The organism is Paraburkholderia ultramafica, assembly GCF_902859915.1.
Taxonomy (GTDB): Bacteria; Pseudomonadota; Gammaproteobacteria; order Burkholderiales; family Burkholderiaceae; genus Paraburkholderia; species Paraburkholderia ultramafica.
On the sequence record NZ_CADIKK010000015.1, the window covers coordinates 1 to 193,061 of the forward strand.

The 193,061-nt window shown below is 62.9% G+C and carries 165 protein-coding genes and 13 pseudogenes; 93 read left to right on the forward strand and 85 right to left on the reverse strand.

Annotation, left to right across the window (positions count from 1 at the left end):
• Positions 1–37: 37 nt before the first annotated feature.
• From HV744_RS16970 to HV744_RS17000, 7 genes are all read right to left on the reverse strand, one after another.
• Positions 38–523 (reverse strand): RidA family protein, encoded by a 486-nt coding sequence (locus HV744_RS16970; protein ID WP_175150642.1) that lies wholly within the window; start codon positions 521–523, stop codon positions 38–40.
• A 390-nt stretch (positions 524–913) separates the two neighbouring features.
• On the reverse strand, positions 914–2,143 hold the full coding sequence (locus HV744_RS16975; protein ID WP_175150643.1) for an aromatic ring-hydroxylating oxygenase subunit alpha: 1,230 nt from the start codon (positions 2,141–2,143) through the stop codon (positions 914–916).
• 46 nt (positions 2,144–2,189) lie between these two features.
• Positions 2,190–2,996: a siderophore ferric iron reductase gene (locus HV744_RS16980; protein WP_175150644.1), complete on the reverse strand. Its 807-nt coding sequence runs from the start codon at positions 2,994–2,996 to the stop codon at positions 2,190–2,192.
• Between the two features lie 2 nt (positions 2,997–2,998).
• Positions 2,999–4,885 (reverse strand): IucA/IucC family protein, encoded by a 1,887-nt coding sequence (locus HV744_RS16985; protein WP_425497746.1) that lies wholly within the window; start codon positions 4,883–4,885, stop codon positions 2,999–3,001.
• Positions 4,882–5,547: a GNAT family N-acetyltransferase gene (locus HV744_RS16990; protein ID WP_175150645.1), complete on the reverse strand. Its 666-nt coding sequence runs from the start codon at positions 5,545–5,547 to the stop codon at positions 4,882–4,884. The genes HV744_RS16985 and HV744_RS16990 overlap by 4 nt, the downstream gene beginning before the upstream one ends.
• The gene (locus tag HV744_RS16995) at positions 5,537–6,808 is read right to left on the reverse strand and encodes an MFS transporter (RefSeq protein ID WP_175150646.1); all 1,272 of its coding nucleotides are present in this window, start codon (positions 6,806–6,808) and stop codon (positions 5,537–5,539) included. Before HV744_RS16995 ends, HV744_RS16990 begins: the two co-directional genes overlap by 11 nt.
• Positions 6,805–8,199: a lysine N(6)-hydroxylase/L-ornithine N(5)-oxygenase family protein gene (locus HV744_RS17000; RefSeq protein ID WP_217469133.1), complete on the reverse strand. Its 1,395-nt coding sequence runs from the start codon at positions 8,197–8,199 to the stop codon at positions 6,805–6,807. The genes HV744_RS16995 and HV744_RS17000 overlap by 4 nt, the downstream gene beginning before the upstream one ends.
• Positions 8,200–8,784: 585 nt before the next feature.
• Here HV744_RS17000 and HV744_RS17005 point away from each other — a divergent pair.
• Positions 8,785–10,998 (forward strand): TonB-dependent siderophore receptor, encoded by a 2,214-nt coding sequence (locus tag HV744_RS17005; protein WP_246279071.1) that lies wholly within the window; start codon positions 8,785–8,787, stop codon positions 10,996–10,998.
• 219 nt (positions 10,999–11,217) lie between these two features.
• Here HV744_RS17005 and HV744_RS17010 read toward each other — a convergent pair whose 3' ends face one another.
• Entirely contained in the window at positions 11,218–12,123 is a 906-nt protein-coding gene (locus HV744_RS17010; protein WP_175150647.1) for a dihydrodipicolinate synthase family protein, read from the reverse strand.
• A gap of 359 nt (positions 12,124–12,482) precedes the next feature.
• On the opposite strand from HV744_RS17010, the gene HV744_RS17015 reads away from it, so the two are divergent.
• The 6 genes from HV744_RS17015 (at position 12,483) to HV744_RS17040 (ending at position 17,373) form a co-directional block, all read left to right on the forward strand.
• Positions 12,483–13,439, forward strand: coding sequence for a 4-hydroxyproline epimerase (locus HV744_RS17015; protein ID WP_175150781.1), 957 nt, complete (start codon positions 12,483–12,485; stop codon positions 13,437–13,439).
• A complete protein-coding gene (locus tag HV744_RS17020) occupies positions 13,436–14,569 on the forward strand; it encodes an NAD(P)/FAD-dependent oxidoreductase (protein WP_175150782.1) in 1,134 nt (377 codons plus the stop codon). The genes HV744_RS17015 and HV744_RS17020 overlap by 4 nt, the downstream gene beginning before the upstream one ends.
• Positions 14,556–14,828: a (2Fe-2S)-binding protein gene (locus HV744_RS17025; protein WP_175150648.1), complete on the forward strand. Its 273-nt coding sequence runs from the start codon at positions 14,556–14,558 to the stop codon at positions 14,826–14,828. Before HV744_RS17020 ends, HV744_RS17025 begins: the two co-directional genes overlap by 14 nt.
• A complete protein-coding gene (locus tag HV744_RS17030) occupies positions 14,828–16,114 on the forward strand; it encodes an FAD-dependent oxidoreductase (RefSeq protein ID WP_175150649.1) in 1,287 nt (428 codons plus the stop codon). The genes HV744_RS17025 and HV744_RS17030 overlap by 1 nt, the downstream gene beginning before the upstream one ends.
• A 151-nt stretch (positions 16,115–16,265) precedes the next feature.
• On the forward strand, positions 16,266–17,033 hold the full coding sequence (locus HV744_RS17035; protein ID WP_175150650.1) for an AraC family transcriptional regulator: 768 nt from the start codon (positions 16,266–16,268) through the stop codon (positions 17,031–17,033).
• Positions 17,034–17,043: 10 nt separating this feature from the next.
• Positions 17,044–17,373, forward strand: a complete 330-nt coding sequence (locus tag HV744_RS17040) for a hypothetical protein (RefSeq protein WP_121323284.1) — start codon at positions 17,044–17,046, stop codon at positions 17,371–17,373.
• A 105-nt stretch (positions 17,374–17,478) separates the two neighbouring features.
• On the opposite strand, the gene HV744_RS17045 is transcribed toward HV744_RS17040, so the two are convergent.
• The 3 genes from HV744_RS17045 to HV744_RS17055 all read right to left on the reverse strand — a co-directional run bounded on the left by HV744_RS17045 (position 17,479) and on the right by HV744_RS17055 (position 20,422).
• Positions 17,479–17,739, reverse strand: a complete 261-nt coding sequence (locus tag HV744_RS17045; protein ID WP_175150651.1) for a hypothetical protein — start codon at positions 17,737–17,739, stop codon at positions 17,479–17,481.
• Between the two features lie 154 nt (positions 17,740–17,893).
• Positions 17,894–18,226, reverse strand: a complete 333-nt coding sequence (locus HV744_RS17050) for a YdgH/BhsA/McbA family protein (RefSeq protein ID WP_175150652.1) — start codon at positions 18,224–18,226, stop codon at positions 17,894–17,896.
• A 312-nt stretch (positions 18,227–18,538) separates the two neighbouring features.
• Entirely contained in the window at positions 18,539–20,422 is a 1,884-nt protein-coding gene (locus HV744_RS17055) for a bifunctional sugar phosphate isomerase/epimerase/4-hydroxyphenylpyruvate dioxygenase family protein (RefSeq protein ID WP_175150653.1), read from the reverse strand.
• Between the two features lie 319 nt (positions 20,423–20,741).
• Here HV744_RS17055 and aroQ point away from each other — a divergent pair, with 319 nt between their 5' ends.
• The 3 genes from aroQ to HV744_RS17070 all read left to right on the forward strand — a co-directional run bounded on the left by aroQ (position 20,742) and on the right by HV744_RS17070 (position 23,590).
• Entirely contained in the window at positions 20,742–21,197 is a 456-nt protein-coding gene (aroQ, locus tag HV744_RS17060; RefSeq protein WP_175150654.1) for a type II 3-dehydroquinate dehydratase, read from the forward strand.
• Entirely contained in the window at positions 21,194–22,150 is a 957-nt protein-coding gene (locus tag HV744_RS17065) for a shikimate dehydrogenase (RefSeq protein ID WP_246279072.1), read from the forward strand. Before aroQ ends, HV744_RS17065 begins: the two co-directional genes overlap by 4 nt.
• Before the next feature lie 69 nt (positions 22,151–22,219).
• On the forward strand, positions 22,220–23,590 hold the full coding sequence (locus HV744_RS17070) for an MFS transporter (RefSeq protein WP_175150655.1): 1,371 nt from the start codon (positions 22,220–22,222) through the stop codon (positions 23,588–23,590).
• An 85-nt stretch (positions 23,591–23,675) separates the two neighbouring features.
• Here the strand turns inward: HV744_RS17070 and HV744_RS17075 are convergent, their stop codons facing one another.
• From HV744_RS17075 to HV744_RS17095, 5 genes are all read right to left on the reverse strand, one after another.
• A complete protein-coding gene (locus HV744_RS17075; RefSeq protein WP_175150656.1) occupies positions 23,676–24,386 on the reverse strand; it encodes a TetR/AcrR family transcriptional regulator in 711 nt (236 codons plus the stop codon).
• 94 nt (positions 24,387–24,480) lie between these two features.
• Complete coding sequence (locus HV744_RS17080) at positions 24,481–25,770, reverse strand: NAD(P)/FAD-dependent oxidoreductase (protein WP_175150657.1); 1,290 nt, start codon at positions 25,768–25,770, stop codon at positions 24,481–24,483.
• A 171-nt stretch (positions 25,771–25,941) separates the two neighbouring features.
• A complete protein-coding gene (locus HV744_RS17085; RefSeq protein WP_175150658.1) occupies positions 25,942–26,748 on the reverse strand; it encodes an anti-sigma factor in 807 nt (268 codons plus the stop codon).
• Positions 26,748–27,317, reverse strand: a complete 570-nt coding sequence (locus tag HV744_RS17090) for an RNA polymerase sigma factor (protein ID WP_175150659.1) — start codon at positions 27,315–27,317, stop codon at positions 26,748–26,750. The genes HV744_RS17085 and HV744_RS17090 overlap by 1 nt, the downstream gene beginning before the upstream one ends.
• Before the next feature lie 165 nt (positions 27,318–27,482).
• Positions 27,483–28,415, reverse strand: a complete 933-nt coding sequence (locus tag HV744_RS17095) for a dihydrodipicolinate synthase family protein (protein ID WP_175150660.1) — start codon at positions 28,413–28,415, stop codon at positions 27,483–27,485.
• A gap of 170 nt (positions 28,416–28,585) precedes the next feature.
• Here HV744_RS17095 and HV744_RS17100 point away from each other — a divergent pair, with 170 nt between their 5' ends.
• Together HV744_RS17100 and HV744_RS17105 are read left to right on the forward strand one after the other, a co-directional pair.
• Positions 28,586–29,569 carry a LysR family transcriptional regulator gene (locus tag HV744_RS17100; RefSeq protein WP_175150661.1) on the forward strand — a complete coding sequence of 328 codons (984 nt, stop codon included), beginning with the start codon at positions 28,586–28,588 and terminating at the stop codon, positions 29,567–29,569.
• Positions 29,570–29,772: 203 nt separating this feature from the next.
• Positions 29,773–32,853, forward strand: coding sequence for a transglycosylase domain-containing protein (locus HV744_RS17105; protein WP_175150662.1), 3,081 nt, complete (start codon positions 29,773–29,775; stop codon positions 32,851–32,853).
• Positions 32,854–32,949: 96 nt separating this feature from the next.
• Here HV744_RS17105 and HV744_RS17110 read toward each other — a convergent pair whose 3' ends face one another.
• The 5 genes from HV744_RS17110 to HV744_RS17130 form a co-directional block, all read right to left on the reverse strand.
• Positions 32,950–34,179 (reverse strand): ROK family transcriptional regulator, encoded by a 1,230-nt coding sequence (locus tag HV744_RS17110; RefSeq protein WP_175150663.1) that lies wholly within the window; start codon positions 34,177–34,179, stop codon positions 32,950–32,952.
• Between the two features lie 31 nt (positions 34,180–34,210).
• Positions 34,211–35,008, reverse strand: a complete 798-nt coding sequence (locus HV744_RS17115) for an ATP-binding cassette domain-containing protein (RefSeq protein WP_175150664.1) — start codon at positions 35,006–35,008, stop codon at positions 34,211–34,213.
• 75 nt (positions 35,009–35,083) lie between these two features.
• Positions 35,084–36,070, reverse strand: a complete 987-nt coding sequence (locus HV744_RS17120; RefSeq protein ID WP_175150665.1) for an ABC transporter permease — start codon at positions 36,068–36,070, stop codon at positions 35,084–35,086.
• An 88-nt stretch (positions 36,071–36,158) separates the two neighbouring features.
• Positions 36,159–37,163 (reverse strand): sugar ABC transporter substrate-binding protein, encoded by a 1,005-nt coding sequence (locus HV744_RS17125; RefSeq protein ID WP_175150666.1) that lies wholly within the window; start codon positions 37,161–37,163, stop codon positions 36,159–36,161.
• Positions 37,164–37,591: 428 nt separating this feature from the next.
• The gene (locus HV744_RS17130) at positions 37,592–38,623 is read right to left on the reverse strand and encodes a LacI family DNA-binding transcriptional regulator (RefSeq protein ID WP_175150667.1); all 1,032 of its coding nucleotides are present in this window, start codon (positions 38,621–38,623) and stop codon (positions 37,592–37,594) included.
• 192 nt (positions 38,624–38,815) lie between these two features.
• Here HV744_RS17130 and HV744_RS17135 point away from each other — a divergent pair, with 192 nt between their 5' ends.
• From HV744_RS17135 to HV744_RS17160, 6 genes are all read left to right on the forward strand, one after another.
• On the forward strand, positions 38,816–39,970 hold the full coding sequence (locus tag HV744_RS17135) for an ABC transporter ATP-binding protein (protein ID WP_175150668.1): 1,155 nt from the start codon (positions 38,816–38,818) through the stop codon (positions 39,968–39,970).
• A 21-nt stretch (positions 39,971–39,991) separates the two neighbouring features.
• Complete coding sequence (locus HV744_RS17140) at positions 39,992–41,977, forward strand: beta-galactosidase (RefSeq protein WP_175150669.1); 1,986 nt, start codon at positions 39,992–39,994, stop codon at positions 41,975–41,977.
• 73 nt (positions 41,978–42,050) lie between these two features.
• Positions 42,051–43,304, forward strand: coding sequence for an ABC transporter substrate-binding protein (locus HV744_RS17145; RefSeq protein ID WP_175150670.1), 1,254 nt, complete (start codon positions 42,051–42,053; stop codon positions 43,302–43,304).
• A gap of 242 nt (positions 43,305–43,546) precedes the next feature.
• Positions 43,547–44,530, forward strand: a complete 984-nt coding sequence (locus HV744_RS17150; RefSeq protein WP_175150671.1) for a carbohydrate ABC transporter permease — start codon at positions 43,547–43,549, stop codon at positions 44,528–44,530.
• Positions 44,531–44,541: 11 nt separating this feature from the next.
• Entirely contained in the window at positions 44,542–45,393 is an 852-nt protein-coding gene (locus HV744_RS17155) for a carbohydrate ABC transporter permease (RefSeq protein ID WP_175150672.1), read from the forward strand.
• A gap of 220 nt (positions 45,394–45,613) precedes the next feature.
• Positions 45,614–46,528 carry a PhzF family phenazine biosynthesis protein gene (locus tag HV744_RS17160; RefSeq protein WP_175150673.1) on the forward strand — a complete coding sequence of 305 codons (915 nt, stop codon included), beginning with the start codon at positions 45,614–45,616 and terminating at the stop codon, positions 46,526–46,528.
• Between the two features lie 114 nt (positions 46,529–46,642).
• Here HV744_RS17160 and HV744_RS17165 read toward each other — a convergent pair.
• Positions 46,643–47,071: pseudogene (locus HV744_RS17165) on the reverse strand (hypothetical protein); the annotation flags it as partial.
• A gap of 300 nt (positions 47,072–47,371) precedes the next feature.
• Between HV744_RS17165 and HV744_RS17170 the strand changes: the two are divergent.
• On the forward strand, positions 47,372–47,704 hold the full coding sequence (locus tag HV744_RS17170) for a DUF2322 family protein (RefSeq protein ID WP_175150674.1): 333 nt from the start codon (positions 47,372–47,374) through the stop codon (positions 47,702–47,704).
• Positions 47,705–47,744: 40 nt separating this feature from the next.
• Here HV744_RS17170 and HV744_RS17175 read toward each other — a convergent pair whose 3' ends face one another.
• Complete coding sequence (locus HV744_RS17175) at positions 47,745–48,674, reverse strand: LysR family transcriptional regulator (RefSeq protein WP_175150675.1); 930 nt, start codon at positions 48,672–48,674, stop codon at positions 47,745–47,747.
• Between HV744_RS17175 and HV744_RS17180 the strand changes: the two are divergent.
• The 5 genes and pseudogenes from HV744_RS17180 to HV744_RS17200 all read left to right on the forward strand — a co-directional run.
• Positions 48,594–49,123 (forward strand): annotated as a pseudogene (locus HV744_RS17180) (SDR family NAD(P)-dependent oxidoreductase); the annotation flags it as partial. The gene HV744_RS17175 and the pseudogene HV744_RS17180 sit on opposite strands and share 81 nt — an antisense overlap.
• Before the next feature lie 244 nt (positions 49,124–49,367).
• Complete coding sequence (locus HV744_RS17185) at positions 49,368–49,655, forward strand: hypothetical protein (protein ID WP_175150676.1); 288 nt, start codon at positions 49,368–49,370, stop codon at positions 49,653–49,655.
• Between the two features lie 340 nt (positions 49,656–49,995).
• Positions 49,996–50,223 (forward strand): hypothetical protein, encoded by a 228-nt coding sequence (locus HV744_RS17190; protein WP_175150677.1) that lies wholly within the window; start codon positions 49,996–49,998, stop codon positions 50,221–50,223.
• Between the two features lie 398 nt (positions 50,224–50,621).
• Entirely contained in the window at positions 50,622–51,059 is a 438-nt protein-coding gene (locus HV744_RS37330; RefSeq protein WP_246279074.1) for a M23 family metallopeptidase, read from the forward strand.
• A gap of 1,000 nt (positions 51,060–52,059) precedes the next feature.
• The gene (locus HV744_RS17200; protein WP_175150678.1) at positions 52,060–52,926 is read left to right on the forward strand and encodes a sterol desaturase family protein; all 867 of its coding nucleotides are present in this window, start codon (positions 52,060–52,062) and stop codon (positions 52,924–52,926) included.
• Between the two features lie 49 nt (positions 52,927–52,975).
• Here the strand turns inward: HV744_RS17200 and HV744_RS17205 are convergent, their stop codons facing one another.
• From HV744_RS17205 to HV744_RS17215, 3 genes and pseudogenes are all read right to left on the reverse strand, one after another.
• Positions 52,976–54,142 (reverse strand): MFS transporter, encoded by a 1,167-nt coding sequence (locus tag HV744_RS17205; RefSeq protein WP_175150679.1) that lies wholly within the window; start codon positions 54,140–54,142, stop codon positions 52,976–52,978.
• The gene (locus HV744_RS17210) at positions 54,139–54,933 is read right to left on the reverse strand and encodes a DeoR/GlpR family DNA-binding transcription regulator (protein WP_175150680.1); all 795 of its coding nucleotides are present in this window, start codon (positions 54,931–54,933) and stop codon (positions 54,139–54,141) included. The genes HV744_RS17205 and HV744_RS17210 overlap by 4 nt, the downstream gene beginning before the upstream one ends.
• Before the next feature lie 88 nt (positions 54,934–55,021).
• A pseudogene (locus HV744_RS17215) lies at positions 55,022–55,525 on the reverse strand (TonB-dependent receptor domain-containing protein); the annotation flags it as partial.
• A 195-nt stretch (positions 55,526–55,720) separates the two neighbouring features.
• Here HV744_RS17215 and HV744_RS17220 point away from each other — a divergent pair.
• Positions 55,721–57,910 (forward strand): tetratricopeptide repeat protein, encoded by a 2,190-nt coding sequence (locus HV744_RS17220; protein ID WP_175150681.1) that lies wholly within the window; start codon positions 55,721–55,723, stop codon positions 57,908–57,910.
• Here HV744_RS17220 and HV744_RS17225 read toward each other — a convergent pair.
• A complete protein-coding gene (locus HV744_RS17225; RefSeq protein WP_175150682.1) occupies positions 57,849–58,445 on the reverse strand; it encodes a putative pterin-binding protein in 597 nt (198 codons plus the stop codon). The two genes, HV744_RS17220 and HV744_RS17225, sit on opposite strands and share 62 nt — an antisense overlap.
• A 215-nt stretch (positions 58,446–58,660) precedes the next feature.
• A complete protein-coding gene (locus tag HV744_RS17230; RefSeq protein ID WP_175150683.1) occupies positions 58,661–59,329 on the reverse strand; it encodes an O-methyltransferase in 669 nt (222 codons plus the stop codon).
• 342 nt (positions 59,330–59,671) lie between these two features.
• Between HV744_RS17230 and HV744_RS17235 the strand changes: the two genes are divergently transcribed.
• Complete coding sequence (locus HV744_RS17235) at positions 59,672–60,556, forward strand: NAD(P)-dependent oxidoreductase (RefSeq protein WP_175150684.1); 885 nt, start codon at positions 59,672–59,674, stop codon at positions 60,554–60,556.
• 39 nt (positions 60,557–60,595) lie between these two features.
• Here HV744_RS17235 and HV744_RS17240 read toward each other — a convergent pair whose 3' ends face one another.
• Genes HV744_RS17240 through HV744_RS37340 form a run of 3 tightly spaced genes read right to left on the reverse strand, consistent with a single transcriptional unit; the run spans position 60,596 to position 62,219 of the window.
• Positions 60,596–61,903 (reverse strand): LysR family transcriptional regulator, encoded by a 1,308-nt coding sequence (locus tag HV744_RS17240; RefSeq protein WP_175150685.1) that lies wholly within the window; start codon positions 61,901–61,903, stop codon positions 60,596–60,598.
• The gene (locus tag HV744_RS37335) at positions 61,900–62,064 is read right to left on the reverse strand and encodes a hypothetical protein (protein WP_246279075.1); all 165 of its coding nucleotides are present in this window, start codon (positions 62,062–62,064) and stop codon (positions 61,900–61,902) included. Before HV744_RS37335 ends, HV744_RS17240 begins: the two co-directional genes overlap by 4 nt.
• Positions 62,061–62,219 (reverse strand): GntR family transcriptional regulator, encoded by a 159-nt coding sequence (locus HV744_RS37340; protein WP_246279076.1) that lies wholly within the window; start codon positions 62,217–62,219, stop codon positions 62,061–62,063. Before HV744_RS37340 ends, HV744_RS37335 begins: the two co-directional genes overlap by 4 nt.
• 390 nt (positions 62,220–62,609) lie before the next feature.
• Between HV744_RS37340 and HV744_RS17250 the strand changes: the two genes are divergently transcribed.
• The 8 genes from HV744_RS17250 to HV744_RS17285 all read left to right on the forward strand — a co-directional run bounded on the left by HV744_RS17250 (position 62,610) and on the right by HV744_RS17285 (position 68,573).
• The gene (locus tag HV744_RS17250; protein WP_175150686.1) at positions 62,610–63,458 is read left to right on the forward strand and encodes a gallate dioxygenase; all 849 of its coding nucleotides are present in this window, start codon (positions 62,610–62,612) and stop codon (positions 63,456–63,458) included.
• On the forward strand, positions 63,455–63,814 hold the full coding sequence (locus tag HV744_RS17255) for a protocatechuate 3,4-dioxygenase (protein WP_175150687.1): 360 nt from the start codon (positions 63,455–63,457) through the stop codon (positions 63,812–63,814). The genes HV744_RS17250 and HV744_RS17255 overlap by 4 nt, the downstream gene beginning before the upstream one ends.
• A gap of 356 nt (positions 63,815–64,170) precedes the next feature.
• Entirely contained in the window at positions 64,171–64,713 is a 543-nt protein-coding gene (locus HV744_RS17260) for a hypothetical protein (RefSeq protein WP_175150688.1), read from the forward strand.
• A gap of 81 nt (positions 64,714–64,794) precedes the next feature.
• Positions 64,795–66,015, forward strand: a complete 1,221-nt coding sequence (locus tag HV744_RS17265; protein ID WP_175150689.1) for a porin — start codon at positions 64,795–64,797, stop codon at positions 66,013–66,015.
• A 464-nt stretch (positions 66,016–66,479) separates the two neighbouring features.
• Positions 66,480–66,713 (forward strand): hypothetical protein, encoded by a 234-nt coding sequence (locus tag HV744_RS17270; RefSeq protein ID WP_175150690.1) that lies wholly within the window; start codon positions 66,480–66,482, stop codon positions 66,711–66,713.
• Positions 66,714–66,834: 121 nt separating this feature from the next.
• Positions 66,835–67,068, forward strand: a complete 234-nt coding sequence (locus tag HV744_RS17275) for a hypothetical protein (RefSeq protein WP_175150691.1) — start codon at positions 66,835–66,837, stop codon at positions 67,066–67,068.
• A 121-nt stretch (positions 67,069–67,189) separates the two neighbouring features.
• On the forward strand, positions 67,190–67,423 hold the full coding sequence (locus HV744_RS17280; RefSeq protein WP_175150692.1) for a hypothetical protein: 234 nt from the start codon (positions 67,190–67,192) through the stop codon (positions 67,421–67,423).
• 916 nt (positions 67,424–68,339) lie between these two features.
• Positions 68,340–68,573: a hypothetical protein gene (locus HV744_RS17285; protein WP_175150690.1), complete on the forward strand. Its 234-nt coding sequence runs from the start codon at positions 68,340–68,342 to the stop codon at positions 68,571–68,573.
• A 147-nt stretch (positions 68,574–68,720) separates the two neighbouring features.
• Here the strand turns inward: HV744_RS17285 and HV744_RS17290 are convergent, their stop codons facing one another.
• Positions 68,721–69,170: an ester cyclase gene (locus tag HV744_RS17290; protein WP_175150693.1), complete on the reverse strand. Its 450-nt coding sequence runs from the start codon at positions 69,168–69,170 to the stop codon at positions 68,721–68,723.
• 457 nt (positions 69,171–69,627) lie between these two features.
• On the opposite strand from HV744_RS17290, the gene HV744_RS17295 reads away from it, so the two are divergent.
• On the forward strand, positions 69,628–70,845 hold the full coding sequence (locus tag HV744_RS17295) for a polysaccharide pyruvyl transferase family protein (protein WP_175150694.1): 1,218 nt from the start codon (positions 69,628–69,630) through the stop codon (positions 70,843–70,845).
• Positions 70,846–70,913: 68 nt separating this feature from the next.
• On the opposite strand, the gene HV744_RS17300 is transcribed toward HV744_RS17295, so the two are convergent.
• The 3 genes and pseudogenes from HV744_RS17300 to HV744_RS17310 form a co-directional block, all read right to left on the reverse strand.
• On the reverse strand, positions 70,914–71,330 hold the full coding sequence (locus HV744_RS17300; protein WP_175150695.1) for a glycine zipper family protein: 417 nt from the start codon (positions 71,328–71,330) through the stop codon (positions 70,914–70,916).
• Positions 71,331–71,343: 13 nt separating this feature from the next.
• Positions 71,344–71,826, reverse strand: a complete 483-nt coding sequence (locus HV744_RS17305) for a hypothetical protein (protein ID WP_175150696.1) — start codon at positions 71,824–71,826, stop codon at positions 71,344–71,346.
• Between the two features lie 419 nt (positions 71,827–72,245).
• Positions 72,246–73,174 (reverse strand): annotated as a pseudogene (locus tag HV744_RS17310) (LysR substrate-binding domain-containing protein).
• A 109-nt stretch (positions 73,175–73,283) separates the two neighbouring features.
• Here HV744_RS17310 and HV744_RS17315 point away from each other — a divergent pair.
• The 3 genes and pseudogenes from HV744_RS17315 (at position 73,284) to HV744_RS17325 (ending at position 76,136) form a co-directional block, all read left to right on the forward strand.
• Positions 73,284–74,378, forward strand: coding sequence for a tartrate dehydrogenase (locus HV744_RS17315; protein WP_175150697.1), 1,095 nt, complete (start codon positions 73,284–73,286; stop codon positions 74,376–74,378).
• 172 nt (positions 74,379–74,550) lie between these two features.
• A pseudogene (locus HV744_RS17320) lies at positions 74,551–74,976 on the forward strand (MFS transporter); the annotation flags it as partial.
• Between the two features lie 263 nt (positions 74,977–75,239).
• Positions 75,240–76,136 carry a fructose bisphosphate aldolase gene (locus HV744_RS17325; RefSeq protein ID WP_175150698.1) on the forward strand — a complete coding sequence of 299 codons (897 nt, stop codon included), beginning with the start codon at positions 75,240–75,242 and terminating at the stop codon, positions 76,134–76,136.
• Positions 76,137–76,383: 247 nt separating this feature from the next.
• Here the strand turns inward: HV744_RS17325 and HV744_RS17330 are convergent, their stop codons facing one another.
• Together HV744_RS17330 and HV744_RS17335 are read right to left on the reverse strand one after the other, a co-directional pair.
• On the reverse strand, positions 76,384–77,079 hold the full coding sequence (locus tag HV744_RS17330; RefSeq protein ID WP_175150784.1) for a phosphatase PAP2 family protein: 696 nt from the start codon (positions 77,077–77,079) through the stop codon (positions 76,384–76,386).
• Between the two features lie 184 nt (positions 77,080–77,263).
• On the reverse strand, positions 77,264–78,097 hold the full coding sequence (locus tag HV744_RS17335; protein ID WP_175150699.1) for a hypothetical protein: 834 nt from the start codon (positions 78,095–78,097) through the stop codon (positions 77,264–77,266).
• Between the two features lie 353 nt (positions 78,098–78,450).
• On the opposite strand from HV744_RS17335, the gene HV744_RS17340 reads away from it, so the two are divergent.
• From HV744_RS17340 to HV744_RS17365, 6 genes are all read left to right on the forward strand, one after another.
• Entirely contained in the window at positions 78,451–79,830 is a 1,380-nt protein-coding gene (locus HV744_RS17340; RefSeq protein ID WP_246279077.1) for a M14 family metallopeptidase, read from the forward strand.
• Between the two features lie 480 nt (positions 79,831–80,310).
• Positions 80,311–82,641: a DUF3141 domain-containing protein gene (locus HV744_RS17345; RefSeq protein WP_175150701.1), complete on the forward strand. Its 2,331-nt coding sequence runs from the start codon at positions 80,311–80,313 to the stop codon at positions 82,639–82,641.
• Positions 82,642–82,684: 43 nt separating this feature from the next.
• Complete coding sequence (locus HV744_RS17350; RefSeq protein WP_175150702.1) at positions 82,685–83,623, forward strand: phosphate acetyltransferase; 939 nt, start codon at positions 82,685–82,687, stop codon at positions 83,621–83,623.
• 4 nt (positions 83,624–83,627) lie between these two features.
• Positions 83,628–84,815, forward strand: coding sequence for an acetate/propionate family kinase (locus HV744_RS17355; protein WP_175150703.1), 1,188 nt, complete (start codon positions 83,628–83,630; stop codon positions 84,813–84,815).
• Between the two features lie 40 nt (positions 84,816–84,855).
• Complete coding sequence (gene fabI, locus HV744_RS17360; protein ID WP_175150704.1) at positions 84,856–85,638, forward strand: enoyl-ACP reductase FabI; 783 nt, start codon at positions 84,856–84,858, stop codon at positions 85,636–85,638.
• Between the two features lie 33 nt (positions 85,639–85,671).
• Positions 85,672–85,929, forward strand: a complete 258-nt coding sequence (locus HV744_RS17365) for an RNA recognition motif domain-containing protein (protein WP_175150705.1) — start codon at positions 85,672–85,674, stop codon at positions 85,927–85,929.
• 196 nt (positions 85,930–86,125) lie between these two features.
• On the opposite strand, the pseudogene HV744_RS17370 reads toward HV744_RS17365, so the two are convergent.
• Positions 86,126–86,414: pseudogene (locus HV744_RS17370) on the reverse strand (GntR family transcriptional regulator); the annotation flags it as partial.
• Positions 86,415–86,546: 132 nt separating this feature from the next.
• On the opposite strand from HV744_RS17370, the gene HV744_RS17375 reads away from it, so the two are divergent.
• Together HV744_RS17375 and HV744_RS17380 are read left to right on the forward strand one after the other, a co-directional pair.
• Positions 86,547–87,212 (forward strand): FMN-binding negative transcriptional regulator, encoded by a 666-nt coding sequence (locus tag HV744_RS17375; RefSeq protein ID WP_175150706.1) that lies wholly within the window; start codon positions 86,547–86,549, stop codon positions 87,210–87,212.
• Between the two features lie 16 nt (positions 87,213–87,228).
• Positions 87,229–87,606, forward strand: coding sequence for a cupin domain-containing protein (locus tag HV744_RS17380; protein WP_175150707.1), 378 nt, complete (start codon positions 87,229–87,231; stop codon positions 87,604–87,606).
• A gap of 96 nt (positions 87,607–87,702) precedes the next feature.
• Here the strand turns inward: HV744_RS17380 and HV744_RS17385 are convergent, their stop codons facing one another.
• The gene (locus HV744_RS17385; RefSeq protein ID WP_175150708.1) at positions 87,703–87,963 is read right to left on the reverse strand and encodes a hypothetical protein; all 261 of its coding nucleotides are present in this window, start codon (positions 87,961–87,963) and stop codon (positions 87,703–87,705) included.
• 214 nt (positions 87,964–88,177) lie between these two features.
• Here HV744_RS17385 and HV744_RS17390 point away from each other — a divergent pair, with 214 nt between their 5' ends.
• Positions 88,178–88,384: a zinc-binding dehydrogenase gene (locus HV744_RS17390; RefSeq protein ID WP_175150709.1), complete on the forward strand. Its 207-nt coding sequence runs from the start codon at positions 88,178–88,180 to the stop codon at positions 88,382–88,384.
• A gap of 650 nt (positions 88,385–89,034) precedes the next feature.
• Positions 89,035–89,796, forward strand: a complete 762-nt coding sequence (locus HV744_RS17395) for a hypothetical protein (protein ID WP_246279078.1) — start codon at positions 89,035–89,037, stop codon at positions 89,794–89,796.
• Between the two features lie 349 nt (positions 89,797–90,145).
• Here the strand turns inward: HV744_RS17395 and HV744_RS17400 are convergent, their stop codons facing one another.
• The gene (locus HV744_RS17400; protein ID WP_246279083.1) at positions 90,146–90,484 is read right to left on the reverse strand and encodes a BON domain-containing protein; all 339 of its coding nucleotides are present in this window, start codon (positions 90,482–90,484) and stop codon (positions 90,146–90,148) included.
• Between HV744_RS17400 and HV744_RS37345 the strand changes: the two genes are divergently transcribed.
• The 7 genes and pseudogenes from HV744_RS37345 (at position 90,396) to HV744_RS17430 (ending at position 99,770) form a co-directional block, all read left to right on the forward strand.
• Positions 90,396–90,644, forward strand: a complete 249-nt coding sequence (locus HV744_RS37345; RefSeq protein ID WP_246279087.1) for a hypothetical protein — start codon at positions 90,396–90,398, stop codon at positions 90,642–90,644. The two genes, HV744_RS17400 and HV744_RS37345, sit on opposite strands and share 89 nt — an antisense overlap.
• A 370-nt stretch (positions 90,645–91,014) precedes the next feature.
• The gene (locus HV744_RS17405) at positions 91,015–92,856 is read left to right on the forward strand and encodes a serine aminopeptidase domain-containing protein (RefSeq protein WP_175150712.1); all 1,842 of its coding nucleotides are present in this window, start codon (positions 91,015–91,017) and stop codon (positions 92,854–92,856) included.
• Between the two features lie 30 nt (positions 92,857–92,886).
• Positions 92,887–93,036: pseudogene (locus HV744_RS37350) on the forward strand (transposase); the annotation flags it as partial.
• Between the two features lie 541 nt (positions 93,037–93,577).
• Positions 93,578–96,237, forward strand: a pseudogene (locus HV744_RS38480) (cation-translocating P-type ATPase).
• A gap of 216 nt (positions 96,238–96,453) precedes the next feature.
• Positions 96,454–98,040, forward strand: coding sequence for a Na/Pi cotransporter family protein (locus HV744_RS17420; RefSeq protein ID WP_343056431.1), 1,587 nt, complete (start codon positions 96,454–96,456; stop codon positions 98,038–98,040).
• Between the two features lie 23 nt (positions 98,041–98,063).
• The gene (gene ppk2, locus HV744_RS17425) at positions 98,064–98,897 is read left to right on the forward strand and encodes a polyphosphate kinase 2 (protein ID WP_175150714.1); all 834 of its coding nucleotides are present in this window, start codon (positions 98,064–98,066) and stop codon (positions 98,895–98,897) included.
• A gap of 108 nt (positions 98,898–99,005) precedes the next feature.
• Positions 99,006–99,770, forward strand: a complete 765-nt coding sequence (locus tag HV744_RS17430; RefSeq protein WP_175150715.1) for a ParA family protein — start codon at positions 99,006–99,008, stop codon at positions 99,768–99,770.
• Positions 99,771–99,829: 59 nt separating this feature from the next.
• Here the strand turns inward: HV744_RS17430 and HV744_RS17435 are convergent, their stop codons facing one another.
• The 3 genes from HV744_RS17435 to HV744_RS17445 all read right to left on the reverse strand — a co-directional run bounded on the left by HV744_RS17435 (position 99,830) and on the right by HV744_RS17445 (position 103,031).
• On the reverse strand, positions 99,830–101,398 hold the full coding sequence (locus tag HV744_RS17435) for a tetratricopeptide repeat protein (protein WP_175150716.1): 1,569 nt from the start codon (positions 101,396–101,398) through the stop codon (positions 99,830–99,832).
• 101 nt (positions 101,399–101,499) lie between these two features.
• Positions 101,500–102,219: a hypothetical protein gene (locus HV744_RS17440; protein ID WP_175150717.1), complete on the reverse strand. Its 720-nt coding sequence runs from the start codon at positions 102,217–102,219 to the stop codon at positions 101,500–101,502.
• Positions 102,220–102,389: 170 nt separating this feature from the next.
• Positions 102,390–103,031: a DsbA family oxidoreductase gene (locus HV744_RS17445; protein ID WP_175150785.1), complete on the reverse strand. Its 642-nt coding sequence runs from the start codon at positions 103,029–103,031 to the stop codon at positions 102,390–102,392.
• 236 nt (positions 103,032–103,267) lie between these two features.
• On the opposite strand from HV744_RS17445, the gene HV744_RS17450 reads away from it, so the two are divergent.
• Positions 103,268–104,017, forward strand: a complete 750-nt coding sequence (locus tag HV744_RS17450) for a 2OG-Fe(II) oxygenase (protein WP_175150718.1) — start codon at positions 103,268–103,270, stop codon at positions 104,015–104,017.
• A 96-nt stretch (positions 104,018–104,113) separates the two neighbouring features.
• On the opposite strand, the pseudogene HV744_RS17455 reads toward HV744_RS17450, so the two are convergent.
• Positions 104,114–104,224: pseudogene (locus HV744_RS17455) on the reverse strand (LLM class flavin-dependent oxidoreductase); the annotation flags it as partial.
• 96 nt (positions 104,225–104,320) lie between these two features.
• Positions 104,321–106,687: a DNA polymerase II gene (locus HV744_RS17460; protein WP_175150719.1), complete on the reverse strand. Its 2,367-nt coding sequence runs from the start codon at positions 106,685–106,687 to the stop codon at positions 104,321–104,323.
• Between the two features lie 222 nt (positions 106,688–106,909).
• Here HV744_RS17460 and HV744_RS17465 point away from each other — a divergent pair, with 222 nt between their 5' ends.
• On the forward strand, positions 106,910–107,335 hold the full coding sequence (locus HV744_RS17465) for a PRC-barrel domain-containing protein (protein ID WP_175150720.1): 426 nt from the start codon (positions 106,910–106,912) through the stop codon (positions 107,333–107,335).
• A 243-nt stretch (positions 107,336–107,578) separates the two neighbouring features.
• Here the strand turns inward: HV744_RS17465 and HV744_RS17470 are convergent, their stop codons facing one another.
• The 7 genes and pseudogenes from HV744_RS17470 to HV744_RS37365 all read right to left on the reverse strand — a co-directional run bounded on the left by HV744_RS17470 (position 107,579) and on the right by HV744_RS37365 (position 114,209).
• Entirely contained in the window at positions 107,579–108,589 is a 1,011-nt protein-coding gene (locus tag HV744_RS17470) for a DUF2891 domain-containing protein (protein WP_175150721.1), read from the reverse strand.
• A 10-nt stretch (positions 108,590–108,599) separates the two neighbouring features.
• The gene (locus HV744_RS17475; RefSeq protein WP_343056430.1) at positions 108,600–109,490 is read right to left on the reverse strand and encodes a DUF979 domain-containing protein; all 891 of its coding nucleotides are present in this window, start codon (positions 109,488–109,490) and stop codon (positions 108,600–108,602) included.
• A gap of 174 nt (positions 109,491–109,664) precedes the next feature.
• Positions 109,665–109,973 (reverse strand): annotated as a pseudogene (locus tag HV744_RS17480) (NAD(P)/FAD-dependent oxidoreductase); the annotation flags it as partial.
• A gap of 33 nt (positions 109,974–110,006) precedes the next feature.
• Entirely contained in the window at positions 110,007–111,461 is a 1,455-nt protein-coding gene (locus tag HV744_RS17485; protein WP_175150722.1) for an aspartate aminotransferase family protein, read from the reverse strand.
• A 65-nt stretch (positions 111,462–111,526) separates the two neighbouring features.
• Positions 111,527–112,861 carry a glutamine synthetase family protein gene (locus HV744_RS17490; RefSeq protein WP_175150723.1) on the reverse strand — a complete coding sequence of 445 codons (1,335 nt, stop codon included), beginning with the start codon at positions 112,859–112,861 and terminating at the stop codon, positions 111,527–111,529.
• 32 nt (positions 112,862–112,893) lie between these two features.
• Entirely contained in the window at positions 112,894–113,688 is a 795-nt protein-coding gene (locus HV744_RS17495) for a gamma-glutamyl-gamma-aminobutyrate hydrolase family protein (RefSeq protein ID WP_175150724.1), read from the reverse strand.
• 299 nt (positions 113,689–113,987) lie between these two features.
• Positions 113,988–114,209, reverse strand: coding sequence for a hypothetical protein (locus tag HV744_RS37365; protein ID WP_425497749.1), 222 nt, complete (start codon positions 114,207–114,209; stop codon positions 113,988–113,990).
• A gap of 340 nt (positions 114,210–114,549) precedes the next feature.
• Here HV744_RS37365 and HV744_RS17500 point away from each other — a divergent pair, with 340 nt between their 5' ends.
• Positions 114,550–115,101: a cupin domain-containing protein gene (locus HV744_RS17500; protein ID WP_175150725.1), complete on the forward strand. Its 552-nt coding sequence runs from the start codon at positions 114,550–114,552 to the stop codon at positions 115,099–115,101.
• Positions 115,102–115,190: 89 nt separating this feature from the next.
• Positions 115,191–116,684 (forward strand): aldehyde dehydrogenase, encoded by a 1,494-nt coding sequence (locus HV744_RS17505; RefSeq protein WP_175150726.1) that lies wholly within the window; start codon positions 115,191–115,193, stop codon positions 116,682–116,684.
• 36 nt (positions 116,685–116,720) lie between these two features.
• On the opposite strand, the gene HV744_RS17510 is transcribed toward HV744_RS17505, so the two are convergent.
• Positions 116,721–117,773: a VTT domain-containing protein gene (locus tag HV744_RS17510; RefSeq protein WP_425497756.1), complete on the reverse strand. Its 1,053-nt coding sequence runs from the start codon at positions 117,771–117,773 to the stop codon at positions 116,721–116,723.
• A 297-nt stretch (positions 117,774–118,070) separates the two neighbouring features.
• Positions 118,071–118,490, reverse strand: coding sequence for a cupin domain-containing protein (locus HV744_RS17515; RefSeq protein ID WP_175150727.1), 420 nt, complete (start codon positions 118,488–118,490; stop codon positions 118,071–118,073).
• Between the two features lie 223 nt (positions 118,491–118,713).
• Between HV744_RS17515 and HV744_RS17520 the strand changes: the two genes are divergently transcribed.
• The gene (locus tag HV744_RS17520) at positions 118,714–119,319 is read left to right on the forward strand and encodes a peroxidase-related enzyme (protein ID WP_175150728.1); all 606 of its coding nucleotides are present in this window, start codon (positions 118,714–118,716) and stop codon (positions 119,317–119,319) included.
• An 87-nt stretch (positions 119,320–119,406) separates the two neighbouring features.
• Here HV744_RS17520 and HV744_RS17525 read toward each other — a convergent pair whose 3' ends face one another.
• Together HV744_RS17525 and HV744_RS17530 are read right to left on the reverse strand one after the other, a co-directional pair.
• A complete protein-coding gene (locus tag HV744_RS17525) occupies positions 119,407–120,657 on the reverse strand; it encodes an MFS transporter (protein ID WP_175150729.1) in 1,251 nt (416 codons plus the stop codon).
• A 106-nt stretch (positions 120,658–120,763) separates the two neighbouring features.
• Positions 120,764–121,702, reverse strand: coding sequence for a LysR substrate-binding domain-containing protein (locus HV744_RS17530; RefSeq protein WP_175150730.1), 939 nt, complete (start codon positions 121,700–121,702; stop codon positions 120,764–120,766).
• Here HV744_RS17530 and HV744_RS17535 point away from each other — a divergent pair.
• Entirely contained in the window at positions 121,701–121,901 is a 201-nt protein-coding gene (locus tag HV744_RS17535) for a hypothetical protein (protein ID WP_175150731.1), read from the forward strand. The two genes, HV744_RS17530 and HV744_RS17535, sit on opposite strands and share 2 nt — an antisense overlap.
• 107 nt (positions 121,902–122,008) lie before the next feature.
• Here HV744_RS17535 and HV744_RS17540 read toward each other — a convergent pair.
• Positions 122,009–123,980, reverse strand: a pseudogene (locus HV744_RS17540) (putative bifunctional diguanylate cyclase/phosphodiesterase).
• Between the two features lie 186 nt (positions 123,981–124,166).
• The gene (locus tag HV744_RS17545; RefSeq protein ID WP_175150787.1) at positions 124,167–124,550 is read right to left on the reverse strand and encodes a hypothetical protein; all 384 of its coding nucleotides are present in this window, start codon (positions 124,548–124,550) and stop codon (positions 124,167–124,169) included.
• A 351-nt stretch (positions 124,551–124,901) separates the two neighbouring features.
• Between HV744_RS17545 and HV744_RS17550 the strand changes: the two genes are divergently transcribed.
• Entirely contained in the window at positions 124,902–125,180 is a 279-nt protein-coding gene (locus HV744_RS17550) for an HU family DNA-binding protein (protein WP_042324988.1), read from the forward strand.
• A 192-nt stretch (positions 125,181–125,372) separates the two neighbouring features.
• On the opposite strand, the gene HV744_RS17555 is transcribed toward HV744_RS17550, so the two are convergent.
• The 3 genes from HV744_RS17555 to HV744_RS17565 all read right to left on the reverse strand — a co-directional run bounded on the left by HV744_RS17555 (position 125,373) and on the right by HV744_RS17565 (position 128,374).
• Positions 125,373–126,491 (reverse strand): 3-deoxy-7-phosphoheptulonate synthase, encoded by a 1,119-nt coding sequence (locus tag HV744_RS17555; RefSeq protein WP_281363652.1) that lies wholly within the window; start codon positions 126,489–126,491, stop codon positions 125,373–125,375.
• Positions 126,492–126,674: 183 nt separating this feature from the next.
• Positions 126,675–127,523: a DUF72 domain-containing protein gene (locus HV744_RS17560; RefSeq protein WP_425497750.1), complete on the reverse strand. Its 849-nt coding sequence runs from the start codon at positions 127,521–127,523 to the stop codon at positions 126,675–126,677.
• A 107-nt stretch (positions 127,524–127,630) separates the two neighbouring features.
• Positions 127,631–128,374 carry a TetR/AcrR family transcriptional regulator gene (locus HV744_RS17565; protein WP_175150790.1) on the reverse strand — a complete coding sequence of 248 codons (744 nt, stop codon included), beginning with the start codon at positions 128,372–128,374 and terminating at the stop codon, positions 127,631–127,633.
• A gap of 342 nt (positions 128,375–128,716) precedes the next feature.
• Between HV744_RS17565 and HV744_RS17570 the strand changes: the two genes are divergently transcribed.
• The 4 genes from HV744_RS17570 to HV744_RS17585 all read left to right on the forward strand — a co-directional run bounded on the left by HV744_RS17570 (position 128,717) and on the right by HV744_RS17585 (position 134,632).
• Positions 128,717–129,898, forward strand: a complete 1,182-nt coding sequence (locus HV744_RS17570; protein ID WP_175150732.1) for an isovaleryl-CoA dehydrogenase — start codon at positions 128,717–128,719, stop codon at positions 129,896–129,898.
• Positions 129,899–130,082: 184 nt separating this feature from the next.
• Positions 130,083–131,690, forward strand: a complete 1,608-nt coding sequence (locus HV744_RS17575; protein ID WP_175150733.1) for a carboxyl transferase domain-containing protein — start codon at positions 130,083–130,085, stop codon at positions 131,688–131,690.
• Positions 131,691–131,719: 29 nt separating this feature from the next.
• Positions 131,720–132,505 (forward strand): enoyl-CoA hydratase/isomerase family protein, encoded by a 786-nt coding sequence (locus tag HV744_RS17580; RefSeq protein ID WP_175150734.1) that lies wholly within the window; start codon positions 131,720–131,722, stop codon positions 132,503–132,505.
• 90 nt (positions 132,506–132,595) lie between these two features.
• The gene (locus HV744_RS17585; protein ID WP_175150735.1) at positions 132,596–134,632 is read left to right on the forward strand and encodes an acetyl/propionyl/methylcrotonyl-CoA carboxylase subunit alpha; all 2,037 of its coding nucleotides are present in this window, start codon (positions 132,596–132,598) and stop codon (positions 134,630–134,632) included.
• A gap of 9 nt (positions 134,633–134,641) precedes the next feature.
• Here HV744_RS17585 and HV744_RS17590 read toward each other — a convergent pair whose 3' ends face one another.
• The 3 genes and pseudogenes from HV744_RS17590 to HV744_RS17600 form a co-directional block, all read right to left on the reverse strand.
• Positions 134,642–135,433: a phosphate/phosphite/phosphonate ABC transporter substrate-binding protein gene (locus HV744_RS17590; protein WP_175150736.1), complete on the reverse strand. Its 792-nt coding sequence runs from the start codon at positions 135,431–135,433 to the stop codon at positions 134,642–134,644.
• A gap of 19 nt (positions 135,434–135,452) precedes the next feature.
• Positions 135,453–135,731, reverse strand: coding sequence for a DUF1488 family protein (locus HV744_RS17595; RefSeq protein ID WP_175150737.1), 279 nt, complete (start codon positions 135,729–135,731; stop codon positions 135,453–135,455).
• Positions 135,732–135,939: 208 nt separating this feature from the next.
• A pseudogene (locus tag HV744_RS17600) lies at positions 135,940–136,530 on the reverse strand (right-handed parallel beta-helix repeat-containing protein); the annotation flags it as partial.
• Between the two features lie 791 nt (positions 136,531–137,321).
• Between HV744_RS17600 and HV744_RS17605 the strand changes: the two are divergent.
• Both HV744_RS17605 and HV744_RS17610 read left to right on the forward strand, forming a co-directional pair.
• Positions 137,322–138,728 carry a selenium-binding protein SBP56-related protein gene (locus tag HV744_RS17605; RefSeq protein WP_175150738.1) on the forward strand — a complete coding sequence of 469 codons (1,407 nt, stop codon included), beginning with the start codon at positions 137,322–137,324 and terminating at the stop codon, positions 138,726–138,728.
• Entirely contained in the window at positions 138,725–139,399 is a 675-nt protein-coding gene (locus tag HV744_RS17610; protein WP_175150739.1) for a hypothetical protein, read from the forward strand. The genes HV744_RS17605 and HV744_RS17610 overlap by 4 nt, the downstream gene beginning before the upstream one ends.
• Here the strand turns inward: HV744_RS17610 and HV744_RS17615 are convergent.
• The 3 genes from HV744_RS17615 to HV744_RS17625 form a co-directional block, all read right to left on the reverse strand.
• On the reverse strand, positions 139,282–140,163 hold the full coding sequence (locus HV744_RS17615) for a CDP-diacylglycerol diphosphatase (protein ID WP_175150740.1): 882 nt from the start codon (positions 140,161–140,163) through the stop codon (positions 139,282–139,284). The genes HV744_RS17610 and HV744_RS17615 overlap by 118 nt on opposite strands.
• Positions 140,164–140,255: 92 nt before the next feature.
• Positions 140,256–141,710 (reverse strand): indoleacetamide hydrolase, encoded by a 1,455-nt coding sequence (iaaH, locus tag HV744_RS17620; protein ID WP_175150741.1) that lies wholly within the window; start codon positions 141,708–141,710, stop codon positions 140,256–140,258.
• A gap of 468 nt (positions 141,711–142,178) precedes the next feature.
• A complete protein-coding gene (locus HV744_RS17625) occupies positions 142,179–142,394 on the reverse strand; it encodes a transcriptional regulator (RefSeq protein ID WP_175150742.1) in 216 nt (71 codons plus the stop codon).
• 653 nt (positions 142,395–143,047) lie between these two features.
• Between HV744_RS17625 and HV744_RS17630 the strand changes: the two genes are divergently transcribed.
• Positions 143,048–143,758: a J domain-containing protein gene (locus HV744_RS17630; protein ID WP_175150743.1), complete on the forward strand. Its 711-nt coding sequence runs from the start codon at positions 143,048–143,050 to the stop codon at positions 143,756–143,758.
• A 4-nt stretch (positions 143,759–143,762) separates the two neighbouring features.
• Here the strand turns inward: HV744_RS17630 and HV744_RS17635 are convergent, their stop codons facing one another.
• A complete protein-coding gene (locus tag HV744_RS17635) occupies positions 143,763–144,437 on the reverse strand; it encodes a gamma-glutamylcyclotransferase (RefSeq protein WP_175150744.1) in 675 nt (224 codons plus the stop codon).
• 385 nt (positions 144,438–144,822) lie between these two features.
• Here HV744_RS17635 and HV744_RS17640 point away from each other — a divergent pair, with 385 nt between their 5' ends.
• Positions 144,823–145,470 (forward strand): arsenate-mycothiol transferase ArsC, encoded by a 648-nt coding sequence (locus HV744_RS17640; RefSeq protein ID WP_175150745.1) that lies wholly within the window; start codon positions 144,823–144,825, stop codon positions 145,468–145,470.
• Between the two features lie 61 nt (positions 145,471–145,531).
• Here the strand turns inward: HV744_RS17640 and HV744_RS17645 are convergent, their stop codons facing one another.
• Positions 145,532–145,819 carry a hypothetical protein gene (locus HV744_RS17645; protein WP_175150641.1) on the reverse strand — a complete coding sequence of 96 codons (288 nt, stop codon included), beginning with the start codon at positions 145,817–145,819 and terminating at the stop codon, positions 145,532–145,534.
• A gap of 284 nt (positions 145,820–146,103) precedes the next feature.
• On the reverse strand, positions 146,104–146,430 hold the full coding sequence (locus HV744_RS17650; protein WP_175150746.1) for an H-NS histone family protein: 327 nt from the start codon (positions 146,428–146,430) through the stop codon (positions 146,104–146,106).
• Positions 146,431–147,190: 760 nt separating this feature from the next.
• Between HV744_RS17650 and HV744_RS17655 the strand changes: the two genes are divergently transcribed.
• Positions 147,191–147,508, forward strand: a complete 318-nt coding sequence (locus HV744_RS17655; protein ID WP_175150747.1) for a hypothetical protein — start codon at positions 147,191–147,193, stop codon at positions 147,506–147,508.
• Positions 147,509–147,698: 190 nt separating this feature from the next.
• On the opposite strand, the pseudogene HV744_RS17660 reads toward HV744_RS17655, so the two are convergent.
• The 3 genes and pseudogenes from HV744_RS17660 to HV744_RS17670 form a co-directional block, all read right to left on the reverse strand.
• A pseudogene (locus tag HV744_RS17660) lies at positions 147,699–149,167 on the reverse strand (MFS transporter).
• A gap of 400 nt (positions 149,168–149,567) precedes the next feature.
• Positions 149,568–151,241 carry an MFS transporter gene (locus HV744_RS17665; RefSeq protein WP_246279080.1) on the reverse strand — a complete coding sequence of 558 codons (1,674 nt, stop codon included), beginning with the start codon at positions 151,239–151,241 and terminating at the stop codon, positions 149,568–149,570.
• A 25-nt stretch (positions 151,242–151,266) separates the two neighbouring features.
• Positions 151,267–152,679, reverse strand: a complete 1,413-nt coding sequence (locus tag HV744_RS17670; protein WP_175150748.1) for an MFS transporter — start codon at positions 152,677–152,679, stop codon at positions 151,267–151,269.
• Between the two features lie 354 nt (positions 152,680–153,033).
• Here HV744_RS17670 and HV744_RS17675 point away from each other — a divergent pair, with 354 nt between their 5' ends.
• From HV744_RS17675 to HV744_RS17710, 8 genes are all read left to right on the forward strand, one after another.
• Positions 153,034–153,609 (forward strand): TetR/AcrR family transcriptional regulator, encoded by a 576-nt coding sequence (locus HV744_RS17675; protein WP_246279081.1) that lies wholly within the window; start codon positions 153,034–153,036, stop codon positions 153,607–153,609.
• A 509-nt stretch (positions 153,610–154,118) separates the two neighbouring features.
• Positions 154,119–155,252: an alpha-D-ribose 1-methylphosphonate 5-triphosphate diphosphatase gene (locus HV744_RS17680; RefSeq protein WP_175150750.1), complete on the forward strand. Its 1,134-nt coding sequence runs from the start codon at positions 154,119–154,121 to the stop codon at positions 155,250–155,252.
• Positions 155,253–155,318: 66 nt separating this feature from the next.
• Complete coding sequence (locus tag HV744_RS17685) at positions 155,319–156,218, forward strand: phosphate/phosphite/phosphonate ABC transporter substrate-binding protein (RefSeq protein WP_175150751.1); 900 nt, start codon at positions 155,319–155,321, stop codon at positions 156,216–156,218.
• Positions 156,215–157,075 carry a phosphonate ABC transporter ATP-binding protein gene (gene phnC / locus HV744_RS17690; RefSeq protein ID WP_175150752.1) on the forward strand — a complete coding sequence of 287 codons (861 nt, stop codon included), beginning with the start codon at positions 156,215–156,217 and terminating at the stop codon, positions 157,073–157,075. Before HV744_RS17685 ends, phnC begins: the two co-directional genes overlap by 4 nt.
• The gene (gene phnE / locus HV744_RS17695; protein ID WP_175150753.1) at positions 157,072–157,872 is read left to right on the forward strand and encodes a phosphonate ABC transporter, permease protein PhnE; all 801 of its coding nucleotides are present in this window, start codon (positions 157,072–157,074) and stop codon (positions 157,870–157,872) included. Before phnC ends, phnE begins: the two co-directional genes overlap by 4 nt.
• Before the next feature lie 117 nt (positions 157,873–157,989).
• Positions 157,990–158,646 carry a DapH/DapD/GlmU-related protein gene (locus HV744_RS17700; protein WP_175150754.1) on the forward strand — a complete coding sequence of 219 codons (657 nt, stop codon included), beginning with the start codon at positions 157,990–157,992 and terminating at the stop codon, positions 158,644–158,646.
• A 180-nt stretch (positions 158,647–158,826) separates the two neighbouring features.
• Complete coding sequence (locus HV744_RS17705; protein ID WP_175150755.1) at positions 158,827–159,843, forward strand: aldo/keto reductase; 1,017 nt, start codon at positions 158,827–158,829, stop codon at positions 159,841–159,843.
• A gap of 176 nt (positions 159,844–160,019) precedes the next feature.
• Positions 160,020–160,328, forward strand: coding sequence for a putative quinol monooxygenase (locus HV744_RS17710; RefSeq protein ID WP_175150756.1), 309 nt, complete (start codon positions 160,020–160,022; stop codon positions 160,326–160,328).
• A gap of 267 nt (positions 160,329–160,595) precedes the next feature.
• On the opposite strand, the gene HV744_RS17715 is transcribed toward HV744_RS17710, so the two are convergent.
• The 6 genes from HV744_RS17715 to HV744_RS17740 form a co-directional block, all read right to left on the reverse strand.
• The gene (locus HV744_RS17715; protein WP_175150757.1) at positions 160,596–162,065 is read right to left on the reverse strand and encodes an efflux transporter outer membrane subunit; all 1,470 of its coding nucleotides are present in this window, start codon (positions 162,063–162,065) and stop codon (positions 160,596–160,598) included.
• Positions 162,058–163,245 carry an efflux RND transporter periplasmic adaptor subunit gene (locus HV744_RS17720; RefSeq protein ID WP_175150758.1) on the reverse strand — a complete coding sequence of 396 codons (1,188 nt, stop codon included), beginning with the start codon at positions 163,243–163,245 and terminating at the stop codon, positions 162,058–162,060. The genes HV744_RS17715 and HV744_RS17720 overlap by 8 nt, the downstream gene beginning before the upstream one ends.
• On the reverse strand, positions 163,235–166,426 hold the full coding sequence (locus HV744_RS17725; RefSeq protein WP_175150759.1) for an efflux RND transporter permease subunit: 3,192 nt from the start codon (positions 166,424–166,426) through the stop codon (positions 163,235–163,237). The genes HV744_RS17720 and HV744_RS17725 overlap by 11 nt, the downstream gene beginning before the upstream one ends.
• Positions 166,427–167,050: 624 nt before the next feature.
• Positions 167,051–169,219 carry a malate synthase G gene (locus tag HV744_RS17730; RefSeq protein WP_175150793.1) on the reverse strand — a complete coding sequence of 723 codons (2,169 nt, stop codon included), beginning with the start codon at positions 169,217–169,219 and terminating at the stop codon, positions 167,051–167,053.
• 32 nt (positions 169,220–169,251) lie between these two features.
• On the reverse strand, positions 169,252–169,656 hold the full coding sequence (locus tag HV744_RS17735; protein WP_175150760.1) for a heme-binding protein: 405 nt from the start codon (positions 169,654–169,656) through the stop codon (positions 169,252–169,254).
• An 86-nt stretch (positions 169,657–169,742) separates the two neighbouring features.
• Entirely contained in the window at positions 169,743–170,681 is a 939-nt protein-coding gene (locus HV744_RS17740) for an SMP-30/gluconolactonase/LRE family protein (protein WP_175150761.1), read from the reverse strand.
• A gap of 233 nt (positions 170,682–170,914) precedes the next feature.
• Here HV744_RS17740 and HV744_RS17745 point away from each other — a divergent pair, with 233 nt between their 5' ends.
• From HV744_RS17745 to HV744_RS17760, 4 genes are all read left to right on the forward strand, one after another.
• On the forward strand, positions 170,915–172,462 hold the full coding sequence (locus HV744_RS17745; protein WP_175150762.1) for a UxaA family hydrolase: 1,548 nt from the start codon (positions 170,915–170,917) through the stop codon (positions 172,460–172,462).
• A 101-nt stretch (positions 172,463–172,563) separates the two neighbouring features.
• A complete protein-coding gene (locus tag HV744_RS17750; RefSeq protein ID WP_246279082.1) occupies positions 172,564–173,871 on the forward strand; it encodes an MFS transporter in 1,308 nt (435 codons plus the stop codon).
• A gap of 73 nt (positions 173,872–173,944) precedes the next feature.
• A complete protein-coding gene (locus HV744_RS17755; protein ID WP_175150763.1) occupies positions 173,945–175,237 on the forward strand; it encodes an MFS transporter in 1,293 nt (430 codons plus the stop codon).
• 137 nt (positions 175,238–175,374) lie between these two features.
• Entirely contained in the window at positions 175,375–176,541 is a 1,167-nt protein-coding gene (locus tag HV744_RS17760; protein WP_175150764.1) for a mandelate racemase/muconate lactonizing enzyme family protein, read from the forward strand.
• 193 nt (positions 176,542–176,734) lie between these two features.
• On the opposite strand, the gene HV744_RS17765 is transcribed toward HV744_RS17760, so the two are convergent.
• The 3 genes from HV744_RS17765 to HV744_RS17775 all read right to left on the reverse strand — a co-directional run bounded on the left by HV744_RS17765 (position 176,735) and on the right by HV744_RS17775 (position 180,743).
• Positions 176,735–178,480, reverse strand: a complete 1,746-nt coding sequence (locus HV744_RS17765; RefSeq protein WP_217469135.1) for an alkaline phosphatase family protein — start codon at positions 178,478–178,480, stop codon at positions 176,735–176,737.
• A gap of 293 nt (positions 178,481–178,773) precedes the next feature.
• Positions 178,774–179,703, reverse strand: a complete 930-nt coding sequence (locus tag HV744_RS17770; protein ID WP_175150765.1) for a dihydrodipicolinate synthase family protein — start codon at positions 179,701–179,703, stop codon at positions 178,774–178,776.
• A gap of 41 nt (positions 179,704–179,744) precedes the next feature.
• Entirely contained in the window at positions 179,745–180,743 is a 999-nt protein-coding gene (locus tag HV744_RS17775) for a 2-hydroxyacid dehydrogenase (protein ID WP_175150796.1), read from the reverse strand.
• A 144-nt stretch (positions 180,744–180,887) separates the two neighbouring features.
• Between HV744_RS17775 and HV744_RS17780 the strand changes: the two genes are divergently transcribed.
• The 6 genes from HV744_RS17780 to HV744_RS17805 all read left to right on the forward strand — a co-directional run bounded on the left by HV744_RS17780 (position 180,888) and on the right by HV744_RS17805 (position 187,076).
• Positions 180,888–182,627 carry an IlvD/Edd family dehydratase gene (locus HV744_RS17780; protein ID WP_175150766.1) on the forward strand — a complete coding sequence of 580 codons (1,740 nt, stop codon included), beginning with the start codon at positions 180,888–180,890 and terminating at the stop codon, positions 182,625–182,627.
• Positions 182,628–182,681: 54 nt separating this feature from the next.
• A complete protein-coding gene (locus HV744_RS17785; RefSeq protein WP_175150767.1) occupies positions 182,682–183,425 on the forward strand; it encodes a GntR family transcriptional regulator in 744 nt (247 codons plus the stop codon).
• A 32-nt stretch (positions 183,426–183,457) separates the two neighbouring features.
• Entirely contained in the window at positions 183,458–184,264 is an 807-nt protein-coding gene (locus HV744_RS17790; RefSeq protein ID WP_175150768.1) for an NAD-dependent epimerase/dehydratase family protein, read from the forward strand.
• A 97-nt stretch (positions 184,265–184,361) separates the two neighbouring features.
• Complete coding sequence (locus tag HV744_RS17795; protein WP_175150769.1) at positions 184,362–185,411, forward strand: LacI family DNA-binding transcriptional regulator; 1,050 nt, start codon at positions 184,362–184,364, stop codon at positions 185,409–185,411.
• 625 nt (positions 185,412–186,036) lie between these two features.
• Entirely contained in the window at positions 186,037–186,780 is a 744-nt protein-coding gene (locus HV744_RS17800; protein ID WP_175150770.1) for a c-type cytochrome, read from the forward strand.
• Positions 186,781–186,896: 116 nt separating this feature from the next.
• Positions 186,897–187,076 (forward strand): hypothetical protein, encoded by a 180-nt coding sequence (locus HV744_RS17805; RefSeq protein WP_175150771.1) that lies wholly within the window; start codon positions 186,897–186,899, stop codon positions 187,074–187,076.
• A 94-nt stretch (positions 187,077–187,170) separates the two neighbouring features.
• Here HV744_RS17805 and HV744_RS17810 read toward each other — a convergent pair whose 3' ends face one another.
• Together HV744_RS17810 and HV744_RS17815 are read right to left on the reverse strand one after the other, a co-directional pair.
• Positions 187,171–187,455 carry a DUF4148 domain-containing protein gene (locus HV744_RS17810; protein ID WP_175150772.1) on the reverse strand — a complete coding sequence of 95 codons (285 nt, stop codon included), beginning with the start codon at positions 187,453–187,455 and terminating at the stop codon, positions 187,171–187,173.
• Positions 187,456–187,615: 160 nt separating this feature from the next.
• Positions 187,616–188,050, reverse strand: a complete 435-nt coding sequence (locus HV744_RS17815; protein ID WP_175150773.1) for a winged helix-turn-helix transcriptional regulator — start codon at positions 188,048–188,050, stop codon at positions 187,616–187,618.
• Positions 188,051–188,195: 145 nt separating this feature from the next.
• Between HV744_RS17815 and HV744_RS17820 the strand changes: the two genes are divergently transcribed.
• From HV744_RS17820 to HV744_RS17835, 4 genes are all read left to right on the forward strand, one after another.
• A complete protein-coding gene (locus HV744_RS17820; RefSeq protein ID WP_175150774.1) occupies positions 188,196–189,194 on the forward strand; it encodes an aldo/keto reductase in 999 nt (332 codons plus the stop codon).
• A 74-nt stretch (positions 189,195–189,268) separates the two neighbouring features.
• Positions 189,269–189,523, forward strand: coding sequence for a high-potential iron-sulfur protein (locus HV744_RS17825; RefSeq protein ID WP_425497755.1), 255 nt, complete (start codon positions 189,269–189,271; stop codon positions 189,521–189,523).
• 71 nt (positions 189,524–189,594) lie between these two features.
• Positions 189,595–190,047 carry a (2Fe-2S)-binding protein gene (locus tag HV744_RS17830; protein WP_175150797.1) on the forward strand — a complete coding sequence of 151 codons (453 nt, stop codon included), beginning with the start codon at positions 189,595–189,597 and terminating at the stop codon, positions 190,045–190,047.
• Entirely contained in the window at positions 190,047–192,311 is a 2,265-nt protein-coding gene (locus HV744_RS17835; protein ID WP_175150776.1) for a xanthine dehydrogenase family protein molybdopterin-binding subunit, read from the forward strand. Before HV744_RS17830 ends, HV744_RS17835 begins: the two co-directional genes overlap by 1 nt.
• A 4-nt stretch (positions 192,312–192,315) precedes the next feature.
• On the opposite strand, the gene HV744_RS17840 is transcribed toward HV744_RS17835, so the two are convergent.
• The gene (locus HV744_RS17840) at positions 192,316–192,720 is read right to left on the reverse strand and encodes a helix-turn-helix domain-containing protein (RefSeq protein WP_175150777.1); all 405 of its coding nucleotides are present in this window, start codon (positions 192,718–192,720) and stop codon (positions 192,316–192,318) included.
• Positions 192,721–193,061: the final 341 nt, after the last annotated feature.

Consider the following 193,061-nt stretch of genomic DNA (forward strand, 5'->3'; position numbering starts at 1 on the left):
TAAAGTACATCACGGCCGCGCGGTCCTGCCAGCACCCTCATTCAATCTCGACCTCTGCCTCGCATTCGACCGGCGCGTTAAGAGGAAGCGCCATACCGACCGCTGAGCGAGCATGTGTTCCAATGTCCGCACCGAACAGCTCAAGAATAAGATCCGAGAAGCCATTCGCGATACGAGGCGTCTGGTCGAACCCGGGAGCGACGTTCACCATCGCGAAGACGCGCAGCCATGCCGTAATGCGATCCAGGTTCCCAAGCGCTCTCTGGAGACTCGCCAACTGTGCAAGGGCCACGAGCCGTGCTGCTGCGTAGCCTTCGTCCGGCGAAACCTCCGCGCCAACTTTGCCCAGCGGTTGCGCGATGGTCCCGTCCGGGTTCAGCGCCACATGCCCCGAGACAAACGCTCGCTTGCCTCTCACACGCACCCATGCAAATGGCAACGACATACGCACACCGGGCGGCAATTGCAGTGGCTCCGGCAACGTCAACCCCATTTCAGCCAACTTCGCTTCGATTCTGGCCATGGCTGTCTCCTCAGGATCCTTGAAGGACGTTAGATGCTGCCGGTCCACTTTTCAAGCTCCGACAAGTCGACCGCGAAACAGCGCGGAGATCGCCGCACTCTTGAATCAAGCCCGCGGACCATCGGATAGGCGCAAAATGATCAACCCACGGGTGCCTGCACCGCAGGTGTGAAGGTGCGCATCACTCGCCAGCGTATGGTCGGATAAATCGCCCGACACAGTGGTGCGGACATAGCAGCCGGAGTAACGCCCGGCCGCCCGTGGCATTCCACTCCCGGTGATCCTGATTGATGGAGTGGATGACCGACACAAGGCGACCGACGTTCTGGCGGCATGAAGTGAAAGCGATCGTCTCCGTCTCGATGCGCGCATGCAGCGGGCTACCGGTTCTCAGCACACGGAATCCTCTACGGCGCACAGTTCACGCGGCTGATGCTCCACACCGAGCGCGCTCGCGGCAGGCGCGGCAAGCGCGCGCCGATACCACGCGTGAAAGTGCCGCATGCCATCTTCGAGCGGTGACTGATACGGTCCGGCGTCGCTCACGCCGCGCCGATGCAGGCGCAGGCGGCCCGCATCCACGCGCTCGGCGATTTCGTCGTCTTCGATCATGGTTTCCAGATACGCTGCGCGCTGCGCCTCGATAAAGTCGCGCTCAAACGCCGCGATTTCCTCGGGATAGAAGAACTCGACCACGTTCAGCGTCTCCTGCGGCCCTTTCGGATAGAGCGTCGACACCACGAGCACATGCGGATAAAGCTCGATCATCTGGGTCGGAAAATAGGCAAGCCAGATCGCGCCGAACGAGGGCGCATCGCCGCCGCGATAGTCGAGCAACCGGTCGTGCCACGTCCGATAGATGTCCGACCCCGGCTGCGCGAGCGCGTTATGCACGCCGACCCGCTGCATGCTGTACGTGTCGGCAAACTCCCAATCGAGGTCCTCGCACGCCACGAATTTGCCTAGCCCCGGATGGAACGGTGCTACGTGATAGTCCTCCAGATAGACCTCGATAAACGTCTTCCAGTTATAACGACACATGTGCGTTTCGGTGTGGTCGAGAACATAGCCCGAAAAATCGAACTCAGGACGCGTGAACACCGTGGCCATGTCACGGGCGGGTTCGCGCGGTCCTTCGTAAAGGAGCCCGTGGCAATGCTTCAGCGCGAAGCGTTCGAGATTGCGGCACGGCTTGCGTTCGAACTCGGGAGCACCGATCAGCCCGCCTTTACCGTCGTAGGTCCAGCGATGCAGCGGACACACGATGTTGCCGCCGGTCGCGGCGAGATTGCCGTTCGATTGCGCAGGGCCGCCGACGTCACCGGTTTCGCCGCCCAGCATCAGCGCCTGGCGGTGCCGGCAGACGTTGGAGAGCAACTGCACGCCGCCCGCGGTGCGCACCAGTACGCGGCCGCCTTCGTCTTGCGGCAGGCGGCGCCAATCGCCAGGCTCGGGCACCGACTGCTCGTGGCCCACGTAAAGCGCAGAGTTCGCGAAGATGCGCGCGATTTCGCGCTCGAACAGCGGTTCGTCGAAATAGGCGCTCGGCGGCAGTTGCAGTTGGCCGTTTTCCGCATCGGGCGGCGGGGCGAGATGCGTCAAATTGCTGATGTCGTTCATCGGTCATTTCCTTTTTGATTGGGACATCGCGCGCCTGCGTTCGCGTTCACGCGGTCAGCGTGGCGTCCCGTTCCGCATTCAGGCGTGCGATGCGCTCGCGTTTTTCCAGTCGCGGGCACGTGCTGCAAAATTCGCCATCGCGCCGGCGATAGTGGTAGCAGCAGGTCTGCCGATCGAGGGCGAGTGCGCTCGAGCCGTCGCTGCTCGCGTAAGCGAAAAAGCCACTGCGGCCCGCGAGTGTGAGCGCCGTGAGCCAGCGCGTGCCGAGCGCCTCGACATGCGCGTGATTCCAGTCGGGGCGCTCGGCGCGCAGGGCGAGCAGCGCCGCCAGCACGCAATCGGCCTGCATACTGCTGGCGGCGTGAGCATTGAGACGGATGACGCGCGACAGTTCGTCGAAGATCTGCGCGCAGCAGGCGGTGATCTCGCGCGCGGCGAGGTCGATCAGCGCGTCGGGATCGCCCTGCGCCGGAGCGTGATCGGGTAGTCGCACTTCGCGGGTCCAGCGGTTTTCTATCGGTTGCTCGAAGCGGTCGAGTGACAGCACGCGTTGCGCCGTGTGCACGCCGATCACGCTGAGATAGATCGGCTGCCAGATCAGAATGCCCCAGCAGCGCAGCGACCAATAGGCACGTCCGGCTTCGGGATACGCTGCGGTCCAGTGAGCGAGCAGCGCCTCCAGCGCGGCGCGGTTGCCGTCGCAGCGGGCAGGGCGCAGGGGCGCGGCGCCGCGCACGGATTCATCGGTGCAAGGCGGCGCACCGCTTGCTCCGTCCGCAACCACCCCGCGTAAGCCAGGCACCACGCGTGCGGCGACCCGCAGGAGATCTTCCAGCGTACGGTTCGCCGCCATGCTTACGCCTCAATCGCTTCGGCGAGCGTGCGCGTTTCGGCTTCGTGCGGCACGTTGGGTCGTCCCGCGAGCGGGTTCTGCAGATTACCCGCCATTTTCAGGTTGCCCGCCGGGTCGGAGAGATTGACCATCTGCAGATTGTTGCCGAGCTGCAGGCGGTTGAGGCATGAATGCAGGAACTCCGGCGCGAACAGATCGTACTCGGCATACTTCCGCGCGAGCTGCGGGTGCTCTGCCTGATAGCGCGCGATGCAGCGGGCCACCGTGTTCCAGAACACGTCCTCGCTGCAGCAGCCATGCTCGACGAGAATCTGGTTGACGTAGCGAAAGAAGCCGTCGAACACGTCGATAAAGATCGCCAGCAGCTTCACGCGCTCGGGTACATCCACCGCGAGCCGCTTGACGTTGTCGGGAAGTTTGGCATCCTTGTTGAGGATGGCGGATTCTTCGGCGATGTCCTTCATGATCGCGCGCACCGGCACGTGGTTTTCCAGCACGAGGATCAGGTTCTCGCCGTGCGGCATGAACACGAGATCGTGCGTGTAGAAGCAATGGACGAGCGGCGCGAGATAGGCGTCCATGTAGCGCTCGAGCCACGCCTGCGCGGTGAGCCCGGACGCCTCGATGAGCGCGGGCAGCAGCGCGCGGCCATGGCGGTCGGTGTGCAGCAGCGCCGCCATCGTCATCAGGTGTTGACCTTCGCCCGCGAGCGCCAGCGGGTTCTCGCGCCAAAGTGCCGAAAACATCTTCTTGTACGGGCTGTCGACTTGCACCGCCGCTTCGTAATAGCGATTGCGAAAGCCCAGCGAGGCGACCTCGCGCAGGATCGTGAAACCCTGCTCTCGCAGGTAAGGATCGCTCGCGACCAAGCCCTTGATGTAGTCGTTGATCGCGGGCGTGCCCGACATGTAATACGGTGACAGTCCACGCATGAACCCCATGTTGAGGATCGACAGCGAGGTCTTCACGTAGCGCTTTGAACGGTCCGACACGTTGAAGAACGTCCGGATCGATTGCTGCGCGAGATAGCGGTCGTCGCCGAAGCCCAGGCAGATGATGCGCCTGGTCGCCACGTACGACGCGAACGCGATCGAGAGCTTGTTGAACCACTGCCACGGATGCGCGGGCATCAAATGGTAATCGTCGAAGCGGCAGCCGCGGTCTTCCACGATCTCCCTGAATTGCGCGATGGTCGACTCACCGAGTTCTTCGTCCATCAGGCGCGCGTAGTCGAGGTCGGCGCTGGAGTGAAACGCCGCGTTGTCCTTGTGGACCGCGAGCCACACGACCTGAATCGGCGAGCCTGCTTCCGGCGCGAACGCGCGATAGTCGCCAGCGTCGAAGCCGAGGCGGCCGTTGTTGGCGACGAAGCCCGGATGACCTTCGCTCATCGCGGTTTCGATCGCCTGGAAGTCGGCGTTCAGCAGCTCGGGCGTATCAGGGCCCGCCTTGACGGCCTTGTACGCGGCGCCGTACAGCGTGCTGCTGATCTCGTCGAGATAGATCGGCAGCATCTCTTCCTTGATGCCAAGCCGGCCTTTCACGTCGAGGATGAAGGCGAGCGCGTCCAGCGGTTGCTGCGCGTCGTCCCGCGTGCATACGATCGACTCGGGGCGAATGCTCCAGTGGCGCAGCGCGAGCTGGCGCGCTTCGAAGCTGTAGAGGCTCGTGCCGTCGTCGGACCTCACTTCGTAGCGCGCGTGGTGCTCGCCCGGCGCTTCGCCGATGCGCTGCGGCTCGATGATCAGTTCGTGCGCGTATTCGGCGAGCGCCTTGCGAACGAGCATGCGGTTGGCGTTGCGCCAGACGTCGGGCGTGAGATGCGCGGCGGCCTGTTGCGGGGTGAGCGTGACGTGTTGCATCGTTGCTTGAGTCGTCGGCTGGGTCATGGCTGAGAGTCCTTTGCAGTGGTCTTTTGAAGGGTGGCGTAAAAATCTGCTCGCGTGCAGAACGCGAGCGAGGCGGTTTTCTCGCGGAACGCGACGTTCTTCAGATAGACGAAGCCCATCGAGCGGTTGAGTGCGTGGATACGCGTGTTGCGTGCATCCGGCTCGACGACGATACGTTCGGCGTCGAGCTGTTCGAACAGGAACGTCATCAGCGCCTGGAACACGCGGCGCGTATGACCGGCTACGTGCTTCGCAGCGGGCCCTACGAACAAATGCATGCCGAGGTCGCCCGGGCGCACGGGGTAGTGCTCGCCGGCCTCGTCGTGCGCCGGGTCGTAGCTCTCGAACAGAAACGCGCTTGCGCCATGCTGACTGCCGATCCACGCGCGGGCGTGGCCGGAGTCTTCGATCGCCTGATAGAACGCGGCGACTTCGTCCACGCTCTTGTCCTGCATATTCCAGAAGGCGGCGCGCTCTTCGATGAACCAGCGGTGCAGCGTGCGCGCGTCGCGCGCGACGTCGAGCGGGCGGATGTGAAAGCCGTCCACGGTCGCGCCGGGCGTGGCGCGGCGCGAGCTCGCTGAGTCGTCCGCATGTCGTGCAGTGGGCAAGCGCGCGGCCGAGCGCAGCGCGATTTCGTCGGCGGCGAGGTCAGTTCGCATGGCCGGTGACTCCTGTGTTGGCGAGGTCGTTGGAACGCGCCGGGTCGGCGAGTGCGGCGTGCGCCGGTTGCACGGTGTGTTTTGTCGCACCGGCGGGCTGGCCCTCGAGCAGCCGGATGCTCAGCAGCGCGCACAGCAACAGGCCTGCCGAGGCCACGAAGAACGGTGCGCGCAAGCTGGCTTCATCGACGATGGCGCCGGCGGCGAACGAGGCGAGCAGCACCCCGAGGTTCTGGAAGAAGTTGATCACGCTGAAGTCGGCGGCATACGATGCGGGCTTGCTGAGCGCGAACATCGTTACGTCGAGCTTGACGATGATCTGGAAAAACGCCCAGCCGAACAGCACGCGCCCAACGGTGATCCACAGCGGCGCTTCGATGCCTTGCAGCAGCATGCCCACGGTGCAAAGCAGCAGATTCGGGATCATCTGATCCGGCAGGCGCCGGCCTCGATCGGCGGTGCGTTTGTTGATGCGCAACGCGACGAGCGCAACCATGCCGGGAATCGCGAAGACGAGGCCGGAGAGGAGCTCGCTCGGTGAGCCGCTCGCGTTCTGCCAGTAGGACGACATGAACGGCCGGATCAGGTACACGCAGAAGTCGAACGCAAGCATCAGCAACGCGAGCCGCAGGATCGGCAGCCGGTCGCGCAGCTTCGGACGCACGGCCTGAGCTTGAGCGGTCGCTTCGTCTGCGAAGCGGCAGCGCCGTGCGATTGCGTGAGACCGGATCAGCCACATGCAGATGAACATCTGCGCGAAGTCGCCGGCGGCCATCGCGAAGATGCAGGTGTGTGCGCTCCAGACCTGCATCACGAAACCGCCCGCCACGGCGCCCGCGATCGCGCCGAAGTGCACGACCACCGAAAGCAGGCCGACCGTATGCGCATGTGACTCCTTCGCCTCGAGCCGCATCATGTACGGATACATCAGCAGATAGCTGCTCTTGCACATGAACATCGCCAGCGACAGCACCCAGAAGAGCGGCAACGTCGGCGCCCAATAGCTCGCGATCGAGAGCCCGCCCGCCGCGCACTGCGTGTAGACCAGCAGATGCATCGCGTCGAGCCGCTTCGCGATGCGTGCCCAGACCGGCAGCGTCAACATCACGACGATCGAAATGAACGCGACATAGGTGCCCGCATGCACGGGGCTCGTCACGCCATAGCGCGCGGCGAAGAACTGCGGATAGAACGGAATGAGGATCGCGTCGCTGATGACGGCGAAGGTCGTCATCAGGATGATCATAGTGCGCAGCTTCATCGCGCCTCCAGCGGCGTCTTCACGAACGCCTCCGTGTCGGGCACCGAGAAGTCTTGCAGCGCGATGCGCCGCTCGATCCTGTAGTGCTCAACGCCGGTCAGCTCGCGCAGGATGCACGAGTTGCGGTAGCAGCTCATGCCGAGGTCGGGATTGGTCAGCCCGTGGCTCAGGAGCCCGGCGTTCTGCACGAAGATTTCGCGCTCGTTCACATCGATCGCGTAGTTTCGCGAGAGGCGGTAGCGTCCCTTGTCGTCCCAGCGGATGCGCTCGCGCATGCCGTCGATGAAACCCGGCACGTTTTGTCTGTAGCCCGTCGCGAAGATCGCGCCGTCGGTGACGTGCGTGTACTGCACGCCTTCGTCGCGCTGCACGAAGTTCAGGTGGTAGTGGTCGCCCACGTGGTCGTGATGGCAGCCGGTCAGCTCCGAATTCGTGATCAGCCGTGCGTTGTGATGGCCGCGGCTGCGGCGGTCATCGAGCAGATCGTAGATCTGGTTGATCAGCGAAGCATTCACGCCTTTGTAGAGACTGTCCTGCTTGGCGATGATGCTTTCGCGCACGCTGTCCGGCAGGTTGTAGAAGTAGTCGATGTAGTCGGGCGAGATCATTTCCAGTGTGAGCTTGGTGTTCTCCATCTGGAAAAAACGCGGCGAACGCGTGATCCACGTGAGCGAATAGTCGTGGTCGTCGCTTGCCTTGAGCAGATCGTAGAAGATCTCGGCGGCGCTCTGGCCGCTGCCGATCACGGCGATCGACCGCTTTTGCTGCAACTCGTGCTTGCGCGCCACGTAATGCGCGCTGTGAATGACGTGTTCGCGCATGTCATCGCAACAGGCCGGCAGTTGCGGCACCGAGCCCACGCCCACCACGAGCCGCTTCGCGCGATACACGAACGGTTGGCCGGTTCGCACGTGGCGCCCGCTCACGACGTAATGGCCGCGCTCGTGATCGTATTCGGCGCGCTCGACGTTCGAGCCGAACGCGATGCTGGAAAGCTGCTTGATCGCCCATTTGCAGTAGCGGTTGTATTCCTGCCGGCTCAGATAGAAGCGCTCGCGGATGTAATAGGCGTAGAGCTTGCCCTCCTGCTTGCAGTAGTTCAGGAAGCTGAACTTGCTCTTCGGATCGGCGAGACTGACGAGGTCGGCCAGAAAGGGGTTTTGCAGCGTGGTGTCATCGATCAGCATGCCGGGATGCCAGTCGAAGTCCTCGTTGCGCTCGAGGAAGCGGCCGCGCAGATCGCGGATCGGATCGGCGAGACACGCAAGGCTCAGGTTGAACGGGCCCAGACCGATCGCGATGAAATCGAGTACCTCCGGGGTCGTCCCGGCATAGGAGCCCGCGCCCGCAGTGCGCGGTTTGCACTCATGGAAGATATTAGTTGTACTCATGTTCTGGTTTCCTCTTTGACCGGATAGGACCATGTTGAGAAGCCATCATCGATGGACGGAAGTCACGAGCGTCACTCAGCTAATCCAGCGGGACGTCGGCAGAGTGGTATGCGCCCGAGATGGGAATGAGAGCGATTCGCGTTTGAGGATCATAGGAAGTTCCTCGGCGTATGGCAAGCGCGAATGACGAAGTAAAGAGGAATCCGAATCGATGAATTGAACCAGGCCGCACCAACCGGCAATGTGCCGTATCGGCCGCAAAGTCGCTGTGGATCGAAGCGGAGTGGGGGCGTTGGAAGCGTGCTCAGGGGGCGCCGAACCGAACCGCGAACAGGTCGTTTTCCACTCTTTCGTCAGACTTTAAGACCCTTCGGCGAGTAGGGCTTCGTGCGCAGGCGGTCATTCATCTCAAGCGGGGCCGGAACGCCCCGTTTGGCGGGCGATCCGGCCCTTCTCGGGCGTCGTAAGGCAAGCGAATTTCAGCGTAACGCTTTTAAAAGACCGGTCGCTTTGCTAACATCGCACCTTTATGCGAATGATTCGCATTCGCGATATGAGGCGAAAGTGCCTCGGTCCTGACCAGTCATGAAAAATCAAAAAACCAAACGCCGTACTGGGCTCACGCCCTGCCGTCCTTTGCAGATCGCCGCATGGCTGACATTTGCGGCCGCGGCCCAGCATGCCTTCGCGCAGAGCAGTGCCAACGTGGACGCCGCGGCGCCGGCCGCTGCCCCAGGCGCTGCGGCGTCGGGCGCGCCGGCATCGCGCGACGGCGAACAGGCGTTACCCGCCGTGAAGGTGACTGCGGCCGCCCAGCCCGACTCGCCGCTGCATCTGAATACGCCTGTCTCGGCTGGTGCGCTCGGCTCGCGCTCCCAACTGGAGACCCCGTTCTCGACCACCGTCGTGACCGGCGAAGAGCTCGCCGACCGGCAGGCAAACAAGCTCGGTGACGTGTTCGCGGGCGACGCTTCGGTGACCGACAACAGCAACGCCTATAGCGCGTGGGCGACGTACATCACGATACGCGGTCTGCCGATCGACTGGCAAAACGGCTTTCGTATCGACGGCAATCCGTTCATTTCGTACGGCATCACCATGCCGTATGCAAACCTCGAGCGGGTCGAACTGCTCAAGGGCCTCAGCGGCTTCATGTACGGTTTCGCGCAGCCGGGCGGCGTCGTCAATTACGTGACGAAGAAGCCCGGGCCCGATCCGGTGACGAGTGTCGATTTCGGCTATCGGATGGACGGGGTGCTGAGCCAGCACGTCGACCTGAGCCGCCGCTTCGGTCCGGACGACATGTTCGGCGCGCGCATCAACTACTCGCACGAGGCGGGCAAGACCTATAACGCCGGCGACATCAACCGCAATTCGGTGGCGGTGGCGCTCGACGGTCAGCTCACGCGTGACCTCAGCGTCTACTTCAACGCGATCTATCAGCAAAGCCGTTCGAGCGGTCAGACGCCGGCGATCTACACGGGCAGCTATACGGCGACGAGTCTGCCCGCAACGATCAGTGGCGGCACCAATCTGCTGGGCGGCACCGATCAGCATCTGAACACGAACCTTCAGCTTTACACGGCGGGAGTGCGTTATCAGATCACACCGGACTGGTCGTTCAATACGTCGGCGAGCTACAGCAAGTCGGCGCGCGACCGCAACGAGAGCACGCTTACGCTGCTCAATCAGGCGGGTGACTACACCGATAGCCGCTGGAACGGCGACGAAGGCCACCAGGACATCTACTGGCAGGGGATGTTCGAAGGCACGGTGAAGACCGGACCGTTCACGCATCAACTGGTGCTCGGCGCGTCGTGGCAGTATCAGACCAACGACTATAGCTCGGTGTCCCACTACTTCACCCTCGGCAACGGCAACCTCTTCCAGCCGAATCCGTGGCGCCATTACTCGGGTGCCGGCCTTCAGACATACCGCGCGAGCGAGATCACGCAGAAGGCGCTGTTTGCGAGCGACACGATCCAGCTGACGGACCGCTGGTCGGTGCTCGCGGGCGTGCGCCTCACGAACTACGATCAGGAGACCTACAACATCGACGGCTCGTTGGCGTCGTCCTACGGGCACAACGGCATCCTCACCCCCACCTTCGCGCTGATGTACAAACTCGAGCCGAACACGACGCTCTACGCGAGCTACGTGGAGTCGCTGGAACAGGGTGCGATCGTCGCCAGCATGTACGCGAACGGTGGGTCGTTGTTGCGTCCGCTGCGCTCGCGCCAGTATGAAGTTGGCGTCAAGAGCGAGCATGGGCGCTGGAGCGCGACTGCCGCGCTGTTCCGAATCGAGCGGGGCGCTGCTTACGCGAACAATCAGAACGTCTACGTGCAGGACGGCAACGAGATCTACGAAGGTATCGAAGCGGGTGGCAGCATGCGTCTGGGCCGCGGCTGGCAGGTGGCGGGCAACATCATGCTGCTCGACACATGGTACGCGAAGGGGCAGGCGTACAACGGCAACCGCGTTGCCGGTGCACCGCAGTTCGTTGCCGCCGCGCGCGTGACCTATGACGTGCCGTTAGTGCCGGGTCTGCAGGTGGGCGTCGATACGAAATACACAGGCAACACGCAAGTACGTCCGGCGAACAATCTGCAGACTGGCGGCTACATGCTAGTGAACGTTGGGGCGAACTATCTGACTCGCGTCGGCGGCCACGACGTGACGCTGAGGGCGGCTATCGACAACATCACGGATCGCCGCTATTGGATGTTCCAGTACGCCAACTACATCGCGCCGGGCGATCCGCGTACGGTTAGTGTGAATGCCACGATCGACTTCTGATCGCAGGGCGGTCGACCTGTTCACCGGTCGACCTCACTCATTGCGCAATCGATAGCGCAGGTTGCCGATGACGCGATTCACCATGTGAAAGGGCAGTCAAGTTCCGGCTGCAACCGGTTTATAAAAGCGGCTCAAGGCTGCTGCTTCTGCGCGAGGGCGAATCCGCCGATGCGCCCGCCGCGGTGCAGAAGCAGGCAGCCTGAGCCCAGACTCGTTGCCTTAGACAGCCGGCAACGTCGGTCGCGTTTCAATCGCGTGGCGAATCAGCGCTTCAACCGCCTTGCGCTCGTCGCCCACCAGCGGCAGTCTCGGCGGCCGCACCGGCTCCGTGCCCAAACCGACAATCGTCTCCGCCAGCTTGATGTTCTGCACGAGCTTGGCCGACACGTCGAGCGCCAGCAGCGGCGCGAACCAGCGATAGATCGCGCGGGCTTCTTCGAGGCGTCCCGCCTTCAGCAGCTTGTAGATCACCACGGTCTCGCGCGGAAACGCGCACACCAGACCGGCCACCCAGCCATGCGCGCCCATCAGCATCGCTTCCATCGCGAGATTGTCGACCCCGCACAGAATCGCGAAGCGGTCGCCGACCGCGTTGATCAGGTCGGTCACACGCCTCACGTCGCCGCATGATTCCTTGATCGCGACGATCTTCTTCTCATTGGCGATCTCCGCGAACATGTCGGGCGTCATGTCGACGCCATAGGCGAGCGGATTGTTATAGATCATCAGCGGCAGCGCGCTGGCGTCGGCGACGCTGCGGAAATGGTTGAGGGTTTCGCGACGGTCCGACAGATAGCGCAACCCTGGCAGCACCATGTAGCCGGCCGCGCCATGGCGGCTACCGGCTTCGGCCTGACGGCAGGCGTCGAGCGTGCTGTTTTCGGCGATCGTCAACAGGACCGGCACACGGCCGCGCGCGGCTTCGACCGCGATGTCGAGCACTTGCAGCTTTTCGTCCAGCGACAGCGTCGACGCTTCACCCAGCGAGCCGCACACGATGATGCCGTCCACACCCGCGTCGATCTGCGCGTCGATATTCTTGCCGGTCCATGCGCGGTCTATGCTGAAATCCGCGTGGAATTTGGTGGTGACTGCGGGCAGTACGCCTTCCCAGATATGTGCCACGACTGCTCTCCTGAGTGTGATGTGTCCAAGCGCAGTGTAAGCAGGGAAAATGTCGCCGTCTTGCGCGAATCGCGCGTGGCGGATGACGATTTCAGCATAGCCAATTTGCGTGCTGTAGCGTGCCGTATAGCCGAATCAAGTTGAAAAGCGCATTCACGGCTGCATGCGCGATCGGTCGAAGATGATGGAGCACGGCCTTCCGATCACGGTCGCGGTATGTTCAATGCGAGCCGTCCGCGCGCGTGCCTCACGCGGGTTTTTCTCCACGAGCGCGCACGTAACCAGGCGGCGCGGCTATGCCGAAATCGTCACAATCCACGCGCACGCGCACCAAGACCCGAATGCCCGCCGTTCCTACCATGGGCATCATGAAAACCTTGAACATCATCGACTCTCACACCGGCGGTGAACCGACCCGCCTCGTGGTGTCAGGCGGCCCGGATCTCGGCGGCGGCACGCTCGCGCAACGGCTCGACGTGTTCCGCACGCGCTTCGACGACTGGCGCGCGGGCATCGTCACCGAACCGCGCGGCTCGGATGTGGTGGTAGGCGCGCTGCTGTGCGAGCCGGACGACCCCACGTGCGCGGCCGGCGTGATCTTCTTCAACAACGTCGGCTATCTCGGCATGTGCGGACATGGGACGATCGGGCTGGTCGTTTCGCTCGCGCATCTGGGACGGATCGGGCCGGGGCGTCACCGGATCGAGACGCCGGTCGGCGTGGTCGAAGCGACGCTCAACGACGACGGCAGCGTCGCCGTGCGCAACGTGCCGGCCTATCGCTATCGCGAGGCCGTGCGCGTCGAGGTGCCGGGTTACGGTACGTTGACGGGTGATATCGGCTGGGGCGGCAACTGGTTTTTTCTCGTCGCCGATCATGGACACTCGCTGCACGCGTCTGACATCGCCGGCTTGACGGCATTCAGCTCGGCGATTCGCGACGCGCTGATCGCACAGCACATCACCGGCGCGGATGGCGCGCTGATCGACCACATCGAACTCTTCGGACCCGGTTCGCGCGATGGCATCGACAGCCGCAGCTTCGTCCTGTGTCCCGGCAATGCCTATGACCGCTCGCCGTGCGGCACCGGCACGAGCGCGAAAGTCGCGTGCCTCGCGGCCGACGGCAAGCTGGCCGAAGGCGCGGTATGGCGGCAGGAGAGCATCATCGGCAGTGTGTTCGAAGCGAGCTATGTTCATGCAGGCGATGGCGTCTCGGTGATTCCCACCATCACCGGCCACGCGCACATCACGGCGGAAGGGCGGCTCTGTTTCGACGAGCGCGATCCGTTCGCGTGGGGCATTCGCACGGCATGAGCGCGGACGCGTTGATCGTCGGAGCCGGCATTGTCGGCGCTGCGTGCGCGGCGGAGTTGGCCGCGCTCGGCATGCAGGTCGAGGTGTTCGACGCGCAACGCATCGGCGGCGGCGCGGCGGCGGCGGGCATGGGCCATATCGTCGTGATGAACGACTCGCCGGCGGAATTCGCGCTGAGCCGTTACTCGCGAGACTTGTGGCTGCAACTCGCACCGCAGTTGCGCGCGCGCGATGCGTTCGCGCGTTGCGGCACGCTTTGGGTCGCCGCCGACGAAGAAGAGTGGCAAGCCGCCCGCGCAATGCATGCGGCGTACGAAGCGCAGGGTGTCGCCGCGCAACTGCTGGACGCGTCCGCGTTGCGCGATTGCGAGCCGGCATTGGCCGCGTCGCTGGCGGGTGGTTTGCGGATCGAACATGACAGCATCGTGTATGCGCCCACCGTCGCCGAATGGCTGCTGACGCAATCGCCCAGCGCCGCGAACATCAGCGTGCGTCTCGCGACGCCGGTGACTTCGATCAGCGCGCACGGCGTCACGCTGGCTGGCGGCGAGCGCGTCAGCGGGGCGCACGTGATCGTCGCCAATGGTCTGGGCGCGCAGCAACTGGTGCGGTCACTGCCTATGCAGCCGAAGAAGGGCCATCTGCTGATCACCGACCGCTATCCCGATCTGATCCGTCATCAACTGCTTGAACTCGGTTATATCAAGAGCGCGCATCATGCGGCCGGCACGTCGGTGGCGTTCAATGCGCAACCGCGCCCCACGGGACAACTGCTGATCGGCTCGTCGCGCCAGTTCGACACCACCGATCCCGCGGTCGAGATGCCCGTGCTCGCGCGGATGCTACAACGCGCCGCGCGCTATCTGCCGGTGCTGCCGACGCTCAATGGCGTGCGCGCGTGGACCGGCTTTCGCGCGGCCTCACCGGACGGGCTGCCGTTGATCGGACCGGCCGGCGATTTTGCGCCGGGCGTCTGGCTCGCTGTCGGTCATGAGGGTCTGGGCGTGACGACTTCGCTCGCCACTGCCAAACTGCTTGCTGCGCAGATCGCAGCGAGCGTCGCGCTGATTCCTGCCGAGCCTTATTTGCCGGTCCGTTTCGCTGAGCGGGTGGCCCATGACCAACATTGACGCGGCCCGCATCCGTTTGACAATAAACGGCCGGACTATCGATGTCGAAACCGGCGCGACCGTGGCCGCGGCGCTCGTTATCGCGGGCGTAAGCGGCTTGCGGCTGTCGGTCGGCGGCGAGCGTCGCAGCGCGCTGTGCGGCATGGGCGTGTGTCAGGAGTGCCGCGTGACGATCGACGGCCGGGCGCATGCGCTGGCCTGCCAGACGCTGTGCCGCGAAGGCCAGACCGTACACGCGTACGAAGCGGCGGGTAGGTGATGACGCGGCACTTCGATATCGTCGTGGTAGGCAGCGGTCCGGCTGGCTTGAACGCCGCGCATGCAGCGGTGCGCGAAGGCGCCACGGTTGCGCTGCTCGACGATAATCCGCGCGCAGGCGGTCAGATCTGGCGTCAAGGTCCGGGCCATTCGCCGCAAGCACCGTTGCATACGCTGCTCGCCGCGCTGGGAAAGCACAGCAAGCTCATGCACTGGCCGTCGACTCGCGTGATCGCGCCGCTAGGTTCGCGCGGCTTGCTGCTCGAATCGGCCGGGCACGGCGGCGTGTGCATCACCTATGAACGATTGATCCTCGCGACCGGCGCGCGCGAGCGGCTCTTGCCGTTCGCGGGCTGGACCTTGCCCGGCGTGACCGGCGCGGGCGCGTTGCAGGCGCTCGTCAAAGGCGGCATGCCGGTGCGTGACGAACGGATCGTGATTGCCGGCAGCGGTCCTTTGCTGATCGCCGCGCTCGCCACCGCGCGCGCGGCCGACGCGCGCGTGGTGGCGGTGGTGGAGCAGGCATCGGCGTTCGAGGTTGCACGCTTCGGCGCTTCACTGCTGACCGAGCCCGCGAAGCTGCGGCAAGCGATCAGCATGATGCGCGGTTTCGCGGGACTACGCTACTGGACCGGCAGCATCGTCCGGGAGGCGCACGGCGCAGGCCGCGTGCAGCGAGTGGCCATCCGGCGCGGCGCTCAGGACGTGACGCTCGATTGCGACCGCGTCGCCTGCGGCTATGGACTCGTGCCGAACATCACGCTCGCCCAGGCGCTAGGCTGCGCGATCGGCGATGCGGGCGAGATCGTCGTCGATCGCGAGCAGCGCACGTCTGTGGACCGTGTGTTCGCGGCGGGGGAATGCACAGGCATCGGCGGCGCGGAACTGGCAAGCGTGGAAGGCGAGATCGCCGGTCTCGCGGCGAGCGGCGGCGCAAATGTTGAGCACATCGTGCTGCATGTGCATACGCAGCGCTCGCGCTGGCGCCGCTTCGGCCAGCGCGTCGAAAGGGCCTTCGCCTTGCAGGACGCCGCGCGCACACCACCTGCCGACGCCACGCTGCTGTGTCGCTGCGAAGACGTGAGCATCGGCGAAGTGCGCAACTGCGCGGACTGGCGCGAGGCCAAGCTGCATACCCGCTGCGGTATGGGCGCCTGCCAGGGACGAATCTGCGGCACCGCGGCGAGCGTGTACTTCGGCTGGCCTGCCGCCGCGCCGCGTCCACCGTTCAGTCCGGCGCAAATCGCCACGCTGATGACACCGCACGAGGAGCCGCCGACGGTTTAATGACGTCCTTGTTTGCACGCCGTCCGAGCGGATATTGTCGGCCACCGCGCCGCTCTATAATCGATCGATCTATCGCGCCAACCGTCCGGCCGCACCGACGAACCCATTCACGAACGCAGCCCTCCATGCACGGACTAACGGAACCCGCACGATGAACACGCTGGCTCATCCGCTCGAACCGGACGATGCAACGTTGTCCGACATGCTGTCGCACTTCAGGTTGCTCGAGCCGGTGTTCGACGCGATGCCGGACGTCGTGTTCTTCGTCAAGGACGCCGACGCGCGCTATGCGCTCGTCAATCGCACGCTGGCCTCGCGTTGCGGTTTCAAGGAAAAGGCCGCGCTGCTCGGCAAGACCGCCGAGGACGTGTTCCCGCGCCGCTTCGGGCGCATCTATACGGCGCAGGACAAGGCGATCATCGGCGCCGGCACCCAGATGCTCGACCAACTGGAGCTGCATCTGTATCCGGGCCGCCAGCCTGGCTGGTGTCTGACCTGCAAGCAGCCGCTGCGGAATCCTGCGGGCAGGGTGGTCGGCCTCGCCGGCATTTCCCGCGATCTGAAAGCGGACGAGCGCAGCCACCCGGCCTACAGCCGGCTTGCAGCGGTCGTGCAGTCGATCCAGGAAAATTACGTGCAGCCGTTGAATCTGAAGCAGCTTGCCGCGATGGCGGATATGTCGGTCGCGCAACTGGAGCGCTACTTTCACAAAGTGTTTCATTTGACGCCGCGCCAGGTGTTGCTGAAAACGCGTCTGGACGCGGCCACCGCGCTGCTGGTCTCGCACGACAAGGTCACGGACGTCGCCGCGCTGTGCGGCTACACCGACCACAGTGCGTTCACGCGGCAATTCAAGGCGACTGTCGGCATTACGCCGACCGAGTACCGGATGCTGCTGCACGGCACTTCGCGGAGCTGAGCCGCCGCACATGGTCCGTCGCAGGCATCACTATTACGTCTACGTCGTCGCGCTGGACGACGCGGTTTGGAACGAAGCGCGCTTTCGCCGCGCGAATCCGGATTACCGGTTCGACAAGCCGTGCGTGTACGTGGGAATGACGGGACTGGACCCGGACCTGCGCTTCGACCGGCATAAGGCCGGCATTCAGGCCAACCGCTATGTGCGCGATTACGGCCTGCGCCTCGTGCCCGAACTGTATGAAGTGTTCAATCCCATGCCTTACCGCGGCGCACAGGATATGGAAGTGGAACTGGCGATTGGCTTGCGTGAAGCGGGCTACGGCGTGTGGCAGGCCTGAGCGGGCCTCGGTGCTTGCGAGCTTGGCTGCCGGGCGCGTGAGCGGGCCGAACGGCCCCGGAAGTTATACGCGCGCTGTGTCGGCGGAGTAAGGCGGCCGTTCGCGTTACTTGACGCCGAGCCCGCGCAGCACCGCATTGCCCTCGCGCGTCAGACGGATATGCGATGCGCCAGCGTCGCCGGAAACCGTTTCGATCAGGCCGGCTTCGTGAAGCCGCGGAATCTCGGGTTTCGCGGAGGCGTCGATCGGCGCATGCAGCAGCAGCAGCAGCGTTGCCAGTTCGTGGTGGCTCAGCAGGCGGCGCAGCATGGTGGGGCGCCTGGCCGGCGCTGGCGTGTCGTTCGTGTTGTGATCGGGCTGGTTCATGGTGCGCACCTCGTGCGGTGTAGTGTCCGGCGGATCATGCGGACAAAGTCTTAAACGATTCTTAAAACTCATTGTCCTGTAACACCGTGACATGAACATTGCAAAGCAGCAACTTTCCGATCATTCCAGTTGCTGTTTCTTACCCTGTAAACCCTTACGGGGCGCAGGTTTTGCCGGCCGTTTCGATCCACAGATTGTTGACATGGCGCTTGCCCGCATAGAAACGGTAAGTCGTCGCGCCATTGTCGCTGCGCACCTTGACGATATTCGAATCGCCGAAATCGAGCATCTGACCCTGCGGGATCGCCGTGGATTTGAACGCGACATTGTTGCGGTTGGCCACTTGCGTCAGGCAGGCGACCACGTCGTCGACGGAGCGCTGGGTGGTGGTGTCCGTGACGGGCTCGCCGGCATCCGGATTCTTCTGGAAGTACGCGCAAGCGCTGAGAAGCAGGGGAACTGACAGGACTACGGCAAACTTCTTCATATCTCTCCTGTGTCGATCGGAGTTAGCGCTTTAGCTGTCGGCCGGAGTTAGTGCTTCAGCACTTACTCCGGGCCCATGCAAAGCACTTACTCCGATCCCATGCAAGTTGGTTGCAGACGTTTCATTCGGCTGACGGATGGATGCGATGCCCGCACATGGCGCAGCCGCGCGGCATGGGCCGCAAATCAGGCGCCATTATATCGGGGCGGCGCGGCTGCCCGAGCCGAGCGCGCATGGGGCGTGCCTGAGCTGCTCGATTCGCCCGAACCGTCCGAACCGTCCGCGGTTCACCAGCCTTACCGCCCCCGCCGCCTACTTACGCCGCTGCGCCTGCGCGGCAAGCCGCACCGCCGCATTAGCCGCGCCATAGCCATCGTAGCCGCCGCGCCGCTCGACGATCTCCAGGAAAAAGCGCTGATCCAGTTGTTCCGTGTAAGCGTGGAAAAACTCGCCGCCGCGCTCGTCGCGGTCGTACAGGATATGGTTGGCGCGCATCGCCTCCAGCATGTCGTCCGGCAACGCGTAACGCGCGGCGAGATCGTCGTAGTAATTGCGCGGGATGCGCAACACCGGCAAGCCGTCGGCGACGAATTCGGGAATCGCGCTGAAGATGTCGCCGGTGCTGAACGCAACGTGGTTCAGGCCGGAGCCGTGATACGTGTGCAGCGCCTCGGCCACCGCCGTGTGGTGATCCACTGACGCGTTCAGTGCGATCCGCACCGACCCGTCATGGCTGCGCAGCGCGCGGCTGCGCACCAGCCCGTACGGGTCCGGCACCAGCACTCCCGGCTCGGCCTGAAAGCCGAACGCGGTGCGCAGAAACAGCACCCACGTATCCAGCGAATTCGCCGGCACCGACAGACAGACGTGGTCGATGCGGCTGAGCGGCCCCACTTCGGTCGGACCGTTGACGTCGGTGAGGACGAAATCGGCTTCGAACAGCGTGGGCTGATCCGGGGTTTCGTCGACGAAATAGTTCAGGCTGCCGTCGGGCGCCTGCACGGCGGGCAGCACCCGCTCGTTCGGGCCGATCTGGCCGGAGAACGGCGCGTAGCCGAAGCCTGCCGCGCGTTCGAACGCCTGGTTGGCGTCGTCCACACGAAACGCCGACGCGCACAGCGACAAGCCATGCTGCTGGAAGAACGCGTTGGCGAACGAATCCGGCTCGGCGTTCAGCACGATCGACGCCGCGCCGTGCTGATACAGCGTCACGTCTTTCGACCGATGCTGGCCGGCCTGACGAAAGCGCAGCTTGCCGAGCCAGTCGGCGAGCTGCGCACGCGTGGTGTGGTCCACCGCGAATTCGAGGAACTGATAGCCGACGTGCGCGGGCGCCGCGGGCGAGCGGTACAGGTCGCCTGGCGGTTGCTGCGCGGCGTCGAGCAGCGCGCGGGTCTGCTCCTCGAGGAACAGCAGCGAGCGGTGGCCGTCCGCGGCCGTGATCGTGGTGGGGGCGGCGCGAAAGCCGTCGTTGAAAATCTCCAGCGAGAGCGGGCCCTTGTAGCCCGTTTTCACGACTTGCGCGGTGAAGTTCGCCAGGTCGAAATCGCCCTGACCGGGGAAGCAGCGGTAGTGGCGGCTCCATTCGAGCACGGCCATCGCGAGCTTCGGCGCATCGGCGATCTGCACGAACGCGATGCGCTCGCCCGGAATGTCGGCGATCGCGTCCACCGTATCGTTCAGCGACAGCGTATGAAAACTGTCGAGCACGAGCCCCAGGTTCGGATGGTTCACCGCGTCGACGAGCTTCCATGCGTGACGGTAAGTCTTGACGTGCTTGCCCCACGCGAGCGCCTCGTAGCCGACGATCACGCCGGCGGCCTCGGCCGCGCGGGCCAGCGCGCCTAGCTGATCGATCATCAGCGAGTCGTCGCCGATGGTGTCCGGCGACACGTTGCTGCACACCAGAATGCGGTCCGTGCCGAGTTCGTGCATCACGTCGAACTTGCGCTTTGCGCGGTCGAGGTTGCGTTCGAGGCGCTCCGGGCTCACGCCGTCGAAATCGCGGAATGGCTGAAACAGCATGATCTTCAGCCCGAGATCCTCGGCAATGCGTCGCGCGTCGGCGGGAGAGCCGTCGAAATACAGCAGGTCGTTTTCGAAGATCTCGACGCCTTCGAATCCCGCTGCCCGGATCGCGGTCAACTTCTCGACGAGGGTTCCGCTAATCGACACGGTGGCAATCGAACGTTGCATGAACGGCTCCTGCAAAAACAATCAAAGCGGCAGTTGAAGAACGCGCGCAGCGGCCAGCAGGCCGGGTTCGCATGCGTTGCCGCTGGGCATGCTGCAATGCGCAATACGGGCTAGTCAGTTACCTCCATGAGCAAGCCATAGGCCAGAATTGCCCGCATTAAAGGAAGTTTCGACAGTTTATGCAAACTAACTAGATGGTACAAATTCGTACAAACCCCGAATGACGGCGACCGCCAATGCGCGCACACTTTGCTACACGTTGTAGAGCCGCCGCGGGTGCCGTGGTCGCTTTGCGCCGCACTTTGCAGGAGTCATCGTTATGAGTTTTGCCTCGGTACTGGTCCTCAATGGACCAAACCTCAATCTGCTCGGCACACGCGAGCCGGCCATCTACGGCTCGGAAACGCTCGACGACGTCGCGAAACTCTGCCGCGACGCGGGCGAGCGCCTCGGCCTGTCGGTCGACTTTTGCCAATCGAACGCCGAGCATCAACTGATCGACTGGCTGCATGCGGCGCGCACCAAGGTCGACGGCATCGTGATCAATCCGGCGGCTTACACGCACACCTCGGTGGCGATCGCCGACGCGCTCTCCGCGATCGGGAAGCCCGTCGTCGAGGTGCACATCTCGAACGTGCATCGCCGCGAAGCGTTCCGGCATCACTCGTACGTGTCGGCGGTGGCGGACGCGATCATCGTTGGTTGCGGCACACAGGGCTATGTGTTCGCTCTCGAGCGGATGGCGACCATTCTTAAGAATAGGGCGGCGAAATGAACGTACAAGCGAACGTACAAGCGAACGTACAAGCGAACGTACAAGCAGGCACACGAGCGAACGTACCGGCGAACGCGCTGGTCAGCTCACAGGCAACACCCTATTCGTATCTGGTCGGCCTGATCGGCTCGGGCATCGGCGGCTCGCTGACTCCGGCGATGCACGAAGAAGAGGGCAGCAAACTCGGGCTCCACTACGTGTACCGCCGCATCGATATCGAGGCATTGAAGCTCGATGTCGCCGCGCTGCCCGATCTGCTGCTTGCCGCCGAGCGCATGGGCTTCAACGGTCTGAACATCACCTACCCGTGCAAGCAGGCGGTGATTCCGCTGCTCGACGAACTGTCCGACGACGCGCGCGCGCTCGGCGCGGTCAATACGGTGCTGTTCAAGGACGGCAAACGCATCGGTCATAACACCGACTGGTCCGGTTTCGCGCGCGCGTTCCAGCGCGGCTTGCCGGATGTGTCGCTGGAACGCGTCGTGCAACTCGGCGCAGGCGGCGCGGGCGCGGCGGTCGCGCATGCGGCGCTGAACATGGGCGCGCAATCGCTCACGCTGTTCGACGTGGACGCCGCGCGCGCCGCGTCGCTCGCCGACGAATTGCAGAAGCGCTTCCCGTCCAGCACGGTGAGCGCCGGCACGTCGCTTGCGGAGTCGCTCGCCGCCGCCAATGGCCTGATTCACGCCACGCCCACCGGCATGGCGAAATTGCCCGGCCTGCCGTTGCCGGTCGAATTGCTGCACCGCGATCTGTGGGTTGCGGACATCGTTTATTTCCCGATCCGCACCGCGCTGTTGCAGGCGGCCGAAGCGCTCGGCTGCCGCACGCTGAGTGGCGGCGGCATGGCGGTCTATCAGGCGGTCGATGCGATGCGTATCTTCACGGGGCTCGAACCGGACGCCGAACGCGTCTACAGCCACTTTCAGTCGTTGTTGCAACGCCCCGCATGAACTCCCCTTGGGGACGCTAACCGGCTGCGTATGACCGGTACACAACCAGATCGAGGAGACTAGCCCGACATGCCGCAACCGATTCAATCCAGTCCCGCCGACGTGCCACTTCAGAAGGGCGCCACGGTGAGCACCCGACGCCGTTCGAAAGCCCGCTTTCAGATTCTCGCGCTGCTCGCCGTCGGCACGATGATCAATTATCTCGACCGCACGGTGCTCGGCATCGCGGCGCCGCAATTGACGAAGGAACTCGGCATCAACGCCGCCTTGATGGGGCTGCTGTTCTCCGTATTTTCATGGAGCTATGTGGCCGCGCAAATTCCGGGCGGCCTGTTTCTCGACCGCTTCGGCAGCAAGCTCACCTACTTCCTGTCGATGACGTTCTGGTCCCTGTGCACGCTCGCGCAAGGGCTGGTGCACGGCATCGGCGGGCTGTTCGCGTTCCGCCTCGGCCTCGGCGTGTCGGAGGCGCCATGCTTTCCGACCAACAGCCGCGTGGTGGCCACCTGGTTCCCGCAGAGCGAACGCGCGATGGCGACCGGCACGTACACGGTCGGCGAATACATCGGCCTCGCGTTTTTCAGCCCGTTCCTGTTCATGCTGATGGGCGCGTTCGGCTGGCGGTCGCTGTTCTACGTGGTGGGCGGCGTCGGCATTGGGTTCGGCTTGATCTGGTGGATGTTCTATCGTGAGCCGCGCGATCATCCGTCGGCGAATCAGGAGGAGCTGGACTATATCGAAGCCGGCGGCGGCCTCACGCACCGCAAGCAAGGCGCTGATGCGGCGGGCGCTGCGGCCGCTGCCGCGAAGAGCGGCTTCGAATGGCGCACCATTGGACGCCTGCTCAAGCATCGTCAACTGACGGGCATCTGTCTCGGCCAGTTCGCGGGCAATTCGACGCTGGTGTTCTTCCTCACCTGGTTCCCCACGTATCTCGCCACCGAACGCCACATGGCGTGGCTGAAGATCGGCTTCTTCGCGATCATGCCGTTCATTGCGGCGTCGATCGGCGTGATGTTCGGCGGCGTCTTCTCCGACTGGCTGCTGCGCCGCGGCAAGTCGCCGAACGTGGCGCGCAAGCTGCCGATCATCGCCGGCCTGCTGCTCGCGTCGACCATCATTCTCGCCAACTACGTCGAGAGCAACATGGTGGTGATCGCGATTCTGTCGGTGGCGTTCTTCGCGCAGGGCATGGCCGCGTTGGGCTGGACGCTGGTGTCGGATATCGCGCCCGACGGGCTGCTCGGCGTGACTGGCGGCATCTTCAACTTCGCCGCGAACCTGGCCGGCATCGTGACGCCGCTGGTGGTGGGTTTCATCGTCGCGGCAACCGGCTCGTTTGTCGGCGCGCTGGTGTTCATCGGCGCGGTCGCACTGATCGGCGCGCTGTCGTACATCTTTATCGTCGGCGATATCAAGCGGATCGTGCTGGTGGATTGAACGGTCCGGTTCGACCAAAAAAACGGGACGTGGCGAAAGCCATGTCCCGTTTTTCATTGCAGGCCTGCATGAGCAAAGACCGGCTTCAATCGTCCTTGCGCACGAAACGCAGGACCGCATCGACGATCATTGCGCGATGCCGCGCACGCAAGCGCGGATGCGACGGGTCGCGGCCGAACGCGGTGCCGAACGTATGGCGATTGCCGACGCGGTGAAAGCACAGCGAGCTGATCAGCAAATGCAGATCGATCGGGTCGATGTCGCTGCGGAACTGTCCTGCCGCGATACCGCGCGCGAGCAGATCTTCGATGGTGTGAATGACGGTGACATTGCGGCCCTTGAACGTCTTCACCTGCTCGACGTACTTCGCGCCGTGAATATTTTCGATCGTCACGAGGCGCACGAAGTCGCGCTGGCGGTCGTGATAGTCGAACGTAAACTCGACCAGCGCGCGCATGCCCTCGACGGGGTCGAGTTCGCTGACGTGCAGATCCTGTTCGAGCGCGCGAATGTCGCCATACACCTTTTCCAGCACCGCCTGGTACAACCCTTCCTTGCTGCCGAAGTAGTAGTACAGCATGCGCTTGGTGGTGTTCGTGCGCTCGGCGATCGCGTCGACGCGTGCGCCCGTCAGTCCCATCGCGGAGAACTCCTGAGTCGCGACTTCGAGGATGTTGCGCTTCGTCTGTTCGGGATCGTACTTGCGCCGGGCGTCGCCACGGCGGGCGTCGGAACGCGGAGTGTCGGACGGGATGCCGTTGGTATCAGGCTCGGCGGCCTTGCTTCCCTTTTTCATTGTGTATTCGAGCGGCAGTGACGGCGCATTCTAGCATGGCGAAACTGGCCTCTGGCGCGGGTCTCAGGCATAAGTGGCGGCGTATTGCGATGCGTCAGCCGAGGGAGCGCGCAGGCCGGCGACGCGCGGCGAGCGCGTCGCGCGTCTGCATCGCGGTATAGGTCAGTTGCGCGGCCGCGAGACCGAGCGTGCCGAAGACAGGCGTCAGCCCGAAAGCCGCGAACGCGTCGGGCACCGGACGCTCGCCGGCAATGGCGGCCGCCAGCAGTTCGCCGGACACGGTGGTCGGCGCCATGCCGTGTCCGCCGAAGCCGACCGCGTACCAGACGCCGTCCGCGCTGCGGCCGATTTGCGGCATCTTGTGCCGCGCGTAGCTCATCAGGCCGCCCCACGCGTGCTCGATGCGCACGTCGTGCAATTGCGGATAGACCTTCACCAGATCGCGCCGCAACAGCCGGGCGATTGCTGCGGGCGCGCGGTCGCGCACCGAGACGCGGCCGCCCCACAGGATGCGCGTGTCGGGCAACGGCCGGTAGTAGTCGAACGCGAAGCGGGTGTCGTAGACGGCGGCGCGCGTGTCGAGCGCGTCTTTGAGACGCGCGCCGAGCGGTTCGGTCGCCATCACGTAGGTGGCGATCGGCAGCACCGCGCGCTCGACCCGCGCGTACACGTTGCGCGCGTAGCCGCCGCCTGCCATCACGACGTGGCGCGCTTCGAGCGCGCCTTGCGGCGTGTGCACGACGAAGCCGGCGCCTTCGCGCTGCAAGCGCACGACCGGCGAGCGCTCGTGGATCGTCACGCCCGCGTGAGCCGCGGTGCCGGCGACGCCGAGCACGTACTTGAGCGGATGAAAGTGGAACGCGTTGCGTTCGAACAGGCCGCCGTGATAGCGGCGGGTCTTCAGTTGCGAAGCAAGCTGCGCGGCCGGCACGGGTTCCCACTCGACGCCGAACGAATCGCGCATCAGCCGCCGCTGCGCGTCGAGCCGGGCCGGTTCGTCGAACCAGTTCGCGAGGATCACGCCGGCGTCGGTCGCGTCGCAGTCGATGTGGTAGCGCGCGATGCGCTGGCGCATCAGATCGACGGCGTCTGTGGTCAGCGTATAGAGTTCGCGAGCGCGCGCGGGGCCGAGGGTTTTCAGCAAGTCGGCGCAATCGAGGCTGTAGCCGCCGAACACGAAGCCGCCGTTGCGGCCCGACGCGCCGAAGCCCACCTGCTGCGCTTCGAGCACGACGACGTCGTCGACGCCGCGCTCGGCGAGTCCCAACGCGGTCGACAATCCGGCGAGCCCGCCGCCGATGATGCAGACATGGGCGCTGCGTCGGCCGGCCAGCGGCGCATAGGCGGACGAGCGGGTGACAGTGGCTTCGTAATAGCTTTGCATGCGGCTAGGGTAGCGGCAATCGGGCGCTCGCGTCCAGTTGCGTTGCGATGGCGGGGTTGAAAAGGCTAGTGAAGCGCCGCTGCAGTACCCATGAAGCGATGCGCTAACAAAAGGAAAAGGCCGGCATTCGCCGCAGCGAACGCCGGCCTGGCAGACGGCGGATGACCCGGCTCAGGACACCGGCAGCAGCTTGCCGGTGAACACCACCGGACCGCTCGGCGCATTGTGATCCGGCGAGCCGCCCGGCGCTTCGATCGACACCGCCAACGCCTCGTAACTCTCCGGCGTCTGCTGACCAGCCGTGACCTTGCCGCTCGCGTCGTTCGGCAGCATGCCGAGCGATACCGGATGCCCGCTCGCCGGAATACCCCACAGCTCCATCTCGCGGCCAGGGGGCAGGTCGACCTTGCCGAGCGGATGCAGCATCATCGTCGAGTGGGTTTCATCCCACGCCACCAGCATGACCGGATGCGCGTCCTTGTCGTTCAGCACGGCGACGTGCGAAACGGCCGCTTCCGCTTGCTGTGCGACGCTCGGCGCGGTGGCCGGTGGCGTCGTGGACGGCAACAGCGAGCGCACCGCGACCACCACAGCGATGGCGGCCAGCCCCGTCACGCCAATCGCCCAGCCGCGCCAGAACGCGAGGGTGTCGAACAGGCTGCGCGACGGACGCGCCGGCGTTTCCGCCACGGTGAGCGGCTGCGCGGCCTCGCGCGCGTTGTCACGTACGCTGTTGCGTACATCAGTCAGGCCCAGACGCCGCTCGATGGCTTCCCATACGGCCGTCGGCGGCACGCGCGGCTCTCCGAGTTCGGCCATCGGCGAAATGCGCCGCTGCCATTCGTCGATCGCTGTACGGATCGCCGGGTCCTGATCCGCATACCGCTGAAAACGCCGCCGCGCGCCGCCGCGCAACGTGCCGAGCACGTACTCGGCAGCCAGCAGATCGACGAGCTGAGGATAGCGAGTCAGATTCATCACTCGCCTCCCAGGCAGGTTTTCAGCTTGGCGAGGCCGCGCCTGATCCAGGATTTGATGGTGCCGAGCGGCACCGTCAGCACTTCCGCGATCTCGCTATGGCTCCGGTCGTGCAGGTACGCGAGCGCCACCGCCTGACGCTGCGCCGGTTCCAGCTGCTGCATGCAGCCGGCCAGCAAGCGTGCTTGCAGGCTGACCGCGGTCAACGCTTCGGGATCCGGATCGCCGGTTGCCACGAGATCATCCAACGCATCGCTCCATTCGGTTTCCTGCGTGTTGACCCGCCGCAGATGATCGAGAGCACGGTTTCGGACGATCGCCGACATCCACGTCATCGGGGCCGACAGCGTGCGGCGATATTCGCCGGCAAAGCGCCAGATATTGACGAAGCTGTCCTGCAAGACTTCTTCGGCCCATTCATGCCTGCTCAATATACGGAGCGCGAGACCAAACAGTTTCGGCGCGGCGAGATCATATAGCTCGCGCAATGCCGCGGCATCTTCCCCGGCAATGCGTTCGAGCAGCGCGGCGAGGGTTTCCGGCGTCAGTTCTCGAGGATTGGCGGTCATGGGAAGAAGTAGGTTGAGCTTTGCGGGCCTATGTTACTCAATTTCTTCCCGAACGCTTGTCGATCAGCCGGCAAGCATTCGGACCGCAATGGGTTGGCTTGCCCGCGCTTCGATGCCAGTCAACGCGGGCTGCCGGGTGCCAATGGACGGGCTTCAGGACTCGCTTTAGCGGCCCCAGCGCAGCACCAGCGGATCGAGCCGCCGTGCGACTTTCAACAATCCTTCGCGGGTGGCCGGGTGCATTGCCGGGAACGGATGACGCACCGCGTCCGAGCGAATCACGCCGCCTTCCTTCATCAGCGCCTTGCACGACGCGAGGCCGCCCTGGCGGTTTTCGTAGTTGATCAGCGGCAGCCACTGCTGATAGTGCGCGGCGGCCGCTTCGGTATCGCCTGCCGCATAGGCGTCGACGATCAGACGAATGCCGTCGGCGTAACCGCCGCCGGTCATCGAGCCGGTCGCGCCCGCATCCAGATCGGCCATCAGCGTGATGGCTTCTTCGCCGTCCCACGGACCCGCCACCGCATCGCCGCCCAGTTCGATCAGCTCACGCAGCTTGTTCGCCGCTTGCGGCACTTCGATCTTGAAGTACGACACGTTGTCGATCTCGCGCGCCATGCGGGCGAGAAACGGTGCGGACAACGCGGTGCCGCTGACCGGCGCATCCTGGATCATGATCGGAATCTGAACTGCATCGGACACCGTACGATAGAACTCATAGATGCCGCGCTCGCCGATGCGGATCGTCGCGCCATGATACGGTGGCATGATCATCACCATCGCGGCGCCCGCGGCTTGCGCGCTGCGGCTGCGTTCGGCGCACTGGTGCGAGCTGAAATGCGTGGTCGTGACGATCACCGGCACGCGGCCCGTGACGTGTTCGAGCACGACGTGCATCAGCGTGTTGCGCTCGTCGTCGGAAAGGGCGAACTGCTCGGAGAAGTTCGCCAGAATGCACAGGCCGTTCGAACCCGCATCGATCATGAAGTCGATGCAGCGTTTCTGGCCTTCGAGGTCGAGACGGCCGGCGTCGTCGAAGATGGTCGGCGCGACCGGGAACACGCCGCGCAATGCGGCTGGATGGGATGCCTGGGTCATGGTGAGGTCGTTGTCCGTGGTGGTCGGCGAAGGTATTTGAATGTCTCCAGCGCCGACTATACGGCGGCCCGCACCGCAGGTATATTGAATTGTTTCCATCTTGTGATCGCTTTTGCGACTCACCCCCTGTAACTCGCCCATCGCGACTCGCCGATTGCAACCCGCGCGCCATGAAAGACACCCTGAACGTCCTGCTGTCGAAACTCCGGATAAAGCAACTGCAATTGCTGATCGCGCTCGACGACCTGAAGTCGCTCCACAAAGCCGCCGGCGCGATGTCGATGACGCAGTCTGCGGCCAGCAAAGCGTTGCAGGAACTGGAGTCGATGCTCGACGCGCCGCTCTTCGAGCGCTCGAAGACCGGCATGATCCCGAACCAGCTCGGCCATTGCGTGATCCGCTACGCGCGCCTCGTGGCGACGGATCTGACCGCGCTGTGCCAGGACGTCGCCGAAATACGCTCGGGGCGCGGCGGGCGGCTCGCGGTCGGCGCGATCATGGGCGCGATTCCGGCGTGCGTGGTGCCGGCGCTGAACCGGCTGCATGCCGGGCAGCCGAACCTTTCAATCGAAGTGGTGGAAGACACCAGCGCGCGGATGCTGCCGCAACTCGACGACGGCCGGCTCGACCTGGTGATCGGCCGCGCGGCGGTGGCGGCCGATCCGTCGAAGTATCACTATCGTCCGCTAGGCGACGAGCCGTTGTCGGTGGTGGTGGGCTACAGCCATCCACCGTTGCCGAAGAAGGAAGTACCGTTGCGCGATCTCGCCGGTCATCGTTGGGTGATGTATCCGTCGCACATGCCGTTGCACGCGTTGCTCGAACGGGAAATGGATCTGGCCGGCCTCGAGATGCCGGACAGCCCGATTTCGACGGCATCCACGTTCGTGACAGTCGCGTTACTGCACAGCAGCCCCGAACTGGTTTCATTGCTGCCGAGCGCGATTGCCGCGATGTTCGTCCAGCGGAAGATGCTGCGCGTGGTGCCGGTCAGGCTGAAGTCGCCTTCGCAAACCTTCGGCGTCGTGACACGCAAAGGCGGCGTGCTGTCGCCGCCGGCCGAGCAATTCATCGAATTGTTGCGTGGACAGGTGCCGGAGCCGCCGCCGGCGCGAGTGCAAAAACGGGCGGTGCAGAAGCGAAAAACCGCCTGAAACAGCGCTTTTTCGATATATTTTTCAGTACGTGGAGGACCTTCAATATCTCACGGCGATTCGCATTTTGCTATGGGTTGCGAAGAGGTGTTGTAGCCACGACACGTCGGGTAAATCCGACCGATGGCCGCTTCCGGTTCAGCCTACACTGGTTTGAAGTGAGCCAGGGTCGGGAGCCTGGCTATCGCTCGGGGAGAGCAGCCATGAATCGGCCACTGCTTCGGTTTCCGCTTCGCGCGACCGGCACCGCGTCTGTCTGGAAGTGGCTCAAATGGGGGCTGGTGGCGGCGTTCGTGCTCGCGCTGGCATGGGTGGCACGGCTTGTCCAGGTCGAGATCGAAACGTCACGGCTGCAGGCGCGCTACCTGTCCGAGCTGACCCGCGACGTCGGCTTTTCCGTCGCCGACGGTCCCAGTCATTCAATCCGTTTTCCGCAAACTGACAAAGGCCCTTACGACAGCCGGCTCGGCTACGCGTTGCTGCCTGCGATCCAGCAGCGCCTGCTGCAACGCGGGTTTGAAATCAGCGCGCAGGCGCGCAATTCCGAGCGGATGCTGTCGTTAGCCGATAACGGCCTGTTTCTGCCGTACGCTGAAAAAGATACCGCTGGCCTGCAACTTTTCGACGGCACCGGCGCGCCGCTTTACGACGCGCAATTTCCGGGCCGCGTGTATGACGATTTCGATGCGATCCCGCCGCTGGTCGTGAATTCGCTGCTGTTTATCGAAGACCGCTATCTGCTCGATCCGAGCCAGCCGGACCGCAATCCGGCGATCGACTGGGGACGCTTCAGCCGCGCAGTGGCCGACCAGGGCCTGCGCGTTTTCAATCACCATCAGTCGACGCCCGGCGGCAGCACGCTCGCCACGCAGATCGAGAAATTCCGCCACTCCGCCGGCGGCCGCACGGCGACGCCGCCGGAGAAACTGCGGCAGATCGCATCCGCTTCGGTGCGGGCCTATCTGAATGGTCCGCAGACGCTGCCGGCGCGTCAGCAGATCGTCGTCCGCTATCTGAACTCGGTGCCGCTTGCCGCGCAACCGGGAATCGGCGAAATCAACGGCATTGGCGACGGTCTCGCCGCGTGGTACGGACGCGATTTCGACGAGGTCAACCGTGTGTTGAATGCGCCGTCGACCGAACAGAACCTGGCCGAGCAAGGCAAGGCGTTCCGCGAGGTGCTCTCGTTGATGATCGCGCAACGCGCGCCCTCGTATTTCCTGCATCACGGCTATGCCGAACTCGAACGGCTGACCGACAGCTATCTGCGGCTGCTGGCGACCGGCGGCGTTGTGTCGATGCCGTTGCGCGATGCCGCGCTGTCCGCGCATGTCGAACTGCACCGTACGCCCGCCAAAACGCAGAGCGCCGAATCGTTCGTGTCGCGCAAGGCCGTCACGTCGATGCGCTCGCATCTGCTGGAGGCACTCGGTGTGCCGAGTTTCTATGAACTCGACCGTCTCGATCTGCAAGCGAAGGGCACGCTCAACAACGCGGTGCAGCAGGCCGTCAGCGAACGGCTCGCGGCCGCCGCGACACGCGACGGTGCGAAAGCGGCGGGCCTGGTTGGTTACGAAATGCTGCGCGCTTCGGACGACCCGTCGAAAATCGCGTACAGCTTCACGCTGTTCGAACGGCGTGACGGCGCGAACCTCGTGCGTGTGCAAACCGACAGCGTCAACCAGCCGTTCGATATCAACTCCGGCGCGCGGCTCAATCTCGGTTCGACGGCGAAACTGCGTACCCTGGTCACGTATTTGCAGATCGTCTCCGACCTGCATACGCGTTATGCACGGTTGAGCACAGCGCAGCTGAAAGCCGTGAAGCCCGATCCGAACGACTGGCTCACGCACTGGGCGCTCGACTATCTCGCGCATACCTCGGACCGCTCGCTGCAAGCAATGCTCGATGCAGCCGTGGAACGCAAGTACTCGGCCAGTCCCGGCGAGACGTTCTACACGGGCGGCGGCGCGCAGACCTTCAACAATTTCGAGGCCGACGACAACAGCCGCATCCTCACCATCCACCGCGCGTTCCAGCACTCGGTGAATCTGGTGTTCGTGCGGCTGATGCGCGACATCGTCCACTACGAGATGGTGCAGACGACCGGGCCGTCGGCGCAATGGCTGGGCGATCCGGCGATCCGCAAGATGTATCTGACGCGCTTCGCCGATCAGGAGAGCCGCGTGTACATGAACCGCTTCTACACGAAGTATCACGGCAAGACGCCCGATCAGGCGTTGGCGCTGTTGCTGCTAGGCGTGCGCAAGTCGCCGCCCAAAGTGGCGACCGTGTTGCGCAGCGTCGCGCCGGACGAGTCGAATGCGTGGTTCAGTGCGAAGATGCGCGCGGCGTTGAAGAACACGCCGGCCGCGTCGATGCTCGACGATGAGGATCTGGCGAACCTGTACGCCAAATACGCGATCGACCGCTTCAATCTGAACGACCGCGGCTACATCGCGAGCGTCCATCCGCTTGAACTGTGGACGCTCAACTATCTGCGCGCACATCCCGCCGCTACGCTCAACGAGATTCAGAACGCGAGCCGCGAGGTGCGTCTGTCGACGTATTCGTGGCTCTTCAAGACGCGCTATCACGCGACCCAGGACCGCCGCATCAAACGGATGGTCGAACTGCGCGCGTTCGACGCGATCGGCAAATCGTGGCAGGCGCTCGGCTATCCGTTCGCGACGCTCACGCCTTCGTTTGCGGCGGCGATCGGCGCGTCGGGCGACCGGCCCGCTGCGCTCGCGCAGCTGATCGGCGTGATCGCCAACGACGGCAACAAAGTGCCGACCGAAAGCCTCACCCAACTCGACTTCGCGAAAGACACGCCGTACGAAACGCACTTCCAGCGCGCGGCGGTGGCGCCGCAGCAGCAGTTGTCGCCGGAGATCACGGGGGTGGTGCGAACGCTGTTGCGCGATGTCGTGACGGGCGGCACGGCGAAGCGTCTCGCGCAGGGCATGACGTTCCCCGATGGGCAGACGCTCGCGGTGTACGGCAAGACGGGCACCGGCGATCAGCGCTTCAACGTGTTCGCCAAAGGCGGGCGGCTGATCGAGTCGCGCAAGGTGAATCGCAGCGCCACCTTCGTGTTCGCGATGGGCGACCGTTTCTACGGCACGCTGACCGCGTGGGTGCATGAACCGTATGCGGCGCGTTACGAATTCACGAGCGCGCTGTCGGTGCAGTTGCTGAAGTCGATGGCGCCAGTGTTGCAACCTTTGCTGGCCAGTCCGGCTGCGAAGACTGTTTCTGTCACGAAGGTCTCTGAGCAGTGAGCGCGTGTGGAGGCGGGTCTCGATTTATAACCGGGGATGTTGCCAGCGATCTCCGCGCTTGACGGGTAACGCAGGCAGGCACGGGCAGCGCCTGGCTCAATAAGCCGTTTCGGACGCCGCCGGTTTGAGGAACAGCTCATGCACCGGCGCGAAGTGCGCATACAGCGGCAGAATCGCGCCGCCCATCGCACGCGCATCGGCGCCGATCGCGCCTTCCAGCAATTGCGGGCGCACCATCCCTTCCCATTCGAAACGATCGAGCACGCGCTCGGTACGGCGAATGATTTCGCGCACCAGTTGCCGGTCGAATTCACCGTCGATCACAATCGCTTCGAGGTCGAGCAACGCGGCCGCATTGGTCAGCGCGTTGGCGATCGCGGGACACGCGCTATCGAGCCATTGCTCCGTGTGCCGCCATAGCTCGGGCAACAGCGCGCGATGATCGTGCGCGGCGGCGGCCGGCGCGCCCGCATCGCGGAACAGCTTTTCCAGCACGAAGCCCGAGGCCGCGTGCAGCAATTGCCGCGCGGGTTTGCGCGCGCTGCCGTCGCGCAGCGGAATCGAACCGACCGCGCCCGCGTTGTCGTGCGGTCCGCCATGCAGCCGGCCGTCGACCACGAGGCCGCCGCCGATGAAGGTGCCGACGAACAGATACAGAAAATTGTGAATGCCGCGGCCCTGGCCCATCACGAGTTCGGCGGCGCAGGCGGCCGTGGTGTCTTTGGCGAACTCGACGGGCAGGCCCGTCATCGTGGCGATGCGGGTGCGCAAGTCGATCTCGTTCCAGGCCTCCAGCGCGTCGGGCGGCGCGCCGAGAAAGTCGCGCCAGCCGCCGAGCCACAGCGGCGCCGCGACGCCCACGCCGACCACCTTGCCGGCCTTCTCGCCAAGCGTCTGATTCACGCGCGCCAGTTTGCTTTCGAGCGCGGGGAACAGCGTGCGCGGATCGGGATACGCGTACTCGAAGACATCGCGGCTCACCACGTGAGCGGCGAAGTCCATCGCCAGCACGTCGAGACTGCGGCGTCCCACCTTGATGCCGATCGTGTACGCGCCGTCCGCGCGCAACGCGATCGGCACCGACGGCTGGCCGATTTTGCCGCGTACGCGCGCCTGCTTTTCGAGCAGGCCGTCGTCGATCAGACGGTCGACGATCATCGACACCGTCTGCATCGACAGACGCGTGAGGCGGCCCACGTCGGCTTTCGGCAGCGGTCCGTGCAGGCGGATCGTCTGCAACACGATGCGCTCGTTGAACTGCCGCATGCCGACCTGATTCGAGCCGACCGTGCGTTTGAGGGGCGAGCGCGCGCCGCTGGTATCCATCGTCGTGACCCCGCTCAGTTGAAGGCTCGCGTCATGCAATCGCCTTGACGTCGGCTTCCTTCGCGCCGGTCATGATCGCGACCGCCTCCGACATGTGCACGTCGCTCCTGTTGACGAGCGCGGCGCGCCGGCCGAGGCGCTGGATATGAATGCGGTCGGCGACCTCGAACACGTGCGGCATGTTGTGGCTGATCAGGATCACCGGCAGGCCGCGATCGCGCACGCGCCGGATCAGTTCGAGCACCATGTTGCCTTCCTTCACGCCGAGCGCGGCGGTGGGTTCGTCGAGAATCACCACGTGCCGTGCAAAGGCCGCGCTGCGCGCCACGGCGACGCCCTGACGCTGGCCGCCGGACAGCGTTTCGACCGCCTGGCGCATCGAGCGGATGCCGATCTGCAGATCCTTCATATGCGCGGTCGCTTCTTCGAGCATGCGGCGCTTGTCGATCATCTTGAAGAGCGAGCCGCGCCAGCCTGGCTTGAGCAGTTCGCGGGCGAGGAACAGGTTTTCGGCGATGCTCATGGCAGGCGCCACCGCGAGTTCCTGGTACACGGTCTCTATGCCTTGCGCACGCGCGTCCAGCGGACTGCGGAATTTGACCGGCTTGCCGTCGAGCAGAATCTCGCCTTCGTCCGGTACGGTGGCGCCGGACAGCGCCTTGATCAACGACGATTTGCCCGCGCCGTTGTCGCCTATCACGGCGAGAATTTCTCCGGGCAGCACTTCGAAATCGCAACCGTCGAGCGCGGTCACGTTGCCATAACGTTTGATGAGTCCGCGCGCCTGCAGAACGGGCATCGCGGTGGAAGCTGAACCAGGGGTCGACATGACGGGCTCCTGTCGGCCTGAGTTGGCGCTTCAGCGCTTACTCAGGCCCCGTGAAAGAATTTTGCCGTTAAGTACTTAACCGCGACGATGGGAGAGTTTGTCCGCGGCTACCGCGAGAATCACCAGCATGCCGGTAATCAACACCTGGTAGACCGAAGAAACGCCGATCAACGTCAGGCCATTGCGGAACACGCCGACGATCAACGCGCCGAGCAGCGTGCCGACGATCGAGCCGCGTCCGCCGAACAGGCTCGTGCCGCCCAGCACGACCGCAGTAATGCTGTCGAGGTTCTCGGTTTGCCCCGCCTGCGGATCGCCGACGCCGGTGCGCGACACCGACAGCAGCGCGGCGATCCCGTAGATCGCGCCGGCCAGCGAATATACGGTGAGCAGGATCTTCTGCGACGACAGGCCCATCAGCCGCGCGGCCTCGGCGTTGTTGCCGAGCGCGTACAGGTGCCGGCCGGGCACCGTGTCGCGCAGCACGAACCAGGTGGCCAGATACATCAGCAAGGTCAGCACCGTGCCGTACGTGACGTCGGCCGGCCCGAGCTTGAACGTGTTGCCGAAGAACATGATCGCGTCCGGCAGGTTCGACACGCTCTCCGCGTTCGAATAGATCTGCGTGAGCGCGAACGCGATATTCAGCGTACCCAGTGTGACGATGAACGCGGGCAGTTTGATGCGCGTGATCAGCACGCCGTTGAGCGCGCCGAACAGCGTGCTCGCAGCGATTCCGCACAGAATCGCGAGTATCGGCGGCACGCCTAGCGTGACCGCGAATTTGGTCATGATGATCGAGCCGAATGCCATCACCATGCCGCACGACAGATCGATGCCGCCGGTCAGCACGATCAGCGTCTGGCCGATCGCGATGACCGCGACCACCATGGTCTGTTGCAGGATCAGCGAGAGGTTCTGGAACGACAGGAAGCGGCTGCTCTGCGAGATGAAGAAGGCGCAGGCCAGCACCAGTGCGATCAGCGGCCCGACCTCGGCAAGCGACGGCAAGCGGTCGGTGAAGGTGCGTGAATGGCTGGCGGGCGCGGAAGGAGTTGACATGATGGATGATCCTCGATACATGAACGTGACGCGAAAGCCACGCGGTAATTCAGGCGGCCCGCCGCGGCGGGCCGCTCTACGGTGCGCGTTACTTGTTGCCCCAGCAGTTGTCGAGGCCGAACTTCGTATCCTTACTGTCGATGCCGGACATCGGCTTGTCGGTGATCAGCGTCACGCCCGTGTCCTGATAGCCGGAGACCTTCTTGCCGGTCTTCGCATAGTCGACACCTGCGCTCACGCCGAGCGAGGCCATCTTCAGCGGATACTGCTGCGAGGTCGCGGCGATCGCGCTGGCCTTCACGTTGCGCACGCCTTCGCAGCCGCCGTCGATAGACACGATCATCACGCTCTTGTCCTTGCCCGCCGCTTTGAGCGCGCGATACGCGCCCGCTGCGGCCGGTTCGTTGATCGTGTAGACGACGTTGATGTCCGGTGACTTCTGCAGGCAGTTTTCCATCGCCGTCTGGCCCTTCGCCTGATCGCCGCGCGTGTCCTGGCTGCAGACCACCGACGGGTCGCCTTCCTTCACGCCGAAGCCTTCCAGGAAGCCGTTGTGACGCAGCACGCCGACCGATACGCCGGGCGCGAGATCGAGCGTGGCGATCTTCGCGGGCTTGCCGTTCAGCGCGGCCTTCGCGTATTTGCCGATCAGCACGCCCGCTTTGAAGTTGTCGGTGGCGAATAGGGCGTCGGTGGCGTCTTGCGGATCGGTCGGCGTATCGAGCGCAACGACCATCACGCCGGCGGCGCGCGCTTTCTTGATGCTCGGCACGATCGCCTTGGTGTCGCTCGGCGTGATCAGAATCGCTTTCGCACCGGCCGTCATCATGTTTTCGATCGCGGTGACCTGGCTCGCGTTGTCGCCATCGAACTTGCCGGCGGCGGTGATCAGCTTTGCGCCGTCTTTCGACGCGGCCGCTTCGGCGCCCTGTTTCATCTTCACGAAGAACGGGTTGGTGTCGGTCTTGGTGATCAGGCCGACGACCGGCTGATCGGCCGCCTGGCTCGCGCTCGCACACCATACCGCCGACGCCGCGACGCACATCGACACGATTTTGCTGGTGACAGGATGCCTGCGGGAATTCAGATTCATGGGACGCTCCTCCGGTTATGGGCAACGACGACGGTGTGGACTGCGTGGTGGTTGCGGCGCGAACGCTGCGCGGCTGCAACCTGGTTTTTTGACTTGATGCGCGGCGACGACGGTTTGTAGCGAAGCTTGTCGAAACTTGCCGCCTAAATCACTTTGGTTGATTTAGTACAGCAGGCGCAGCGACGCGCGTCAAGAAAGTGTTTCGAATGGAAGCTGCCGCGCGAAAACCCCGCCGGAAGGCGGCGGGCCTTACGTGGCGCGGCTTGGAGGTCGTGCTGCGGTGCAAAGTCGAGGGCAGGGACTTCGGGAAAGTCCTGGCTCGTGTGAAAGGCGTTTGAAATATGGATAAGGCGTTTTCGACGGCAAATGGCTTGCGTCGCGCGGGTATTCAGCGAACCCTGAAGTGCCCCGCCGCTGTTCCGGCTACATCACCGCGCGCGGGGTGCACCGGTGGAAGCCCGCACCACGAGTTCAGGCGCGGACGAAATCCGCATCGGCACGTTTGCCGCGCCGCGCCCCGCCTGTCCATATGACGACTCGATCAGCTCGCGCAGCAGCGACACCGCGAGGTCGGCGACTTCGACCGTCGGCACGGCCACCGTCGTCAACGCGGGCCGCGATTCGCGCGCGAGCTGGATGTCGGTGATGCCGACTACGGACAGGTCGCCCGGCACGTTCAGGCCGAGATCGGCAGCGGCGTGCATCGCGCCGAGCGCGGGCAGATCGTTGGTCGCGAAGATCGCGGTGAGCTTCGGATCGGCTTCGAGCAGCGCGCGGGCCGCGACGTAGCCGCCGTGGATCGTATCGGCTGCGTGTCGGACGCGGTTCTTCGGCGCGCCGGCCGCGCGCAGCGCGTCGACAAAACCTTCGTAGCGCACCGCGTGAATCCCCGAGGCCTTGCTGCCGACAATCGCGCCGATCCGCCGATGGCCGAGTTCCAGCAGATGCGCACCGGCCAGCTCGCCCGCGCGCCGAAAATCGACCGCGACGCACGGCAGTCCCGGCGGCTCCTGCGGCCGCTCCCACATGCACAGCACCACCGGCGTGCCGCGCGCTTCGGTCGTGTGAAGGTCGGCGAAGTCGAGGTTCGCGTTCGTCACGAGCACGCCTTCGGAGAGCGTCCCGGCAATCTGGTCGAGATACGCGCGGCCGCTCAATGGATCTTCATTAGTATTGCAGATGATCACGAAGTGGCCGCTCGCGCGGGCCGCGCGTTCGACGGCGAGTGCGAACTCCGGATAGAACGGATTGGCGATGCTCGACACCATCAGCGCGAGCGTCGGCGCGCGGCCTTCGGCAAGCGCGCGGGCGGCGAGGTGCGGGCGGTAGCCGAGCGCGTCGACGGCGTCGAGAACCCGCTGGCGGGTCGTCGCGCCGACGCGGCCGCGATTGCGCAGCACGTTCGACACGGTCGCGGGAGTGACGCCGGCATGACGCGCGACTTCGCTGAGTGTGGGCATGTTGTTTTCAATATTTGGGACGGCTGTTCGACATTTGCATCGCAGTCCAAGGCGCGGCACCATCTGTCGCACAGACAAACGACATCGGAGACAGGCAAGGCCCGGCGATCGCATGCGATCGATTTTTTTCGGCCTCGCTGATTAAGCGCTTAATCTCCGGCTTCGAGCTGATTAAATCACGGAGTCGATGCAATGGCGAGCATTTCGTTAAGAGGCGTGCAGAAGGTGTATGGCGACGGCGCGCCAGTGATCCGCGACGTCGATCTCGAGATCGCGGAAAACGAGTTCTGTGTGTTTCTCGGTCCATCCGGCTGCGGCAAGTCCACCTTGCTGCGGATGATCGCCGGCCTCGAAGATCTCAGCGACGGCGACCTGTCGATCGGCGGGCGGCTCGTCAACGACGTGCCGGCCGCGCAGCGCGGCGTGGCGATGGTGTTCCAGAGCTACGCGCTGTTTCCGCACATGACCGTGTTCGAGAACATGGCCTTCGGCCTCAAGCTCGCCAAGACTCCTAAAGAAGAAATCGACCGCAAGGTGCGGGAAGCCGCGCGCATCCTGCAACTGGAGGCGCTGCTCGAGCGTCGGCCGAAGGCGCTCTCGGGCGGGCAGCGGCAGCGCGTGGCGATCGGCCGGGCCATCGTGCGCGAGCCCGGCGTGTTTCTGTTCGACGAACCGCTGTCCAATCTCGACGCCACGTTGCGTGGCCAGACTCGCGTCGAGATCGCGCGGCTGCATAAGCAGTTCGCCAAAGCCAGCGTGGTCTACGTGACGCACGACCAGATCGAGGCGATGACCCTTGCCGACAAGATCGTGCTGCTGCACTCGGGCAAGGACACCGAGCGCTACGGCAGCATCGCGCAGATCGGCGCGCCGCTCGAGCTGTACCACCGTCCGAAGAGCCGCTTCGTCGCTGGCTTCATCGGCTCGCCGCGGATGAATTTCCTGCCGGGGAAAGTGGCGTCGATCGATCCGCGAGGCGTGCTCGTGACGCTCGATCACACGGCGGAAAACGTGCGTGTGCCGGTGAGCGGCGCGGGTCTGCAAGCCGCGCAATCCGTCACGCTCGGCGTGCGTCCCGAACACCTGGAGTTTGGCGGCGCAGCGTCCGACGCGCCCGCGGACGGTGTGCTGGTGCGCACCGTGTCACTCGTCGAGCAACTCGGCGAGCACAGCTACGTTCACCTCGATCAGCCCGGCGGCGCCGTGCTGATCGCCAAAGCGCCGGGCGATACGCGCCTGGCTCCAGGGGATCGCGCGAGCTTGCGCGTGCCCCGGCTCGCTTGCCACCTGTTTGCCGAAGACGGCTTTGCGGCCGCTTCGCTCGAATCCGTCGAACACTACGCCTGAAGAAAATTGAGGGACATTGGGATGCGCCTTGGAGTCTGTTATTACCCGGAACACTGGCCGGAGTCGATGTGGGAAGACGACGCTCGCCGGATGAAAGCCCTCGGCATCGCACAGGTGCGGATCGCAGAATTCGCGTGGAGCCGCATCGAGCCGACGTCTGGCGAATACGACTGGGGCTGGCTCGATCGCGCGATCGATGTGCTGGGCGCGGCCGGGCTGCAGGTCGTCATGTGCACGCCGACCGCGACGCCGCCCAAGTGGCTGATCGATCGTCATCCGGACATTCTGCCGATCGGCGCGGACGGCCGTCCGCGCGCGTTCGGCTCGCGGCGTCACTACGACTTCTCGTCGCCGTCGTATTTCACCGCGTCGCAACGCATCTGCACGGCGGTCGCGGAGCGCTACGGCAAGCATCCGGCGGTCGCGTACTGGCAGATCGATAACGAATTCGGCTGCCATCACACGGTGGTCAGTTATTCGCCGGCGGCGCTCGCGCGCTTTCGCGAATGGCTGAAGGCGCGCTATCACACGATCGACGCATTGAACGAGGCGTGGGGCACCGTGTTCTGGAGCATGGAGTACCGCAGCTTCGACGAGATCGACGCGCCGGTGGCGACCGTGACCGAAGCGCATCCTTCACACCGCCTCGATTACCGGCGTTTCGCGTCCGACGAAGTGGCGCGTTATAACCGCATGCAGGTCGAGATCATTCGCGCGCATTCGCCGGGCCGCCCGGTCGCGCACAACTTCATGCAGCTCTTTACCGAGTTCGATCATTACAAGGTCGCTGCCGATCTCGATGTCGCGAGTTGGGACAGCTATCCTCTCGGCGCGCTCGAAGAGCAATGGTTTGCACCGGACGTGAAGGCGCGCTGGCTGCGCAGCGGCCATCCCGACTTCGCGTCGTTCAATCACGACATCTATCGTGGCATGTCGAAGCTGCCGTTCTGGGTGATGGAGCAGCAGCCGGGTCCGGTGAACTGGGCGATGTGGAATCCGGCGCCGCTGCCGGGCATGGTGCGGCTGTGGAGTTGGGAGGCGTTCGCGCACGGCGCGGGCTGCGTGTCGTATTTCCGCTGGCGCCAGGCGCCATTCGCGCAGGAGCAGATGCACGCGGGACTGAACACGCCGGATAACCGGCTCGACGTCGGCGGCAACGAGGCAGCGCAAGTGGCCGGCGAGATTCGCACGGTGCTCGCCGCGCAGGCCGACGCCAACGCGGCGATCCGCTCGAAGGTCGCGCTCATGTACGACTACGAGGCGAAGTGGCTGTTCGAGATTCATCCGCAAGGGGCGGACTTTCACTATCCGCGCTTCGCGTTCGAGTATTACTCGGCGCTGCGTGCGCTCGGACTCGACGTCGATGTCGTGCCGGTCGACGCGCCGCTGGATGGCTACAGTCTGATCGTCGTGCCGCCGCTGCCGGTCGTGCCGGACGATTTCGCCGTGCGCCTCGCACGCTCTGGCGCGCAGGTGGTGCTCGGTCCGCGCACCGGTTCGAAGACACGCGACGTGCGCATTCCAACCAATCTGCCGCCAGGCGCGCTGGCTTCGGTGCTGCCGGCGCGCGTCTGGCGCGTCGAATCGATGCGGCCGAATGTGACCGAAGGCGTGCGTCTCGTGGACAGTCAGGATGCGAGTACGGATGATGGCTGCGCGCGTCACTGGCGCGATTTCATCGACAGCGAGGCGGCCGTTGCGCTCGACGTGCGTGCCCGTTTCGCGGACGGCCATCCCGCGTATGTGCGAAGCGGCGCGTTCCATTACTTCGCGAGCCTGTTCGATGACGCGCTGACGGTGCGTCTGCTCGAGCGGATCGCGCAGGAAGCTAACGTCGAGACCGTGCGGCTTGGCGACAGCGTGCGCATCAGCCGGCGCGGCGCGTTGACCTATGTGTTCAACTATGGCGACGCCACCCACACGCTCACCGGCGTCGCCGACGACGCTTTCGTGATCGGGTCACGTGCGCTCGCACCGCAAGGCGTGGCCGTCTACCGGTCGCGCTGACGAGCCGGCTTGAAGAGGATTCCATGCAGTAACGACAACGACGCAAAATCAAGGCATAAAGGAGACAGGCAACATGAAAATGAAACCACGCAAGTTTCTGTTGGCACTCGCACTGGCCGCGGCGGCCGTGGGGACCTCGGCCATCAGCACGGCGCAGGCCAGCACGCTCACGATCAACGTCGCGTACAAGGGCGCCAGCCAGCGCGCGGTCTGGCAGTCGGTGATCGACGAGTTCAGGAAGGCGCATCCCGGTGTCGACGTGAAGGTGTCATTTGTCGATGAAGAAGCGTACAAGGTCCAGTTGCCCGGCTGGCTCTCCACCGTCGCGCCCGATATCGTCAACTGGCATGACGGCGAACGGATGGCGTATTACGCGCAGCGCGGCCTGTTCGAAGATCTGAGCGGCGACTGGGCGAAGAACGGCTGGAATGACATGTATGCGTCGACCAAGGAAGCGTCGTCGTATAAGGGCAAGCAGTACGCTGCGCCGACCGTGTACTACTCGTGGGGCCTGTTCTATCGCAAGGATCTGCTCGAGAAGGCCGGCGTGAGCGGCGAGCCGAAAACGTGGGATCAGTTTCTCGACGCCGCCAAGAAGCTGAAGGCCGCCGGCATTACGCCGATCGCCGTCGCGGGCCGCGATGCGTGGACGCTCGCCGGCTGGTTCGACTATCTCGATCTGCGTCTGAACGGCAACGCGTTCCATCAGAAGCTGATGGCGGGCGAGATTCCGTACACCGATCCGCACGTGAAGAAGGTCTACACGACGTGGAAGCAATTGCTCGACGCCGGCTATTTCATCGACAATTCGCTCTCGTACGATCTGGACGCGGTGCAGCCGTTCCTGTTCCAGGGCAAGGCCGCGATGATGCTGATGGGCACCTTCATCACCGCCGGCTTCCCGCCGAACGTGAAGCCGCAAATGGGCTACTTCCAGTTCCCTGTCATCGACCCGAAGGTGCCGACCGCGGAAGATGGTCCGGTCGAATCGCTGCATATTCCGTCGAAGGCGAAGAACAAGGCGGACGCGCATGCGTTCCTCGCGTTCGTCGAGACACCTGAGATCGGCGCGCAACTGGCGACCGGACTCGGCTCGCTGTCGGCGAACAGCAAGTCGCCCGAACCCGAAGATCCGATCTCCAAGATCGGTTTCCAGATTCTGTCGAACACGAAGGGCGGTATCGCGCAGTTCTACGATCGCGATATGACCAAGGAAATGGCCGACGAAGGGATGAAGGGGATGCAGCAGTTCGTCTCCGATCCGACCAAGCTTGACGACATACTCGCGCAACTCGAGCAAACCCGTAAGCGCATTTACAAGAAGTGAGCGGTGGCGGCCGTGAGGCCGCTAACCGTTGCATTCGATCGGCAAACATCTTGCATGGGACCGGAGTAAGCGCTGAAGCGCTAACTCCAGTCGACCGCGCATGGGACCAGAGTAGGCGCTGAAGCGCCAACTCTGGTCGACAGCGCATGGGACCGGAGTAAGTGCTTTGCATGGGCCCGGAGTAAGTGCTAAAGCACTAACTCCGGCCGACAGCTAAAGCGCTAACTCCGGTCGACAGGAGAATGATCGTGTCGCATTCCGTCAGCCGTCACACTGTCGACGGTCCTGTTGAACCCGGCGGTACGGGCCTGCCCGCACCGGGCGGCGCAGTGCGCGGCGGGCCGCCGGCCGCGTCGCGCCGGCGCCGTCCCACGCCGACCGCGCGCCGTCAGCGGCGTGCCGCGTTCCTGTTTCTCGCACCGGCCTGCGTGATGGTCGCCATCTACGTCGTATGGCCGATCCTGTCGACCATCCGCCTGAGCTTTTTCAACTGGGACGGGATGACCGAACCGTCGTTCATCGGCCTCGCGAACTACGTGGAGTTGTTCCAGACGCCGACGTTCTATACGGCGCTCCGGAACAACCTCATCTGGCTGGTGCTGTTCCTGCTCGCTCCGCCGATGGGGCTCGCCGTCGCGTTGTACCTGAATCAGGCGGTGGCCGGCATCCGCATCGTCAAGTCGCTGTTCTTCGCGCCGTTCGTGTTGTCCGGCGTGGTGGTCGGTTTGATCTTCTCGTGGTTCTACGACCCGACCTTCGGCCTGCTCGCGCTGATGCTCGGCCACGGCGTGCCGGTGCTCGGCGACCCGCGCTATGCGACGCTCGGGATCGTGTTCGCCGCCCTGTGGCCGCAAACCGCCTATTGCATGATTCTGTATCTGACTGGTCTGACGTCGCTGAATGCCGAGCAGATCGAAGCCGCGCGCATGGAAGGCGCGCATGGATGGTCGATGCTGTGGCACGTGATCCTGCCGCAACTGCGGCCGACCACGTTCATGGCGATTGTCGTCACCATCATCGGCGCATTGCGCAGTTTCGATCTGATCTCGGTGATGACCGGTGGCGGGCCGTTCGAAAGTTCGACCGTGCTCGCTTATTACATGTACGACCAGGCGATCAAGTACTACCGCATTGGCTATTCGGCGGCGGTGGCGGTCGTGTTGTTCGGCATCATGCTGGTGTACATCGTTTATCACTTGCGGCGGATGCTGCGCACCGAGCAATAAAGGAACCGATCATGTTTCCGATCCCGATCGACAAATGGAAGCCAGTCACGCGCCGCGCATACAAACTGACTTTGCCCATCGCGCTGCTGATCTGGCTGCTGCCGATGATCGCGGTGCTCGTCACATCGGTGCGTTCGACCGAAGAACTGAGCGAGGGCAATTATTGGGGATGGCCGAAGCACTTCGCGATGTTCGACAACTATCGCGAGGCGTTGACCACGTCGCCGATGCTGCATTACTTCTGGAACAGCGTGCTGATTACGGTGCCCGCCGTGGTCGGTTCGATCGCACTGGCGGCGATGGCCGGATTCGCTTTGGCGATCTACCGGTTTCGCGGCAATTCGACGTTGTTCGCGACGTTCGTCGCGGGGAATTTCGTGCCGGTGCAGGTGTTGATGATTCCGGTGCGCGATCTGTCGTTGCAACTCGGCTTGTTCAACACGGTGAGCGCGCTGATTCTGTTTCACGTGTCGTTTCAGACGGGTTTTTGCGCGCTGTTCCTGCGCAATTTCATTAAACAGCTACCGTTCGAACTGGTCGAGGCGGCGCGGATCGAAGGGGCGAACGAGTGGACGGTGTTCTTCAGAATCGTGCTGCCGTTGATTCGTCCGGCGCTCGCGGCTTTGGCGATTCTCGTGTTTACGTTTGTGTGGAATGACTACTTCTGGGCGCTGTGTCTGACGCAAGGCGACGATGCCGCGCCGATCACGGTCGGCGTCGCCGCGTTGAAAGGGCAGTGGACGACAGCATGGAATCTTGTTTCGGCCGGGTCGATTCTGGCCGCGTTGCCATCGGTCGCGATGTTCTTTGCGATGCAGAAGCATTTTGTCGCCGGGTTGACGTTCGGGGCGACGAAGGGGTGAGGTGTCAGGGTTGCATTGCTTGTTGCCTGTTGCGTAGAGAAGGGTTGCCCGCGAAAGCGGGCTTTTTTTGGAGTATTCCGTTCTGAATCGTGAGGCTGATCAAGCGGTCAATTGCAGGGTTGGCCCGGTTTGCATGGCGGAAACTGTATTTGTCGTATCGGCGGCTCATGGCGATAATAGGGCATCCCATGGAGATGCAATCGAGAAGCCGAGGAACGCTATGAATCGCCGCTACGTCACTGCCGATGTATTCACGGACACGAAGTTCAGCGGCAATCCGGTCGCCATCGTGCTTGATGCGGAGGGCTTGTCGGCTAGCCAGATGCAGGCAATCGCGAGCGAGTTTGGGTACAGCGAAACGACCTTCGTGCTGCCTGCCCGCAACCCCGCTCATACGGCATGGGTAAGAATATTCACGCCGAGCCGCGAGATACCCTTCGCGGGACACCCCAACATCGGCACCGCATTTGCGCTTGCTGAAAAAGCAGCATCCCGACAGAAGCCGTTGCCGGATTTACTCGTGTTCGAGGAGATAGCCGGTCTGGTCCCGGTGCGTCAATTGAAAGAGGGCGAGACCGTGGTCGGCGCTGAACTCGTTGCGCCGGAGCCTTTGACACGAATGTCGCAAGTTTCCGCCAACCGGGTTGCCGCCTGTCTGTCGCTCACCGCCGACGACGTCCGTATCGATGCGCATGCGCCTCAAGTGGCTTCGGTCGGCCTGCCGTTTCTCATCGTCGAGCTCGCTTCACGCGACGCGTTGCGGCACTGTATGCCGAATCTCGGCGCGTTCAAAGGCTTGCTGCCGATCGACGGCGCCGTGTCGATCTATGCCTATACGCGCGACGTCGGCGTTGGCAACGCGGGAACGATCTGCGACCTCCAGGCGCGCATGTTCACCCCGCGCATGACGGAAGATCCCGCGACCGGAAGCGCGATGGCCGCGACGGCAGCGCTCATTGCCGAGGTTCGAGGGGTGTCGGAGTTATCGCTGTGTGTTGCACAGGGAGTCGACATGGGGCGCCCGAGTATTCTGTTCGCGCACGTCGACACGCGCGATCAGCGGGCGGAGGTTCGTGTCGGTGGCAGATGTGTCAGCGTGATGGAGGGCACGTTCGAGCTTGCAGGTGACGACTGACTGATTGCTGCTCACGGTTAGCGGGAAGCGCAACATACCGCTTGCCGACATACGGAATTCAGACATCCTCATTCAAATGCCGGCCTTCTTCTGAAGGCCGGCACATTCCTACGCTCAGTTCAAGTCAGCGTATTTCAACGTCCAGCTCAACGTGCGACTACCGCCCGCCAGCGCGAAAGGATGCGTCGTGCAGGCAAAGTTCGAATGCAGTTGCCCAATCGGCGTTGTCGACAGCGGATTGGTAACACCGCCCGCCATCTCGAAGTTAGACAGCGCGCAACTGTCGAAACCCGTGGTGCCATAGCTGGTCGCACTGCTGTTCGCGTAGTTGACCGAGACGCCAACGCTATTCGCGGTAGTGCTCGGGAAATCCGCGAATGAGGTGAAGTCCGTTTCGACCGACATGTTTCCAGTCAACGTGCCAGAACTCAGCGTATCGGTTCGCGTCATGGTGCCGTGACTGAACGTCAACACCGTATGGACCTGCAAGTCGAGATCCGACGCATAGGTCGCGTTCTTCGTGGCCTGCCTGAATTTGGCCGTTCCGCTTGCATCCGCGCCGAACATGTCGCAGAAACTCAGGCGGCTTTGCAGCGTAGCCAGCAGCGCGTCGCTGAAAACTTCGTTGAGCATACCGTGCGCTTTGAAATTATTGAGCGCAACAAGGTAGTAGTACTCGCCCCAGGACGTGTTCGCGTACATGTAATTGGCGCCGTTCATCTGCGTCATCATGGCGGTCGTGATTTTCTGATACGTCGCGAGGTAAACCAACTCCGCCGCACAACCCCTATCGGATAAGATACGGCCCGCCCTGCCATTTTTAGAACAGAAGGAGTGTTTGTCATGAGTCAACCGAGCAACGTATTCAAGGAGAATCTCGCGCAGATGCCGGCCATCGACGGTATCGCGCGTATCGATCTGGTCGACGGCAAGAGCGTCGTGGTCGCAAGCATCGAGAACAAGCCGGGCAAGCAGGGTTCGCTCGCGGTGTACAACTATCTGCGCGAGGCATTCGGCATGCTGGACGCCAAAGCGGCCGAGCACGGCCTCGTACTGTTCGCCGAACATACGGCCGACGCACGCAACCGTCCGGGTGCGCATCCGAACGTCGACCTCCTGCTCGCGATCGCCGCGGGCGGCGAGGCACTGCGCATCGACGTCGTCGCTGCGGGTTGAGGCGAGGCGCTGCAAACCGGCGCCGCGCCTCGCAACCAGACTAGCCGCGCTCGCTCGCCGTGCGGCCCCGCCGTGGCGCACGAGCGGCGCGCAGCTCGGACGGATCGAGGAAGAAGTTCGTGTTGCCGGCCATCCTTTCGATCATGAAGTCGATGAAAGTCTTCAAGCGCAACGGCTGCTCGGTGCGATGCCCGTAGTAGATATAGACCGTGCCGTACTCGGTGATGTGCTGCGGCAGCAACGCGACGAGCCGGCCGGTTCTGATGTGAGGCGTGGCATTGAAGCTGCCCAACTGCCCGATGCCCAAACCCGATAGCACCGCCTGCGTTTCCATCTCCGTGTCGTTCACGCAGATGGCGGGCGGCACGTCGCGATAGACGATCTCGTCGTCGATCCGGAATTGCCACTGTGCGAGCTTGCCCGTGTTGGCGCGCCGATACCCGGTGCAGCGGTGCCGATCCAGTTCCTCGATGGTTTGCGGCGCACCGTGGCGCTCGACGTATTCCGGCGACGTGCAGACGATCAGCTGAATCGGCACGAGCGCGCGGGCAATCGACCCGCCCGACGGCGGCGGCCCGCCGCGAAATCCCACATCTGCACGCTCGGTCACGAGATCGGTGAAGTGATCGTCGAATTGCACTTCGAGCTGCACGTTCGGGTAAAGCTGCTGGAATTGCTCGAAGTACGGCCACAGAACCGGAAGCCCGAGCGCTCGCGGCGCGCTGACGCGCAGCAGGCCGCCCACCTCTTCCTTCGAGCGCCGCGCCTCGTCGAGCGCGGACGAAAAGATGGCCAGCGCCGGCTTCACACTGTCGAACAGCCGCTGGCCTTCTTCGGTCAGGCTGAGCTTGCGCGTGGTCCGGTGAAAGAGCCGCACGCCCAGTTCCTTCTCCACGACACGAACGTATTCGGCCTGCTGAACGTCACGCGCGCCGTGCTGCCGGTCATGCGCGCGAACCGCTCGGGCCATGTGATCAACATTTCATCGATCGGCGGCTACCGCGGCGCGGCGGGATTCGGCGTGTATTCGTCGACGAAGTTCGCCGTGGAAGGCATCACCGAGGCGCTGCGTGACGAGCTGAAACCGCTCGGCATTCACGCGACGGTCGTCGAGCCAGGCTACTTCCGCACGGACTTCCTGGACGCGTCGTCGCTGACGGTTGCGCCAGACGTGATCGCCGACTACGACGCAACGTCGGGCGCGGTTCGCCGTAAAGCCACACAAATGAATCACAACCAGCCCGGCGACCGAAGAAGCTCGCGCACGCGCTGGTCGTGCTGGCCGACGCGCCGAACCCACCGCTGCGCCTTCCGCTCGGCACCGACACGTTGGCCGCCATCGCCGCGAAAAATGCCTACGTGACGCAGGAAACGCAGGCGTGGAGGGCACTGTCGGCGTCGACGGACTTCCCGGCATGAGGGGGATGGGCGGCCGGCGCCGTGAACCCAGCCGCTGACGCAAGCGGGTTCACGGCACGGTGCGGCCGGGCGCTTGCCGCAATGCGTGGCCCGGCCTATTCTTCAGCAGAAAGCCGCACTTTTCTGAAGGCTCCGGATTGGCTGCACAATCGGCTTCAGTTCGACAGATTGAAAACCGCGTGCCCGGCGCAAACTGGTTTTGTGCCAATCGTGCCAATCGCGCCAATCGCGCCAGGAGCCTGCGATGTCTTCCCGCCACGACAAAGATCGACAGTTCAAAACCGGCTTGCCGGAGCTGGTCACGTCCGAATGGAACAGCCCGTCGCCGGGTCCGGACGCTGCGATGCAGCAGCTGCAACGCGCGTCGGAGAACGTGTTGCAACTCGCGGCGCAGACTCACGCGGCCGTCGCACGCAGCGACATCGCTCGCGCCGAAGCTGCGCGCACGTCGCTCGAACAGCAACTGACGCTGACCACGCGCCTGATCGACGAGCTTCTGTTCGGCGTCACCGACCAACCTACGAGGCACTGAGCGGCCGCAATTCCCGACGGTATCAATCGCAGTCTCAGATCTTCTGAAAACTGAAATGAGCGCTTTGACGATAGTTCTCTGCATCTGGGCCATGGTCGCCTTCTGCGCGATCCTGTTTATTCGTGGCGCCAGTCCGCGTGTCGAGCGTCCGGCGAAAGCGCCGCAAAGCCGGCCGTCGCGCTATTCGATCGCGGAGTAACGGCGATCGGGCGCACGTCGCCAGCGTGCGGGCGTCAGACTATCCGATGCAGCCGCCGCGGTTCGAGCCGACGGGGTAACATGAAGCGCTCCAGCGCTCATGCTGGCCTGCACTGACGATGCCTTCACCGGAGGTTTTCGCATGGACACGCATTCGATTCTGGGCATGATGCACGCCGAAGAGGCCTTGCTGGTTTCCATCGTGCGGTCGTTGCCTGCGGACATCAAACGCAAGATCGCCAACGACTTTCATGAGCAGGTTGAACTCGCCGAAACGTCGCATCTGAACCCGACGACCGATCGCGAAGCGAGCGACGCATTCAAGGCTCATCTCAGACGGTTGTCGAACATGCTTGCTTCGTTGTCTTGACAAAAGATGGCGGCGTAAGACATTCCTATGCGCTGCGTCGCCAGGGGCGGCCAGCCATTCGCACGACTTGTACCGACATGCGGTCGTTGTCATCCGACGCATCCGCACGCCGCGCGCGTGCCCATCGTTTTTTGGGGGGCAGCTTAATCTGGCCCGCGCGTTGCGCGGCGAGCTCAACTTTTCACGCGATCTGCGACCCGGCGACCACGTCAGCGCGGTGTTCGACGAAAGCAGGGACAGCGGCGCGACTCGTGAACCGCTTGCGGTTCGCATCGTCCGTGGAGCGACCGCGCACGACGTTCCTGTAGAAACATCTTCAGGGCAAACCCTTCTACTATTCGAAAGACGGCGCAAGCACAAAACCTTCTTTCGAGCGATATCCGCTGGACTTTACGCGGGTGTCGTCGGGCTTCTCGTTGCGTCGTCTCGATCCGGTGCTGTATCGTTGGCAAAGTCACGACGGTGTCGATCTTGCCGCGCCGGCAGGCACGCCCGTCCATGCGACAGCGCGCGGCGTGGTCCGCTTCATTGGTCAGCAGACCGGCTACGGGAAGGTCATCGTCATTCAGAACCCGGCGCCGTACTCGACGACGTTCGCTCATCTGTCGCGCTTCGCGAAAGGGCTGCGCCGCGGCAGCCATGTGAGTCGCGACCTGGTGATCGGCTATGTTGGCGAAACCGGCTGGGCGACCGGCCCGCACTTGCACTATGAGGTCCACGTGCATCACGTGCCGCATGATCCGCTAACGATCGAGTTGCCGCAGAAGACACCGCTTCATGCCGACGAGTTGCAGCAGTTTCAGGCACGCGTTGCTCAATTGACGGCACTGCTGTGAGCTGACGCGAGCCGTCGGCGTCAACCCTCAAGTCATTCGAGCGGACCCGCTTTCGTCTCAGCTTTGCAACATCCCGGTCCGTGCCGGGTAAGTGCTACTTCGGTCAGTCAGGCGCCGGTATATCTGACCGAAGCGTTCGGCAAACCGTTGCTAGCCAACCCGTCTACGGGTTTCCCATCGTCCAGAAGATGATGTGCGCCGGCTCGCGAGGAAGCGCTGCCACAGCGCGGGGCAGCGTTTCAAATCCGATCCATTGCGTGCCGCGAAGCACGCTCCAGAGGGTTCGCATGAATCGCACGCCGTTGTCCCGCATGGCTTTGAGGCCTCATGGCATAGCTGTTGCACCAAGCGAATCATAAGAAAAACACGTTGCAGCCGGGAAGTACCAGACCAGTACAGCAGTGAACAAATGCCGGCGGCGGCTAAAGTCTTCGTGGATCGCGTTCGGGGAAATCGACGCATCGCACGAGGTGCGGCGGGGCCAACAAAAGACGGATGTCGATAAACAACGACACGAGCGGTCGATACGCAGTGTATCGGCCACTCGTGATCGTGATGACGTAAAGCGCTGACCTCGCCACTTTTTTTCGCTTCGGCGCGCTTGTCGATCTGATGGCTGAGTGTGTCGACGCGAGTATGGGCCTTGATGAGACGATGATGCGCGTCACTCGGGAAGTCGGCGTTGAAGATATCGACACGCCCGGCTCGATGTCAATGCAGCCGAACCGCCTCGACCCGGGCGTCGGTGCTGCACCCCGCTTTGATACCGGCAAGCCGCGCGCTAAACGACGCTTGCGCGCCGCCCAGCACGCTGCGAAGATCGTGTTAAAGCGCCCGTTGCCCCTGACTGATGTGCTTTATTGTTCCGACGAGTCCAGCCAGACTGGTCAGCCGCGTCGGCGGCCCAAGGTCGTGCGCAAACGGTTCCCGGCGACAAACGCCATGCCGGACGGTTGCGCGCCCAGGAGCCCTCGATGCGCCGTATTCACCGGGGAATCACATGTTTGCGTCAAGCCAGTTTGCTGGTCTGCTGCACCACGCAAGCGTTTGGCTGCAAGCCTATGCGCTCGTGCTGGTGATGATGGCCGTGGGTGCGTCGCTGGAGCGGCGTTGGCCCGCCGCGTTGCTGCAATCGCGCTCGGGGCAGCGTTTGAACATGGTGTATGCGGGCTTGTATCTGGCGCTCACGGAGGCGGTCAAGCCGCTGACGGCGGTGGCTAGCGTCGCAATCGTGAACGCGCTCGGCGGCGGCATGGTCGTGCTGGTGTCGCGGGGATGGGGCGCGCTGGCGTCGTTCGTGATCGTGCTGCTGACCATCGATCTGCTCGAATACGCGTTTCACCGCTTGCAGCACACATGGCCCGTGCTGTGGAAGCTGCATTCGCTGCACCATAGCGCGGTCGACTTCAATGTCACGGTAACGCTGCGGCATCACTGGCTTGAAGTTCTGATCAAGGGTTGTCTGCTCTATCCGCTGGTGGGCGTGCTGTTCAAGGTCGAACCGTGGATCGTCGGGGCGACTTCCTTCGTGTTCATGTTCGGCAATGCTTTCGCGCATCTGAATCTGCGCGTGGACCTTGGCCGCTACGTCACATGGGTCAACAATCCGCAATATCACCGCCTGCATCACTCGATCCGCGCCGAGCATCTGGATCACAACTTCACGCAACTGCTGCCGCTGTGGGATCACCTGTTCGGCACGCTGTGGGTGCCGGCAAAGCATGAATGGCCGGCTACGGGGCTCAAGGATGGCGCGCAACCGCGCTCGCTGCTCGGCGCGATTAGCTGGCCGTTGGGTCTGCATGCCGAACGCGGTACAGCGCTCGGTCGCAAGCCGGTCGCGATGCTGGACAAAGAGACAAAATAAAATTCGCTCTAGCGGTCTTGCCGGCAATCATTAACAGCCCGCTGCCGCTCTACGCGAGCCGCGCGCTCCGCACAGCTCTGCCGCCGAGCAGGCAGACGATCAACGTAGCCATCACGAGCACGCACAACGCGACGCGCAAGCCGAGCAGGCCCGCACCCAGGCCGATCAACGGCGGCCCGACCAGGAAGCCGGCATAGCCCGCTGTAGCCGCCATCGACACACCGGTCGCCGGCGTGACGGTCGAGCGGCCCGCCGCGCTGAAAATCACCGGGACGATATTCGCGAGGCCGACACCGACCATCGCGAAACCCACGCAAGCGGTCAGCACCGTCGGCAGACTCAGCACCAACGCGAGGCCGGCCACCGCAATCAAACCGCCGAGCGCGACGACCCTGCTCGAACCGAAGCGGCGCACGGACACATCGCCGACGATGCGGCAGGCCGCCATCGAGAACGCAAACGCGGAATAGCCGATCGCGGCGACGCTGGCCTCCTGGCTCAATGTCGAGCGCAAGTACACCGCGCTCCAGTCGGCCACCGCGCCTTCCACCAGCATGCAGAGGAATGCGAGCAGCGCCAGTTTTATCACGCCGCCGCTGGGCCACGCGAATCCGCTGGACGTCGCGGTCACACGGGGACCGAGATCGCGCAAGGCCAGCACCGCGGCGCAGACGATCAGGACTGCGATGAACAGGTCCGGCGCCAGCAGGCCGCCGGTCACGCCGACGCCGCCTTTTTGCAGCATCGCGCCGGTTGCCGCGCCGAGCAGCCCGCCCGCGCTCCAGGCCGCATGAAACGAGGACATGATCGGCGCGCGCCACTGCGTTTCGATGGTGCTGGCGTGCCCGTTCATCGACACGTCGAGCGCGCCGTTCGCCGCCCCGAGTGCGAACAGCAGGATGCAGAGCGCGGCTATGTTGGGCGCGAACGCGGGCAACGGCAGCGCGAGGGCGAACGCGGCGCCGAGCAGCGCGGTCGCGCGGCCGCTGCCGAAGCGCGGCGCGAGTTGTCCCGCCAGCGGCATGGCGACGATGGCGCCCAGCGCAAACGCGAACAACGCGATGCCGAGCGATGTGTCGCTGAGCGACAGGCTTTCCTTGATGCGCGGCACTTCGACGGCCCACGCGCCGATGCCGAAGCCGTTGGCGAGAAACACGCCGACGGTCGCGATGCGCTCCTTGAGTGGCTTGACGTGCGCTGCGGCGATTGAGGTCATGAGCGCGCCACCCTCACGTTGTCGCAGACCGCTTCGAGACTCGCCAGCCGCGCGGCCGGCACGTCGGCTTCGACAAACAGATAGTCGATCGCCGCTGCCGGCGCAACCGCGAAAGGCGCCGCAGTCATCAGCTTTTCCGAGGTCAGCGCGATGGCGATCTGACCGCTTGCTTTCACCATCGCCCGTTTGAGTTCGGCGTCTTCGGCGTCGAACGCGGCGACGCCTTCGTCGGGGTCGAGCGCGCATGCGCCGAGGAAGCACAGGTCGGCGCGGACTTGCTGGATTTGCAGCAGGGCGGTCGCGCCGAGCGAGCCCGCCGCGCCGCGCGCAATGCGCCCGCCGACGAGAATCACGTCGAAACCGGGCCGGTTCAGCAAGCGGGTGCACGCCTCGGGCGAATTCGTCACGACGGTCAGGTCCGCGTTATCGGGCAGCGCCGCCGCGATCGCGACGTTGGTCGAACCGGCGTCCAGCAGAATGATCTGCTTCGGGCGGACGATCGACGCCGCCGCGGCCGCGAGGCAGGCCTTGCGATCCGCGGCTTCGCTCATGCGAACCGCGGCGGGCTTGTCGGCGGGCGAGATCAGCAGGGCGCCGCCGTACACGCGCTTGCAGTGTCCCTGGTCAGCCAGCTCGCGCAAATGGCGGCGCACCGTGTGCTCCGAGGTCTGGAGCTCAGCCGCGAGCGCCGCTGCCAGCACGCGCCCGTGCGTACGCAACCGCTCCAGAATCACCTGCTCGCGCTGCTCGGGCAGCAGTCCGTGCATGGCTTCTTCCCGTGTTCGCTGCATTTGTCCACCTTGCCGTCGTCTGTCAATCGATCATAATCGAGCAAAATATAGCGTAAACGTGCAGACGATGCCCAGCGCAACGAGGCCTCGACGAGCCGTTGATTTGCCCCTGGAACATTTCGCCGACGGTCGGAAACCGGTAAGCGCGGCCGATGGAAGCGCGCAAGCTCAGGTCGTCGCTGACGTCGAACGACAGCGACGCTTTCGGCGAGAAGTGGCGCTGGCTCGCATCGCTAAACGCAATGGTCTTGCCGGGCAGCGCCTGCGATCCGCCATAGGCCTGCCAGTCTTCATAGCGCACGCCGTAGACGAGCTTCCAGCGCGGCAGAAAACGCCATGCGTCCTGCGCGTACAGCGCCTGGGTCTGCGTCTTGCCGACGAACGCGTTGGCAAACGACGTCGCTTCGCCGTCGCGCCAGTTGAGCGTGTTGTAGCTCTGGTTGTCGAGGAAATAGTTGTCGTAGTGACAGCCGAAGCTCAGGGCGTGATTCGCGAGTCCCGCCTGGGTCGTCACCGGTGTGTACGTGCTGCGCAGATCGAGCGTTTTCCAGCCGGTGCCGTCGCCGAAAATCACCGTGCCGGGGCCATTGCCCGATCGGGAGAAAGGCGGGGCGATTCTGGCATTGCCGCCTGATCCTTTCTCGCGTGATGCTGGTTATAGCAGTGGATCAGACGGCAAAAAGCCGCTCATTTCTGCCCGCTGGAAGCGCGCCGAATCCCGTAAGCTGCGAGCTGCATGGAACGCCGGAACACACCGGGCCCCCGCCGACTCCACTCACCACGACTTATGACGCCCACGCAGACGCTCGCCTCCGCGACAGCCGACATCAACCAGCACGCCGTCGCGTTGTGTTCGGCCGGACAGTTCGCGGAGGCTTTGTCGATGGTGACGCCGTTGCTCGACGACGCAACGTTGCCGAACGACACGCGGGCCGACGCGCTGAATATCGCGGGCGCGTGTTGTTTCGCGTTGCGCAACGCGGTCGATGCGGAAAACCATTGGCGCCAGTGTTTGCGTGTCAAGCCGGGCTATGCCGAGGTGTACGGCAGTCTCGGCTCGCTGTTCAAGTCGCTCGGGCGCCTGTCCGCCGCCAAGGCGATGTATCGGCAACTGGTCTCGTTGCGACCGGATCAGGCCGACACCCATCATCATCTTGGCAACGTGCTGTACGGGCTCGGTTACAAGGAAGATGCGGAAGCGTCGTATCGCGAGGCGCTGGCGCTTCGCCCCGACTATGCGGAGGCCCACTACAACCGCGGCATCGTGCTGTGCGATCTGCGCCGCCCGCACGAAGCCGAAGCGGCTTATCGCCACGCACTGCGCGGACTGCACGGCTGTGCCGAGGTGCACAACAACCTCGGCAACGTGCTGGTGGAACTCGGCCGCCCCGCCGAGGCCGACGCGGCGTACCGCGAGGCGCTGACCCTCCGGCCGCAGTATCCGGAAGCGCTCAATAACCTCGGCGGGGTGCTGAAGGCGGCGCACCGGCTGGTGGAAGCAGAACTGGCTTGCCGGCTGGCGCTGGCTATCCGGCCTGACTACGCGGAGGCTCATCTGAACCTCGGCGCGGTGCTGGCGGACCTCGAGCGTCTGCCGGAAGCCGAGGCGGCCTGCCGCGAAGCGATCGCCTGCCGCCCCGACTATGCCCACGCGCACTACAACCTCGGCATCGCGCTGTTCAAGCTGGAGCGCTATGCCGACGCCGAGCAGGCTTACCGTGAAGCGATCCGCTGGCAGCCCGGCATCGTCCAGGCACATAACAATCTGGGCTGTGTGCTGCGTGTGCTCGATCGTTTCCCCGAAGCGATCGACGCCTTTCGACAGGCGCTTGAGGTGTGTCCCGAACTGGCCGAGGCGCACTCCAACCTCGGCCACGCGTTAGCGCAACTCAAGCGCTTGCCCGAGGCCGAAAGCGCATACCGCCAGGCGCTCGCTTTACGTGCGGATTATGGCGACGCCCGCTTCGGTCTGGCCGTGTTGCTGCTCCGCATGGGTCGCTTCGAAGAAGGCTGGCGGCAGTACGAGTGCCGCTACGATGAGCCTTCTTTCGTTCATCACAAGACCCGCGCGATGCTCAGTTGTCCGCAGTGGTCGGGCGAGACGCTCGCCGGCAAGTCCCTGCTGGTCTGGCAGGAAGACGGCCTCGGCGACATGCTGCAGTTCAGCCGCTATTTCGTGTTGCTGAAAGCGCAAGGGGCCGCGCATATCGCCTTCGCGTGCGCGCCGGCGCTGCATCGGTTGATGGCTCGCGTCGATGGCGTCGATGCCGTGCTCGATCACGACGCCGCGTTGGCGGGCGCGTCGAGTTACGACTGCTGGATGAGTCTGCTGAGCGCGCCGCTATATCTGCGCACGACCATCGACACGATTCCGCACGCCGCGCAGTTCGCGCTCGAGCCGGCGCTCGTCGAGCAGTGGCGGCCGGCGCTGGATGCGCTGCCGCCCGGCCGCAGGATCGGTCTGGTCTGGAAGGGCAACGCGAAACACCATAACGACGCGAATCGCTCGATCCCTTCGCTGGCTACGCTCGCGCCGCTCTGGAGCGTGCCCGGGCTGAGCTTCGCGAGTCTGCAAAAGGGGCAGGGCGAGGACGAAGCGCGTGATCCGCCAGCCGGTCAGCCGCTGCTCGACCTCGGGGCGAAGGTGACGGATTTCGCGGACAGCGCCGCGATCGTCGCGCAACTCGATCTGGTGATTTGCGTGGATACGTCCATCGCGCATCTGGCCGCGTCGCTGGGAAAACCGTGCTGGGTGATGCTGCCGGAAAGAGATATCGACTGGCGCTGGCTGCACGGGCGCGACGATTCACCGTGGTATCCGCACACGCTGCGCCTGTTCCACCGCGCGGCGGGTGAGGATTGGCCGATGTCGGTCGAGCGGGTGAGGCAGGCGTGCGTCGAGCGGTTCGGCGCCGCTACGCCTGAATCGCCTGCAAATGATAAAGCCCCCACGGAGACAGCTCGAAGCGGTCTTTGAGCGGCTTGGCCGACAACGCGGGGATATTGTCCGCGTCGTAGATCGCCCATAGCGGCCCGACGCCGCTGAGTGGCAGCGGCTTGCCATCCATCTGCGTGGCCACGATGAAGCGGTACGAGCGCACTGTGTCGAGCGTCGTCATCACCGCATAGCCGTCGATCGCGTGCATCAGGATTTGCGTGCTGCCCGCGCTCGGCGCACCGACGTGTTCGAGCACGTCGGTCAGCAACGGGCCGCTGAAGGTGTGCTGGCGGGAGTCGTACTCGGTGGTGGGCTTGATCGTCACCGCCTTCATGCCGGCGAGCAAAGACAGATCGACGCCATACGCTTCCGAAAATTTCACCTGGTGCTTCGCCAGCAACTGGTCGAATGCCGGATCGAGCGCGCCGCGATTGTGGCGCTTGATCGTGCCGGAGATCGTCAGGATCACCGGGGATGGCGGGCAGGTTTCGTTGCGCACGCGCTTGCTGCCGAACGCGGGCGCGGCCGTTGCGCTCAATACCGCCGCGCTGGTCAGGAATTGGCGTTTATTCATTGGTATTTTCTCCGGGCGTCATTGAGGGGCGGCGTGGTTGGCCGAGCCGGCGCGCCCTATATTGCCAGAGAAATGCCAGCGTTTGTGCCACGGCCACGCCTTATCTATGGCAAGGATTCCATATCTTCATTGCGTATGCCGTGTCATCAAACTGTCCAAATGCTTATGCTTCTTCGCAGGGTCATGACGAAGTCACCCAGGTCGATTCGCTTGCGCTAGGCCGATACGATCGACATCGAAAAGCCATCCCATCCTTTCGAGCCGACGGTTTGAACCGCCGTCGAGTCGAGCCGGGGATTCGTCGCGAGCAGCCTGAAAAATTCATGCAGGCCGATGACGTCGGGGTCGGTGCTCTCCAGATCGGCGATCCGCCCCCTGCGGATCACATTGTCGCCGACGATCACGGTGCCGGGCCGGCTCAGTTGCAGCGACAGGCGTAGATACTCGGGGTAGCTCTTCTTGTCGGCGTCGAGAAAAATCATGTCGAAAGGCTCGACGCCATCCGTGACGAACTTGGCGAGTGTTTGCGCCGCGGCGCCGATCACGATCGAGACGATGCCCGACAAACCCGCGCGCTCGATGTTGGCCCGCGCCACCGCCGCGTTATCGGGATCCACTTCGAGCGAGATGAGGCGCCCGTCCGATGGCAGCGCTCTTGCCAGCCAGATCGTGCTATAGCCGCCAAGCGTGCCGACTTCGAGGATGCGGCGCGCGCCGCGCAGCTTAGCCAGCAGATGGAGCAGCTTGCCCTGATTCGGCGCCACGTTGATCGACGGCAGACCGGCTGCGGCACTGGCGTCCAGGGCGGCATCGAGCGCGGCGTCCGGTGCTAGCAGCTGGCTCGTCAGATATTCGTCCATCGCGTTCCACTGTTCCTGATTCATCGTCTCACCTTGTTCATGTGTCAGTAGGGCAGAGCTTGTATTTTGTAGCAGAAAAGCGCGGCGGGCATCGTTTCGCGCTGCATGTTCGCGAGCTTGATCGGGTTCGTTTCAACCATGTAGTGAATTGCGGAGAGCTTGATGTTTCGCCTGACCGATAAACAGATGAGATGGCATTGCACGTCGCTTTAAGTACTTGCAAAACACTTTCGAACCCTACAATGGTGACTGACACATAGTGAAAACGGGTGGGTTGGATATGGCAGACCAGGCAATGCTACCTACGACCCGGCGGCGCCTGAACGGCGCAACCGGGATGGCTTGTTTCGTATCGGAGGTGTGGCGATGAGCGGCCCTGCACGCATCGATGTCGTGGCCTTCGTTGGCTTCGGCGAGGCCGGCGGGATACTCGGCGCGGCGCTTGCGGCGAAAGGCGTGCAGGTGTCGATGTTCGATCTGCGCCGCGACGCGCTGCGTGACAAGGCGCAGGCTGCGGGCGTCCGTGTGGCCGACACGTTGCAGAGCGCGCTCGACGGCGCGCAAGTCGTCGTATCGGCGGTGACTGCGGAAGCGGACCTCGAAGTGGCGCAGGAGGTCGCGCGCTGTATCGAAGCCGGGCAGGTTTGCCTGGACATCAACTCGGTCTCGCCGCAGACCAGGCAGCAAGCGCAGGCCTGCATCGAGGGCGCGGGCGCGCGCTACGTCGAAGCGGCCGTGATGGCGCCCGTGCCGCCTTATGGCCTCGCCGTGCCGATGTTACTGGGCGGCGCCGATGCCGCGCGCGTCGCGCCGCTGCTCAACGCGTTGGGCTTCAATGCGCGAGCGGTGTCGGAGAAGGTCGGCGTGGCATCGGCGGCGAAGATGTGCCGCAGCGTGATGATCAAGGGCATCGAAGCGTTGAGCGTCGAATGTCTGCGCGCCGCGCGCCACTACGATGCCGAGTCGATCGTACTGGCATCGCTCGCCGAAACGTTCGGCAAGATGCGCGACGGTGCCGACGTGCCCGGCTATCTGGTCAGCCGCGTCGCCGAACATGGCCGCCGGCGCGCGGCGGAAATGCGCGAAGTCTCGCAAACGCTGCGGGAGGCCGGCATCACGCCGTTCATGAGCGACGCGTCCGCGCGTCTGCAGGACAGCATCGTGGATGCGATGCAGGCGGCTGGCATCGACTACGGTACACTGCCCACGCCATTCGACTGGCGCGCTTTCTTCGACGGCCTGCCGGAATGAACGCGGCGACTGCCGAGGTAAATAGCTACTACGTAACGGCTAGTTCGCGCCGATGCTGACCGCGCGCGTCACATCGACCACCGACAGGCGAATCGCATCGATCAACGCGCGCGCGGCCGGCGACGGCGTGCCCGCCGCGCGCACGGTCAGGCCGATATCGCGCCGGGTATTGTGCAACTGCACGTCGAGCACCACCAGTTGTCCGGACTGAACCTCATGATGCAACTGCTGCGCCGACAGCGCGGCGGCCATGTCCGTGCCGAGCAGCAGCCCGCGTATGACCGCAAGGTCGGCGGTCTCGACCGTAGGCATTGGTGGCTTCACTTTCATCCGCTTGAATTGCGCTTCGAACAGCCCGCGCGCTGGCGAATTGCTGCGGGGAAGGATCCATTGCGCGTCACGCAAGCCGATGATGGTCAGGTCGCGTGCGCGCGCGAGCGGATGATCGCGACGCACCAGCACCACCATGTCTTCCGACGTCAGGCGCTCGTTCTTCAGGCCGCTCGTGGCGTCGTTGTCGCGCAGCGCGCCGAGAATGAAGTCGATGTCGCCCGCTCGCAGACCCGCCACCAGCGTCTCGTAGGAGCTTTCGTCGGTGACCACCCGCACGCCCGGATTTTCCGAGGTCATCCGCGCGATCGCTTTGGGCAGGATCAGCGTGCGCCCGAGCGGCAATGCGCCGACGGTCACCGAGCCCTGAATCTTGCCGTGCAATGCGGCGATATCGTCGGGCACGTGGCGCAACTCGTTCAACGCGCGGCGCACATGCAGCAGAAACGTTTCGCCTTCGGTGGTGAGCAGGATGCCGCGCGGGCTTCGATGAAACAGACTCAGACCCGAGCCGCTCTCCAGCACGCGAATCGCGGTGCTCACCGCAGGTTGACTGATGCCGAAGGTCTTCGCGGCGCTCGGCATGTGCCGATGCCGCGCGAGCGCCGCGAACAGTTGCAGCCGCCGCGTGTTGAGCAGATAAGCCGGCAATGCGCCTTCCGCCGCGGACCGGCGGCGCGCCTGACGCGCGGCGCACCACTGCGCGAGCTCTTCCAGTTCCGCAAAAATCCGCTCGCAACGATGCAGCACCGCGCGGCCGACCGGAGTCGGCAACATGCCTGAAGGGCCGCGGTCGAACAGCGGCTCGCCGAGCGCCGACTCCAGTTCCTGCACCGAGCGCGTGACCGCCGACTGCGCGCGAAACAGCGCGGCCGCCGCGCGTGTCGCGCTGCCCATTTCGGCGACGAGTCGGAACGCGCGCAGTTGCGCGAGGTTGAGCAGGTCTTTGCTGCTCACGGACGATGGACCTTTGGCCGACGCCGCGTTGCCGAGCGGGGAAATGGTTTCGCGCGTCATGCCGCGCCCGCGATCAGATGCAGCGACGGCAGCGACAGGTTCAGGCTTTCCTTCGAGATGTGCGTGTGTTCTTTCATCAACGCATCCACGCGCGCGCCTTCGCCTTTTTTCAGCGCATCCACGATCGCATGATGCTGGCGATGCGCGTACATCAGCATCATGAACTGGCGCTCGCGCGCGGCTTCGTCGAAGGCGATCGTGAATGGCGACAGTGCGCGAGTTGCGCCTCCACGAGGCGCTGGCCGGGCGACAGTTCGCCGGCCAGGATCTTCTCGCGTAACGTCTGGACAATCGCCTGCTGGGTCGTCTCGTTCATCGTTGTCTACTCGTTCGAAGCACGCAAGTATAGCCACGCGCGCCACGCTGCACCACGCCTGTAAAACGGCTTGCGACTTCTTTTCCGGGTCATCTGTTTTGTTTATCGCGCGTGGGCGGGCGAGGGCCGCGGTCGAAGCGCGCCGAGCCGGCTCGGGATACCGACGAAGCCACGCGCCACGCGGCTTGCAGCGGTGCGCCGCGCTCCGCATGGCGCACCTCGGCGCCGATTCGGCCCATTACCCGATGGCCGACTGAGGTTTACCCGCACTTCCTGTCAGACGGCACAATTCCTATCTTTGCATCCCAGGATGGTCGCGCTGGCTACCTCCCCGGTAACCCGGACCTATCCGATTGGCTGCGCAGCACGAAGTAATGGAAGGCAACGAATATGGCAAGAATCATTGGTGGCATCGGCACGTCGCATGTGCCCACAATCGGGTTGGCGTACGACAAGGGCAAGCAGAACGATCCCGCATGGGCACCACTCTTCAAAGGCTACGAGCCGGTCGCGCAATGGCTCGCGGACCGCAAGCCCGACGTGATGGTGATGTTCTACAACGATCACGCCAACAGCTTCTTCTTCGATTGCTATCCGACCTTCGCGCTGGGCGTGTCGGCCAGTCACGACTTCGCGGATGAAGGCGCGGGCAAGCGTCCGCTGCCGGGCATCGCGGGCCATCCCGACCTCGCGATCCACATCGCCGAGCAGATGGTTGCCGACGAGTTCGATCTGACGATCTTCCAGGACCGTCCGCTCGACCACGGCTGCAATTCGCCGCTGTCGCTGATGTTGCCGCACGACGAGCACGGCTGGCCAATGTCACTGGTGCCGATGGAAGTCAACGTGCTGCAGTATCCGCTGCCCACCGCGAACCGCTGCTACCGGCTGGGGCAGGCGCTGCGTCGCGCGATCGAATCGTTCGACGAGGATCTGGATGTGGTGGTGGTCGGCACGGGCGGGCTGTCTCACCAGGTGCACGGCGAGCGTAGCGGCTTTAACAACACCGACTGGGACATGGAGTTTCTCGACCTGATCGTCAACGACCCGCAGCGTCTCGCGGCGATGAAGCATGTCGATTACGTGCGCCTTGGCGGCGCGGAAAGTGTCGAGACGATCATGTGGCTCGCGATGCGCGGCGCGCTGGGTCAGAAGGTCCGCGAACTGCACCGCAACTACTATCTTGCGACCAGCACCGCGATGGCCGTGACGCTCTATGAAGATGAGGTGGCGCAATGAACCCGCAACTGATCGGCGTCGAAGAACTGACCGGCACGTATCCGTTCGATATTCGCCAGAGCATGAAGGCGATGCGCCTGAACCGCTTCTTCTGGCAGATGCGCGAAGCGCCGGCTCGCGCGCTGTGGCTGGAAAACCGCAGCGCCGCATACGACGCGGCCAGCCTCACGCCGGAAGAACGCACGCTGGTCGACAACACGGACTGGATCAGCCTGATTCGCTATGGCGTGTGTTTCTTCGTGCTCGAAAAATTCGCGCGCGTGGTGAAGATCACGAACCTTGGCATGTACGCGAGCATGCGAGGCGAAACCCTCGAAGCATTTCTGAAGACGCGCAGGGTGCCTGAAGCGGTGTAAGGCGCTCGACGCTGCCGGCCCGCGTAGGCGGGTTTTCACTTCAATACTGATAGACCCCGGATTCGACAGAAATCCGGGGCGGGAAAGTATTTTCTCGGAGACATACATGAAGTTCGCAGACCCGGTCGATACCCGGCCGCTCATCGACGCGCGCAACCTGTCGCGCTCACCTTCGCTGCGCGTTCTCTTGTTCGCGCATTCGCGGCAATGCAGATCCAATGCGTTGCGCCGCGCTTCATGATCAGCCCGGTGGCTGAAACCTGAACCCGTGCGCGGCCGCGTCACGCGAAGCCGCGTGACTCACTGCTGCTGCGCATGACATCCGTTGTGGGACGCGTGTTTCGAGGAGAGCAAATATGAGTGGCAATTTCGGCGTGAGTGGAACGGACCTCAACAGGGATTTGAGGTCGGCGAATTCGGAGTCGCCTGGCTGCAAGGCGAGGTTACGCGCCGGTGTGATCGGCGGACTGATCGGTGCGGTGGTCATCTGGATTTACGAGGCGCTCGTGTGGGTCGGCGCGCAGCATCTGATGCCGCTGGCCGGTATTCCGCGCAACGCGACCGGCCTCGTGTTCGGCAAGCAGGTGCAGGAGTCGCTCGGTATCTGGGCGTATGTCGTGGGCACCGGGATTCACTTCGTGTTCGCGGCGGCATGGGGCGTGCTGTTCGCAGCTGTGTGGCCTTACTTCCGCCGGCGCGGCTACGAAGCGACGCTGGTGGCGTTGTTCTACGCGGTGCTCGCGTGGATCGTCATGCATGTGGCGATCATGATCGCGTCGGATAACCACCCGAATTACTACGACCCGGCGGTGATTATCGGCGGGTTCATGTCGCACATCTTTTTCACCGTGCCGCTGGCATTGACCGTCAAGCGACTGCTGCAGCCACAACGGTACTAGTGCGGTGGGTTCGACGAACCCTCAATCGCCGTGTCGATAAAGAAGTATTTCAACGAGACGTAAAACCTGGAGATCCTAAGAATGATTAAAAGTATCAGACGAGTCGACGCAGTGCTGTTTGGCGCAGCGATCGCGGCAGCGGTGCCGGCTTTCGCGCAAAGCAGCGTGACTTTGTACGGCATCGTCGATAACGGCCTGTCCTACACCAACAATCAGGCATCGCTCGGCGCCACCAGTGGCGGCAAGTCGGCGGTCAAGATGACCCCGGGCGTGTGGGCAGGCAGCCGCTTCGGCCTGAAGGGCGCAGAGGACCTGGGCGGTGGCACGAAGGCGATCTTCCAGCTCGAATCCGGCTTCAATTCGGCGACCGGCGCCCAGCAGTACACCAACGCGATGTTCGGCCGCCAGGCGTGGGTCGGCGTGACCAACTCGACGTACGGCACGTTGACGGCGGGCCGCCAATACGCGTCGTATTACCAGATGCTCTCGCCTTATAGCCCGACGACCTGGCTTACCGGCTACTACGGCGCGCACCCTGGCGATATCGACGGCCTCGACACGATCTACCGCACGAACAACACGCTGGAGTACACGTCGCCGAAGCTCTACGGTCTGACGGTCAGCGGTTCGTATTCGCTGGGCGGCGTGCCGGGCAGCTTCAACCGGGGCTCGACGTTGACGACCGGTGCGCAGTACGCGCTGGGTCCGATCGGCTTCGCGGTCGGCTTCTCGCGGATCAACAACTCGACCCTCGGCGGCGGCGCGTGGGGCGCGGATTCGACCACCACGAACGGCGGCGCGCAGATCGGCGTTTCCGCGCTGACGAACGGCTATCAGACCGCGCAGGCGCAGCAGCGTTTTGCGGTGGGCGGCGGCTACACGTTCAATAGCGCGTGGGACATGACGGCCACGTACTCGAACGTTCAGTACATTCCGGGCACGGGTTCGAAGTTCCACGACACGGCGATCTTCAACACGGGCGGGCTCGTGCTGCACTGGAAGCCGGCCGCTGCGTGGGATTTCGGCGCGGGCTACAGCTACACCCGTGCGACGCGCGCGAACGGTATCGACGAGAACGCGCAGTACCACCAGTTCAACCTCTCCGAGTACTACTCGCTGTCCAAGCGTACCGGTCTGTATGCGCTGCAGGCTTATCAGAAGGCGAAGGGCAAGACGCTGGGCACCAACGGTGCTGGGCAGATCATCGATGCGACGGCGACGCTGGGCGACGGTTATAACACCACGCCGTCTTCTTCGGGTAGCCAGTTCGCGGTTGGCGTGGGCATCATTCACCGCTTCTGATTTGAAGTTTTTGTGGTGAGGAAAGCCGGGTTCTGTGAACCCGGCTTTTTTTATTTGCGTGGCACGACCCCGGCAGACGGATGTCAATGCGACTTCAGCGGGAGGTCGCCTCAACCTGCCACGCACCGTTGAGCAGGTAACCAATCGCGCGGCCTGAAGCAAGGTGATCCGCGCGCGGGAGCGGCAGTCACGTCAACTGACATTCATGTAGATCAGGGCTGTCCAGTCAAAGCAAACAGTCACGGCGAAATGTGTTTGCCATCGCAAGACACAGTTTTTCTCCCAGCCCCTTCACCAGCCTTTTAAAAGTTCATGGGTGATATTTATTTTCCTTTGTTTTCATGTGGTTAGAGCCGCATTGCCGGTTCGTGGATCGAGGTTGGCACACCCTATGCGAATGTACCTGTGAGCGCAACGAATAGTGCTCTTCCACCCAAACCGAAGCAACTCCCAGGAGATTTACCATGACCTCGCTGACCATCAAAGACCTCGCTCATTCCGAAGAACTGTCCGTCAAGGCACTGTCCGCAGTGCGCGGCGGCAGCAACTTCAACATCGGCAACCTCAACGCTGCTTACGGCGGCGGCTTCGCCAGCCCGGCCGTCGTGGTGGCGCCGGTCACCCAGAATGACACGTACACGAAGGTCGAGATTCCGACGATCCAGAATTTCGGCGGCCTGCAGTTTGCCCACGCGTGAGTCAAGCGAAAAGGAGAGTCGCCCTGACAGGGAGTGCCATTAATCGCCACAGGTGCACTCTCCACCGCTTGCGCAATCAATCGTGCTCTTCCAAACCTATGCAATTCCCAGGAGATTTACCATGACCTCGCTGACCATCAAAGACCTCGCTCATTCCGAAGAACTGTCCGTCAAGGCACTGTCCGCAGTGCGCGGCGGCAGCAACTTCAACATCGGCAACCTCAACGCTGCTTATGGCGGCGGCTTCGCCAGCCCGGCCGTCGTGGTGGCACCAGTCACCCAGATTGACACGTACACGAAGGTCGAGATTCCAACGATCCAGAATTTCGGCGGCGTGCAGTTTGCCCACGCGTGAGTCAAGTAGAGAGGAGAGTCGCCCTGACAGGGAATGCTGTCCAATCCCCTCAGGTGCGCTCTCCACCGCCTGCGCAACGAACCGTGCTCTTCCAGACAGCAGCAGATCCAGGAGATTTACCATGAACTCGCTGACCATCAACGACCTCGCTCACACCGAAGAACTGTCTGCCAAGGCCCTGTCCGTTGTGCGCGGTGGCGTCAACTACAATTTTGGAAACTTCAACGCTGCTTATGGCGGCGGCTTTGCCAGTCCGAGCATCGTGGTGGCCCCGGTGACCCAAGTTGACACGTACACGAAGGTCGAGATTCCGACGATCCAGAATTTCGGCGGCCTGCAGTTTGTCAGGGCATGAGTTCAGGGGATGGGAGAGTCGCCCTCACAGGGATGCAGTCGGATCCTCAGGTGTGTGCTCTTTCGCGGCGTTCACAAGTGAGCACTGCATCGACAGGGTAGGGCGTCGGTCGATTCAGGCATGTGAACACCAACAGCAATTGCGCCTTGAATCTGAATTGACGCTTTCATAACAGGGGTGTGCAGAGTGAGGGCCAAGCGGTTGGACCCGATCAGTGTCGTTCGTTTTCCTTCCAAACTATCCGGACTTGTCACCGAGGTTTGGATTTGAAGGTCCACCGGCCACTCCTCCGGTGGACCTTTTTTATTTCCCCGGCCCATTCTGAAATAAGTTGACACCTGTCCCTCAGGGGGAGAACGAGCGTCAATTGGAAAGGGGTTCAAAACGCACGCATTGCAATTACGAGCTGGCTTTTAACGCGATTCGAAACGTACCGATGCCCCAGGGGCTCCTTTGAAACTCCAGGCAGTGGATCGCGGGAGTGCTTCAACGCGTCCGGGCCGGAAGATCTCACACAGAAGCCGGCAGACGGATGTCAATGCAACTTCAGCGGGAGATCGCCTCAAGTTGCCACGCACCATTGTGCAGGTAACCAATCTCGTGGCCTGAAGCGAGGTGATCCGCGCGCGGGAGCGGCAGTCGTGTCCACTGACATTCACGTCAATCAGGGCTGTCCTGTCAAAGCAAACAGTCACGGCGAAATGTGTTTGCCATCGCAAGACACAGGTTTTCTCCCAGCCCCTTCACCAGCCTTTTAAAAGTTCATGGGTGATATTTATTTTCCTTTGTTTTCATGTGGTTAGAGCCGCATTGCCGGTTCGTGGATCGAGGTTGGCACACCCTATGCGAATGTACCTGTGAGCGCAACGAATAGTGCTCTTCCACCCAAACCGAAGCAACTCCCAGGAGATTTACCATGACCTCGCTGACCATCAAAGACCTCGCTCATTCCGAAGAACTGTCCGTCAAGGCACTGTCCGCAGTGCGCGGCGGCAGCAACTTCAACATCGGCAACCTCAACGCTGCTTATGGCGGTGGCTTTGCCAGCCCGGCCGTCGTGGTGGCACCGGTCACCCAGAATGACACGTACACGAAGGTCGAGATTCCGACGATCCAGAATTTCGGCGGCCTGCAGTTTGCCCACGCGTGAGTCAAGTAGAGAGGAGAGTCGCCCTGACAGGGGATGCTGTCCAATCCCCCCAGGTGCGCTCTCCACCGCTTGCGCAACGAGCCGTGTGAGTAGTTAAAGCTGAAGCTGGTTAAGCAGTACCTGGCCGGCGATGCCCGGCAGCGGCGCTCAGACCGTCTTGATCAGCCCCAGTTGCGTGAGAGCGGTCACGCCGTCGTCGAGGCCAAGTTCTTCGACGATCTTGCCGTTTTTCAGACGCAGCACCGTCGTGCCCGTGAAGTGCATCTTGCGTCCCGTCTGCGCCGGCAGCGATCCTGCCAGAAAGTCGCTGAAAGCCGGCCCCGTGTGCGTGCCGCCGCCTTCCCACTGACCGACGACGTAGTCGCCTTCAGCGATGAGGCCGGTGACGCCCCAGAAATTGAGGTCTGGGAAAGCCGCGCGGAAATCGCTCATGAATGCCTTGATGTCTTCGCGGCCACGGCGCGGTTCATGCAGCGAATATTTGAGCAGCATGTCCGGCGCGGCGATCTCGTCGACGATACCGAGGTTGCACTTTTCACCCCAGAAGCTCGTGAACCAGCGGCCCACGATCGCCTTGTTGTCATCTTCCTTCGACATGTTCGACTCCTTGCTGAGCTTGATAAACGGCGAAACGGGATTGCTCCGCCCGGAGTGAACGTTATCGGCCGCGATGTCCCGCAGCTACCCGTTTCTTGCGGTGAAATTCGCGCAGTGTGTTTCGCAGTTCGAATCAGAAGCTGGGGCGATTTCCACAGCAAGAAACGGATTGGAAATTCGGATCTGACTGTCTATCGTTGTCACCAAAGTGGGAGTCACCTCACCGTACGTGCATGAGACGCAACGCTTGCACATGCCCGGCGTACAGCGTCTTCGGTGACACGAAGGATCGAGAGCAACCGAAATAATCATGAGAAGAGCATGCTCACGCCTACACAGGGAACACGGTTGCCCGAACCCAACCACGCTGGCGCGGACCAACCGCTCGCGCAAGGTACTATGACCAGCAAGGGGCGCGTGCTGCCCCTGACATCAGAATCTGTGCAAGGTTTCACTCATGCCACGCGACGCAGCAACAGGCATTCGCACCGTCCTGTTTGGCGCATTCGATCGCCATAACTTCGGTGACCTCCTGTTCCCGCACGTGATTGCGCGCATGCTGCCACGTAACGATTGGCTGTTTGCCGGCCTGGTGAGACGAGACTTGCGCGCGCACGGCGGCCATCAGGTCAGCGCGATCGCTGAAGTTGCCAAATCCCTTCGCGAGCGCCCAGTGAATATCATTCATGTTGGAGGCGAACTCCTTACCTGTGATGCCTGGGAAGCAGCGGTCATGTTGTCACGGCGGGACCAGCTGCAAGAAGCCATTGCAGGCTTCGCTGACTGGAGGCAAGACAGGCTTGCATGGGCGCGCGACAAGTTTGGGGTAGCGGCATTAGCGCCCTATACTCTGGCACCGGAATCATTTCCCCAGGCGGCACACCTGTTCTACAACGCGGTCGGCGGCGTAGAGCTCAACGTACGTGATCCGGCGATGCGCGCCGAGGTAGTGGCGCACCTCAATGCGGCGGATGACGTCAGCGTGCGAGACACACAAACAAAGGCACTACTGGACGCATCGGGCATTGCGACGCGGCTTGTTCCTGATCCCGCTGTCATGGTGGCGGAATTATTCGGCACAAAGATTCGTCGGCGTGCCGCGCATCGCGCGATCTCGCAGATTCTCAACGCTTTCCCTCAGCAATATATAGCCGTGCAGTTCAGTGCCGACTTCGGTGATGATGAAACGCTGTGTGAAATCGCTGCCCAGCTCGATCGGATTGTCATTTCAAGCGGCCTTGGCGTGGTGTTGTTCCGCGCCGGTGCAGCGCCCTGGCATGACGATCTGGTGTGCTACCGGCGTATCCTCGCGCGGATGCGTGCCCCGTCGGTGAAGATATTCACCTCGCTGAATATCTGGGATATCTGCGCTTTGATCGCGCATAGCCGCGTCTATTGCGGAAGCAGCCTGCACGGCAGGATCGTTGCGATGGCATTCGCTCTTCCACGCGTCAATGTGCGCCATCCGGAACGGGCGACCCACCCTACGAAGCAGACTGCTTTCGCCGCGACATGGGAAGAAGCGGGGACGCCGGCCACAGTCGAAGTGCGGGAAATCGCCGACGGAATTCGCGATGCGTTGACGGATGATCGAGCACGGCTTCAACGCACTGCTGAGAAGCTGGTCACTCGATTTCGCGACGGATTCGATCCGATTCGCGCGAAGTTGTGCTGACGTGGGGTTGCGTTTGCGATCTTGCCACGGTCCCTTGCGTCAAGCGCTTTGAAGATTCGCCAGAACGCTCAGGGGGTGTGCCCTTGCGGTGCCGGCGGCGGGAAGGCGGGCTTGTAGTTGGCAGGTGGCGTCGCGGGCGGCGCCGCAATCATCTGTCCATAGACCGGGACCCGGTGTCCGTGCGCGTACATGCACTGAATGTAGGCGGCGTCGTATTGGTACTGTGCGCCGTATCCTGAGTCGCCTGAATAACTGGGTCCGACCGCCGAACTGCTTACCGCCGCCGTGCTGGAGGCTTGCTGCGAGCTCACGCCGCCGAACTGGCCGAGCGCAAACTGGCGGCAGTTGTGGTCATCACCGAGAAACTGGTCGAACGTCTTGTTACTGCCCGGGAGCACCATCACGCTGGGGCCCGACGGTATCGACGTACAGGCGCCTACAGCGAGCGCGGCCGCCATCAGGAGGGGAACGGAACGCGGCTTCATCAGTATCTCCGCATTACGGCGACGGCTGGGCCGGCACCGTTTGCCAGCCGCCCGGACAGTCCTTGATATACGGATAATAGCCACTGGGCTGGTCGCAGCGGTACCACCACGCGTTCGCATTTGCACCGTCCGACCCATCGCCTTGCTCGATGTATTGCGCCGCGTATTGCGCCGCGGGCGCGTAGTAGCCGGGGTAGGAATCGGGGTATGGCCAGCCGTAGTATGGATATCCCCACCAGTATGGATACCCCCACCAGCCCCAGCCGCCGCCTACCACGAAGGTCACGTGCCCGTGGCCGTGCCCATGCCCATGCCCGTCGTGAAAACCGTCATGGTGAAAACCGTCATGGTGGAAGAAGCCATTCTGACCGTGAAAGCCGCCGCCGTGCATGCCACCACCGCCACCATGACCGCCGGCCAGCGTCGGACCGCTGGCAGCCAACGCCGCCCCTGCCACTAGTGTCAAGGCAATCTTGCAAAGCCTGCGCCCATTCATGATGTGCCCCCCGCCTTACCGCCTGCCGGCCGGGTCACTCGGGACCCGCGCCGGACCGTCCCCTTGTATCGTTTAGCTTGTTTAGATACCTCGTGCACGTATCTCCGCTTCTATTGAATACCAGATTGACGCATCCGGCACTGGCCATGTAGCCCCTGAAAATGAGGCGTTACCGCTATTACAGGCAAGACACCCGGCCGCGCCCGCTGGTCCGAGGGGGCTCCGCAACCCTGTAAACGAAACGGCTGACAGGCCGGATTTATTCCATCAACAGTCCCCGGAACAGTCCCCGGCTTTCCATCATGCTTTCATGAAATATCAGCGGATGAAGGAGCATCTCGAATGATCCTTCCGGATTGCCTGTTTCCGGCCGACAACGCTCCCCAAGCGCGGCAGTGCGACTGCCCGTTATCAACTACCTACATGAACTCGCCCACGCCACCTCCCAGATCGCGCGCTATGAAGTCAACAAAAGCACGGATGCGATTAGACATCTGGTGTCGCTGCGAATAGACCGCGAAGATATCGGCGTTCGGCGTATCGTGATCGGGCAGCACCGGCACCAGGGATCCATCGGCAAGATACGGTTTGATGTCCCACTCGGCCCGCATCAAAATCCCGTGCCCCTCGAGCGCCCACTTCACGGCGATCTCGCCGTCGTTCGTGGTCAAGCTGCCGTTTATCCGCACGGCCTCGGTTTTGCGGGAAGCGCCTCGCCCTGACGTCAACCGCCAGACGCCGTACGCCTCGTCGCCTTGCCTGATGCCGATACAGTTGTGCCGGGTCAGATCGTGCGCCGTGACTGGCAGTCCCCGCGACGCGATATAGGAAGAGGCGCCGCACACAGCACCCGACGATTCGGTGCAAGACGACGTGCGACGACGCGCGTGTCCGGCGGCTCGCCGAACCTGATACACACATCGAACGCGTCGTCTGTCAAAGGCGGCGGGGTGACAGACAACTGAAGCTGCACAGACACCTGCGGGTATTTCGACACGAAACGCGAAATTGCCGGCGCGACGTGGCTGCGGCCGAAGCCGAGCGTTGCGTTGACGCGCAGCAGCCCCTTCGGGGTTTGTTTCGCGCTTCCGAGCAGTTCGGCCAACTCGTCGATCTCATCGAGGATCCGGCGCGCGTGTTCGAGGTATAGCTCGCCCTCCGGCGTGAGCATCATCCGCCGCGTCGTCCGGTTGACGAGCGGAACAGCGGCACGACTTTCCATCTGAGCCAGATGCTTGCTGACGGCTGCCGCCGTTAGCCCTAATTCGCGCGCCGCGGCGCTCAGGCTGCCGGACGCGGCGAGCGTCGAAAAGAAACTTAAATCAGACGGTTCGACAGTTTCCTGCATGGCCTTCACTTGTGAATGAAAGTTAAGGATGCTTTGAGTTTAGCACCGGTTTTTGCGTGCGGAGATCGGTAAAGTTCGCTCATACCCCCAACACCTGAAGGACGGAGACATGATCACCTATCGCATCGCAACCATCCCCGGCGACGGGATCGGCAAGGAAGTGGTTCCGGCCGGCCAGCAAGTGCTCGAAGCGCTCGCGAAAGCAAGCAAGTCGTTTGCGTTCGAATTCGAAAACTTCGACTGGGGTGGCGACTATTACCGCAAACATGGCGTCATGATGCCCGCGGACGGCCTCGACGCCATTCGCGGCAAGGACGCGATCCTGTTCGGCTCGGCCGGCGACCCGGACATTCCCGATCACATTACGCTGTGGGGTCTGCGCCTGAAGATCTGCCAGGGATTTGATCAATACGCGAACGTCCGGCCGACCCGCATTCTGCCGGGCATCGATGCACCGCTGAAGCGCTGCAAACCGGAAGACCTGAACTGGGTCATCGTCCGTGAAAATTCAGAAGGCGAATATTCGGGCGTGGGCGGCCGGGTTCACCAGGGGCATCCGATCGAAGCGGCAACGGACGTGTCGATCCTGACCCGCGCCGGCGTCGAGCGGATCATGCGCTTCGCGTTCCGCCTCGCTCAATCCCGTCCGCGCAAGCTGCTGACGGTGATCACCAAGAGCAACGCTCAACGTCATGCGATGGTGATGTGGGACGAGATCGCCGTCGAAATCTCGAAGGAATTCCCGGACGTCAAATGGGACAAGGAACTGGTTGATGCGTCGACCGCACGCATGATCAACCGTCCTGCGACGCTTGACACGATTGTTGCGACCAACCTGCACGCGGATATTCTCAGCGATCTGGCCGCCGCTCTCGCGGGTAGCCTCGGCATCGCGCCGACGGGCAACATCGATCCGGAACGGCGCTTTCCGTCCATGTTCGAGCCGATCCACGGTTCCGCGTTCGACATCATGGGCAAGGGTCTCGCCAACCCGGTCGGCACCTTCTGGTCAGTCGTCATGCTGCTCGAGCATCTCGGCGAATTCGACGCCGCCACGCGTGTCATGCAGGCAGTCGAAGCGGTCACCGCCGACACGTCGCTGCACACGCGTGATCTCGGCGGTACGGCAACGACGGCACAGGTGACGGCCGCTGTTTGTGCGCTGCTGGAAAAATCTGCGGTTCCTGCCGCGAACGCTGCATAAGCACAAAGACGTCCGTGCAACGCTGGACATTGATCTGCTGGAAAACAACCGCACGGAAACGTTGAAGCCGAATGATCCAAGCTTGCCGGACACTGAAACCCATCTGATCGCGACACCTCAGCTCGTTCTCGAAGCCGCTGCAACGCAGTCACGGGCGGCGGGTGTCGACGCCTGCCTGTGGGCCAGGCATTCGGATCGCACCGAAGAGCGCACGTGGCATGTGGTGATTCCGTGTGTCGTCGCATGCCTGGGCTTCGTGTTCGTTGGCCAGGCCACCACGGCGTTGATGGTCATCCTCGCATTGGTCATTGTGAACATCGGCATCAGCGCCGCGAAAGCGCCGCTGTGGGCGATGCCGAGCATGTTTCTTTCCGGCGCCGGCGCGGCGGCTGGCATCGCGATGATCAACTCGGTTGGCAACCTCGGTGGCTTCGTCGGCCCCTTTGCGATCGGTTGGCTGAAGAACGTGACCGGGAGTTATTCCGCCGGGCTGTATGTGGTTGGCGCGACGTTGGCGGTATCCGCGGTCGTGACGCTGATGCTGAGCCGGCAGGCACAGCAAACGCACGCGCCAGCTGGGGAGCGGCACGGTCACTGAATGTGCCGACGGTCCGGGATCGAAGCGGACGGCGGATGGATTCAGTCTGGCATTGGCCCGCCGCCAATGCCCCGGCCGATGTCGCCAGTACCGGGCTGCGAGAGACTTCATCGAAACACGATCATTGGACGCGACACCGATAACCCTATCTTCATGGAATCCGACATTTGCGTTAATGTCGTTACACTTGACGGATTGAACGCAATGGGTCCAGACCAGGTGTGCTTTGGTTCGGCATTTGGTTTTTGAAAAAGGAGATGTCCGTGGCAAATGACAAGATGATGGCGCAGGTTGGTGAACAGCAGGGCTTTTTCGCGGCCTTGGACCAGAGCGGCGGATCGACCCCCGGCGCCCTGCGACTCTACGGCATTCCGGACAGCGCCTACAGCGATGACGCCGGGATGTTCAAGCTGATACACGAAATGCGGGTGCGCATCATCACCGCGCCCGCCTTTACCGGGGACAAGGTCATCGGAGCCATTCTGTTCGAAGCCACCATGGACGGACAGGCACAGGGAAAACCGGTTCCGGCTTTCCTGTGGGAGGACCGTGGCGTCGTGCCGTTCCTGAAGGTCGATAAAGGGTTGGAAGCCGAAGCCGACGGCGTGCAACTGATGAAGCCGATACCCGGGTTGGACGAACTGCTCGAGCGGGCAACGAAGCTCGGTATCTTCGGCACCAAGATGCGTTCGGTCATCAACCTGAATTCGCCAAATGGTATCGCTGCCATCGTGAAGCAACAGTTCGCACTGGCTGCGCAGATCGAGGCGCACGGCCTCATGCCGATACTGGAACCCGAGGTGTCGATCAAGAGTCCGGACAAGGCGGGCGCTGAAGCGACCCTGCGCGCGGAACTGGCCAAAGGTCTCGATGCGTTGCCGCAGAGCAGCCGCGTGATGCTCAAGCTGACCATCCCCGAGGTAGCGGACTTTTATCGTCCATTGATCGAGCACCCGCGGGTCGCGCGGGTCGTCGCGCTTTCCGGCGGCTACACGCGAGCCGATGCGTGCAAACGGCTCGCTGCCAATCACGGCATGATCGCCAGCTTCTCAAGGGCTTTGATCAACGAACTCAAGAAGTCGATGAGCGACAGTGAGTTCAACGCGGCGCTGGAAAGCGCCGTCGACGAGATCTATCAGGCCTCCGTCGTGAAGGTTTGAACAACTTTCGGGGGGGGGGGAGGGCCTGACGGATAAGGGGCCCGTCGGTCGCCGTGTATCAACACCTTACTTTGCCCGGCCTTAAGGCCGGGCAAAGCTCGCATTCCGTGTTTGCGATCGAGAGGGAGAAAACCAAGCGGCCTTCAGTATCCCGTTGTTTAATTCTTCGAGAAGGGACATTGCGTGTCGTTGCGCACACGCGTGGTCGAGCGACTGCCACATCGCTCCCGGAGAAACCTTCGCGTGTTTATAACGCCTTCAAACCCACCCTGAAGAGCAGTAATAGTTCATCGAACTGGGTGACCAGTTGAAAAGACAAAAGAAACGCCAGCATATAGGCAGGCCCTGGATGACCGTTCATCCATCGCAGGATCGGTCCTGCCAGACGTGTTCTGACAAAATTGCGCGTCGCGATACACGTGATGGCTACGCCAATGGCCGCGCCCGCAAGAACATCAGTCGGATAGTGCAAACCAAGGTACACGCGCGGCAAGCATATGAAGATGCCCGTGTACAACAGCGCAAGCGCGCCGACACGTCGTGAGATAAGAAAGATGCCCGTCGCAACCGACATCCATAGCATCGCATGATCGCTTGGAAAGGAACTCCACGTACGCACAACGGCATCCTGGAGGCCGACCGAGGGAAAGCTCAGGTGCAGTTCCGGGTTGTAGAGCGGCCGCTCGCGAAACGGCAGGCAACATGCGAGTAGCCTGCCGCTCGCAAGCGATAGAAGACCACTTGCGACCGTCGCGATGATCATCTCACGCTTCCATTCACCACGCGGACCCGGTTCGAACCACATCCACCACAACACCGGTATGAGGACGAGGCCTTTGAAGATGACCTGGCCCGCTATCACCCTTATCGCGTGATTCATTGCCGCCGAGCGGAAAGCATTGTGCGTAAGGAAGATCTGGACTGCTGTATCGAAACTGTTCATTGCGGCCCTGATCACTTTTTTCTCCGTGCGCGGATTGTAGAGGGCGGAGGGATTCAGATTCGCAACGAAGTGTGTCCGAACGTAACGGGTTGCGCACCGACATTCGATCAGTTTTGCCCATTGGTGTTCGCGTGTTCTCCGGGTTGTGACGGGAAGCGCTTGTCTTCGGGAGGCCGGCCCGGCCCTACGTATAGTGCTGGGCGCGCGCCACAGCCGCTGCTGCCAGCGCCTCACGATAGGCTGCTCTTTTCGCTTTTGCCTCGGGCGTCGGCGGCTCCCGGTCTTTGCGCGTGAAATGGTACGTTTGAGATTCGATGAAAAGACGCAGGCTCCCGCTCGTTGCAGGTCCGAGATTGCGCAGCACCGGCGGCTGGTTCGGATCGACCCACAGAATCTGCTGCATCTCGTCGGTGGTCGGGTCGACCCAGCTGATATATCCCCCCGGCAGAATCTGCCGTGGTTTCTTGATTGCCCCCGTGAAACTGTACCGCGCATCGGGCGTGGCCTGTGGGTCGTAGAAGTGCGGGGTAATGAAATCCGACACCGATATCCCGTCGATCGTATAGGTGTAGGGATCGGCCTCGCAAGGGTCGCAGGCCTCAACCAGATATTCGAAGCGCCCCGTGCCGTCCTGGATACTGCCGTGGACGATCTCGATCGAGGTGGATGTCTGCAACCGGTTGCCATTCGGATCGATCAGCATTTCTACTGTCTCATGACTCGCATCGACTGCCCATTCGTCACTGTGCGGGGTGACGATCACCTTCGCATACGGCTGGTGATGGCGCGTCATATGGAAGCCGCCTTCGTCCGGCGGCAGCGTCTTGACGAGCTGGACCGGCCATACACCTTGCGGGATTTTCTTCGGATCGGGAAGGTATGAGACCGTCGCATTGACCGGCCAGTATTGCGGCAGGTCGCGCGTCACCTGGACATTGATGGCTGCGGCAACCGCGGCCATGGTGTGGGTGTCGATCGTGCCCGTCGTATCGACAAGCCCAACTTTTGTTGCCAGCATAAGTGCCTCCTGTTTATCCACGTTACGACACACGTGCGACACCGGGCGGTCAATACTCCGCTATGCAGTGTCGACGGATCGATCTCTCCGGCAAGGTCGATTTGCGGGTTTGTCTACGATGGGCTGCGTCGTCGCGATTACGATCGGCGAGGCCGGTATCGCTCCCCCGTCACAGGTGAGTCGAATCATGCTGGTCGCCGCGTGGATGATGCAGTCGGGGTTTCTCGCCTTTTTGACAGGACGGGCGGGCTGCCGGATTTTTGAACACGACGGCGTGACGATGCCTGGCCGTTTTGAAATGACTGCCGCTGTACCGTCTTTAAGATTGCACAGGCAGAGAGCTGCCGGGGAGAATGAAAGTGTCGAACTATCACGCCAGAATTACCGGAAGCGACTCCGCGGCGATGGCCGACCTCGTGACAAAGTATCGAGTCACGGTCGCCCGGCATACTGTCGAGAAAGTCGCAGAAGGCTATCGCGTCGACGCGCACGCCAGCGACAAACAGATTCGTGCGCTTGAAGCCGCGGGCTACAAGGTTGAACGTCTCGAGGATGCGGAAATCGAGGGTGTCGCGCGACAGAAGGAGAAACGCACAAGCCCGGCCGGCGCATTGACCCGTGAAGCGCTGTCGGTCATCACGGGCACCGGATACCTCGATGTCGTGCACGTTGAAGCGGCACTGGCTGCCGAAGCCGAGGCGCCGAATGATGCGTTCACTACATTGATCAAGCTGCCGAACGAGACATGGGAGAAGCGTGTTTGTCACGTGCTCAAGATCGGCAAAGGAAGCGCAGCGGGCCGCGTCGGCATCTATTTCCTTGGCGGCGTTCACGCGCGCGAATGGGGCAGCCCCGACATTCTCATCAACTTCGTGCAACTGCTCTCCAACGCCTATCGGACCAATACGGATATCACGATTGGCAGCAGGACCTTTACCGCCGCGCAGATCAAATCCGTGGTGGAGACGAAGGACATTTACGTCTTTCCGCAAGCCAATCCTGATGGACGCAACTACAGCATGGTGAGCGAACCGATGTGGCGCAAGAATCGACGGCCTGCGCCGGCGGGACATACGCAATCCCAATGCGTCGGTGTGGACGTCAACCGTAATTACGATTTTCTCTGGGACTTTCCAAAGTACTTCGACCCGAAGTCGCCGATTGCAAACTCCACCGATCCGTGCGACCACGATGTCTACATTGGACCCGCGGCAACCTCCGAGCCGGAGACACAGAACGCCGTGTGGGTGCTCGACAGCTTTCCGGACATTCGTTACTTTGTCGACCTGCATAGCTACTCGGAAGACATCCTGTACAACTGGGGTGACGACGTCGATCAAAGCAACGACCCAGCGATGAATTTCCAGAACCCCGCGTATGACGGCAAGCGCGGTATTGCGGACGACAAGGCGTACCGTGAGTACATCGCGGCCGAGGACAAGAAGCTCGCGGTCAGACTGGCCAACGAGATGCGTGACGCGATCAAGGCGTCGCGCGGCCGGGTCTACAAGACGGAACAGTCGATGAGCCTGTATCCGACAGCCGGCACCTCGGATGACTATGCGTTCAGCCGTCACCTGGTCGACGCGAAAAAAGCGAAGGTGTTTTCGTACACGATCGAGTGGGGCAGTCCGCAAAACCCGACGCCATTCCATCCACCGTATCCGGAGATGAAGCAGATCATCAACGAGGTCACGTCGGGACTTTTGGCGTTTTGCATCGCGGCGCAGTGACCAGCGCGTTTGCGGCGCATGGCCGACCTACGTCGACACACATGCTCCCGCCTCACTCGCCGCTCAGACCCGATTGAAAAAAAGCGGCGATATCTGCTCTGTATCAAGAGCGCATGTAACGGGCGTGTAATATGACGTAAGCATACTGAAGCAGATATCGGCGTGAGAACCGTGAGAACCGCATGCCAGTCGGCCTTATCAGCCGTCAACGGGCCGGTGTATAGGACTTTGGTCTAATTGCCGCGGTATCCAACCGGCCGCAAGATTCAACCCGCGACCCAGGCAGGAACGCCGATCGCGCGCCGCTGGATCTGGAACCGCTCGCAGCGCGGCGGAAGTGGCAGCGTTATCAAGCCACACAGCGTACAAGATATCAGGAGACCATGCGGGGTTCGATCCCGCAAGAACGGATACGCCCTCGCGACGCAATACGAGGGCGGCTGTCGCATGGTCTGACTTTTCGATATCGAGGTCCACGTCATGGACGCAGGAACCCAGTTGTCACGCAGCCAGGACATCAACGCGAAGGTCGCGCGCATCTTGACGAAGCGCACCGAGGGCGCGCAGAAGCATTTCAGCGAACGCGTACGCGCCGCGCTGGACGGCGATGCCGGCGCTGCCCCGGCCCCCGCCGCAAACATGCTGTCACTGACTCCTTGGGACACCGGCTCCTACTGGCTCGACGCGGTGCAACGTTCCGTGCTGTTCTGGGATACGCTGCGCGAGCGCGGCACCGAGTATTTCGAACGGACCCGGCAGGAACCGAAGCCGGTGTTGCATTTCGACTACGAGTTCGTTCTCGATGGCCGCCGGTTCGAGCGACCCGTCAATTACGCGCTGCTGCGAATCAAGCCGCCGGAAGGCGTGACCGTGGACGTGCGCAAGCGCCCCTACCTGATCATCGACCCGCGGGCCGGCCATGGCCCGGGCATCGGCGGCTTCAAGGACGATTCGCAGGCCGGTGTCGCGCTGCGGGCGGGACACGCGGTGTATTTCGTCATTTTCTTTCCCGATCCGGAACCGGGTCAGACGCTGCTCGATGTCTGCGCCGCCGAGCAGCAGTTTGTGAAGAAAGTGCGCGAGCTGCATCCTGACAGCCCGAAGCCGGCGCTGATCGGCAACTGTCAGGGTGGCTGGGCCGCCATGATGATCGCGGCTTCTGACCCCGGCGACACGGGGCCGATCGTCATCAATGGCGCGCCGATGTCGTACTGGAGCGGCGCGTGGAGCGAAGGCGAGGGTGACAACCCGATGCGCTACGCCGGCGGCATACTCGGCGGCTCCTGGCTGGCGTCGTTCGCCGCGGATCTGGGCGATGGCAAGTTCGACGGCGCGCATCTGGTGCAGAACTTCGAGAACCTGAATCCGGCCAACACGCTGTGGGACAAGTATTACCACCTGTTCAGCAACATCGATACGGAACCGCCCCGGTTTCTCGACTTCGAACGCTGGTGGGGCGGCTACTACCTGATGAATCGCGAGGAGATCGAGTGGATCACGCGTAATCTGTTCGTGGGCAACAAGCTCTGGTCGGGCGACGTCAAAGGAACGAGTGGCAAGGCGTTCGATCTGCGCGAGATTCGCTCGCCGATCATTCTGTTCGCGTCGATGGGCGATAACATCACGCCGCCGCAACAGGCATTCAACTGGGTAGCGGACCTGTACGGCAGCACCGAGGAGATCAAGGCGCGCGGCCAGGTGATCATCGGCCTGATGCACCAGAATATCGGCCACCTCGGCATTTTCGTGTCGGGCAAGGTGGCAAAAAAGGAACACACCCAGATCGTTTCAGTGCTTGAAGCAATCGAGTCTTTTGTGCCCGGTCTATACGGGATGTCGATCACCGAACGCAAAGACGCGGACGGCAAGGTCGAATATGAAGTCGAGTTTCGTGAGCACCGGCTGGAAGAAATCGCGGCCCATTTCAACCGCTTCAAGCGCGAGGACGAAAAGCCCTTCGAGGCCGTGGCCGAACTCTCCGAGTTCAACCAGCGTGCCTATCAACTGTTCGCGCAGCCGTTCGTGCAGGCGATGTCGAACGAGACGACGGCGCGCCTGCTGCGCGAGTTTCACCCGTTGCGATTCCAGCGCTGGGCGTTTTCGGACCTGAATCCGTGGCTCGCGTGGCTGCCGCCGGCTGCCAGCGCGGTCAAGGCCAACCGGCAGGTCGCGAAGCCGGACAACCCGTGGCGCGAGATCGAGCAGGCCGGCTCGGAAATGATCAGCGCATCGCTGGATTACTACCGGGCGATGCGCGACGCCGGCACGGAAGCGACTTTCTTTTCGATCTACGCCAACCTGTTCTCGCTCTATGTCGCCGATCAGCATCATGAACGCGAAAGCGTGGCGCAGACTGCCATCGCGGCGCGCGATCTGCCGTTCGTCAAGGAGGCGCTCGCGTCGATTGAGGAAGGCGGCTACACCGAAGCGCTCGCTCGCGCGGCCGCGCTGCTCTCGCGCAAGGGCGAACCGTTGCCGCTGTCCCGGCTCGTCACGCGTAAGGAGCTGACAGAAGCGTATGCGGACTATGTTCCGCAGTTGTCTCCCGATCAGTGGCGGCGCATCCGGGGCGAGCAGGAGATCATCGTCAGTTATGAACCGGAGCAGGCCCTCGCGACGCTGCCGTTGCTGCTCGCCGACAAGGCTGATTGCAAGCGGCTCCTCACGCTGATGGACGAGTTGCAGACCGACAAACGTGTGCGAAGCACTAGCCCGACCGAAGCGCAACGGGTCATGTTCGAGCGCATCCGCGACGTCCTCACGAATCATTCCGCACGCAAGCGGCCCGCCGCGGCGCTTGCGCGTCCGTAGCCGCCACCGTCCCCGATGGGATCGGCTTCTTCAGGGAGTGCCGATGGAAGCGAAACACGCGAAGTATCAACGGCTCATCGAATACTGCAAGACCTTGCCGCCCATGCTGACAGCGGTCGTGCACCCATGCGACCCGAGCTCGCTCGCGGGTGCGGTCGAAGCGGCGGAGATGGGGCTGATTGCACCGATCCTCGTCGGACCGCGAGAGCGCATCGAGTCGGTGGCCGCGCAGGCCGGCATTTTGATTGCCGGTTATCCGCTCGTCGATGCTCCCTTCAGCCATGCCGCGGCAGCGGCCGCGGTGCAGCTCGTGCGCGAAGGCAAGGCCGAGGCGCTGATGAAAGGCAGCCTGCATACCGACGAACTGATGAGTGCAGTCGTCAGCCGCGATTCAGGGCTGCGTACCGCGCGGCGCATCAGCCACTGCTTTGTGATGGACGTGCCGCAGCATGAGCAGGCGCTGATCGTCACCGACGCCGCCATCAACATCGCGCCGTCGCTCGAAGTCAAAATGGACATCTTGCAGAACGCGATCGAACTCGGTCATGCGCTGCGGTTCGAGGAGGTGCGCGTCGCCATCCTGTCGGCGATGGAGACCGTGAATTCGAAGGTGCCGTCGACGATCGAGGCTGCCGCGCTGTGCAAGATGGTCGATCGCCACCAGGTGACCGGCGCGCTGGTCGACGGCCCGCTCGCACTGGACAACGCGATCAACCTCGAAGCCGCGCGGATCAAGCAGATCGAATCGCGGGTGGCCGGCCGCGCCAACGTGTTGATGGTGCCCGACCTCGAATCCGGCAACATGCTCGCCAAGAGCCTGTCGTTTCTGGCCGGCGCGGATGCGGCGGGGGTCGTGCTCGGTGCCCGCGTGCCGATCATTCTGACCAGCCGCGCCGATTCCGTGATGACACGCCTCGCTTCGTGCGCGGTGGCCGCTCTCGTCGCTGAGGACAAGCGCGCGAGCGGCAAGGTAACGGGGTAACGCCATGGCGGACATCATTCTGGTACTGAACGCGGGCTCGTCCAGCATCAAGTTCCGCGCCTTCAGCGTGCACGGCACGACGCTGGATCTCGTACTGCGCGGACAGGTCGACGGACTGAATACGGCGCCGCGTTTCACCGCCGTCGACAGCGCGGGCCAAAAGACCGCAAAAGACTGGGGCGCCGGTTTCGAACTGGATCACGAGGGCGCGATCGAGCACATCGCCGCGTTTCTGCGCAGTCACGGCGAGGGGCATCGTCTGATCGCGGTTGGCCATCGCATCGTGCATGGCGGCCAGACCTATTCCGGGCCGGTGCGGGTGACCCCTGGCGTGCTCGACGAACTCGAAAAGCTGATCCCGCTCGCGCCGTTGCACCAGCCGCACAACCTGAGTCCGATCCGCATCATCGCGCGAAGCCGGCCGGAGATCCCGCAGGTGGCCTGCTTCGACACGGCGTTTCATCGCTCGGCGCCTGAAGTCGCGCAGGCTTACGCGCTCCCGCCGTCCATCACGGACAAGGGCGTGCGCCGCTATGGTTTTCACGGCCTGTCGTACGAGTACATCGCGAGCGTGCTGCCGCAGATCGCGCCAGCCGCGGCGGCGGGCCGCACGGTCGTCGCCCACCTTGGCAACGGCTCCAGCATGTGTGCGATCGTCGGCGGCAAGAGTGTGGCGAGCACGATGGGCTTCACGGCTGTCGACGGCCTGCCGATGGGCACGCGCTGCGGCAACCTGGACCCGGGCGTGATCCTCTACCTGATGGCCGAATTGAAGATGGACAAGCAGGGGATCGAAGATCTGATCTACCGGCAGTCAGGTCTGCTGGGCGTGTCCGGTGTGTCGAGCGACATGCGCGTGCTGCTCGCGAGCGACGAACCACGAGCGCGCTTCGCAATCGATCTCTACACGTACCGGATCGGCCGCGAACTTGGCTCCCTCGTGGCCGCGATGCAGGGCATCGATGCACTGGTGCTCACGGCCGGTGTGGGCGAGAACGCCGTCGCCATTCGCGAGCGCATCGTGCGCGACGCCGCATGGCTCGGGCTCGAACTCGACCCGGCGGCGAACCTCTCGGGCGGTCCCTGCATCAGCGCAGCGTCGAGCAAGGTGTCTGCCTGGGTCATTCCTGCCAATGAAGAACTCATGATCGGGCAACACACGCTCGCGGCGATCGAAGCAACGGCGCCATGAAACGGTTGCGCACATGAAACTGCGTTAAAGGAAAATTTTCATGACACTCGATTCGCCGCAACCAATCCTGAACAACGCGAAAGCGCTCGTCACAGGCATTGCCAACGAACATTCAATCGCATACGGATGCGCGAAGGCGTTTCACGAGCTTGGCGCCAAGCTCGCGATCACCTACGCCAACGACAAGACGAAGCCCTACGTCGAGCCGCTCGCAAAGGCCCTCGACGCACCGATCTTCATGCCGCTCGACGCATCGCGGCATAGCGAGCTCGAGGCCGTGTTCGAGCGGATCGACAAGGAATGGGGCAGTCTCGACATCCTCGTGCATTCGATCGCGTGGGCACCGAAGGACGATCTGCAAGGCGGCCTGCTCAACTGTTCGAGCCAGGGCTTCGCTAGTGCGATGGACATTTCCTGCCACTCGTTCGTGCGCATGGCACGGCTCGCCGCGCCCTTGATGAAAAACGGCGGCACCATGCTGACGATGAGTTATCACGGTGCGAACAAGGTGGTGCCGAACTACAACGTGATGGGACCGGTCAAGGCCGCACTCGAAGCCTGCGCCCGCTACCTTGCTTACGAACTGGGGCCGAAGGGCATCCGTGTCCACTCGATCTCGCCAGGTCCGCTCATGACAAGGGCCGCTTCGGGTCTGAAGGATTTCGAGCTTCTGCTCAACGAGGCCGCGCAGCGGGCGCCGCTGGGCGAGCTCGTCGACATCATGGATGTCGGCTATACCTGCGCGTTTCTGGCAACGCCCTACGCCCGGCGTCTGTCGGGCGAGACGCTGTATATCGATGGCGGCGTCAACATCATGGGCTGACTGATTATTTCAAGGATAGGGGAGGGCGACATCATGGCCGAGCTCTGGATAGGGAATGTGGCGGAAGACACGTCCGACGATGAAATCAGGGAGTTTCTGGTCAAGTATGGCTTTCCGCCGTTTGACGAGATCGAACGCTTTGCGGGGACGGGATCGCGGCCCGCAGTCGTGCTGAACTTCCACGGCGCGACAGCGGATGCGCTACGAAGCCTGCATATGCGGGTTCACAACATGTTCTGGAAGGATCGGACCATCGTCGTGCAGGTCTTGCCGGAGCGCGATGAGAGCTAGGCGGCAGGACGCGCTGAACAAGGGTTTGTCCCGCATGTGCGTCGTTCGTGACACGAAAGGCACGGCCTTCAAAGTGCCTGCTCTCATCGTGTTTTCGCCATTGCGGCAACGACCGCAGCCAGACGTTGAGCGGCTGCTCTCACCTTGATTGACGCGCCACATTCTGTCGCACGTCCGGCGTCGATGCGGGGTTCGCTGACAGGCTGCGGCCCTGCCAGAGCCTGCGCGACTCTCGTTCCCGCGCCAGCTTTCGCTTCGAGAAAGCCCTCGGCGATCAACTGCTCGTAGGCTTCGATCACCGTGCCCCGCGCAACCTGAAGCGAGGCTGCCAGTGAGCGCGTGGCAGGCAACGCGTCGCCAGCCCCGATATCGCCGTTGCGCACCGCCTCTCGCAGCGCCTCGGCTACCTGGCGGCGCAGGTTGCCTGCCGTGCGGTCGAGTGCGCCGAAGGCAGGCAACCCGGCGACCCGCGCAGTTCTCGCCATGATTCTGGTCCATTGAAAAGCTATCAAACTGGATCTGCAGGATAAACCACTTTTCGCGCAAACTGCAGACGCAGCCGCAGTTGCAGCCAGTCACCCTGTTCACCACTCCAGCCAGAGAGCCAGAGAAATAGCATGTACGTCCCATCCCATTTCGCCGAAACCCGCAAGGAAGTGCTGCACGCACGCATCGTTCAACACCCTTTCGGCACGCTAGTCACGCATGGAAATAGCGGGCTCGATGCCAACCACCTTCCGTTTGAACTTGCGGCGGACGAACGGACGCTGGGGGTGCTGCGTGCGCATGTCGCGCGGGCAAATCCGGTTTGGCAGGACGTTGCGAACGGCGCTGAGGTGCTTGTGGTCTTTCGTGCGGGAGATGCCTACATCTCGCCGAACTGGTATCCAGGCAAGCACAAGCATCACAAGCAGGTGCCAACGTGGAATTACGTGGTTGTCCATGCGCACGGACGTATCACCATCCTCGATGACGAGCGCTATGTCCGCGGTGTCGTCGGCCGGCTGACGCGCACGCATGAGGCATCGCTACCAACGCCCTGGAAGATGGGCGACGCGCCGAAGGATTACATCGATACCATGCTGAAGGCCATCGTCGGTGTGCAGATCGAAATTACCCGCCTCGTTGGGAAAAACAAGCTCAGCCAGAACAAGGAAGCACGCGATATTCGAGGTGCTGGCGAAGAACTCAGAGCACGCGGGGTTGCTTCGATTGGCGACGAGATGCTGGCGCAGTTCACGGAGAAGCAGGACAAGACCGACGAGGGGCGCTCACTGAAGTGATCGGAGAGAATCGAAGATGGCAAGCGTTCAATCTTTAACTCCGCAGTTTTTTTGCAGCGATTCGGCAAGCATGGCGTGGACTCCCTCCCGTTTCGCTGCCGGTGTCGAGGTCAAGAACCTTGGAAAAGCAAACGGGCGTGGTTTGCAGCTGGTCAGATTTGCACCGGGCGCAACATTTCCCGACCATCTCCATACCGGACCGGAGTTCATTTATGTTCTGGAAGGCGAAGCCATCCAGAACGGACAGCGGTTGCAGGCGGGGTATGCGGGAGTCGCCGAAACGGGGACTGTCGATGCGAGCTTCCGTAGCGATACCGGATGCACGTTCCTGTTCGTCTACGAGTTGGGCCAGGTCTTTGACTCTGTCAGTCCAGTACGGAAAGATGATGTGTGACGCGCCGGATAAGGGAACCGTCGCCAGACAGGGCACCGCCCCAGACAAGCTTGTCAGGAACTGCTTCCAGTCACACCGCACCAGGTCGCTCGCAGACTAGTGATAGTTGACAAAGTTGATGATGTCATTGAGGAACCACGGCAGAATCAATTGCGTATCGGAATAGCTGACGCCGACGCTGAGCCTCGGCGGCTTTGACGTGGAGTTACCGGGTATTGCACCATCGGTAGAGTGCAGAATGTAGGTGTCCGTGTCGGCGGGATTTGGCCGGGCGGTCTGATTGTTCGCGGGCGACCCTGCCGAGGCACAGCCGGCGGTGAGCACCACGAGGGCCGCTGCGAAGCAAAAGGGCTTCATGATGATGTGAACTCCAGCAATGTTACTTTGACAATACACTTGAACGGACGGACAAGGAAGAACACGCCGGTCATCTCCAGGTGCGGATTCAACAGCCATTCAGTATGCGTGCCATTCGTTGAAGTACGACTTTCTGTGGAGCTTCGCTCAGCGCAATAACATGGCTTGTAGCATCAACGTATTCGCCGATAAGCCGCTTGAAGTCCTTACCTGAATGGTTCCCTCAACGGCACAATCGCTGACGGGTCAATACCGCGCGCATCATGGCGAGATGATGCGCGCAGCGACACGCCTCGTGGAAAGCGGCAAGCTCGGGCCCGTGGTCGATCCAGGGCGGTTCGACTTGCACGCAGCGGAACAGGCTTACGAAATCGTCGCAAGCGGTACGGCACGTGTCAAAGTTGTGGTCGAAGTCGAATAGGAGTTGCGCGGGACATCGACTTCGTGACAAACGTATGTCCGGTCTGCTATTTCAGCATACCGGCAATCTGAATGTTCGCACCCCTGTGCGGGTTCATGACCGCACCAGGCCGATAGGGTTGAAAGAGTCGTCGCCCGACGCCCGACAGAATAAGATCGCATTCCTATCGGAAAGATGCAATTCGGCCCGACCCTCGTCGTACATCAAAAGTCCTTGGCTATTTGCTTTTCGAGATGCATCTTCTCCCCACCTGCGCAATGCAAACGGCATATCACAGCCCACGGAATCAATCCGCCAATCCTTAACGCGCTTGCTCAGCGCGCCGGCCTGTTCGCTGCGAGGACACCGTCAATTACCGAGTTGGATGAAGCCAATGACGCGCGCCGGCAAACAATGACGGCGCTCCAGCGATCGTAAGTGCTTCAGCGGCCCGCCTTACGTCCCGATGCCAACTACCTGACAATGCGCCACACCACTCATTTCCGCAGAAAAAATTATGCCCACCTCAAAGGAATGTGCTAGAAAATAACAATTGCACGGGGCACTGGCAATCGCCGCACGGGGCAAGCGAACAAACGATCTTGGGCTTTCAAAATTCTTAATCGGCCGCGAGGTGGATCATGAGAATAAAGACGCTTTTAGGGTTTGGGGTGACGACGATCGCCTCGGCGCTAACGTTACAGTGTGGCACCGCGTGGGCCGACGGCCCCGAAGCCGCATATGCCGAAGAGGAGGCGCCGGCCGGCTCCCTCAGTCCGGAGGAATACCAGGTCAACGCGGACGGCATGAAGGAGGATCCGAAAGCGAAGATGTCGGACGTGGCGCGGGCTTATCGCAACGGCTATATCAATCGCGGCAAGGAAGATCAGGCTGGTTACGACGCGATGATCGACTCGCACAATCACGGTCAGCGCAAACCCACGAATACGCAGGTTGCCCGAGTGGACGTGCCGCCGTTGCCGGCCGGCGTGCCGGAAGACGACAACTCGAAGTACACGACCATTCCGCCGCAACCTCGCCAGTACGCGCAGCGCCAGGTATCGCAGCCGCGTCAGGTGCCACCACCGCCGCCGCCTCAGTACAGGCAGGCTTATCAGGAGCCGCAGTACGCCCCGCCGATGCCGATGCAGTACCAGCCGGCACCTCAATATGCGCAGATGCAGCCGCAGCCGGTCTATGCCGATAGCCAGCCTGTGTATGTGCGGCAGGAGTATGCGCCGCCGCCTCCTGTCCAGTATGTCCCGGTCTACGCACAGCAGCAGTACGACGAGATACCCGTGGTGGAAACCGTCGTGCAGCCCGTCGCGCCTCCTGTCGCGTATCAGATCTACCGGCCGCCGGTCTATTGGAGTACGCCCCGGGTGTACGCGTACCGGGCGGCGCCGGTGGTGAGCTATCGCATGTGGCGGTGACGCATTGTCAAGTCGCTGAACCGGACGCTCAACTGAAGGCGAAGCGTCGGCGGGAAGGCGACCGCTCAGAAAGCAATCGACGAATTTCGGACGGGCTCGGCGAATTCGCGCCGGGCTCTAAACTTTGGCGCAAGCTGTTTGCGATAGTGTGAAGCACGCGGCAAATGAGGCTGCGGGCGAAGTATTACCTGATTGGTCCAACGCACGACACGAACACCGACGTGCGTTTCTGCTCGTAAAGATTCGGCGCGTGAAAGCAGCCCACGTCATCTCGAAGTCGCTACGGCGACATCGATCCTGACTGATCGATGTCGCCGCGCCATGGATCGGCGACGATGACGTGTCGAGTCTAATGGCCGCTGCCGCTTCTCGTGCGCACCGTCAGCCGGTTCGAGACGGACCTCACTCCCCGGACCGATCTGGCGGCGTTCCCGGCCCGCTGGATCTGTGAGCGCTGGGGCACGTGGCCAGTCAGCGTTACCACGCCGTGGCGTGCCTGCACATGAATAGACGCGGAGTTCAGCCCCGTGGTGCGCGTAAAGGCGCGGCGAACGTCACGAACCAGCTGACTGTCCGATCTGGCTCGAGACGATGATGTCGTGATTGGCTGGCTTTGCGCGGATGCTTCGTTCGGTGTGCCGCCGCTGGTCTGCGCATCCGCGTATGTCGCGCAAATCGCGAGGGACACGGCGGCTATCGCGCCGATTATTCTGCTCGTGCCGTTGATTTTCACTATTCCTCCTTTGCCGGTTTTTCCGGGACCGACATTCAAGCCGCGTGGTGCCAGTGGGGGCGAGGCAGCGAAACGTGATGCCGCCTCGAGAAGCGTGTTCGACCGTCCGACCTGATTATATGCCGCGATCACAGGGCGAACGGCGCATTCGCGACATCGCTGCGCAAGCGTCGTTTCCCGCACATCGCGCACGGGTTGATGAACCGCAATGTGTCTCGTGCGACGCCGATGTGCCGTCGGCGTCCGACCGGGAACAGCTTGCTGCGCAATAGCGCAAGCGCGGAGGAAACGCGTGAGCGCTCGCGCAGCGGAGCTAATGCGACAGCGTAGCGGGAAGCTTCCGTGCGGACGGACTGCGTGTCGATCTGGTGTCGCCGGCGAGTTTCATCATTCGGTCATGTGCGCAAGCGCACCGATGGCCACCATCGTGGTATGGCGTAATCCAAGTCAAACTCCACGTCCAAAAAAATGACATGTCCAATGCATTGGAAGAGCTTTCCGCAGAAATTAATATGAATCACCGCGAGGATCGTGAAACGAATAAAGCGGACTTCAAAATGCATCCCGTCAATTTCGGCGGGCATTTCGGCTGGCTTTATGAGCCACTGCCCAAACCTGACGAAGATGGCAAATCAGGCATTGTGGTTTGCGGTCCGCTTGGGCATGAGGCTCTATGGCTGCATCAAACCATGCGATCGCTCACCGGCCGCCTAGCGGGCCGGGGATTCGCGGTACTGAGATTCGACTATGCCGGCACCGGTGACTCCATTGATCTTGATGAGTTCGTTGAACCAGGCAAGTGGGTCGACGAGACTGTCGAGGCCGTGGATTTCCTGAGGCGCACGACCGGTGTCGAGCGTGTCGCGCTGGTCGGATTCCGTTTTGGCGCGACGGTCGCCGCGCAGGCTGCGCGTGCGGCGGGTGTGGATACCGTGGCGCTGGTTGCGCCGGTCGTCGTTGGGCGGCAGTTCGTGCGGGAAATGAACGCGCTGCAGCGGACGTGGCTGGAGCAGGTTGGCCCCCACGTCCGCAATGATGCGGCGCCAGCCGGCGCGTATGACGTGCTAGGGCATCGCTTCAGCCGCACCGCCATCGACGCGATAACGGCATGCGATTTGCGCCGGGCGGCAGCGCCGCCGGCGAGCAAGCTGTTGATCGTTCACCCCGGCAATCAGGAGCCCAGTTGCGAGCTGGCGGACCTGTACAGTGCGCTGGGCGCCCAGGTCGACTCCCTGCCGTTTCCGGAATACGCGCAGGCGCTGCAGCCTTCGTGGCTGGCAACACTGCCTGAGGCGACACTGGGATCCGTCGAAGCATGGTTCGTCCGCGAGTTTGCGGCATCATCCGCACCGTCTCCGTTCGCAGTATCCGCCGCGGTGGCGCCTCCTGTTCCGTGCCGACGGTCAAGCGGTTTGAGCGGCGCGGTCGAGACGCCGGTGGAGCTCGCCGATGGACGTTTGTTCGCGATCCTATGCGAACCGGAAGACCGTCCGCAACCCGCGCCGCTGGTGGTCATCGCCAACACAGCGGCGACCCATCATGTCGGAGACGGACGATTCAACGTCGAGCTCGCCCGCTCGCTGGCACGAGCGGGCATCGCGTCCTTGCGCGTCGACGCGCACGGCATTGGCGACAGCCGCGATGCGTGGATGGTCGCCAACCCGTCCTTGCTCAGTTACGAACAACTCGCTGCCGATACGTCGCTGGCGGTCGATTGGGCCGTCGACAGAGGGCATCCGCGGGTTGCCGTGTTCGGCATCTGTTCAGGTGCGTATCTGGGCCTTCACGCAGCCACGAAAAATCCCGCCGTGACGGCGCTGCTGCTGGTCAATCTGCAGGGCTTCGACTTTCCGGCGGACTTCAGGATGTGCGATGCCGTCAAGATCGGTGCGGGCTCGACGCGCGCGCATTTTCGGGCGATGCTTCGCGCGCAAAAATGGTCGCAGGTTCTGCGCGGCGAGGTCGGTCTGCGACCCGTGTTGCGAACGCTGTCCCGCTATGCGATTGACGCGGTCGTGAGTAACGCCGCCGCATGGGCCGGTGACGCGAACCGCAGCGCGGTGAACAAAGGCACCCGCGCGCGGCGGCGGATGAAAGATCTCGATGCGCGCGGAGTACGTGTGCGGCTGTTGTTCAGCCCATTGGATCGCGGGCTGGACGAGCTGCGAATGCACTTCGGCCGGGGTGGCCGCAGGCTCAACAAGCTGGTGCACGCCAGCGCGATGGTCATACCGAACATGGACCACGAAGTTTTGAATCCCGCGGCACGGCAGCGGGTTGCGGCGGTGTGCGAGACGTTTTTCAGTCAGGCATTCGCTCGCGAATAAAGTCGGCGGGAAGTCTTGAGGGGAGGGCACCCATTTTTGAAGAAGAAACCTTATTGGGGCAATCATTTCTGGGCAAAGGGTTACTGCGTAGATTCGGTCGGTTTGAACAGCGAGATGATTCAAAAGTACGTTCGGTTCCAGGAGACAGAAGAGAGGCATCAAGAGCAGCTTCAGTTGGAACCGGGTAGAGGACCTTCTCAGAAGGGCCGCGCGGACATAAACTTCGTGACTATTCAAGCAGCTTTGACGCGACGCACAAAGTCCGCGCCGGGTTTGCCGCACGAGCGCAGTATCGTCTCGTCCCCCGAGGGGACTTTCTTCGGGGCGTAGCTCACCATCCAACTTTTCGATGTCACGCGAACTCCGCCGGAACCGGAATAGCATCGCATGACCCAATTGACAACTGCCGCCAGAAAACGATGCCCGTAATAGAGTGGCTTCGTGCTCTGCATCGCTTCATCTTATGCGAGTAGTCCATCGACGCGACAACGCTCATCGACCACAATGTTTAGCGGGCCGCCTATGATAGATGCAAGAAATAGCGAACAATGTGTCGAGTTCCCGGGTGGAAACCAGATAGCCGGAGTCATCATAGCGATAGTGCCATTGACTGTGCGCAGCCGTTTCCCGATGCGTCCTTGATCACAATTCTTCTGTAAGCAGTTCTTAAAAATCGCAGGTTCAGTAAACTTGCGCCCGCAACAAGATTGTGGAGTGAGTGATGAACGAGGCGACAAACGCAAGACTTCAAGGCGATGAAGCGGCCTGGTATGCGGTGACCGCGGAGGAAGCTGCAAAGCGGCTAGGCGTGAACGCGCAATCCGGCCTGGGTATTCCGGAAGCCACTGAGCGACTTCAAAGATACGGTCCAAACCGCTTGCCTGAAGCCGGCAAGCAAAGCCTGTTGATGAAGTTTCTCGGCCAGTTCAACAACATCCTGGTGTACGTCCTGCTAGGCGCCGGCTTCGTCAAGCTGATGCTCGGGTTGTGGATCGATGCGTCAATCATTCTCGGCGTTGTCGTTATCAATGCGTTGCTTGGTTTTGTCCAGGAAGGCAAAGCCGAGAAGGCACTGGATTCGATCCGCAACATGCTATCCGCCGAGGCGAGAACCCTGCGCGCCAGCGAAACCCGCATGATCGCATCGGACCAGCTCGTGCCGGGCGACGTCGTCCTGCTGGAGTCGGGCGACAAGGTTCCTGCCGACCTTCGGTTGATTGACGTCAAGAACCTGCGCATGGAGGAAGCGGCGCTAACCGGCGAATCGGTACCGAGCGACAAATCCGTCACTCCCGTCGCGGCCAATGCGACGGTCGGGGATCGCCATAGCATGGCCTACTCGGGAACGCTCGTCGTATCCGGGCGTGGCACCGGGCTCGTCGTTGCGACAGGAAGCGAAACCGAGCTCGGGCGCATCAATCAGATGCTGGCCGCGGTCAGCTCGCTCGAAACGCCGCTGCTGCGCCAGATCAAGAAATTCGGCTACGCCATTACCGCCGTCATTTTCGTGATCGGCGCGCTGGTGTTTGCCTACGGCCGCTGGGTCGAGGGCTTGCCGTTCGTCGAAATCTTTCAGGCTGTGGTCGGCATTGCGGTATCGCTCATTCCGGAGAGCTTGCCTGCCATCATCACGATTACGCTCGCCATCGGCGTGCAGCGCATGGCGCAACGCAACGCGATCATCCGCCGGCTGCCAGCGGTGGAAACGCTGGGTTCCGTATCGCGGATCTGCTCGGACAAGACCGGCACCCTGACACTGATGGAAATGATGGTCGTGTCGGCCGTCACCGCCGAGACCACTTATCAGGTTGAGGGCGATGTCTATGCACCCGACGGGCGAGTTCTGCGGGACGGCGCACCAGCCAGGCAAGACCCGGTCCTCGACCTGATGGGGCGCTATACCCGTTCGCGACCAAGATCGGCCTCGAGCGGCAGGCACAGCAGACGGCTTATCGACGCGTCGACGCGATTCCCTTCGAGTCCGAGCACCGCTTTATGGCGACGCTGAACGAAGCGGCGGACGGCGGCCAGTTTCTGCTCGTCAAGGGCGCGCCCGAAGTCATCCTCGAGCATTGCGACCGGCAACAGACGAAGGACGGCCCGCAGCCGATCGATCTTGCCCATTTCCTGAAGGCCTCGGACCAGCTTGCGGCGCAAGGCGAGCGCGTGCTGGCATTCGCATGGCTCGATCATCCGGGTCTGGCGGAAAGAAACCTGTCGCCTGCGGATCTTCCGAAGACGCTCGTTCTGCTGGGGCTGGTCGGTCTGCTCGATCCGCCGCGCAAGGAAGCGATCGAAGCGGTGAAGGAATGCCACGCTGGCGGTATCCGCGTCACGATGATCACGGGCGACCACCGGATCACGGCTGCCGCGATTGCAAAGATGCTGGGCATCGGCGACGGCACGACGGCGCTGACTGGCGTCGAGATCGAGGCAATGGACAACGCGACGCTGCAGGAGGCGGTCCGGAAGGTCGACGTATTCGCGCGCGCAAGCCCGGAACACAAACTTCGGCTCGTCAAGGCGATCCAGGCGAACAACCAGGTCGTGGCGATGACGGGTGACGGGGTGAACGATGCGCCGGCCCTCAAAAAGGCCGACATCGGTGTGGCAATGGGCATCAAGGGCACGGAGGTCACCAAGGAAGCCGCCGAAATGGTGCTCGCCGACGACAACTTCGCGTCGATCACCGCAGCTGTGCGCGAGGGGCGAACGGTCTACAACAACATCGAGAAAGCGATTCTCTTCATGTTGCCGACCAACGTCGCGCAGGCGCTCGTCATCATGGTGGCGATCCTGGTGGGCTTCACCATGCCGATCACGGCGCCTCAGGTGCTCTGGGTCAACATGGTGACGTCGGTCGCACTGGGTCTTGTGATTTCCTTCGAGCCGCACGAACTCGACGTCATGCGCCGTCCGCCTGGCGTGGCGGGTCGTCCCATCCTGACCAGGTTTGGAATCTGGCGGGTGATTTTCGTCGGTTTGAGTCTGCTGGCCCTGACGCTGTGGGCGTTCTTCTGGATGAAGGCGCAAGATGCGCCAGACGAACTGGCGCGCACGGTTGCGGTGAACACGCTGACGATCGGGCAGATTTTCTATTTGCTCAATACCCGTTACCTGGTCGATTCATCGCTGTCGATCACCGCGCATCTCGGCAATCGATATCTGCCGATGGGGATCGGTGCAGTCGTCGTGCTCCAGCTTTTGTTTACCTATGCGTTGCCGCTTCAGGATCTGTTCGGCACGATGGCCATTCCACTTCGAATCTGGCCATGGCTGTTCCTCGGCGGCTTCGTGTTCTTCCTCGTCGTCGAGGCCGAGAAATGGATCATCCGCAGGTGGCGTGCATCGAGGCCGGCGCCGGCGCTGGCGACGACGTGACCGATGCCGCACGCAGCGGCGTGACGTGCAGGGCGGCAGACCGGAAGGATCGGCAGCCGCCCAGCGATGTTCCTTTTCGGGAATGTGCGACATGACAAAAGGCAAAGCAAGATGACTCCTTCTCCTGCGGAAGTTGAGCTGGTCAAGCTGAATCTGGTTCAGATGTTCGGGCTGCTAATCGGTGGCCTCGCGCTTTTCCTGCTTGGTCTTCAGTTCATGACGGGCGGCCTGAAGGCGATCGCCGGATCGAAACTGCAGGCGCTGCTGGGCATGCTGACCTCGAACCGGTTCCGCGGCGTGCTGGCCGGCGCGGTCGTTACCGCGCTGCTGAATTCATCGACCATCACCACAGTCCTGATGGTCGGGTTCGTGTCCGCCGGGTTGATGACGTTGGCCCAGTCGGTGCCGATGATCATGGGCGCGAACATCGGCTCGACGGTCACCGCGCAGATCATTGCGTTCGACGTTTCGAAACTGACGCCGTTCATGCTGGCGCTGGGCTTTCTGCTGCATGCGTTCGGGCGGCGCGACCTGCTGCGGCAGTTGGGCAGCGTGATTCTCGGGCTCGGTCTGCTGTTTCTGGGCATCCAGATGATGGGCGACGCGACGCGTCCGCTGCGCACATTCCAGCCTTTCATCGACGCGATGCAGGACATGGAGAACCCGCTGCTCGGCATCGTGGTGGGCGCCATCTTCACCGCCGTGGTTCAAAGCTCCGCGGCGACGCTGGCCATCGTGATCGCGCTGGGGGCGCAGGGCCTGATGCCGCTCGAGGCCGGCATCGCGCTGATTCTGGGCGCCAACGTCGGCACGTGCGGAACGGCGCTGCTCGCCGGGATCGGAAAATCGGCCGAGGCGGTCCAGGTCGGCGTGGTGCATTTCATCTTCAATACGCTGGGCATCCTGTTCTGGGTGTTCTTCATCCCGCAGATGGCGGATCTGGTTCGGCATATTTCGCCGTCCTACCCAGAGCTACAAGGGGTGGCCAGACTGGCGGCCGAAACGCCACGCCAGGTCGCCAACACCCATACGATATTCAGCGTGGTCACCACGCTGGTCCTGATCTGGTTCACCGGGCCGATCGCGCGGCTTGCCCAGCTCATCGTGCCGAAGCGGGCGCGGGAGGCTAAACGGGCAGGCGATCCGGTCTATCTGGACGAATCGTCGCTGACCGCGCCTTCGCTCGGGCTCGAGCGGGTACGGCTCGAGCTGACGCGGCTGGGTCAACTGGTTCTGGACGTCGTTCGTACCGGCTCGAACATGGTCTCTAGCGGAACGATCGAGGAGATCAACCTTCTGCTGGACCAGGACAAGGAAACCGGCCGGCTGGCGTCGGAGATTCTTCAGTATATCGGCCTGTTGTCGCAAATTGATCACTCGGAGGAGGACGGCCAGCAGATGGTCCGCTTCACGCGGATCGCGTCCAACCTGGAAAGCATCAGCGGCATTGTCGGGACCAATCTGGTGTCGGCCAGCCAGCAAAGACTGACGCACCAGATCGACCTCGCGCGCTTGCGCGATCCAGCGACGACGCAATTCGCGGATACCGTGATCCGGAATCTCGAACAGGCCATCGGAACGATCAGGGATCCCGCAGCGAGCGAAGCGGCTCAGGTCATCGGGGCGAAGGCCGAGATCGAAAAGATGGCGGCAGCGGCGCGCCAGGCCGTGCTTGCCAAACTGCAGCTGGCGGACAAAGCCGACGTGCTGAGTTTCCGGCTGGCGATGGACCTGATCGAACAGTGCAGGCAGATTGCGCAATTTGCGAGAGCGATAGCGAAGACAGCGAATGAATTCCGCTAGTACATTCAGTCGATGGTGACATCATGGTCCAGGGAAAAGACAGGAAGGTCAGCCGACGCGAAAGGCCCCAGTCGGCGCAGAAGACGAAGCTCTCACGGCAGGACTATGAAGCGAAAATGGCCGAGCTCCATGTCGAGCTGGTGAAGCTGCAGTTCTGGGCGAAGCACACGGGAGCGCGGATCATCGTGATCTTCGAAGGGCGGGACGCCGCGGGCAAGGGCGGGGTGATCAAGCGGATCACGGAGCGTGTCAGCCCGCGCGTGTTCCGCGTCGTCGCGCTGCCGGCGCCGTCGGAACGGGAGCGCACGCAGATCTATTTTCAGCGCTACTTCGAGCATCTTCCCGCCGGCGGGGAGATCGTGATTTTCGACCGCAGCTGGTACAACCGCGCGGGAGTGGAGCGGGTCATGGGCTTCTGCACGGATGACCAGTATCATCGTTTTCTCAGACTCTGTCCGGCGTGGGAAAAGGACATCATCGATGCCGGCGTGACCCTGATCAAATACTGGTTCGAGGTCAGCAAGGAGGAACAGACGCGCCGGTTCCAGGAGCGCATTATCGACGGCCGCAAAACCTGGAAGCTGAGTCCTATGGATATGGAGTCGCACAGGCGCTGGTACGACTACTCGCGTGCGCGCGATGCGATGTTCGCGGCCACCGACACGAGAATATCGCCGTGGTACGTTGTCGACGCCGACGACAAACAGCGCGCGCGATTGAACTGCATCGCGCATTTTCTGAGCCTCATCCCTTATGAGGAAACAGAGTGCCCCAAGATCGATCTTCCGCCGAGGCAAGAGGCCAAAGGGTACAGGGAGCCCGATTATCCGTATAACCGGGTTCCGGACAAGTACTGAACGGCTATGATGTCCTGTCCGGGAACCGGATGCGGGAGATTTGCAAGTTCGGTCTTCTGACTCAGGTATGCTGGGGGCTTTGGGACAGATTCCGTTCGAGGGGAGAACATGCGGCGCGTCGTATTCAATCAGAAAGGTGGCGTGGGTAAATCGACCATTGTCTGCAATCTGGCGGCCATCAGCGCTAGCGAAGGTCTGCGCACGCTGGTTATCGATCTGGATGCCCAGGCGAATTCAAGTCAATACCTGCTCGGCGCGCAGGCCAGCGAGGTCCATCCCACCGTCGCCGGCTTCTTTGAAACCGCGTTGACGTTCAGCTTCAGGCCCGTGGAAGTCACTTCTTTCATTCATCCGACGCCGTTCGAGAACCTGGACGTCATGCCCGCTCATCCGGACCTGGACACGCTGCACGGCAAACTGGAATCGCGCTACAAGATCTACAAGTTGCGTGACGCGCTCAACGAACTCGACATGTATCACGCGATTTATATCGACACGCCGCCAGCGTTGAATTTCTACACCCGCTCCGCGCTGATCGCCGTCGAGCGTTGTCTGATCCCGTTCGACTGTGATGATTTTTCCCGTCGCGCACTTTACACGTTGCTGGAAAACGTGAAGGAGATCCAGCAGGATCACAACGTCGCGCTGGAAGTGGAGGGGATTGTGATCAACCAGTTTCAGCCGCGTGCGAGCCTGCCTCAGAAACTGGTCGACGAACTCGTCAGTGAGGGCTTGCCGGTGCTGGCTTCGCGGCTGTCTTCGTCCGTGAAGATCCGCGAATCGCATCAGCAGGCGACCCCGGTCATTCACCTCGATCCGGGACATAAACTTTCGCAGGAGTACCGGGCGTTGCATCGGGAACTGGTGGGATAGCGGGGAATTGCCAGGCGGCCCGGATCCTGAATGGGCGCTCGCCGTACGTAGGGCGCCGTTCAGGCGCCTCGCAAAGCGTCGAGCTCTGCGCGAAGCGCAGCCACTACGCCCGTCCAGTCACCTCGCGTCGTTTGTCGAAACAAGCGTGCCTGTGCATACCAGGGACTATCGCTTCTGTCGAGTTGCCATCGCCAGTCCGGCATGAACGGCAAAGCGATCCATACGGGCTTTCCGAGCGCCCCCGCCAGATGCGCTACAGCCGTGTCGACGCTGATGACGAGGTCGAGGCGAGCAATCAGCGCCGCCGTCTCGGCGAACGTAGTGAGCCGCGCGGACACATCGCGCAGCACCGCGCGTTGTTCAAGCTGCGCGAGGCACGCACGATCGCTGTCGCGTACATCCTGTTGCAGCGCGAGGAAGTCCGCGTCGGCATCTAATAGCGGCTTCAGTTGCTCGAGTGAGATAGACCGGTTGCCGTCATTCACATGCGTCCGGCTGCCCGACCATACGATCCCGACTCTCGGCCGTCGCGCAGAGCCTGCAAACAAATCGTCCCATTGACGCACCAGCGCGTCGTCTGCGTGAACATAGGGACCGGTCACCGCGAGATCGGATGCACGAACCTTGAGCGCAAACGGGAGACTCAGGGTCGGAATGTGATAATCGAAATGCGGCACTTGTCCTGTCTCGCCGATGACTTCGGCCGCACCCGGATAGTTCTTGAGAAGCGGCAGCAGTGCATCCTGAACCCGCAACACGACGCGAGCTCCAGCAGCACTGAGTCGATCCACGAAGCGTACGAATTGCAGCGTGTCGCCGAACCCCTGCTCGTGATGAACGAGTATTGTCCTGTCACTTGTCGGTTGGGTGCCGGTCCATAAGGTGCTCTGCGGAAAACCGTGGCTACCGGTGCCATCGAGCCAGCGCCATTCGTATTCGCGCCAGCCGTGTTCGAATTCGCCAAGCAGCAAATTCGTCTGAGCCCGATTGGTGCGGGCGCCGACGTCGTTCGGATCGAGCGAAAGCGCCTTCTTGAATTGAAGCAACGCCTCGTCAAAGCGTCGCAGATCTCGCAACGCGACACCAAGATTGACGTATGCGCGCACGAAACGCGGCTTGAGCGCGATCGCCCGCCGGTAGGCGTCCAGTTCGTCCTCATAGCGCTCCAACTTACCGAGCAGCGAGCCGCGGTTGTAGTGCGCTTCGGCTGACTGTGGCTGGATTTTGCACAGATGCACCAGGATTTCGAGTGCACGCTGCGGTTCGCCAAGCTGTATCAGCGACATTGCGACGCCGTGCAATGAAGCGGCATGGTTCGGAAACTGGGCCAGGCAGCGTTCGAAAAGCGCTATCGCGTCAGCGTGACGCTGCGCCAACTGACACATCTGCGCGGCGAAATTGAGTTGGTCCACCGACATCGACATGTGCGCCGATGCCTGTATCAGATAGTCCGCTGCGCGTGCATGATCGCCCTGTCTGGCGGCGATGTAGCCGAGGCCCGCAAGCGCTTCACTGTGGTCGGGGACGCTTGCCAGAATAACGTGCAGCAGATGTGCGGCATCGTCGAATTGACCGGCCACGAGGTTCTTTTGCGCGGCGGCGAGAGCGTGTTCAATGTCGTGATTCATGGCGATGTAGGGCGGTGCAAACTGCGATCTGTCGACGGGGTGGAAATGCCTCATTGTACGGGGGCGCGTAATGCGGGCCTCCAGATCGAAACCCGTTCGCGTCAGCCGCCCGAGAGAATGGCTTCCGCTATTTCATAGCGCTCGTCGCCGATGGAGATCAGATTAACGTCGGCGTTTTTCCTGGCGATGATCTTCCCCGGCATTGGCCGATCGGTTGCTCTCGTCGCCGTGCCGACGACTGTGCCATCGGCGCCGAAGAAGATCGTCCGGGTACCGCCTCCGGGCCAGTAGACCGTGACAATCGCCGTGCGATCGCTGTTACGCACGACGCCGAATCTGCACATGCTGGTGGACTGTCCCGCACGACGCGCGCATGGCAGCGTCCCCGTCGCGCTGAAAGCCGTTCCCTTCACCTGTGCGTGCCTGCTCTTGTGGCCGGGCGCAGCACTACCCATCGTCCCTTCCGTTGGAATCGAAATCAGCGTAACGCCATCCGCTTCGCCGACCACATGCCCGCGCCGGTCGTGAAGAATTGCACGCACACTGGCGCTATCGTCACCGCCAGGACAACCGACCAGCGTCGCCATATGGTCGAGGTAGGCGGAAGTCGCGGGCGACTCGCCGAGTCGGCGGCACGCATCTCCCGCGTTGGGATAGCCGTTGCCGAAGGGCGCAAGCGATGCGGGCCAGGCGAAAGGCTCAGGCGCGTCTGCAGCGCTTGCCAGATTATTCGCCGAGCCGGCCGCGACGAACGCAACCGCAGCGAACGAGACTGCTGCGAACGTTGCGGTCGAACGGAAAGTTTTGCTGGCGTTCCCCATCGGACTTCCTCCTTGCGTCGCTCCCGGCATGCAATATCAGCGCCGAGCGGCCCGATGCAGCCCCCGACACGTAGACTCACATTGGGCCAACTGCCAGCCGCGCTCAGACCGCATCCCCTAACCACGAGACCCCGCCCAGCCAACTCCCTCTGTCGGAGCCGTCACAAACCCTACGCGTCGGCCAAAACCTGCTCGATGACCTTCACGAACTCTTCCACAGGTTGCCCGCCCGTCACCAGATACCGGCGGTTAAAGATAATGGCCGGCACCGACTGAATGCCCATCTGCTGGTTATTCTGTTCTTCCGCGCGAACCTCATCGCCATAGGCTCCGCTCGTCAGTACGTCGCGCGCCTCGGCGGCGTCGAGTCCCACGGATTGCGCCGCTTCGACCAGCACGTCCTGATTGCTCGGGTCTTTGCCCGCGGAATGATAGGCCTGTAGCAGCGCCAGCTTGAGCGGCAACTGGCTGCCTTTGATACCGGCCCAATGCAGCAGGCGGTGCGCATCGAAGGTGTTATAGACGCGCGTACGCGGGCCGAAGGCAAAGCCGACGCTCGCGCCGCGCTCGCGGATCATGGCTTGCGTTTCTGCGATCTGCGCCGGTGTGCGCCCGTACTTTTTGCCGAGATAGTCGACAATGGCCTCGCCGTCGGGCCCCATCCGCGGATTCAGCTCGAACGGGTGCACGGCTATCTGAGCGTCGACGCTGTCGCCAAGACGTGTTAGCGCAAGTTGAAGCGAGGATAGGCCGATCGCACACCATGGGCATGCGATATCGGAGACAAAATCGATGGTGAGTGGTTGTTTCATTGCGGTCCTTACTGGAATGACGCGTTGCGCGGCCGGCATGGCGCAAGCGCAACAGAGGCAGACAGCGTAGCCTGAATTGCGAGGTCTTGCAGGACCGCGTGCTGATCGCAGCACATGCGCCAGCGCTGCCGAATTTGACCGCAAGACCCGGAGTGTTTTCTTTTTACCGCACCTTTACACTGACTCGACCAACCCAATTTCATGGAACGGGCTATTAGTACAGCCGCGAATCAAGTATGAACTCACGTAACGCGCAAGCCTCCGCCATTGCATCCGCAGAAACGATCACGCAAAGGATCAGCGCACTCGACTGGCGCAGCATCGAACGGGATCTCGACCTGTACGGATGCGCCGCCGTGCCCGGACTCGTGACGGCGCGGGAATGCGACGCGCTGGCGGCCCTCTATTCACGCGACGATCTCTATCGAAGCCGGGTTGTCATGGCCCGTCATGGCTTTGGCCGTGGCGAATACAAGTACTTCGACTATCCGTTGCCGGACATGATCGGCGAGCTGCGCACGGCGATCTATCCGCACCTGGTGTCGGTGGCAAACCGGTGGAATCAGGTCATGCAGATCGGCGTGCGCTATCCGGCGAAGCACGCGGATTTCATTCGGCGTTGCCATGACGCCGGCCAGCTCCGCCCGACGCCGTTGATCCTGCAGTACGGCGAGGGCGACTACAACTGCCTTCACCAGGACCTTTACGGCGAACATGTCTTTCCGCTTCAGGTCGCCATTCTGCTGTCGGAGCCGGGGCGGGATTTTACCGGCGGCGAGTTCGTCATGACGGAGCAGCGTCCGCGTATGCAGTCACGTGCGGAAGTGGTGCGGCTGGCGAAGGGTGATGCGGTGATTTTCACGGTGAACAGCCGGCCAGTCCAGGGGACGCGGGGTCCGTATCGCGTCAATCTGCGTCATGGCGTTAGCCGGTTGCGCTCGGGTCGTCGGCATACGGTGGGCGTCATCTTTCATGACGCGCTGTGAGTTGAATTTGATGAAGCCGAGCCTCTTTGATAGCGGAAATCACGAGTCCATCGCGGGTGGCGATCAGGCCGCAATCGCACGCGCTGCGTGGCGCGCTCCGTGACTGAGCATGTTGACGGAAAGCGCCGCCTTGGCGATATGCAGCGGGTGACGCAGCGTGAGCACGATTGCGCCGCTCACGAGAGTGATACGCTGGGTGTTCGCGGCTGCCCGCTTGCCGTTGCCAGCTTTCGACTCCTTCATGTGGACGTTTCGAGCGGCCCTGGTTCATCGAATCGCACCAGGCCCGACGCTGGCACTGCATCAGAACAACTGCCTCTGCCCCGACATCAACGTCGTAAAGTCATCGCGCAGCAGCGGCAAGATCGCATCGGCGACGGGCTGCAATTGCCGCGTCAGATAGTGTTCGTAATCGATCGCCGAGCGCAGCGTTTCCAGCGGTTCAGGTCCGGCGATCGTCATCACATAGCTGATCCAGCCGCCGTTCTGATATTGCAGCGGGCGTCCCTGGCTGCGGTTGAACTCGTCCGCGACGCGCGCCGCGCGCACATGCGGCGGCACGTTGCGTTCGTAATCGCCGAGCGGTCTGCGCAGGCGCTTGCGATACACGAGCTGAGCGTCGAGCTTGCCTTCGAGCGTGTCGCGCACATAGTCGCGCACATAATCCTGATACGGCTGCTGTTTGAAAATGCGCCGGTAAAGCTCTTGCTGAAACTGCTGCGCGAGCGGTGTCCAATCCGTGCGTACCGTTTCGAGTCCCTTGTAGACGATCTCTTCGCCGCCGTCCGGCAACACCGTCAGTCCGGCATAGCGTTTCTTGCTGCCTTCCTCGGCGCCGCGAATCGTCGGCATGAAGAAACGCTGATAGTGCCGCTCGAATTGCAACTCGAGCGCGCTGTCGAGCCCGAACCGCGCTTGCAGATTCTGTCGCCACCACGCATTGATATGCTCGACCAGCGCGCGGCCGATGCGGCCGGCTTGTTCCTCGCTGTGCGCGTGCTTCAGCCATACGAAGGTCGAATCCGTGTCACCGTAGATGACCTCGTAACCTTCGGCCTGAATCAACTCACGCGTGGTATGCATGATTTCGTGACCGCGCATCGTGATCGACGACGCGAGACGCGGGTCGAAGAAGCGACAGCCGGTCGAGCCGAGCACGCCGTAAAAGGCGTTCATGATGATCTTCAGCGCTTGCGAAAGCGGCTTGTCGTGCTCGCGTTTGGCCGTCTCGCGACCTTGCCAGACCTGCGCGACGATCGACGGCAAACAATGGCGCGTGCGCGAGAAGTGTGCGCCGAGAAAGCCCGGCACCGAGCGATCGTCGGCGGGGTTCAGCATGCCTTCGACGAGACCCACGGGGTCGATCAGAAAGGTGCGGATGATCGACGGATACAGGCTCTTGTAGTCGAGCACGAGCACGGAATCGTAGAGGCCGGGGCGCGAATCCATCACGAAGCCGCCGGGGCTCGCGGCGCCGGCGACATCGCCGAGATTGGGCGCGACGTAGCCTTGCCGGTGCATGCGTGGCATGTACAGATGCGTGAACGCCGCGACCGAGCCGCCGCTGCGATCCGCGGGCAGGCCGGTCACGCTGGCGCGCTCCAACAGAAACGGCAGCAGTTCCGTCTTCGCGAAGATGCGTGTGACCAGCTCGCAATCCTTCAGGTTGTACTGTGCGAGCGCGGGCTTGTCCTCGTCGAAGCGGCGCTGGATTTCGTCCATGCGCTGATACGGATTGTCGATCGACTTGCCTTCGCCGAGCACCGAGCGCGCCACGTATTCGAGGCTGAACGACGGGAAGCTCCATGTCGCCGAACGCAGCGCCTCGATGCCGTCGATGATCAAACGTCCCGCGGCGCCCGCAAAAAAGTGATTCCGCGTAAGGCCGTGTTCGCGCCATTCCATCACCGCACCGCCGCGGCCGAGCCGTAACGGCACGCGATATTGTTCAGAGTGTTGCTGCAGCACACGCAGATCGAACTGCACCAGATTCCAGCCGATGATCGCATCGGGGTCGTGCCGCTCCATCCACAGGTTCAGTTTTTCGAGCAACTGGGCGCGGGTTTCGCAGTATTCGAGGTCGAAGTCGAGCCCGTTTGCGTCGCCGTTCGGCGGCCCCAGCATATAGACCTGACGCTGTCCGCAACCTTCGAGCGCGATCGAATAAAGCTCGGCCTGCGCGCTGGTTTCGATGTCGAGCGAGACCAGCTTCAACGGCGGACAATAGCCGGCGGCCGGCTTCAATTCGCTGTTCAGCAGCACACCGCTGTTCTGCGACTCGCCGCCGAACCACACCGGCGCGGTGATGAAGCGCTCCATCATGTAGCGCTCGGGCGGGAAGATGTCGGCTTCGTAGACCTCGACGCCGCCTTGCTTCAGGCGTTTTTCGAAGCCCGTCAATTGCCGGTACTGCGGGCAGTAAAGCCCCATCACCGGCCGATGCTGGAAGTCGCACAGTTCGAGCGGACGCAGATCGAGCGGCATGTCACGGCGCAGGATCGTTTCGGCGCGCTCGCGATGTTCGGCAGGAATGAACGCCACCGAAGGCTGAGGGCGCAAGCGGATGTGACGAGGCCCGCCGTCGGTTGCCAGCCAGAAATCGATTTCCGTGCCGGCGGGCGTGTCCCGCCAATGTCGGGTCAAAATGAAACCCTGCTCAAGCTCAGTCAAACTTCCACCTTTAAACCGGCGTCATCGCCTTGCGCGATTTTACCGCCCTGCGCGGTGAGTGGTGATGATGCGCGAGGCGCTGGCCGTGCAGCACTCAAGCGCTGCATTCAGGCGTAGCTACCCTGACTGCAGCCGCGCGAGGTAGTCTGTATGATCGTGCTGCAGCGATTCCTTCGGCGCGGAGCATGCGCCGGTCAATCTACCAGGAACGGAGTGAACCAGATGACGTTGGGCAAACTTGTTGTCGTAGCCGCGGTAGCGGCAACCAGCGTGGGTGCTCAGGCGCAGGTCGCCGGCACGCAACCGCTGAGCGTCACGGTCGAGCAGTCCAATGCGCTATTGAGCGGCTGGAGTGTGAAGAAGAGCATTCTCGGCAAGGTCGTGTACAACGACCAGAATGAAAAGATCGGCACGGTCCGCGATCTGGTGATCGCGCCCGACGGTTCGCTGTCCGCTGCGATCGTGTCCGCTGGCGGCTTCCTCGGCGTGGCGTCGCATGACGTCGCGGTGCCGATCGCCGCGCTCGATATTCGCGAAGGGAATTTCTATCTGGCCGGTGCGACCAGGGCGGCATTGAAGGCGACGCCCGAGTTCCAGTACAACAAGGTTCAGACGCCGCCGAAGCCGAAGAAGCCGACGGGGCAGTAATGCGGGCAGCCGGTTCATTAGCCGGCTGGTTTGCGATTAGCGGGTTGCTCGATTGAGCCGCGCATGAATGAGCGGCGCCGGCGGCGAGAAACGCTTGGCAGGGTGCAAACCGTTTTACGCTTACGGCGCCGCAATTGCATTGTACGCAGACTACGCCGGTCGGCGCGACGCAGATCGGGTCTGTAAATCAGGCCTCAAATCAGGCGACTCGAATCACAGCCTCAAATAAGGCCTGCACCTGATTCAAGCTTCCAACGCAAGCGTTGCGAACGTGCCCAGCCAGTGCTCGCCCATATAGTCGCCGGCCACATGGGGCAGCGCGCTTTGCAGATGACGCTCGGCGGATTCGAACAACACTGTGCGGCGAATGTCGCCAGCCGGCAGCGCCCGCGCCAGCGAACGTTGGCACCACGCGCGGCTCAGATTCAGGCCGTCCAGATGCGCAATCTTGCCGTCGGTACGATCGGTCACGGTGACGGGTTCGAACAGCGTCGCGGGCTTTTTCGCGCCGAGATCCGGCAGAAAGCGCCCGAACCAGTCGACGAACTGCGCGGGCGGCAACACGCGTCGCATCAATTCCGCTTCCATCAACGAAGGCGACAGGAACTCGTCGCCGGCGGGCTCCCATGCCTGACACGCGACGTCGTCCAGGAACCAGCGCTCCGCGGTACTGACGAGCAGCGCTTCGAGCGAGTTGCGCGAAGTCTGCCGCGCGAAATCCAGCGTAAGCGCGAGCGCGAACGCCATGTTGAAGTGCGTCCCCACGCGTAGCGGGTAGGTTGCTTTCGGCAGAAACTCCTCGAAGCGTCCGACGAAGGCTTCGGTGAGCGGCGCAAGAATTTTCGACCAGCGCGCCGCTTCCGAGAGCTTCAGCGCTGTCAGTTGCGCGCTGAGCGCCAGCAGCCAGGCCCAACCATACGGCCGTTCGAAACCGCGGTTGTGCGGCAGGTCGAGATACGCGCGTTCGCCGGCCACATTGTCAGCGGTGAAATGCTCGTCCACCACCGCGATGATGCGAGCGGCTTCAGGCAGGTCGGGAAAGCGCTCCAGCAGATGCAGGATCAGCCAGTAGCCGTGCACGCACGAATGCCAGTCGTAGCTGCCGTAGAAGATCGGATGCAGAGCGCGCGGGCCCTGTACGTCTTGCGGCCCGGCGAGCGAGTGCGTCAGTTTGTTCGGATATTCGCGTGTGAGGTGAGCGAGCGCGAGATTGGCGAATCGGGACGCGGATTCGCGAGTGAGTTGAACGGTCATCGGCGGCTCCTCAAAAGCGGAATACGAGCAGGTACAACAGTATGGTATTGACGATCAACAATAGTAAAGCGGTCGGCCATTGCGCCTTGATCACGCCATTCTGGTCTTGCAGCTCCAGCAGCGCCGCCGGCACGATATTGAAGTTCGCGGCCATTGGCGTCATCAGAGTGCCGCAGAAGCCGCACAGCATGCCGATCGCGCCGAGAATCGCGGGGTTGCCGTTGAATTGATGCACGATCAATGGCAGGCCGATACCGGCGGTCATCACCGGGAAGGCGGCGAACGCGTTGCCCATGATCATCGTGAAGATCGCCATGCCGAATGTATAAGCCGCGACCACCGCGAACGCGGAGTCGACCGGAATCCACGTTTTCACCAGATCCGACACCACATGGCCCACGCCGGCAATCGCGAACAGCGCGCCGAGCGCGGCCAGCATCTGCGGCAGAATCGCGGCCCAGCCGACGGTATCCATCGTGTGCCGGGCGTCTTTGAGCGCGTGCACCGGCGAGTCGCGCAGCATGAACAGCGCCGCGCCGAACGCGACCAGCGTGCCCAGCACGAGCGAAATCAGCGTGACGTTCTTCGCTTCGACGAACGGCGCATATTTCAGCGTCAATGTGCCGACGAGCGTAATGACTGGAATCAGCAGCGCCGGGATGAACAGCTTGTTGCCGAAGCGCTGCGCGTTCGCTTCGCGGCGCGCGGCGGCCGCTGCGCTGTTGCTGTCGGTGCGGCCTTTGCCGAGCTTGCCCGAACCGGCGATCAACGCGAGTGCGATCGCGAGGCAGCCCATCACGAAGTGCGGCAGTTCCCCGCCGAACATGAAGGTGATCGCGTAGATGCCCGCTACGCGCCCGCGCCGCAACCGGTCGCACGGGTGCGGCGGCGGAGTGTGCAAGTTTGCGACGGCTAGCGGGCGACGAAATCTAACACGAGAATTTATCGATAAATAGTCGTTAAATTCCGTTTATCGGGTAAACACCAAGAACGCAGAGGTGAGGCCGAGCGGGAAGGGGTGAGGCGACGGGAGCAGTGTGAAAGGCGCGAGCCACGCTGTGATCGCGTTGGCCGCCGCCGGCCCCCGCAACGCGGGTCCGCCCGGAACGCGCGCATGCCTTAAGCGCGCAAACAGATCGAAAGCCGCCGTCTCACCAGCCATCGCTTTCGTCACCACGCGCCCGGCGATTCCGGTCAGCGCGACGCCATGCCCCGAAAACCCCTGCACGTAGAAGTAGTTCGGATCTATCGAACCGAAGTCGGGCGCGCGATTGCGCGTCACATCGACGAAGCCGCCCCACGCATGGTCGATTTTGACATCGTCGAGTTGCGGGAAAGTCTTCAGCATATCGCGGCGCATCGCTTCGCCGAGGTTGCGCGGGGCGAACGGCCGTAACCGAAACGCCGCCGTGCATCGTCACGCCATTTTTTCAGCGCATTGTGCGGTTGCGTCGATCGCCGCTTTGGCTTTCGACACGATTTCGTCGATTTCCAGCTTGCTGATCACGAGCGGCGGCGACAGCAGCATCCGGTCGCCGGTCGCGCGCATGATCAGATTGCCGTTGAAGCAGAAGTCGCGGCAGATCGTGCCGACGTCGCCGCCATTGGCGAAGCGCTTGCGCGCTTGCGGGTCTTCTGCGAGTTGCAGACCGGCCACCAGACCCGCGCCGGAGATCTCGCCGACGATCGGATGGTTGGCGAAGGTGTCGCGCAGCTTCTTCTGGAAGTACGGACCGGTATCGGTCTTGACGCGCTCGACGATCTTCTCGTCGCGCAACAGCTTGAGATTGGCGAGCGCGACGGCCGCCGCCACCGGATGGCCGGAGTAGGTGAGGCCGTGATTGAAGTCGCCGTTTTCGATGATCGCTTTGGCGACGCGGTCGTGCAGGCCGACCGCGCCCATCGGCACATAGCCGCTCGTCAGACCCTTCGCGAGCGTGATCAGATCCGGCTCGAAACCGAAGTGCTGATGCGCGAACCATTCGCCAGTGCGGCCGAACCCGCCGATCACCTCGTCGGCGACCAGCAGAATGTCGTACTTGCGGCAGATGCGTTGGATCTCCGGCCAATAGGTCGAGGCCGGGAAGATCACCCCGCCTGCGCCCTGGAAAGGCTCACCGATAAACGCGGCCACGTTGTCCGCGCCGATCTCGAGGATCTTCGCTTCCAGTTGCTGCGCGCGAGCCAGCGCGAATTCTTCCGGCGTCTGATTGCCTTGCGCTTCGCCGAAGAAATACGGCTGATCGATGTGCACGATGTTCTCGACTTTCGACGGCATCTGTTCGTGCATGTAACCCATGCCGCCCAGCGTGCCGCCCGCGATCGTCGAGCCGTGATAGCCGTTCTTGCGCGAGATGACGAACTTCTTCGCGGGCTTGCGTTGCGTCGCCCAGTATTGGTGAACGATACGCAGCACCGTGTCGTTGCCTTCCGAACCGCTGTTGCAGTAGAAGAAGTGATTGAACGGCTCAGGTGTCAGCTCTGCGAGCAACGCCGACAGTTCGATCACCGGCGGGTGCGTGGTCTTGAAGAAAGTGTTGTAGTACGGCAGTTCCTGCATTTGCCGGTACGCGGCGTCGGCGAGTTCCTTGCGGCCATAGCCGACGTTTACGCACCAGAGTCCGGCCATGCCGTCGATAACCTTGTTGCCTTCCGAGTCCCACAGATAGACGCCTTTGGCTTTGACGATCACGCGGCTGCCGCTGCGATTGAGCGCGCCCATATCCGAAAACGGATGAATGTGATGCGCGGCGTCGAGTGCGCGGTAGTCGGCGGTGCTGCGTGGCGCGCTTTGTGCGGCTTGAGTGTTCGCGGCCGGTTGCGCCGCTTGCGCCGGTTGCACGTAAGCGACTTCTTCGGTTCTGTAGCTCATACTGCCTCCAGTTTTTTGCGTTTTCATTTGCACATGACGTCGTGAATAATCGCTTGATGGCGGGCTTAGACGTGCAACAGCAAATGCCGGCGTTCCCACGAACTGATTACGCGGAAAAACGCTTCGTATTCGGTTTCTTTCAAAGCGAGGAAGGCTTTGACGAACTTCTCGCCGAGCACTTCGGCGATCGGCTCGCAGGCGCCCATCAGCGTCAGGCCTTCTTCGAGATTGCGCGGCAACTGATACGGCAATTCGTAACCGTCGCTGAGCAGCGGCTCGGTGGCGTCGAGTTGCTGGGTCATGCCGAGATAGCCCGCGGCCAGCGTCGCGGCAATCGCCAGATATGGATTGCAGTCCACCCCCGGAATGCGGTTTTCAATGCGGCGCGCGGCCGGCCCCGAATGCGGAATGCGGAAGCCCACCGTGCGGTTGTCGTAACCCCACGCGACGTTGATCGGCGCGGCCATGAAGCGCGACAGACGGCGATACGAATTGATGTACGGCGCGAAGATCGGCATCAGGGCCGGCGTGTACTTCTGCAAGCCGGCGATATAGCTCGTGAACAGCGCGGTCGGCTTGCCGTCCGCGCCGGTGAACACATTGCGGCCGGTTTCTTCGTCGACGAGACTTTGATGCATGTGCATCGCCGAGCCCGGTTCGCCTTCCATCGGCTTGGCCATGAAGGTCGCGTACATCTTGTGGCGCAGCGCCGCTTCGCGCACCGTGCGCTTGAACAGGAACACGCTGTCGGCGAGCTTCAGCGGATCGCCGTGCATGAAGTTGATTTCCATCTGCGCGGCGCCGACTTCGTGAATCAGCGTGTCGACTTCCAGTTCCTGCACCTCGCAGTACTCGTAGATGTCTTCGAAGAGCGGATCGAATTCGTTGACCGCTTCGATCGAATACGCCTGACGTCCGGTCTCTGCACGACCCGTACGGCCGATCGGCGGTTGCAGCGGCAGGTCCGGGTCGCGGTTCATGTCGACCAGGTAGAACTCGAGCTCGGGCGCGATGACCGGTTTCCAGCCCTTGGCCTTGTACAGTTCGAGCACGCGGCGCAACACGCGGCGCGGCGAGATCGCGACCGGCGTGCCGTCGAAGTGAACGCAATCGTGAATCACCTGGGCGGTCGGGTCGACGGCCCACGGAATCATCCGGATGGTGCTCGCGTCGGGCACGCAGACCATGTCCGGGTCGGTGACGCCGGTGAGCGTGCCGTCTTCCGGATAGTCCCCGGTGACGGTCTGGATCATCACCGCCTGCGGCAAGCGCATGGACTCGCCGGATTCGAACTTGCTGCGCGGAATGATCTTGCCGCGCGCGATCCCGGCCATATCCGGAATGATCGCTTCGATTTCGGTGACGTGATGCTTCTTCAGAAAATCGTCGATGTCATGCATGATTATTCTCTCTGTCTGGGTGCGCGACCGGCTCAGGCATGCGTGGCGGCGGCGGATGCCGCGCCATAGCCGGCCTTGGTGCGCATTCGAGCGCGGCAGGCGTCGCCGAACGCGCGAAAGATCGCGGTGGACAGCGCGTCGTCCGCATGCTTCCACTCCGGGTGCCACTGCACACCCAGCGCGAACGCGCGCGCATGCGTCACGCTTACCGCTTCAATCAGTCCGTCCGGCGCAATGGCTTCGGCCGTGAGGCCGAGGCCCAGCCGCTCGACGCCCTGGCCGTGCAAGGAATTCACCCGCGCTTCATTCGTGCCGCCCGCGAGGCGCTGCAACAAGCCGCCTTGCGCCAGCGTGATCGAATGCGACGCCGCGTATTGCACGTCGAGGTCGTCTTCCTTGTTCTCGCGATGGTCGTTCAGGCCCGCCACCGCGTGAACGCTTTGATGCAGCGTCCCGCCGAATACCACGTTCATTTCCTGAAAGCCCCGGCACACGGCCAGCACCGGCACGCCGGCGGCGATCGCCGCGCGCATCAGCGGCAGCGTCGTCGCATCGCGTGCGGCGTCGTGCAGCGTGCCCGGCGCGCTGGGGTGGCCGCCGTAGCGGTGCGGCTCGACGTTCGAGTAGCTGCCGGTAAACAGCAGGCCGTCGACCGTGGCCAGCACGTCTTCGGCGCACTGCCGCTCGCCGAGCGCCGGCAGCAGCATCGCCAGCGCCTGTGAGCCGTCCACGATCGCGGCGATGTATTTCTCGCCGACCACGTGCGATGGGTGGACTCCCATCATCGTTCTGTCGGCGCTGATGCCGACCAGTGGTTTGTTTCGCATAACGAATAGACGTATCTAGACCCCGCGGAACGCGGCATGAACTGCGTTAAACACAGCGCGGCACGAATCCGCAGCCGGGCGCAACGCGCGAGGCCGCCGGGGTCGTGCAAGCGGTCGTCGTCAACGGAAAACCCGCCGCGCGTGATAACAGAAATGCCGTTCGATTCGATCCGCTGCAGTGCGCGACTCGCGTGATCCGCGCGATGCGCATGGACGGCGCACAGCACCGCGCATGCGCACGGCTCGCAAGAGCGCGCCAATGCAAACGGATGAATCGAACGGCGAAAAGGAGGGAGGCGCTACGGCAGCAGCGAGGCGACTTCGTCCGTGCGCACCGCAATGAAGGCGCGCGCGGAGATAGAGTTGTGACGTCGAACTGAACGGCGGGACAGGATCGTAGAGACGGACAGAAAGCGGCGGAACGCAAGGCTGCCGCTGCTGCCGTCGGCGACGGCGCCGTCAGCGCGAGGACAACTCGCCTGACTACGATTCCATCTCACCAAAGGGCCTCGGACTCTCACGATTACACTCGACTGGCGACGTTGAAAGTATTGAACGGCCTGCTCGAAAATCGCACGGGGCGTTTAAAGAAACAGGACGCCGGGATGATCGTCTCGGACCTGCGCGAACTGAATTCGCCGTGCCGCAAAACATCGTGTGATGTCTCGTCAGGTACACATGACGACCGCCTGAGAATCAGCATATACGAGCCAATAAAGCCGTCAAACCCTTTTTATCAAAAAGGCTGATCAGGGTTTTCCCCAGCGGCGCAACGATTAAAGTGATTAGAATATTCAACACTCATTGGCGCCCATTGATCGAGTTCAAGCGCCCCGCTGTTCAATATCTGAGAACCTCGCGATGTCCATAGAAGTAGCCACCCGTCTGCAATACATCCGCAAGAGGCGTGGCTTGTCTCAGCGCGAGCTCGCGAAGCGGGCGGGGGTGACCAACGGCACGATCTCGCTGATCGAGCAGAACCGCGTGAGCCCGTCGGTCGGCTCGCTGAAGAAACTGCTCGAATGTATACCGATGAGTCTCGCCGAGTTCTTCACCTTCGAGGTCGAAGTGGCGCGGTCGGTGGTGTCGCGCCGTGCCGACACGCCGAACCTCGGCAACGAGTCGATCGAGTTCTATCTTGCCGGTTCGAGTGTGAAAGACCGCAACATGGGCATTCTGCGCGAGGTTTATCAGCCTTTGTCGGACACGGGGCCTGAGATGCTGGAGCACGAGGGGCACGAGGGCGGGGTCGTGGTCAACGGTCAGATCGAACTGACGGTGGACGGCACGACGTGGTTGCTCGACCCCGGCGACAGCTACTACTTCGAAAGCCGTCTTCCGCACCGTTTTCGCAATCCCAGCGCGGAGTATCTCTGCGAGATCGTGTCGGCCAACTCGCCGCCCACGTTATGAAGACTCCGCGCCAACGCGCCGCAACGCCGTTGATTGCCGCATGACGTCGACGCCGGCTGGCGTTGCGCGCATAACATTGAGGCATCCTGATGGAAAAGAAAACTTTCGCTTTCTGGCAAGAGACGGCCGCGACGCTTTCGATCGAGGGCCGTGCATTTATCGACGGCGAATACCGTGATGCCGCCAGCGGCCGCACATTCGACTGCCTGAGCCCGATTGACGGCAAGCTGCTGGCGAAAGTCGCGGACAGCGGCGCGGCCGATGTCGACGCGGCGGTGGCGGCCGCGCGCCGTGCGTTCGATTCGGCCGTGTGGTCCGGCCTCAATCCGCGCCGGCGCAAAGCGATTCTGCTGCGCTGGGCTGCGTCGATTCGCGAGCACATGGACGAGCTCGCGCTGCTCGAAACGCTCGATGCGGGCAAGCCGATCGCGGACACCACCTCCGTCGACGTGCCGGGCGCGGCGTATTGCGTCGAATGGTTTGCCGAAGCGATCGACAAGGTGGGTGGCGAAGTCGCGCCCGCGGATCATCATCTGGTCGGACTCGTGACACGCGAGCCGGTCGGCGTGGTGGCCGCGGTCGTGCCGTGGAATTTCCCGATCCTGATGGCATCGTGGAAGTTCGGCCCCGCTCTGGCCGCGGGCAACAGCGTGGTGCTCAAGCCTTCGGAGAAGTCGCCGCTGACCGCGATCCGGCTCGCGCAACTCGCGCTGGACGCCGGCATTCCCGCGGGCGTGTTCAACGTCGTGCCGGGCGCGGGCGAGCCCGGCAAGCTGCTGGCGCTGCATCACGACGTGGACTGCCTCGCCTTCACCGGCTCGACCAACGTCGGCAAGCAGATCATGCAGTATGCCGGGCAGTCGAACCTGAAGCGCGTGTGGCTCGAACTCGGCGGCAAGTCGCCGAACATCGTCTTGCCGGATTGCCCCGACCTCGACCGCGCGGCCAACGCGGCGGCCGGTGCGATCTTCTACAACATGGGCGAGATGTGCACTGCGGGCTCACGACTGCTCGTGCACCGCGATATCAAGGATCAGTTCCTCGACAAGCTGCTCGCCGCGGCGCGCGCTTATACGCCGGGTAATCCGCTCGACCCGCAAACGTCGATGGGCGCGATCGTCGACAAGCTTCAGCTCGAACGCGTGCTGGGCTACATCGAGGCGGGCCGCGCCGAGGCGAAGCTGTTGCTGGGCGGCTCGCGTGTGAACGAGCAGAGCGGCGGCTTCTATATCGAGCCGACCATCTTCGAGATTCCGGCCGCCGGTGCGAAGGTTGCGCGCGAGGAGATCTTCGGGCCGGTGTTGTCGGTGATTACGTTCGATACGGTTGAAGAAGCGATCAGGATCGCTAACGACAGCGAATACGGTCTGGCCGCGGCGGTCTGGACTTCGAACCTGACTACCGCGCATGAGGTTTCGCGCAAGCTGAGAGCGGGCACGGTGTGGGTCAATTGCTATGACGAGGGCGGGGACATGAACTTCCCGTTCGGCGGCTACAAGCAATCGGGCAATGGGCGCGACAAGTCGTTGCACGCGCTGGAGAAGTACACCGAGCTGAAGTCGACGCTGGTGCGGCTGCGTTGACGGTCTAATGAGTCAGCGCGACTTCGAGCGCCGCGACTACTCCGCCAGCCTCGCACGCACGGTGTATTCGCCCTCGTTGCCGTGATCCTCGATCATGTGGGCCATCGCCGTATTGAAGTCGGGCGGCAGCGGCTCGACCGGATAGCCGCGTTTTTCCCACGCGTCTAGCCCGCCCTTGAGCGCGCGAATATGGTGAATATTCTTGCGGTGCAGCTGGTTGACGATGCGCTTGGCCGTCGCCTCGTTGGGACACACGCAATAGACGACAATCGGCCGCTTCAGCAACTCGGGATGAATCGGGTCGGGTGAATCGAGATCCAGCGGCCGCGCGCCGGCAATCCGGTGCGATTCCTTCTCGCGTACGCTGGATGGACGCGCGTCGAGAATCAGCGGCGGCTCATTGGACTTCATCAACGCGTCGAGCTGGTCCGGCGTAATACGCGTGTGCGCGAGCCAGCGGCGAAACTGCAAACGGCGCACCCAGCGATACAGCAGCGCGGCCACGAAGATCGCCGCGAACGCGTCGAAAATCGTGCCGCCGTTTTGCCGCACGAGGAGCACCAGTTGCACGATCTGATCGCGCAACGCGGCGCCGCCGATCACCCACAGGCTGGCCCACAACGTTGCGCCGACCAGATCCCAGCACAGAAACACGCCGACGCTGATCGCGGTCGTGCCGAGCAGCGGCGCGGAGATCAGGCCGAGACCCGGCAGAAACTTGGCGATGATGAGAATCGGCGCGCCATGGCGTTCATAGGTATTGCGCGCGACGCGCACCGTGGTGTCCAGCGACAGCGAGAAGCGCACCAGGTAGTTCAACAGGCGCCGGCCGTACGCGCGTCCGGTGAAGAACCATAGCGAGTCGGCGATCAGCGTCGCGCCGACCGCGGCGCATATGACGTTGACGTACGACGATTGCCCCATGGCGGCCATGGTTCCACCGAAGATCAGCATCGGCGCGGCCGGAATCGGCGCGCCGAGTTGCGTGACGAGCACGCTCATGAAGACGGCCCACACGCCCAGCGAGGGTGGAATAGCAACCGGAAAATGCCACACAACCGCGCTCCTGAGAATGCAGTGAAGGGAAATGAAATCGCCCGCGCCTGGCCGGCGCGTGGCGGACACGCTGCGCGTGTTCCGTTCCCGCACGACATGGCTGCATGTCCTGCGATGACGCGCACGCATCGGCACGAAAAGCGGATTTAAGCACAGGTGGCGAAAGGACGCAGCGAGAACGGCTGAGCGCCGCGTGGATTCTCGCAGGATGACGTGGTGATGTGCAAGCGCGAACCGGCCCGCGCAGCCGGCCCGGCGCTCGCAAGCCGGGCGACGGGTTTTGCGGTGCGGATTGCGCGGGCCGGGTGTCCTGTCAGTGTCAGTATCAGTTCATGCGTCCGCCGCCGGATCGTACGGCACGACACGTTCGTGTTCGTCCGCATGGTTGCGCGCGACGATGGCTCGCGCGGCGGCGGTGTCGTCGAGATTGAACGGCTGATGCGGCACGCCCGGCGGAATGAACAGGAAGTCGCCCGCCTCGGTAACGACGGACTCGCGCAATCCGGGACCATAGCGGGTCTCGATCCTGCCTTCGAGCATGTAAATCGCGGTTTCGTAGTCGGCGTGAAAGTGCGGTTCGGCATGGCCGCCCGGCGGCACCACGACCATGTACATCGACAAACCCTTGGTGCCCGCAGTGCCGGCTGATATGCCCACGAAGTAGGGCAGCCGCTGGGTCGTCGCCATCTCGTGCCGGTCGGGGCGCACCTTGATGACGGGTGCTCGCGCGTCGTGCAAAACGTCTGACATAGTCGCTCCTGGCATGGTCGCCGCCGCTGGAATCCGGCTGGTGCCGGTCGTCGCGGTTCGGCGCACGCTCCCTGAGAGTGAAAGTCTAGACGATATGGGCGTCGATATCGGACCTTGTCGAGCATGGCGGACGTGACTCTGTCCGCCGGGCACAAAGACGCGGCCCAATTGCCCTGTTGCTACAATCGTCGTCATGCGCCTACAGATATAACGGAGACATCGCATGACAAATGCTCAGCCGATCAGCCGCTACCCCGTGCCCGGGCCGGGCGAATGGCCGGACGACATTCGCGCCCGCATCCTCGAAGTGCAGGAGAAAGCCGGCTTCGTGCCGAACGTGTTTCTGACGCTCGCGCATCGCCCGGACGAATTCCGCGCGTTCTTCGCTTATCACGACGCGTTGATGCTGAAGGAGGGTGGCCTCACCAAAGGCGAACGCGAGATGATCGTGGTCGCCACGAGCGCGGTGAACGAATGTCTGTATTGCGTGGTCGCGCACGGCGCGATTCTGCGCATTTACGAAAAGGCGCCGTTGCTCGCCGACCAGCTCACCGTCAATCATCGCAAGGCGGATATCACCGCGCGGCAGAAGGCGATGCTCGACTTCGCGCTGAAGGTCTGCCGCGCATCCGGCGCGGTCGGCGAGGCCGATTTTCAAACGCTGCGGGAGCACGACTTCACCGACGAAGACATCTGGGACATCGCGGCGATTACCGCGTTTTTCGGCTTGTCGAACCGGATGGCCAACGTCATTTCGATGCGTCCGAACGATGAGTTCTATTTGATGGGACGTGTGCCGAAAGCAGCGGCGGATACGCGTCGAAAATAGCTGCGGTGAACTTGGTTCGGGCTCGGTGCCGGTCGGGGCAAGCCCACACAAGCGTGTCGTGGCGGGATGTTCTCCGTCACCGCATGCTCATGTGCCAACCGGTTCGGCGCGAAGCGCGGGCGTGCTCACCGTGGTGTCGTCGATCGGGAAGTGCAGCATCGCGGCGATCAAGCCGGTGACGACCGTCGCTTCCCACAGCAGCGAATACGAGCCGGTCAGATCGAATACGAGGCCGCCTAGCCACGCACCGAGGAACGAGCCGATCTGATGGCTCAGAAAGCAGACGCCGAACAGGCTGCCGAGGTGGCGCGTGCCAAACACTTTCGCGACCAGTCCGCTCGTGAGCGGCACGGTGCCGAGCCAGGTCAGGCCCATCACGGCCGCGAAAATCACCACGGACGCAGCGCTTTTCGGCAATACAAAGAACGCGCCGATCGTCACGCTGCGAATCAGATAAAGCCAGCCGAGCACATGATGCTGCCGGAACCGGCCGCCCAGCCAGCCGCAAGCCCAACTGCCCGCCATGTTGAACAGGCCGATCAGCGCAAGCGCGGTGGCGCCCAGCCCGACCGGCATATGGCACAGCGACAGGTACTCCGGCAGATGCGTCGCGATGAAGGCAAGCTGAAACCCGCACGTAAAGAAGCCGAGCGTCAGCAGCCGATAGCCGCGATGCCGGGTCGCCTGAGCGAGCACCTCGCGAAGCGGCGCGACCGGCGCCTCCTGAGTGGGCGTGCCGACTTGCGCACGCCGGTCGAGCACGATGCCGAGCGGTGCGATCAGCAGCATCAGGAAGGCCAGCGCGAACAGCGACGCGGCGACACCTGAGCTCAGCCGGATGCCTTGCACGAGCGGAATCATCAGCACCTGTCCCGCCGAACCGCCGGCGCTCACCAGCCCCATCGCCATGCTGCGTTTTTCGGGCGACGCGATGCGGCCGACCGCCGGCAACACGACGCCGAATGTCGTGCAGCTCACGCCGATGCCAACCAGCAGTCCCATGCCGACGATCAACAGTGCGCCACTGGGTGCCACCGCCGCGAGTCCGAGGCCGGCTGCGAAAGTGGTCGCGCCGAACGCGACCACCGGCGCCGAGCCGTAGCGATCGGCAGCGGCACCCGCGAACGGCTGAGCGAAGCCCCATACCAGGTTGTGCAGCGCGATCGCGAACGCGATCAGCGTGACCGGCAAGCCACGGTCGAACGAGAATGGCCCGATGAAGAGCCCGAAGGTTTGCCGGATGCCCATCGCGGCGCTCAGAATCAGCGCGCCGGCGAGGATCACGAGCGTCGTCGGGTTGAAGGCGGGGGCGAAGCGTTTGCTGTTGGCGGTCGACATGGTTCTGATCTCCTTCGACACCATGGTCGCAGCGAGCGTCAGAAGCGGCAAAGGAAAAGATTTCGACGACAGGTGAGCGCGGCTCACCTGTGCGGCCTTGTGCGGTTCAACTCGACGCGCTGCGCGGGCCTGGGCCGCTGGCTTCGGAGGGCGTGTCGAACTGCTCGGCCTCGCTAACGAGCCAGCGCTTGAAATCGAACAGTTCCGGCCGGCGGTCCGCGTTTTCCGCGCTCACCAGCCAGTAAGCCGTGGCGGAGGCAAGCGTTTCAGAACCGGCTTCGACAAGCGCGCCGCTCGCGAGATCGCTATCGACCAGAGGCTTTCTGCCGAGTGCGACGCCGAGGCCCATGCTGGCCGCTTCGAACGCAAGCTGGATCGTGTCGACGCGCAAGCCGCCGGTGGGGTCAATGCCGTCGGCGCCGGTCGCGTCGAGCCACGCCTGCCAGTCTTCGCTCGCGGCGTTCACGTGAATCAGCGTCGCGTGTCGTAGCTCGAGATTGCCGTGCTCGCCGCGCAGGCTTTCCAGATAAGCGGGACTGCATACCGGTACGAGGCGTTCGCCGAATAGCCGCGTCCACGCGGTGCCGGCAACCGGCGAACGGCTCAGGCGAATCGCGAAATCGAAGCCGTCGACCGGAAAGCCGACCTGGCGATGCGACGTGTCGACGCTCACGTTCACTTTCGGCCAGCGCGCGCGAAAACCGGCGAGGCGCGGCAGCAGCCAGCGCGACGCGAAGGTCGGCGCGCAGCTCAACGCGATCGGGCGATCCGCGCGATGGTTCGGCAGGCGCTGCGTGCCGATGGCGATCAGCGAAAACGCTTCGGAGACGTAGGACAGGTAATCGGCACCCGTCGCCGTCAGCGAAATGCCGCGCGGCTCGCGCACGAACAGTTCGACGCCGAGGGCTTGCTCCAGACCGACGATGCCGTGACTGATCGCGCTCGGCGTGACGTTCAGTTCCGCGGCGGCGAGCTTGAAACTCTGATGCCTGCCGGCCGCTTCGAAGAACCGAAGCGCGGGCAGAGGTGGCAGACGAAGCGGCATGTTGCATCCCCAAGGACGGCGCGCGGCGCGCCATGACGGTGGCTCTGGCGCGCCCGGCGCGCGCTGTTTCGCGAAAGCATACCTCGCTGGGCGGTTCTGGTTGTTGTCGGGAGGGCGTGCCGGGTTGCTCGACATGACGCCGGGCGGCCGTGGCACCGATTGGTATCCGAAGCTCGAATACGCGAGCACGCCGCGCTAAGCCGGCGGCCGCGGCACGGCGTTGCGTTGCGCCAGCCCGGCGCAGCACGCTCCGGCACAACACAGCACAGCCCGCACAACCCGGCGCGGCGCGCAGGCGCAGCCGGACTACCCCTGCACCTCCACCGCATAAGCCTGCGCGGGCACCGTCTGCAAGTAGCAGGCAACGGCGCTTGCCCGCATCGGCCGGCTGAACAGATAGCCCTGCACCGCGCGCGCCGAGCGCCTTGACGACCCCGGCTTGCGACGCCGTTTCGAGCCCTTCCACCACACATTCGAGCCCGAGGTTCCTGCACAGGTCGAGCACCGACTTGACGATCTTCTTCGACGCGCTGTTCGAGTCCACGTCGGTCACGAAGCTGCGGTCGATCTTGATCGTATCGAACGGCAAACGATGCACGTAGCTCAGGCTCGAATAGCCGGTGCCGAAGTCGTCGAGCGAAACGCGGCAACCGGCCTGTTTGATCATCGTGAGCGAGCTGCGGGCCTGTTCGAAATCGCGCGTCACGGCGGTCTCCGTGATCTCGAACGACACGCGATGCGGCGGCACGCCGCTTGCCGACACGATCTCGATCAGGCGGCGGGCGCGCGCCGAAGTCGAGATGTCGATCGCGGACAGATTGAACGATAGAAACAGCTCGCCCGGCCAGCGCGAGACTTCGTCGAGTGCTTTGCGCAACAACACTTCGGTGATGCGCAGAATCAGTTCGGTACGCTCGGCAATCCGAATGAATTCTTCCGGCTTGACCGTGCCGAGCCGCGCGTTATGCCAGCGTCCGAGCGCTTCCAGACCGATGGGGCGGTGCGTGAGGAGATCGTAAATCGGCTGGAATTCCAGAAACAGGTCCGCTTCGAGGTCGGCATGGCGCAGTTCCTGGGTGACGAGACTCGAGCGCCGGATGCGCGTTTCATGCTCGGTCGAGAAAATCACCGGCGTTCCGCGACGGCTTTCCTTGCCGAAATACAGCGCGGCGTCGGCGCGTTCGAACACCTGCGCGACCGTCGTGCCGGCTTCCGGAAACGCGGCCCAGCCGATCGTTCCCGACAACTCGGCGACATTGCCGGCCACGCGATACGGCGCGCTGAGCGCGTCGCAAATGCGCTGTCCCAACTCGACGAGCATCTCGTTCGATTGCTTGTGCTGCACGAGCACGCCGAATTCATCGCCGCCGAGGCGCGCAAAGAACAGGCCCGGGTCGGCCTGCGCGAGCAAGCGCAAGCCGACTTCCTGAAGGACCAGGTCGCCGCTCGCGTGCCCGTAGATGTCGTTGACCTGTTTGAAGCCGTCGAGGTCGATCAGCCCGACATTGAAGCCGGTCCCCGTGGCGAGCGCCTGTTCCGACAGCGCGCGCAGCGATGCGAAGAAGCTGCGCCGGTTGGGCAGGTCGGTCAGACTGTCGATGCTCGCGAGCCGGAAGTTGTCGTCGCTGAGCCCCTGCGTTTTCTGCTGGCTCGCCTGCAACTCGCGCTGCGCGTGCACCACGTCGGCGAAGGTCTGGTAATAGAGCTGAATGTTGACGGCAAGCGCGACGCCGACCAGCGTCATGTCGATCGCCATCGCGATGAACACCGGATAGCCGGTGAAAACGAGGAAGGTAAAGAAGCTTAGGATAACGATTGAAAGCAGAAACAGGGCGGCCGTGCGCAGGTGCATCAGGCAGAATACGCAGCCGACCAGCGTGGTCGCCATGTAGAACGCGACCTGCGCCTGCTCGAAGGCGGTGCCGTAAGGAAACAGCAGAAGCGACCAGCTGCTGAACGCGGCGCCGAACATGCCGGCGAGCCAGGTCAGCTTGCGCAATTCGGGCACAGCCTGGTCGTGTGTGAGTACCCGGTGCCGGACGCGCCACCACCGTACGCAACGGATCACGCACAGCGCGCAAAGCGCCGCGGGCACATAGATGGATAACCAGGCTGGCGCACTGCCCAGATGCGTGACCGTGACGGCCATCGTGTTGACGAGCAGGATGAAATAAAGAAGCGGTATCTGACGGCTGAACGCCTGGACTTGCGAGCACACCAGATCGGGGTCGCCCTCCGCGACCGACAGCGCTTCCCTCAATCTGGCTAGCCGAACCATTCCCTTCCCTTTAACGTTTGCGCCGCGCACGCAGCTTTGTATATCGGCAGTGCAGGCGAGACCTTGAGTGCCTTTCAAAAGGAAATAAATCGGGCGCTGGGCAAGCGGCAACTACGACCTCGCAGCAACGGAGCACAAGTCATTTATGCCGTGCAGTGCGTAGCGCCCGGCGTGTTTTTTACCGATTCAAAGCGCTGGGCATGACAACACGCGTTGGGGCGGAACGGTCGTGCCGGGTTCGCCGCTTCTGGCCGGTGTGCCTTGTGGCGGAGTCGACACGAGGCGGATCGTATTCACGCCGGCATTCGCCAGCACGTATTTTTCCGGGCTGTTGTCGGGTTGCCAGGAGGCTCGGAAATCGCCGCCGTCGCTGAAAACCAGCAGTTTGCCGTGGACCGTTTTCGCGCCGCTGACGAGGTCGACGGGTTCACCGTCGCGCATCTGGAAGCCTTGGGGCGAAGCTGAACTGGCTGCGCCGACCAGGGTTGCGCAGCCGTTGTCGTCGGCAGCCGAGGCGGCGCAAGACATCGCGGCGAGCAGCGCACATGTTGCAATATGGCGAAACTTCATTTTTTTTATTCCTCCCGGATTCTTGAATCGCGGGGCTTTACGCCCGGCCATGCCGACTCTCTGCGATCCACCGCAACATGGCAAAAAAGCCTGCTGGCGGAGCTTTGCACGGCGCTAAAGCACTGAAATTGCAACGGATTGTGATACGTGGTCAACGCGTGGAAAGCGCCAGAAACGCGTAAGCGCGCGATTCTTATGGCACTTTGCAACGAAAAATCGTCAAATTGGCTCTGGGCGGGTGATACAAGCCTTACACCGAAGGTTTGCGCGAATGCGCGCCTATGCGTTAGTGTGTCGGTCCCGGCGCAACAGATGTGGCGCCGGTTCCATGATTACCATACGGGATGTGCTATGAACAAACAGGAACTGATTGATGCAGTCGCCGCAGCAACGGGCGAAAGCAAAGCGGCCACCGGCCAAACCATCGACGCGATCGTCGAAGCGGTGACCAAAGCCGTGGTGAGCGGCGACACGGTGCAACTGGTCGGTTTCGGTTCTTTCTCGACCGGCGCGCGCGCAGCACGCGTAGGCCGCAATCCGTCGACCGGTGCCGAGATCCAGATCGCGGCAGCGAAGACGGTGAAGTTCACCGCCGGCAAGGCATTCAAGGAAGCAGTCAACGCGTCGTAATGCAACGCGCTTCACGCCGGAGCATCCACGTGCGCTGTGAAGCGCGCGGCGAGCCATGCCTCGGGCGTGAGGAATCACGCGCTGCCCATCCCCGGTAAGCCCCGGTAAGCTGGACTGATCGGCGGCTGGTGCGGCGCGTGTGCCTGAGTTGCGTGAGTGAGATGAGCGTTGCGCCGGCGGTTCGCGGCGCGCTCAGCCCGCGCGGCGCTTGCGGGTTGCGTCGGCGAGGGTGTCGAGCACCGGCTCGGTTTGCGCCCAGCTCACGCAGGCATCCGTGATCGATACGCCGTAACGCAACGGCACACCGGCCTTCAGATCCTGACGGCCTTCTTCCAGATGACTCTCCAGCATGACGCCGATAATGCGGCGCTCGCGCTGCGACAACTGCTGCGCCAGATCCTGCACCACCTCCAGTTGACGCAAATGCGATTTGCCCGAGTTCGCATGCGAACAGTCGATCATGACCTGCTCGCGCAGACCCGCTGATCTGAGCGCGGCACAGGTGGCCTCCACCGACGCGCTGTCGTAGTTCGGTCCTTTCTTGCCGCCGCGCAGGATCACGTGCGCGTCGTCGTTGCCACGCGTTTCGAAGATCGCGGCCATGCCCATTTTCGTCATGCCCATGAACGCATGGCTCGCGCGCGCCGCGACGATTGCGTCCGCAGCGATCTGCACGCCGCCGTCGGTGCCGTTCTTGAAACCGATCGGGCAGCTCAACCCCGAAGCCAGTTGCCGATGACTCTGGCTCTCCGTCGTGCGTGCACCGATGGCGCCCCACGCGATCAGATCGGCAATGTATTGCGGGCTGAGCAGGTCGAGAAATTCGGTGGCGGTGGGCAGTCCGAGACCGTTGATGTCGAGCAGCAATTGCCGCGCGAGACGCAGACCTTCGTTGATGCGGAAGCTGCCATCCAGCCGCGGGTCGTTGATATAGCCTTTCCAGCCGACCGTGGTGCGGGGCTTCTCGAAGTACACGCGCATCACGATCAGCAGATCGTCCTTGTGGGAGTCGGCCGCGGCCTTGAGCTTGCGTGCGTATTCGATCGCCTCGTCGTGGTCGTGAATCGAACAGGGGCCTACGATCAACACGAGCCGGTCGCCGCGGCCGTGCAGAATGTCGGCGATTTCCGTGCGCGTTTTTTCGACGAGCGTCTGCACCGAAGGCGGCACCGGCAGTTCGTCCTGCAACAACGCAGGGGAAATCAACGGACGTACCGCGCCGATCCGAACGTCGTCGATGCGCGTGGTGTCCTGGGTGGCGTCGGCCGAGCCGACTTCCTGATCGTGCGAAGGATTGTCGATGGCGCTCAAAATGTTCTCCCGGACCTTGATGATGGGGCGGCCTGGCCGCTTGAATGTGCGAGTGTCGCTGCGCTGATTTCGCGGGGACTCTGCAATGGGGTTGCGTTGTGCTTGCGTTGAATGTGCGTTGCGTTTGCGTCGGTTCGCTGGCGCGATTATGACACCCGCTTGCGGTGGCCGGAACGCGGCGGATCAGAGTTTCTTGATCAGCGCCATCGCGGCGGCCGGATTGCGTTCCTTGAAGCCGCTGATCACGTACAGGTAGACGTCGCGCGCCGCTGGGTCTGCGGGTGGCTCGGCGGAAGTTTCCAGATCGTCCGGCGTCGTGCCCGCGGCCAGCTGGCGCGCGCGTTCGGCCCATGCGTCGAGCGCTTTGGCCGAATAGCCTTTGGCCTGTTTGTCGGTCGTGCCCATGATGCGGGCGTAGACGAACGGCGCGGTGAGGTCGGCGATTTGCGGGTATTCGCTGTCGCCCGCCAGCACCACCGCGACTTTGTATTTCCTCGCGAGCGCGATGAATTCCGGAGTCTTGAACGTGTCGTTGCGGACTTCGATTGCGTGCCTGAGCTTGTGGCCTTCGATGCTGGCCGGCAGCAATTTCAGAAAGGCCTCGAAGTCTTCGTGGTCGAATTTCTTGGTCGTCGCGAATTGCCAGTTGATCGGACCGAGTTTCTGTTTGAGCAGCAGCACGCCGCTCGCGAAGAAGCGTTCGATCGTTTCACCGGCGTCGGCAAGGACTTTTCTGTTGGTCGCGTAGCGCGGCGCTTTCAGCGAGAAGACGAAATCGTCCGGGGTTTCCTGATACCACTTCTCGTAACTCGCCGGCTTTTGCAAACCGTAAAACGTGCCGTTGATTTCTATCGACGTAAGGTTCTGGCTCGCGTATTCGAGTTCGCGGCTTTGCGTAAGGTCCGACGGGTAGAAGGTGCCGCGCCACGGCGCATAGGTCCAGCCGCCGATGCCGATGCGGATGTTCGCGGTGTTGGTGGATTTCGCGGGTTTAGCGGGTTTCGCGCTCTTTGCGCTTTTTGCTTCAGCCACTTGGGTTCTCCTTCTGGCTACGGCGTCGAAGCAGTAGATTAGCGTCTTTTGAGCCGGCGGACAGAAGCGGAGAACCTCGCTCGTGCAGAATGGTGAAACGCGGCCCGCTATGCGTCGTGCGGTGTGCCCGGCGAACGGCGCGCGGCTTCTTCGAAGCGGCGGTTCGCCTCCGCCACTTCCACTCTGAACTGCTGCAACGCAGTCACCGCCAGATCAGGCGGCGTGAGCGCGGTCCACAACACGTCGATCAACCGATCCGCGGTCGCGTCGATGTCGATCTGCCGGTTTGTGAGCGTGGCGTCCCACAACACATGCTCCATCGGCCCGAACACCATCGAGCGCAATAAACGCAACGGCATGTCCGCGCGAATCTGCCCGGTCTCCTGGCCTTGCGCCAACACGCGCATCAACGGCGCGGTATAGCGGCGCTGCAGTTCGGTCAGCGCCTCGCTCAACTCATGGTGGCGGGCGCGGCCTTCGGACAACACCAGCGCGCACAGATCGGTGCCGTTGACCAGCATCAGCCGCAAATGCGTGCGCACGATGAAAGCGAACTGCTGGCGCAGATTGCCGTCGCGCGGCAAGCCGGACTCGATGGCTTCGATGATCTCGTCGTACCAGTCGCCGATCACGCGCGCGCACAGCTCGCGCTTGCCGCGGAAATAGCTGAACACGGTCGCCTCGGAAATGCCCAGACGCTGCGCGATCTCCGCGGTGGTCGCGCGCTCGTAGCCTTTTTCGGAGAAGACGTCGCGCCCCGCCTGAAGAATCTCTTTCACGCGTTGCTGCGATTTGCGCCCGGCCGGCTGGCGGCGCGAGACAGGTAACTCGGCCTTCACGGCAGCCGTCATATGAGTCAAGTTCAGATTTGTGACGCGAATTGGGATCGCGAAGCGGGCCGATTGGGTGCGCTCAATGAGTTCAATGACCCCAATGAGCCTGATGACGGCGATCCTATCACGGGAGCAAGCATCTGTGGCAGGCTAGAACATTTTCTGAGTAACACTCAAAAATACCTATTGACGCTTACGTCAATCTAGCGTGAAATGCGCGTTGAAACTATTGCGTCTCGTGCGGGATGGCAGCGGCGGCCCAGCAGGCCACCGCTGCCGCCACCAGCCGCCGAACCGCACCCGGACCCGCCGGCGCCCAGCAAGGCTGACCGGCCGCCAACGAACTCTGGAGACACAGCAATGCGCAACCTGCCCGGTTTGCAGTTCCCGCTCGGTGAAGAAATCGAAATGCTGCGTGACAGCATTGCGGGATTCGCCGCCAAGGAAATCGCCCCGCGTGCCGCGGAAATCGATCGCACGGATCAGTTCCCGATGGACCTGTGGCGCAAGTTCGGCGATCTCGGCGTGCTCGGCATGACGGTCTCGGAGGAATACGGCGGCGCGAACATGGGCTACACCGCGCACATGATCGCGATGGAAGAGATCTCGCGCGCGTCGGCTTCGGTCGGGCTTTCTTATGGCGCGCATTCGAATCTGTGCGTCAACCAGATTCACCGCAACGGCACCGACGCGCAAAAGCAGAAATACCTGCCCAAACTAGTCTCCGGCGAACATGTCGGCGCACTCGCGATGAGCGAGCCGAACGCCGGCTCGGACGTCGTCAGCATGAAGCTGCGCGCGGACAAGAAGGGCGACCGCTATGTGCTCAACGGCACGAAGATGTGGATCACCAACGGCCCGGATTGCGACACGCTGGTGGTCTATGCCAAAACCGATCTCGAAGCGAATTCGCGTGGCATTACCGCGTTTATCGTCGAGAAAGGCATGAAGGGTTTTTCGGTTGCGCAGAAGCTCGACAAGCTCGGCATGCGCGGCTCGCATACCGGCGAACTGGTGTTCGAGAACGTCGAAGTGCCGGAAGAAAACATTCTTGGGCAACTGAACGGCGGCGTGAAGGTGCTGATGAGTGGCCTCGACTACGAACGCGCGGTGCTCGCGGGCGGTCCGACCGGCATCATGGTCGCGGTGATGGACGCGGTCGTGCCGTATATCCACGACCGCAAGCAGTTTGGCCAGGCGATCGGCGAGTTCCAGCTGATTCAGGGCAAGGTCGCCGATCTCTACACCACGCTGCAGGCGTGCCGCGCGTATCTGTACGCGGTGGGCCGTCAACTCGATACGCTCGGCAAGGAGCACGTGCGCCAGGTGCGCAAGGACTGCGCCGGCGTGATTCTCTACACCGCGGAAAAAGCCACGTGGATGGCCGGCGAAGCGATCCAGATTCTCGGCGGCAATGGCTATATCAACGAGTATCCGGTCGGGCGCTTGTGGCGCGATGCGAAGCTCTATGAAATCGGCGCGGGCACGAGCGAAATCCGCCGTATGCTGATCGGCCGCGAACTGTTTGCCGAAACGCTTTGACGGGTCGTGCGCTGCGGCGCACGTTGCATCAGGCGGGTCATGTGCATCAAATGGGCGTCAAACGCGCCGCGTCGCGGCGCGTGAGCACCGGCCTCGATAAAAAGCGGCGAACAGGAACGACCTTGCATGGGATCGGAGTAAGCGCTAAAGCCCTGACTCCGATCGACACAGGAGAAGCTATTTCATGCCGATCATCGAATCAAAGCTGAATCCGCGCTCGGACGACTTTCGCGCCAACGCGGTGGCGCTCGAAGCGCTGGTCGCCGATCTGCGCGCCAAGGTCGAGAAGCTCGCGCTGGGCGGCGGCCAGGCGGCGCGCGACAAACACACGGGGCGCGGCAAACTGCTGCCGCGTGAGCGGATCGAAAAGCTGCTCGATCCGGGCACGCCGTTTCTCGAGTTCTCGCAACTCGCCGCCTTCAACATGTATCACAACGACGCGCCGGGCGCGGGCGTGATCACGGGCATTGGCCGGATCGCGGGACAGGAGTGCCTGATCGTCTGCAACGACGCGACGGTCAAGGGCGGCACCTACTATCCGGTCACCGTGAAAAAGCACGTGCGGGCTCAGGAAATCGCGGCGGAAAATCATTTGCCCTGCGTGTACCTGGTCGACTCGGGCGGCGCGAATCTGCCGAATCAGGACGACGTGTTCCCCGACCGCGATCACTTCGGCCGCATCTTCTACAACCAGGCGAATCTGTCGGCGGCGGGCATTCCGCAGATCGCCGTCGTGATGGGCTCCTGCACGGCGGGCGGCGCATATGTGCCGGCCATGAGCGACGAGTCGATCATCGTCAGGAATCAGGGGACGATTTTTCTCGGCGGTCCGCCGCTCGTGAAAGCCGCGACCGGCGAAGTGGTGAGCGCGGAAGACCTCGGCGGCGGCGACGTGCATACGCGTTTGTCGGGCGTGGTCGATCATCTCGCGCAGAACGACGCGCACGCGTTGGCGATTGCGCGCAGCATCGTCGGCAATCTGAATCGCACCAGGCAGACGTCGGTCGCGTTGCAGGAGCCGAAGCCGCCGCGCTACGACGTGAAGAGCATGTACGGCGTGATTCCCGTCGACACGCGCAAGCCGTTCGATATCCGCGAGGTGATCGCGCGCATCGTCGACGACTCGGCGTTCGACGAATTCAAGGCGCGCTACGGCACCACGCTCGTCACCGGCTTCGCGCACATCTGGGGCCATCCGGTCGGCATCATCGCGAACAACGGCATTCTGTTTTCGGAGTCGGCGCTCAAGGGCGCGCACTTCATCGAGCTGTGTTGCCAGCGCAAGATTCCGCTGGTGTTCCTGCAGAACATCACCGGCTTCATGGTGGGCCGCAAATACGAAAACGAAGGCATCGCGCGCAACGGCGCGAAGATGGTGACGGCGGTCGCCACCGCGAAGGTGCCGAAGTTCACCGTGATCATCGGCGGCTCGTTCGGCGCGGGCAACTACGGCATGTGCGGCCGTGCGTATTCGCCGCGCTTCCTGTGGATGTGGCCGAACGCGCGCATCTCGGTGATGGGCGGCGAACAGGCGGCCTCGGTGCTGGCCACCGTGAAGCGCGACGGTATCGAAGGCAAAGGCGGCGCGTGGAGCGCCGAAGAGGAAGAGGCGTTCAAGCAGCCGATCCGCGACCAGTACGAACATCAGGGCCACCCGTACTACGCGAGCGCGCGTCTGTGGGATGACGGCGTGATCGACCCGGCGCAAACGCGCGACGTGCTTGGTCTCGGCCTCTCGGCAAGCATGAACGCGCCGATCGAAGACACGCGCTTCGGCGTGTTCAGAATGTGACAGAGCGCGATGCGCAGGAGTTGCAACCTATGCAATACGAAACGCTGAATGTCGGCTTTGCCGGACAGGTCGCCACGGTCACGTTGAATCGCCCGGACGTGCGCAACGCGTTCAACGAAACGATGATTGCCGACGTAACCTCGGCGTTCACGGCGCTGAACGCGCGCGACGATGTGCGTGCGGTGGTGCTCGCCGCGAACGGCAAGGCGTTCTGTGCGGGCGCCGATCTGAACTGGATGAAGAAGATGGCTGGTTACTCGGACGACGAGAACCGCGCCGACGCGATGTTGCTGGCGAAGATGCTGGCGTCGGTTTATCGCTGCAACAAGCCGGTGATCGCGCGCGTGAACGGCGACGCGTACGCAGGCGGTATGGGCCTGATCGCGGCCTGCGATATCGTGGTGGCGGTGCAGGGCGCACGGTTCTGCCTGTCCGAGGCGCGGCTCGGCCTGATTCCGGCGACCATCGCGCCCTACGTGATTCGCGCGTTGGGCGAGCAGGCATCGCGCCGCTATTTCACCACCGCCGAGGCGTTCGATTGCGTGACGGCGTTGCGCCTCGGCTTGGTCAGCGAAGCGGTCGACGCGCAGCAGCTCGACGCCACCGTCCAGCAGATCGCCGACACGCTCTGTGCGAATGGACCGCAAGCGGTGCGCGCGTGCAAGCAACTCGTGCAGGACATCGCGGGCCGTGAGTTGAGCGATGCGCTGATCGAAGATACGGCGGCGCGCATCGCGCGTACGCGGGCCGGCGCGGAAGGTCGCGAGGGCGTCGCGTCGTTCCTCGAAAAACGCACACCGGCCTGGCGCAACTGACGCGCAAGCCACGACCATTTTCCAAGGCGCATGTAGCGCCTTGACCAGAACAACAGCCCCGAACGAACGGCACACTTCATCGAGACATTCATGTTCAACAAGATCCTGATTGCCAACCGGGGCGAGATTGCCTGCCGCGTTGCCGCGACCTGCAAGCGGCTCGGCATTGCGAGCGTGGCCGTCTATTCCGACGCGGACGCCAACGCGAAACACGTGGCGGCCTGTGACGAAGCCGTGCACATCGGCGGTTCGACGGCGGCGGAGAGTTATCTGCGTGTCGAACGCATTATCGAAGCCGCGCGCGCCACCGGCGCGCAAGCGGTGCATCCGGGCTATGGTTTCCTGTCGGAGAACGAAGACTTCGCGCACGCGTGCGAGGCAGCCGGCATCGTCTTCATCGGACCGCCGGTTGCGGCGATCGCCGCGATGGGCTCGAAGGCCGCCGCGAAAGCGCTGATGCACGCGGCCGCGGTGCCGCTCGTGCCCGGTTATCACGGCGACGATCAGGATCCGCAGTTGCTGCAGCGTGAGGCGGATGAGATCGGCTATCCGGTGCTGCTCAAAGCTAGCGCGGGCGGCGGTGGCAAGGGCATGCGCGTGGTCGGGCGCAGCGCGGATTTCGCGGCGGCGCTGGCCTCGTGCAAACGCGAAGCCGCGAGCAGCTTCGGTAACGATCGCGTGCTGATCGAGAAGTATCTGACGCGGCCGCGTCACGTGGAGGTGCAGGTGTTCGCGGACCGTCACGGCGGCGCAGTCTATCTGTTCGATCGCGACTGCTCGGTGCAGCGGCGTCACCAGAAGGTGCTGGAAGAGGCGCCGGCACCCGGACTCGGCACCGAACTCAAGCGCGAAATGGGCGAAGCGGCGGTGGCCGCCGCGCGCGCGGTGGATTACGTCGGCGCGGGCACGGTCGAGTTCATCATGACCGGCAGCGGCGATTTCTATTTCATGGAGATGAACACGCGCCTGCAGGTCGAGCATCCGGTCACCGAGATGGTGACGGGCCAGGACCTGGTGGAATGGCAACTGCGCGTCGCCGCCGACGAACCGCTGCCGCTCACGCAGCAGCAGTTGAAGCTGGACGGTCACGCGATCGAGGCGCGTATCTATGCCGAACACCCGGCGCGCGGCTTCCTGCCGTCGACGGGCACGCTCAAGCATCTGCGCATGCCGGAAGGCGTGGAGTTTGCGATTGATGCGGCCGGCCTGGGCGAGTCGGGCCGCAAAGCGCCGGTGCGGATCGACAGCGGCGTGCGCGAAGGCGACACCATCACGCCGTTCTATGACCCGATGATCGCCAAGCTGATCGTCCACGGCGCCACGCGCGAAGAAGCGCTCGCGCGCCTGAGCCGCGCACTGCGTGCGTGCGAGGTGGTCGGTCCGCATACCAACGTCGAGTTCCTGCAAAGCATCGTCGCGAGCGAGCCGTTTGCGAGCGGCGACCTCGACACGGGTTTGATCGAGCGTCATCACGATGCGCTATTCGCGCCGCGCAAGAAGCCCTTCAAGGAAGCGCTCGCGCTCGCCTGCGCGGCGTTGCTCACGCGCGAGGGCGGCACCGCGCACGGCGCGTCGCCGTGGGATGCGTTTTCGCACTGGCGTCTGAACGGCGGCTATACGCAAACGCTCGGCTGGCGCGAGATCGACCACGGCGACAATGAAACCGCGTTCACTGTTTCGTTTGCGCGCGATAGCGGCACGCAAACGCTCGCACATGACGGCGTGCGCGAAGACTTCTCGTGGTCCAGCGGCACGGGCGCGCACGAGTTCCGCGCGACCATCGGCGATGCGCGCGTGACCGGCCGCGTGTTCGTCGACGGCGACACGTTCCATGTGTTCTGCCTGGGCGAGGCGCTGGCGTTCGAATGGCAGAACCTGCTGGCGCATGCGGCGGATGCCGAGCACGGCGAAGGCCGTTTGACTGCGCCGATGCCGGGCAAGGTGATCGCGGTGCTGGTCGAACCGGGCACGGTGGTCGAGAAGGGCACGCCGCTGCTCGTAATGGAAGCGATGAAGATGGAGCACACGATCGGCGCGCCGGCGGCCGGGACGGTGTCGGAAGTGCTGTACGGGGTCGGCGATCAGGTTGCCGACGGCGCGCAGCTTCTGGTGCTGGACGTGCAGTAGATTCGCGGCTCAGCCGAGGCGCGCATAGCCGGCGGCGCGCGCTTCGTTTTCGAGTTGTTCGATCCGTTCGTAGTCCGTGAGCGGTAGAACCGAAAAGCCCTGCAAACGCAGGCGTTTCGCGCGCTCGGGCCGGATTTCGAGTGTCTCGTTCAGCGCCTCGCGCAGCGCTTCGATGGTCGCCGGCGGCACGGTGCCGGACGCGATCAGCGGCAAACCCGGCGACGCCGCCGTCATGCCGATCGCGCGAACCCGCCGCGCCAGGTCCGGCATCACGTCGCCGACGAAAGCGAAGGTCACGCAATCGACCGCGGCGACGTCCGCGCGATTGTCTGCCACCGCCCGCAACGAGCCGAGATGCGAACCAGTGCGCAGCACCGCGCTGAAAAACATACCGGCACGCGAGTGCGGAGCGACCGCGTGACGAAACACATTCATGCCGCTGTTGGAGTCGTCCTGGTTGTAGGCGGCGCGCGCGCCGCGGCAGGCTGCGAGCGTATCGAACTGCGCGTCCGCCCGCGTCACCAGCACGCTCGAATAATGCGCGCCCTCGCAGCCCGGCGCGTCGAAGCGCGGCGTCGCGATCAATTGAACCTGCTCGTGCAGGCCGTGCATCAGCGGATAGCCGCAGGTCTGCGACAGCAGCAGGTTGGGGCGCCGCCAGAAGCCAGGCAGCTCCTCGTCCGGCTCGACGATGCGGCACGCCGGCTTGACGCGGCGCACTACGTCGTCGAGCCACTCGCGCCACTCGAGGTCGAGCGCGGGCGTGACGTTATACATCGGCAGGGCGGCAATCCAGGTCATGGATATGATTCTGGCACAGCTAATGTCTGATCATTCGGAATTCGTCGAGCCCGAGCCGCACGGGCTCGCTCGGTCTGAATGTCCACTTTTGCGCGGCCACCGTCAGGATCTCCAGTTGCGCGTCTTCGAACGCGACGAGCAGATCCCGCTTGCGCTTGCTCGCCGCCCCACAGAAGGCCACGAGTGCCTCGGCGCTGACTTCGAAAATCTGCGCGCGATCGTCACAGCACACCCGGAATGCGACCGTCGCGCATTCCGTCACACAGGGCCTGAACCCTTCATCGACATAGACCGACATGGCGATCTCCCTGCAAAGCCCAAGTCAACAGGATGACAAGTCGTAAGTATTGAGTATGTGGGAGAACCGGCATTCGCGATGAAATCCCGTGCTTTCCGACGCGCGCATCGGCCGGGAACTGAATACATTCGCGCAAACTTTTGTAAGCCGCTGCCTCTTTCCGCCCGGTATTCGTCCATTTACGCGCAGGTGCGCTGGCTACACTCGCTCCGTCACCCTGGTAGCTCACTACGGCAATCATGTCATCCCCAGTGCCGGTGACGGTGTTGTCCTGGACAAGCACGTTGTGCGAGCCGTACGTGGTGTGGATGCCGTCGGCGAGCGTCCCCTGCACCTTGTTACCCACGACCGCGATGTCTGTCCCGCCGAAAACGAAGATTCCGTCACTGGCACCGCCCTGGATCGTGACATCAAGCACCTGAATACCTGCCCCCGTCACTTCGACTTTCGTCGAACCTGGCGTGGTGAGCCGCGTTGTCCCGGTACCAATCAGAGTGAGCCCGACGAGGGTTGAATTACTGCCGCTCATCACGATGGTCTGATCTTCCGGGTTGGTTGCGACTAGCGTTGCCCCATATCCTGACACGACAACCTGCTGGCCCTTCACCACGAGCGAATGGCCGACGACGTAGCGGCCCGGTGCGAACACCAGACGCTGGCCGGCCTGTAATTGGTCGAGCGTCTGTTGGAGCGCATCGGCCTGCTCGCTGCCGTCTGCCGCTGGAAAAACCGTCGCATCGGGGAGGGCGGCGATCTGACTGGATGGGCCACGCGAATTCCGATGCCTGGAGGATGGCATCGTCGAGGTGGATGAATCCACCGCACGGAATGTCTGCGCCAGCGGATCGGTGGCATAGATCGACAGAACTGCGATGCATATGCCGGTAGCACGGGATAAAGTTTTCACGTTCAGCTCCTTTCGTAAGCGCCGTGATGCCAGGTGGGCGATGGTGTTGCCAGATCGTCATGTCATTAGCCTTGTAGAAGGTGGGTGCGGAAAGTTTCTTGTACTGAACAATCCGTTAATCGAGCCTATGCCATTGAAAAAGAGAAAAAAATTGGACTGAAAACGTAGGACGTTTGGAGGTTCTGCTAGCGAATCGCCCTCTGTCTTACCGGTGAGGCGTAAGACGTTCGTCTCGAATGACGCGACGCGATTTCGCCGGCCGATAACGTGCAGACTTGCCAGGTTCCTCGTGGGCGTACTGAGTGCGAGATCTCTCGCGCGGCGCTCGAAATGTAGTTCTGGTTGTGATCGGGCACCGATGCAACGCGTATGCTCGGGACATTCGCAAACAGGCGGATGCGGATCCGACCGGCGCCTCCCCGTGACGCGCGGCGCAAAGGGGACACTCGGACTACTCGTTGACCGGACTCACCGAAACGGGAAGGGCACGTTTGTGGTGGGTCGCCCTATAGATGGGCGCTTCCCGGGTGGAAGAACAAATGACGAAAAACGAAGCGCGCACCAAAGCTGACGAAACTTTCGGTTGATCTCGCCGCTACCGTGGACTACAAATCTAAGACTGAGTGTGAGCGAATATCGGAATCTCTTGCATCCAGAACCAGCTGGACAAGGAGAGACTCGTCATGGCTATGCGCCCAGATCCGACCTTCCACGCATCTCCGAAACTCGCGATGGATGCGCCCGCGGAAGACTACGCCTACACGGTGCTGCTCAGCCCCGACTTCTCGCAGCCCGACGCGCTCGCCGTGATCGACGTGAAGCCAGACTCGGCGACCTACAGCAAGGTGGTTCACACGGTGCCGGTGCCGAACAAGGGGGACGAATTCCATCATTTCGGCTGGAATGCCTGCTCATCGGCACTGTCGCCGCTGACTGGCCACGCCTTCCTCGAACGACGCTATCTGATCATTCCGGGGATGCGCTCCTCGCGCATTTATATCGTGGACACCAAGCCTCATCCGACCGAGGCGCGAATTCACCAGATCATCGAACCTGAGGAAATCTTCCGTAAGACAGGCTACTCGCGTCCGCATACGGTCCATTGCGGGCCCGAAGGAATTTACGTCAGCACGCTCGGTGGCGAAGGAAAAGATGGCACCGACGGGCCGCCGGGTATTTTCATCATGGACTGCGAGACGTTCGATGTGCTCGGCCGCTGGGAGATCGACCGCGGTTTGCAGGAGAAACACTACGATTTCTGGTGGAACCTGCCGCGCGACTACATGGTGTCGAGCGAGTGGGCATTGCCGCCGCAATTCGAGAACGGGATCGTCGCCGAGGATCTTCTGTCGAACAAGTACGGGCACCGCATCCACTTCTGGGATCTGCGGGCGAGACGCAACGTGCAAACGATCGACCTCGGCGCGAATCATCAGATGGCGCTCGAAGTGCGGCCTGCGCATGATCCGAGCCGGGAGTACGGGTTCATCGGTGTGGTAGTCGATACAACGAACCTCGAAGGGTCGATCTGGACCTGGTGGCGCGAGGGCGGACAGTTCCACATCGAGAAGACCGCAACCATTCCGCCCGAGCCTGCCGCCGCGGAATTGCTTCCTCCTTTGCTGCAGGGATTCGGTGCGGTGCCGCCGCTCGTCACGGATATCGATCTCTCCATCGACGACAAGTTCCTGTACGTCGCCTGTTGGGGAACGGGCGAGATGCGCCAATACGACGTGACGGATCCCCGCAAGCCGAAGCTTGCCGACTCGGTTCACATCGGCGGGATCGTACGGCGCACGCCCCATGCGAACGGTGAAACCTTCGCGGGTGGCCCGCAGATGGTTGAGATCAGCCGCGACGGCAAGCGTGTCTATTGGACCAACTCGCTCTATTCGAGCTGGGACAACCAGTTCTATCCGGACGGTGTCCCCGCGGCACAGGTCATGGCTCGGGCCGAGCCCGGTGGTGGCCTCTCGCTCGCCGACGATTATTGGGTGACCTTTCCCGATGGATACCGGGCTCACCAGATTCGGCTCGAGGGCGGCGACTGCTCGACTGATTCGTTCTGTTACCCGTCGGTGGGCATTTGATCGGGGGTGGTTGGTCGCAGGCCGGCCTTTGGTTAGCCATCCTTGCGAGTGGTATATATCACGGGCTCAATCCGGCGATGGGATGGCCGCTCGCCGTTTCGAGCGGGTTGATGCAGCGACGCGCGCGGGCGCTGCTTGTCACGCTCTGCTATCTCGCGGCAGGGCACGTGCTCGCCATGTTCGTGGTGATGGTGCCTTTTGCCATGCTTGCGATGCTGCTCGCATGGCAGCGCGAGATACAGGCCGGCGCAAGCATGCTCGTAATCGGCTTTGGCGCCTATCTTCTGATCCGCAGACGCCATTCGCGTGTACTCGCGCGGATCCCGCCGTCACGGCTCGCACTCTGGTCTTTCGCCATCGCCATTGCGTACGGCGCGGGACTGATGCTCGTGCCGATCTACCTCGGACTTTGCCGGTCTTACGGCATGGATCGGGCGCATCGGGCCGCGCAGACCCTGATCGATTACAACCTTCGCATGGCGTTGCTTGTCTCCGCCGTCCACGGCACGGCGATGATGGTGGCCGGCGGATGCCTGGCCTGGCTGGTCTATCGCTACCTGGGGCTGAAGTTCGTGTCACGGAGCTGGTTCAATCTGGATGCGATCTGGGCATCGAGCCTCATCCTGGTGGGCATGCTGTCGTTGGTTGCATCCGCCACACGGCATGCGTGATCCATCAGGCCTTCGGCCGTGCCGCTGCCGTTGTCGACTTCGGTGCCGCTGTTCAGGATCAGCCAGCCGTCGGTGGCGGCGGACGGGCCCGCGCCCGTCACGAGGATGGTTTGCGTCGCCATTGCTCCGGCGCCTTGATTGTCACGCGCGACGATGCGGAAAGGATTGCTGGCTTGAGCGAGTGAAGTCACGCGCATGATCCGGTAGCGCTCGCCGTCGAGCGTATCCCAACGCCACTCGCCGGGCGCGTCCTTCGCGTGACGCGCGAGCGCCAGGCTGACCTCGCGGCGCATGCAGTCGATATGGATATGCAGCTGGTTTTGCGAACGGCGATACTCGGAGTTGATTACGAGGCCGAGCTGATTGTCCGGCAGCGCACGCTTGACCGACTTCTCGACGTAATGCCGCGAGTCCCACGCGTCGACCCAGTAATCCTGCGCATGAGGCGCGAGCACGAGCGGGCTTTCGATGCCGGTGATGCGATCGGTCGGAATCAGCAGATGCTGCGAGCGACCGACAATATCCTTCAGGATCACGTAGCGTTTGTCGAGATCGACACTCGTGCATTGGCCCGGCGTGCCGGTTGCCTGCTGAGACGGCACGCAGCGGATGTCGACGATTTTCCACAGCGCGTCGGAATCGGCCGTGGCAAGGCGCGCGCATGCTGTGGCGGTGAGTGTGATGGCCAATGCCGCGGCCAATCTGGCCGCATGGCGTAAGAGGGTCCGCCGCGGGTGGGCGGGTGTGGGTGTGGGTGTCGTCATCGGCACGTTGGCTGGTGTTTTCGGAAAGCGTGGCTAGCGGACTCAAAGGGCAAAAGAGGGCGACAGCGGGCAACAAAGCGCGTCAACGAGCATCAAAGCACTGGCGCGGGCAGCACGCCGAGCAACTGCTCGAACGCGACGCCGATCGCGAGCAGCCGCCGGTCCTCGCCAAGCGGACCATCCAGTTCGAGGCCGACCGGCAGGCCGCTCGCGGTCATCCCCGCGGGCAGTGACAGTCCCGGAATGCCAGACGTGCTGGCCGGATCGGTATTGCGCAGGAACGCGTCCATCGTCTCTAGCGGCGGCGCGCCGTCGATCGAGACCGTCGACGAACCGTGCACGTTGTCGATCGGCACGGCGGCCAGACGCGTGGTCGGAAACAGCAGCGCGTCGAGGCGCTGGCTGGCGAACGTCGCGGCTACGTACTGCTGCAGGCGCGGCCGCCAGTGGTTCAACGCCGCCGCGTAGTGGGTGCCGAGCACATCGGCGAGTACGCTGTCGTAGATCGCGCGCACGTCCGGGCTCGCGATGCGCGCGGCCATATCGGCAACGGTCCTGACCGGCGCATCGTTGGCGACGAGCCAGGCGAGCACATCGTCGCGCGCTTCGTGGATCGCAACCGGACCGCCGACCATGCCGTTCAGGTGCTCCAGTTCGCTCATCGCGACCGGCACGAACACGACGCCCGCCGCTTCGAGCCGGGTCAACGCGGCGCGCGCGACGTCTTCCACCTGTCGCTCGAGTCCTTCCCACAACGGCGCGGGCAGGCCGATGCGCAGGCCGCTCAGTGCCAGCTCGGGCAACGCGCCGGCACCCGTGATCACGCCGTCGAGCAGCGCGAGGTCGGCGACGGTGCGCGCCATCGGTCCCACGGTGTCGCGCGTATGGCTGATCGGCACGACGGCGTTCGGATCGTGATAGCGCCGCTCGGCGCCGCCGTTGCCGACCGATGGACGAAACCCCGCGGTGCCCGTCAACGCAGCCGGGATGCGGGTCGAGCCGCCGGTGTCGGTGCCCAGACCCGCGGGCACGATGCGCGCGGCGATCGCCACGGCCGTGCCGCCCGACGAGCCACCGGGGATCAGCGTGGGATCGTAGGGATTGCGCACCGGGCCGGCATGCGTGGCGAAGTTCGTGCTGGTGATGCCGAACGCCAGTTCGTGCATATTCGCTTTGCCGAGCACGATCGCGCCGGCGTCGATGAGCCGTTGCACCGAAGGAGCGTTGGCTTTCGGGATGAAGCCTTCGAGAGCGGGCGTGCCCGCCGAAGTCTGCAGGCCCGCCGTATTGATGTTGTCCTTGACGACGATGGGCAAGCCGGCGAGCGGCAACAGCGCCTTCGCCGAGGCCGGCAGCGCGTCGATGCGCTGCGCGGCGGCGAGCGCGCCGTCGAGCTCGAGTGTGGTGAGCGCATTGAGGCTCGAGAGCGCGGCCGCGCGTGCGAGCAGCGTGGCCACGTAGTCGGTGGCCTTGAGGCGGCCGGACTGGATCGCGGCGACCGCTTGCGTGGCGGTCAGCGCGAGTTGTTCATCGACGGTCCATGGCATGTCCGCATCTCCTTGTCGTGTGCGTTGGCGGCGCGAGGGTCGTGCGAAACCCGGTGCAAAACGTGGCGCGAGGCGCGAGCGCCGGCAGCGCCGGGTAAGCGATCACGGTGGATTCTTCTGGGAGGCGGGTGTCGGGCAGTCGTCTGCGCAAGCCGATCCGCCTGGCAAACGTGCGGAGGGGTGTTCACGCGGGCAGTCACCGCGCGAAGTCAGCGGGCGTTGGCAGCGGTCTTCGGCAACCTCGGTTGGCGTATCGGACATGGCAGGCGTGCAGAGGGCGAACTCGTGGTGTCGCCTATTCTGGCACAAGCGCTTAACAGCCGATGCCGGGCGAGGCAGCGAGGCCGGCGCTAGCCGGCTGCCGTTTTGACGCGCGACGCTTGCCGGTTCGCGCCGCGACCGCCCCGACCCTCGTGACAGCCGTGACACCCGCAACCGCTATGACCGCTCCGATCGACGCGAACAACGTCACTGGTGGTTATCGACCCACATACGTCCCCATCGGAATGCATAGGCGAGCGCATGTTCCTCGTCGAAGAAGTAATCGAGCGCGTCGAACGAATACGCTTTCCCGTCGTTCGCGGAGGTTTTTTCGATGGTCAGATTGGCGGCGAACATGCCATTGGGTAGCAACTGCGCGGCCGGAGCGACCTCGTACCCCTTGTAGCGGATATGTGAATTCATGATATCGACTTGTCAGTGTGCCCGCTTGTGTTGCAAGGAAGCCAGTGCGTAGGACGTCACCCCGTAGCGCCACGTGGTCGGTGAGCTGGCGGACAGGGTCAAGCGTAGGGCGCGCTGCGCAGCGGGTGAACCAATCTTTCGTCGTAAGCAAATCAGCGGGGTTCGGGAGCGGTCTTCAGGAGCCCGGATCGGATCATCTTCGCTGTGTTGGACCCTACTATCCAGCGTCGCGGGCAAGCCGTCTGTTATGTGCCGCACGGTTTGCACAAACGCTGCCGTGGGCCGCCACAGCGGCATCACGGCAGCGTCAGCAAGGCCGAATCAGACCGCGTGCAACAGACGCGCGGGTTGCGCTTCATTGAGCGCATTGGCGGGCGAGAGCGTGCCCGGCGCGCGATGCGCTACGGCTACACGTGAAGCCGCGCCAGACAAGCATTTGTCGAACCATTGTTTGGGCACGCGAGAACGCACCGCTATGATGGAATCGTCTCCTCTATGACATCTCCTTGGCATGGGACCCGGCCTTGCCATGTTTGTGGCGAGGCCTTTTTTTCGTTGTCGTTGCAGCGGCGTCGGCGCGGGCCGCTTCACGAAAAGCCGTTTTTCGCATGCTACGATGTTCCGCGATGATTCCCGGCGAGGTCGAGCAAGCAATGACAACTCTTTATGACACGCTCGGCGTGCAGGCGCACGCGAGCGACGATGAAATCAAGCGGGCCTACCGGAAGGCCGCGATGAAGTGGCATCCCGACCGCAATAGCGGCGCCGAGGCAGTGGCGCGCGCGGCGTTCCAGGAGATCAAGGACGCGTACGCGATCCTCTCCGATGCCGAGCAGCGCAAGGTGTACGACGCGGTCTACGCCGAGCAGATGCGCGGCTGGGAAGCGCAGCGCGCGCGTCAGCAGCAGGCCCAGGCGCAGCGCGAGGCGGCGGCGCGCGCGGCCGACGAAGCGGCGTACGCGGAGATGGTCTCGGTCGCGATCCGTTTCGCCGACGAAGGCCACAATCGCGATGTACTGTTCGGCGTGCTGCTCGGGCGGCAATGCGAACCGCGGCGAGCCGCGCAGATCGCGGACAGCATGGCAGCGTTACAGGCATCGCGCCGCGAGGCAGCGAAGGCCGACGCGGCTGCCGATGCAGCCCATTCGACCGATGCCAATGAAGCCGCTGAAGCCGCTGAAGCCGCCAGGGATTCCGACCTGCCGGCCCACACCAAAGCGGCTTCAGTGAAGGACGCCGTCGCTCACGACGCGCCCGGCAGCCGCGCCAGGCACGCGAAACGCGAAGAACCCGCCACCGACGCGCATCCGGCCGGCACGCTGGGCGGTCTGTGGTTCCAGTTTCTGAACGGCTTGCGTTTTTGACGGATTACGCGGGCTGGCTGCTGATCCTGCCGGTCCGCGTCAACTCGGACGCCAGTTCGTCGATGTAAGGATCGTTCAGCCCGCAGTCCGCCAATGCGCTTTGCAGCCTGAACACGTACTCGGCGTTCGTGCCGAACAGGCCGGCGGCCACGGCCATCAACGGCGCGATCGCCGAGGCGCGCGCATCGCCTTCGTATTGCGAATCGTCGGGCTCGGCCACGAAGGCGATCGCGGATACTTCAGTGCCGTCGTCGAGCGTGACCGCTGCCCAGGTCGGGCGATAAGCGCCCGTCACCATCTCGCGAATCCACAGAATTCGCAGCTCTTCTTCGAGCGTCGCGTCGCACAGGCGCAACGCGACGCCTTGCGTGCTGCCGCCCGGTTCGAGCGAGAGCATGCGCCCCGGCTGTTCCGGCGTGCCGCGCCCGGCGATCAGGCGGATGCAGAAGCTGCGATGCCAGCCATGCAGCGTCGCGATACGGCGGCTGTCGAAGTCCGAGATCGGATTCCACATCAACGAGCCATACGCGAAGACCCAGACGTCGTCTTCGTGCGCACGCTGCTGCATGGTCTGCGCGAGCGACGCGTCGATCCGCGCCTGGCTCCACAGCATCTCCTTGGGCAGCGAGTCAAAACTTTCGAGGTACGCGCCAGAGCTAATGGCGTTTCGGTTCAGCATCCGTGGGTTCCGTGATGGTGGATGGCGCGCGCGTCGCTCGACGCCGCGTGCCGCCGCAAGAATCAACCTGAAGTATGAATGCGGGACTCGGCGGAAAAAATTCGCCTGCGGGCAATAGTGCGTCTCGCGGACGGCGCCAATCGGCGTGCGTGTCGCCGCAACGCCTGTGCCGCGCGCGCGACCGACAGCATAATGTAAGGATGGCCATCGCGCTGGTACACTTCGCGGCAAGCGCAGTGAGGAGCGTTCTGTGCCCGTGACTTGAACCCCCTGGTACAAATTCCCGTGGCGCCAGCAATTTAGACATCGTAGTGTCACGGGAGCGCAAGACTGGGTTGGCACAATGGCACCCAGAAGCAAAAAAAAACACGGGTACGGGGTAAGCGTGACCAGAAAATATAAAGTGCTGTTTCTCTGCCGCAATAATTCAGTACGCAGCATCATTGCCGAAGCTTTGCTGCGCGAACTGGCAGGACACCGGTTCGAAGCATTCAGCGCGGGGCCGGAGCCGGCCGCGCGGGTTCATCCATTGGCGGTCGCGCAACTGCGGCCCGGCATATCGGGTCGCGACATACTCAGCCCGAAAAGCTGGCTGGAATTCACCGGCGAATGGGCGCCGCGGATGGACCTCGTCATCGCGCTCGACGAATCTGTCGACGAGCACCATGCGCCTGCGTTTCCGGGAGCGCCTTCGTTGCTTGGCTGGACCTTTGCCAATCCGCTCGCCGACGGCGTGTCGGCTGACGAGCGGGCGCGGCTGTTCGACAAGATGTTCTGGCAGATCGTGAGGCAGGTCAGCGCGTTTATCGAATTGCCGCAATATGCGGTGCCGCCGGTGCGCGACGGTGGTGCTCGCATTGGGGCTGCCGCGATCTCGGCTTCGATCTCGACTCCGACCGCGACCTCAAGCCCGGGCGACACGCGATGCGCAGACCACAGCCTCGCGAGCGCTTCGATCAGCGATTCAGCGAATGCCGGAACGATCTCCGCCACGATCGCCTCGCCGGATCAGGCTACGACGTGCGACGCATGAACGCCGCCCGCCGTTTGCTCCAACTGAACGTCGCCTGAGGCGAAACCGGGGGCTCCGGGGGCTATTTCATTGCGCCGGCTTTCGCGGGCTTCATCGAGTCGTCGGGCGACATCGGCTGCATGTCGCCGTCCGTCGAGTGCATTCTTTTCGTCGCGCTTCCCGGCATCACGTCCAGCGGACTTGGGGCGGGGTCGCCCCAATGCGTCATGCCCGCGGTCGCGGCGCTGTGCGCGTTGCCACCGCCGCTGCCACCATTGCCGTTGCCGCCGCCTTGCGCGAACGCCGCGCCGCTTGTCACCGAAAGAACGGCAATACAACCCAGCGTGATTTTAAGCATTGATATGCGCATGACATTTCTCCTTGCGAGCTCATCGGGCGGCAGCGGCGCTGAGAGCTGGACGTGTGCCGTTCATGACCCGCATGACCGGTTCCCGGAAGGCAACGCGTGATTGCGCTGCTCCAACCGAATATACGGCGGGCACAGGCGTCTGGATGCAGATCGGCAGATTGGCAGGGCGCACGCAGCAAAGCTTCGCCCGCGCGCGTCGGCGAGCACGCGTGCCAAACCTGCGATGTCCCACGGGAGAATGCGAGGGTATACCTTTTGCGTTAGCGGCTCAACAGCCTGGCGGCTTAACGATTGTTAGAACGCGCAAGCGGACTTCCTGCGAACGGATCGTTTTTCCAGTCCACATGTTTTTTCGGCTGCGGGGCCGGGGCCGGTTTGGCCGTCAATTCAAAGTGGTCGATTGATTGACCTGCGCTGATTGCCTGTTTCAGCCATTGGGGCATTTCACCCTGGCCGTCCCAGCTGTCGCCAGTCGCGCTACGGTAGCGTGCGGCCTTTTGCGCGATTGGCTCGGACGCCAGCACGGCAGCAAGGTCTTCCGGTTTGATACCAAACTCTTCCATGCGATGGCGGAGATACGCAATCATGCTATCTCGCTTCCTTTCGTCCATAAGATATTCGTCCTTCTAAAACGTCCAGCGTTCTGTCAATTACAGATTGCAAGGGAAAGTCGCGATGGATCGATCCCATTTAAATGGGGCCGGCCCGCGGTGGGGTTGTTGATTGAAGGAAATTCCACGAGCTGCGTTAAAAAACGTTGCTCCATAAATCGCGATACAGCTTATGCCCGACCCGGCCGTCTATCAGACTGGCCGTGCCGCTCAGTGAATATTCCAGCGCTTCGGCCGCGCGCCACGCAAGGCTGGATAAGCCTCACGGCAGCAATGGAAAGAACTGGGGTGACAATGCACTGATTGCGAATGACTGATTTCACGTCCACGCTCCGTCTCTCGCCGGTGCCTCGCGCGCGCCGCTTTTTTACGTTATGACAGCATCATAACGCACTGTGCGGCCAAAGCACGCGCCACTTCGGCTGATTTTCTCTGCGCATGCGGTTTGTCGAACGGTATCGGCCTCGGCCGGCACCACCAGACCCCCGGGATTGAATTCCCAGGCGGGCGACCTATAACGGAAACAGCGGAACCCACATTCGCGCTGCCAGCTTGTGGCGACTGATTCCGGCTACCCGCGAGAACGCGCCCGACATTAGTTGCAAGTGTGGCAATTATTTACTCGTTTAGTTCGGTGACCCGTCGCAGCAGTTGCGCATCGGCATCGACCCGTTCCTCAGCCCGATTGGGCGAGCTGGCTTTTCGCGGATCATTCTTTAGGAGGACGAGAACTGCTGCGCCGGATTCGAGGAGTCTGGACATGAAATTACGTTTATTGATGTTAGTCGCCAGCGCCGTTCTGTTTCTCGCGCCGAGAGCGGCCGGTGCGATGGGGATGGACGGCCTTCCGGACACCGGAACGTCGGGCCGCGTTCTGATGCAGCAGAATGCGAATGAATCGGCGCAGGCCACGACCGATATGTCGCTCGGCGAAGCCGCGCAGGGCACCGACAGTCGCACGCAAGCCGTGCGCAATGTGTCGTACGGCGGCGTGGCCGGGGGGCAATCGGAATCGGGAGGCCGGCAGAGCCAGCCGTGCGGTTCCGGACCTCAGTGCAGGATCTATTTCGGTCAATGACAGATCCGCGAGTGGGAGTGCGGTGCCCGATCGAAGGCGCCGCGTCCCGCCCAGTTTTCTCGCCAGCGCCGTCTCTGGTTGCTTGCCGTATCTACGCGTATCAGCCGCGATTTCCTGTCGTTGTTTGACTTGCGGCGTTCTCGCTCGTCGCTCGTCGCACCGATCAGCCCGCCAATCAGGCGAGACTGCGTCATTCGTCCTGCTGCGCCAGAGGCGCCTGACGCAGCCGCACGCCGACGATGCGCCGCGTACAGATCACCGCGCCGCATACCACCACGACGTCGATCGCAAAGCCCATGTGAATGGCGCGCACGATGGCATCCCGACCGTCGGCGAGCGCCGCATGGCCGACGCCTGCGATGCTGTGTGCGAGGCTCCGCGAAACCAGCATGCCGATCGTGGCCGTCCCCAGCATGCCGCCGACCATCCGCGTCGACTGGATCAGCGCGGTGGCGATGCCGAAACGTGCGCGCCCGCTCAACTCTTGGGCAAAGACGTTGAGGTTGTTGAAAATGAAGCCGAGACCGACGCCTGCCACGCCCATCGACAGCGCGCCGAACGCATGCGGGCTGGTGCTGTCGAGCATCGCCGTGCCGGCACAACCCGCGCCGATCAACGCAAAGCCGACCGTGACGATCGTCATCGGATCGCGCAACCGCGTGACGATGCGCGTATTCGCCAGGCTTCCGAGCGCGAGGCAGACCGGCAGTGGCGTGACCGCGATGCCGGCCGCCTGCGGCGTCATGCCGAAGCCCGTTTGCAGCAGCAGCGGCATGAAGAACAGCAGCGAAAACATCGCGAATCCGGCCGCGAAAGAGAGCACGAAGAGCAGCACGAGATTGCGGTCCGCGAACAGTTCGACGGGCAGAATCGGCTGTGCATGGCGTCTTTCCCACTGGTACAGCAAGACGCCTGACGCGAGCGCAAGCGTCACCAGCATCAGCGCCGCCGACGCACTCCCCGTGGCGGGCAGCCGCTCGACGCCCATTTGCAGCGACGCGAGCAGGACCGACAACAACGCTGCGCCGGTCCAGTCGATCGTCGTCCGCTGCCTGCCGCCATGCTCGATGCGGGGCAAATACCGCATCACGCAATAGAGGCCGGCGAGCCCAACCGGCAGATTGATGAGGAACGTCGCGCGCCAGTCGTAGACCGCGCTCAGAAATCCGCCGAGAAATGTCCGGCTGCGGTGGCGACTCCATAGGAACCCGCCATCATGACCTGCCAACGCACACGGGCGTGCGGATCGGGAAACAGATCGGGAATCGACGCGAATGCCGTGCCGAGCATCATCCCGCCGCCGATGCCCTGCAGGGCGCGCGCCAAAACCAGCAGTTGCACGTTCGGTGCAAGTCCGCAGAGCGCAGAGGCTGCCGTGAACGTGGTGATCGACGCGATCACGAAAGGCTTGCGCCCGAAGTAGTCGCCGAGCCGGCCGAAGATGGGGACCGAGATGATGGAGGCGAGCAGGTAGACGCTCGCAATCCACGCGTAGTATTCGGCCCCTTTCAGATCGGCGTCGATGGAAGGCAGCGCGGTGCTGACGACCGTCTGATCGAGTGCGACGAGCATGTTGACGAGGCCGATTCCGAGCATCGCCAGCAGCGAATCGCGGAACGGGCGGACAGCGGCGGCGTCATGGTTTTCAACGCCTGCCATCAGTGCTTCCCGCGCATTCGCAGCCGGCCCGGTGCGGCTGCGCGCGGGGTTGTTGTGAACTTGTGAACAAGGCTTCTCTCACTATGTCGGCGACCTCAGGAAATGCTGCCCGAGGGAGCGGTTTCGAGTTGCGGCGCGGTGCGATTGGCCCGTTCGAGCAGCAGCACGACGACGGCGGAAACGCACATTAGCGGCGCAGTACTCGCCATGGCGGACGAAACCCGGCAAATGCGGCTTCGTGCGTCAGGAAAAATTATGGGAGAGCAAAAAGCGGCCCGGGTTAACGCAAGCTGATTCTTCCGTTAAGCCGGTCTTAACGATTCCGATTGAAGCCTGGCGCATCGGTCCATCCGTATGCCCGGCATTTTTCGTCGCTCAATCTGGACAAGCCGCGCGCGTCTCATTGGTTGGCGATCCCTTTGGCGCCGCCACGCGCCGGGCCGGGATCGTTCGGGCTCGCCGCGGATGGTGTGCGGCCAAGGAATCCAAGCACCATGATCGCGGAGGCGAGCGTGATGGCCACCAGCATGTGGAGCAGCACCCGGAACGCGCCGTCGTACGCCTGCACGAGCAGGGGCTGCCCGAGTGTCGGCAGCAGCGCGGCAGCGTGTGTCAGATCGCCGGTGGCCACGCGCTGGGCGGCTTCGGTCACTGCATGAGCCGGCGCGCCGGGAGTTCGCGCGAGTGCATCGGATAGCCGCAAGCGTGTGAGCACCGCCAGTATCGCGCTAGCCACGGCGAGGGTCATGCCTTCGCCCGCCACGCGCGTGGTGCTGAAGATACCCGTCGCCATGCCGGCGCGTTCCCTGGGAACGACGCTGACTGACAAGCCGTCCATCAGTCCCCACGGCAGCCCGGCGCCCACACCGATCACAAACAGCGGGATCGCAAAGGCAGTGGCTGGCGCATCAGGTCCGATACCACTGAACCAGAGCATACCGATGGCCGCAATGACGAGGCCGATCGCTGAAATGACGCCGGCTGACATCCAGCGCGTGAGATACGCAGCGGTGAGCGGCACGAACAGCATCGGTGCCGAAAGCGAAAGCATCATCAAGCCCGCGCGGATCGCGGTATGTCCTTCGATGCCGATGAATCGCGTCGGTAAGACCAGCAGCAACGTGACATAGCAAAATGCCGTCGCAAGCGGGAGCGCCTGCACACCGACGAAGCGCGGATAGCGAAACAACGACAGGTCGAGCATGGGCCGGCTAACACGAGCTTCGATCCAGACGAACGCGCTCGCCATGACCGCGGCACCCATGAACAGCGTAACGATGAGGGGACTGCTCCAGCCGCTCTCCGGACCTTGCAGCAGGCCGAAGGTGAACAGGGTCAGCGCGGCGGTAAAGCTGATGGCGCCAGGCCAATCAAGACCCTTGGCATGCGGATCACACGATTCCCGCAGCTTTGGAACGCCGAGTGCAAAGCCCGTCAAGCCGATCGCCGCATCCGCGAGGAAGAACGATCGCCAGCCGAATGTTTGCGTGAGAAACCCGGCGAGAAGCGGACCCAGCGCGAGGCCCACGCCGAAGGTCGTGCCGAGCATGCTGAACGCGCGGGCGCGTCCATCCCCGTCGAACTCCTGCGCGAGGGCCGCCGATGATCCGGCCAGCACCAACGCGGCTGCGATGCCCTGCAGCGCGCGCAGGAAGTCGACCCACACGAGGCTCGGCGCCGCGGCAATCCCAAGTGATGTCGCTGCAAAGAGCGCCACCCCGACGGCGAACATACGTTTCCGTCCGAGCAGATCCGCGAGCGCTCCTGCGACCATCAGACTGCTGCCGAAGCTCAGCATGAACGCGTTCAGGATCCAGTTGACTGCCACCGGGCTGCCGCCCAGCGCGGTGCCGATGGTCGGCGCCGACACCGCCGCGCCGCCGAAATTCAGCGGCAGGACCAGCACCGCTATGCAAACGCCGGCGAGAATCAGCACCTGTTGCGAGGCGCTGCGAGGGACTGCGCTGCCGGCTGCGGGCGCCGCGTGGGGCGAGGCGGCTTTTGAGGTCGTCGATGGCGTAGCCTGGTTATCCTGCACGGGGGTTCTCTCTGTCTGACTTTGGGCCGTAGCCATCAATGCGCTCGGTACGTTGGCGCCCTTAGCGCGATGCGGCTCGCGTGTGGCCGCTAACCTCGCCGCCGGCATCGGGTTCGATGCCGATGAAGTAGAGCACGGAGATCAGCACCAACACCGCGACAAGCACAAACGCGACCCTGAAGTCAGCCAGCGAAAGCTGCCCGTGGTCGCCATGTACCAGCACCGCCGCGTGCAGCGCGATCGCGCCGAATGCGATGCCGAGCCCGATGGTCATCTGCTGGACCATGCTGAAAAATGTGCTGGCTGAACTCATCCGCGCCGGCGGTACGTCCGCGAAGGCGAGCGTATTGATGCTGGTGAACTGCATCGACCGGCATAGTCCGCCGGCCAGCAGCACGAGCATGATCAGCGCGCGTGGCGTGTCCGGCGAAAGCAGGGCGCACAGGGCGATCGTGACGGCAGTGAGCAGGCCATTGACGATCATCACCCTGCGAAAGCCAAAGCGCTTGAGGATGGGGGTGGTGACGGTCTTCATGGCCAGATTGCCGGCCGCGTAAGCGAGTACCAGCAAGCCGGCGGCAAACGCATTCAGCCCGAAGCCGAGCTGGAAGAACAGCGGCAACAGGAAGGGCGAAACGCTGACCGAGACGACATACAACGAACCGCCGTCGAGTGTGACGCGAAAGGTGGGGATTCGCCACGGCGCGAGATCGATCAGCGGATGTTCGGCGCGCCGGAAATGCCGTATTGCCAAAGCTGCGGCGACTGTGCCACAGGTCAGTGCGGCGGTGGCGCTGCGCCAGTCGCCATGCAGTTGCCCGACGAGTTCCATGCCGTACATCAGGCAGCTTAGCGCGACGCCGCTGAGCACGAATCCACGCACATCGAAGGGGCGGCGGCCGGCTTCGCGCAAGTTCGGAATGAACGTGGCGGTCAGCGCCAGACCCAGCAGACCGATGGGTACGTTCAGCAAAAAAATCCAGCGCCAGGTGAAATAGGTCGAGATAAAGCCGCCTAACGCCGGACCCAGTACCGGTGCGGCCAACCCGGGCCACGTAATGTAGGCGATCGAGCGCATCAGGCGGCGCTTCTCCGTGCTGCGCAGCACGGCAAGCCGGCCTACCGGCACCATCATTGCACCGCCGATTCCCTGCAGGATCCGCGCAGCCGTGAATTCGGCGAGACCGTTGCTGAGCCCGCAAAGTATCGAGGCGCCGGTGAACACGACGATGGCGCTGCCGAACACCGAGCGTTGCCCAAAGCGATCCGCCACCCAGCCGCTGATCGGGATGAAAACCGCGAGCGTGAGCAGATAGGCGGTCATGCCGACACTCACCCTCACGGGTGCGACGCCGAACGTGCTGGCCAGATGGGGCAGCGCTGTCGCTATCACCGTGGCGTCCAGGTTCTCCATGAAATAGGCGCAGGCGACGATCAGCGCGATGATGACCGACTGACGGCTTGACAAAGACATGAGCGGAGAACCGAAAACGGGTTGATTGGCAGACCTGTAAACGCCATGGTTCTTCTGGCGTTTGCCAATGCCGGCAGTCACAGATGAAGCTCGCTTCGCGATGGCCTGAGATAATGCGTGATTAGTCCGGGGGCATCGCGATACGCGTTCCCGCCTGCGGACGATATACTCTATCAAAACGTGAGTCGTCATGTGAAGACTTACTTGAAAAACCGTGAACCCGGGAGGGACATGAAGGCCAAAGCCAAGGACGTCGAAAAAGCAGGTCGCGCGACGAGGGGAAGGTTGGTGCCGGTCAAGCGGCCGATGAAAAAAGTGCCGCAGCGTCTGCCGCGCGCCGAGCGCCAGGCGCGGGTGCTGGACAAGGCCGCCGAATATTTCGCGGAGCACGGCCTGAATGCACAAACCCGCGCAATTGCCGACGCATGCGGTGTTTCCCAGCGATTGCTGTATAGCCTGTTCCAGAGCAAAGCGGCATTGATCGACGAAGTCTACAAGCGGGAAATCGTCGGGACCTTCAAGGCGATGTGGTTTGTTCAATTGAAAGATCGCAGTGTGCCGCTTGAAAGCCGCCTCAATACGTTCTATCGCGACTACTACGACACGCTGCTGACGAGGCGGTGGCTGCGGCTTTTTCTGTACTCTTCGCTTGAAGACTTGCAGATGGCGCCGACGTACACGAACGCCGTCTTGACGCATGCGCTCGAGATCATCGTCACCGAGGCAGCCCATGAGGTGGGCCGCAGCGTGCCGGCCGATCCATCGCATCTGACGGAAGTGGGCTGGCTGCTGCACGGCGCCGTTTCGCACCTTGCAATCCGGCGTCGCATCTATTCGAACGACAGCACCACCCCCACCGATGCGGTGATCGCGATGCACGTCCGTGCATTCCTCGCGAGCTTGCCGGCCTTGCTGCCGCCGCTTAGGTGATGGAAAATCCTTTAAAAACGGGAAAATAAAACTCGACAACCCGCACACTTGAGTTGATGCCATCACTGCTCGTACCAAATTAGTCGTCAATTGACGATTGATTTGGTCGGCGCGTCAAACCGTTCGACCATTCGCTTTCGTCCGGCATACAACTACCCGTGCCGGAATCGCCCGGCACGATACCGGCAACAAGGATCTGTTCGAGCCGCCGCACGGATTACACCGCCTACTCGGCACGCGATTGAAGCCCTCGGCGATTTATCTCAGATCGCTGTCATGGTGTTGTCATTCCGGTCGGGTCAAATGAATTCGCACTCGCGCAAGGGGGAGCGCGACCCGTCATGAAATCATGAAGGGCAGTGCGTGAAGAAATGACCGGTTGATCATTTCCTCATACATCTAGACGTTTAGACGATGAGATGAAAGATGGGTGCTCGCAGTCACACGCCACAAGCAACGCTGCGTCGTACAGCAGCACGCTAACGCCGATATACATACGGAGCATATCGATGTTGATCAGGAACGCTCGCGTCGTCACGCGGGATGAGGAATTTACGGGAACCTTGCGTATTGAAAACGGCGTCATTCTCGACCTGGAACGAGGTACGACGTCGGCGGCCGAAGCCGAAGACTGGAACGGTGACTATCTGTTGCCGGGGTTGATCGAACTTCACACGGACAACCTCGAGAAGCATCTCGCGCCGCGGCCGGGCGTGCAGTGGAATATCGACGCCGCGTTTGTGATTCACGACGCCCAGGTGGCCGCGGCGGGCATCACAACCGTATTCGATTCGCTCAGAATCGGCGCGCGTTCGGACGTGGACATGCATAGCCGGAATCTCCAGACGCAGTGCACGCAGGCACTTGCGCGTCTGTCCGAGTGCGGTTTGCTACGTGCTGAGCATTTCCTGCACCTGCGCTGCGAAATCGCAGCACCCGATGTGGTGGACGTGTTCGATTCGCTGGGCACGCATCCCTTGCTGCGGCTCGCATCGGTGATGGATCACACGCCGGGTCAGCGCCAATGGCACGACCGGAATCAATGGCGCCGCTGGCAGGAACGGCACGGCAAACTGACCGACGAACACTTCGCCGCAGTGATTGCCGAGCTTTCAGACGGACAGGAGCGCTTTGCGGTCCAGCATCGCCGCGAGATCGTCGCGCGCTGCGTGGCCCTCGGCGTGCCGGTGGCGAGCCACGACGACACCGTCATCGAGCACGTCGAACAGGCAGCGGCCGAAGGCATCGTCCTGGCGGAATTCCCGACCACCCGCATCGCCGCGCAAGCCGCGCGCGAACATGGCATTGCAACGATCATGGGCGCGCCGAATGTCGTAAGAGGCGAATCGCACTCGGGCAACGTCTCGGCGATCGAACTCGCGAAAGCCGGACTGCTCGACATCCTGTCCTCCGACTACGTGCCCTCAAGCCTGTTGAGCGCCGCCTTCGAACTGGTCGGCAAGGCCGGCTGGACGCTGCCGCGCGCGATGGCGACGGTCTCGGCGGAGCCCGCACGCGCAGTAGGGTTGGACGACCGCGGCGCCATCGCACCCGGTTTGCGCGCCGATTTCGTGCGTGTGCGGATGCACGGTGCGCTGCCCGTCCCACGCGCCACGTATCGGGCAGGCGAGCGCATCGTCTGATGCACGGCACAAGGCAGTCAATCGTTGAATCTCCCCATCTCCACGCTAGTTAACTCGAGAAAAAATATGAAGGTATCCAAAATTTTTGCTGCCGCAGCGCTGACCGCGAGCTTTGTCTCCATGACTGCTCATGCAGCCGGCACATGTCCGAACGGCGGCGTGGTTCGCTTCGGCGTCGAACCCTACGAATCGGCTCAGCGCATGCTGCCAGTCTATACGGATCTCGCCAGGATGATCGGCGACAAGCTCGGCTGCACGGTGCAACTCTATGTCGCAACCAGCTACAACGCCGAGATCGAGGCAATGCGCAACAACAAGCTCGAATTTGGCGAATTCGGTCCGCTCGGCTACGTGCTCGCCCACCAGGTCGCGCACGCTGAAGCCGTCGCCACGTTCGCCGGCGAGCAGGGCAAGCCGGCCACTTACTACGCGTCCATCGTGACGTGGCCCGGCTCGGGCATCAAGGCGCTCGGCGACACCAAGGGTCGCTCGTTTGCTTACGCCGATCCGGCTTCCACGTCCGGCCATCTGTTTCCCGCCTACGGTCTGAGCAAGAACGGGATCGATCCGGACAAGGGCGTCAAGGCGATCTACGCGGGCAGCCATACGGCGTCGTTCGAGGCGCTGCGCAACCACAAGGTCGAAGCAGGCGAGCTGAACAGCGAAGAGATCGCCAGTGCCAAGCTACACGGCGAATACGATCCCGCGGCTTACGTGACGCTGTGGCAGTCCGAACCTATTCCGCTCGACCCGCTGGCCGTGCGCGGAGACTTGCCGGCGGATTTCAAGGCCCGTCTGGCAGCCGTGCTGAGTTCGCTCGATCTGCACCAGTTGCCGGAGGCCGATCAGAAGTTCCTCGCATCGAACCAAAACCCTGAGCTGAGGACGGTGCCGCAAACGGATGCCGCCTACAACCAGATCCGCGATCTGGTTTCGACTCTTCACATCGACCTGGCGAAACTGTGAGCACTCTGTCCATTACCTCGGGCGGCGTCCCGCTGGATTCGGCGAGCCGGTTTTCGTCCGCCGCGTCGAGCCTGCCCGGAACGGCACCCCACGTGGCGCGTGAGCCCGGCGTCAAGCTGGCTGTCCGGGATCTGACGATGCGTTACGCAGATGGCCATACCGCGCTGCGCAACATGAATGTCTCGGTCCACGCTGGTGAGTTGGTCGTGGTGCTGGGCAGTAATGGGAGCGGCAAGTCGACCTTCATGAAGTGCGTGGTCGGACTGAATCGGCCGACCGCCGGTTCGGTCGAGGTTGGCGGGCGCGATCTCGTCGCGCTGTCCGGTAAGGCTTTGCGCGAGGCGCGTCTGCCGCTTGCGCTGATCTCGCAGAACGCCAATCTCGTGAAGCGGCGCAGCGTGCTGGCGAACGTCTGCTGCGGTGCGCTCGGCCGGCACCGGACTCTGGCAACCGCGCTTGGTCGTGTACCTCGCGAGGCAGTCGAACCGGCGCTGTCCTATCTGGACGAAGTCGGCTTGCTGCATCTGGCGCGCCAGCGCGCCGGCACGCTGTCGGGAGGACAGGCGCAGCGCGTCGCGGTGGCCCGTGCGCTGGCCCAACGTCCTCACGTGCTGCTCGCCGACGAGCCGGTCGCCAGTCTGGACCCCGAAGCGGCTGACGAAGTCATGCGGCTGCTGCGCCGCCTCGCCAGCGAGGACGGTCTCGCGGTGGTGTGCGTACTGCACCAGCCCGAACTGGCGACGCGTTATGCCGACAGGCTGGTCGGGCTGCGCAGCGGCCGACTCGAATTCGACCGGCCGGCCTCAGCAGTCTCCAGTCAACAGATCGCGAGCCTTTATCTGGCTGAGGCGTCATGAGCAAGGCTCTGGAAATGCGCGCCTCAACCGGTTCGTCGGGCGCCCGGACCCTCTGGTCGGTGTGTGCCGCCGTGGTGGTGCTCGCGCTGTTCGTGCAAGCCTGGATCGTCGTCGAGGCTCGTCCGCAGGATCTGGTGACCGGCGCCCACGGTATGGCCGACATCATTTCGCGCGCCGTGCCGCCCGCGTTCGACCAGTTCGTCCCGAATCTGTGGCCGGTTCTCGAAACGATCGATCTGGCGATTTTCGGCACTGTGTTCGGGGTGTTGCTCGCCTTTCCGCTGTCGATTCTCGCGGCCGCGAATGTCACGCCGGCGTTGCCCCTGTACTACGCCGCGCGCGCGCTGATCGGCGTCACCCGGGCAGTGCCCGATCTGGTGTGGGCGCTGTTGTTTGTCACCGCTGTCGGACTGGGGCCGTTTCCGGGCGCCCTTGCGCTTGCGGTCCATTCGGTCGGCATGCTCGGGCGGCTGTTTGCGGAAGTCATCGAAGACATGGATATGGGCCCCGTCGAAGCGTTGACGCTAACCGGTGCAGGCCGCCTGCAGGTGTTGAGCCATGCGGTGGTGCCGGGCGTGTTGCCGTCGCTGCTCGGCATTGGGCTGTTCCGCTTCGACGAAAACCTGCGCTCGTCGCTCGTGCTCGGCTTCGTCGGAGCCGGCGGCATCGGCTTCCAGTTGCTGACTGCAATGAACCTGTTCCAGTACCAGACGGTGTCGTTCCTGCTGATCGCGACCTTCGTGCTGGTCACCTGCGCGGAACGCGTTTCCACTTACCTGCGCAGCCTTGTCACGTGAGCGCGACTCGATCACCGGCGTTGCCGTCGCGCATCGTGCACGCTGGCGCGATCGTTACGTGCAATGCGCAACCGGCGGCCCGACGCCTCTCTTCACGATTGAATCAAAAGAGCTGATATGTTGATTAACCATGGCAGCGGCGTCGATCCGTGGGCGCTCGGTCGCGTCCTTTCGGAAGATCCGCAAATCGATCAAACCGCAGTCGTGCGTGCCAGCGACTTTGGCCGCTACACCTATCTCGGCCCGCGCAGCCATGTCGCGGAATCCGTCATAGGCGACTACGGCTATGCGATGGGCGACAATCAGATCGCCCACGCACTGATTGGCAAGTTTGCCAATCTCGCCACGGGCGTGCGCATCAATCCGCCCAATCATCCTTCGTGGCGGGCGACCCATCATCACTTTACCTATCGCTCGCGCTCGTACGGATTCTCTCTCGACGACGACGCTGACATCTTCCAGTGGCGGGCCCAGGACCGGGTCGAGATCGGTCACGACGTGTGGATCGGCCACGATGCGATCGTCATGCCCGGCGTGACGATCGGCACCGGCGCCGCGATCGGCTCAGGCGCTGTCGTGACCAAAGACGTCCCGCCTTTCGCCATTGTCGTCGGGGTGCCGGCGCGGGTGCTGCGTTTTCGTGTCGACGCGCGCACCTCGGAACGCCTGCAGCAGATCGCCTGGTGGGACTGGAGCGCCGCGCGGATCGACGCGGCGTTGGCCGATTTCCGTGGACTCACGGCGGCTGAATTCGTGGAGAAGTACGACCGGTAAAGCCCGTTTTCCAGGTGATGGCTGGAACGCCTTGCACGCTTCCAATCTGGCGTTGCACAGACGACGGCGCCCACCTTCGTTGTTTCAATCGCCTGATCTGGACGTCCCGTCTCTATTGATGTGTCACGCGGGGTTCCCAGCTTGGGCTGAGATCTTTTCAAATTAACGGAACAGTTTCACATGGACTATCGCCAACTTGGCCGCTGCGGCCTGAAGGTTTCGACGCTGACTCTCGGGACGATGATGTTCGGTGGTCCGACCGACGAAGCCACCGCGGCACGCATCGTCGACCAGGCCCACGAACAGGGCGTCAACTCGATCGATACCGCCGATGTCTACGCTGGCGGTGAATCTGAGCGTGTTGTCGGGCGTTGCATCGCCGCACGGCGCGATCGCTGGGTGCTGGCGACCAAGGTTGCCAGTCCCCTCGGTGACGATGACGTCAATGCGCGCGGCGCGTCGCGCAAACATCTGGTGCGAGCCATCGAGGCCAGCCTCAGGCGCCTGAACACGGACTATATCGATCTGCTTTACCTCCACGCCGAAGATCACGACACGCCGGTCGATGAAAGCGTGCGCGCGTTAAATGATCTGGTCCAGGCCGGCAAACTGCGTGGCTACGGCCTGTCGAACCATCGTGCGTGGAAGATCGCCGAGTTCAGCCATACAGCCCAGGCACTGGGTCTCGATGCTCCGGTCGCCAGTCAGCCGCTCTACAACATCGCGAATCGACAGGCCGAGGCCGAACAACTGACGGCCGCGCACCGCTACGGCCTTGGCGTGATTTCATACAGCCCGCTCGCCCGCGGCGTGCTGACCGGCAAGTACGAACCGGGCGTGACGCCCGCCGCCGATACACGTGCGGGGCGCGGCGACCGCCGCCTGCAACAGGCTGAATGGCGGCCCGAATCATTGGAGCTGGCACGGCGCGTTCGCGAGCATGCAGAGGCGCGTGGATTGAGTGCGGGGCAATTCGCACTCGCGTGGGTGCTCAACAGCAGCTATGTCAGTTCAACCATCGCCGGACCGCGCACCGAGGCGCAATGGGACGATTATCTGCCAGCCTTGAGCTATCGCCTGAACGCCGAGGACGAAGCCTTCGTCGACTCGCTCGTTACTACGGGCCACCCTTCGACGCCTGGGTTCAATGATCCCAAGCATCCTTTCTTTGGCCGGATTCCGCGGCACGGTTCGTAAGCAGAACGTCGGCGGGCGCGCGCCCGCCATGACCGGGATAGTCTCGCCGTCAGGCAGGCAAGCAGATGAAACCGGATGCGACAGGAACGCGGTGAGGCACTGTCAGCAAGCTTGCGCAAACGCGACCATGATTTCACCCGGCGCCCGGCGCCGAAACAGCAAAGGAGAACACCTGGATGATTCATGTCATTGCCACGATCACTACCCAACCCGGTCAACGCGAAGCCGTGCTGGCGCTTTTCAACAAGAACCGTCCGGCGGTCCTGGCAGAAGAGGGATGCATCACCTACGAGGCCGTCATCGACGTACCTGAGTTCGGGACGGTTCAGACGCCACTCGGCAAGGACACGTTTGCTGTCATCGAACGCTGGGAAAGCGCGCAAGCGCTGAGGGCGCATGGGGCCTCAGCGCATATGGCCGAGTACGGACACAATACTCGCCCGCTGCTCGTGAGTCGCGTCATCAACGTGCTTCAGGCTTGCTGATACGCTGCGCCGCTTGCTGGCCGCTTGCTGGCCGCTTGCTGGCCGCTTGCTGGCCGCAGGCGCCAACGCCGGGCCGGTGCCATACGATAGATACCCCGGCAACGCAGGGAGACCGTCTCCCAGGTACCGCGATCCCAGGCAACGCTTCGGCGTGTTCTTCGAGGACATACTGCCGCCGGACTCGTACTACACGTAATCACGGGCGTGCTTGTGTTCTGGTAGCGTGCGCAACCGGACCAACCTCCCGGTTGCGCCGTCTACAGGCCTTCAATTTGCGTCATGTGCCGTCGTCGCCGAGACGAGTTGCGGCGCGGCAGCCACCTGGGCGAGTTCATCGCTCGACCATCCTCCACCGAGCGCGTGCAGGAGCTGCACGTCCGCACCTAGCTGGCGTGTCTGGATATCGAGCACGCTGCGTTGTGCGTCAAGTGCGACAGTCTGCGCCTGCACGACATCGAGATAACCTACTGTGCCCTGGCGATATTGGCGCAACGCGAGATCGACCGAGTACTGCGCGGCATTCGCGGCATCCTTTTGTTCGTTAAGCGCGGTGCCGAGATACGACAGCAGGGCAAGGTTGTCTTCGACCTGCTGGAATGCCGACAGAACCACGCTGCGGTAGCGGTCTCCGGCTTCCTCGGTTGCTGCCTTCGCGGAGTCGAGTTGCGCGCGACGATAACCGCCGTCGAAGACATATTGCACGAGCTGCGGGCCGATCGCCCAGAACAGATTGGGCGCGCTAACCAGCCCCGCGTAAGCGGCGCTTTGCACGCCACCCTGCAAGCTCAGCGTGATATCCGGGAAATAAGCCGCGCGTGCGACGCCAATTTTCGCGTTGGCCTCGGCAACCCGGCGTTCCGCCGCAGCGACGTCGGGCCGCCGCTGCAACAGCGTCGAGGGCAGGCCGGTCGGAATCGCCGGCAGCGCGATGGCGGCGGTCTGCTGCGGCAGGCTGAATTCGGACGCAGAGGCGCCGACCAGTACGGCGATCGCGTGCTCGATCAGCGCCCGTTGCGCAAGATTCTGCGACAACTGGGATTGCGCCGACGACAATTGGGTTTGAGCCCGCGAAACGTCGAGGCCCGACACGATGCCGCTGCCATGCAGCGTCTGCGTGAGTTGCAGCGCTTTCGCATAGGCCGTGACCGTCTGGGTCAACAGATCGGTTTGCTGGTCGAGGCCCCGCAAATTGATGTAATCGTTCGCGAGTTCCACTTGCAGGCTCAGTTTCACCGACGCCAGATCGGCCCTGGTCGCTTGCGCCTCGTCCTTGCCGGCCACCACGGAGTCACGCACACGGCCCCACAGGTCGAGGTCGTAATCGACCTCCGCGCCTAGCGTGACGGAGTTGTAGTCGTTCGGGCCGCCCACGCGCAACGGCCGGTTGTCGGACTGGCGAATGCGCTGCGGCACGGCGCTCGCGCTGATCGACGGGTACAGTCCCGACTCGACCTGCGCGACGAAGGCCTGCGCTTGCGCATAGTGCGCGTACGCGGCGCGCAGATCGGTGTTGTTTGCCAGCAGACGCGCTTCGAGATCGTCGAGTTGGGCGTCGCCATAGGTCTTCCACCAGCCGTTACGGTCTATCCGGTCGGCAGGCTGAGCGGCGGTCCAGGGACCCACGGTCTTGTATTGCGCCGCGACCGGCGTCGAAGGCACCTGATATTGCGGCGCAAGCGAGCAGGCGGAGAGCGCCACAACGCCCGTCAAAAGGGCCGTACGTCCAAACTTAACCATGTGCGGCTGCCTTGCTGTCAGTCGCTGCTGCAACCTGCACGCGGTCGCCGTCGACGAGTCCGTCGGGCGGCGTATCGATCACGCGATCGGTGGCGGCCAGTCCCGAGCCGATCTCCACCGCGTCGCCCAGGTCACGGCTGATCTTCACCTGCTTGAACCGCACATGACCGTTCTGGCCGAGCGTGGCAACCACGACGCCGCGGCTGTCGAACACGAGCGCGCTGGCCGGCACCCGAAGTGAATCTGCGGCGGCGGGCAACGTGAATTTCAGGCTGGCGAAACCACCCGGCAGCAACTCGCTGTTGGAATTGTCGACCAGCAACTGGACCAGCGTCGTCCCCGAACTCGAATTGACGGAATCCGCGGCTGCAACCACGCGCGCGGTGAACTGCTGGTCGGGGTGCTCGGGTACGCTCAGGGTCGCGGTCGTGCCATCGTGTATTGCCGGTGCGTAGTTCTGCGGCACCTGAACATACACACGCAATTGCTTGACGTCGGAGACCGCGAACAGTTCCTGGCCGACACCGCCACTGCCGGCGTTGACCAGCGCGCCGACGTCGGTGTCGCGCGCGGTCACCACGCCGTTGAACGGCGCGACGATCCGCGCGAAGGCCTTGGTGGCGGCAAGCCGATCGACGTTGGCCTTCGCGGCCGCCACGATCGCCTCCTTCGCGGTGTAGTCGGCGGTGCGTTGGTCGACGTCCTGCTGGGCGACGGAATCCGTGCCGCTTAGCGCTTCCCAGCGTTTCGCCGTCGTCCCCGCTACGACAGCATTGGCCTGCGCGCTCTGCAGATCGGCGCGCGCTTGCAGGATCTGCTGGTCGAGTTCGGGCGTTTCGATTTCGGCAAGCACCTGGCCCGCCTTGACCGGCGCGCCGATATCGACATTCCATGATTTCAGGTAGCCGCTGACCTGCGCGAAAATCGGCGCCCGCGTGTACGCTTCGAGCCGGCCGGGCAGTTGCAGGGAAGGGCCGTTGGCATTGCGCACGGGCTGGATCAGACTGACTGTCGGTATGGCTTGTGCATCCGTCCAGGTTTTCAGCTTGCGGTTGTCGGAGGCACGCAGCGTGACGCCAGCAATGACGATGCCTAAGGCGATCAGGAGGCCGATCACGCCCGCCACCCGAAGCGGACGGCGAGACGGCGTGTTGGCGGGAGAAGCGAATTCAGACGACATGGGCAGAACCTCCCGGGACGGATGCAGGGGTAGCTGCGCGCCCGGGGCGCGCGTGAATAATACAGAAGATGACGGGGACCAGGAACAGCGAAGCCGTGGTGGCGAACATCAGACCGCCGATCACGGCGCGGCCGAGCGGCGCATTTTGCTCACCGCCTTCGCCGAGGGCGAGCGCCATCGGCGCCATGCCGATGATCATGGACAGCGCGGTCATGAGCACCGGGCGAAAGCGCGTAAAGCCCGCTTCGAGCGCCGCCTTGAACGGATCGCCGTGCACGGCAAGACGTTCGCGGCAGAAGCTCACGACCAGAATCGAGTTGGCGGTCGCCACCCCCATGCACATGATCGCGCCAGTTAGCGCCGGTACGGAGAGCGTCGTGTGAGTCGTGAACAGCATCCAGACGATACCCGCCAACGCCGCTGGCAATGCGGTCACGATCACGAAGGGATCGGCCCACGACTGGAAGTTGACGACGATCAGCAGATAGATCAGCACGACTGCGCCAAGCAGTCCGAACAACATGCCGGCAAAGGCGCTGTTCATCGTCTGCACCTGTCCCAGCAGCGCGATGTGCGAGCCTTTCGGCAAGGTGCCGGCGTTCTGGTGCACGATGCGCTGGATATCGGCCGACACCGCGCCGAGGTCGCGGTCCTGAGTGGTCGCGAAGATCTCGACCATGGGCTGGATGTTGTATTGACTGACGACCTCATTGCTGCTGGTGCGCTCGACCGTTGCCAGACCGCCGAGAATCTGGGCGGTGCTTCCGCCGCTGGCGGTGATCGGCAGATTTTGCAAGGCAGCCAGCGAATCGAGACTGTATTGCGGCGTTTGCATCACGATCGGATACGACACGCCGTTCGCGTTGTTCAGCCAGAACGTGGGCGCAACCTGGCTCGAACCTGCGAGGTTCACCACCATGCTGTTCGTCACGTCGCGCTCGGTGATGCCGAGCAACTGAGCACGCGTGCGGTCGACGTCGACGTTGAAGGTGGGGTTGCCGTGCGACTGTTCGATCCGTGCATCGACAACGCCGGGCACGTCGCGGACCTCGCGCAGCAGACGATCCGCATACGCGTAGTTGGCGTTCAGGTTGTTGCCGCGGATCTGCAGGTCGATCGGCGCCGGCGAGCCGAAGTTCAGGATCTGACTGATGATGTCGGCCGGCGGAAAAGAGAACGTGACACCGGGGAATTCCCGCGGCAATCTTTCGCGCATCATGCGGACATACTCATCGGTCGGACGGTGCCCTTCGTTCAGCGCGATCTGGATGTCGCCGTCCTGCGAGCCGACCGTGCCCGTGTTGTTGTACGCGATATTGATGCCGCTGACCGGCAGGCCCATGTTATCGACCACCGTGCCGAGATCGGAGGGCGGAATGATCTGGCGGATCGCGCCTTCGACATTCGCGAAAATCTGCGCGGTCTTTTCGACGCGAACCCCGACGGGTGCACGCACATGCATCAGGATCTGTCCGGCATCCACCGCCGGGAAGAAGTTGCGGCCGAGCAAGGGCACCAGCGCGAACGAGACGGCGACGAAGCCGAGGAAGCCACTGACGAACGGACGCCGGTGGGTCAGCGCGAGTTCGAGCAAGCCGCGATAGACGCCACGCACCTTTTCAAAGCGCGCTTCGAAGCCGCGCTGGAAGCGTGCGAGTGGACCTCGACGCTGCGCCTCATCGGCGTGCTCGCCCTGCGCATGCGGTTTCAGCAGGTATTTGGCCATCGTCGGCACGAGGGTTCTCGAGAGGATGAACGACGCGATCATCGCGAAGATCACGGCCTCCGCCATCGGGACGAACAGGAAGCGCGCCACGCCGTTCAGGAAGAACATCGGCACGAACACGATGCAGATACACAGCAGCGAAACGAACGCGGGTGTGACGATCTGCGCGGCGCCGTCGAGGATCGCGGTCTCGACCTCCTTGCCGTGTTCGAGGTGCCAGTTGATGTTTTCGATCGTCACGGTCGCATCGTCGACAAGGATTCCCACCGCCAGCGCGAGACCGCCGAGCGTCATGATGTTCAAGGTTTCGCCGAGTGCGGAGAGCGTGGCAATCGAGCCGAGGATTGCCAGCGGAATCGAGGTGGCGATGATGATCGTCGAGCGCCAACTGCCGAGGAACAGCAGGATCATCAGGCTGGTGAGCACGGCCGCGATCACGCCTTCACGCGCCACGCCGGTGATGGCCGCGCGCACGAAGATCGACTGGTCGCCGATCGGTTCGATTTGCAGGTTATCGGGCCACGACGCCTTCGCGCTGGAGATTTGCTGCTTGATGCCAGAGATGATCCCGAGCGTCGAAACCGAGCCGTTCTTGAGTACCGACATCAGCACCGAGCGCCGGCCGTTCACGTGAACGATATTGGTTTGCGGCGGACTGCCGTCGCGAACATTCGCGATATCACGAATATAGACAGTCGTGCCATTGGCCGCCTTGACCGGCAGATCGCCCAACGCCTTGATTTGCGAAGGCGCGTTGTTGAGCTGCAGCGTGTATTCGTAGTCGCCGATCTTTTCCGTGCCGACCGGCGTGATCAGGTTCTGACCGGCGAGAGCATTGGCGACGTCTTGCGCAGACAAACCGCGTGCCTGCAAAGCCGCCGGATCGACATCGATCTGTACCTGACGCGCCTTGCCGCCGAACGGGTAGGGAATCGACGCGCCGGCGACAGTCGTGAGAACCGGACGCACCGCATTCAGGCCGATGTCGCCCAGGGCCTGCTCGGACAACCCGTTGCCGGACAGCGCCAACTGGATGATCGGCACGGTTGACGCGTTGTAATTGAGGATCAGCGGCGGCGTGGTGCCCGCGGGCAACTGCCGCAACTGCGTTTGCGCGACCGCGGTCACTTGCGCGTTCGCCGTGCTGATATTCACGCCCGGCTGGAAGAAGATCTTGATGATCCCAAAGCCGGCGACCGATTCCGCCTCGATATGTTCGACGTCGTTCACAGTGGTCGTCAGCGTGCGTTCGAACGGCGACGTGATCCGGCCGACCATCTGGTCCGGCGGCAGACCCGTGTATTGCCACACCACGCTGATGACCGGGATCCGGATATCGGGAAAGATGTCGGTGGGCGTCTTCATCGCGGACAACGGGCCGATGATAAGAATGACGATCGCCAGCACGACGAAGGTGTAGGGGCGCCGGAGTGCGACACGAACTAGACCGAGCATGAAAATTCCAGGGCTTGGGGGAAACGTAGGAGCATCTTCGGGAAAACTGGCGCGACGTCCGGCCGATCAACAACTTGCACGCATCTTTCAATGCATGTGCAAAAGAAGACATTCGTAATCAGAGTGCTTGCATTGCGTTATAGCCCGCGTTTTCCGCACGGGAGGTAAAGGGCGAATGTACACAAAGCGCAGCGATCTTGCAGAGCGTTGAATAACGTCTTGACGACGACCGGAGGCGCAACAGACTCAGTCATTGCCGCTTGCGTGTACCCGGAAAAGCGCGTCTTTGCTTGGTGGAGCGATGCCTGCCGGGAATGAGGCAGAGCCTGAAGGACGTCGCATCCAGCAACGAACAGTGGACTGGAATTTTTATTACCAATTGTTCAAGACCTCAAAAATGATTGCGCAGCCGGTGTGTGCGAATTGATTCACTTTAGTTTTGTCAATAGTAGTCGGTATTGTCGAGTACCAGTTTTCTGGTTATCGCTGAATGTCTTTTTCTCGAAAGAACAGGATGCCCACCTTCGCCCCGGCGGTCCGGTCGAGAGCGGGCGCTTCGTGCTGGGCCGTACCGGCGGAATCCGCCAATGCGGGCAATCATTGCGCTTCGATTGCGATCAGCAGCTACGACTTCGCGCCGAGCCGAAACTTGTGCAACAACGGCTCGGTATATCCGGCAGGCTGCGTCCGCCCTTCAAACACCAGCGCCTTCGCCGCCTTGAACGCCAGCGATGTCTCCAGATGGCGGGTCATCGGCTGGTAATGCGGGTCACCGGCGTTCTGTGCATCCACCACCTTGGCCATGCGCCTGAACGTCTCGTTCACCAGCGCTTCCGACACCACTCCATGACGCAGCCAGTTCGCGATATGCTGGCTCGAAATGCGCAGCGTCGCGCGGTCTTCCATCAAGCCGACATCGTGGATATCCGGCACCTTCGAGCATCCGACGCCCTGGTCGATCCAGCGCACCACGTACCCCAGAATCCCCTGCACGTTGTTCTCGATCTCCTGGCGGATTTCCTCATCCGACCATCGCGCCTTTTCGACGACCGGAATCGTCAGCAGACCATCGAGCAGTTCATCGCGTGCGCTGTCGTAGCCGGTTTTTTCCAGTTCTTGTTGCACGGCTTGAACGTCGACTTGATGGTAGTGCAGCGCGTGCAGTGTCGCAGCCGTGGGCGAGGGGACCCAAGCCGTGTTCGCGCCCGCTTTCGGATGCGCGATTTTCTGTTCGAGCATTGCGTGCATCAGGTCGGGCATTGCCCACATGCCCTTGCCGATCTGCGCGCGTCCGCGCAATTCCGCGCTCAAGCCCGCCAGCACGTTATTGCGCTCGTAAGCCGCGATCCACGCCGACGATTTCATGTCGCCCTTGCGCATCATCGGACCCGCTTCCATCGCGCTGTGCATTTCGTCGCCGGTGCGATCCAGGAAGCCTGTATTGATGAACGCCACTCGCGCCGATGCCGCCGCGATGCACGCCTGCAGATTGACGCTCGTGCGGCGCTCCTCGTCCATGATGCCCATCTTGATGGTGTGACGCGGCAGCCCCAACAGGTCTTCGACGCGGCCGAACAACTCGTTCGCGAACGCGACTTCGGCCGGGCCGTGCATCTTCGGCTTGACGATATAAATCGATCCGGTGCGTGAATTGAGCCTGTTTTGCAGGTCGTGCATCGCACCCAGCGACGTCATCACGGCATCCAGAATCCCTTCGGGAATCTCGTGACCGTCGCGATCGACAATCGCCGGATTCGTCATCAGGTGCCCGACGTTACGAATGAACAGCAACGAGCGGCCATGCAGCTTCATGGTCGAGCCATCGGGCGCGGTGTATTCGCGGTCGGCATTCAGGCGGCGCGTGAAAGTCTTGCCGTTCTTCGTGACCTGCTCGGCCAGATCGCCTTTCATGAGGCCGGTCCAGTTGCGGTAGAGCTGGACCTTGTCGGCGGCATCGACCGCGGCAACCGAGTCTTCGCAATCGATGATCGTCGAGACAGCCGCTTCCATCAGCACGTCTTTCACGCGCGCGGCGTCGGTCTTGCCGATGGCGTCCGTCGCATCGATCTGGATTTCGAAGTGCAGGCCGTGATGCTTGAGCAGGACCGCGCAAGGATAGTCCGCATCGCCCTGATAGCCGATGAACTGTGCCGGGACCTTCAATGCCGACGCGCCGTTCCTGAGCGTGACGGCAAGCTTGCCGCATTCCACGCGATACGCGATGGCGTCGACGTGCGAGCCGCTGGCGAGCGGCGCGGCTTCATCGAGGAATGCGCGGGCGCGCGCGATCACGCGTGCGCCGCGGAGCGGATTGAAGTGTGCGGTGCGCGCGGCGCCGCCGGTGTCGGGGATCGCATCGGTGCCGTAGAGCGCGTCGTAGAGGCTGCCCCAGCGCGCATTCGCCGCATTGAGCGCATAGCGCTGGTTCGAGAGCGGCACGACGAGTTGCGGGCCGGCTTGCGCGGCGATTTCAGTATCGACATGCTGGGTCGTCGCCTTGACGGCTGCGCTCGCCGGCACGATATAGCCGATGCTTTCAAGAAACGCGCGGTATGCCTTCAGATCGCGCACCGGCCCCGGATTGGCGCGGTGCCACTGGTCCAGATCCGTTTGCAGACGATCGCGTTCGGCGAGCAGCGCGCGGTTCTTCGGGGCGAGGTCGTGGACCAGCTGGCCGAACCCGCGCCAGAAGGCCTCGCTGTCGATGCCGGTGCCGCGCAACGCTTCATCGTCGACAAATTTGCTGAGAACAGCCGCGACGCGCAGCCCGTTTCGCTCGATCATTACACCCATCATGTGCTCCAACAGTTTCAAGTATTGATCAGTCAGCCGTTGAGGCTGTTTGCTGCGGTTCTGGCCACTTGCGAATCCTGCTCCGGCTTGACGCCCGACACGCCGACTGCGCCCACCACGTGCCCGTCTACCACGACGGGCACGCCGCCTTCCAGCGTCCCGGCCAGCGGTGCGCTCAGGAATGCAGTCCGGCCGCCGTTGATCATGTCCTCGTATTGCTTCGATTCACGTCGGCCGAGTGCCGAGGTGCGGGCCTTTTCAGTCGCGATGTAAGCGCCGATCGGCGCACAGCCGTCGAGGCGGAGCAGGGCCAGCAGATGGCCCCCGTCGTCGACGACCGCGATCGTCACGGCCCACTGGTTTTTCTCGGCTTCCGCGCGCGCGGCTTCGAGGATTCGCGTCGCTTCTACAACGGTCAATACGGATTTGCTTTGCATGTCAGGGTTATCAAGTCTGCGTGTTGAAGTGAAGTGTCGCCACCGGCGCATGCAGGTGGCCGGAATACGTTTCGCGGCAAACCGGGCTATCCGCCCAGCGCGCCCTGGGTGTTGACGTGGACCGCATAAATGGACTGCGACGACGCCATGAACAGCCGGTTACGCGCGCGTCCGCCGAAACACAGATTCGCGCAGCGCTCGGGCAGGGCGATGCGGCCAATCATCTTTCCTTGTGGCGAAATGACCATCACGCCATCGAGTTCGTCATTGCCCATGCCCCAGCCGCACCACAAATTGCCGTCGATGTCCGCGCGCATGCCGTCAATCGTGCCGACCCCCGCGTCGTAGAACATGCGGCCTTGACCGATCCCGCGACCGTCCGCATCCATTTCATAAACGTGAATCAGCCGGTTGGGCACACCGCGCGATTCGATGATGTAGAGCAGCTTTTCGTCGGGTGAAAAGCACAAGCCGTTTGGCCCTTTCAGGTCGCGGGTCACCACGGACGCTTCGCCCGTCACGCCATCGATCCGATATACCGAGTGCGGGAGTTCCTGTTCCGCCTTGATCCCTTCGTAATGCCCGGAAATGCCCATCGGCGGATCGGTGAACCAGATCGAACCGTCCGATTTCACGACCAGATCGTTCGGAGAATTAAGCGGTTTGCCTTCAAAGGAATCGAGCAGGACCGTGATGCTGCCGTCGTACTCGGTGCGCGTGACGCGGCGACCATGCTCGCACGTGACGAGCCGCCCCTGCCTGTCGCGGGTGTTGCCGTTCGCGTAGTTCGAAGGTTTGCGGAACACGCTGACCACGCCCGTTTCCTCTTCCCATTTCAGCATCTGGTTGTTCGGAATGTCGCTCCAGAGCAGGTAACGGCCATCGCCAAACCACACCGGACCCTCGGTCCACCGGTAGCCGGTGGCCAGCCGTTCGACAGCCGAAAAGGCCACGCGGTATTTATCGAAAGAAGGGTCCAGCGAGATCACGCGGGGGTCGGGGTATCGCTCAGCTTGTTGCCACATCTCTGTCTCCTGTTCGGGTACCGGCATCCGCCCATGCGGCGGCACGAACGATAGTATAAAGGGAAATGAGTAAGCGCTTTCTCTTGAATTAGCGATTGAAGTGCCATAAGATGCTTGAAATTCCTGAGGCTCAAGCGGTGGAAGGTTAGCTGTAGTGGTTATGTAAGAAAGCGATTACTCGTTTTCGCGTTCTTCTTGACTCTCGAACGCCATTTTTGAGAAGGCAATGCCTGATGACTGAGATGACGAGCAAAAACGTGACCGGGCCGGTGATCCGGCTGCATCCCGCTGACAACGTGGTGATTGCGCGCATCGACGCTGCAATCGGCACGCCGGTTCCATCGGAAGACTTTGTTTGCCGCAGCCAGGTGAGCGCGGGTTACAAGATCGCGGCGACGCCGATCAGGAAGGGCGAGCCGGTTCGCAAATACAACGTGGTGATCGGTTTCGCCGCGACGGATATTGCGCCGGGCACGATGGTGCATAGCCATAACGTCGAGTTCCGCGAGTACGACCGGGACTATGCGTTCGGCGCCGACTACCGCCCCGTGGAGATGGTGCCCGAAGCCGGGCGCGCCACGTTCCAGGGCATCGTGCGCGACAACGGAGAAGTTGCCACGCGCAACTACATTGGCGTGTTGTCGACAGTCAATTGCTCGGCCACGGTTGCGCACCGGATCGCCGAATGGTTCACGCCGGAACGGCTGGCGGAGTACCCGAACGTCGACGGCGTGGTGGCGTTCACGCACTCGATTGGTTGCGGCATGGAGATGAGCGGTGAGCCGATGGCGCTGCTGCGCCGGACCATGGCGGGCTACGCGCGCCATCCCAATCTGGCGGCGGCGCTGATCGTCGGACTGGGGTGCGAACGCAATCAACTGGCCGGACTGATGGATCAGGAAGGCCTGCAGGCTGATTCGCGGTTGCACACGTTCATCATGCAGGAGAGCGGCGGGACTCGCCGGACCATCGAGGCCGGCGTGGCCGCGGTCAAGGCGCTGCTGCCCGACGCCAATCGCGTGAAGCGCACGACGGTTCCCGCGAGCCATCTGAAGATCGGGCTGCAATGCGGCGGCTCGGATGGCTTTTCGTCGATTACCGCCAACCCTTCGCTCGGCGCGGCGATGGACTTGCTGGTCCGTCATGGCGGCACGGCCATTCTCTCCGAAACCCCCGAAATCTACGGCGTGGAACATACGCTCACACGGCGCGCGGTCAGCCGCGCAGTGGGCGAGAAACTGGTGGAGCGGGTCCGCTGGTGGAAAGACGAATATTCCGTCGGCCGTGACGTGCAGATCAACGGTCAGGTCAGTCCTGGCAATCAGGTGGGCGGATTGGCGAACATCTTCGAAAAGTCGATTGGGTCTTCGATGAAAGGCGGCACCGGGCCGCTGATGGAGGTGTATCGGTACGCCGAGCCGGTGACGCAAGCCGGACTCGTTTTCATGGACACGCCTGGTTTCGATCCTGTGTCGGCAACCGGTCAGATCGCCGGCGGCGCGAACCTGATTGCCTTCACCACGGGCCGCGGTTCGATGTTCGGCGCCAAGCCCGTGCCATCGCTCAAGCTCGCCACCAATACGCCGATGTACAGCCGCCTCACTGAAGACATGGACCTGAACTGCGGCGCAATCCTGGATGGCGTTGCGTCGATCCAGAGCACGGGCCAGAAAATCTTCGACGCGATCCTTGCAGCCGCGTCGGGCGAGCGCACCAAGAGCGAAATGCTCGGGCTGGGCGACCACGAATTCGTACCGTGGCAGATCGGCATCATGAGTTGAGTCCGCAGCGGTTCAGCGTATCGCGAGGGCGAACGGCCACTTACACTCATAAGTAAAGCCGCCGCCCGGCAGCCAGTCGAACAAAATAGTGGAGACAGCCCTTGAATACCCAGACACCCGCAATACGAATACCTGACAGCGCGGCAAGCAACTCGATCTACCTGCGAGTGGCGTGGCGCTTCATGCCGTTGCTGTTCGTCTGCTACGTGGTGGCGTATCTGGATCGGGTCAACGTGGGCTTCGCCAAGCTCCAGATGCTCAGCGATCTGAACTTCAGCGAGGCGATGTACGGCTTCGGCGCCGGCATCTTTTTCATCGGGTATTTCTTCTTCGAGGTGCCTAGCAATCTGTTGCTGCACCGGTTCGGCGCGCGCCGCTGGATCGCCCGGATCATGCTGACGTGGGCCGTGCTGTCGGCCGCGACCGCGTGGGTCACCACGCCCACGATGTTCTACGTATTACGCTTCTTTCTGGGCGTGGCCGAAGCGGGTTTCTTCCCAGGGCTGGTGCTGTATCTCACCTACTGGTTTCCATCGCACCGGCGCGGCAAGATGATCGCCTTCCTGATGGCGGGCAATCCGGTGGCCGGCATTGTCGGCGGCCCGATCTCGGGCTTCATCATGCAGCGTCTCGCGGGGCACGCGGGGCTTGCCGGCTGGCAGTGGCTGTTCATTCTGGAAGCCGCCCCCGCGCTGATCCTGGCAGCCGTCATTTTCTGCTTCCTCGACGACCGGGTGAAGGACGCGAAATGGCTGCCGGTTCAGGACCGCGAATTCATTGCAGCGGAAATCGATGCGGAAGCGCGCACCAAAAGTCACGGTTCCGTGCGCGAGGTCTTCACGTCGCTGCGGGTCTGGACCCTGTGCGCGATTCTCTTCGGTATTGTGATGGGCTCGTATGCGGTTGGCTTCTGGCAGCCCACCATCATCAAGGGTTCGGGAATCACGGACGCCTTCACCATCGGCCTGCTTACCGTCGTGCCTTATCTCGCCGCGCTGATTTCGATGATCGTGGTCGGGCGCCATGCGGATCGCACGCGTGAACGCCGCTGGCATGTCGTGTTGCCGCAATGCGTGGCGGCGGCTGGCTTCGTGATGTGCGCCTATGCGGGCAACAATACGTATATCGCGTTGCTTGGCCTGACGCTTGCCGCGTCGGGCGTGATTACCGCCTTACCCATGTTCTGGGCGTTGCCCACGTCTTTTCTCGGCGGCACCGGTGCGGCCGCCGGCATCGCCTTGATCAATTCGACCGGCAATCTCGCGGGATTCGTCAGCCCCGCGCTGGTCGGCTGGCTGAAGACCGCTACCCATTCACTTGATTCGAGCCTGTTCCTGATTGCGGGCTCGTTGATCGTGTCTGCCGGTCTCATCTTGACGAGGCTGCCTGCCAGACTTGTCAACCGGTAGTACCGCCATGGCGCTCGAGAGAAGTGCCAGATAATAAAATTCGGCATCCTAATTCATAGGGAATAGAGACAACATGAAGACTGGTAAGTATCGCTATGTCGTCGCCTTGCTGCTGTTTATTGCGGGCGCGATCAACTACATGGACCGCGCGGCGCTTGGCGTGGTCGCGCCTATCATCAACAAGGAGCTGAGTCTTTCGCCGTCGCAACTCGGCGTGGTGTTCAGCAGCTTCTTCTTCGGCTATTCCATCTTCGCATTCGTCGGCGGCCAGCTCGCCGACAAGTACGGACCGCGCCGGGTTTTCTCCTGGGCGATGGGAACGTGGTCGATTCTCTGCGGCCTGACCGCGGCCGTGACCGGATTCGGCACGCTGCTGATTTCCCGGGCGCTTTTCGGCTTCGGCGAAGGTCCAATGAATTCGACGACCAACCGGACCATCACGAACTGGTTTCCCCGCCATGAAACCGCGACCATGGTCGGCTTTACGTTTTCGGGGCAAACGGTAGGCAGCGCAATTGCCGGGCCGGTCGTCGGACTGATTGCGATTGCCTACGGCTGGCGCACGTCGTTTGTGATCATCGCGGCGCTCGGGCTGGTATGGATCGTCGCCTGGCGCCTGTTCGTGACCGACAAACCCGCGCAAAGCGGCCGGGTCGGCGCCGCCGAACGCGAGATGGTGGAAACGAGCCGCAACGCGGCGCATCCGGCAGAAGGCGATGACGCAAGCACGCCGCTGCGCAGCTATCTGTTTCGTCCCAGCACGCTCGCGCTTGGCGTCGGCCTGTTCGCGGTGAACTACACGCTGTTCGTGTTCATTTCGTGGATGCCGAGCTATTTCACCAATGCGCTGCATCTGGACATGACGCGCATGAGCCTTCTGAGCGCGGTGCCGTGGGCATGCGGCGGGATCGGCTACTTCGGCGGCGGCCTGGTCGCCGACGCGCTTTTCAAGCGCATGAGCAACAAGCTGCTGGCGCGCAAGCTCTCGGCGATCGTGCCGCTCGCGCTGTCGGGTCTCGCGCTGCTGGGCGTCAGCATGGTCGATTCCGTGGCGCCCGCGGTACTGCTGGTGGCGTTCGCCGTGCTGTTCCTGACGGCTTCGTCGCAAGCATGCTGGGCCACCATGCATGAGCTCGTGCCGGGCCGGCATCTTGGCGGCGTAAGCGGCTTTGTTCATCTGATGAGCAACATTTCGGGCATCGTCGGCCCGACCATGATGGGTTTGGCGGTCCAGTACTTCGGCGGCTACAGCAGCGGCTTCATGCTCGGCGCGGCGGTCGATCTGATCGGCGTGCTGGCCATGCTGCTGGTCATCGGCCGGCGCACCGCGGGCGAGGCAGCCGGGGCATCTACCACCGCCGCATAAGCGGTCCCTCCCGCTACGCAAGGAGTCCGTGCGATGCATGAAAAGTACCGTTACGTCGTCGCCCGCCTGCGACGGTACACCTTGCCGCGCGACCGGCCCCGTGAGCGTCGTTATCTTTTTCGAGTTGATCTACTGCTATGAATCAAGTCAACGTTGAACCTGAGCAAGCCGACTATCAGACCAGTTCGCGGATCGTTTCCGTGGAGGCGCGCACGATCCGCGTGCCGCTCGACCACCACACCGCATTCTCGACCCGTCTCGTCACGGCCCGCGACTACACGGTCGTGCGCGTCACGACAGCCGATGACCGTCACGGCATCGGCTTTTGCTACAGCGGCAGCCGCGCCGGCATGCTGGTCACGTATGCCGTGCGTGAATTGTTCGCGCCGCTGTTGCGCGGCAGCTGCGCGCTCGATGTCGAAGGCTTGTGGCGCGCGATGTACGACGAGTCGCTGCTGCAAGGGCGCGCCGGCGCGGTCATGCGGGCGCTGTCCATCATCGACATCGCCTTGTGGGACCGCAATGCCCGCGCCGCGGGCCTGCCGTTGAGCCGCTATCTCGGCGGCACGTCCAGCGCCACGGTGCCGGCCTATGCGAGCGGCGGTTACTACCTCGAAGGCAAGACGCCCGGGCATCTCGGCGAGGAGATGGCGAGCTACGTGGCGCTGGGATTCAGCGCCGTGAAGATGAAGGTAGGGCGGCTCGATCCGCGCAGCGAGGAAGCGCGGATCAGGGCGGTACGCGAGGCCATCGGCGACGACGTGCTGCTGATGCTCGATGCCAACAACGCGTGGTCCGACGTGCCGACCGCGCTGGAATACATGCGCCGATACGAGCCGTTCAATCCGTACTGGATAGAAGAACCGTTCAGTCCCGACGACATCGAGAGCCATGCGCAACTCAGCCGGCGCACGCCGGTGACCGTTGCGACCGGTGAGATAGAAGCAGGGCGCTGGCGGCATCAGGAACTGCTCGACAAGCGCGCGGCGCTGATCCTTCAGTCGGACGCGGCGGTATGTGGCGGGATCAGCGAATGGCGGCGGATTGCGGCGTCGGCCGCGGCCGTGGGGGTGACGATGTGCCCGCACTGGTTCCACGATCTGCACGTGCATCTGGTGGCATCGACGACCAATGCGCGCTATGTCGAATTTTTCCCCGACGATCAGGTGCTGAATTTTCGCCGGCTGGTGGATACGCAGCTCTCGTTCGCAGACGGCAGGCTGATCGTGCCGACGCGTCCCGGCCTCGGATTCGATTTCGATGAAGCCGCGCTGAACGAATACGCGCTGGACGATTGGTCGTGAATGCGCAAGCACTGACGGAACTCAGATCGGCAGCCCGGCGGCCAGTATCCTGTCCCGTTGTTGGGTAGGAATTGCTTCACATGGTTTTCGCGAGACCCCCAATTCGCCTGAAAAAGAAGGGCTGCTGCCGCAAGGGCGAAACCCCGCCGCAGGCAATGCCTGCGGCGGGGTTAGCTGTCATGCTTCAGTCGTTTCAGTCGTGGCGCTTGCCGTCGTCGCTGTCACCCTTGACGACCACTCCGGTGACCTGATCGAGGATGAGAGGACGCAGATTCGGCTCGCGCTCGAAGTCGAACATGTTATCGAGCGAATTTGCATGCCGGTCGACGGATCCCGTACCTGCGGGAGGAGCAACTGGGCCATCGATGAAGCCGAGTTTCCAGTTGTCCTCGATGAAACGAAGCACCGAGGCCTGCTGAGTCAGCGTGTGATCGACGAAGTTCGATTTCGCCCAGGGCGAGATCACAAGCAGAGGCTGGCGTGGGCCGAGGCCGCAGCGCGCGGCGTCGGCACCGGGCTGCGGCGTGCCGCAATTGCCGGGGCCGAACAGGAAGTCGGCGTTGGTCGCCGACGGGGTCAAGAGCGGAGGCATGACGTGATCGTACCAGCCGTCGGAATCATCCCAAACGATGATGATCGCAGTGTCGTGCCAATAGCGAGACTGCTGGACGGCGTTGATTGTCTTCACGAGGAAGGCTTGTTCGGCGAGCGGATCGGAGTTTTGCGGATGGCCGTATTGATAGACCGGCGCCTTCACGTAACTGACCGAGGGCAGCGAGTTGTGGGACAGCGCCGTGTCGAAATCCGAGAGGTCGTACTGGTGGTTGGCCTGGTCGGTCTTGCCAATCATTTCCGCCGAGCTCGGCCGCAGATGGTGCGGGTTGCGCGTGCTCGCATATTTCATGAAAGGAGTAACGCCGGTGCTGTAGTCGTTCTCGAGGACATGCACGTCCGGACCCGGGTTCACGCTCGGGTTCTGCACGTTATAAGTGACGCCGTTGATCTGCACTTGATGGGCGACATGCTGGGAGCCGCAAACCGCGGGCGCAGATACATTGCCGTTCGCATCGAACTTCGCGGGCGTGGTGGGCAGGAAGCCACCCTGGAAATAGCCCCAGGTCACGTTCTTCTCGTTCAGGAGATCGCCGACATTCTTGCCGGTCATTTCGAAAGTCCGGCCCTTGCCGCAATCGTCGAGATAGCCGGGGAGGTTGGCGTCGGTCAAGGTTATCGAATGATCCGCCGGATTGACGTAGAAGCCGCTGGTGTCGGGGTTCTCGGGGTTGGCGGGATCGTGAATGATGATCCCATGCGTGTTGCCCGCAACGATATTGGCATGGCCGGGCACAGTGGGGCCGTAGGTGGTGGAAAAGGAATTGTCGCTCATGGCGTAGTGCTGAGCGTAGTTCCACAGCGCCTGGACGGTGTTGCCGTCGTAATAATTCATGATGGTTGAGCCGTCCACGGCGCAGCCCGGGCCCTTGCCGGTGGCCGTCTGCGGGAAGCGATCCACAGCCCCGCCATCGTACGCCTGCTGCTCGGGCTCGTAGTTGTGGGCCATATCGCAGGTGTAGGCGTCGGCGGGGCGAAGCCGCGTGGGGTTGGCGGGGCGTCCGGACAAGCTCCAATTCGGATTGCTCCGCAGCAAGTCCGGCGTCAGGACGTTGGCGGCCGGCGTGCCGGGGCGCGCCACGAATTTCGGCGCGGGCACACCAACCCAGCTCTGCTCGCCGGGAATATTCGCCGCGTGCGGATAAGTCCCGAAGAGATTATCGAAAGTTCTGTTCTCGGGAATGATGACCACGACGTGCTTGATCGGCGTTCGCGTATCTTCGCGATGGTTGTCCCGATCACCATCATCGGCGTGAACGACGGAGGAGAAAAGCAGCAGCGACGCAGCCGATGAGAACAGAGTTCTACGGATAGTTTGACGAAGCACGGGGTACCTCTTTGCGCGGGGGGGGAGAATTTATCCTCAATTTATCGATGATTTGTGTCAACCGTGTGCTTTGAAAGCGGTGACCTGAAGAACGGCGGCACGCTCGAGCACGCCGCGGCGATGGTGAACCACGCGTCGGCCCGTACCACTCAGCTGGACGACCGGCGAAACGACGAGATCAGTCTGGATCGCCGATAGAGTGCGATCGCCTCGCGTAGCGTTCAATGCAAGCAGCTACGGTTAGCCAGGTCCGCCGGTTGCGCATGCAGCCGGCGGGTACTTCTTTAACGACATCAGGCGGTGACTTCGATGCCCGGCATCGAGAAGCCGGTCTCGCGAAGTGCGGCGGCAAGCGCATCGCATTGCGCCGGCGTCAGATCGACGAGAGGAGGCCGCACGACGCCCCAGCCGGCATCGTTCGAATACACGCCGATCGCGGCTTTGAGCGCAGGGATCATCGGGAACCTGGCGAACACCGCACGCGTGGCATCGAGTGCTGCCTGACGGCTGTCGGCATCGGCCGATTGCCAGTGACGATACAACTCGACGATCGCCGCCGGATTGACGTTTCCGGTCGCCGTGATGCAGCCGACGCCGCCCGCACGCAGGGTGGCCAGCAGAAAAGTTTCGCTGCCGGCGAACACATCGAAGCCTTGCGGCTGGAAGCGCTCGAGCATCGCCTGGGTGTTGCGCCAGTCGCCCGAACTGTCCTTCACGCCGGCGATCACGCCAGGGAAAGCGGCCAGCAGCCGCTCGATCAGCGCGAGGCTCAGCGGCACCTGGGACACGGGTGGGATGTGATACAGATAAATGCGCAGCGCGGCGGAGCCCACGCGCTCGATGATCTGCGCAAAACTGCGGAACAGGCCTTCGTCAGTGACGACTTTGTAGTAGAACGGCGGCAACATCAGCACATTGTTCACGCCCAGCGACAGCGCATGGCGTGTCAGTTCGACCGTGTCGGTGAGTGCCGAGCAGCCTGTGCCCGGCATCAGGCGATCGACCGGAATCTCCGCGCCAACCAGCGTGTCGAGCAACTTCATTTTCTCGCCTGCCGCGAGCGAATTCGCCTCCGAGTTGGTGCCGAACACAGCGAGTCCGACGTCCTGTTCGATAAGCCACCGGCAATGACGGATATAGCGGTCGTGATCCGGAAGAAGGTCTTGTGTGAACGGCGTGACGACGGGCGAGTAGACGCCGCGGGGCCGGTTGACTGAGGTCATCGCGTGTTCCTTTGGGTGGAAGTGAGGAGGTTTCGCGCCATTCAGCCCGCGCTCTGTCGCGCAGATGAGCGGGCCTGTAGCGCTTCGGGATTGACACAGGTCGACGAGAGCTTGCCGTCGAGTGCATCGACGAGATTGCGCACTGCGCGCATGGCCATGTTTTCGCGCGTCTGTCGCGTGGCGGAGCCGATATGCGGCACCGCGACCACGTTGGGTAACTGGAGCAACGGCGAGTCCGGCGACAAGGGCTCGCGTTCGAACACATCGAGACCGGCGCCGAGAATGCGGCCCTCCCGCAGATGCGCGATGAGGGCGGCTTCGTCGACGACCTGGCCGCGAGCACAGTTGATGAGGATGGCTGACGGTTTCATGGCCCCGAGCTCGGCGCTGCCGATCAGGCGCTCGGTGGCGGGCGAGAGCGGCACGAGCACGCAGACGAAATCCGCGGTCGCGAGCAGTTCGGGCAGCGGGCGCCATTGCGCGCCGTAGCGCTGCTCGGCTTCCGGGTTGCGGGAGCGGTTGGAATAGAGCACGTCCATGCCGAAGCCCAGGGCGGCGCGCTTCGCGACCGCGCTGCCGATGCGCCCGAGCCCGACGATCCCCAGCGTTTTGTGATGCACGTCGACACCGAATTGCGCCTCGCCCACCGTTCGCGTCCACTGGCCGCGCCGCGTCCAGTCGGCGAGTTCGGCAATGCGCCGGGCGGTCGCGAGGATCAGGCTGAAGACGAGGTCGGCGGTGGTTTCGGTGACTTCTTCCGGCGTATTCGTGAGAACGATGCCGCGGCGCGAGAGCTCCGGCACATCGAAGGCATCGAAGCCGGCCGAGATGGTGGACGCGACCTGAAGCAAGGGCGCCGCATCGAGGATCTCGCGCGTGATCCTGAGGTTGTTGCCGACCATCCCGTGCGCCGTGCCCAAGGCGTGCATGAACGGCGCGAGGTTGCCGGATGAAACGTCGACCAGTTCGACGGAGCAGTGCTCACGAAGAAGCCCCAGCACAGCAGGAGGCAACGAACGATAAGCCACGACATGCTTCATGAAGACCTCGGGGGAATGCTGTTGGAGAGATTGGCTACGCGGCATCGAACACCACGAAAAAGAACCGCTTGCGGAAGCACTATAAATATCGTTAAGATCATCGTCAAGATTATTGATAATCTCATCGGAAATCTAGGAGCGACAATGAGCGAGAAGAAAAGCGGCTTGCGCCAGGGCCTGACGAACTACGGGGATGAGGGTTTTTCGCTGTTTCTGCGCAAGGCGTTCATCAAGGGCGCGGGCTATACCGACGACGCGTTGTCGCGTCCAATCGTGGCGATCGCGAACACGGGCAGTGCCTACAACCCGTGCCACGGCAACGCGCCGCAATTGATCGAGGCGGTCAAGCGCGGCGTGATGCTGGCTGGCGGGCTGCCGGTCGAATTCCCGACGATCTCGATCGCCGAGAGCTTTTCGCATCCGACCAGCATGTACCTGCGCAATTTGATGTCGATGGACACGGAGGAGATGATCCGCGCCCAGCCGATGGATGCGGTGGTGCTGATCGGCGGCTGCGACAAAACCGTCCCGGCCCAGTTGATGGGTGCGGCGGCGGCGGGTGTTCCCGCGATTCAACTGGTGACGGGCGCCATGCTCACGGGCTCGCATCGGGGCGAACGGGTGGGGGCATGCACGGACTGCCGCCGCTTCTGGGCGAGCTTTCGCGGCGACCAGATCGACGCGGCCGAGATCGAAGCGGTCAACAACCAGCTCGTCGCAACGGTCGGAACCTGTTCGGTGATGGGAACGGCCAGCACGATGGCCTGCATCGCGGAGGCCCTGGGCATCATGCTGCCGGGCGGTGCGTCCGCGCCTGCGGTGACCGCCGATCGCATCCGCATTGCGGAGCGCACCGGCGCGCAGGCGGTGGCGATGATCGGGCGGGATCTGAGCCCGGCGGCAATCCTGACGCCCAAGGCGATCGAAAACGCTTTGCGGGTGCTGCTCGCGATTGGCGGCTCGACCAACGGCATCATTCACCTCACGGCCATTGCGGGCCGGCTTGGGATTCGCATCGACCTTGCGCAGCTCGACCGGATGGCGCGCGAGACGCCGGTGCTGGTCGATCTGAAGCCGTCGGGTCAGCACTACATGGAAGACCTGCATCGCGCCGGCGGTTTGACGACCGTCATGCGCGAGATCAGGAGCCTGCTGCATCTCGATGCGCTCACCGTGACCGGCCGTACGCTCGGCGAAGAACTCGACGCCGCGCCCGCCAGCTTCCCGCAAGACGTGGTGCGTCCGTTCGAGCGCCCGATTTTCCCGCAAGGCGGTATCGCCGTGTTGCGCGGCAATCTCGCGCCGGGCGGCGCGATCATCAAGCAGTCGGCTGCCAGCGCCAATCTGATGGAGCACGAAGGCCGCGCCGTCGTCTTCGAGGATGCGGAAGATCTGGCACGCCGGATCGACGATCCCGATCTGGACGTTCAGGCGCACGACGTGCTCGTGCTCAAGCGGATCGGGCCGGTGGGCGCGCCGGGGATGCCGGAAGCGGGCTACATTCCCATTCCGCGCAAGCTCGGCCGGCTGGGTGTCAAGGATATGGTGCGCATTTCGGATGGCCGCATGAGCGGTACGGCGTCCGGTACGGTGGTGCTGCACGTCACGCCGGAAGCGGCGATCGGCGGTCCGCTGGCGATCGTGCAGACCGGCGACCGGATTCGCCTGAGCGTGGCGCAACGCTCGATCGAGCTGGCCCTCAGCGACGAGGAAATTGCCGCGCGTCTCGCCGCCTTGCCGGCGCGTGAGGCCGATCCCGGGGAGCGCGGTTATCGCAAGCTGTTCCTGACCACGATCACCCAGGCGGACGAGGGCTGCGACTTCGACTTCCTGCAAGCCACCCGCATCACCGCGACCGTTCCCGGCGATGGCAACCAGGTTTAACGGCCCCCTTTTTTCGTATAGGCTCGCGGCTTGGATCAATTTGCGGACCCTTTCATGACCAACGCTGCCAAGCCCAAACGCTCCGATGCACCCGCCGCCAGGACGGTCGAGCGCGACCGTCATGTCGAGGAGACCTTGCGCAGCGTCGCGGACGAACTCGAGGAGCAGATCGTCCTTGGCGTGCTGCATCCGCGAGAACGGCTCGTGGAAGACGATTTGTGCGAGCGCTTCAACCTGAAGCGCCACGTTGCGCGGCTGGTGCTGGCGGAAGTGGAGCGGCGCGGGCTGGTCGAGCGCCGCAAGAATGTCGGCGCACTGGTCAAGTCGTACACGCCGCGCGAGGTCACGGAGCTCTATGCGCTGCGCGAGTTGCTTGAAGCCGATGCAGCCAGGCGCATCGTGTTTCCGGTCAGCCCCGCGGCGCTCGATGCGTTGGCGGCCATCCAGGTGGAGCACGACGAAGCGGCCAGCGCCGGCGATTTGCGGCGCGTGTTCCGCGCGAACATGGCGTTCCACCATGCGTTTTTTGCGTTGTCGGAAAGTCAGGTGCTGACCGAGGCGATTCGCGAGTACGAGCGCAGGACGCATGCGATCCGTTCGGTATCGATCGTGTTTCCGCAGTACCTTGAGAAGGCGCGGGCGGAACACCACCAGATGATCGAGGCACTGCGCACCGGTGACCGAGATTCCCTGATCAGGCTGTGCCGGGAGCATCTGGTGCCGTCGCGCGACGCCTATCTTGAAGCGCAACACCGCCGCTCGGCTGGCTACGCCGCCCAGAAGGGCGAAACGGATTAAACGGCTTTTACCGTATGACACGGAGAGGTTCAATGACTCGAGTACTGATTACCGGCGCGGCCGGTCACATCGGCCGCGTACTGCGCGCCGGCTTCCAGGGCCACTATGCGCTGCGCCTCGCGGACATCGCGCCGCAAGCCGACGCGCAGGCGGGCGAGGAAATCGTGAGCGCGGACATCACGCGGCTGGAGGAACTCCTGCCGATCATGGAGGGCGTGGACGTCGTCGTGCACCTGGCCGGCATTCCGGACGAGGCGCCCTGGGAGCGCATCCGCGACATGAATATCGAAGGCTGCTACAACGTGTTTGAAGCGGCGCGTCGCGCGGGCGTCAAACGCGTGGTGTTCGCGAGCTCGAACCATGCCGTGGGTTTTCATCGCCGCGACCGGATGATCGATAACGCCGTCGAGCCGCGCCCGGATAGCCGCTATGGCATCTCGAAGGTGTTCGGCGAGGCGCTGGGCCGGATGTACGCCGACAAGCATGGCATGTCGGTCGCATGTATCCGGATCGGCTCGTTCCGCCCGGATGACCAGCCCACCGCGCCGCGCCACCTCTTCACCTGGATCAGCCACCGCGACATGGTGCAGGTGGCGCGCCGCTGTATCGACTATCCGGACTTTCACTTCGTGGTTGTGTACGGCGTCTCCGCTAACGCGCGCAATCGCTGGGACAATGCCAACGTGCGTTTTCTCGGCTTCGAGCCGCAAGACGATGCCGAACTGCACGCGGCGGAGATCGCCGCTACCGGCAAGGTGGAAGATGCGCGCGAGGCGCTTTTTCATGGCGGTTTTGGCTGTCTCGTCGAGTTCGACGGCGATCCGCAGCGGATCGACTAGGCGTGACGGGTCCATCGCCGCAAGGTGTGCGTCGCGTTATAGTATGCGGTCATCAATTGGCATCCTTCATGACCCTACGACGAGAAGCAGGTGGACGTTGAACACAGAACTAAAGAAGCGGGCGCCGCGCCGAAAGTCCAATGCGATTTCCGTCATGGACGTCGCGCGGGCGGCCGGGGTATCCACGGCGACCGTATCGCGTGTCCTTAACGGCAACGGCACGGTCGCGCCGGCATTGCAGGACCGGGTGCGCGAGATCGCGCAGAATCTTGGCTACACACCGCACGCGGCCGCCCGGGCGCTCGCCTCGCAGCGCTCGAAGATTATCGGCGCGGTGATTCCCTCGCTCGAAAACCAGAACTTTGCGCTGGGCGTATTCGCGCTTCAAAAACGCATCGGCGAAGCGGGTTATACGCTGCTTCTGGCGTGTTCGTATTACGACCAGGAGGACGAACTCAAACAGGTCCGCGCGTTGATCGCCGATGGCATTGCCGGACTGATGCTGGTCGGCCGCAGTCATTCGCCCGCGCTGTACGAACTGCTCGCGAAGGAGCGGATACCGCTCGTCAACGGCTGGACCGTCGATCAGCATCATCCGTACGTTGGCTTCGACAATGTCGCGGTGGGGCGGCGGATCGCGGAGTATCTGCTCGATCTCGGGCACGTGCACTTCGGCATGATCACGCAGATGACCCAGCACAGCGACCGCGCAGCCGATCGCATCATGGGCGTGCGCACGGCTTTGCAGACGCGCGGGCTCGAGCTGCGTCACGAGCATCTGATCGAGATGCCGCACAAGATCATCGAAGGGCAGATGGCCATGCGTGCGCTGATGCAGGGGCCGGTCCGGCCGACCGCTGTCATTTGCGGCACCGACCTGCTTGCCGTGGGAGCGCTTGCCGAAGCGCACGAAGCGGGCATCGACGTCCCGGGCGAATTGTCGATTGCCGGTATCAACGACATCGAGTTCTCCAGCTTCACCACGCCGCCGCTCACCACCATGCGCCTGCCCGCGGATGAAATCGGCACGCGCAGCGCTGAATACCTGCTCGCGCATATAGAAGGACGGCCGGTCAGTTCGCAGAATATCGTGCCTACCGACCTGATCGTGCGTGGCACGACGGGGCGGGCGCCGGGCAGGGGGTGATCGCGCGTCGCGACGTCGTTCATCGCTGGACTGACCTATTCTGATAGCTGTGCTAACTACCTAAGTCCATGATCTCGCAGCATGGACGCTCACTGCGCGCTACGCGTTTTCTGGACCTCCTGCAGGCGTCGACGTTGCACCAGCCCTGGTTGCCGCGCGTTGGCACCGAACAGCCCGGGCGCGGCGAGCACGGATCGAACCCGGATGCAAATGGATCGACAGTTCACGCGAGCGCCGCGTAAGCGGAGGGGACCGTCAACGGCCTGAACGGGCCTGTACCTTGTCTTCCGCTCGGCCAACCCATGCGACTACCAGGGCCACGCCAGCGAGGTCGCCGTACCCGTTGCGGCGGCGCGCTCGTTAACGGCACGTGATTGCCTGGCTAACGAACGAATTAACTTTGAGAAGAAGTGCTGCCGGATAACTACGACGTTGCCGTCCGATTACAAATTCGTTATCCAATCTCTCCATCGATTGCCATCGAGAAGGAGCAAGCCCTTATGCATGGCCAATCCGTGAGAATTGATAGCCGTTGCCAATGAGCTTCATCGAAAGAATCAAATTCACCTGGGAATTGCTTATCGACAGACTGGGCAATTCTCATCGGTCTCAGGTGGAAAGCCAGATGCTTCAGATCATCAAGCGATTCGATTCTCGCAGTTCGTACGACAGGTCTCGCGCAAAGGGTGCGCAGCGCGTGAAGGCGGACTCGTATCTTCGACATCTCATTTCGCGCGCAGCACGCGTGGGTCTGATCGCGTCACTCGGTGCGTTCGGGAGTACGTGCTTTGCGCAGAGCAATGGTGCGATCGCGGACGCGAGCGCCTCTGCGAAGGCGCCGTCCATTACGACGTGCGTCGCGTGTCATGGTGCGCTGGGTGCAGGGAGTGAAACGGGTGCGCCGCGCCTGGCAGGGAACAATCCGGATTACCTCGCACACGCGCTCTCGATGTTCAAGGCTGGCACCCGTGCGAGCGCTCCTATGCAGGCGGTCGCGCAGAATCTGTCGGATAGCGACATGCACGCGCTCGCCGCGTTCTTCTCAAATCAGCATCCGCCGCTTGTCAAAGCTTCACAACCGCCATCGCCGGAACTCGTCATGGCGGGCAAGCAACTCGCAGAAACAGGGGTGGGCACCAGCGTTCAGGCGTGTTTCAGTTGCCATGCCGCTGGTGGCAAAGGCAATGGCGCGCGTTTCCCGAGTATCGCGGGTGAGCCGGCTGCTTTTACCGTGGCCCGTTTGCACGAATTCCAGGCGCGTGCAAAAGCCGCTCCCGCGAAGCCAGGAACGATGACGGCAATCGCAGCGACGCTTGACGACACCCAGATCGAGCAGGTGGCCGCGTATCTGTCCGTTACCGGGCGCTGAGCTTCGTTCATGCGGTGATCTTCTGACTGACGCTGCCGATATGCAGCTGAAGACAAGGGCAAGAACGGCGTGCCGGGCTCGCTTCAGGAACCAGCACTCATGAAGCGGTTGGCCTGATGGTGGACTACAACCTGCCGCCGCGTACGGATGTGTACGTGCAGCGCATGTATCAGCGCGTTGCGGGCGCAAGCGCTGTTGCTTCGCCGTTCAACACGGCGTTCATAACGGATGCGGATGCGCCGTCGTCGACGGCAAATCAGATGATCACGCGCGTCGCGATCCGGCATAAGTTCTAACGCCGTTACGCGTGCTGGGTGCGTATCAGACAGGCGCCGTCCCGCGCGCACGTAAATCCGTTCGTGCGCGCGAGCGCGGCCGTTTTTGTACGCGTCATTCCGACGTTCCGCCCGAGCCGGCCGGATTCGCGGCGGACGCCATCGCATCGCTGGAACCGTTCTTGTGCCGGATCGCGTAAATCTCCTTGTTCCGGGCGATGGTCACAGCCGAAGGCGGATAGTCGTTGTTGCGCGTGGGCACGAGTCCGTCGGCCTCTGCCTGCACCAGTTGCGCGCGTACCTCGGCGCGCGTGAGCTCGGGCGTGGTGGATTGCGCGAAAGCATTGGCGCCAAAAACGAGGCCAAGCGCGGTGACTGCAATCGAGGTCGGCAAATTCATGGTGTCTCTCCAGAACATTTCAAAAAAGCGTGGATATGTCCACGTGATCTATTCTGGTGTTTTGACCTGTCCCGACTCTGACCACCGGATTACGGTTCCGTCATCTGGCGCGCCACGCAGCGACACATCGTCCGGGGTCCGAACTATCGCCGCCGTCGCGCTATGCGGCAGGCTCACCACGCGCAAGAGGGCGATCCGTGCGCGGTTCGCCGCGATCGAACCGCCGTCGCGCCAGTTCCATTTCGGTCATATGGGCTTCGACCCAGTCCCAGATCCCGCAGATCTTGTCGAGCAGGCTGCGCCCCAGCGGCGTCAGCTGATAGTCGACACGCGGCGGTATCACCGGATGCACGTAGCGCGATACGAGACCGTCGCGCTCGAGTTGCCGCAAGGTCTTCGTGAGCATCTTCTGACTGACGCCGCTCACGGCGTCGCGTAGCCGCGAGAAACGCATCTCGCCGTGCGTGCCTAGCGCGTCGATGATGAGGATCGTCCACTTGTCGGCGATCTGCTCGATGATGTTGCGCGCGAGGTCATCGGTTTTTTTCTGCGGGTTCTCGTCGGCGTTAAGGCCGTCGTAGCAATTTGTTTCCATGGGGAAAGTATGAAACCGTGGGGTGCCTTCTTGTGATCGTCGAATGTGGCTGAAATAATCGATTCGTCTGCCCGTCCATTGGGCACGTCGCATTTTCTCGGACCGCATTCGACACGGATGCGGCGCTTCAACCAGAGAGCATCGCATGACTATTGAAACAATCGAAGTTGAAGGTTTAGCGACACCGGTATCGCGCATTGGCCTGGGCACCTGGGCGATCGGCGGTTGGATGTGGGGCGGCACCGATGAGAAGGACTCGATTGCGGTGATCCGCCGGGCGCTCGACAGCGGCGTGAATCTGATCGACACGGCGCCGGCGTACGGGTTCGGCGCGTCGGAAGAAATCGTCGGCAAGGCGCTGGCTGATGGATATCGCCACAAGGCAGTCATCGCGACCAAGGTCGCTCTCGAATGGCAGGACGGCAAGGTGTTTCGCAATTCGTCGCCGGCGCGCATCCGTCACGAAGTGGAGGATACGCTTCGGCGCTTGCGGACAGATTACATCGACTTGTATCAAGTCCACTGGCCCGACCCGCTCGTGCCGATCGAGGAGACCGCCGCGGTGCTGAATGACCTGCGCAAGGAAGGCAAGGTGCGCGCGCTGGGCGTCAGCAATTTCTCGCCCGCGCAAATGGATGCGTTCCGGCGGGTGGCGCCGCTGTCCACCACGCAGCCGCCTTACAACCTGTTTGAGCGCGACATCGACCGCGATGTGCTGCCCTATGTGAAACAGCATGGGCTGGTTGCACTCGCCTATGGCGCGCTGTGCCGCGGACTGCTCGCGGGACGCATCGGGGTGGCGACAAGCTTCGAAGGCGACGATCTGCGTCAGCATGACCCGAAGTTCCGCGCGCCGCGTCGCGAGCAGTATGTCGCGGCAGTGAAAGCACTGGACGTGTTCGCGCGGGATAACTTCGACAAGTCGGTGCTCGCGCTTGCCGTGCGCTGGGTGTTGGACCGCGGCCGGACGATCGCGCTGTGGGGCGCACGCCGTCCGTCGCAACTGGATGGACTCGAAGCCGCCTTCGGCTGGCGCCTTGACGACAAGGCCTTCGCGCAAATCGACGCGATCGTCGCGCAGTTCGTCAAGGACCCCGTGGGTCCGGAGTTTATGGCACCGCCGCAACGCCTGCTGGCGGCGTGAAAAGGAGTTCATTGACGATGCGAACCAATCGACGAACCTTCATTATGTATACCGTCGGCGCCACGGCGCTTGCGATGGCCGCAGGGACTGCACGGGCGGCGCCCGCGCAGCTTCAGGAAAGCGATCCTGCCGCGCAGGCACTCGGCTACCGGACCGACGCATCGCGCGTCGATCACGCGAAATATCCCCGCTATAGCGGCAACCAGCGCTGCGCGAATTGCCAGTTCTACCAGGGCAAGCCAACCGACGCGAACGCGCTCTGTGCGCTATTCGGTGCGAAGCAGGTGAGCGGTGCGGGATGGTGCAACGCCTATCAGGCGAGAGCCTGATCAGCGTATGCGGGTGAGGCGATACGACGCATGACGACCTCGCCCCGTTCGCGTCGACTACAAGGAATCCGCTGATGGAACTGATCGTGAACGGCGTTCACCACAACGTCGATGCGGATGCGAACATGCCGCTGCTGTGGGCAGTCCGTGACCTGTTGGGGCTGCACGGCACCAAGTTCGGTTGCGGGGTCGGTGCGTGCGGCGCATGCACTGTCCATCTGGACGGTGTCGCTGTGCGCTCGTGCGTCACTGCACTGGCGGATGTTCAGGGCAAGCCCGTGACGACCATCGAGGGACTTGGCCAGGGTGGCGAACATCCGGTGCAGCGTGCGTGGAAAGCGGCCAATGTGCCGCAGTGCGGTTACTGCCAGCCGGGACAGATCATGCAGGCCGCGTCGCTGCTCAAGCAGACGCCGAAGCCGAGTGACGAGCAGATCGTCGAAGCGATGTCCGGCAATGTTTGCCGCTGCGGCACCTATCAACGCATCAAGGCCGCCATCAAGGCAGCGGCGTCGGAGGCGTGATGAGCGAGATCGTCAATCTGAGCCGGCGCAGGGTGTTGAAAGGGACTTTCGCGGGTGGGGTCGTGCTGGGCCTGCACATCGGCGGCGCCGGACCGGCCCTCGCGGCGAGCGTGCTGTCATCCGCGAATGGTGCGCAAGGAGGTTTCGCGCCGAACGTGTATGTGTCGGTCGCGCCGTCCGGCGAGATCATTCTGGTCGTGCATCGTTCGGAGATGGGGACCGGTATCCGCACCAGCCTCGCGATGATTCTTGCCGACGAGCTCGACGCCGACTGGAACTCCGTCAAGGTCATGCAGGCGCAAGGCGATGCGAAGTATGGCGACCAGAATACCGATGGCTCGCGCAGCATCCGCCAGTTCTTCCAGCCGTTGCGCGAAGCAGGCGGCAGCGCCCGACAGATGCTGGTAGCCGCGGCCGCCGCGCAATGGCGCGTGGCACCGGCGACATGCCATACCGAGCCGGGTCATGTGCTGCATGCGCCCAGCGGCCGGCGCCTGGCCTACGGCGCGCTCGCAGCGGCGGCGGCGCTGCAGCCGGTGCCTGGCCGCGACACGCTGCATCTGAAGGACAAGGATACGTGGCGTTATATCGGCAAGTCCCTGCCGATCGTCGACCTCGACGACATCGTTCACGGCCGCGCGACGTACGGCATCGATGTCGTGTTGCCCCGTATGACCTATGCGTCGATCGAGCGTTCGGCCGTGTATGGCGCGACGCTCAGGAGCGTCGATTCGACAGAAACGATGAAGGTGCCCGGCGTGCTGCACGTCGTTCGAATTCCCGCTGCACCTCTGCCGGCCGGATTCAAGCCGGTGGGTGGCATCGCGGTGGTGGCGACGAATACGTGGGCCGCGCTGCAGGGGCGGCGGAAACTGAAGCTCGCATGGGATCTCGGGCCGAATGCCTCGTATGACAGTCAGGCTTATCGCAAGACGCTCGAGGACACCGCGCGGCAGCCGGGCAAACCCGTCCGGAACAATGGCGACACGGAGGCTGCGCTAAAGGGCGCCGCACACCATGTCTCGGCGGATTACTACGTGCCGCATCTGGCGCACGCAGCGATGGAACCGCTGGCGGCGACCGCGTCCTATGCGAATGGTGCGGTTCAAGTGTGGACCGCGACCCAGAATCCTCAGCAGGCCCGCACGACCGTCGCACAGGTGCTCGGCTTGCAGGAGCAGGCCGTGACGATCAATGTCACGTTACTGGGCGGCGGTTTCGGCCGCAAATCCAAGCCTGACTACGTGGCCGAGGCGGCGTTCCTGTCGCGCGAAGTCGGCGCGCCCGTGAAGCTCACCTGGACGCGTGAAGACGATGTGCGCAACGACTACTACCATGCCGTGTCTGCCCAGCACATGGAGGGCGGCCTCGATGCGCAAGGCAGGACGGTCGCGTGGTTGCACCGGACCGTGTTTCCGTCGATCACGTCGACTTTTAAAGCGGATGTCCGCTATGGCGCAGCGGGCGAACTGGGGCAGGGCGTGACCGACATGCCCTATGACGTCGCCAACGTGCGGTGCGAGAACGGTCCAGCATCGGCTCACACGCGCATCGGCTGGTATCGATCGGTGTACAACATTCCTCACGGCTTCGCCGTGGGCTCGTTTGTCGATGAGCTTGCCGCCGCGGCGCGGCAGGATCCGGTGCAGCATCTGCTGGCGATGCTCGGCAGTCCGCGCCATGTCGATTTACATGCGCTGGGAGTCGATTACCCGAACTACGGCGCGTCGATCGACGAGTATCCGATCGACACCGCCCGCTATGCGGCGGTGGTCCGCGCAGTCGCCGCGCGCTCCGGATGGTCGACTGCATTGCCGGCGCGACATGGGCGCGGGATTGCGGTACATCGCAGCTTCCTGAGTTATGTGGCCGCGGTCGCGCAAGTGCAGGTGGCCGCCGACGGTTCGGTGCGTGTGACACGCGTCGATCTGGCCGTCGACTGCGGGCGCATCGTCAATCCCGATCGGGTTATCGCGCAGTTCGAGGGCGCGGTGGTCATGGCGCTTGGCAACACGCTATATAGTGAACTCACGTTCGTGAACGGGGCGGCGGAACAGTCGAACTTCACCGACTACCGGGTTGCCCGTATCGATTCCGTTCCCCAGACACACGTGTATATCGTGCCGAGCAATGCGCCGCCTGGGGGTGTTGGCGAGCCGGGTGTGCCGCCGACGTCAGCGGCTATCTGCAACGCGATCTTCAATGCGACCGGCCGGCGGATTCGTGCGTTGCCGGTGGATACGGCGCTGCTGAAACGGACATAGAGATTCACCTGCTCGACTTCGACAACCGGTGTCCCAGTCCAAGATTAGTCGCGAGCTGCCACGCGTACACGCGCGAATAGCTCACGCCGAAGCGGACTTTGATCAGTTCGCGAAGCCGTGCGTTGGTCCACGCATCGGTCGGAAAACCGTGGTCGCAAGCAGAGCCGCGGAGCGCGGCTGCGATCCACTCCATCGCGGCGCTGTCGAGCACGGAGGCACGGCCGCCGACACTCATCTTCTGCAGCGCTTCGAGCCCGCCTTCCGCGATGATCGAGCGGTATTTCCTGACGGTGTCGGTGGATAGGTGCAATGCGTCAGCCACTGCGGTGACCGATGCGCCTTCCATCAACATTCGGCCGGCGTTCATCCGCCGCACGACGCTTGGCAGATCTTCTGTTCGGGAGGGCATGTTCAACCTTCCTGGGAGGTCCTGGCACAAAGCCACGCAATGCGGGCGCATTTCCCTCGTCTCTGATCAACCGGTGACGGCGCAACGCATCCGCGTTCGCCATGGAACCCGGTCATCGCGTTGCGCGCCGCTAGCCGAATGCCGATGAAGCGGGCTTGCTGGACAAATCCGCATACGAAACTACTAATAATCGCTTTTGTGGCGTATGTGGGCGTTTGTGTTAAAAACAATTGAACAAAACCGCTGACGCGGTATGGCGGTTGGCCGACGTCCCCGTCATGGCCGGCGCGGCGGACATTCCTTTCCGGGTGCGACGATGACAGTGCAATTCACCGCACCTG

Bases quoted from the DNA above. Each gene is read 5' to 3' on its own strand.
- HV744_RS16970 (WP_175150642.1), bottom strand. From the start codon at position 523: ATGGCCAGAATCGAAGCGAAGTTGGCTGAAATGGGGTTGACGTTGCCG.
- HV744_RS16975 (WP_175150643.1), bottom strand. From the start codon at position 2,143: ATGAACGACATCAGCAATTTGACGCATCTCGCCCCGCCGCCCGATGCG.
- HV744_RS16980 (WP_175150644.1), bottom strand. From the start codon at position 2,996: ATGGCGGCGAACCGTACGCTGGAAGATCTCCTGCGGGTCGCCGCACGC.
- HV744_RS16985 (WP_425497746.1), bottom strand. From the start codon at position 4,885: ATGACCCAGCCGACGACTCAAGCAACGATGCAACACGTCACGCTCACC.
- HV744_RS16990 (WP_175150645.1), bottom strand. From the start codon at position 5,547: ATGCGAACTGACCTCGCCGCCGACGAAATCGCGCTGCGCTCGGCCGCG.
- HV744_RS16995 (WP_175150646.1), bottom strand. From the start codon at position 6,808: ATGAAGCTGCGCACTATGATCATCCTGATGACGACCTTCGCCGTCATC.
- HV744_RS17000 (WP_217469133.1), bottom strand. From the start codon at position 8,199: ATGAGTACAACTAATATCTTCCATGAGTGCAAACCGCGCACTGCGGGC.
- HV744_RS17005 (WP_246279071.1), top strand. From the start codon at position 8,785: ATGAAAAATCAAAAAACCAAACGCCGTACTGGGCTCACGCCCTGCCGT.
- HV744_RS17015 (WP_175150781.1), top strand. From the start codon at position 12,483: ATGGGCATCATGAAAACCTTGAACATCATCGACTCTCACACCGGCGGT.
- HV744_RS17020 (WP_175150782.1), top strand. From the start codon at position 13,436: ATGAGCGCGGACGCGTTGATCGTCGGAGCCGGCATTGTCGGCGCTGCG.
- HV744_RS17025 (WP_175150648.1), top strand. From the start codon at position 14,556: ATGACCAACATTGACGCGGCCCGCATCCGTTTGACAATAAACGGCCGG.
- HV744_RS17030 (WP_175150649.1), top strand. From the start codon at position 14,828: ATGACGCGGCACTTCGATATCGTCGTGGTAGGCAGCGGTCCGGCTGGC.
- HV744_RS17035 (WP_175150650.1), top strand. From the start codon at position 16,266: ATGAACACGCTGGCTCATCCGCTCGAACCGGACGATGCAACGTTGTCC.
- HV744_RS17040 (WP_121323284.1), top strand. From the start codon at position 17,044: ATGGTCCGTCGCAGGCATCACTATTACGTCTACGTCGTCGCGCTGGAC.
- HV744_RS17045 (WP_175150651.1), bottom strand. From the start codon at position 17,739: ATGAACCAGCCCGATCACAACACGAACGACACGCCAGCGCCGGCCAGG.
- HV744_RS17050 (WP_175150652.1), bottom strand. From the start codon at position 18,226: ATGAAGAAGTTTGCCGTAGTCCTGTCAGTTCCCCTGCTTCTCAGCGCT.
- HV744_RS17055 (WP_175150653.1), bottom strand. From the start codon at position 20,422: ATGCAACGTTCGATTGCCACCGTGTCGATTAGCGGAACCCTCGTCGAG.
- aroQ (WP_175150654.1), top strand. From the start codon at position 20,742: ATGAGTTTTGCCTCGGTACTGGTCCTCAATGGACCAAACCTCAATCTG.
- HV744_RS17065 (WP_246279072.1), top strand. From the start codon at position 21,194: ATGAACGTACAAGCGAACGTACAAGCGAACGTACAAGCGAACGTACAA.
- HV744_RS17070 (WP_175150655.1), top strand. From the start codon at position 22,220: ATGCCGCAACCGATTCAATCCAGTCCCGCCGACGTGCCACTTCAGAAG.
- HV744_RS17075 (WP_175150656.1), bottom strand. From the start codon at position 24,386: ATGAAAAAGGGAAGCAAGGCCGCCGAGCCTGATACCAACGGCATCCCG.
- HV744_RS17080 (WP_175150657.1), bottom strand. From the start codon at position 25,770: ATGCAAAGCTATTACGAAGCCACTGTCACCCGCTCGTCCGCCTATGCG.
- HV744_RS17085 (WP_175150658.1), bottom strand. From the start codon at position 26,748: ATGAATCTGACTCGCTATCCTCAGCTCGTCGATCTGCTGGCTGCCGAG.
- HV744_RS17090 (WP_175150659.1), bottom strand. From the start codon at position 27,317: ATGACCGCCAATCCTCGAGAACTGACGCCGGAAACCCTCGCCGCGCTG.
- HV744_RS17095 (WP_175150660.1), bottom strand. From the start codon at position 28,415: ATGACCCAGGCATCCCATCCAGCCGCATTGCGCGGCGTGTTCCCGGTC.
- HV744_RS17100 (WP_175150661.1), top strand. From the start codon at position 28,586: ATGAAAGACACCCTGAACGTCCTGCTGTCGAAACTCCGGATAAAGCAA.
- HV744_RS17105 (WP_175150662.1), top strand. From the start codon at position 29,773: ATGAATCGGCCACTGCTTCGGTTTCCGCTTCGCGCGACCGGCACCGCG.
- HV744_RS17110 (WP_175150663.1), bottom strand. From the start codon at position 34,179: ATGGATACCAGCGGCGCGCGCTCGCCCCTCAAACGCACGGTCGGCTCG.
- HV744_RS17115 (WP_175150664.1), bottom strand. From the start codon at position 35,008: ATGTCGACCCCTGGTTCAGCTTCCACCGCGATGCCCGTTCTGCAGGCG.
- HV744_RS17120 (WP_175150665.1), bottom strand. From the start codon at position 36,070: ATGTCAACTCCTTCCGCGCCCGCCAGCCATTCACGCACCTTCACCGAC.
- HV744_RS17125 (WP_175150666.1), bottom strand. From the start codon at position 37,163: ATGAATCTGAATTCCCGCAGGCATCCTGTCACCAGCAAAATCGTGTCG.
- HV744_RS17130 (WP_175150667.1), bottom strand. From the start codon at position 38,623: ATGCCCACACTCAGCGAAGTCGCGCGTCATGCCGGCGTCACTCCCGCG.
- HV744_RS17135 (WP_175150668.1), top strand. From the start codon at position 38,816: ATGGCGAGCATTTCGTTAAGAGGCGTGCAGAAGGTGTATGGCGACGGC.
- HV744_RS17140 (WP_175150669.1), top strand. From the start codon at position 39,992: ATGCGCCTTGGAGTCTGTTATTACCCGGAACACTGGCCGGAGTCGATG.
- HV744_RS17145 (WP_175150670.1), top strand. From the start codon at position 42,051: ATGAAAATGAAACCACGCAAGTTTCTGTTGGCACTCGCACTGGCCGCG.
- HV744_RS17150 (WP_175150671.1), top strand. From the start codon at position 43,547: ATGATCGTGTCGCATTCCGTCAGCCGTCACACTGTCGACGGTCCTGTT.
- HV744_RS17155 (WP_175150672.1), top strand. From the start codon at position 44,542: ATGTTTCCGATCCCGATCGACAAATGGAAGCCAGTCACGCGCCGCGCA.
- HV744_RS17160 (WP_175150673.1), top strand. From the start codon at position 45,614: ATGAATCGCCGCTACGTCACTGCCGATGTATTCACGGACACGAAGTTC.
- HV744_RS17170 (WP_175150674.1), top strand. From the start codon at position 47,372: ATGAGTCAACCGAGCAACGTATTCAAGGAGAATCTCGCGCAGATGCCG.
- HV744_RS17175 (WP_175150675.1), bottom strand. From the start codon at position 48,674: ATGGCCCGAGCGGTTCGCGCGCATGACCGGCAGCACGGCGCGCGTGAC.
- HV744_RS17185 (WP_175150676.1), top strand. From the start codon at position 49,368: ATGTCTTCCCGCCACGACAAAGATCGACAGTTCAAAACCGGCTTGCCG.
- HV744_RS17190 (WP_175150677.1), top strand. From the start codon at position 49,996: ATGGACACGCATTCGATTCTGGGCATGATGCACGCCGAAGAGGCCTTG.
- HV744_RS17200 (WP_175150678.1), top strand. From the start codon at position 52,060: ATGTTTGCGTCAAGCCAGTTTGCTGGTCTGCTGCACCACGCAAGCGTT.
- HV744_RS17205 (WP_175150679.1), bottom strand. From the start codon at position 54,142: ATGACCTCAATCGCCGCAGCGCACGTCAAGCCACTCAAGGAGCGCATC.
- HV744_RS17210 (WP_175150680.1), bottom strand. From the start codon at position 54,933: ATGCAGCGAACACGGGAAGAAGCCATGCACGGACTGCTGCCCGAGCAG.
- HV744_RS17220 (WP_175150681.1), top strand. From the start codon at position 55,721: ATGACGCCCACGCAGACGCTCGCCTCCGCGACAGCCGACATCAACCAG.
- HV744_RS17225 (WP_175150682.1), bottom strand. From the start codon at position 58,445: ATGAATAAACGCCAATTCCTGACCAGCGCGGCGGTATTGAGCGCAACG.
- HV744_RS17230 (WP_175150683.1), bottom strand. From the start codon at position 59,329: ATGAATCAGGAACAGTGGAACGCGATGGACGAATATCTGACGAGCCAG.
- HV744_RS17235 (WP_175150684.1), top strand. From the start codon at position 59,672: ATGAGCGGCCCTGCACGCATCGATGTCGTGGCCTTCGTTGGCTTCGGC.
- HV744_RS17240 (WP_175150685.1), bottom strand. From the start codon at position 61,903: ATGACGCGCGAAACCATTTCCCCGCTCGGCAACGCGGCGTCGGCCAAA.
- HV744_RS37335 (WP_246279075.1), bottom strand. From the start codon at position 62,064: ATGATGCTGATGTACGCGCATCGCCAGCATCATGCGATCGTGGATGCG.
- HV744_RS37340 (WP_246279076.1), bottom strand. From the start codon at position 62,219: ATGAACGAGACGACCCAGCAGGCGATTGTCCAGACGTTACGCGAGAAG.
- HV744_RS17250 (WP_175150686.1), top strand. From the start codon at position 62,610: ATGGCAAGAATCATTGGTGGCATCGGCACGTCGCATGTGCCCACAATC.
- HV744_RS17255 (WP_175150687.1), top strand. From the start codon at position 63,455: ATGAACCCGCAACTGATCGGCGTCGAAGAACTGACCGGCACGTATCCG.
- HV744_RS17260 (WP_175150688.1), top strand. From the start codon at position 64,171: ATGAGTGGCAATTTCGGCGTGAGTGGAACGGACCTCAACAGGGATTTG.
- HV744_RS17265 (WP_175150689.1), top strand. From the start codon at position 64,795: ATGATTAAAAGTATCAGACGAGTCGACGCAGTGCTGTTTGGCGCAGCG.
- HV744_RS17270 (WP_175150690.1), top strand. From the start codon at position 66,480: ATGACCTCGCTGACCATCAAAGACCTCGCTCATTCCGAAGAACTGTCC.
- HV744_RS17275 (WP_175150691.1), top strand. From the start codon at position 66,835: ATGACCTCGCTGACCATCAAAGACCTCGCTCATTCCGAAGAACTGTCC.
- HV744_RS17280 (WP_175150692.1), top strand. From the start codon at position 67,190: ATGAACTCGCTGACCATCAACGACCTCGCTCACACCGAAGAACTGTCT.
- HV744_RS17285 (WP_175150690.1), top strand. From the start codon at position 68,340: ATGACCTCGCTGACCATCAAAGACCTCGCTCATTCCGAAGAACTGTCC.
- HV744_RS17290 (WP_175150693.1), bottom strand. From the start codon at position 69,170: ATGTCGAAGGAAGATGACAACAAGGCGATCGTGGGCCGCTGGTTCACG.
- HV744_RS17295 (WP_175150694.1), top strand. From the start codon at position 69,628: ATGCCACGCGACGCAGCAACAGGCATTCGCACCGTCCTGTTTGGCGCA.
- HV744_RS17300 (WP_175150695.1), bottom strand. From the start codon at position 71,330: ATGAAGCCGCGTTCCGTTCCCCTCCTGATGGCGGCCGCGCTCGCTGTA.
- HV744_RS17305 (WP_175150696.1), bottom strand. From the start codon at position 71,826: ATGAATGGGCGCAGGCTTTGCAAGATTGCCTTGACACTAGTGGCAGGG.
- HV744_RS17315 (WP_175150697.1), top strand. From the start codon at position 73,284: ATGATCACCTATCGCATCGCAACCATCCCCGGCGACGGGATCGGCAAG.
- HV744_RS17330 (WP_175150784.1), bottom strand. From the start codon at position 77,079: ATGAACAGTTTCGATACAGCAGTCCAGATCTTCCTTACGCACAATGCT.
- HV744_RS17335 (WP_175150699.1), bottom strand. From the start codon at position 78,097: ATGCTGGCAACAAAAGTTGGGCTTGTCGATACGACGGGCACGATCGAC.
- HV744_RS17340 (WP_246279077.1), top strand. From the start codon at position 78,451: ATGAAAGTGTCGAACTATCACGCCAGAATTACCGGAAGCGACTCCGCG.
- HV744_RS17345 (WP_175150701.1), top strand. From the start codon at position 80,311: ATGGACGCAGGAACCCAGTTGTCACGCAGCCAGGACATCAACGCGAAG.
- HV744_RS17350 (WP_175150702.1), top strand. From the start codon at position 82,685: ATGGAAGCGAAACACGCGAAGTATCAACGGCTCATCGAATACTGCAAG.
- HV744_RS17355 (WP_175150703.1), top strand. From the start codon at position 83,628: ATGGCGGACATCATTCTGGTACTGAACGCGGGCTCGTCCAGCATCAAG.
- fabI (WP_175150704.1), top strand. From the start codon at position 84,856: ATGACACTCGATTCGCCGCAACCAATCCTGAACAACGCGAAAGCGCTC.
- HV744_RS17365 (WP_175150705.1), top strand. From the start codon at position 85,672: ATGGCCGAGCTCTGGATAGGGAATGTGGCGGAAGACACGTCCGACGAT.
- HV744_RS17375 (WP_175150706.1), top strand. From the start codon at position 86,547: ATGTACGTCCCATCCCATTTCGCCGAAACCCGCAAGGAAGTGCTGCAC.
- HV744_RS17380 (WP_175150707.1), top strand. From the start codon at position 87,229: ATGGCAAGCGTTCAATCTTTAACTCCGCAGTTTTTTTGCAGCGATTCG.
- HV744_RS17385 (WP_175150708.1), bottom strand. From the start codon at position 87,963: ATGAAGCCCTTTTGCTTCGCAGCGGCCCTCGTGGTGCTCACCGCCGGC.
- HV744_RS17390 (WP_175150709.1), top strand. From the start codon at position 88,178: ATGGTTCCCTCAACGGCACAATCGCTGACGGGTCAATACCGCGCGCAT.
- HV744_RS17420 (WP_343056431.1), top strand. From the start codon at position 96,454: ATGACGGGCGGCCTGAAGGCGATCGCCGGATCGAAACTGCAGGCGCTG.
- ppk2 (WP_175150714.1), top strand. From the start codon at position 98,064: ATGGTCCAGGGAAAAGACAGGAAGGTCAGCCGACGCGAAAGGCCCCAG.
- HV744_RS17430 (WP_175150715.1), top strand. From the start codon at position 99,006: ATGCGGCGCGTCGTATTCAATCAGAAAGGTGGCGTGGGTAAATCGACC.
- HV744_RS17435 (WP_175150716.1), bottom strand. From the start codon at position 101,398: ATGAATCACGACATTGAACACGCTCTCGCCGCCGCGCAAAAGAACCTC.
- HV744_RS17440 (WP_175150717.1), bottom strand. From the start codon at position 102,219: ATGGGGAACGCCAGCAAAACTTTCCGTTCGACCGCAACGTTCGCAGCA.
- HV744_RS17445 (WP_175150785.1), bottom strand. From the start codon at position 103,031: ATGAAACAACCACTCACCATCGATTTTGTCTCCGATATCGCATGCCCA.
- HV744_RS17450 (WP_175150718.1), top strand. From the start codon at position 103,268: ATGAACTCACGTAACGCGCAAGCCTCCGCCATTGCATCCGCAGAAACG.
- HV744_RS17465 (WP_175150720.1), top strand. From the start codon at position 106,910: ATGACGTTGGGCAAACTTGTTGTCGTAGCCGCGGTAGCGGCAACCAGC.
- HV744_RS17470 (WP_175150721.1), bottom strand. From the start codon at position 108,589: ATGACCGTTCAACTCACTCGCGAATCCGCGTCCCGATTCGCCAATCTC.
- HV744_RS17485 (WP_175150722.1), bottom strand. From the start codon at position 111,461: ATGAGCTACAGAACCGAAGAAGTCGCTTACGTGCAACCGGCGCAAGCG.
- HV744_RS17490 (WP_175150723.1), bottom strand. From the start codon at position 112,861: ATGCATGACATCGACGATTTTCTGAAGAAGCATCACGTCACCGAAATC.
- HV744_RS17495 (WP_175150724.1), bottom strand. From the start codon at position 113,688: ATGCGAAACAAACCACTGGTCGGCATCAGCGCCGACAGAACGATGATG.
- HV744_RS17500 (WP_175150725.1), top strand. From the start codon at position 114,550: ATGTCCATAGAAGTAGCCACCCGTCTGCAATACATCCGCAAGAGGCGT.
- HV744_RS17505 (WP_175150726.1), top strand. From the start codon at position 115,191: ATGGAAAAGAAAACTTTCGCTTTCTGGCAAGAGACGGCCGCGACGCTT.
- HV744_RS17515 (WP_175150727.1), bottom strand. From the start codon at position 118,490: ATGTCAGACGTTTTGCACGACGCGCGAGCACCCGTCATCAAGGTGCGC.
- HV744_RS17520 (WP_175150728.1), top strand. From the start codon at position 118,714: ATGACAAATGCTCAGCCGATCAGCCGCTACCCCGTGCCCGGGCCGGGC.
- HV744_RS17525 (WP_175150729.1), bottom strand. From the start codon at position 120,657: ATGTCGACCGCCAACAGCAAACGCTTCGCCCCCGCCTTCAACCCGACG.
- HV744_RS17535 (WP_175150731.1), top strand. From the start codon at position 121,701: ATGTTGCATCCCCAAGGACGGCGCGCGGCGCGCCATGACGGTGGCTCT.
- HV744_RS17530 (WP_175150730.1), bottom strand. From the start codon at position 121,702: ATGCCGCTTCGTCTGCCACCTCTGCCCGCGCTTCGGTTCTTCGAAGCG.
- HV744_RS17545 (WP_175150787.1), bottom strand. From the start codon at position 124,550: ATGAAGTTTCGCCATATTGCAACATGTGCGCTGCTCGCCGCGATGTCT.
- HV744_RS17550 (WP_042324988.1), top strand. From the start codon at position 124,902: ATGAACAAACAGGAACTGATTGATGCAGTCGCCGCAGCAACGGGCGAA.
- HV744_RS17565 (WP_175150790.1), bottom strand. From the start codon at position 128,374: ATGACGGCTGCCGTGAAGGCCGAGTTACCTGTCTCGCGCCGCCAGCCG.
- HV744_RS17570 (WP_175150732.1), top strand. From the start codon at position 128,717: ATGCGCAACCTGCCCGGTTTGCAGTTCCCGCTCGGTGAAGAAATCGAA.
- HV744_RS17575 (WP_175150733.1), top strand. From the start codon at position 130,083: ATGCCGATCATCGAATCAAAGCTGAATCCGCGCTCGGACGACTTTCGC.
- HV744_RS17580 (WP_175150734.1), top strand. From the start codon at position 131,720: ATGCAATACGAAACGCTGAATGTCGGCTTTGCCGGACAGGTCGCCACG.
- HV744_RS17585 (WP_175150735.1), top strand. From the start codon at position 132,596: ATGTTCAACAAGATCCTGATTGCCAACCGGGGCGAGATTGCCTGCCGC.
- HV744_RS17590 (WP_175150736.1), bottom strand. From the start codon at position 135,433: ATGACCTGGATTGCCGCCCTGCCGATGTATAACGTCACGCCCGCGCTC.
- HV744_RS17595 (WP_175150737.1), bottom strand. From the start codon at position 135,731: ATGTCGGTCTATGTCGATGAAGGGTTCAGGCCCTGTGTGACGGAATGC.
- HV744_RS17605 (WP_175150738.1), top strand. From the start codon at position 137,322: ATGGCTATGCGCCCAGATCCGACCTTCCACGCATCTCCGAAACTCGCG.
- HV744_RS17615 (WP_175150740.1), bottom strand. From the start codon at position 140,163: ATGACGACACCCACACCCACACCCGCCCACCCGCGGCGGACCCTCTTA.
- iaaH (WP_175150741.1), bottom strand. From the start codon at position 141,710: ATGCCATGGACCGTCGATGAACAACTCGCGCTGACCGCCACGCAAGCG.
- HV744_RS17625 (WP_175150742.1), bottom strand. From the start codon at position 142,394: ATGAATTCACATATCCGCTACAAGGGGTACGAGGTCGCTCCGGCCGCG.
- HV744_RS17630 (WP_175150743.1), top strand. From the start codon at position 143,048: ATGACAACTCTTTATGACACGCTCGGCGTGCAGGCGCACGCGAGCGAC.
- HV744_RS17635 (WP_175150744.1), bottom strand. From the start codon at position 144,437: ATGCTGAACCGAAACGCCATTAGCTCTGGCGCGTACCTCGAAAGTTTT.
- HV744_RS17645 (WP_175150641.1), bottom strand. From the start codon at position 145,819: ATGCGCATATCAATGCTTAAAATCACGCTGGGTTGTATTGCCGTTCTT.
- HV744_RS17650 (WP_175150746.1), bottom strand. From the start codon at position 146,430: ATGGACGAAAGGAAGCGAGATAGCATGATTGCGTATCTCCGCCATCGC.
- HV744_RS17655 (WP_175150747.1), top strand. From the start codon at position 147,191: ATGAAATTACGTTTATTGATGTTAGTCGCCAGCGCCGTTCTGTTTCTC.
- HV744_RS17665 (WP_246279080.1), bottom strand. From the start codon at position 151,241: ATGGCTACGGCCCAAAGTCAGACAGAGAGAACCCCCGTGCAGGATAAC.
- HV744_RS17670 (WP_175150748.1), bottom strand. From the start codon at position 152,679: ATGTCTTTGTCAAGCCGTCAGTCGGTCATCATCGCGCTGATCGTCGCC.
- HV744_RS17680 (WP_175150750.1), top strand. From the start codon at position 154,119: ATGTTGATCAGGAACGCTCGCGTCGTCACGCGGGATGAGGAATTTACG.
- HV744_RS17685 (WP_175150751.1), top strand. From the start codon at position 155,319: ATGAAGGTATCCAAAATTTTTGCTGCCGCAGCGCTGACCGCGAGCTTT.
- phnE (WP_175150753.1), top strand. From the start codon at position 157,072: ATGAGCAAGGCTCTGGAAATGCGCGCCTCAACCGGTTCGTCGGGCGCC.
- HV744_RS17700 (WP_175150754.1), top strand. From the start codon at position 157,990: ATGTTGATTAACCATGGCAGCGGCGTCGATCCGTGGGCGCTCGGTCGC.
- HV744_RS17705 (WP_175150755.1), top strand. From the start codon at position 158,827: ATGGACTATCGCCAACTTGGCCGCTGCGGCCTGAAGGTTTCGACGCTG.
- HV744_RS17710 (WP_175150756.1), top strand. From the start codon at position 160,020: ATGATTCATGTCATTGCCACGATCACTACCCAACCCGGTCAACGCGAA.
- HV744_RS17715 (WP_175150757.1), bottom strand. From the start codon at position 162,065: ATGGTTAAGTTTGGACGTACGGCCCTTTTGACGGGCGTTGTGGCGCTC.
- HV744_RS17720 (WP_175150758.1), bottom strand. From the start codon at position 163,245: ATGTCGTCTGAATTCGCTTCTCCCGCCAACACGCCGTCTCGCCGTCCG.
- HV744_RS17725 (WP_175150759.1), bottom strand. From the start codon at position 166,426: ATGCTCGGTCTAGTTCGTGTCGCACTCCGGCGCCCCTACACCTTCGTC.
- HV744_RS17730 (WP_175150793.1), bottom strand. From the start codon at position 169,219: ATGGGTGTAATGATCGAGCGAAACGGGCTGCGCGTCGCGGCTGTTCTC.
- HV744_RS17735 (WP_175150760.1), bottom strand. From the start codon at position 169,656: ATGCAAAGCAAATCCGTATTGACCGTTGTAGAAGCGACGCGAATCCTC.
- HV744_RS17740 (WP_175150761.1), bottom strand. From the start codon at position 170,681: ATGTGGCAACAAGCTGAGCGATACCCCGACCCCCGCGTGATCTCGCTG.
- HV744_RS17745 (WP_175150762.1), top strand. From the start codon at position 170,915: ATGACTGAGATGACGAGCAAAAACGTGACCGGGCCGGTGATCCGGCTG.
- HV744_RS17755 (WP_175150763.1), top strand. From the start codon at position 173,945: ATGAAGACTGGTAAGTATCGCTATGTCGTCGCCTTGCTGCTGTTTATT.
- HV744_RS17760 (WP_175150764.1), top strand. From the start codon at position 175,375: ATGAATCAAGTCAACGTTGAACCTGAGCAAGCCGACTATCAGACCAGT.
- HV744_RS17770 (WP_175150765.1), bottom strand. From the start codon at position 179,703: ATGACCTCAGTCAACCGGCCCCGCGGCGTCTACTCGCCCGTCGTCACG.
- HV744_RS17775 (WP_175150796.1), bottom strand. From the start codon at position 180,743: ATGAAGCATGTCGTGGCTTATCGTTCGTTGCCTCCTGCTGTGCTGGGG.
- HV744_RS17780 (WP_175150766.1), top strand. From the start codon at position 180,888: ATGAGCGAGAAGAAAAGCGGCTTGCGCCAGGGCCTGACGAACTACGGG.
- HV744_RS17785 (WP_175150767.1), top strand. From the start codon at position 182,682: ATGACCAACGCTGCCAAGCCCAAACGCTCCGATGCACCCGCCGCCAGG.
- HV744_RS17790 (WP_175150768.1), top strand. From the start codon at position 183,458: ATGACTCGAGTACTGATTACCGGCGCGGCCGGTCACATCGGCCGCGTA.
- HV744_RS17800 (WP_175150770.1), top strand. From the start codon at position 186,037: ATGCTTCAGATCATCAAGCGATTCGATTCTCGCAGTTCGTACGACAGG.
- HV744_RS17805 (WP_175150771.1), top strand. From the start codon at position 186,897: ATGGTGGACTACAACCTGCCGCCGCGTACGGATGTGTACGTGCAGCGC.
- HV744_RS17810 (WP_175150772.1), bottom strand. From the start codon at position 187,455: ATGAATTTGCCGACCTCGATTGCAGTCACCGCGCTTGGCCTCGTTTTT.
- HV744_RS17815 (WP_175150773.1), bottom strand. From the start codon at position 188,050: ATGGAAACAAATTGCTACGACGGCCTTAACGCCGACGAGAACCCGCAG.
- HV744_RS17820 (WP_175150774.1), top strand. From the start codon at position 188,196: ATGACTATTGAAACAATCGAAGTTGAAGGTTTAGCGACACCGGTATCG.
- HV744_RS17825 (WP_425497755.1), top strand. From the start codon at position 189,269: ATGGCCGCAGGGACTGCACGGGCGGCGCCCGCGCAGCTTCAGGAAAGC.
- HV744_RS17835 (WP_175150776.1), top strand. From the start codon at position 190,047: ATGAGCGAGATCGTCAATCTGAGCCGGCGCAGGGTGTTGAAAGGGACT.
- HV744_RS17840 (WP_175150777.1), bottom strand. From the start codon at position 192,720: ATGCCCTCCCGAACAGAAGATCTGCCAAGCGTCGTGCGGCGGATGAAC.